The organism is Sulfitobacter sediminilitoris, from assembly GCF_010667575.1.
GTDB classification, from domain to species: domain Bacteria; phylum Pseudomonadota; class Alphaproteobacteria; order Rhodobacterales; family Rhodobacteraceae; genus Sulfitobacter; species Sulfitobacter sediminilitoris.
On the sequence record NZ_JAABNT010000001.1, the window covers coordinates 226,220 to 456,905 of the forward strand.

217 protein-coding genes, 1 tRNA gene, 2 pseudogenes and 1 riboswitch (2 of these 221 cut by a window edge) are annotated in these 230,686 nt (G+C 59.3%); of the genes and pseudogenes, 78 read left to right on the top strand and 142 right to left on the bottom strand.

The genetic code is table 11. The features are described from left to right. A protein-coding gene (locus tag GV827_RS01140; RefSeq protein WP_164351852.1) for a DEAD/DEAH box helicase crosses the window boundary here: on the top strand, window positions 1-380 show its 3' portion. 1,129 nt of this gene lie to the left of the window's left edge; 380 of the gene's 1,509 nt are visible here — the last part of the coding sequence; its start codon lies off the left edge, out of view; the stop codon is at window positions 378-380. Between the two features lie 74 nt (window positions 381-454). Here GV827_RS01140 and GV827_RS01145 read toward each other — a convergent pair whose 3' ends face one another. The 28 genes from GV827_RS01145 to GV827_RS01275 all read right to left on the bottom strand — a co-directional run bounded on the left by GV827_RS01145 (window position 455) and on the right by GV827_RS01275 (window position 23,993). Beyond that, complete coding sequence (locus tag GV827_RS01145; RefSeq protein WP_164351853.1) at window positions 455-2,122, bottom strand: ribonuclease J; 1,668 nt, start codon at window positions 2,120-2,122, stop codon at window positions 455-457. Between the two features lies 1 nt (window position 2,123). Continuing rightward, window positions 2,124-2,900: a type III pantothenate kinase gene (locus GV827_RS01150; RefSeq protein WP_164351854.1), complete on the bottom strand. Its 777-nt coding sequence runs from the start codon at window positions 2,898-2,900 to the stop codon at window positions 2,124-2,126. Window positions 2,901-2,914: 14 nt separating this feature from the next. Continuing rightward, on the bottom strand, window positions 2,915-3,649 hold the full coding sequence (locus GV827_RS01155; protein ID WP_164351855.1) for a biotin--[acetyl-CoA-carboxylase] ligase: 735 nt from the start codon (window positions 3,647-3,649) through the stop codon (window positions 2,915-2,917). Between the two features lie 53 nt (window positions 3,650-3,702). Beyond that, complete coding sequence (gene nuoN / locus GV827_RS01160; protein WP_164351856.1) at window positions 3,703-5,145, bottom strand: NADH-quinone oxidoreductase subunit NuoN; 1,443 nt, start codon at window positions 5,143-5,145, stop codon at window positions 3,703-3,705. An 11-nt stretch (window positions 5,146-5,156) separates the two neighbouring features. Further along, window positions 5,157-6,719, bottom strand: a complete 1,563-nt coding sequence (locus GV827_RS01165; protein WP_164351857.1) for an NADH-quinone oxidoreductase subunit M — start codon at window positions 6,717-6,719, stop codon at window positions 5,157-5,159. Beyond that, window positions 6,719-8,830: an NADH-quinone oxidoreductase subunit L gene (gene nuoL, locus GV827_RS01170; RefSeq protein WP_164351858.1), complete on the bottom strand. Its 2,112-nt coding sequence runs from the start codon at window positions 8,828-8,830 to the stop codon at window positions 6,719-6,721. Before nuoL ends, GV827_RS01165 begins: the two co-directional genes overlap by 1 nt. A 4-nt stretch (window positions 8,831-8,834) precedes the next feature. After that, window positions 8,835-9,140 carry an NADH-quinone oxidoreductase subunit NuoK gene (gene nuoK, locus GV827_RS01175; RefSeq protein WP_025048953.1) on the bottom strand — a complete coding sequence of 102 codons (306 nt, stop codon included), beginning with the start codon at window positions 9,138-9,140 and terminating at the stop codon, window positions 8,835-8,837. 91 nt (window positions 9,141-9,231) lie between these two features. Next, entirely contained in the window at window positions 9,232-9,834 is a 603-nt protein-coding gene (locus tag GV827_RS01180; RefSeq protein ID WP_164351859.1) for an NADH-quinone oxidoreductase subunit J, read from the bottom strand. Further along, window positions 9,831-10,232 (bottom strand): carboxymuconolactone decarboxylase family protein, encoded by a 402-nt coding sequence (locus tag GV827_RS01185; RefSeq protein WP_164351860.1) that lies wholly within the window; start codon window positions 10,230-10,232, stop codon window positions 9,831-9,833. The genes GV827_RS01180 and GV827_RS01185 overlap by 4 nt, the downstream gene beginning before the upstream one ends. Continuing rightward, complete coding sequence (gene nuoI, locus GV827_RS01190; protein WP_164351861.1) at window positions 10,229-10,723, bottom strand: NADH-quinone oxidoreductase subunit NuoI; 495 nt, start codon at window positions 10,721-10,723, stop codon at window positions 10,229-10,231. Before nuoI ends, GV827_RS01185 begins: the two co-directional genes overlap by 4 nt. A gap of 7 nt (window positions 10,724-10,730) precedes the next feature. Further along, window positions 10,731-11,765: an NADH-quinone oxidoreductase subunit NuoH gene (gene nuoH / locus GV827_RS01195; RefSeq protein ID WP_164351862.1), complete on the bottom strand. Its 1,035-nt coding sequence runs from the start codon at window positions 11,763-11,765 to the stop codon at window positions 10,731-10,733. A 6-nt stretch (window positions 11,766-11,771) separates the two neighbouring features. Then, window positions 11,772-12,095 carry a hypothetical protein gene (locus GV827_RS01200; RefSeq protein WP_164352181.1) on the bottom strand — a complete coding sequence of 108 codons (324 nt, stop codon included), beginning with the start codon at window positions 12,093-12,095 and terminating at the stop codon, window positions 11,772-11,774. A 56-nt stretch (window positions 12,096-12,151) separates the two neighbouring features. Further along, window positions 12,152-14,167, bottom strand: a complete 2,016-nt coding sequence (gene nuoG, locus GV827_RS01205) for an NADH-quinone oxidoreductase subunit NuoG (protein ID WP_164351863.1) — start codon at window positions 14,165-14,167, stop codon at window positions 12,152-12,154. Window positions 14,168-14,171: 4 nt separating this feature from the next. Next, complete coding sequence (locus GV827_RS01210) at window positions 14,172-14,573, bottom strand: DUF5333 domain-containing protein (RefSeq protein WP_164351864.1); 402 nt, start codon at window positions 14,571-14,573, stop codon at window positions 14,172-14,174. Window positions 14,574-14,690: 117 nt separating this feature from the next. Beyond that, window positions 14,691-15,020: a hypothetical protein gene (locus GV827_RS01215; RefSeq protein ID WP_164351865.1), complete on the bottom strand. Its 330-nt coding sequence runs from the start codon at window positions 15,018-15,020 to the stop codon at window positions 14,691-14,693. After that, on the bottom strand, window positions 15,020-15,733 hold the full coding sequence (locus GV827_RS01220) for a class I SAM-dependent methyltransferase (RefSeq protein WP_164351866.1): 714 nt from the start codon (window positions 15,731-15,733) through the stop codon (window positions 15,020-15,022). Before GV827_RS01220 ends, GV827_RS01215 begins: the two co-directional genes overlap by 1 nt. Before the next feature lie 65 nt (window positions 15,734-15,798). Then, on the bottom strand, window positions 15,799-16,287 hold the full coding sequence (locus tag GV827_RS01225; protein ID WP_164351867.1) for a DUF3291 domain-containing protein: 489 nt from the start codon (window positions 16,285-16,287) through the stop codon (window positions 15,799-15,801). A 19-nt stretch (window positions 16,288-16,306) separates the two neighbouring features. After that, a complete protein-coding gene (locus tag GV827_RS01230; protein WP_164351868.1) occupies window positions 16,307-16,597 on the bottom strand; it encodes a hypothetical protein in 291 nt (96 codons plus the stop codon). A gap of 86 nt (window positions 16,598-16,683) precedes the next feature. Beyond that, entirely contained in the window at window positions 16,684-17,100 is a 417-nt protein-coding gene (locus GV827_RS01235; protein WP_164351869.1) for an MAPEG family protein, read from the bottom strand. Beyond that, entirely contained in the window at window positions 17,100-18,395 is a 1,296-nt protein-coding gene (gene nuoF, locus GV827_RS01240; protein ID WP_164351870.1) for an NADH-quinone oxidoreductase subunit NuoF, read from the bottom strand. The genes GV827_RS01235 and nuoF overlap by 1 nt, the downstream gene beginning before the upstream one ends. A 66-nt stretch (window positions 18,396-18,461) precedes the next feature. Further along, window positions 18,462-18,689, bottom strand: coding sequence for a DUF5337 domain-containing protein (locus GV827_RS01245; RefSeq protein ID WP_164351871.1), 228 nt, complete (start codon window positions 18,687-18,689; stop codon window positions 18,462-18,464). 18 nt (window positions 18,690-18,707) lie between these two features. Continuing rightward, a complete protein-coding gene (locus GV827_RS01250) occupies window positions 18,708-19,577 on the bottom strand; it encodes a hypothetical protein (protein WP_164351872.1) in 870 nt (289 codons plus the stop codon). A 33-nt stretch (window positions 19,578-19,610) separates the two neighbouring features. Further along, window positions 19,611-20,891: an NADH-quinone oxidoreductase subunit E gene (locus GV827_RS01255; protein ID WP_164351873.1), complete on the bottom strand. Its 1,281-nt coding sequence runs from the start codon at window positions 20,889-20,891 to the stop codon at window positions 19,611-19,613. 74 nt (window positions 20,892-20,965) lie between these two features. After that, on the bottom strand, window positions 20,966-22,210 hold the full coding sequence (locus GV827_RS01260) for an NADH-quinone oxidoreductase subunit D (RefSeq protein ID WP_164351874.1): 1,245 nt from the start codon (window positions 22,208-22,210) through the stop codon (window positions 20,966-20,968). A 112-nt stretch (window positions 22,211-22,322) separates the two neighbouring features. Beyond that, the gene (locus tag GV827_RS23305; RefSeq protein ID WP_204325660.1) at window positions 22,323-22,496 is read right to left on the bottom strand and encodes a hypothetical protein; all 174 of its coding nucleotides are present in this window, start codon (window positions 22,494-22,496) and stop codon (window positions 22,323-22,325) included. Next, window positions 22,496-23,104, bottom strand: a complete 609-nt coding sequence (locus GV827_RS01265) for an NADH-quinone oxidoreductase subunit C (RefSeq protein WP_164351875.1) — start codon at window positions 23,102-23,104, stop codon at window positions 22,496-22,498. Before GV827_RS01265 ends, GV827_RS23305 begins: the two co-directional genes overlap by 1 nt. Continuing rightward, the gene (locus GV827_RS01270) at window positions 23,101-23,637 is read right to left on the bottom strand and encodes a NuoB/complex I 20 kDa subunit family protein (protein ID WP_164351876.1); all 537 of its coding nucleotides are present in this window, start codon (window positions 23,635-23,637) and stop codon (window positions 23,101-23,103) included. Before GV827_RS01270 ends, GV827_RS01265 begins: the two co-directional genes overlap by 4 nt. Beyond that, window positions 23,628-23,993 (bottom strand): NADH-quinone oxidoreductase subunit A, encoded by a 366-nt coding sequence (locus GV827_RS01275; protein ID WP_164351877.1) that lies wholly within the window; start codon window positions 23,991-23,993, stop codon window positions 23,628-23,630. Before GV827_RS01275 ends, GV827_RS01270 begins: the two co-directional genes overlap by 10 nt. A gap of 303 nt (window positions 23,994-24,296) precedes the next feature. Between GV827_RS01275 and GV827_RS01280 the strand changes: the two genes are divergently transcribed. Then, window positions 24,297-25,316, top strand: a complete 1,020-nt coding sequence (locus GV827_RS01280) for an HWE histidine kinase domain-containing protein (protein ID WP_164351878.1) — start codon at window positions 24,297-24,299, stop codon at window positions 25,314-25,316. A 67-nt stretch (window positions 25,317-25,383) separates the two neighbouring features. Here the strand turns inward: GV827_RS01280 and GV827_RS01285 are convergent, their stop codons facing one another. After that, a complete protein-coding gene (locus GV827_RS01285; protein WP_328823092.1) occupies window positions 25,384-26,355 on the bottom strand; it encodes an ABC transporter ATP-binding protein in 972 nt (323 codons plus the stop codon). A 364-nt stretch (window positions 26,356-26,719) separates the two neighbouring features. Here GV827_RS01285 and GV827_RS01290 point away from each other — a divergent pair, with 364 nt between their 5' ends. Next, window positions 26,720-27,211: a hypothetical protein gene (locus tag GV827_RS01290; RefSeq protein ID WP_164351879.1), complete on the top strand. Its 492-nt coding sequence runs from the start codon at window positions 26,720-26,722 to the stop codon at window positions 27,209-27,211. Window positions 27,212-27,265: 54 nt separating this feature from the next. Here GV827_RS01290 and GV827_RS01295 read toward each other — a convergent pair whose 3' ends face one another. Genes GV827_RS01295 through GV827_RS01320 form a run of 6 tightly spaced genes read right to left on the bottom strand, consistent with a single transcriptional unit; the run spans window position 27,266 to window position 33,695 of the window. Next, window positions 27,266-28,048, bottom strand: coding sequence for a crotonase/enoyl-CoA hydratase family protein (locus GV827_RS01295; RefSeq protein ID WP_164351880.1), 783 nt, complete (start codon window positions 28,046-28,048; stop codon window positions 27,266-27,268). 4 nt (window positions 28,049-28,052) lie between these two features. Next, a complete protein-coding gene (locus tag GV827_RS01300; protein ID WP_164351881.1) occupies window positions 28,053-28,907 on the bottom strand; it encodes a hydroxymethylglutaryl-CoA lyase in 855 nt (284 codons plus the stop codon). A 44-nt stretch (window positions 28,908-28,951) separates the two neighbouring features. Further along, the gene (locus GV827_RS01305) at window positions 28,952-29,617 is read right to left on the bottom strand and encodes a glutathione S-transferase family protein (RefSeq protein ID WP_164351882.1); all 666 of its coding nucleotides are present in this window, start codon (window positions 29,615-29,617) and stop codon (window positions 28,952-28,954) included. Further along, window positions 29,614-31,563, bottom strand: coding sequence for an acetyl/propionyl/methylcrotonyl-CoA carboxylase subunit alpha (locus tag GV827_RS01310; protein WP_164351883.1), 1,950 nt, complete (start codon window positions 31,561-31,563; stop codon window positions 29,614-29,616). Before GV827_RS01310 ends, GV827_RS01305 begins: the two co-directional genes overlap by 4 nt. 53 nt (window positions 31,564-31,616) lie before the next feature. Beyond that, the gene (locus GV827_RS01315) at window positions 31,617-32,030 is read right to left on the bottom strand and encodes an ASCH domain-containing protein (RefSeq protein WP_164351884.1); all 414 of its coding nucleotides are present in this window, start codon (window positions 32,028-32,030) and stop codon (window positions 31,617-31,619) included. Window positions 32,031-32,090: 60 nt separating this feature from the next. Next, window positions 32,091-33,695, bottom strand: coding sequence for a carboxyl transferase domain-containing protein (locus GV827_RS01320; protein ID WP_164351885.1), 1,605 nt, complete (start codon window positions 33,693-33,695; stop codon window positions 32,091-32,093). A gap of 145 nt (window positions 33,696-33,840) precedes the next feature. Here GV827_RS01320 and GV827_RS01325 point away from each other — a divergent pair, with 145 nt between their 5' ends. Continuing rightward, window positions 33,841-34,437 carry an OmpW/AlkL family protein gene (locus tag GV827_RS01325; protein WP_164351886.1) on the top strand — a complete coding sequence of 199 codons (597 nt, stop codon included), beginning with the start codon at window positions 33,841-33,843 and terminating at the stop codon, window positions 34,435-34,437. A 29-nt stretch (window positions 34,438-34,466) separates the two neighbouring features. Here GV827_RS01325 and GV827_RS01330 read toward each other — a convergent pair whose 3' ends face one another. From GV827_RS01330 to GV827_RS01345, 4 genes are all read right to left on the bottom strand, one after another. Next, window positions 34,467-35,984: an AMP-binding protein gene (locus GV827_RS01330; protein ID WP_164351887.1), complete on the bottom strand. Its 1,518-nt coding sequence runs from the start codon at window positions 35,982-35,984 to the stop codon at window positions 34,467-34,469. 337 nt (window positions 35,985-36,321) lie between these two features. Beyond that, entirely contained in the window at window positions 36,322-37,485 is a 1,164-nt protein-coding gene (locus tag GV827_RS01335) for an isovaleryl-CoA dehydrogenase (protein ID WP_164351888.1), read from the bottom strand. Between the two features lie 308 nt (window positions 37,486-37,793). Beyond that, on the bottom strand, window positions 37,794-38,996 hold the full coding sequence (locus GV827_RS01340) for a DegT/DnrJ/EryC1/StrS family aminotransferase (RefSeq protein ID WP_164351889.1): 1,203 nt from the start codon (window positions 38,994-38,996) through the stop codon (window positions 37,794-37,796). After that, a complete protein-coding gene (locus GV827_RS01345; protein ID WP_164351890.1) occupies window positions 38,993-39,670 on the bottom strand; it encodes an HAD-IA family hydrolase in 678 nt (225 codons plus the stop codon). The genes GV827_RS01340 and GV827_RS01345 overlap by 4 nt, the downstream gene beginning before the upstream one ends. A gap of 129 nt (window positions 39,671-39,799) precedes the next feature. On the opposite strand from GV827_RS01345, the gene glmU reads away from it, so the two are divergent. Genes glmU through GV827_RS01365 form a run of 4 tightly spaced genes read left to right on the top strand, consistent with a single transcriptional unit; the run spans window position 39,800 to window position 44,242 of the window. Next, window positions 39,800-41,152 carry a bifunctional UDP-N-acetylglucosamine diphosphorylase/glucosamine-1-phosphate N-acetyltransferase GlmU gene (glmU, locus tag GV827_RS01350; protein WP_164351891.1) on the top strand — a complete coding sequence of 451 codons (1,353 nt, stop codon included), beginning with the start codon at window positions 39,800-39,802 and terminating at the stop codon, window positions 41,150-41,152. A 2-nt stretch (window positions 41,153-41,154) separates the two neighbouring features. Then, window positions 41,155-42,975, top strand: coding sequence for a glutamine--fructose-6-phosphate transaminase (isomerizing) (gene glmS / locus GV827_RS01355; RefSeq protein ID WP_164351892.1), 1,821 nt, complete (start codon window positions 41,155-41,157; stop codon window positions 42,973-42,975). Window positions 42,976-42,999: 24 nt separating this feature from the next. Continuing rightward, complete coding sequence (locus GV827_RS01360) at window positions 43,000-43,554, top strand: pyridoxamine 5'-phosphate oxidase family protein (RefSeq protein WP_164351893.1); 555 nt, start codon at window positions 43,000-43,002, stop codon at window positions 43,552-43,554. Then, window positions 43,547-44,242 carry a DNA alkylation repair protein gene (locus GV827_RS01365; protein WP_164351894.1) on the top strand — a complete coding sequence of 232 codons (696 nt, stop codon included), beginning with the start codon at window positions 43,547-43,549 and terminating at the stop codon, window positions 44,240-44,242. The genes GV827_RS01360 and GV827_RS01365 overlap by 8 nt, the downstream gene beginning before the upstream one ends. 67 nt (window positions 44,243-44,309) lie before the next feature. Here the strand turns inward: GV827_RS01365 and GV827_RS01370 are convergent, their stop codons facing one another. After that, window positions 44,310-44,840 (bottom strand): hypothetical protein, encoded by a 531-nt coding sequence (locus tag GV827_RS01370; RefSeq protein ID WP_204325662.1) that lies wholly within the window; start codon window positions 44,838-44,840, stop codon window positions 44,310-44,312. An 85-nt stretch (window positions 44,841-44,925) separates the two neighbouring features. On the opposite strand from GV827_RS01370, the gene moaA reads away from it, so the two are divergent. From moaA to GV827_RS01385, 3 genes are read left to right on the top strand one after another with little or no spacing between them, the layout of a single operon-like run. Then, complete coding sequence (gene moaA, locus GV827_RS01375) at window positions 44,926-45,933, top strand: GTP 3',8-cyclase MoaA (RefSeq protein ID WP_164351895.1); 1,008 nt, start codon at window positions 44,926-44,928, stop codon at window positions 45,931-45,933. 8 nt (window positions 45,934-45,941) lie between these two features. Further along, window positions 45,942-47,225, top strand: coding sequence for a 3-deoxy-D-manno-octulosonic acid transferase (locus tag GV827_RS01380; RefSeq protein ID WP_164351896.1), 1,284 nt, complete (start codon window positions 45,942-45,944; stop codon window positions 47,223-47,225). Further along, window positions 47,222-48,277 carry a glycosyltransferase family 4 protein gene (locus tag GV827_RS01385; protein WP_164351897.1) on the top strand — a complete coding sequence of 352 codons (1,056 nt, stop codon included), beginning with the start codon at window positions 47,222-47,224 and terminating at the stop codon, window positions 48,275-48,277. Before GV827_RS01380 ends, GV827_RS01385 begins: the two co-directional genes overlap by 4 nt. An 85-nt stretch (window positions 48,278-48,362) precedes the next feature. Here the strand turns inward: GV827_RS01385 and GV827_RS01390 are convergent, their stop codons facing one another. The 5 genes from GV827_RS01390 to GV827_RS01410 form a co-directional block, all read right to left on the bottom strand. Continuing rightward, window positions 48,363-49,529 carry a M20 aminoacylase family protein gene (locus GV827_RS01390; protein WP_164351898.1) on the bottom strand — a complete coding sequence of 389 codons (1,167 nt, stop codon included), beginning with the start codon at window positions 49,527-49,529 and terminating at the stop codon, window positions 48,363-48,365. 139 nt (window positions 49,530-49,668) lie between these two features. Further along, window positions 49,669-50,835 (bottom strand): M20 aminoacylase family protein, encoded by a 1,167-nt coding sequence (locus GV827_RS01395; RefSeq protein ID WP_164351899.1) that lies wholly within the window; start codon window positions 50,833-50,835, stop codon window positions 49,669-49,671. Window positions 50,836-50,862: 27 nt separating this feature from the next. After that, the gene (locus tag GV827_RS01400; RefSeq protein WP_164351900.1) at window positions 50,863-52,209 is read right to left on the bottom strand and encodes an NAD(P)/FAD-dependent oxidoreductase; all 1,347 of its coding nucleotides are present in this window, start codon (window positions 52,207-52,209) and stop codon (window positions 50,863-50,865) included. Between the two features lie 76 nt (window positions 52,210-52,285). Beyond that, window positions 52,286-53,449 carry an acetylornithine deacetylase gene (gene argE / locus GV827_RS01405; RefSeq protein ID WP_164351901.1) on the bottom strand — a complete coding sequence of 388 codons (1,164 nt, stop codon included), beginning with the start codon at window positions 53,447-53,449 and terminating at the stop codon, window positions 52,286-52,288. A 2-nt stretch (window positions 53,450-53,451) separates the two neighbouring features. Further along, entirely contained in the window at window positions 53,452-55,284 is a 1,833-nt protein-coding gene (locus GV827_RS01410) for an ABC transporter ATP-binding protein (protein WP_164351902.1), read from the bottom strand. 308 nt (window positions 55,285-55,592) lie between these two features. Here GV827_RS01410 and GV827_RS01415 point away from each other — a divergent pair, with 308 nt between their 5' ends. The 4 genes from GV827_RS01415 (at window position 55,593) to GV827_RS01430 (ending at window position 60,775) form a co-directional block, all read left to right on the top strand. Beyond that, window positions 55,593-57,311, top strand: a complete 1,719-nt coding sequence (locus GV827_RS01415) for a peptide ABC transporter substrate-binding protein (protein WP_164351903.1) — start codon at window positions 55,593-55,595, stop codon at window positions 57,309-57,311. Window positions 57,312-57,417: 106 nt separating this feature from the next. After that, on the top strand, window positions 57,418-58,455 hold the full coding sequence (locus GV827_RS01420) for an ABC transporter permease (protein ID WP_164351904.1): 1,038 nt from the start codon (window positions 57,418-57,420) through the stop codon (window positions 58,453-58,455). Further along, a complete protein-coding gene (locus GV827_RS01425; protein WP_164351905.1) occupies window positions 58,448-59,446 on the top strand; it encodes an ABC transporter permease in 999 nt (332 codons plus the stop codon). Before GV827_RS01420 ends, GV827_RS01425 begins: the two co-directional genes overlap by 8 nt. Before the next feature lie 255 nt (window positions 59,447-59,701). Continuing rightward, entirely contained in the window at window positions 59,702-60,775 is a 1,074-nt protein-coding gene (locus GV827_RS01430) for a YeeE/YedE family protein (RefSeq protein ID WP_164351906.1), read from the top strand. On the opposite strand, the gene GV827_RS01435 is transcribed toward GV827_RS01430, so the two are convergent. Beyond that, complete coding sequence (locus tag GV827_RS01435) at window positions 60,711-61,994, bottom strand: DUF3422 family protein (protein WP_164351907.1); 1,284 nt, start codon at window positions 61,992-61,994, stop codon at window positions 60,711-60,713. The genes GV827_RS01430 and GV827_RS01435 overlap by 65 nt on opposite strands. 200 nt (window positions 61,995-62,194) lie before the next feature. Between GV827_RS01435 and GV827_RS01440 the strand changes: the two genes are divergently transcribed. After that, window positions 62,195-63,613 (top strand): MATE family efflux transporter, encoded by a 1,419-nt coding sequence (locus tag GV827_RS01440; protein WP_328823094.1) that lies wholly within the window; start codon window positions 62,195-62,197, stop codon window positions 63,611-63,613. Between the two features lie 212 nt (window positions 63,614-63,825). Here the strand turns inward: GV827_RS01440 and GV827_RS23825 are convergent, their stop codons facing one another. The 4 genes from GV827_RS23825 to GV827_RS01460 all read right to left on the bottom strand — a co-directional run bounded on the left by GV827_RS23825 (window position 63,826) and on the right by GV827_RS01460 (window position 67,896). Then, the gene (locus tag GV827_RS23825) at window positions 63,826-63,957 is read right to left on the bottom strand and encodes a hypothetical protein (RefSeq protein WP_268895689.1); all 132 of its coding nucleotides are present in this window, start codon (window positions 63,955-63,957) and stop codon (window positions 63,826-63,828) included. A gap of 290 nt (window positions 63,958-64,247) precedes the next feature. Continuing rightward, window positions 64,248-65,690, bottom strand: a complete 1,443-nt coding sequence (locus tag GV827_RS01450) for an NAD(P)(+) transhydrogenase (Re/Si-specific) subunit beta (RefSeq protein WP_164351909.1) — start codon at window positions 65,688-65,690, stop codon at window positions 64,248-64,250. A 13-nt stretch (window positions 65,691-65,703) separates the two neighbouring features. Further along, on the bottom strand, window positions 65,704-67,278 hold the full coding sequence (locus GV827_RS01455; protein ID WP_164351910.1) for a Re/Si-specific NAD(P)(+) transhydrogenase subunit alpha: 1,575 nt from the start codon (window positions 67,276-67,278) through the stop codon (window positions 65,704-65,706). Between the two features lie 135 nt (window positions 67,279-67,413). Continuing rightward, a complete protein-coding gene (locus tag GV827_RS01460) occupies window positions 67,414-67,896 on the bottom strand; it encodes a methyltransferase family protein (RefSeq protein ID WP_164351911.1) in 483 nt (160 codons plus the stop codon). 158 nt (window positions 67,897-68,054) lie between these two features. On the opposite strand from GV827_RS01460, the gene GV827_RS01465 reads away from it, so the two are divergent. Continuing rightward, window positions 68,055-68,627, top strand: coding sequence for an REP-associated tyrosine transposase (locus GV827_RS01465; RefSeq protein WP_164351912.1), 573 nt, complete (start codon window positions 68,055-68,057; stop codon window positions 68,625-68,627). Window positions 68,628-68,648: 21 nt separating this feature from the next. Here GV827_RS01465 and GV827_RS01470 read toward each other — a convergent pair whose 3' ends face one another. The 5 genes from GV827_RS01470 to GV827_RS01490 all read right to left on the bottom strand — a co-directional run bounded on the left by GV827_RS01470 (window position 68,649) and on the right by GV827_RS01490 (window position 72,767). Beyond that, entirely contained in the window at window positions 68,649-69,425 is a 777-nt protein-coding gene (locus GV827_RS01470; RefSeq protein WP_164351913.1) for a gamma-glutamyl-gamma-aminobutyrate hydrolase family protein, read from the bottom strand. Window positions 69,426-69,556: 131 nt separating this feature from the next. Next, window positions 69,557-69,982, bottom strand: coding sequence for a GlcG/HbpS family heme-binding protein (locus GV827_RS01475; protein ID WP_164351914.1), 426 nt, complete (start codon window positions 69,980-69,982; stop codon window positions 69,557-69,559). Between the two features lie 69 nt (window positions 69,983-70,051). Further along, window positions 70,052-72,196: a malate synthase G gene (locus tag GV827_RS01480; protein ID WP_164351915.1), complete on the bottom strand. Its 2,145-nt coding sequence runs from the start codon at window positions 72,194-72,196 to the stop codon at window positions 70,052-70,054. Window positions 72,197-72,290: 94 nt separating this feature from the next. Further along, a complete protein-coding gene (locus GV827_RS01485; RefSeq protein WP_164351916.1) occupies window positions 72,291-72,443 on the bottom strand; it encodes a DUF2256 domain-containing protein in 153 nt (50 codons plus the stop codon). A gap of 75 nt (window positions 72,444-72,518) precedes the next feature. Continuing rightward, the gene (locus GV827_RS01490; RefSeq protein WP_164351917.1) at window positions 72,519-72,767 is read right to left on the bottom strand and encodes a hypothetical protein; all 249 of its coding nucleotides are present in this window, start codon (window positions 72,765-72,767) and stop codon (window positions 72,519-72,521) included. A gap of 112 nt (window positions 72,768-72,879) precedes the next feature. On the opposite strand from GV827_RS01490, the gene pepN reads away from it, so the two are divergent. From pepN to GV827_RS01505, 3 genes are read left to right on the top strand one after another with little or no spacing between them, the layout of a single operon-like run. Next, complete coding sequence (gene pepN, locus GV827_RS01495) at window positions 72,880-75,432, top strand: aminopeptidase N (protein ID WP_164351918.1); 2,553 nt, start codon at window positions 72,880-72,882, stop codon at window positions 75,430-75,432. Window positions 75,433-75,435: 3 nt separating this feature from the next. Then, on the top strand, window positions 75,436-76,179 hold the full coding sequence (locus tag GV827_RS01500) for an SDR family oxidoreductase (protein WP_164351919.1): 744 nt from the start codon (window positions 75,436-75,438) through the stop codon (window positions 76,177-76,179). After that, complete coding sequence (locus GV827_RS01505; RefSeq protein ID WP_164351920.1) at window positions 76,176-76,610, top strand: hypothetical protein; 435 nt, start codon at window positions 76,176-76,178, stop codon at window positions 76,608-76,610. The genes GV827_RS01500 and GV827_RS01505 overlap by 4 nt, the downstream gene beginning before the upstream one ends. Here the strand turns inward: GV827_RS01505 and GV827_RS01510 are convergent, their stop codons facing one another. Next, complete coding sequence (locus GV827_RS01510) at window positions 76,611-77,384, bottom strand: transglycosylase SLT domain-containing protein (RefSeq protein WP_164351921.1); 774 nt, start codon at window positions 77,382-77,384, stop codon at window positions 76,611-76,613. A 259-nt stretch (window positions 77,385-77,643) separates the two neighbouring features. Between GV827_RS01510 and GV827_RS01515 the strand changes: the two genes are divergently transcribed. Continuing rightward, window positions 77,644-78,942 (top strand): hypothetical protein, encoded by a 1,299-nt coding sequence (locus GV827_RS01515; RefSeq protein WP_386332919.1) that lies wholly within the window; start codon window positions 77,644-77,646, stop codon window positions 78,940-78,942. Between the two features lie 149 nt (window positions 78,943-79,091). Beyond that, the gene (locus GV827_RS01520; RefSeq protein ID WP_164351922.1) at window positions 79,092-79,967 is read left to right on the top strand and encodes an adenylate/guanylate cyclase domain-containing protein; all 876 of its coding nucleotides are present in this window, start codon (window positions 79,092-79,094) and stop codon (window positions 79,965-79,967) included. A 74-nt stretch (window positions 79,968-80,041) separates the two neighbouring features. Here GV827_RS01520 and GV827_RS01525 read toward each other — a convergent pair whose 3' ends face one another. Beyond that, entirely contained in the window at window positions 80,042-80,458 is a 417-nt protein-coding gene (locus GV827_RS01525) for a universal stress protein (RefSeq protein WP_164351923.1), read from the bottom strand. 282 nt (window positions 80,459-80,740) lie between these two features. Between GV827_RS01525 and GV827_RS01530 the strand changes: the two genes are divergently transcribed. From GV827_RS01530 to GV827_RS01545, 4 genes are all read left to right on the top strand, one after another. Beyond that, entirely contained in the window at window positions 80,741-81,148 is a 408-nt protein-coding gene (locus GV827_RS01530) for a universal stress protein (RefSeq protein ID WP_164351924.1), read from the top strand. A 120-nt stretch (window positions 81,149-81,268) separates the two neighbouring features. After that, window positions 81,269-82,780: an Asp-tRNA(Asn)/Glu-tRNA(Gln) amidotransferase subunit GatB gene (gene gatB, locus GV827_RS01535; RefSeq protein WP_164351925.1), complete on the top strand. Its 1,512-nt coding sequence runs from the start codon at window positions 81,269-81,271 to the stop codon at window positions 82,778-82,780. Between the two features lie 26 nt (window positions 82,781-82,806). Beyond that, on the top strand, window positions 82,807-83,280 hold the full coding sequence (locus GV827_RS01540) for a thioesterase family protein (protein ID WP_164351926.1): 474 nt from the start codon (window positions 82,807-82,809) through the stop codon (window positions 83,278-83,280). Between the two features lie 83 nt (window positions 83,281-83,363). Continuing rightward, window positions 83,364-83,897, top strand: a complete 534-nt coding sequence (locus tag GV827_RS01545; RefSeq protein ID WP_164351927.1) for a DUF4177 domain-containing protein — start codon at window positions 83,364-83,366, stop codon at window positions 83,895-83,897. 9 nt (window positions 83,898-83,906) lie between these two features. Here GV827_RS01545 and GV827_RS01550 read toward each other — a convergent pair whose 3' ends face one another. Continuing rightward, the gene (locus GV827_RS01550) at window positions 83,907-84,164 is read right to left on the bottom strand and encodes a BolA family protein (RefSeq protein ID WP_164351928.1); all 258 of its coding nucleotides are present in this window, start codon (window positions 84,162-84,164) and stop codon (window positions 83,907-83,909) included. 78 nt (window positions 84,165-84,242) lie between these two features. Between GV827_RS01550 and GV827_RS01555 the strand changes: the two genes are divergently transcribed. The 7 genes from GV827_RS01555 to GV827_RS01585 all read left to right on the top strand — a co-directional run bounded on the left by GV827_RS01555 (window position 84,243) and on the right by GV827_RS01585 (window position 92,467). Beyond that, window positions 84,243-84,869 (top strand): J domain-containing protein, encoded by a 627-nt coding sequence (locus tag GV827_RS01555; protein ID WP_164351929.1) that lies wholly within the window; start codon window positions 84,243-84,245, stop codon window positions 84,867-84,869. Between the two features lie 36 nt (window positions 84,870-84,905). After that, window positions 84,906-86,564, top strand: coding sequence for a tetratricopeptide repeat protein (locus GV827_RS01560; RefSeq protein ID WP_164351930.1), 1,659 nt, complete (start codon window positions 84,906-84,908; stop codon window positions 86,562-86,564). A 122-nt stretch (window positions 86,565-86,686) separates the two neighbouring features. Further along, window positions 86,687-87,673: a cobaltochelatase subunit CobS gene (cobS, locus tag GV827_RS01565; RefSeq protein WP_164351931.1), complete on the top strand. Its 987-nt coding sequence runs from the start codon at window positions 86,687-86,689 to the stop codon at window positions 87,671-87,673. Window positions 87,674-87,683: 10 nt separating this feature from the next. Further along, on the top strand, window positions 87,684-88,391 hold the full coding sequence (locus GV827_RS01570) for an aspartate/glutamate racemase family protein (RefSeq protein ID WP_164351932.1): 708 nt from the start codon (window positions 87,684-87,686) through the stop codon (window positions 88,389-88,391). Continuing rightward, window positions 88,384-90,261, top strand: coding sequence for a cobaltochelatase subunit CobT (gene cobT / locus GV827_RS01575; RefSeq protein ID WP_164351933.1), 1,878 nt, complete (start codon window positions 88,384-88,386; stop codon window positions 90,259-90,261). Before GV827_RS01570 ends, cobT begins: the two co-directional genes overlap by 8 nt. Before the next feature lie 39 nt (window positions 90,262-90,300). Then, window positions 90,301-92,091, top strand: coding sequence for an aminopeptidase P family protein (locus GV827_RS01580; RefSeq protein WP_164351934.1), 1,791 nt, complete (start codon window positions 90,301-90,303; stop codon window positions 92,089-92,091). A gap of 31 nt (window positions 92,092-92,122) precedes the next feature. Continuing rightward, window positions 92,123-92,467 (top strand): DUF427 domain-containing protein, encoded by a 345-nt coding sequence (locus GV827_RS01585; protein ID WP_164351935.1) that lies wholly within the window; start codon window positions 92,123-92,125, stop codon window positions 92,465-92,467. Window positions 92,468-92,517: 50 nt separating this feature from the next. Here the strand turns inward: GV827_RS01585 and GV827_RS01590 are convergent, their stop codons facing one another. The 17 genes from GV827_RS01590 to GV827_RS01670 form a co-directional block, all read right to left on the bottom strand. After that, window positions 92,518-94,350 carry a calcium-binding protein gene (locus GV827_RS01590; protein WP_164351936.1) on the bottom strand — a complete coding sequence of 611 codons (1,833 nt, stop codon included), beginning with the start codon at window positions 94,348-94,350 and terminating at the stop codon, window positions 92,518-92,520. 153 nt (window positions 94,351-94,503) lie between these two features. Then, window positions 94,504-96,147 (bottom strand): chloride channel protein, encoded by a 1,644-nt coding sequence (locus GV827_RS01595; protein ID WP_408056262.1) that lies wholly within the window; start codon window positions 96,145-96,147, stop codon window positions 94,504-94,506. A 63-nt stretch (window positions 96,148-96,210) separates the two neighbouring features. Continuing rightward, complete coding sequence (gene recN / locus GV827_RS01600) at window positions 96,211-97,860, bottom strand: DNA repair protein RecN (protein ID WP_164351938.1); 1,650 nt, start codon at window positions 97,858-97,860, stop codon at window positions 96,211-96,213. A 36-nt stretch (window positions 97,861-97,896) separates the two neighbouring features. Further along, on the bottom strand, window positions 97,897-98,769 hold the full coding sequence (locus GV827_RS01605; protein ID WP_164351939.1) for an outer membrane protein assembly factor BamD: 873 nt from the start codon (window positions 98,767-98,769) through the stop codon (window positions 97,897-97,899). Between the two features lie 228 nt (window positions 98,770-98,997). Next, on the bottom strand, window positions 98,998-99,921 hold the full coding sequence (gene lpxC, locus GV827_RS01610; RefSeq protein ID WP_164351940.1) for a UDP-3-O-acyl-N-acetylglucosamine deacetylase: 924 nt from the start codon (window positions 99,919-99,921) through the stop codon (window positions 98,998-99,000). A 206-nt stretch (window positions 99,922-100,127) separates the two neighbouring features. Next, window positions 100,128-101,780, bottom strand: coding sequence for a cell division protein FtsZ (gene ftsZ, locus GV827_RS01615; RefSeq protein WP_164351941.1), 1,653 nt, complete (start codon window positions 101,778-101,780; stop codon window positions 100,128-100,130). A 177-nt stretch (window positions 101,781-101,957) separates the two neighbouring features. After that, complete coding sequence (gene ftsA, locus GV827_RS01620) at window positions 101,958-103,292, bottom strand: cell division protein FtsA (RefSeq protein ID WP_164351942.1); 1,335 nt, start codon at window positions 103,290-103,292, stop codon at window positions 101,958-101,960. A 28-nt stretch (window positions 103,293-103,320) separates the two neighbouring features. After that, window positions 103,321-104,196 carry a cell division protein FtsQ/DivIB gene (locus tag GV827_RS01625; RefSeq protein WP_164351943.1) on the bottom strand — a complete coding sequence of 292 codons (876 nt, stop codon included), beginning with the start codon at window positions 104,194-104,196 and terminating at the stop codon, window positions 103,321-103,323. Continuing rightward, on the bottom strand, window positions 104,184-105,062 hold the full coding sequence (locus GV827_RS01630) for a D-alanine--D-alanine ligase (protein ID WP_204325685.1): 879 nt from the start codon (window positions 105,060-105,062) through the stop codon (window positions 104,184-104,186). Before GV827_RS01630 ends, GV827_RS01625 begins: the two co-directional genes overlap by 13 nt. A gap of 109 nt (window positions 105,063-105,171) precedes the next feature. Next, on the bottom strand, window positions 105,172-106,119 hold the full coding sequence (murB, locus tag GV827_RS01635; RefSeq protein ID WP_164351945.1) for a UDP-N-acetylmuramate dehydrogenase: 948 nt from the start codon (window positions 106,117-106,119) through the stop codon (window positions 105,172-105,174). 43 nt (window positions 106,120-106,162) lie between these two features. Continuing rightward, a complete protein-coding gene (locus tag GV827_RS01640; protein ID WP_164351946.1) occupies window positions 106,163-106,444 on the bottom strand; it encodes a hypothetical protein in 282 nt (93 codons plus the stop codon). Then, window positions 106,441-106,707, bottom strand: coding sequence for a DUF2484 family protein (locus tag GV827_RS01645; protein WP_164351947.1), 267 nt, complete (start codon window positions 106,705-106,707; stop codon window positions 106,441-106,443). The genes GV827_RS01640 and GV827_RS01645 overlap by 4 nt, the downstream gene beginning before the upstream one ends. Next, window positions 106,704-106,955, bottom strand: coding sequence for a DUF2484 family protein (locus tag GV827_RS01650; protein WP_164351948.1), 252 nt, complete (start codon window positions 106,953-106,955; stop codon window positions 106,704-106,706). Before GV827_RS01650 ends, GV827_RS01645 begins: the two co-directional genes overlap by 4 nt. A gap of 67 nt (window positions 106,956-107,022) precedes the next feature. Further along, window positions 107,023-108,441, bottom strand: coding sequence for a UDP-N-acetylmuramate--L-alanine ligase (gene murC, locus GV827_RS01655; protein ID WP_164351949.1), 1,419 nt, complete (start codon window positions 108,439-108,441; stop codon window positions 107,023-107,025). Beyond that, window positions 108,438-109,538, bottom strand: a complete 1,101-nt coding sequence (locus tag GV827_RS01660; RefSeq protein ID WP_164351950.1) for a UDP-N-acetylglucosamine--N-acetylmuramyl-(pentapeptide) pyrophosphoryl-undecaprenol N-acetylglucosamine transferase — start codon at window positions 109,536-109,538, stop codon at window positions 108,438-108,440. Before GV827_RS01660 ends, murC begins: the two co-directional genes overlap by 4 nt. Beyond that, window positions 109,535-110,704, bottom strand: coding sequence for a putative lipid II flippase FtsW (gene ftsW, locus GV827_RS01665; RefSeq protein WP_164351951.1), 1,170 nt, complete (start codon window positions 110,702-110,704; stop codon window positions 109,535-109,537). The genes GV827_RS01660 and ftsW overlap by 4 nt, the downstream gene beginning before the upstream one ends. A gap of 144 nt (window positions 110,705-110,848) precedes the next feature. Continuing rightward, window positions 110,849-111,376, bottom strand: coding sequence for a redoxin domain-containing protein (locus GV827_RS01670; protein ID WP_164351952.1), 528 nt, complete (start codon window positions 111,374-111,376; stop codon window positions 110,849-110,851). 115 nt (window positions 111,377-111,491) lie between these two features. On the opposite strand from GV827_RS01670, the gene GV827_RS01675 reads away from it, so the two are divergent. Next, entirely contained in the window at window positions 111,492-112,682 is a 1,191-nt protein-coding gene (locus GV827_RS01675) for a BaiN/RdsA family NAD(P)/FAD-dependent oxidoreductase (RefSeq protein ID WP_164351953.1), read from the top strand. Between the two features lie 26 nt (window positions 112,683-112,708). Here the strand turns inward: GV827_RS01675 and murD are convergent, their stop codons facing one another. Then, window positions 112,709-114,109: a UDP-N-acetylmuramoyl-L-alanine--D-glutamate ligase gene (gene murD / locus GV827_RS01680; RefSeq protein ID WP_164352186.1), complete on the bottom strand. Its 1,401-nt coding sequence runs from the start codon at window positions 114,107-114,109 to the stop codon at window positions 112,709-112,711. Window positions 114,110-114,181: 72 nt separating this feature from the next. Here murD and GV827_RS01685 point away from each other — a divergent pair, with 72 nt between their 5' ends. Next, window positions 114,182-115,093: a glutaminase gene (locus tag GV827_RS01685; protein ID WP_386334148.1), complete on the top strand. Its 912-nt coding sequence runs from the start codon at window positions 114,182-114,184 to the stop codon at window positions 115,091-115,093. A 28-nt stretch (window positions 115,094-115,121) separates the two neighbouring features. On the opposite strand, the gene mraY is transcribed toward GV827_RS01685, so the two are convergent. From mraY to mraZ, 7 genes are read right to left on the bottom strand one after another with little or no spacing between them, the layout of a single operon-like run. After that, window positions 115,122-116,204 (bottom strand): phospho-N-acetylmuramoyl-pentapeptide-transferase, encoded by a 1,083-nt coding sequence (gene mraY / locus GV827_RS01690; RefSeq protein ID WP_164351954.1) that lies wholly within the window; start codon window positions 116,202-116,204, stop codon window positions 115,122-115,124. A gap of 42 nt (window positions 116,205-116,246) precedes the next feature. Next, window positions 116,247-117,674: a UDP-N-acetylmuramoyl-tripeptide--D-alanyl-D-alanine ligase gene (locus GV827_RS01695; RefSeq protein WP_164351955.1), complete on the bottom strand. Its 1,428-nt coding sequence runs from the start codon at window positions 117,672-117,674 to the stop codon at window positions 116,247-116,249. Next, entirely contained in the window at window positions 117,671-119,152 is a 1,482-nt protein-coding gene (locus tag GV827_RS01700) for a UDP-N-acetylmuramoyl-L-alanyl-D-glutamate--2,6-diaminopimelate ligase (protein ID WP_164351956.1), read from the bottom strand. The genes GV827_RS01695 and GV827_RS01700 overlap by 4 nt, the downstream gene beginning before the upstream one ends. Window positions 119,153-119,169: 17 nt before the next feature. Continuing rightward, window positions 119,170-120,957, bottom strand: coding sequence for a peptidoglycan D,D-transpeptidase FtsI family protein (locus tag GV827_RS01705; protein ID WP_164351957.1), 1,788 nt, complete (start codon window positions 120,955-120,957; stop codon window positions 119,170-119,172). Beyond that, a complete protein-coding gene (gene ftsL, locus GV827_RS01710; RefSeq protein ID WP_164351958.1) occupies window positions 120,954-121,307 on the bottom strand; it encodes a cell division protein FtsL in 354 nt (117 codons plus the stop codon). Before ftsL ends, GV827_RS01705 begins: the two co-directional genes overlap by 4 nt. Before the next feature lie 4 nt (window positions 121,308-121,311). Next, on the bottom strand, window positions 121,312-122,304 hold the full coding sequence (gene rsmH / locus GV827_RS01715; protein ID WP_164351959.1) for a 16S rRNA (cytosine(1402)-N(4))-methyltransferase RsmH: 993 nt from the start codon (window positions 122,302-122,304) through the stop codon (window positions 121,312-121,314). Between the two features lie 5 nt (window positions 122,305-122,309). Continuing rightward, window positions 122,310-122,813, bottom strand: coding sequence for a division/cell wall cluster transcriptional repressor MraZ (gene mraZ / locus GV827_RS01720; protein WP_164351960.1), 504 nt, complete (start codon window positions 122,811-122,813; stop codon window positions 122,310-122,312). Between the two features lie 773 nt (window positions 122,814-123,586). Between mraZ and GV827_RS01725 the strand changes: the two genes are divergently transcribed. After that, window positions 123,587-124,372, top strand: a complete 786-nt coding sequence (locus GV827_RS01725; protein ID WP_164351961.1) for a hypothetical protein — start codon at window positions 123,587-123,589, stop codon at window positions 124,370-124,372. 2 nt (window positions 124,373-124,374) lie between these two features. Here GV827_RS01725 and GV827_RS01730 read toward each other — a convergent pair whose 3' ends face one another. Together GV827_RS01730 and GV827_RS01735 are read right to left on the bottom strand one after the other, a co-directional pair. Then, window positions 124,375-125,448: an Mrp/NBP35 family ATP-binding protein gene (locus tag GV827_RS01730; RefSeq protein WP_164351962.1), complete on the bottom strand. Its 1,074-nt coding sequence runs from the start codon at window positions 125,446-125,448 to the stop codon at window positions 124,375-124,377. A gap of 210 nt (window positions 125,449-125,658) precedes the next feature. Then, window positions 125,659-125,832 carry a hypothetical protein gene (locus GV827_RS01735; RefSeq protein ID WP_164351963.1) on the bottom strand — a complete coding sequence of 58 codons (174 nt, stop codon included), beginning with the start codon at window positions 125,830-125,832 and terminating at the stop codon, window positions 125,659-125,661. A gap of 107 nt (window positions 125,833-125,939) precedes the next feature. Between GV827_RS01735 and GV827_RS01740 the strand changes: the two genes are divergently transcribed. After that, window positions 125,940-126,161 carry a DUF1127 domain-containing protein gene (locus GV827_RS01740; RefSeq protein WP_164351964.1) on the top strand — a complete coding sequence of 74 codons (222 nt, stop codon included), beginning with the start codon at window positions 125,940-125,942 and terminating at the stop codon, window positions 126,159-126,161. A 315-nt stretch (window positions 126,162-126,476) separates the two neighbouring features. Here the strand turns inward: GV827_RS01740 and GV827_RS01745 are convergent, their stop codons facing one another. After that, window positions 126,477-128,930: an ATP-dependent helicase gene (locus GV827_RS01745; RefSeq protein WP_164351965.1), complete on the bottom strand. Its 2,454-nt coding sequence runs from the start codon at window positions 128,928-128,930 to the stop codon at window positions 126,477-126,479. A 610-nt stretch (window positions 128,931-129,540) separates the two neighbouring features. On the opposite strand from GV827_RS01745, the gene GV827_RS01750 reads away from it, so the two are divergent. The 4 genes and pseudogenes from GV827_RS01750 (at window position 129,541) to GV827_RS01765 (ending at window position 135,480) form a co-directional block, all read left to right on the top strand. Continuing rightward, window positions 129,541-130,680, top strand: coding sequence for an alpha-hydroxy acid oxidase (locus GV827_RS01750; RefSeq protein WP_164351966.1), 1,140 nt, complete (start codon window positions 129,541-129,543; stop codon window positions 130,678-130,680). 149 nt (window positions 130,681-130,829) lie between these two features. Then, window positions 130,830-134,270, top strand: coding sequence for a pyruvate carboxylase (locus tag GV827_RS01755; RefSeq protein WP_164351967.1), 3,441 nt, complete (start codon window positions 130,830-130,832; stop codon window positions 134,268-134,270). After that, window positions 134,271-134,647: pseudogene (locus GV827_RS01760) on the top strand (VOC family protein). 350 nt (window positions 134,648-134,997) lie between these two features. Continuing rightward, window positions 134,998-135,480 carry a DUF2244 domain-containing protein gene (locus GV827_RS01765; RefSeq protein WP_164351968.1) on the top strand — a complete coding sequence of 161 codons (483 nt, stop codon included), beginning with the start codon at window positions 134,998-135,000 and terminating at the stop codon, window positions 135,478-135,480. Here GV827_RS01765 and GV827_RS01770 read toward each other — a convergent pair. Then, window positions 135,477-136,361, bottom strand: coding sequence for a LysR family transcriptional regulator (locus GV827_RS01770; protein ID WP_204325665.1), 885 nt, complete (start codon window positions 136,359-136,361; stop codon window positions 135,477-135,479). The two genes, GV827_RS01765 and GV827_RS01770, sit on opposite strands and share 4 nt — an antisense overlap. 99 nt (window positions 136,362-136,460) lie before the next feature. Between GV827_RS01770 and GV827_RS01775 the strand changes: the two genes are divergently transcribed. After that, window positions 136,461-137,102, top strand: coding sequence for a class I SAM-dependent methyltransferase (locus GV827_RS01775; RefSeq protein WP_164351970.1), 642 nt, complete (start codon window positions 136,461-136,463; stop codon window positions 137,100-137,102). 91 nt (window positions 137,103-137,193) lie between these two features. Here the strand turns inward: GV827_RS01775 and GV827_RS01780 are convergent, their stop codons facing one another. Further along, window positions 137,194-137,652: a GatB/YqeY domain-containing protein gene (locus GV827_RS01780; RefSeq protein ID WP_164351971.1), complete on the bottom strand. Its 459-nt coding sequence runs from the start codon at window positions 137,650-137,652 to the stop codon at window positions 137,194-137,196. 197 nt (window positions 137,653-137,849) lie between these two features. Here GV827_RS01780 and carA point away from each other — a divergent pair, with 197 nt between their 5' ends. Both carA and GV827_RS01790 read left to right on the top strand, forming a co-directional pair. Further along, window positions 137,850-139,025, top strand: coding sequence for a glutamine-hydrolyzing carbamoyl-phosphate synthase small subunit (gene carA / locus GV827_RS01785; protein ID WP_164351972.1), 1,176 nt, complete (start codon window positions 137,850-137,852; stop codon window positions 139,023-139,025). Between the two features lie 86 nt (window positions 139,026-139,111). Continuing rightward, the gene (locus GV827_RS01790) at window positions 139,112-141,028 is read left to right on the top strand and encodes a glycosyltransferase family 2 protein (protein ID WP_164351973.1); all 1,917 of its coding nucleotides are present in this window, start codon (window positions 139,112-139,114) and stop codon (window positions 141,026-141,028) included. Here GV827_RS01790 and GV827_RS01795 read toward each other — a convergent pair. Beyond that, window positions 140,991-141,644, bottom strand: a complete 654-nt coding sequence (locus GV827_RS01795) for a GntR family transcriptional regulator (RefSeq protein ID WP_164351974.1) — start codon at window positions 141,642-141,644, stop codon at window positions 140,991-140,993. The genes GV827_RS01790 and GV827_RS01795 overlap by 38 nt on opposite strands. Window positions 141,645-141,751: 107 nt before the next feature. On the opposite strand from GV827_RS01795, the gene GV827_RS01800 reads away from it, so the two are divergent. Then, window positions 141,752-142,399 carry a pyrimidine 5'-nucleotidase gene (locus GV827_RS01800; RefSeq protein WP_164351975.1) on the top strand — a complete coding sequence of 216 codons (648 nt, stop codon included), beginning with the start codon at window positions 141,752-141,754 and terminating at the stop codon, window positions 142,397-142,399. Window positions 142,400-142,409: 10 nt separating this feature from the next. After that, entirely contained in the window at window positions 142,410-143,606 is a 1,197-nt protein-coding gene (locus GV827_RS01805) for a UbiH/UbiF family hydroxylase (RefSeq protein WP_164351976.1), read from the top strand. Between the two features lie 96 nt (window positions 143,607-143,702). Here the strand turns inward: GV827_RS01805 and GV827_RS01810 are convergent, their stop codons facing one another. After that, complete coding sequence (locus GV827_RS01810) at window positions 143,703-144,827, bottom strand: aminotransferase class V-fold PLP-dependent enzyme (protein ID WP_164351977.1); 1,125 nt, start codon at window positions 144,825-144,827, stop codon at window positions 143,703-143,705. Between the two features lie 201 nt (window positions 144,828-145,028). Then, the gene (locus tag GV827_RS01815) at window positions 145,029-145,178 is read right to left on the bottom strand and encodes a hypothetical protein (RefSeq protein WP_164351978.1); all 150 of its coding nucleotides are present in this window, start codon (window positions 145,176-145,178) and stop codon (window positions 145,029-145,031) included. 311 nt (window positions 145,179-145,489) lie between these two features. On the opposite strand from GV827_RS01815, the gene GV827_RS01820 reads away from it, so the two are divergent. Further along, on the top strand, window positions 145,490-146,581 hold the full coding sequence (locus GV827_RS01820) for a Hint domain-containing protein (RefSeq protein ID WP_164351979.1): 1,092 nt from the start codon (window positions 145,490-145,492) through the stop codon (window positions 146,579-146,581). Between the two features lie 5 nt (window positions 146,582-146,586). Here GV827_RS01820 and GV827_RS01825 read toward each other — a convergent pair whose 3' ends face one another. Both GV827_RS01825 and GV827_RS01830 read right to left on the bottom strand, forming a co-directional pair. Further along, on the bottom strand, window positions 146,587-147,042 hold the full coding sequence (locus tag GV827_RS01825) for an Lrp/AsnC family transcriptional regulator (protein WP_164351980.1): 456 nt from the start codon (window positions 147,040-147,042) through the stop codon (window positions 146,587-146,589). Next, the gene (locus GV827_RS01830) at window positions 147,039-147,494 is read right to left on the bottom strand and encodes an Lrp/AsnC family transcriptional regulator (protein WP_164351981.1); all 456 of its coding nucleotides are present in this window, start codon (window positions 147,492-147,494) and stop codon (window positions 147,039-147,041) included. Before GV827_RS01830 ends, GV827_RS01825 begins: the two co-directional genes overlap by 4 nt. A 136-nt stretch (window positions 147,495-147,630) precedes the next feature. Here GV827_RS01830 and ilvC point away from each other — a divergent pair, with 136 nt between their 5' ends. Then, window positions 147,631-148,653: a ketol-acid reductoisomerase gene (ilvC, locus tag GV827_RS01835; protein ID WP_164351982.1), complete on the top strand. Its 1,023-nt coding sequence runs from the start codon at window positions 147,631-147,633 to the stop codon at window positions 148,651-148,653. 40 nt (window positions 148,654-148,693) lie between these two features. Here ilvC and GV827_RS01840 read toward each other — a convergent pair whose 3' ends face one another. Continuing rightward, the gene (locus tag GV827_RS01840) at window positions 148,694-149,005 is read right to left on the bottom strand and encodes a hypothetical protein (RefSeq protein ID WP_164351652.1); all 312 of its coding nucleotides are present in this window, start codon (window positions 149,003-149,005) and stop codon (window positions 148,694-148,696) included. Between the two features lie 30 nt (window positions 149,006-149,035). Here GV827_RS01840 and GV827_RS01845 point away from each other — a divergent pair. After that, window positions 149,036-149,956 (top strand): annotated as a pseudogene (locus tag GV827_RS01845) (DMT family transporter). A 33-nt stretch (window positions 149,957-149,989) separates the two neighbouring features. On the opposite strand, the gene glmM reads toward GV827_RS01845, so the two are convergent. From glmM to GV827_RS01885, 8 genes are all read right to left on the bottom strand, one after another. Next, window positions 149,990-151,336 carry a phosphoglucosamine mutase gene (gene glmM / locus GV827_RS01850; protein ID WP_164351983.1) on the bottom strand — a complete coding sequence of 449 codons (1,347 nt, stop codon included), beginning with the start codon at window positions 151,334-151,336 and terminating at the stop codon, window positions 149,990-149,992. Beyond that, window positions 151,333-152,292: a dihydropteroate synthase gene (gene folP, locus GV827_RS01855; protein WP_164352188.1), complete on the bottom strand. Its 960-nt coding sequence runs from the start codon at window positions 152,290-152,292 to the stop codon at window positions 151,333-151,335. Before folP ends, glmM begins: the two co-directional genes overlap by 4 nt. Before the next feature lie 62 nt (window positions 152,293-152,354). After that, window positions 152,355-153,278, bottom strand: a complete 924-nt coding sequence (locus GV827_RS01860) for a dihydroneopterin aldolase (protein ID WP_164351984.1) — start codon at window positions 153,276-153,278, stop codon at window positions 152,355-152,357. A 103-nt stretch (window positions 153,279-153,381) separates the two neighbouring features. After that, window positions 153,382-154,023 carry a cell wall hydrolase gene (locus GV827_RS01865; protein ID WP_235930003.1) on the bottom strand — a complete coding sequence of 214 codons (642 nt, stop codon included), beginning with the start codon at window positions 154,021-154,023 and terminating at the stop codon, window positions 153,382-153,384. Window positions 154,024-154,137: 114 nt separating this feature from the next. Further along, window positions 154,138-156,720, bottom strand: coding sequence for a putative PEP-binding protein (locus GV827_RS01870; RefSeq protein ID WP_164351985.1), 2,583 nt, complete (start codon window positions 156,718-156,720; stop codon window positions 154,138-154,140). 74 nt (window positions 156,721-156,794) lie between these two features. Then, a complete protein-coding gene (gene glyS / locus GV827_RS01875; protein WP_164351986.1) occupies window positions 156,795-159,023 on the bottom strand; it encodes a glycine--tRNA ligase subunit beta in 2,229 nt (742 codons plus the stop codon). 64 nt (window positions 159,024-159,087) lie between these two features. After that, entirely contained in the window at window positions 159,088-159,603 is a 516-nt protein-coding gene (locus GV827_RS01880) for a DUF6446 family protein (RefSeq protein ID WP_164351987.1), read from the bottom strand. 94 nt (window positions 159,604-159,697) lie between these two features. After that, window positions 159,698-160,636 (bottom strand): glycine--tRNA ligase subunit alpha, encoded by a 939-nt coding sequence (locus GV827_RS01885; protein WP_164351988.1) that lies wholly within the window; start codon window positions 160,634-160,636, stop codon window positions 159,698-159,700. Window positions 160,637-160,791: 155 nt separating this feature from the next. Between GV827_RS01885 and GV827_RS01890 the strand changes: the two genes are divergently transcribed. After that, a complete protein-coding gene (locus GV827_RS01890; protein WP_164351989.1) occupies window positions 160,792-162,564 on the top strand; it encodes a serine protease in 1,773 nt (590 codons plus the stop codon). A 101-nt stretch (window positions 162,565-162,665) separates the two neighbouring features. Here GV827_RS01890 and GV827_RS01895 read toward each other — a convergent pair whose 3' ends face one another. The 5 genes from GV827_RS01895 to metZ form a co-directional block, all read right to left on the bottom strand. Beyond that, window positions 162,666-164,231 (bottom strand): thiamine pyrophosphate-binding protein, encoded by a 1,566-nt coding sequence (locus GV827_RS01895; RefSeq protein WP_386334152.1) that lies wholly within the window; start codon window positions 164,229-164,231, stop codon window positions 162,666-162,668. A 41-nt stretch (window positions 164,232-164,272) separates the two neighbouring features. After that, window positions 164,273-165,721 (bottom strand): TrkH family potassium uptake protein, encoded by a 1,449-nt coding sequence (locus tag GV827_RS01900; RefSeq protein ID WP_164351991.1) that lies wholly within the window; start codon window positions 165,719-165,721, stop codon window positions 164,273-164,275. A 143-nt stretch (window positions 165,722-165,864) separates the two neighbouring features. Next, window positions 165,865-166,116, bottom strand: coding sequence for a hypothetical protein (locus tag GV827_RS01905; protein ID WP_164351992.1), 252 nt, complete (start codon window positions 166,114-166,116; stop codon window positions 165,865-165,867). A gap of 178 nt (window positions 166,117-166,294) precedes the next feature. Beyond that, a complete protein-coding gene (gene folE2, locus GV827_RS01910; RefSeq protein WP_164351993.1) occupies window positions 166,295-167,389 on the bottom strand; it encodes a GTP cyclohydrolase FolE2 in 1,095 nt (364 codons plus the stop codon). A 117-nt stretch (window positions 167,390-167,506) separates the two neighbouring features. Continuing rightward, window positions 167,507-168,685, bottom strand: a complete 1,179-nt coding sequence (gene metZ / locus GV827_RS01915; protein WP_164351994.1) for an O-succinylhomoserine sulfhydrylase — start codon at window positions 168,683-168,685, stop codon at window positions 167,507-167,509. Between the two features lie 65 nt (window positions 168,686-168,750). Continuing rightward, window positions 168,751-168,827, bottom strand: a riboswitch (SAM riboswitch). 88 nt (window positions 168,828-168,915) lie between these two features. Here metZ and GV827_RS01920 point away from each other — a divergent pair. Then, window positions 168,916-169,605 carry a glutathione S-transferase N-terminal domain-containing protein gene (locus GV827_RS01920; RefSeq protein WP_164351995.1) on the top strand — a complete coding sequence of 230 codons (690 nt, stop codon included), beginning with the start codon at window positions 168,916-168,918 and terminating at the stop codon, window positions 169,603-169,605. A gap of 114 nt (window positions 169,606-169,719) precedes the next feature. On the opposite strand, the gene GV827_RS01925 is transcribed toward GV827_RS01920, so the two are convergent. From GV827_RS01925 to GV827_RS01950, 5 genes are all read right to left on the bottom strand, one after another. After that, entirely contained in the window at window positions 169,720-170,343 is a 624-nt protein-coding gene (locus GV827_RS01925; RefSeq protein WP_164351996.1) for an inner membrane-spanning protein YciB, read from the bottom strand. A gap of 11 nt (window positions 170,344-170,354) precedes the next feature. After that, window positions 170,355-171,257: a DMT family transporter gene (locus GV827_RS01930; RefSeq protein WP_164351997.1), complete on the bottom strand. Its 903-nt coding sequence runs from the start codon at window positions 171,255-171,257 to the stop codon at window positions 170,355-170,357. Window positions 171,258-171,293: 36 nt separating this feature from the next. After that, on the bottom strand, window positions 171,294-172,472 hold the full coding sequence (gene ftsY / locus GV827_RS01935; RefSeq protein ID WP_235930168.1) for a signal recognition particle-docking protein FtsY: 1,179 nt from the start codon (window positions 172,470-172,472) through the stop codon (window positions 171,294-171,296). Between the two features lie 590 nt (window positions 172,473-173,062). After that, window positions 173,063-173,692: a lysoplasmalogenase family protein gene (locus GV827_RS01945; protein WP_164351998.1), complete on the bottom strand. Its 630-nt coding sequence runs from the start codon at window positions 173,690-173,692 to the stop codon at window positions 173,063-173,065. Between the two features lie 3 nt (window positions 173,693-173,695). Next, window positions 173,696-175,408 (bottom strand): NAD(P)H-dependent oxidoreductase subunit E, encoded by a 1,713-nt coding sequence (locus GV827_RS01950; protein ID WP_164351999.1) that lies wholly within the window; start codon window positions 175,406-175,408, stop codon window positions 173,696-173,698. 183 nt (window positions 175,409-175,591) lie between these two features. Between GV827_RS01950 and GV827_RS01955 the strand changes: the two genes are divergently transcribed. Both GV827_RS01955 and GV827_RS01960 read left to right on the top strand, forming a co-directional pair. Then, window positions 175,592-176,605, top strand: a complete 1,014-nt coding sequence (locus tag GV827_RS01955; RefSeq protein ID WP_164352191.1) for an alkane 1-monooxygenase — start codon at window positions 175,592-175,594, stop codon at window positions 176,603-176,605. A 40-nt stretch (window positions 176,606-176,645) separates the two neighbouring features. Further along, window positions 176,646-177,038 (top strand): hypothetical protein, encoded by a 393-nt coding sequence (locus tag GV827_RS01960; RefSeq protein WP_164352000.1) that lies wholly within the window; start codon window positions 176,646-176,648, stop codon window positions 177,036-177,038. A 98-nt stretch (window positions 177,039-177,136) separates the two neighbouring features. Here the strand turns inward: GV827_RS01960 and xseA are convergent, their stop codons facing one another. Continuing rightward, window positions 177,137-178,684, bottom strand: coding sequence for an exodeoxyribonuclease VII large subunit (gene xseA, locus GV827_RS01965; protein WP_164352001.1), 1,548 nt, complete (start codon window positions 178,682-178,684; stop codon window positions 177,137-177,139). 70 nt (window positions 178,685-178,754) lie between these two features. Between xseA and purD the strand changes: the two genes are divergently transcribed. Then, window positions 178,755-180,020, top strand: a complete 1,266-nt coding sequence (purD, locus tag GV827_RS01970; RefSeq protein ID WP_164352002.1) for a phosphoribosylamine--glycine ligase — start codon at window positions 178,755-178,757, stop codon at window positions 180,018-180,020. A 3-nt stretch (window positions 180,021-180,023) separates the two neighbouring features. Here the strand turns inward: purD and GV827_RS01975 are convergent, their stop codons facing one another. After that, the gene (locus tag GV827_RS01975) at window positions 180,024-180,719 is read right to left on the bottom strand and encodes an FG-GAP repeat domain-containing protein (RefSeq protein ID WP_164352003.1); all 696 of its coding nucleotides are present in this window, start codon (window positions 180,717-180,719) and stop codon (window positions 180,024-180,026) included. Then, window positions 180,719-181,042 (bottom strand): 2Fe-2S iron-sulfur cluster-binding protein, encoded by a 324-nt coding sequence (locus GV827_RS01980; protein WP_164352004.1) that lies wholly within the window; start codon window positions 181,040-181,042, stop codon window positions 180,719-180,721. Before GV827_RS01980 ends, GV827_RS01975 begins: the two co-directional genes overlap by 1 nt. A 184-nt stretch (window positions 181,043-181,226) precedes the next feature. Between GV827_RS01980 and GV827_RS01985 the strand changes: the two genes are divergently transcribed. Continuing rightward, on the top strand, window positions 181,227-181,784 hold the full coding sequence (locus GV827_RS01985; RefSeq protein WP_164352005.1) for a peptidoglycan-binding domain-containing protein: 558 nt from the start codon (window positions 181,227-181,229) through the stop codon (window positions 181,782-181,784). Between the two features lie 116 nt (window positions 181,785-181,900). On the opposite strand, the gene GV827_RS01990 is transcribed toward GV827_RS01985, so the two are convergent. From GV827_RS01990 to rpiA, 6 genes are all read right to left on the bottom strand, one after another. Continuing rightward, window positions 181,901-183,409: a DegQ family serine endoprotease gene (locus GV827_RS01990; protein WP_164352006.1), complete on the bottom strand. Its 1,509-nt coding sequence runs from the start codon at window positions 183,407-183,409 to the stop codon at window positions 181,901-181,903. Window positions 183,410-183,669: 260 nt separating this feature from the next. Further along, on the bottom strand, window positions 183,670-183,864 hold the full coding sequence (locus tag GV827_RS01995) for a DUF2065 domain-containing protein (protein WP_164352007.1): 195 nt from the start codon (window positions 183,862-183,864) through the stop codon (window positions 183,670-183,672). Then, complete coding sequence (gene hflC / locus GV827_RS02000; protein ID WP_164352008.1) at window positions 183,861-184,760, bottom strand: protease modulator HflC; 900 nt, start codon at window positions 184,758-184,760, stop codon at window positions 183,861-183,863. Before hflC ends, GV827_RS01995 begins: the two co-directional genes overlap by 4 nt. Continuing rightward, entirely contained in the window at window positions 184,760-185,971 is a 1,212-nt protein-coding gene (hflK, locus tag GV827_RS02005) for an FtsH protease activity modulator HflK (protein WP_204325667.1), read from the bottom strand. The genes hflC and hflK overlap by 1 nt, the downstream gene beginning before the upstream one ends. Before the next feature lie 95 nt (window positions 185,972-186,066). Further along, on the bottom strand, window positions 186,067-187,542 hold the full coding sequence (locus GV827_RS02010; RefSeq protein WP_164352009.1) for an FAD-dependent oxidoreductase: 1,476 nt from the start codon (window positions 187,540-187,542) through the stop codon (window positions 186,067-186,069). Window positions 187,543-187,553: 11 nt separating this feature from the next. After that, window positions 187,554-188,342, bottom strand: a complete 789-nt coding sequence (gene rpiA / locus GV827_RS02015) for a ribose-5-phosphate isomerase RpiA (protein WP_164352010.1) — start codon at window positions 188,340-188,342, stop codon at window positions 187,554-187,556. 430 nt (window positions 188,343-188,772) lie between these two features. Between rpiA and GV827_RS02020 the strand changes: the two genes are divergently transcribed. Genes GV827_RS02020 through GV827_RS02030 form a run of 3 tightly spaced genes read left to right on the top strand, consistent with a single transcriptional unit; the run spans window position 188,773 to window position 191,361 of the window. Continuing rightward, window positions 188,773-189,468 (top strand): glutathione S-transferase family protein, encoded by a 696-nt coding sequence (locus GV827_RS02020; protein WP_164352011.1) that lies wholly within the window; start codon window positions 188,773-188,775, stop codon window positions 189,466-189,468. Next, complete coding sequence (locus tag GV827_RS02025) at window positions 189,468-190,841, top strand: L-serine ammonia-lyase (protein WP_164352012.1); 1,374 nt, start codon at window positions 189,468-189,470, stop codon at window positions 190,839-190,841. The genes GV827_RS02020 and GV827_RS02025 overlap by 1 nt, the downstream gene beginning before the upstream one ends. Before the next feature lie 10 nt (window positions 190,842-190,851). Further along, window positions 190,852-191,361, top strand: coding sequence for a hypothetical protein (locus GV827_RS02030; RefSeq protein WP_164352013.1), 510 nt, complete (start codon window positions 190,852-190,854; stop codon window positions 191,359-191,361). A 199-nt stretch (window positions 191,362-191,560) separates the two neighbouring features. On the opposite strand, the gene GV827_RS02035 is transcribed toward GV827_RS02030, so the two are convergent. From GV827_RS02035 to GV827_RS02045, 3 genes are all read right to left on the bottom strand, one after another. After that, the gene (locus GV827_RS02035) at window positions 191,561-193,393 is read right to left on the bottom strand and encodes a methyl-accepting chemotaxis protein (protein ID WP_164352014.1); all 1,833 of its coding nucleotides are present in this window, start codon (window positions 193,391-193,393) and stop codon (window positions 191,561-191,563) included. Continuing rightward, window positions 193,390-193,689: a hypothetical protein gene (locus tag GV827_RS02040; protein ID WP_164352015.1), complete on the bottom strand. Its 300-nt coding sequence runs from the start codon at window positions 193,687-193,689 to the stop codon at window positions 193,390-193,392. Before GV827_RS02040 ends, GV827_RS02035 begins: the two co-directional genes overlap by 4 nt. A 70-nt stretch (window positions 193,690-193,759) precedes the next feature. Next, complete coding sequence (locus tag GV827_RS02045; protein WP_164352016.1) at window positions 193,760-194,704, bottom strand: NAD(P)-dependent oxidoreductase; 945 nt, start codon at window positions 194,702-194,704, stop codon at window positions 193,760-193,762. 182 nt (window positions 194,705-194,886) lie between these two features. Between GV827_RS02045 and GV827_RS02050 the strand changes: the two genes are divergently transcribed. The 4 genes from GV827_RS02050 to GV827_RS02065 all read left to right on the top strand — a co-directional run bounded on the left by GV827_RS02050 (window position 194,887) and on the right by GV827_RS02065 (window position 198,405). Next, window positions 194,887-196,062, top strand: coding sequence for a reductive dehalogenase (locus GV827_RS02050; RefSeq protein WP_164352017.1), 1,176 nt, complete (start codon window positions 194,887-194,889; stop codon window positions 196,060-196,062). Continuing rightward, window positions 196,059-196,466 carry a FosX/FosE/FosI family fosfomycin resistance hydrolase gene (gene fosX / locus GV827_RS02055; protein ID WP_164352018.1) on the top strand — a complete coding sequence of 136 codons (408 nt, stop codon included), beginning with the start codon at window positions 196,059-196,061 and terminating at the stop codon, window positions 196,464-196,466. Before GV827_RS02050 ends, fosX begins: the two co-directional genes overlap by 4 nt. A gap of 104 nt (window positions 196,467-196,570) precedes the next feature. Beyond that, entirely contained in the window at window positions 196,571-197,482 is a 912-nt protein-coding gene (locus GV827_RS02060; protein ID WP_164352019.1) for a pirin family protein, read from the top strand. Between the two features lie 179 nt (window positions 197,483-197,661). Beyond that, window positions 197,662-198,405: a hypothetical protein gene (locus tag GV827_RS02065; RefSeq protein ID WP_164352020.1), complete on the top strand. Its 744-nt coding sequence runs from the start codon at window positions 197,662-197,664 to the stop codon at window positions 198,403-198,405. Between the two features lie 288 nt (window positions 198,406-198,693). On the opposite strand, the gene GV827_RS02070 is transcribed toward GV827_RS02065, so the two are convergent. Then, the gene (locus GV827_RS02070; protein WP_164352021.1) at window positions 198,694-199,281 is read right to left on the bottom strand and encodes a TetR/AcrR family transcriptional regulator; all 588 of its coding nucleotides are present in this window, start codon (window positions 199,279-199,281) and stop codon (window positions 198,694-198,696) included. Window positions 199,282-199,359: 78 nt separating this feature from the next. Here GV827_RS02070 and GV827_RS02075 point away from each other — a divergent pair, with 78 nt between their 5' ends. The 9 genes from GV827_RS02075 (at window position 199,360) to GV827_RS02115 (ending at window position 207,867) form a co-directional block, all read left to right on the top strand. Further along, window positions 199,360-199,647, top strand: coding sequence for a hypothetical protein (locus GV827_RS02075; RefSeq protein ID WP_164352022.1), 288 nt, complete (start codon window positions 199,360-199,362; stop codon window positions 199,645-199,647). Between the two features lie 73 nt (window positions 199,648-199,720). Next, window positions 199,721-201,007 (top strand): homoserine dehydrogenase, encoded by a 1,287-nt coding sequence (locus tag GV827_RS02080; protein ID WP_164352023.1) that lies wholly within the window; start codon window positions 199,721-199,723, stop codon window positions 201,005-201,007. Then, complete coding sequence (locus GV827_RS02085; protein WP_164352024.1) at window positions 201,008-201,700, top strand: ceramidase domain-containing protein; 693 nt, start codon at window positions 201,008-201,010, stop codon at window positions 201,698-201,700. It abuts the gene before it with no gap. Further along, complete coding sequence (gene glpX / locus GV827_RS02090; protein WP_164352025.1) at window positions 201,697-202,659, top strand: class II fructose-bisphosphatase; 963 nt, start codon at window positions 201,697-201,699, stop codon at window positions 202,657-202,659. The genes GV827_RS02085 and glpX overlap by 4 nt, the downstream gene beginning before the upstream one ends. Before the next feature lie 38 nt (window positions 202,660-202,697). Beyond that, window positions 202,698-204,437 carry a single-stranded-DNA-specific exonuclease RecJ gene (recJ, locus tag GV827_RS02095; RefSeq protein ID WP_164352026.1) on the top strand — a complete coding sequence of 580 codons (1,740 nt, stop codon included), beginning with the start codon at window positions 202,698-202,700 and terminating at the stop codon, window positions 204,435-204,437. Between the two features lie 76 nt (window positions 204,438-204,513). Further along, window positions 204,514-204,588, top strand: a tRNA-Glu gene (locus GV827_RS02100). A gap of 269 nt (window positions 204,589-204,857) precedes the next feature. Continuing rightward, window positions 204,858-205,772, top strand: coding sequence for an MBL fold metallo-hydrolase (locus GV827_RS02105; RefSeq protein ID WP_164352027.1), 915 nt, complete (start codon window positions 204,858-204,860; stop codon window positions 205,770-205,772). Further along, complete coding sequence (locus tag GV827_RS02110) at window positions 205,772-206,719, top strand: MBL fold metallo-hydrolase (RefSeq protein WP_164352028.1); 948 nt, start codon at window positions 205,772-205,774, stop codon at window positions 206,717-206,719. The genes GV827_RS02105 and GV827_RS02110 overlap by 1 nt, the downstream gene beginning before the upstream one ends. Window positions 206,720-206,802: 83 nt before the next feature. Further along, the gene (locus GV827_RS02115) at window positions 206,803-207,867 is read left to right on the top strand and encodes a YeeE/YedE family protein (RefSeq protein WP_164352029.1); all 1,065 of its coding nucleotides are present in this window, start codon (window positions 206,803-206,805) and stop codon (window positions 207,865-207,867) included. Window positions 207,868-207,874: 7 nt separating this feature from the next. On the opposite strand, the gene hemA is transcribed toward GV827_RS02115, so the two are convergent. From hemA to GV827_RS02185, 14 genes are all read right to left on the bottom strand, one after another. Then, window positions 207,875-209,092, bottom strand: coding sequence for a 5-aminolevulinate synthase (hemA, locus tag GV827_RS02120; RefSeq protein WP_164352030.1), 1,218 nt, complete (start codon window positions 209,090-209,092; stop codon window positions 207,875-207,877). Continuing rightward, complete coding sequence (locus tag GV827_RS02125; protein ID WP_164352031.1) at window positions 209,092-209,520, bottom strand: DUF302 domain-containing protein; 429 nt, start codon at window positions 209,518-209,520, stop codon at window positions 209,092-209,094. The genes hemA and GV827_RS02125 overlap by 1 nt, the downstream gene beginning before the upstream one ends. An 86-nt stretch (window positions 209,521-209,606) precedes the next feature. Then, the gene (locus GV827_RS02130) at window positions 209,607-210,875 is read right to left on the bottom strand and encodes an NAD(P)/FAD-dependent oxidoreductase (RefSeq protein WP_164352032.1); all 1,269 of its coding nucleotides are present in this window, start codon (window positions 210,873-210,875) and stop codon (window positions 209,607-209,609) included. A gap of 23 nt (window positions 210,876-210,898) precedes the next feature. Further along, entirely contained in the window at window positions 210,899-211,606 is a 708-nt protein-coding gene (locus GV827_RS02135) for a c-type cytochrome (RefSeq protein ID WP_164352033.1), read from the bottom strand. 3 nt (window positions 211,607-211,609) lie between these two features. Next, window positions 211,610-212,677: a c-type cytochrome gene (locus GV827_RS02140; RefSeq protein ID WP_164352034.1), complete on the bottom strand. Its 1,068-nt coding sequence runs from the start codon at window positions 212,675-212,677 to the stop codon at window positions 211,610-211,612. Next, window positions 212,661-213,938, bottom strand: coding sequence for a sulfite dehydrogenase (gene soxC / locus GV827_RS02145; RefSeq protein ID WP_164352035.1), 1,278 nt, complete (start codon window positions 213,936-213,938; stop codon window positions 212,661-212,663). The genes GV827_RS02140 and soxC overlap by 17 nt, the downstream gene beginning before the upstream one ends. 39 nt (window positions 213,939-213,977) lie before the next feature. After that, complete coding sequence (locus tag GV827_RS02150) at window positions 213,978-214,415, bottom strand: DsrE family protein (RefSeq protein ID WP_164352036.1); 438 nt, start codon at window positions 214,413-214,415, stop codon at window positions 213,978-213,980. Between the two features lie 12 nt (window positions 214,416-214,427). Beyond that, on the bottom strand, window positions 214,428-216,125 hold the full coding sequence (gene soxB, locus GV827_RS02155) for a thiosulfohydrolase SoxB (protein ID WP_164352037.1): 1,698 nt from the start codon (window positions 216,123-216,125) through the stop codon (window positions 214,428-214,430). A 94-nt stretch (window positions 216,126-216,219) separates the two neighbouring features. After that, window positions 216,220-217,077, bottom strand: coding sequence for a sulfur oxidation c-type cytochrome SoxA (gene soxA / locus GV827_RS02160; protein WP_164352038.1), 858 nt, complete (start codon window positions 217,075-217,077; stop codon window positions 216,220-216,222). Between the two features lie 23 nt (window positions 217,078-217,100). Next, complete coding sequence (soxZ, locus tag GV827_RS02165; protein WP_164352039.1) at window positions 217,101-217,430, bottom strand: thiosulfate oxidation carrier complex protein SoxZ; 330 nt, start codon at window positions 217,428-217,430, stop codon at window positions 217,101-217,103. A 21-nt stretch (window positions 217,431-217,451) separates the two neighbouring features. Further along, window positions 217,452-217,874, bottom strand: coding sequence for a thiosulfate oxidation carrier protein SoxY (gene soxY, locus GV827_RS02170; protein ID WP_164352040.1), 423 nt, complete (start codon window positions 217,872-217,874; stop codon window positions 217,452-217,454). A 22-nt stretch (window positions 217,875-217,896) separates the two neighbouring features. Then, a complete protein-coding gene (gene soxX / locus GV827_RS02175) occupies window positions 217,897-218,370 on the bottom strand; it encodes a sulfur oxidation c-type cytochrome SoxX (RefSeq protein ID WP_164352041.1) in 474 nt (157 codons plus the stop codon). 108 nt (window positions 218,371-218,478) lie between these two features. Beyond that, a complete protein-coding gene (locus tag GV827_RS02180; RefSeq protein ID WP_164352042.1) occupies window positions 218,479-219,039 on the bottom strand; it encodes a thioredoxin family protein in 561 nt (186 codons plus the stop codon). A gap of 19 nt (window positions 219,040-219,058) precedes the next feature. Next, window positions 219,059-219,799 carry a cytochrome c biogenesis CcdA family protein gene (locus GV827_RS02185; protein ID WP_164352043.1) on the bottom strand — a complete coding sequence of 247 codons (741 nt, stop codon included), beginning with the start codon at window positions 219,797-219,799 and terminating at the stop codon, window positions 219,059-219,061. A gap of 78 nt (window positions 219,800-219,877) precedes the next feature. On the opposite strand from GV827_RS02185, the gene GV827_RS02190 reads away from it, so the two are divergent. From GV827_RS02190 to GV827_RS02215, 6 genes are all read left to right on the top strand, one after another. Next, window positions 219,878-220,246: a thioredoxin domain-containing protein gene (locus GV827_RS02190; protein WP_204325669.1), complete on the top strand. Its 369-nt coding sequence runs from the start codon at window positions 219,878-219,880 to the stop codon at window positions 220,244-220,246. Between the two features lie 6 nt (window positions 220,247-220,252). Continuing rightward, complete coding sequence (locus GV827_RS02195; RefSeq protein ID WP_164352044.1) at window positions 220,253-220,636, top strand: ArsR/SmtB family transcription factor; 384 nt, start codon at window positions 220,253-220,255, stop codon at window positions 220,634-220,636. 42 nt (window positions 220,637-220,678) lie between these two features. Then, the gene (locus GV827_RS02200; protein WP_164352045.1) at window positions 220,679-221,734 is read left to right on the top strand and encodes a YeeE/YedE family protein; all 1,056 of its coding nucleotides are present in this window, start codon (window positions 220,679-220,681) and stop codon (window positions 221,732-221,734) included. Window positions 221,735-222,212: 478 nt separating this feature from the next. Beyond that, entirely contained in the window at window positions 222,213-222,965 is a 753-nt protein-coding gene (locus tag GV827_RS02205; protein ID WP_235930005.1) for a sugar transferase, read from the top strand. A 75-nt stretch (window positions 222,966-223,040) separates the two neighbouring features. Next, window positions 223,041-223,958 carry a CpsD/CapB family tyrosine-protein kinase gene (locus tag GV827_RS02210; protein WP_164352046.1) on the top strand — a complete coding sequence of 306 codons (918 nt, stop codon included), beginning with the start codon at window positions 223,041-223,043 and terminating at the stop codon, window positions 223,956-223,958. A 151-nt stretch (window positions 223,959-224,109) separates the two neighbouring features. Then, window positions 224,110-225,420 carry a GumC domain-containing protein gene (locus GV827_RS02215; protein WP_164352047.1) on the top strand — a complete coding sequence of 437 codons (1,311 nt, stop codon included), beginning with the start codon at window positions 224,110-224,112 and terminating at the stop codon, window positions 225,418-225,420. A gap of 2 nt (window positions 225,421-225,422) precedes the next feature. On the opposite strand, the gene GV827_RS02220 is transcribed toward GV827_RS02215, so the two are convergent. Continuing rightward, the gene (locus GV827_RS02220; protein WP_408056261.1) at window positions 225,423-226,769 is read right to left on the bottom strand and encodes an oligosaccharide flippase family protein; all 1,347 of its coding nucleotides are present in this window, start codon (window positions 226,767-226,769) and stop codon (window positions 225,423-225,425) included. Between the two features lie 107 nt (window positions 226,770-226,876). On the opposite strand from GV827_RS02220, the gene GV827_RS02225 reads away from it, so the two are divergent. Then, window positions 226,877-228,061: a glycosyltransferase gene (locus GV827_RS02225; RefSeq protein ID WP_164352048.1), complete on the top strand. Its 1,185-nt coding sequence runs from the start codon at window positions 226,877-226,879 to the stop codon at window positions 228,059-228,061. A 48-nt stretch (window positions 228,062-228,109) separates the two neighbouring features. Here GV827_RS02225 and GV827_RS02230 read toward each other — a convergent pair whose 3' ends face one another. Both GV827_RS02230 and GV827_RS02235 read right to left on the bottom strand, forming a co-directional pair. Continuing rightward, the gene (locus tag GV827_RS02230; protein ID WP_328823097.1) at window positions 228,110-228,943 is read right to left on the bottom strand and encodes a glycosyltransferase family 2 protein; all 834 of its coding nucleotides are present in this window, start codon (window positions 228,941-228,943) and stop codon (window positions 228,110-228,112) included. Beyond that, window positions 228,940-230,686, bottom strand: the 3' portion of a protein-coding gene (locus tag GV827_RS02235; protein WP_164352049.1) for a hypothetical protein. It continues 779 nt past the right edge of the window; only the last 1,747 of its 2,526 coding nucleotides appear in the window; the start codon falls outside the window, past its right edge; it ends in the stop codon at window positions 228,940-228,942. Before GV827_RS02235 ends, GV827_RS02230 begins: the two co-directional genes overlap by 4 nt.

The following is a 230,686-nucleotide window of genomic DNA, read 5'->3' on the forward strand; positions in this document are numbered from 1 at the left end:
GATTAGACAATCCGCTCAGCTCTGGTAAATCGGACGAAACCAGCACATCGTCGGAAGAGGACAAGCCGAAAAAGACAACAAGGTCGCGCAGCCGCTCTCGGAAAGAAGATAAGGCACCAACAGAAGACAATGCACCGACCGAGGCAAAGTCTGCTGAACCAATCGCCGAGAAGACCGAGAAGCCAAAGGAAGAGAAGTCAGCACAGCCCAAATCCGAAGGGCGCGGAGACGATAACCGCCGAGGCAAAGACAATAACCAGCGCAGCAAGGACAAGCGTGGCGGTCGCAACAACAACGATCGCGGCGGCAACAAGGTTGTCGGACTGGGCGATCACACACCGGATTTCATTGGTCTCAGCTTCGCAGATCGCGAAACCTAAGCCAAAAAGAAACACCCAAAACAAAAGGCCCCGCATTTGCGGGGCCTTTTTCGTTCTAAAGGATGACGAGTTCCTTAGCTCAAGCGGCTGACCACCACCGTCACTTCAGGCTTCTTGCCAATCTCGTTCTGTGCGGATTGCCGCGTCAGACGGCGCAACTCGTCGTTCAGCTTTGAATCGTCACGCAGCGTTGCGGCCTTGGCGCGGCCAAGAAACTGGCTCAGGTCCTGTTCCAGCACGTCAACCAGCGGCGCATTGTTACGGCCGGTTTCCGGCAGCCCCATACAATCAACCCATGGATCACCCAACGGCTCATCTTCCTCATCCAGGATCACCGTCACGGTCACATGACCGTTCAGCGCCATGCGGATGCGGTCACGCACCACACCGTCGAGCGCGCCCACCTGAACGGATCCATCCAGATAGGTCCGACCGGTTTCAACATATTCCGTGACCTTGGGCTTGTTGCCAGACAGGTCGATCATCATGCCGTTGACGGCCAGAACACCCTGCATCCCGCGCGTCTCAGCCAGTTTTACATGCTCGCGCAGATGGCGGTGCTCGCCGTGCATCGGGATCACCACCTGTGGTTTGACCACATCATGCAGTGTTTCCAGATCGGGCCGGTTGGCGTGGCCGGAAACATGGTACTTGCCGTTGCTGTCGTCGACCACGTCGACACCCATCTCGGAGAATTGGTTGATGATGCGGATCACACCCTTTTCGTTGCCGGGGATCGTCTTGGAAGAGAACAGGAACAGATCCCCCTCTTTCAGCTCCATCCCTTGATACTTGCCCCGTGCCAACTGTGCAGAGGCAGCACGCCGCTCACCTTGGGATCCGGTGACCAGCAACATCAGGTTCTCACGCGGGATCGCGCGGGCGTCCTCGGGGCTGACCACCTTGGGAAAGTCTTTCATCACACCCGTTTCAAGCGCGGCCTCGACCATGCGGCGCATGGCGCGCCCCAACAGCACAACGGACCGGCCGGACTTCTGCGCCGCCATCGCGAGCGTTTGGACGCGGGCCACGTTGGAGGCGAAGGTCGTTGCCACGACCATGCCAGCGGCGTTGCTGACCAGTTCCTCGATTGCCGGACCAAGCGTCGCCTCGGACCGTCCCGGTTCTGGTGAAAAGACATTGGTGCTGTCGCAAATCAGGGCTTTGACACCATCCTTGCAGACCTCTGACCAAAGCGCCGGATCAAAGGGTTCGCCCACACCCGGCGTCAGGTCGATCTTGAAATCGCCTGAGTGGATCACACGGCCATCAGGCGTATCAATCACCAAGGCCGAGCTTTCGGGGATGGAATGCGAGATCGGCAGGAACCCAACCATGAACGGCCCTGCCCCCTGCTGGTGTGGCCAAGGGCCAACGGTTTTCACGGCGTCCTCGGGGTGGCCATACTCCTCCATCTTGCGCCGCGCGATGTTGGCGGTAAAGTTCCGCGCATAGATCGGCACTTTGAGGTCTTCGTAGGTATGGGCCACCGCGCCTACGTGGTCTTCGTGCGCGTGGGTGACAAAGACTGCCTCGATCTGGTCGCGGCGTTCCTTCAGCCACGCGATATCGGGCAGGATCAGGTCCACACCGGGGCTGGTGTCCATATCCGGAAAGGCCACGCCCAGATCGACGACGATCAGCCGCTCCTTGCCGGGTTTGCCGTAGCCATAGACATAGGCATTCATGCCAATTTCACCCGCCCCGCCGAGGGGAAGGTAGATCAAACGTTCGCTGCTCATATTATTCAGCTAATTCCTTGTTATACTTATAAATCACGGTCAGGCCGTGCATCGTGAGGTCATCTTCGATGACGTCGAATAGGTCTTCGGTTTGCGCGAACAACGGGGCCAGCCCGCCGGTCGCGATGATTTTCATTGTCTGGTCGCGTTCGGCCTTGATCCGGGCGCAGATCTCTTTGACCAGCCCGATATAGCCCCAGAAGATGCCCGATTGAATACAGGCAACGGTGTTGGTGCCTACTACACGCTGCGGTTTGGTAATGTCCACATGCGGTAGGGCCGCTGCTGCCATATGTAGTGCTTCGAGTGACAGATTAACACCCGGCGCGATTACACCGCCGACATAAGCCCCGTCACGGCCCGCAACGTCGAAGGTGGTTGCGGTGCCGAAATCCACCACGATCAGGTTGCCGCCATGCCGGTCAAAGGCGCCCGCCGTGTTGACCAGACGGTCTGGCCCGACGCTGGTGCCCTGATCAACCCGTGGGTTGGCAGGCAACAGACAATCTGGCTTGCCCACCACCAGCGGTCGGCAGCCGAAATACTGATCCGAGAACACACGCAGGTTGAACACAACGCGCGGCACCGTGGACGAGATGATCACATCCGTGATTTCAGGCTTGATCCCATGATGGTTCAGAAGCGTGGAGAACCACGTAAAATACGCATCCGCCGTCCGCGCATGATGGGTCGAGGTGCGGAAGGTACAAAGAAACTTCTCGCCATCCCAGATGGAAAACACGGTGTTGGTATTGCCGCAATCGATGGCCAATAGCATCCTGCAGGCCTCCTTTAGAAAAAAACTTCAGCAGCAGTGATGGCCTGAGCGCCCTTTGCTGTCCGTAGGATCAGGTTACCCGCTTCATCCACATCCTCAAAGGTGCCGGTAAAGCTCTCTTTCATGGTCCGGGCTGTGATCACCTCGCCCAGTCTGGCCGCCTGAGCCAGCCATGCCCGACGGATCGGGGCAAAACCATGTGTGACGAATTGGTCTTCCAGACGGGCGTATTCCGAGGCGAGTACATTCAGGAACACCTCTGGATCAACATCAACGTCAAGATCGCGTGACAGGCTCATCGGTCGCAAGGCACCCGGCTCCACTTGGTCCGGATCTGGGGCATGAAGCAGGTTGACGCCAATCCCGATGATCAGATGGTCCCCGGTGCTTTCCAGCAAAATGCCCGCGACCTTGCCACCGTGTAAAAGCACGTCGTTGGGCCATTTCAGCGCAAAGGCGGAAGCCTGACCGGTCGTGGCGGCAAAAGTGTGGTAAAGCGCAAGTGAGGCCACAAAGCTGCGTAGTGCCGCCACACCGGGATCCTCCATCCGACGCAGGATCAGCGTTCCGGCAAAGTTGCCGCGCGGCGTGGCCCAAGCCCGCCCGCGCCTGCCGCGTGCTGCAGTCTGCTCCAACGCCAAGAGCCACGTCGGCCCGACGACGGTTGGCAATCTCCGCGATGCCTCGGACAAGGTCGAATCGACCGTGTCCAGCACAACCCGCGCGTACCCGTCAGGCCACGCGCTCATCTCTTTGCTCTTGTCAGAATACTGTCCCGCCGGTGCTGCATGCGCCAGCAGGATCAGTTCACCAGCGCGCCGGCAGCGGCCTGCGCGGCTGCTTCAACGCCAAACATGTTGATAATCCCCAGCACCATGATCAGCGCGGAGGCCGTCAGGAAGATCGGCAGAACGCCGCCACCCGACCGGTCAAGCTGTTCAGATTGTTCTTCTCCGAAGTACATGTAGAACACGATGCGCAGGTAGTAATAGGCACCGATCACACTTGCGATCACGCCGGCAATTGCCAGCCACGCCAGACCCGCCTCATAGGCCGCGCGAAGCACGTAGAACTTGCCAAAGAAGCCCAGCATCGGCGGCACACCCGCAAGGCTGAACAGCAGGACAAGCATCGCCAGCGCCCGGCCCGGGTTCTGCTTGGCATACATGTTGAGCGACCCGATATCTGCAACAGGTGCGCCGTCTTTCTGCATCAACAGGATGAAGGCGAACGTACCGACATTCATCGTCACATAGATCGCCATGTAGACCAGCATCGCCTGCACGCCAAAAGCAGTACCTGCGGCAAGGCCCATAAGCGCGTAGCCCATGTGCGCGATCGAAGAGAACGCCATCAGACGCTTGATGTTGGTCTGACCAATCGCGGCGATTGCGCCAAGGAACATCGACAGCACCGACAAGAGCGCCACGATCTGCTGCCAATCGCCGACAGCATTGCCGAAGGCGTCATGCAGCACGCGCGCAAACAGCGCCATCGCCGCAACCTTGGGCGCTGTGGCAAAGAAGGCGGTGACGGGTGTTGGCGAACCCTCATAGACGTCCGGTGTCCACATATGAAACGGCACGGCAGATACCTTGAAAGCCAGACCCGCGATCAGGAACACAATGCCAAAGAGCAATCCGATAGATGTCTCTCCGGTCTGAGCGGTCGTGATGATTCCAGAGAACAGCGTCGTGCCCGCATAGCCATAGACCAGCGACGCACCATAAAGCAGCAGACCGGAGGACAAGGCACCAAGAACGAAGTACTTCAAGCCAGCCTCGGTCGATTTCACGCTGTCCCGGCGGAGCGAGGCTACAACATAAAGAGCAAGCGATTGCAGTTCGAGGCCCATATAAAGCGCCATCAGGTCGCCCGCGCTGACCATCATCATCATGCCCACTGCCGCCAAAGCTATCAGCATTGGATATTCGAACCGGAGCAGCCCGCGCGTTTTCATGTAGTTTTCGGACATGATCAGCACCGCCGCTGCCGACAGCAGGATCGTCACCTTGGCAAACCGGGCAAAACTGTCCTCGATAAACATCCCGTTGAACGCCACGCGCGTACCCTCGCCCGTGGTGCCGATCCATGCGGCCAACAGAACAAAAATTGCGCCGGTAGCCCAGACCAGCAAACCGCCGATCTTGTCCTTGGTGGTGTAGACCGCAACCAGCAGCCCGGCCAAGGCAAAGGCCGAGAGCAGGATTTCGGGCAGAATGACGTTCAGATCAGCGGAAATCATCGCATGTATCCTTAATTCGCAGCTTCTGCGGTCTGGATGGCAGCATCTGCCGCCTCCACCGCGCTTGCATAATTCTCAACCAGTGCCGCCACGGACGGGCCAATGATATCCAGCACCAATGCCGGATAGACCCCCAGCAGCAGCGTCATCACAACCAGCGGCGCAAAGATCCAACGCTCGCGCGGGGACATATCCGTGATCGCCTTGAGGCTTTCCTTGATCAACTCGCCCATCACGACCCGGCGGTAAAGCCAGAGCGCGTAGGCCGCAGAAAAGATCACGCCTGTCGTTGCAACAGCAGCGACCCAGGTGTTCACCTGGAATGTCGCCATCAAGGTCAGGAATTCACCAACGAAGCCCGAGGTGCCCGGCAGGCCGACGTTGGCCATCGTAAACAGCATGAAGATCAGCGCATAGACCGGCATCCGGTTCACCAGACCGCCGTAAGCGTCAATCTCGCGGGTGTGCATCCGGTCATAGATCACACCGACACACAGAAAGAGCGCGCCGGAAATAAAGCCGTGGCTGATCATCTGGAAGATCGCGCCGTCGATGCCCTGCTGGTTTGCGGCAAAGATACCCATCGTCACGAAACCCATGTGCGCGACCGACGAATAGGCAATCAGCTTTTTCATATCTTCCTGCACCAGCGCCACAAGCGAGGTGTAGACAATCGCGATGGCGGACATCCACAGCACCAGCGGCCCCATCACGTCCGACCCGACCGGGAACATCGGCAAAGAGAACCGAAGGAAGCCGTAGCCCCCCATCTTCAAGAGGATTGCCGCCAGCACGACCGAACCCGCTGTGGGGGCCTGAACGTGCGCATCGGGCAGCCACGTATGCACCGGCCACATCGGCATCTTCACTGCAAAACTTGCGAAGAAGGCAAGGAACATCAGCGTTTGCAAGCCACCGACGATCTGGACACCCAACAAGCTGAAGCTCTCAGAACCAAAAGTGTGGTTCAGCAGGCTGATGTCACAGGCCCCGATACAGGTCGTACCCGCATCCGCATACATCGCGACCATCGCCACCAGCATCAGAACGGAACCAAGGAAGGTGTAGAGGAAGAACTTGAAACTGGCGTAGATGCGGTTCGCCCCGCCCCAGATGCCGATGATCAGGAACATCGGGATCAGACCCGCTTCGAAGAAGACGTAGAACAGCACGAGATCCAGCGCCATGAACACGCCCAGCATGAGCGTTTCCAGCACGAGGAAGGCAATCATGTATTCCTTGACCCGCGTTGTGACGCCCCAGCTTGCCGCGATCACCAGCGGCATCATGAAGGTGGTCAGCATCACGAAGAGGATCGAAATACCGTCAACACCCATGCGGTAGCTGAGGCCAAGCACCCATTCGCTTTCGGTTACGAACTGGAAACCAGTATCGTTGGGATCAAACTCGAACAGCACGAAAAGCGAAATCAGGAAAGTCGCTGTCGTTGTGATCATCGCCAGCCATTTGGCGTTGCGTTGTGCCGCCTCATCATCGCCACGCAGAAAGACGACCAGAATAGCCGCTGCAAATGCAGGCAGGAACGTGATGATGGAAAGAAGATGCGTGTCCATCAGTTCGACCCTCCGGTCAGCGTCATCCAGGTGATCAAAACCGCAAGGCCGATCACCATGGCAAAGGCGTAGGTGAAGATGTAGCCAGACTGCGCCTTACCGGCGAGCCGTGTGAAGAAGGGGATGATCCCCATTGCAACGCCATTGAGCGTCCCGTCGATCACGTTGCCGTCCCCGCGCTTCCAGAAGAAGCGGCCAATGGCCTTGGCGGGCTGAACGAAGATCACGTTGTATATCTCGTCGAAGTACCACTTATTCAGCAGGAACTGATATAGCGGTTGCTGGTTCGCGGCCAGACGGCCCGGCAGACTTGGGTTCCAGATGTAGAACCACATCGCCATCACAAAACCGATCAGCATCGCGATGAAGGGTGAAACCTTGACCCACTTGGGCGCAGAATGGGCATCTTCTAGAACAGTATTCTCTGCACCGAAATAAAGCGCCCCTTCCCCCGGAGCGCCACCAAACGCCGCATGATGTTCGCCGCCGTGACCCTCATCCGCGCCATGCGCGTCATCGGCTTTGCCTTCGCTATCCTCCGCTCCGTCCGTATGGGCGTCACCCGCCGCGGCTTCCTCGGCCAGAGGGATATCATAGAAGGCCGCAACGTACTTGTGGTCACCAAAGAAAGGTTTGAACCAGATCATCCCGGCAAATACGGCCCCCACAGCCAACACGCCAAGCGGCACGAGCATTGTCATCGGGCTTTCGTGGGCATGCTCATGGGTATGTTTATTGCCGCGCGGCTCGCCGTAGAAGGTCAGGAACATCAGCCGCCAGCTGTAGAAAGACGTAAAGCACGCCGCGACAACCAGCAGCCAGAAGCCGTACATGGAACCGCCAGCCCAGGCGGATTCAATAATGGCATCCTTGGACAGGAAGCCCGCGAAACCATAATGCGTCAGCGGAATACCCACCCCGGTGATTGCCAGCGTGCCGATCATCATCGCGGCAAAGGTATAGGGGATCTTTTTCCGCAGGCCGCCGTAGTTGCGCATGTCCTGCTCGTGGTGCATCGCATGGATGACAGAACCCGCCCCGAGGAAAAGCATCGCCTTGAAGAACGCGTGCGTGAAAAGGTGGAACATGGCCGCCGAATACATGCCCACACCAGCCGCCACGAACATGTAGCCAAGCTGTGAACAGGTCGAATAGGCGATCACGCGCTTGATGTCGTTCTGCACCAGACCCACGGTCGCGGCAAAGAACGCTGTTGTCGCGCCCAGCACGGTGACGAACATCATCGCCTCTGGTGCAAATTCCATCAGCGGTGACACGCGGCAGACAAGGAAGACACCCGCCGTTACCATGGTCGCCGCGTGGATCAGCGCTGACACCGGTGTCGGACCTTCCATCGCATCGGGCAACCACGTGTGCAGGAATAGCTGTGCCGATTTACCCATCGCACCGACGAACAACAGGAAGGCGATAAGGTTCGCCGCATTCCAGTCTGTCCAAAGGAAGCTGATCGTCTGCTCAGCCAAGTCAGGGGCTGCGGCAAAGATATCGTCAAAACGGATGCTGTCTGTCATCAGGAACAGCGCAAAGATGCCCAAGGCAAACCCGAAGTCACCCACCCTGTTGACCACGAAAGCCTTGATCGCCGCTGCGTTGGCCGATGGTTTTTTGTAATAAAACCCGATGAGCAGGTACGAGGCCACGCCCACGCCCTCCCAGCCAAAGAACATCTGCACAAGGTTGTCGGAAGTCACCAGCATCAGCATCGCGAAGGTGAAAAACGACAGATACGCAAAAAAGCGCGCACGGTAATTCTCGTTCTCACCGGCAAAATTGTCGTCGTGCGCCATGTAGCCAAAGGAATAGAGATGGACGAGGCTTGAGACCGACGTCACCACGATTAGCATGATCGCTGTCAGCCGGTCCAGCCGGATCGACCAGTCCGTGCTGAGTGTGCCGCTCTCAATGAACCTAAGGATCTGGATCTGCTCGGTCGGGCCTTCGAATGTCAGAAACACGACCCAGCTAAGTGCCGCAGCAAGAAACAACAGCCCTGTTGAAATCCACTGTGCGGCAACCTCGCCAATGATTTTCCAGCCGAAGCCCGCGATGATCGCGCCCACGAGCGGGGCAAAAAGGATGGTGGTTTCCATTTCCTTATCCCTTCATCACGTTGACGTCTTCCACCGCGATCGTGCCACGGTTGCGGAAGAAGCAGACAAGGATTGCAAGGCCAATCGCGGCCTCTGCAGCGGCAACGGTCAGAACAAAGAGCGTGTAGACCTGCCCGACCAGATCGCCCAGGAAACTGGAGAAGGCGACGAAATTGATGTTCACCGCCAGCAGCATCAGTTCGATGCTCATCAGCAGGATGATCACGTTCTTGCGGTTCAGGAATAGCCCGAAGATGCCGATGACGAAGAGCGTCGCCGCCACCGTCAGGTAATGTTCAAGTCCGATCATGTCGTCCCTCAGTCCTTCAATTGAGCGGGGTTGGCTCCCCACCCTGTGCAGCAGCTCTCGCTACTGCGGATATTTCGTCCCGGTCAGGCGCCTAAAGCCCCTGCCCCGGTTTCACGTCCTTCAGTTCCATAGCCTTCGCCGGGTCACGCATCATTTGCGCGACCACATCCTGCCGCTTGACGTCCACACGGTGGCGCAGGGTCAGCACGATGGCACCGATCATTGCCACCAGCAGGATCAATCCGGCAAGCTGGAACAGAAGAAAATAATCGTCATACAAGATCAGCCCGAGCGCTGCCGTATTCTGCACGCCTGCGTCGGTTACCTGCGTACGCAAGCCTTCGGCGCTTGCGTTGCTTTCCCACGCGCCAAAGGCCATGACGAATTGCATCAGGATGATCAGTCCGATCAACAGGGCAAGCGGCATGTATTTCGCCATTTCCGCCTTCAATTCGGCGAAATCCACGTCCAGCATCATCACCACGAACAGGAACAGCACTGCAACTGCGCCCACATAGACGATGATCAAAAGCATTGCGACGAATTCGGCGCCCAGCATGACGAACAGCCCGGCCGATGACAGGAACGCAAGGATCAACCAGAGCACGGAATGCACCGGATTGCGGCTGACCACCGTGAACAGGCCGCCCGCGATTACGCTGATCGCGAAAAGGTAGAAAGCAAAGACACTCATGCGTCACCCTTATTTTCATCGAAAACCTGCCCGGCGAATTCAAGCGCCCGCGTCATGGACGGCAGCCCCGCAAAAACAGAGGTCTGCGCAATGGTTTCCTTGATATGCTGCTCTGTGGCCCCAGCTTCGAGCGCGTGCCGCACCGTCTGGCGGAAAACCACATCGCTTTGCGCACCCTGCGTGGTCAGCCCCGCGATGGTCAGCAACAAGCGCGTGCGCGCGTCCAGACCGTCCTTGTTGACGGTGTTGCCGAACATCATTTCCATCATGTCCTTTGGCATCGTCCCCATCATCGCCTCAAATACCTTGGGCGAGAAGGCGTCGATGGTCGGGAACGCCTTGGTCATTTCCTGCGCCTGCTTGAACAGCGCCTCAAAGGGATTGGGTGCATCACTCATCTGTAGGGCGCATCCATTTCGAGGTTCCGCGCTATCTCTGCTTCCCAGCGGTCGCCGTTCTCCAGAAGTTTCGCCTTGTCGTAGTACAGCTCTTCGCGCGTTTCGGTTGAAAACTCGAAATTCGGACCTTCGACAATGGCATCCACCGGGCAGGCTTCCTGACAGAAGCCGCAGTAAATGCATTTGGTCATGTCGATGTCATAGCGCGTGGTGCGGCGCGAACCGTCTTCACGCGGCTCCGCGTCAATCGTAATCGCCTGCGCCGGGCAAACCGCTTCACACAGCTTGCAGGCGATGCAGCGTTCCTCGCCGTTCGGATAGCGGCGCAACGCGTGTTCGCCGCGGAAACGCGGGGACAAAGGTCCCTTTTCATGCGGGTAGTTCACGGTCACCTTGGGCCGGAACATATACTTCAGACCAAGGGCAAACCCTTTTACAAAGTCCTGCAAAAGGAAGTACTTGGCGGCGCGGGAATAATCGATCTGCGTCATATCAACCTCACATCGGCCAGCGGGCATAGATGCCCCAGAACCATTCGAATTTTGCCGCAAAGGCCACGAACACCACCCAGAAGAGCGAGAACGGCAGGAAGACCTTCCATCCAAGACGCATCAACTGGTCATAGCGGTAACGTGGGGTGATCGCCTTCACCATGGAGAAGCAGAAGAAGACGAACAGCATCTTCAGGAACATCCACAGGAAACCATCGGGCAGGAAGGGCAGCGGTGACAGCCAACCACCGAGGAACAGCAGCGACACCAGTGCGCACATCAGCACCACCGCAACCAGTTCACCGATCATGAAGAGGAGGAATGGCGTGGAGGAATATTCAACCTGATATCCCGCAACCAGCTCTGATTCCGCTTCCGGCAGGTCGAAGGGGGGACGGTTTGTTTCAGCCAAGGCGCTGATAAAGAACAGGATAAGCATCGGGAAATGCGGCAGGAAGTACCAGTTCAGGATGCCACCTGCGCCCTCTTGGGCCGCAACGATCGAGGAAAAGTTCATCGATCCTGTCGAGATGATCACGCCAATGATGATCAGACCGATGGATACCTCATACGAAATCATCTGTGCAGCAGACCGGAGCGAGCCAAGGAAGGGATATTTCGAGTTTGACGCCCAGCCGCCCATGATCACGCCGTAAACCTCCAGAGAGGAGATTGCGAAAACATAGAGGATCGCGACGTTGATATCCGCCAATACCCAGCCTTCGTTGAATGGGATCACCGCCCAGGCGATCAACGCCATGACAAGGCTGACCATCGGCGCAAGCAAGAAGACTGCGCGGTCGGCACCCGCAGGTATCACCACCTCTTTCACAACGTATTTCAAAAGGTCCGCGAAGGACTGCATCAGCCCCCATACACCAACAACGTTGGGGCCCCGGCGCATCTGAACCGCAGCCCAGATCTTGCGATCCGCATACATAAGGAAGGCGAGGCACAGCAGCAGCGGCAGCATGATCAACAAGACCTGCCCCACCATCAGCAGCCCCATGCCGAGGCCGGTTTGCGTAAAGAAGTCAGCCATTGTCCCTCATACCGTCGGTATGCCGCGTTCGGCGCAGTTTGCTGCGACGACTTCGGCGTCGATTGTCTTTATGCCTCGTGGCAAGCTTGGCGAGATCGTGTAAACAGCATCGCCGCGCCAAATGCCACCCTGTTGCGCCACATTTGTGCGCACATGTCTTGCGAATCCGTATCCCCGGATGAGCGTATATTGCGCAGCTGCACATTCAGCATAGTCTTCGACATCCTGCGTGCTGAGCGCATTGGTCATCGCCACGTTGAATTGCACCAGATCACCTTCAAGCAAAGATGTGTTTACCCCTTTGTATTCAGGGATAAAATCCGATGCCATGGGCACAGCGGGTTCACATGCCGCAAGCGCCAGTGTGGCAAGGGCGGTCACCGCTCTCACTCCGCCGCCATGGGTTTGGCGGCACGGGCGGCCGCGCCCGCCGAAAGTTCCGCCATCAACTGGCTGGCACGCGCGATGGGATTCGACAGGTAGAAATCCGTGATTGCATGTCCGAAAGCGGCCTTTCCGACTTTGCCGCGCTTCAGAGGTTGCCATTCATTGTCGGCCACCTGATCCACATTGCCCAGATGAGGCACAGCCTTGACCAGTTGCTGACGCAGTGCCGCGATTGAATCGAAAGGCAAGGTCGCATCAAGTTCGGCTGAAAGTGCCCGCAGGATCGCCCAGTTTTCTTTGGCCTGACCGGGTGCAAAGCTGGCGCGTTGTGCCACTTGCGGCCGCCCTTCGGTGTTGACGAACAGTCCGGGCTCTTCTGTGTAGGCTGCCGCCGGAAGGATGATATCCGCCCGATGCGCGCCCCGGTCGCCGTGGCTGCCCTGGTAGATCACGAAGGGCCCCGCCGGAATGTCGCCCTCGTCCGCACCAAGGTTGTAGATCACGTCGCAGCCAAGCACGTCTTTGACGCCGCCATCAGCTGTTGCGCCAATGTCCATGGCCCCGACGCGGCCCGCAGCGGTGTGCAGAACCATGAATTTCGATTGCGTGCTTTCCGCCAGCGCCATTGCTTCGGCCAGCACCGCCTCGCCGTCCTCACGGGCCAGCGCGGCCTGTCCGACGATGATAACAGAGGGCTTCTCACCCAATTCAGCATGATCCCGTTTCACCAATTCCGTCAGAACGGAGGGGTCTTCGCCAATGTGGTCATAGGTATAGGTCAGATCGACCGCCTCACCGATGACACCCACGTTCGCGCCGCGCGTCCACGCCTTGCGGATGCGTGCGTTCAGAACCGGTGCTTCGATAGCCGGGTTTGTCCCGATCAGCATGATCGCTTGAGCGGTATCAAGATCCTCGACACGGGCGGTGCCGACGTAAGCAGAACGGTTGCCCGCAGGAAGCTTTGCCCCATCGGTCCGGCATTCAACAACGCCGCCCTGTCCCTCAATCAGCTGTTTCAACGCATAGACAGCCTCGACCGGGGCCAAATCGCCAGCGAGACCACCAACCTCCTTGCCCTTCATCGCCGCCGCTGCCGCAGCCAGCGCCTCGGGCCAGTCCGCTTTGCGCAGTTTGCCGTTCTCACGGATGTAAGGCGTGTCCAGACGCTGTCGGCGCAGACCGTCCCAGACGAAACGCGTCTTGTCGGAAATCCATTCCTCGTTCACGCCGTCATGGTTGCGCGGCAGGAAACGCATCACTTCGCGCCCCTTGGTATCAACACGAATGTTCGAACCGAGCGCGTCCATCACGTCGATGGATTCGGTCTTTGTCAGCTCCCATGGGCGTGCAGTAAAGGCGTAGGGCTTGGAGACCAGCGCACCCACCGGGCAAAGGTCAATGATGTTGCCTTGCAGGTTCGAATCCAGCGTCTCGCCCAAATAGGACGTGATTTCGGCATCCTCGCCACGGCCTGTCTGTCCCATTTTGGTGATGCCCGCGACCTCGGTCGTGAAGCGCACGCAGCGCGTGCAGGAAATGCAGCGCGTCATATGCGTTTCAACCAGTGGCCCCAGATCAAGATCCTCGGTCGCACGCTTGGGTTCGCGATAGCGAGAGAAATCAACACCGTAGGCCATCGCCTGATCCTGCAAATCACATTCACCACCCTGATCGCAGATCGGGCAGTCCAGCGGGTGGTTGATCAGCAGGAATTCCATCACGCCTTCACGGGCCTTCTTGACCATGGGCGAGTTCGTCTTGACCACCGGCGGCTGGCCTTCAGGACCGGGACGCAGATCGCGCACCTGCATCGCGCAGCTTGCCGCAGGCTTGGGCGGGCCGCCAACGACCTCGACCAGACACATCCGGCAGTTGCCGGCAATCGACAGACGTTCATGGTAGCAAAAACGCGGAATTTCGATGCCTGCCTGCTCGCAAGCCTGAATGAGGGTCATCGCCCCATCCGTCTCAATTTCCTTACCGTCGATAACGATCTTGCGGAGGTCGCTCATATGCTCACTTTGCTCTCAGTAAAGAGCCGATCCGGCTCGATTTTTGAATCTCTTCCAGTCCAAGCGCACAATAGCTTTGTGGGTCCGAAGTATCGACCCCTCTTTGTGCGAAAAATACCTTTGCTTTGGCCTTGAGTCGGTCCTTTTCTGCGTCGCTGTCGGTATAGGCCTCGATCTCTTGCGAGGTATAGCCCAAAGCCTGCGCTTTTTGCTCAAGATCGCGGACATATTTCACGGCGCGGAACATGCGGGCACCGATGCTGGGGCAGTTTTTGCGAATGCGGTCCGCGATACCAAGGTCAAACAGGGCATCATCAATCGCGGAGACCTCCCGCAACGGGGGTTTGGCGTCAGCAGCGCTTGCCAGGAGAAATGCGCCCAATAGGGCTGCACATAAGTATCTCATTGTTGCTCATCCTCATGTGGTGCGGGCGGATTTGCCCGCCTACCACATGGGTTTTCGTCCCTATGATATGCAATAACAGACGGCCCGCCTGCCTTTGCGCGCCCCTTATCGCGTATTTCAAAGCTGAGGGCAAACCCCTTGGAACACCAAGGTATTATCGACGATCTGAAGCTCTTCGGGGGGCGTATCCGGGCCAACAGCCCAAGTGATTTTCGAACTTCCGTAGTTCTCAACGCAGTAAGAAACGCCCGCATGACGCCCCGCCTCGCGCGCACCGTCGAGCGAGCGTGCCACATCGCGGATACGCACCGTAAACACGTGACGCTGCTTGTCGACTTTCGAGACCTTCGTGCGGAAATACTGCCCGTCAAACGCAATCCGGTTTTGGCTGTCGGTACATCCCGCCAGCACACCCAAGGCAACCACGCCTGCTACTGCCAATTTCATCATCGTTGAACCCTCGAATGTGTAGGCCGTTGCGCGGCCGCTTTGTCGATCACCACGATGGAATCGTGAATGTGCAGCCCGTTGAATTCCTGAGCCTGCTCCGGGATGCTGAGCTCTTTCTTCCCGTGATACCAGCTGTGCATGTCGTCAATCATGTGCCGCACCGTATTAAAGAAATTCGTCGGTGCGCGAAAGCCTCCGCCAAAGCGTGGATAATAGGACGTGTGCAGATCCTCGATCATATAGGTGCCGCCCTCGGTCAGCATCGGGAACAGCACGCGCAGGGGTTTTTCGATGTGTGGCATCCTGTGGCTGCCATCATCCAGCACCACGTCCACGCCGCCCATCTCCTTGACCACTTCGGCCAGGAAGTCAGGATCGTCCTGTGATCCGATCCGCACCATCCCCGACTGGCCGTCATACTGCGCACAGTCCGGATTGATGTCGATCCCGCACAGCACGGCGTCCTTGCCCAGATAGCGGCGCCACATCTGGAGTGAGCCACCGTTGTTCACACCAATCTCAAGGAATTTGACCGCTGTGTCGCGGTAACGGCCAAAGTACCGGTCATAGAGCGGGAGGTAGTGGTGCCACTTGTGCACCTTCACCCCTTCATTCCCAGCGTAGATGTCGAGCAAATCGCCATCAAAGCCATAACGTTCCCGGATATCCGCCGCGACGTCACCGTCTTCCGGGAATCTGAACTTTTTCATTGGCTGCTCCTGCTCTGACGTGGGGTTTTTCCCCTTATGGCGTCCATATTTGCGAAAAAGCCGTTTCAGGCAACCTTTGTATCCCGACACCCATGTGTCTGGTGCATCTTGGCCTCAGCCAAATGGGCCCAGCCAAAGGCATGATCGCTGTCGCCATGGGCGCGCAGGTGCTCCAGTCGAGCGAGCGCTTCGTCCAAAGTCGGCTGATGCCCCACAGGCACCCACCACATGACGAAATGCAAATCACTCAAGACCTCAAACCATTCTTGTCTGCGCTGATAGAACTGTTTGTGAATGGTTCCCCAGACGAAGGTTTCCAGCGTTTCGATGCTCTCCCAGACACTCAGGTTCGGAATGAACTGCGGATCGCCGTCAATCGCGCTGTCCGTGTTTCCGGTGCCAGCGGCCCCCTCCATCATCCAGACAAAGCCGGGCATCCGTTTCGCCAGCCCATTGATTTTGTCGAGGTTGGCCATGAATTCACCCACTCGAAGATCGTCAACAGGGGCGATAAGGCGCCCGACGTTCAATTCGGCAAGATGCATGTTTGTCATGTGAGGTTTACCTTTCCGATCAGAAAGCTTCGGTCTTCGCGGCGGCGCAAAGTGCTTGGCTTTCAGGGGAAACACTGAAGCCGTACTTCGATGCGAAATCCTCGATGTGTTTGTCAAAGCTTAGGGGATGTGTTGGCGCGTAGCGACCCGCCAGCGTGCGCGCGTGGATACCCCGGTCGCCGAACTGGGCAATCAATGCGTGCAGATGCCAATTGCCTCCCGCGGTATCGAAGGCCACGGTTTCACAAGTATCGGAAAACCGCCGCGCCATGATCTGTTCGAACTGGCTGCGGACAGTGAATTCGGGCATTTGCGTTTTTGCCGCACCGGCACCGACCCAACAAGCCAAACTAGAGGAAAAGACGCAGATCGCGCGGCACTGAAGGCCGCGCCGCTTCATGCTACGATGAATATTGTCCAAAGCGACAAGAGCGCCATGAGGATGATCACCAGCCAGCCGATCCCGAACATGGCCGAGCGCATGGGCTGGTTTTCGGTCCGGATATGGACGACAGCCATCGCAATTCGCGAGAGGAGGAAAATGGATGCCAAGGCATTGACCGAAACGGGCGATGCCCCGGACAGCATGGCTGCCACCGTGGTGGCCATGAATGCCGGTGATGTTTCGACAGCGTTCATGAACGCACGTTCGCGGCGATAAGCCGGATCAGCATAGTTACGCTTGGGCTTGCCGCAATCGCAGCGGTTCTCGGGCTTCCGGCCACGGGTCGAGATCATGGACAAGGCCACCATCATCAATCCCCAAAGGGCAAGTGACGCCAGCGCGTGCCCATATTCCTCGAAACCGGCCATTACTCTGCCGCCACTGCGCTGACGCGGCCGGTGCGCTTGTGCTTGATCCGGTCCTCGATTTCATCCCGGAAATGCCGGATCAGACCCTGAATGGGCCATGCAGCAGCATCACCCAGCGCACAGATGGTGTGGCCCTCGACCTGCTTGGTCACGTCCAGCAGCATGTCGATCTCTTCGGGCTCCGCATCCCCCGTCACCAGACGGTCCATCACGCGCATCATCCAGCCGGTGCCCTCGCGGCAGGGCGTGCACTGACCACAGGACTCATGCTTGTAGAACTTTGACAGACGCCAGATCGCCTTGATCACATCTGTCGAGTTGTCCATCACGATCACCGCCGCGGTGCCAAGGCCTGACCGCTGTTCGCGCAGATAATCGAAGTCCATGATCGCATCGCGCATGTCCTTGCCGGGGATCATCGGCACCGAAGATCCGCCGGGGATCACAGCCTTGAGGTTACCCCAGCCGCCCCGGATGCCGCCGCAATGGGTCTCGATCAGCTCTTCGAAGGTGATCGACATGGCTTCTTCCACGACGCATGGGTTGTTCACGTGGCCGGAAACGGCGAACAGCTTTGTCCCGGCGTTGTTGGCACGGCCGAAACCTGCGAACCATTCTGGCCCGCGCCGCAGGATCGTGGGCACAACGGCAATGGATTCAACATTGTTCACTGTGGTCGGGCAGCCATAAAGGCCCGCGCCCGCCGGGAACGGTGGCTTCATGCGGGGCATACCCTTCTTGCCTTCAAGGCTTTCCAGCAGCGCCGTTTCCTCACCGCAGATATAGGCACCGGCACCATGGTGCAGATACAGATCGAAATCCCAGCCCGACTTGGCAGCATTCTTGCCCAGCAGACCAGCCTCGTAAGCCTCATCAATCGCGTTCTGGAGCGCTTCTTTCTCGCGGATATACTCGCCCCGAATGTAGATATAGCAGGCATGCGCGTTCATCGCGAAAGACGCGATCAGGCACCCTTCGATCAGCGTGTGCGGATCATGGCGCATGATCTCGCGGTCCTTGCAGGTGCCGGGTTCGGATTCGTCCGCGTTGATCACCAGATAGGCAGGCCGCCCGTCGCTTTCCTTCGGCATGAAGGACCACTTCAGACCAGTTGGAAAACCCGCGCCACCCCGGCCCCGCAACCCGGACGCCTTCATCTGGTCGATGATCCAGTCGCGCCCCTTCTTTAGGATACCCGCCGTACCATCCCAATGGCCGCGTGCCTGCGCGCCTTTTAGCGTGCGGTCATGCATACCGTAGATATTGGTGAAAATGCGGTCCTGATCTGCAAGCATGTGCTCTCTACTCTTCTCTGTGCTCCTGACCGGAGCCTAATCGCGTTCTTCAGCCCAAGGGACTGATCAGTCTTTTTTATCGGCCTGCCGTGCCTGCCACATCTGAAAGATCACCACCATGGCCCAAAACAGCGCAGCAAGTGCTGCGAAATCGAACAACAGCGCATAGCGCCCCGGCAAGCCAAGCTGCGGCCCCGCAAGATTGGCGATCAACCACAAAACCATGGTCAAAGCGATGACCAGACCAACAGTCTGGCCTTTCTTCGCCAATGCCTTGTCGCGTTGCTCACTCATCCGCGGAACCGGCCAGCCTTACTTCTTCTTGCGCTTTGAGAACTCTGTCTCGCCGCCCTTGGCCAGGATTTTCGCCTGGCTCATCCAATCGTCACGCTCAATGCGGCCCTTGAACCGCAGTCGGGAATCAACCCACTCGATCTCTTTCTTGCGCCATGCTGCGACCTGTTCAAACCGGTAGACGCCCATCTCATTAAGGGTCTGCTCCAGCTTGGGACCCACGCCACTGATCAGCTTAAGGTCATCGGCACCTTCGGCCGGAGGCCCATCGTAAAGCTCAGGTTTGCCATCGGCCGCAACCGGCGCGCGTTTGCTCTTGGCACCGCTGTCTTTTGGTGCCTTGGCTGCCTGCTGTGCCGCCACGGACGGGGCCACTGCCGGTGCTGCGGTCTCTCCTGCGGGGATTGCCTTGGATTTCTCTACAGTTTTTCCCTTGCCACCTTCGTACTTCCATTCGCCTTTGCGCGATGCAAGTTCGGCCTGCCCCGCAAGCGGTTTGGAAGGCTTGACGCCACCTGACATGACAGGCGCAGCAGTGGCCGAAGCCGAGGTTGATGTCGCTGCGGGTGCAGCAGCGGCAGGTCCGTCTGTCGCGCCGGATGGGGCTGTGCCCCCTTCTCGGCGTGCCTTGTCCTCAGCCGCCTCACGCGCGTATCGCTGTGCGGGTTTTGCATCCGATGCCAGATCAGCCGCAGCCGTCTGACCGCGACACATGAACAGGCTCAACACAACGCCCAGGGCAAACCCTATCACTGCGCCAGTAAAGAACGCCTGAGTGCCGTCAAAACCGGCCAGCATGTAGAGCATGACCATGGAAACGACACCCACCACGGCGGCAACGCCCCAGCAGATAATCGTACATTCAAAGCTGCTTTGCTTCTCTGACATAAATTTCAAATCCCTCTTGGTGCAGGCGACCCGTTAGGAACCGCCATCGTAGCGCCCGTCTGTGCGGGCCTTCGCGGAAAAGGCTGTCTCTTCGCCGACCGCCAGTTTCTTTGCCTGCTCCACCCAATCATCGCGGCTTACACGCCCCTTGAACCCCTGAAGGTTCTGGTCCGCCCAGATAATTTCCTCATCGCCCCATTTGGCGATTTGGTCAAAATGAAACACACCCATGCTGTTTAGCATGTTTTCCAGCTTTGGACCTACACCCTTGATCAACTTGAGATCGTCAGCCCCGGATTTGCGCGGCGCTTTCATCATACGCGGTTTCTTGCCCGCGCTTTCAGTGGCCTTGCCAGACTGCGCCTTGACGCTTTTATCAGCTTTCTCCGGTGCGACAGATCCTGTTTTCGGCTTTGCTTTCGCCATGGCTTTTGGGGCCTCACCCGGCGCCTCGCTACGTCCGTCAGAGCTTGCTCCGACGTTTCGCGGCGCGGCCTTTTCTCCGGCCACGCGTCCGCCCTGTTTGCCGTCTGGGCCCTCAGGCGGCATCAGCGGGTCACGCTTGACAGCCTTGCCCTTTGCGGGAGCGGCATCTGTATTCGCGCCCTTGCCCTGCCATGGTGTCACAAGGGGCACTTCGGTACCGTCGATCCGCTTGACCGTATCACCGATATCAACGGCCAGTTGCGCACTCGCATTGTATTGGGTCTTGCCGCTATCCTGATCCTTAAGGCTGGTAAGACCGCCCAAAGGTTCGGACGCATAACGCCCGTTTTGAGGTCCCGGTACCGGCACTTTGCCCGCCGCCAGATCATCAAGGAGTTGGGTCAGCTTATCGGCGGTCAGATCTTCGTAGTAGTCCTTGCCGATCTGCGCCATTGGCGCATTCGCGCAGGCACCCAGGCATTCGACCTCTTCCCACGAAAACTTGCCGTCAGCGGACAGTTCATGCGGGTTCGCGGCAATCTTTTCCTTGCAAACACTCACCAGATCCTCGGCACCGCAGATCATGCAGGTCGTGGTGCCACAAATCTGGATATGTGCAACGCTACCAACAGGTTGCAACTGGAACATGAAGTAGAACGTTGCCACCTCGAGGCCACGAATATAGGCCAATCCCAACATTTCAGACACATGCTCAATGGCGGGACGGGTCAACCACCCCTCCTGCTCTTGCGCGCGCCACAACAGCGGAATGATCGCGCTGGCCTGACGGCCCTCTGGGTACTTGGTGATCTGCGCTTCGGCCCACTTCTGGTTGTCAGATGTGAAGGCAAAACTATCGGGTTGTTCGTGGTGCAGTCGGCGGAGCATCGTCTCTGGCCTTCGTCTCTAGTTATGGGCACAGCGCCCGGTATTACAATTCAGTTGCCGGAGAGGACCGCCGATCAGCGGTCGATCTCTCCGAACACCACATCCATTGTCCCGATAATCGCAGCAACATCAGCCAGCTGGTGACCTTTGCTGATGTGATCCATCGCTTGCAGGTGCAGGAAGCCCGGCGCGCGCAGCTTGGCGCGGTAAGGCTTGTTCGTGCCATCGGCCACAAGATACACGCCGAACTCGCCCTTTGGTGCTTCAACCGGGCAATAGACTTCACCCGCCGGCACGTGGAACCCTTCGGTATAAAGCTTGAAGTGGTGAATCAGGCTTTCCATGTTCTGCTTCATGTCGGTCCGCGTCGGCGGCGTGATCTTGCCCCGCGCAAGGATATCGCCCTTCCCTTCGGGCGCGCGCAGCTTGGCGATCGCCTGATGGATGATGTGGACGGACTGGCGCATTTCTTCCATGCGGCACAGATAGCGGTCAAAGCAGTCGCCGTTCTTGCCGACGGGCACCTTGAATTCGAACTCGTCATAGCATTCGTAGGGTTGCGCACGGCGCAAATCCCAAGCCATGCCAGAGCCGCGCACCATAACGCCTGAGAAGCCGTAGTTGAGGATGTCTTCTTCGGTCACGACACCGATGTCGACGTTGCGCTGCTTGAAAATCCGATTTTCAGTCAGCAGCCCGTCGATATCGTCCAACAAGGCCGGAAATTCGTTCGCCCAAGTCTCGATGTCGTCGATCAGATCTTCGGGGAGGTCCTGGTGCACACCGCCCGGCCGGAAATAGGCCGCGTGAAGCCGCGCGCCGCAGGCACGCTCGTAAAACACCATCAGTTTCTCGCGCTCTTCAAAGCCCCACAGCGGAGGCGTCAGCGCACCAACGTCCAGCGCCTGCGTGGTCACGTTCAGCAGGTGGTTCAGCACCCGGCCAATCTCGCAATACAGCACGCGGATCAGGGACGCGCGGCGAGGTACTTCGGTCCCGGTCAGCTTTTCAATCGCCAGACACCACGCGTGTTCCTGGTTCATAGGCGCCACGTAGTCCAACCGGTCGAAATACGGCAGGTTTTGCAGGTAAGTGCGGCTTTCCATCAGCTTTTCGGTGCCACGGTGCAGCAAGCCGATGTGCGGATCGCACCGCTCGACAATCTCGCCGTCAAGCTCAAGCACCAAGCGCAAAACACCATGAGCCGCAGGGTGTTGCGGGCCAAAGTTGATGTTGAAATTCCGGATGCGCTGTTCACCCGTCACGGCGTCGGTCGAGCCGTCGTCGTAGGTGTTGACGCGAATATCGCCGTCCATCATTTACGCCCCTTCATCAAGCGGTCGTTGGGCGTGTCTTCATCCGCGCGTACGCGGATCGGCATTTCGTCGCCTGCGCCAAACAGCTTGGCCATCAACTCTTCCAGAAAGGCAATCATAGCTTCTCCAACTCTTGCAGCTTCAGGCCCATCCACCACAGCAAGGCAATAGTGCCAAACGGGACGAGACAGACCGCAGCCCAGTATTTGTTTATGCCGAAGTGCGGCAGCAGCTTGACCATCGGAATGGCCGTCAGGGCCGACAGGATCAACCACCAGATGCCGCCCATTACTTTGCTCCTTCGGCTTTATCGTCTCCCGGGAGGATGTATTCAGCCCCTTCCCAAGGCGACATGAAATCAAACTGCCGGTATTCCTGAACCAGCTTGACCGGCTCATAGACAACGCGCTTTTGCGCCTCGTCATAGCGGACCTCCGTGTAGCCGGTGGTCGGGAAATCCTTGCGCAGCGGATAGCCGCGAAACCCGTAGTCGGTAAGGATCCGGCGAAGGTCCGGGTGACCTGAGAACAGGATACCGAACATGTCAAAAATCTCACGCTCGAACCAATTGGCGCTGGGGTGCACTTCGGTCAGCGATGGCACCATGTCCTTTTCCCGAACCGCAACGCGCAGGCGGATGCGGTGGTTTTGGTACATGCTGAGCAGATGATAGACGACATCGAAGCGCTTTGCCCGGCCAGTATAATCAACCGCCGTGATGTCCACCAATGTCGAGAACCGGCAAGTCGCATCTCCCTTCAGGAAGTCCACCAGCCCGGCAATATTGCCAAGCGTCACATCCATATTCAGCTCACCATGGGTTACATCCCAGGCCAGCACGCAATCGGGCCGCTTGGCCTCGATATAGCTTCCAAGCTCTTGCAGCGCGTCAGTCATCGTACAATCGTCCCTGTCCGGCGCATTTTTTTCTGCAGCTGAAGGATGCCATAAAGCAGCGCCTCCGCTGTTGGTGGGCAGCCCGGCACGTAGATGTCCACGGGTACGATCCGGTCACAGCCGCGCACCACGGAATAGCTGTAGTGGTAATAGCCACCGCCGTTGGCGCAAGAACCCATCGAGATCACATAGCGCGGCTCTGGCATCTGGTCGTAGACCTTGCGCAGCGCCGGGGCCATTTTGTTGGTCAGTGTACCCGCGACAATCATCAGGTCCGACTGGCGCGGGGAGGCACGTGGTGCTGTCCCGAACCGCTCAAGGTCATAACGCGGCATGGAGGTATGCATCATCTCAACCGCGCAGCACGCCAGACCAAAGGTCATCCAGTGCAGCGAGCCGGTGCGCGCCCAGTTGATCACATCCGCCGAGGAGGTGACCAGAAATCCCTTGTCCTGCAAGGCCGCGTTCAGGTCTTGCGTGGCGACCTCCCGGTCGGGTCCGGCCTTGTAGGCGCCTGCGTCGGTTACTGCCATTCCAGCGCCCCTTTCTTCCATTCATAGGCGAAACCAGCGGTCAGCACGCCAAGGAACACCATCATTGACCAGAAACCCACCATTGAGATGTCCTTGAAGGCCACGGCCCAAGGGAACAGGAAGGCGATTTCCAGATCGAAAATGATGAACAGGATAGAAACGAGGTAGAAACGCACATCGAACTTCATCCGGGCGTCGTCAAATGCGTTGAAACCACATTCGTAGGCAGACACCTTTTCGGGGTCCGGATTGCGCACGGCTATGATCACGGCAGCAAGGATCAAGATGATCCCGAAACCGACCGCAACAGCCAGAAAAACAAGGATAGGCAGGTATTCCCGCAGCATGTCGTCCAAGGGAGGCTCCTTTTGGCTTGGCATCCGCATGGCAAGGCGCGGACACCGACATCACGTCGTTGAAGTTGGGTCTAAACTCATGCACGGCAAGGGTCAACGGGATGGGGCGGGTAAAAGGCCGCAGGTGGGCGCCTGTTGCGGTGGAATTGAGCACCTGACTGATCTTGAACACAGCATCACAGGCATTGTCACCCCTGGAACCCGTATTCCCCAGCCCTCAAGCGGCTTGCTACACGTGGGAATTGAATTAAAATGGGGTTAACGCCGTCATTCTTGGCTTCATCAGCAAAGGCCGCTGTTCACATGTTTGAATCCGACGATGCCCCCGAGCGGGACGATTCCCTCGACTATCGTCAACACTTCCAAGAATACCCTGTCCAGCTTCTCATCCTTGACCACGATCTGCGGGCAACTGATGCGAACGAACGGTTCTTCAAAAATACCGGCAGTACCCGGGACCAGATCATGGGTAACAAAATCTTTGACGTCCTGCCTGCGGACCCGCAACACCGCGCCCCGGTAGAGCAGGCACTGCGCGCTGCACTCGATGGCAAGGAAACCTCTGTCGTCGAGTTGTATTACCCGATGCCAGATTCTGACGGGCCACCCGGCGCCCAGCGCGATGTCTGGTGGACCGCGACCCATCGCCCCCTGCGCAACGCCCAAGGTCAGATCACCCATGTCATCCAGGCATCAGAGCCGGTCACCGAGAAAGTCCAGGCGGACCGCATGTCAGCAGCCATTTCGTCAGAGCTGGAGCACCGGATCGGCAATCTGCTAACTTTGGTGCTGACGGTCGCAAAGCGCACTGCCCAGTCAGAAAGCGACCTGAAGGCGTTCATGGCGAATTATGAACGCCGGATCATCGCATTGGCATCCACCAGCAAGTTGCTTACCGGTAAGAACCTACATGGCCTCAACTTGGAGGCTTTGCTGCGTGCGCACCTTGATCCCTATCTTGGCGAAGGGTCCAAGACTGCGATCCGTATTTCCGGACCAGACCTTCACATACATCCAGATCGCGCACAGTCGTTTTCCCTCGCACTCCATGAACTCACGGCTAACGCAGCAAAATACGGTGCGTTCTTCCAGCAATCGGGCGAGCTTTCTGTGACTTGGGGCGGTTCACTGGAGTCTGATTTCTGGTTTTCCTGGGTTGAGACAAACATCTCGATCGACGGTCAGCCTGACAGAAAAGGCTTTGGTACCGAAATCCTGACCCGCATTTTCCCTGCGCAAATTGGCCTTCCGGCCCAGACCCGTTTCGATGCTGATCAGTTTGCGTATCAGGTTGGAACAAATACGTCTCGGGACAACGGCTAGATTCGCACCTGGCAATGGAATGCCTCGAAGACTGCGAGAGCCGTTGCGAACACCCTCTCCGTGGCGGTCAATCAATGACCTTGGACATCCATTTGGCGACCATGTCATGTTGCACGCGGGCCTGCTCTGTCACCCGGTAGAAACCAACCAGTTCGCGCACCGGACCGCTGATGCGCTCAAAGCCTGAAATGAAGGCAACGATGACGCCTACCTGGCTTTCCCCGATCATCACCAGATAACCACCAAACAACAGGACCGACAGCGGTCCCAGCGCATTTGTCAGATTGAGAGCCGCCTTCAACGTGAATTTCAACATATTGAACATGATCCGGTTCTCATAAATCTTGGACAGAATTGCCGGATCATCCTCCGATACCGGGGCCTCCATGTTCGACACACGATCACCAAGGCTACGTACATAGCTGACGCGTTCTTCCACCAATTCATTCAGCTTGCGCTGCATCAGTGGGGTCAACATGATCTGCGGCACCATGAAGGCCAGCGCATAGAGTGCGATCTGTGGCTCCACCACGAACATGTAGACCAGAACACCCAGTAAAAGCGCAATGTTTGCACAGGCTTGCGAGAGTGCCTCACCAACAAATCCGCCAAGCTTTTCAACTTCGGATCCGACAATAGAGACAACCCGCCCTTCAGCGTTTTCATCATCCTCTATCTGCCCACCGTAAAGCCGCAGCAGATGGGCACGCGTGTAGATATTCGTACTTTCGGTCAGCCAGACCTGATACATCCGCAGACCGAATTTTACCGCCTGATGGAGGATGATGATTGCCAGATAAATCAGGCCAAATCGGACGAGCAACGGAATGTCTTGTGTCTCGACCACTTCGTTGACGATCCGGCGCTGCAATTCAATCGGCGCAAGATTGAGGGCCGCAACCATGACCGCAATGGCGCAGGTTGCCACCTGATGCCAGCCCGTCATCCGCCAGACATACGCGCGAATTGAAGATGCCGCGCTGTCATCACCCGTGCGTTTGAGCTCGCGGGGGGTATAGAGCCTTGAAAGTGGTGTCACAGGATGTCGCCGCCGTTGTTTCACTGCTGTCCGACACCTTGTGCCGATAGATGCGGCAGCTGCAAGCCCGCATGATTGCGGCGACACATTACGCATGAGCTGTATACGTGAATGCTGGTCGGGCGGATGATATCAGCCGATTGACGCACCTCAATCACAAAGCAGGGCCTGCAGCTATTGTCTGGCCATGCACCAGATAAACCCTCTGCGGGGTTCAAAATTGGGATACGTGGTCTTCGCCATAGCGGCCACCGCCTGCGCCGCAGTTTTCTCATTGGTATACGGCCAAGGCCCTTTACCCGGCATTGGTCACATGCCGCTGTTGCCTGTGGTTGTCATTGCGGCCGGTGCCCTGCTGCCGCTTTTGAACATCATCGAAACCCGACAATCGAAGAATACAGGCACCATCAGCATGGTAGCTATTTCAGGGTTGTGCGTTCTTGGGTGCGTCCTCACCCTTCCAGCCATTTTGATCGACCTTGCGATACCATTCCCGCAGGACCTGAATGTCCCCTTGCCTGAGGCCTTGTTGTTTTATCCTGCCATCGCCCTTGTGGCCGAGGTTACTTTTCACCTGATACCGCTCGCTGTTTTGTCTGTGATCGCGTCGAGAAGACCAAGCTCACCTCTGGTCTTTCTGCCCGCAATTGCGGCTGAACCGTTGTTTCAGTTCGCTCTTAACTCTGGTGCGACGCTGCAAAGCTGGCTGGTCCTTGGCAACGTCAGCCTGATCAGTACTGTACAGATTTGGCTATTTCTCCGGTTCGGTGCCGGATCAATGATCGCCCTACGTCTGATTTATTACCTCTGCTGGCATGTGCTGTGGGGCCTACAAAGGCAATCGCTCCTATTCTAGCGCCCGCAGCAGTTTACGCAGCCAACAGATTTGGGCGGGGTAACAGCCCCGCTCCTATGGCATCCAGGCGGCCTTGCGCTTGTCAAAAAAGGCCCCGATGCCCTCCGCAGCTTCCTCGGTTTCCCACCGCTCAGCCAGCGCAGCAATGGACATCGCAACCGCCTCTTCTGTTGCGACACCGCCCAGATCAAGCGCAAGGTTTTTGGCAGCAGCGACCGCCCCCGGCGCGCAGCTAAGATAGGGCACCACCTCTGCCTCAATCGCGGCATCCAGTTCTTCCGCTGGCACGTTCTTGGCCAGCAATCCGAGGTCAACTGCCTCGTCAGCCCCGAAAAGCCGGGCGGACATGAACACGCGTCGGGCGCGCCCTTCTCCCATTCGGGCCAGCACATAGGGTCCGATGGTAGCTGGTATGATGCCCAGCCGCGTCTCGGTGAAGCCCATCTTCAATGTATCTACACCGATTGCGACATCACAGACGGATGCCATACCGACCCCACCGCCAAAAGCGTTGCCCTGTACCTTGCCAACCAGAGGCTTGGGCAACCGGTTTAACGCCCCCAGCATACCAGCCAGCTTGGAGGCTTCGGCTGAGCGTGTTTCGGCATCCATGTCGCGCTGCGCACGCATCCAGCCCAGATCGCCGCCTGCGCAGAAAGACTTGCCAGCACCAGTCAACACGACAACCCGCACCGCGTCATCCGCCGCCAGATCGCCCGCAGCCTGTGTCAGATCGGCCAGCATCTGGGCTGACATGGCGTTGTGCTTTTCGGGCAGGTTTAGCGTCAGTGTTGCGACACCCCGTGCGTCGGTGTCGATCGTGATCGTCTCAAACATCGTCTCAGCCCCGCATTGCCTTCGCCATCTCAGCAGCTTCTTCCAGGACTGCCTGATCCAGTCCTGTCTGATAGCCCAGCGCGGTCAGATGTGCGTTGACCGCCTCTGTGGCGACGTTGCCCGCAGCACCCGGCGCATAAGGACATCCACCCAAGCCACCCACGGCAGCATCAAACACCCGCACCCCCATGGAAAGCGAGGCATCAATGTTGTCCATCGCCCGGCCCTTGGTGTCGTGGTAGTGACCGGCAAGTCGCCCGACCGGCACAGCATCTCGCACCGCCAGCAACATGCGGGCGATGCTGTCAGGTGTGCCTGCGCCAATCGTGTCCCCAAGCGAGATTTCATAGCAGCCCATGGCGAAAAGCTTGTCGGCCACCTCTGCCACCGCTGCAGGGGCGACAGGGCCGTCATAGGGGCACTCCACCACGCAAGACACGTATCCCCGCACCGGAATATCCACGTGCCGCGCTTCTTCCAGGATGGGCGCAAAACGTTCGAATGACTCTGCAATACTGGCGTTGATGTTCTTCTGGCTGAACCCTTCGGAGGCCGAGCCAAAGACCGCGATTTCATCCGCCCCCGCCTTCAGCGCGTCCTCGTAACCCCGCATGTTCGGGGTCAGGGCTGCGTACCGGATACCATCGACTCGTTTGATGGCCGCCAGCACCTCACCTGAACCTGCCATTTGCGGCACCCATTTCGGGCTGACGAAACTGGCGCATTCAATCCGCCGGAATCCTGCGGCACTCAGCTTGTCCACCAGCGCGACCTTTTCGGCCACCGGTATCTCGCGCGCCTCGTTTTGCAGCCCGTCCCGGGGCCCTACTTCGAAAATTTCACATGGCCCCAGACTCATGGCGCTCCCCCGTCATTGATTGATGTTCTTTGGTCACCCTAGACCTAATCCACCGGCCACGGTGGATAAAAATCCTGCTGATAGATTCCGTCACCATGAGGCAGCGATTTTTGAAAAGCTTCGCGCTCAGTGATACGCTCGTACCATTCGGCCACCGCCGGATGATCATCCAGCTTGACGAAGAACTTCGACATATAGACGGCCTGCCCCACCGAAATGTCCGCTGCCGAAAATCCTGAGGTCAAAAGGTAATCGCGGTTCTCGACCGGGGTGCTCAACCGCGCCTCGATCGCGTCGAAACATTTGCCGATCCGCGCGGCTTCAAGCTTCATCACGATGGGGCTGCGCATGTGGTCTTCACGCAAGGCTACATGTTGCTGAGTCAATGCGGCCGTGTGCTGACTGATCGTCTCGGCAAAATGGACCCAGACCAGCCATGCCATGCGGTCGGGCGTTCCGGGGCTGCGGCCCAGCCGGTCAGGGCTGAAACGTTCGCACAGATACTGGGTGATCGCGCCGGTCTCGAACATCCGCTCGCCCTCGATCTCAAGCGCGGGCACACGGCCCGCAGGAGACAGGCTGAGGTATTCAGGCGCCCGCAAGGACCGGTCAAAGGCGTGAATATGCACGCGAAAATCCACATCCAGTTCATTCAGCAGCCACAGCGTGCGCATGGATCGGGTCTGCGGGCAATGATGCAGCGTGATCATGCGGCAGCCTCCGTCTCTTCTGCTTCGAGCCGGACCAGCGCCGCCCCTGCCTCGACCTGATCGCCTTCGGCGGCCAGCACCTCGGCCACGGTGCCATCGCGTGCGGCAAGCAAGGAATGTTCCATCTTCATGGCCTCCAACACGGCCAGACGGTCACCTTTCGCAACGACTTGACCGACCTTCGCGTCGACCGCACGGACAAGTCCGGGCATCGGTGCCTCGATCAAGTTGCCGTCTCCCTGCGCCCCCGCCGCGCGATCCAGCAGATCGACCACTTCGAAGGTCAATCCGTACCCCTCGAATACCGTGATCGCGTCTCCCGCCCGCGTCACGTCAGCAGCGATCTGTCCGCCGACGATCCAACGGCCTGCCCGCTGTTCTGCGGTGACGTCGTCATCGCCCACGGACCAGATCTGCTTGTCGGGCGACGACACGCGCACTTTGAGCAAATGTTCCCCGTCGTCCCACCGCAAGAGCACCTGCCGGCGCAAAGGTCGCCAAAGATGAAAGCCGGTTTCGGCAGCGGTCTCCAGCAATCCAAGCGCCGCCATCCCGGCGAGCGCGGCGTGACGCGGTGCGACTTCGGGCGCGACGGTCAGGGCATCAATGTCCCGCGCGATCAACCCGGTATCAACATCGCCTTGTCCAAAGCCGTCATGTCCGGCCAGCGCACCGAGAAACGCAAGGTTGGTCACCGTGCCGCCAACCTGGCAGCCCGCCAGCGCCGCGCGCAGTTTCGCCAAGGCCACGTCCCGCGTCGGGCCATGAACGACCACCTTGGCGATCATCGGGTCGTAAAAGGGTGAGATCGTATCCCCTGCCCGGACACCCGAGTCCGCCCGCGTCTGAGGTGTGAAAGCCAGATGTGTCAGCGTCCCTGTCGCAGGCAGGAAGCCTTTTGGCACATCCTCGGCATAAAGCCGTGCTTCAAAGGCATGGCCATTGATCGACAGATCTTCCTGCGCGGCTGGCAGCGCCTCTCCGGCAGCCACGCGCAGCTGCCATTCCACCAGATCAACACCTGTGATCATCTCTGTCACCGGATGCTCGACCTGAAGGCGCGTGTTCATCTCCATGAAAAAGAACCCGTCCGGAGACAGCCCCTCCGAGCCATCCACAATGAACTCAACGGTTCCCGCCCCCGCATAGCCGATCGCCTCTGCCGCACGGACCGCCGCGGCCCCCATGGCCGTGCGCATCTCCTCGGTCATACCGGGCGCCGGGGCTTCCTCGATCACTTTTTGGTGGCGACGTTGGAGGGAACAATCGCGCTCAAAGAGATGCACCGCAGTCTTGCCATCGCCAAACACCTGAACTTCGATGTGGCGTGGCTTGGAGACGAATTTTTCAACCAGGACATCGGCATTGCCGAAGGCGGTTTTGGCCTCGGAACGTGCGCTTTTCAGCGCCGCAAAGAAGTCATCCGGCTTCTCGACCAGCCGCATGCCCTTGCCGCCACCGCCTGCCACAGCCTTGATCAGCACGGGATACCCTATGGCTTCGGCCTCTTTCGCCAGCAGACCATCGTCCTGATCCGAACCGTGATACCCCGGCACGACCGGCACCCCGGCCTTGACCATCAGCGCCTTGGCCGCGTCCTTGAGGCCCATCGCGCGAATGGCCTTTGCGGAGGGACCGATGAATGTGAGCCCGGCGTTTTCGACTGCCTCAACGAAGTCCGGGTTCTCTGACAAAAAGCCATATCCCGGATGGATCGCCTGCGCGCCCGTGTCCAAAGCGGCTTGGATGAGCACGTCGCCCTTAAGGTAGCTTTGCGCAGGCGCTGAGCCGCCAATGTGCACGGCGACATCGGCCATCTCCACATGCTTGGCCCCCGCGTCTGCATCCGAATAGACGGCGACGCAGCGCACACCCATGGCGCGGGCCGTCTCCATCACGCGGCAGGCGATCTCGCCCCGGTTCGCAATCAGGATCGTATCAAACATGCGCTGTTTCCTTTTTCATTCTTCTGTCTTGGCCTTGTGGCTCTTTATCGCGTTCACATGAACCGGTCCGCTACCTCGAACCGCTCGACAACCATCATTGCATCAGGCGCAAAGACCCCCGCCCGCGTCAGATACGCCTCATACCCCTCGCGCCAGTGCGCCAGATCGCGAAACTCTCCCTGATCGGCGATCAGGTCTTCGGTCATCTCATCAAAGCGCATCAGGTCGACGGCAACGGTACGGATGGCCAGAACCGGCAAGCCATTGTTATGCAGGGCGATATCCACACGCTCCGGCTCCGGCATCCGTTCGCCCCGCTGTTCAAAATTGGCAACGGCGTCGCAGCTGACGGTTTTGAAGCCGTTCGAGACAAGGCGCAGTATCTTGACGTTCAGTTCGTGGCTGTCCCCGAAGGTAAAAGTGCTTGAGCCCGGAAAACGGGCAAGAGCGTCAGGTACGGAAATCATCGCATTCTCCTTGATCAGCAATCCTGCTCACTCAGAGCAGCGTTTCGTGTTGGACCGCGACTACATCCGGAAGACGCCGAATTTCGTCGGCTCTATCGGTGCATTCAAACTGGCCGAGAGACTGAGGAAGAGCACATCCCGGCTTTTGCGCGGATCGATGATGCCATCGTCCCAGAGCCGGGCCGACGCGTAAAGGGGGTGGCTTTGTTCTTCGAACATATCGATGGTCGGTTGCTTGAACGCTGCCTCTTCTTCAGCCGACCATTCCTGCCCCGCGCGCTCCATCGCGTCGCGCTTGACGGTGGCCAGCACGCCAGCCGCCTGCGGCCCGCCCATCACAGAAATCCGGGAATTTGGCCACGTCCACAGGAAACGGGGGCGATAGGCCCGACCCGCCATGCCGTAGTTGCCAGCGCCGAAGGAACCGCCCACCAGCATCGTGATCTTTGGCACATTTGTGGTGGCAACCGCCGTCACCATCTTGGCACCATGACGGGCGATGCCTTCGTTCTCGTATTTCCTGCCCACCATGAAACCGGTGATATTCTGCAGGAAAACCAGTGGGATATTGCGCTGCGAGCATAGCTCAACGAAGTGCGCGCCCTTCTGTGCGGCCTCCGAAAACAAGACGCCGTTGTTGGCGATGACCCCGATGGGGCAGCCCTTGACGTGGGCAAAGCCGCAGACCAGCGTTTCGCCAAAGCGCGATTTGAATTCATCAAACCGCGAGCCGTCGACCAGCCGCGCGATGACTTCTCGAATATCATAAGGCGTGCGCAAGTCCGCTGGCACTGCCCCGAGGATTTCGGAAGGATCATAGGCGGGCTCTTCCGGCGTCTCCCATTGCACGGTCGTGGGCTTGGCCCGGTTCAACTGCCCAACAGCACGGCGTGCCAGGGCAAGCGCATGGGCATCGTCCTCTGCCAGATAGTCAGCGACACCGGACAAACGGGTATGCACATCCCCCCCGCCAAGGTCTTCGGCAGACACAATTTCGCCGGTCGCGGCTTTGACCAGAGGCGGTCCGGCCAGAAAGATCGTTCCCTGTTCCTTCACAATAATCGTCACGTCCGACATCGCAGGCACGTAGGCACCGCCAGCGGTACAGGACCCCATCACAACGGCGATCTGGGGAATGCCTTTGGACGACATACGCGCCTGATTGTAGAAGATCGCGCCAAAGTGGTCCCGGTCTGGGAAGACCTCGTCCTGATTGGGCAGGTTTGCACCGCCGGAGTCGACAAGATACACGCACGGCAGATTGTTGGCTTCCGCGATTTCTTGTGCACGTAGGTGCTTTTTGACCGTCATCGGGTAATAGGTGCCGCCCTTCACCGTTGCATCGTTGCAAACGACCATGACCTCGTGCCCCTGCACCCGGCCGATACCCGCGATCACACCCGCGCAAGGAGCAGCCCCATCGTAAAGCCCATGGGCCGCTGTCGCCCCGATCTCCAAAAAGGGCGACCCCGGATCAAGCAGGTTCGCCACCCGCTCCCGCGGCAGCATCTTGCCCCGGCTCTCGTGGCGCGCGCGCGATTTTTCACCACCGCCCAATGCCGCCGCTTCCGCTGCCGCGCTGACCTGATCCAGCGCTTGCAGATGTGCGGCCTCGTTGGCCTTGAACGTCTCGGAGGACGTGAGAATTTGTGAGCTCAGTTTCATGAAAGTCCTTTCATGCTGCACCAGCGATGAGAGGTGCCTCACCGCCGTTTATTGGTCGATTTCGTCGCGTGAATTGATCCAAATCATTCAGCGATACTGCGATGCGGCGTAAAATGGGATTATTAACATCAGTCGGAGAAAAGTCATGAGACTCAGCCTTGCCGTCATCCTTCTTGCCACTGTCAGCGCGACATCCGTCGCCGCGCAATCTCAAGGCGATTTTACCCTCGGCCTTGGTCTGGGCGGCGTGATCCCGAAATCGGAAAACGGCGTGTTGGCCGGAGGTGCCGCGGAGATCAACAATGATGTCCGTCCGACAATAACACTCGAATACTTCATTCGCGACAATCTGGGCATTGAGCTTCTTGCTGCGACTCCGTTCGAACACGATATCAATATCGCGGGCGTCGGGTTTGCAGGCAGCACCAAGCATCTGCCACCCACCCTGTCGATTAATTATCACTTCCCGACAGCCTCGGCATTCAAGCCCTACATCGGAGCCGGTGTGAACTACACCACGTTCTTCGAAGAGGCGTCGCCCCTTGGCAATCTGGAGTTGGACGACAGCTGGGGCCTCGCGGTTCAGGTCGGCATGGACTACGAGCTGAGCCCAACCGCCGCCTTGCGTGCGAACATCCGCTGGATGGATATCGACGCTGACGTCTCGCTGAATGGTGCAAGCATCGGCACCGCCGAAATCGACCCTTACGTCGTCAACCTCGCCTATGTGATCAAGTTCTAAGCGCTGTGAAATATCTGTAAGAGGCCGCATCATCTTGCGGCCTCCGCTTTCGCGCGTGCCTTCAGATCTTTTCGGATCACCTTGCCGGTCACTGTCATCGGCAGCGCCTCAAGAAATTCGATCTCTCTTGGGTATGAATAGCTTGCAAGCCGTTCCTTCACCCAATTCTGCAAATCCTCTTCTGTCACTTCCGCGCCAGCGCGGCGCACGACATAGGCCTTGACGATCTCTGTGCGCAGCTTGTCAGGCTTGCCTATAACGCCACAAGTCGCCACGTCCGGATGTGTCAGCAAGCAATCTTCGATCTCAGCCGGACCGATACGGTACCCAGCTGATGTGATGACATCATCTTCGCGGCCCACAAATCGCAGATAATCTCCCTCCCAGACGCCACGATCTCCAGTCACCAGCCAGTCGCCCCGGAATTTCTCAGCTGTCGCATCGGGCCGGTTCCAGTAGCGCAGCATCATCGACGCAGAGCCACGGCGCACCGCCACATCACCTTCCTCATCAGTTGGCGCGCCCTGCGCGTCAATCACTGCAACATCATGGCCCGGCACCGCCTTGCCAATACAGCCGGGCCGCGCCGGAAAATCTATACCGCAAGACGAGGCCACCATGTTGCACTCTGTCTGGCCATAGAACTCATTGATATCCAGGCCAAAGGCGCGTCGTCCCCATGCCAGCATCTCTGCCCCGAGCGGTTCTCCTCCGCTGGCAACAGATCGCAAGCCGGGCACTTTGGCCTCTTCGGCTTTCAGCATCCGCAAGGCTGTGGGCGGGAAGAACACGTTGCGCACGCCGCCTTTCGCGATCACTTCGACGCATTCTTCAACTGAGAATTTCGCCATCCTGGCCGCCACCACCGGCACGCCCAGCGCCAGCCCCGGCATCAGGACATCGAAAAGCCCCCCAATCCACGCCCAATCCGCAGGGGTCCACAGGCAATCGCCGGCCTGACCCAGATGATCATGGCTCATCGCGACGCCCGGCAGATGCCCGGTCAGCACGCGGTGCGCATGCAGCGCGCCCTTCGGGCTTCCGGTGGTCCCGGAGGTATAAATCAGAACGGCGGGGTCTTCGGGTCCCGTCTCGGCAAAGGCCACGGCGTCCCCGTCAATACCAACACGGCCTGCAAGCCACGGTTCTGCCAGACCGTCCAGCATATCCGCCCCTTCGCTGTCGGTCAGCACGATGGCACATCCTGCGTCTCCGACCCGTGACACGAGCGCGTCGCGCTTGAAGAGCTTGAACAAAGGCACTGAAATCGCGCCGATTTTCCAGATTGCCAGATGCGCTGCCGCACACCATGGGCTTTGACTCAAGAGCACTCCCACCCGGTCACCCGGCGAAATCCGCGCGCGCAATGCACGCGCCAAACCGTCGGTCATATCGCTCAACTCAGCAAAACTCACATCCCGCCGCGTGGGTCCAGTCAGATCAATGATCGCTGTTTTGCCAGAACTCTGTCCCAGACATTGTGCCGCCATGTTGAGCCGCTCAGGGATGAGCCAGCTTCCGTCCTTGTCCAGCCCCGGCAGGTTCATGTTTTAGGCCCTGTAAGCGAAGGAGAAACTGGCCCATTGCGATATTCCAACCCTCCCAGTCGATTGACAAAGTATTCATATCGCCCTGGCCCCTCAGACCCAGTCGGCGTACAGCTGACCACCATCCATATGCCCGGATAAGCCGTTCCGGGATACGCCACGCAATCGGTCAGCGCGGCGGTCCCGCCGTGCTCCTTGATGTACCGTGTCGCATACCGGTTGATCACATCCGTCTCCGTCGTCGTCGCCGCAATCCAGCCGTACCGTAGCCCAATCAGCGCAAATGCAAGGACGAGCAAACCCAGGGGCGCCCACCAAAGCCAGCGCGGCACAGCGCTTAGCCCATCGCCGTCATCATCTCGCGGCCGACAAGCATCCGCCGGATCTCGGAGGTGCCTGCGCCGATCTCCATCAGCTTGGCATCGCGGAAAATGCGGCCCACCGCATTATCGCTCAGATACCCGGCACCGCCCATGGCTTGTACCGCCTGATGCGCCTGCACCATCGCCTGTTCAGAGGCATAAAGACAGCAGGCCGCGGCGTCCTGGCGCGTGACATCGCCGCGGTCACAGGCCTGCGCCACCGCATAGACATAGGCCCTCGCCGAATTCATCGCGGTGTACATATCGGCCATTTTGCCCTGCATCAGCTGGAAATTCCCGATCGGTTGGCCGAACTGCTTGCGCTCGGCCATATAGGGCATGATCTCATCCAGACAGGCCGCCATGATCCCAAGGCCAATCCCCGCCAGCACCACGCGCTCGTAATCGAGCCCCGACATCAGCACGGCCACGCCGCGCCCTTCCTCGCCCAGCACATTCTCGAAGGGCACTTCCACGTCTTCAAAGATCAGCTCGGCGGTGTTCGAACCGCGCATCCCCAGCTTGTCGAAATGGGGCGAGGTCGAAAATCCCTTCATGTCCTTGTCGATCAGGAAAGCGGTGATCCCCTTGGAGCCTGCATCGGGGTCGGTCTTGGCATAGACCACCAGCGTCTGCGCATCGGGTCCGTTGGTGATCCAGTATTTGTTGCCATTGAGCCGATAGTGATCGTTGCGCTTCTCCGCGCGCAGCTTCATGCTCACCACGTCACTGCCCGCCGACGGCTCTGACATCGCAAGCGCGCCGACATGTTCACCCGAACACAACTTTGGCAAGAACTTCTGACGTTGCTCATCCGTGCCATTCAGCTTGATCTGGTTCACGCAGAGGTTTGAATGTGCCCCGTAAGACAGCGAAACCGACGCTGACGCGCGCGCCACCTCCTCGACGGCAACCGTATGCGCCAGATACGTCATGCCAGAGCCGCCGTATTCCTCGCCCACGGTCATGCCCAGCAGACCAAGCTCGCCCATCTCGGTCCAAAGCTCTGGCGGAAATTCATTGTTACGATCGATATCCGCCGCCATCGGCTTCACGCGTTCCTGTGCCCAGCGGTGCACCATCTCGCGCATTGCTTCAACGTCTTCGCCCAGATCAAATTTCATGCTGGCGGTGAACATGGCCGGTCTCCCCAAACGGATTTAATGAACACTTGTTCATTACCTAGCGCACCGCTTGAGCCCGGTCAACGATTCCCCATCCTCTCTGGTCTGGAGCCGCCCTTGCTTGAGCACAGGTCGGGCGGAGCGATGGCGGCTTGCCAAGAAAAATCGCGGAGGGACCCGCCCCGCGGGATACCGCTATTTTTCTTGGGAAGACGACAGCACTCTGCCAGACAGGAGATCAATCAAGGGCGGCTCCAGACCTCTCTGGGATGGTGAGACCCGCAGCGCTGTTTATTACGCCTATGTGGCAGCGAAGACGCCCGTCAGGGCCGATGAGCAGCCTGATAAACTGCCCCCACTTCGGCCTTGATGATGCGCGCAATCAGGGCGCAATCTTCAAGCGAAAAGGTCAACGGCACCCGAATGTCGATGATCCCCGCCAACACGGCATCGCTCTGCGGCATCCGGGGTGCCTCAACATAGCGCCAACTGTCATAACGGCTGGTAAAGCCCACCGGCTCGGCCCCGCCAAACCATTTCAACTCGACCCCGCGTTTGAGACAGCGCGCCAGCACCTCTTCAACCGCTGCAGCGTCCCAACCCTTCAGCAAGAACTGGATCGACGACCCCACAATCGTCTCTTCCTCAGGCCGTTCGATCACCGTCAGACCGGGCGTGTCGCGCAGTCCCTTCTCAATCTCATAATACCTTTCGTTCCAGCGCTCCCGCTGAATGTCCAACTTGCGCAGTTGAGGCCGCAGGATCGCCGCCCGCAGATTGTCCATCCGGCCCGAGATATTGGGTGTCTCATATCGGATCGTGTCGAACGCTTCCTTGGGCGGTCCGGCCAGATGCCGCTCGTACATCATATATGACCCTGACAGAATCACCGCCCGCGCCGCGACCTCTGCATCATCCGTCACGAACAGCCCGCCCTCACCGGAATTCACGTGCTTGTACGTCTGACAGGAATAACATCCGACCTTGCCTTGCGTCCCCGATGGCACACCTTTCCACGCAGCCCCCATCGTATGGGCGCAATCCTCGATCACTGTGATGTCAGCGGCATCGCAAATTGCCATCAGCGCGTCCATATCGGCCAGATGCCCCCGCATATGGCTCAGTAGCAGCACGTCAGCCTGATCCGCCTTGGCGGCCAGATCATCAAGATCAATCACCAGCTGTTCCGTGACACCCACAAAAACTGGTACCGCTCCCACCGCTGCAATTGCCCCCGGCACTGGCGCCAGCGTGAAGGCGTTGGTCAGCACGCGGTCGCCGGGCTTCACTCCGACGGCCCTGAGGGCCGTCGCCATGGCGTACCCGCCCGAAGCCACCGCAAGGCAGTATTTCGCACCAACCTGCGCGGCAAACTCCTGCTCCAGCAGCACGGTCTCTGCCACCTCACCGGGCGCGGTGTTATAGCGGTGCAGGCGCCCCGAGCGCATCACCGCCACGGCCGCTTCGATCCCCTCCTCAGGGATCGGCTCTTGCTGGGTAAAACTGCCTTTGAATACCTCACTCATCGCACTGGCTCCCCGATCAGGTTGACCACAATACCATGCAAATCCGCGTAGTTTTCTAGCAACGCCTCAGGCTCCAGCGCCGCCATGTCTCCGCCTGCCGGTCCGAAGGTAACAAGTACGCAAGGCACACCTGCCGCCCGCGCCGTCTTGCGGTCTGTGTCACTGTCACCAATCAACAGACACTTCTCAGGGTGTCCACCCGCCCGGCGCGCCGTCTCGAACAGGTGTTCGGGATCCGGTTTTCTGACCGCCAGCGTATCCGCCCCCAACATCGCATCGAAAGCGTCCCGCACCCCCAGCCGTGTCAGCAGGATATCGGCCAACCCTTCGGGTTTGTTTGTGCAGATTGCCACGCCAAATCCAGTGTCTTTCAGACCCGCGACAGCATCCATCGCGCCGGGATACAAAAACGTGTGGCGGTCGATATCCTCGGCGTAGGCCTCAAGCAGTCGCGGGTAATAGGCATCAATTGTCTCTGCGTCTTCACTCCGCCCCAGCCGCTCCATCCCAAGCCGTAACATCGCGCGGCCGCCGCGCAAAGCCGTGCCGGCATCACGCCGGGCATCCAGCACATCACCCGCCCCCATATCCCGAAAACATACGTTCGCAGCGGCGATCAGGTCGCCACTGGTATCGGCCAAAGTGCCATCAAGGTCGAATACAACTGTCTTCACCCGGAACCCTCCATGGGCGGAACCCCGCCCGCTGATGTTGCAACCCGCAACCTTGTTTGATCCCTGCCAGACTTGCGCGTCCGTGCCAAGCGCGTAAAGAGAGGCAAAGAAAAGAAGCACGAGTAGCCCATGAACACTGCCCTGATCATCCTTGCCGCAGGCAAAGGCACGCGGATGAATTCGGACCTGCCAAAAGTCCTGCATCCCATCGCGGGCGAACCTATGTTGCTCCACGCCCTTGCCGCAGGTGAGACGCTGGCGCCGGAGGCGCGTGTGGTCGTGGCAGGTCACGGCGCTGAGCAGGTGCGCAATGCGACGTTTGCCCACGACGCGCAGATCAAGGTGGTTGAACAGACCGAACAGCTTGGGACAGCCCATGCCGTTGCCCAAGCCCGACCCGCACTTTCCGGTTTCGACGGAATGGCGCTGGTGCTTTACGGCGACACGCCCTTTATCCAGGCAGAAACGCTGGAAAAGATGCGCGAGGCGCTGATGCAAAATGACGTGGTCGTTCTGGGTTTTGAGGCCGCGGACCCGGCCCGCTATGGCCGTCTGGTCATGGATGGCCAGCAACTCGACCGGATCGTTGAATACAAAGACGCCTCTGAAAAGGAGCGCATGATCACGCTGTGCAATTCCGGCGTTGTCGCCTGCAAGGCCGATCTGCTTTTCGACCTGATCGATGCCGTAGACAACAACAATGCGTCGGAAGAGTATTATCTGACCGATATCGTCGGCCTTGCCCGCGCACGCGGTCTTTCGGCGACAGCTGTGACTTGCGACGAATGGGAAACCGTCGGTATCAACTCCCGCGCTGAACTTGCACGCGCCGAAGCGGATTTTCAGGAACGTGCACGCGCCGCCCTTCTTGAGGATGGCGTGACACTTAGCGCGCCACAGACTGTTTTCCTTGCCCGCGACACGGTTATCGGCCGTGACAGCCTTGTTGAACCCAATGTTGTCTTTGGCCCCGGTGTAACGGTTGAATCGGGTGCGATCATCCGCGCCTTTTCTCATCTCGAAGGCTGCCATGTCTCTCGTGGGGCCATCATCGGACCTTATGCCCGCCTGCGGCCCGGCGCGGAACTCTCTGAAAACGTGCGCATCGGCAACTTTGTCGAGATCAAGAATGCCCAGATCGCCGAAGGCGCGAAGGTGAACCACCTGAGCTATATCGGTGATGCCACCATAGGTGCGGCTGCAAATATCGGTGCTGGGACTGTGACCTGCAACTATGATGGTGTGATGAAACATCACACGCATGTGGGCGCAGGTGCCTTCATAGGCTCCAGCACCATGCTTGTCGCTCCTGTTTCGATTGGAGATGGGGCGATGACGGGCAGCGGTTCCGTGATCACCTCAGACGTGGAAGCTGACGCTTTGGCGCTGGCCCGCGCGCCGCAGGTAGAAAAACCCGGCATGGCACGCAAATTGTTCGAAATGTTAAAGGCCAAAAAGGCCAAAATGCAGCGAGGCAGCTGAAAATGTGTGGTATTGTCGGTGTATTGGGTGACCATGAGGTTGCGCCAATCTTGGTTGAGGCGCTGAAACGGCTTGAATATCGCGGCTATGACAGCGCGGGTATCGCCACCGTAAATGATGGCAAACTGGCCCGCCGCCGCGCCGTGGGCAAACTGGTGAACCTGTCTGATTTGCTGGTACATGAACCTCTGGCTGGCAAATCGGGAATTGGCCATACCCGCTGGGCCACCCATGGTGCCCCCACCGTCACCAATGCGCATCCGCATCAGGCCGGCAAGGTCGCTGTCGTCCATAATGGCATCATTGAAAACTTCCGCGAATTGCGCGCCGAACTGGCCGATGCCGGGGTAGAGTTTGTCACGGAAACGGACACTGAAACCGTCGCACTGATGACCCATCGCTACATGACCGAAGGGGCCGATCCGGTGGAGGCCGCCAAGAAGACGCTGGCCCGCCTTGAAGGTGCCTTTGCCCTCGCCTTTCTTTTTGACGGATATGAAGACCTGATGATCGCCGCGCGCAAAGGCTCGCCCTTGGCCATCGGCTATGGCACAGGCGAGATGTTCGTGGGCAGCGATGCCATTGCGCTGTCGCCCCTGACAGACCGGATTTCCTATCTCGAAGAGGGCGATATCGCGGTCATCACCCGGACGTCGGTTGAAGTGACGGATGCGAACGGCAACCTTGCAAACCGGGCCATCCGCACCATCCAGATTGATGCGACGCGCATCGACAAGGGTGGGCACAAACACTTCATGGCCAAGGAAATCGCTGAACAGCCGGGCGTGATCGGTCAGGCGATCTCGCATTACCTCAGCGACAGGGGCGAGATTATGCTGCCCGACGGCGGTATTGATTTCACCAAGGTGGATCGCATCACGATGGTGGCCTGCGGCACCGCCTCATACGCCTGTATGACGGCAAAATACTGGTTCGAACAGATCGCCCGCATCCCCGTCGAGGTCGATGTCGCCTCTGAATTCCGCTACCGCGAACCACCGATCCCCGACCGCACGCTTGCTGTCTTCGTAAGCCAGTCGGGCGAAACTGCCGATACACTCGCTGCCCTGCGTTATTGCGATGGCAAGGCACAAAGCATCCTGTCGGTGATCAACGTGCCAGAATCGTCCATCGCGCGCGAAAGCGATCTGGCTTTGCCGATCTACGCGGGTGTCGAGGTTGGCGTAGCCTCGACCAAGGCCTTTACCTGCCAGTTGACCGTCCTTTTGCTGCTGGTTCTGAAGGCCGCAAACGACCGGGGCGTTCTGGACGATGCCGCACTGGCTGATCATATCAGCGCATTACGTGGCCTTCCTTCCGTCATCAACACCGCGCTTGAACAGAACGACATGATGCGAAGCGCGGCCTACAAGCTTTCCTCGGCACGCGACGTGCTTTTCCTTGGGCGTGGCCAGATGTTCCCCTTAGCACTTGAGGGTGCATTAAAATTAAAAGAAATCAGCTATATACACGCCGAAGCTTATGCGTCAGGTGAGCTAAAGCATGGGCCCATCGCACTTGTCGATGAGGAAGTTCCTGTTGTCGTTCTGGCCCCCAAAGACGCACTCTTTGATAAGACCGTCAGCAACATGCAGGAAGTCATGGCGCGCAAGGGCAAGGTAATCCTTGTCTCGGATGCCGACGGTCTGTCAGAGGCCAGCCATGGCGTCTGGGAGAGCATCGAGATGCCGAAGGTCGCTGACATACTGGCGCCGATCCTTTACGCGATCCCGGCCCAGCTCCTTGCCTATCATACGGCAGTGGCCAAGGGTACTGATGTAGATCAGCCAAGAAACCTCGCCAAATCGGTGACTGTGGAATAGCCGAAGCAACCAAAAGGGACGTAGATGGCCAAGCAATTCGACGAGATCAACGACGATCATCGCCAATTCATCGAAGCCCAGCAGATCTTTTTCTGCGGCACCGCAGCAGATGAGGGTCGTGTGAACATCTCTCCCAAGGGGATGGATTCGTTACGCGTTTTGGGGCCGAACCGGATTATCTGGCGCAACTGGACAGGCTCGGGCAACGAAACCGCCGCCCATCTGGCATTGCATAACCGGATGACCCTGATGTGGTGCGGCTTTGAAAAGCGACCGATGATTATGCGCGCCTATGGAACCGCCCGCACTCTGCACCCCCGTGATGCAGATTTCGATGCGCTTAACCTCGATTTTCCGCCCAGCGACGGCGCGCGTCAGATCTACGACATGACGGTCGAGATCTTGCAGACATCCTGCGGGTTTGCAGTGCCATTCTACGATTACAAAGGGCCGCGCGATGTGCTGAAACAGTGGACCGAAGACAAAGGCCCGGACGGCATCGCAACCTACTGGAAAGAGCGCAACCAGCGCACCATCGACGGGCTGGCCACGCACATTCTGGACGATACGGATGCATGAACCCTATCTCGCCCAGCTTCGGGAGCAGGCCGATCCTGCACGCGCGGCAGATATGCAGAAATATCATAAGGTTGAGCGGGAATACCTTGGCCTGTCGAACCCTCAGATCGATGAGCTGACCAAAGCATGGCGCAAGGAGCTGGACACTGACACACGTGTCGCTTTGGCTGATGCGCTATGGCGGACGAACATCTTTGAGGCGCGCCTCGCCGCAGCTAAGTCACTGACGCAGGCGCGCATCCGGCCCGATGACACCGCAGCGTGGAATGTAATTGTTTCGTGGGTGCCTGATTTTGACAGTTGGGCCATCGCCGATCACGCCTGTATGGCAGGGCAAAAGCGACTGGTCGCAGATCCGTCACGGCTGGATGAGGTCGAGACGTGGGTGCGCTCCGATCATTTGTGGACGCGGCGTGCGGCGCTTGTGATCACCCTGCCCTTGACCAAGCAAAACCACCCGAAACCTGCCGAGCTTGAGGCACGCGACCGCATTCTTGGCTGGGCTGCAGAGATGGTGCCGGACCATCGTTGGTTCATTCAGAAAGCCATTGGATGGTGGCTGCGCGACCTGTCAAAGCACGACGAAGCGCGCACGCGGGCGTTCGTGGAAAAGCATGGCGAGAATTTGAAGCCGTTCGCGGTAAAAGAAGCGCTGCGGCATCTGCGAAAGACGCAAAAGCCGGACTGATCAAACGCAACAGCTCCCCGGCCTAAGTGTTTGATCTCAAGTTCCGTTTCCCGGTTGCCCCAGCGCTTTACCCTTCCAGCGCCACTTCGACCTCAGTCAAATCTGTCAAGGACGCTTCAATCAGGCGAAGCGCCGCAAGAGACATGCGGCTGCCCGCCGTTGCCGGGCCATCAAGCGGCAGAAGCGTGACCAAGGATGACTTACCATTCGCCGGATTTGTCACGCGGCCTTGTGCCTCTTCCTTGACCAAGGGTGTTTTCAGCCAAAGTCCGGGTTCGGTTGGACTCCCCAGCGACACGACGGTCGTTCCCAAGGCCCGGGTTGGCTGCGCGGGTGCAGCGGTGGCCGCAGCGCGTTGTTCGGGGGTCGTTGTGTCCAACGCCTCTGCCGTCCGCGCCGCGGGCGGTGGTGGCGGCGCTGCCGTCGCCGGGGCAAGCGCGGTTTCCGTCACTATCGCTTCTGCCGGTACAAAGGGGTCAGCCGGAGCCTCAGACACCTCTGCCCTGCCCCCAAGACCGATCCTGTCCGCCAGTCCGCCCATCTGGGCACAAGCCGTCAACGACAGCGCTGCTGCACCTGATATCAAAAAACGTTTCATATCCCGAACCTATCCCTGCCCGGTCCGCCCATCAATCGCCCAAATGCTGCTTGCCCGCAGATCAGCGGGCGATTACCTATGTGCTATGACAGCTCCTCTTATTGATCCATTCGCACGTGCAATCACCTATCTGCGGGTCTCCGTGACTGACCGCTGTGATTTCCGCTGTGTCTATTGCATGTCTGAAAACATGACCTTCCTGCCCAAGAAGGAACTGCTGACGCTGGAAGAACTGGACCGCATGTGCTCGACTTTCGTGGGTCTGGGTGTGGAGAAGCTACGGATCACCGGCGGCGAACCATTGGTGCGGCGTGACATCATGACCTTCTTCAATGGCATGACCCGTCATTTGGATAGCGGCGCGCTGAAGGAACTGACATTGACGACCAATGGCAGTCAGTTGGAGCGGTTCGCCGACCAGCTTTATGCCGCTGGCGTGCGCCGCGTGAATATCTCGCTCGATACGCTGGATGACCAAAAGTTTGCCGACATCACGCGCTGGGGGCGTCTGCCTCAGGTGCTGCGGGGGGTCGATGCTGCGCAAAAGGCGGGACTGCGGGTCAAGATCAATGCTGTCGCATTGAAGGGATTTAACGAAGACGAATTGCCCACCATCACCGCATGGTGTGCCGAACGCGACATGGACCTGACCTGGATCGAGGTGATGCCGATGGGCGATCTGGGCAACGAAGACCGGTTGGGCCAGTACTGGTCTCTAAAGGACGTACGCGCCCGCTACGCCGAACATTATACCGTCACCGATCTGGCCGAACGCACCGGCGGCCCTGCCCGCTATGTGCGGCTTGAGGAAACCGGCCAGAAGATCGGCTTTATCACGCCGTTGAGCCATAATTTCTGCGAGAGTTGCAACCGGGTACGGCTGACCTGCACAGGTGAGCTCTATATGTGCCTTGGCCAGGAGGATATGGCTGACTTGCGCGCGCCCCTGCGTGCCGCGCCTCAGGATAGCGCGCCCTTGGAAGAGGCTATTCGCGCGGCCATCAATCTCAAACCCAAGGGCCACGACTTTGACTATTCCCGCCAGCGGCTGGACGGCCAGATGCCCCGCCACATGAGCCACACCGGCGGCTGAGCCGATCCATGGCCGCGCCTTTCCTGTATCGTGCATGGGTCGCGGCCTCCATGCTGCTGGTCCCTTTCTTTGCCCGGACTGAAACGCGTAAGCTGCGCCGCGCAGGTGTTTCCGTGTCACGCGCACACGAAAAGCTGGGCCATGCCACGCAGCCACGTCAGCAAAATGGCCCCTTGATCTGGTTTCACGCGGCATCGGTCGGAGAGAGCCTTTCAGTGCTCGCTCTTATTACCCGGATGGGACGTGCCCTGCCTGACGCACAGTTTCTTATCACTTCTGGCACGGCCACATCTGCCAAGCTGGTGCAGGACCGCCTTCCGCCACGTACGGTGCATCAGTTCGCCCCTCTTGACGCGCCCGGCCCCTTGAAACGCTTTCTGAAGCACTGGCGCCCGGATGCGGCGATCTTCGTGGAAAGCGAGCTTTGGCCCCAGATGCTGCGCCGCACCTACGAGAGCGGCGCGAAACTGGCACTGCTCAATGCACGCCTGTCACAAAAGTCCATGGAAAGCTGGCGCAAACGGCCCGCATTCGCCCGCTATGTACTTGAGGTGTTCGAACTGATCCTGACCCAGAATGACAAGATGGCCGAGGCCATGGTCGCAATGCACGCACCGCCCCAACGCGTGGCACGAGGCATCAACCTCAAATCCATGTCGGATCCGCTGCCCGTAGATCAAGACGCTCTCTTCGAAGCCCGCGCCGCCCTTGGCCATCGGCCTGTCTGGGTCGCGTCCTCGACACATCCGGGCGAAGAAGACGTTGTGCTGGAGGCCCACAAGCGCCTTCTGGCCACCCGTCCTGACCTGCACCTGATCCTCGCGCCCCGCCATCCCGAACGCGGACAAGAGGTGATGAACCTCATCTCTGACGCGGGTCTCGGCGTGACCCGTCGCTCTTTGGGGGATGCACCCGGTGACCAAGTCTATCTGGCGGACACGATGGGGGAATTGGGAACCTGGTACGCCTTTACAGATATCGTCTTTCTCGGCGGATCACTCCATCCCATTGGGGGCCATAACTCGTTCGAAGTCGCTCAATCCGGGGCCACGGTCCTGTCTGGCCATCATGTAACGAATTTCGCTGAGACGTTCCAGGAAATGCAAGACCTTGGTGCTGCACAGTTGATATCGGATGCCAGCGATCTGGCCGAGAAAGTCGATGCGCTGCTTTCCGATGACGACGCCCGCAGGCAAGCCTGCGACGCTGCACGCGCCTTTGCCGAAGGTCAGACAGGCCAGTTGGACAGCATCGCAGAGCGGTTGATCAACGTCTTGGAGCTTGCCGGATGAGCCACGTCGATATCCGCAAGGTTCAGGTCATCGCGCCGAACTTCAAGCGCCGCCTGTCGGGTGTCACGGCGACCGTGGTGCGCCTTGTGCCGGTGCAGTCGCGTGACATCGCGATCGCCGCGACAGGCCCCGTGATTCCGGACCATGTCCCGCAAATCCGCCTGTCTCAGCTTGTCACCATGCCCCGTCGTGGCCCTGACGGCCCCCGCGTCTGGCACGCCCGGCGCAATGTAGAGATGATCGGTGGGCTGGCGTTGAAATACCTGCTGGGGAAAAAGCTGAGGCTTGTCTTCACCTCCGCGTCACAACGCAGGCAAACCGGTCTGACACGCTGGCTTATCCGCCGCATGGACGCTGTGGTGGCAACATCGGACCGCACAGCGGAATATCTGGAAAACGATGCGCAAGTCATCATGCATGGCATCGACCTTGAGGGGTTCTCGCCCCCGCAGGACCGCGCGGACCTGCGACAGAAACTCGGACTGCCTGCCGACGGGATTCTGATCGGGTGCTACGGTCGCATCCGATCATCCAAGGGCACCGATGTCTTCGTCACCGCCATGACAGACGCGCTCAAGAACCTGGACGCCCATGCCCTCGTCATGGGCCGTGCCGTTGAAAAAGACCGGGGTTTCCTCAACGACCTCAAGACCACGGTGCAGACGGCAGGTCTCGCAGACCGCATCCACTTCCTACCCGAAGTCCCAGTGGAAGACATGGCCGACTGGTACCGTGTCCTCGACCTCTATGTCGCCCCGCAGCGCTGGGAGGGCTTCGGCCTGACCCCGATCGAGGCCATGGCCTGCGGCGTCCCCGTCATCGCCACCCGCGTCGGCGCCTTCGAGCAAATCGTGACGAAGGATACCGGCGCGCTGGTCGCCCCCGACGACCCAGAAGCCCTCGCGAAAGCTATCGCCCAAGCCTTCGAGCCTCCCCATCGGGTCCGGGAATGGGCCAGAAACGCCCGCCCCCATGTCGCCGAACATTTCGCCATCGAACGCGAGGCGGCAGAGCTGATCGCCCTTTACCGCCGCCTATTGGCCGAAAGGTGATAAGCCGGGAACACCGCCCGGCTTCATCTTTCCAATACAATTCAATGCTGACGCGCGCACCGCGTCTCACGTGAGCAGCAGTGCGCTACCCCGCTGGCATCCGCTCTTCGATGATACCCGCCCACCAGCTACAGCCAGCCGGGATCGCCTCGTCGTTGAAGTTGTAAAGCGGGTGATGCACCATCGCACCCTCTGTCCCGTTGCCGACCAGGATATAGGCACCCGGCCGCTCTTCGAGCATAAAGGCAAAATCCTCACCGCCCATCACCAAGGGCGCCTCATCGCACTGCCCGGAAATCTTGCGCGCCACCTCGGCGGCAAATTCCGTCTGCTCAGGGTGGTTCACCATCACGGGATAATTGCGTTTGTAGTTGACCCGCGCGGTCGCGCCGAATGTCGCGGCGATCCCTTCGCAAATCTCGGTCACGCGCTTTTCGGCCAGATCGCGCAGCTCATTCGACAGGGTCCGCACTGTGCCATACATTTGCACCTTCTGCGGGATCACGTTGAACGCCTTAGATGAGGTTTCGAACGACGTGATCGACACCACGATGTTACCAATCGGGTCCGCGTTGCGGCTCGCAATCGTCTGCAAAGCGGTAATGATATGCGCTGCCACAACAGTCGTGTCGATCGTCTCTTGGGGTTTGGCCGCGTGGCCGCCCAGCCCCTCAACCTCGATGTCCAGCAAGTCAGTTGCGGCAAAAAACGGGCCGGTGCGAATGCCGAAACTGCCCGTGGGCATCCCCGGCCAGTTGTGCATGCCGTAGACTTCCTGAATGCCCCAACGCTCCATCATGCCGTCGTCACACATCTCCTTGCCGCCGCCGCCGCCTTCTTCGGCGGGCTGGAAGATCACCACGCAGGTACCGCCGAAATTGCGGGTCTCGGCCAGGTAACGCGCAGCGCCCAGCAGCATCGCGGTATGCCCATCGTGGCCGCAAGCATGCATCGCACCGGGCGTCTTGGAGGCGTATTCCACGCCAGTCTGCTCGTGAATGGGGAGCGCATCCATGTCCGCCCGCAGGCCGATGACCTTGCCAGAGCTCTGGGTCTTGCCCTTGATCACGCCGACAACCCCGGTCCGCCCGATGCCCTCGACAACCTCGTCGCAGCCAAAGGCGCGCAGTTTCTCGGCCACCGTGGCTGAGGTGCGATGCGTCTCGAACAGAATTTCCGGGTGTTCGTGCAAATCGCGCCGCCAGGCGGTGATATCGTCATGGAGTTCGGCAAAACGGTTCTTGACGGGCATTGGTTAATCCTTTGTGCATAAGCGACTTTACCCACTGTCTATGGTGAGCATTCAAAAGATGAAAGGGGCCGAAGGTTGACGAAACGGTGAAAGACGGAGGCAGGTCAGGTGCCTCAATCCTTATCCACACCGCAGAAAACTACCCCGCCGCCAGCCGTATCTCCACCATCTCGGCAAACCACGAACAGCCCGCCGGGATCGCGTCATCATTAAAGTCGTATTTGGGGTGATGTACCGTCGGTCCTTCGCCATTGCCGATCATGATATAGGCCCCGGGGCGCACGTTCAGCATGTAGGAAAAATCTTCGCCCGCCATGATCGGTGGCGTGTCCCGCCAGACGCCCGGCATTATGTTCTCGGCCACATCTGCGGCATAGTCAGTCTCGGTGTCATGGTTGATGGTCACCGGATAGCCGCGCTCATAGTCGATCTGCGCGGTGCATTGATAGGCGGCGGCCGTATGGGTCGTCACATCCCGCAAACGCTGTTCGGCTAAATCGCGCACGTCTTCGTCCAGTGTTCTCACCGTCCCGATAAGCTTCACAGTCTGCGGCAGGACGTTGTGGCTTTCGGTATCGCTTCTCATGGTGCAGACCGAGACGACCACCTGTTTGACAGGGTCGACATTCCGGCTTGCGATGCTTTGCAGGGCCACCACCACATGCGCCGCCGCCAGATTGGTGTCGATAGCCTCGTGCGGGGCTGCCGCATGACCGCCCTGCCCTTCGATCACGATTTCGAACTGGTCCGCCGCCGCCAGCAAGGCCCCCTTGCGGATCGCAAACTGCCCCACGGGATAGTCCGGCATGTTGTGCATGCCATAGACCTCGTCGATGCCCCAGCGCTCCATCAGCCCGTCCTTGACCATCTCGTTGCCGCCGCCGCCGCCTTCTTCGGCAGGCTGAAAGATCAGCACGCAGCGACCGTCGAAGTTGCGCGTTTCGGCCAGATATTGCGCGGCCCCCAGGAGCATCGCGGTATGCCCGTCATGCCCGCAGGCATGCATTTTGCCGGGTGTCTTGCTGGCATACTCCAGCCCTGTCGCCTCCATGATCGGCAGGGCGTCCATATCCGCGCGCAGACCGATAGCGCGGCCTGACGTGTTGCTCCGCCCTTCGATCACCGCGACAACACCTGTCTGGCCAATGCCAGTGGTGATGTCAGTAATCCCGAAACTGCGCAGTTTCTCTTCCACGAATTTCGCGGTCTCGTGCACGTCGAATTGCAATTCGGGGTGCTGGTGCAGGTGCCGCCGCCAGGCCGCAATTTCGGCATGCGTCTCGGCAAATCGGTTCTTGATTGGCAAAAGTCTTCTCCTGAAAATATCCCGGGCCTAGATCGAGGGTCCCAGCGCAATTGCGCTCCCGTCTCTGAATCGGGTGCTTCTAAATCTGTGCAGATCATGCCCTACGCTATTGCCCGTGACCAGTGCGCCCAAAATGCGCCCCATCGCAGGACCGATGCCAAAGCCGTGCCCGGACATCCCGGTGCCCACAATCAGACCCGGGATTTCTGCGATGTGATCAACGATTGGAACAACATCCGGCATCGTGTCGATCATGCCCGCCCAGACAGCCTTGAGCCTGACTGGCGGCAAGCCCGGATAGAGCGCAGCAAAGCCGCGCTGTAATTTCCGAATATGACGCGGGTTTGGAGCGGGGTTCAAAACCCGCATTTCTTCAAAAGGCGTCCGGTCTTCTGCTGACCATCGCCGCTGCGTTCGCCATGCATCGGGAAATCCACTTGGCGCGGCGGGCCAATAGGCTTGGCCGAAGGGCGTCGCGCTGAGTTGCGGGAGATACTTGGGAAAGGCGCGAAACGCATCTGGTCCGATAAACAATTCTGAAACGCCTGCCGGTGCCAGTGTGTAGCCGCCGTCAGCGCGCCGCCTGAAAGCCACGTCCTTGGCCGCCGCGGCACCGCTGTGAATTTCCGGCAAAGGGGTCGTGGCAGCGACGCTTTCGCGTACGGAAAGCTGCGGGATCGAGACACCGTGGTTGCGCAGGAACAGCGAGGACCACGCGCCGCCCGCCAGCACAACGCTCGATGTCGCGATGCGACCACGCTCGGTCATCACACCGGCCACGCGGCCCGCCTGAATATCAAGGCTCCGCACCGCGCAGCCCTCGATCAGCTGAGCGCCCGCGCGCGTGGCTACCCCAGCCAGCGCCGGGACTGCGGCCCAAGGTTCCGCCCGCATATCAGAGGGGGTGACCAGCGCCCCGGCGGCAGACCACGCCATGCCCGGAAACATCGCCTGTGTTTCTGACGCTGAGAGGAGACGGGTATCGACCCCATTCGCCCGCGCATGTGGCAGCCACGCCTCGTAACGCACCAATTGCTTGGCCGTGCTGGCAAGATACGTGACGCCGCCCTGCCGCAAACCAAAATCGATGTTGGTTTCAGCCGCGAGTTCTTTCCAGCGCGCGATCGCTTCGACCATGATCGGCAGTTCATCAGGATCACGACCCTGCTGCCTGATCCAGCCCCAGTTGCGCGAAGATTGCTCTGCGGCGATGCGTCCTTTTTCCAGCAGAACGACATCCTGCCCGGCGCGCGCAAGGTAGATCGCGGTAGACACACCGATGACACCGCCCCCGATAACGACCACATCCGCGCGGTTCGGCAGCGCGGCACGATAGGTAATCGGCGTGGCCTCGGTAATCGGAAATGGCTGCATTTGTCTTTCGCCCTGCAGGTGCCGCGAAGCCGCACCTTGCATCTGTCACACGTCGGGAAAGATGGACGTCCCTTGATCAGGTCGCCAATCGCTCCAGAAGCTTCTTCATAAAATCATGCCCTGCATTGAATTGGGCAACTTCAATATACTCGTTGGGCTGATGCGCCTGTTCAATACTGCCGGGCCCGCAGATCACTGCGGAATAGCCTGCATCCTGAAACTGGCCAGCCTCCGTGCCATAGCTCACCTTGTGGCTTGCATTATCCCCGGTGATCTGGCGCACCAGCGCTTCGGCCTCGCCTTCGTGTTCAGGCTGCAAGGCCGGTACGTCGAAGCGCGGTGTGATCTCGATTCGGGTTTCCGGGACAACGGCCTGCATCTCGGCCTCGACCGCGCGGACTTTCTTGAGATAATCCATTGCCCACTTGTCTTTATCCTCGCCCGGTACGACGCGGAAATCCATCGCGAACCAGCAATCCTTGGCGGTGATGTTATGGGCGGTGCCGCCTTTGATCATGCCCACATGGAGCGTTGTGAAAGGAGGGTCGAACATCGCAGCCAGATCGGTGGGCTTGTCCTCCATGTTCTCGGTGTTGATCTGGTTCGCCCATTCGATCAGTTTGGCCCCGGCCATGATCGCGTTGACGCCCTTGTGCAGCATCGACGAATGCACCTCGAATCCGATGACATGCGTGTCAAATCCGATGCCGCCCTTGTGGCCGGTGACAGCCTGCATGGTAGACGGCTCTCCGATGATCGCAGCAGATCCCTTGGGCAGCACAGGCTGCATCGCCTCGATCATCGGTGGCGCGCCGGTACAGCCAATCTCTTCATCGAAACTCAGGGCAATCTGCAAGGGCCGTTTGATGTCGGAATACTTACCTTCCACAAGCGCCCAAAGAGCGAGAGCATCGAACCCCTTCATGTCACAGGTGCCGCGTCCGTAGTACTTTCCGTCCTTCTCAACGACGCTGAACGGATCCGTATCCCACGGCTGACCGTCTACAGGGACCACGTCCGTATGGCCCGACAACACCAAAGCGCCCTCTTCCCACGGGCCGACATGGGCAAAGAGCGCGTGTTTGGGCTGTTCTGGATCAATGTAGCGGTGGCTCTCGATCCCGTGACTGTCCAGATAATCAGCCACCCAATCGATCAGAGGGATGTTCGTATCACGCGAGACGGTCGGAAAGCTGATCAGCTTCTCCATAAGTTCGAAAGGGCTGAGACGCTGCGCCATGTTTAATACCCACTGTCCGTAATCAGCAGGTGATGGCCCGGATGCACTTCGACGTATTCCGACGGGGCAGCCTTGTAGCTGGTCGGATGAATGGGCGACGGGATAGGCTTGAAGTTCAGGTCCTTTTCATCCTTGCGCTGGCGCGGATCGGCAATGGGGACCGCTTTCATCAGCGCCTGCGTATAGGCATGCAACGGGTTCTCGAACACGCGGTCCCGCGGCCCCAGTTCCACAATACGCCCCAAATACATAACGCCAACGTAGTGGCTGACCCGTTCAACCACGGCCATGTCGTGGCTGATGAACAGGAAGCTCAGGCTCAGCTCGTCCTGCAGTTCCATCATCAGGTTCAGCACCTGCGCCTGTACTGACACGTCGAGCGCTGAAACAGCCTCGTCCGCGATGATCAGCTTGGGGTTCAGCGCCAGTGCGCGGGCAATCGCGACCCGCTGCCGCTGACCGCCCGACAGCTCGTGCGGGAAGCGACGCATGAAGCTGCGCGGCAATTCCACACGGTCAAACAGCATCTCGACCCGATCAGTGACGTCTTTGCCCTTGAGGGTCTTGAAGTTGTGGATCGGCTCGGCCACCTGATCGGCCAATTGCATCTGTGGGTTTAACGAGGCGAAGGGATCCTGAAAGATCATCTGCATATCAAGCCGCGCGGTGCGCAGATCGCGCTGGCTTAACGCCATGATATCCGTCCCGCCCAGATTGACTTCACCTGTCTGCGGCTCGACCAAACGCAGAATAGAGCGTCCGGCAGTGGATTTACCACAGCCTGATTCCCCAACAAGGCTCAGCGTCTGACCCTTGTTGATCGTGAATGAGAGGTCTTCAACCGCATGGACATTGGCCACGGTGCGGCGGAAAAAACCACCTTTCACAGGGAACCGCGTGGTCAGGTTCTTGACGCTCAGCAGCACCTCCTCGGTGCCCTCAATCGGTTTGATGGCGTTCTTGTCACTGCCCAAAAGCTTCATCGGTTCGGGGTATTTCTTACCCTTCATCTCACCCAGTTTGGGCACCGCCGCCAACAAAGCTTTGGTATAGGCGTGTTTGGGGTTCTCGAAAATCTCCTCGACCGTGCCTTCCTCGACCTTATTGCCTCGGAACATGACGACCACCCGGTCCGCCATCTGCGCCACAACGGCCATGTCGTGGGTGATGAACATCACCGCCGTGCCGGTTTCGCGCTTCAGGCGGTCCATCAGCGCAAGGATTTCGGCCTGAATGGTCACATCCAGCGCCGTTGTCGGCTCATCCGCAATCAGCAGGCGCGGCTCACAGGCCAGCGCCATGGCGATCACCACACGTTGACGCATGCCACCAGACAGCTCGTGCGGGTATTGCTTCAGCCGCCGCTCCGGCTCGGGAATGCGAACCTGCTTGAGCAATTCAAGCGCGCGCGCTTCGGCTTGTCTTTTATTCATTCCCTTATGGATGCGCAGACCTTCGGTCATCTGACGCCCAACAGTGAAAACCGGGTTCAACGCAGTCATCGGCTCTTGAAATATCATTCCGATTTCATTGCCGCGAATGCGCCGCATCTCGGCCTGACCGGCATGGGCAAGATCGATCTGGTCACCTTGTGCACGATCAAAAAGCAGGCGACCGCCTGCAATTTCACCACCGCCGTATTCCACAAGCCGCATCAGCGACAGCGAAGATACCGATTTCCCGGAGCCGGATTCGCCAACAACGCAGACGGTTTCTCCCGGATTGATGTCGAAACTGACATCCTCTACCCCCACCACGGGGCCATCTTTGGTCTGAAATTCAACCCGAAGCCCTTGAATTTGCGCAATAGGTGCCGCGTTGGTTTGGTCGAGCATATTTTCCCCTGTCGCTATTGGCAGCGTTATCGCCCAGACGCTACGGCTTAACCCATCGCAGGTCAAACCGCTCGGGCACTTGGCCCATCAATTTTGTGCTTACCCTTAGACAAGGCTTGCAATTTGATGAAAACCTGTTGTCATACGTGCCATGCGCTTCGGGGGTGCGCGAATTGAAGTCAGCAAATCTTGCATCTTTACGCAGGGTTAGCAGCTCTTCTTAAAGTTTTCCCGAAGCGACGAAGCTGGGTGGGCCTGTCCCACCTCAAAACGCGGCACTCTTAAACGTGTCCAACAAGGAGAGTATTATGAAATTGAAAACCCTACTGATGGGTGCGATCGCGTCTACCGCGCTTGCCCCAATGGTCATGGCAGAGGGTCACGAAGGTGAACGCGGTCGCGACGGAGAAGTGAAGATCATTTATTGGCAAGCGCCATCGATTCTGAACCCCTTCCTGTCCGGCGGCACTAAGGACGTTGAATCAGCCTCTCTCGTACTGGAGCCTCTGGCCCGCTATAACGAGACCGGTGAGATGGTTCCGTTCTTGGCCGAAGAAGTCCCGACAGTTGCCAACGGCGGCGTTTCCGAGGATCTGACCACAATCACATGGAAGATCAAAGAGGGTCTTCAGTGGTCCGACGGCACGCCTGTGACATCTGCAGACGTCAAATTCACTGCGGAATACTGCATGCATCCCGAAGGCGGCTGTGCGCAGGCCGCATTCTTTGACGGTGTTGAAATGGTCGAAGCTGTCGATGATCTGACAGTGAAGGTCACTTTCAACCAGCCCAAGCCGAATCCTTACGGTCCATTCGTCGGTGGCCAATCCCCGATCATTCAGGCTGCACAGTTTGCCGAATGCCTCGGTGCCAAGGCGCCTGAGTGCACCGAAGCCAACTTCAACCCGATTGGTACAGGTCCTTTCGTGGTGACTGACTTCCGTCCCAACGACGTGATCACATTTGCCGCGAACGACAACTACCGTGAAGCAGGCAAGCCTGCATTTGCCTCCGTAACCTTCAAAGGCGGCGGTGACGCGGTTGCAGCGGGTCGTTCTGTTCTGGAAACGGGCGAGTTCGACTATGCCTGGAACCTCCAGCTGGCACCTGACGTGATTGCCAAGATGGAAGAAGGCGGCAAGGGCAAGGCCATCGCAGGCTTTGGTCCACTGGTTGAACGTCTGGAAATGAACCTGACGAACCCCTCACCGGATCTGCCCCCAGAGACACGCGCAACAGTCGCAGAGCCGCACCCGTTCCTGAGCGATCTCGCGGTGCGTACAGCCCTTTCCATGGCCATCGACCGCGCACTGCTGACCGAGGTAGGTTATGGCAAGGCCGGTACGCCAACCTGCAATCTGGTTCCTGCGCCTGCGATCTATGCATCCGATAACACCGGCTGCCTGACACAGGACATCGAAGGTGCCAACGCAATGCTGGAAGAAGCTGGCTGGGTCAAAGGCTCCGACGGCATCCGCGCCAAGGATGGCGTGCGTCTGTCGATCCTGTACCAAACCTCCACGAACGCCGTACGTCAGGACTTCCAGGCCTTGATCAAAGACTGGTGGAGCCAGATCGGTGTCGAAACCGAACTGCGCAACCTTGACGCTTCCGTGTTCTTTGGCGGTGACCCAGGTTCGCCTGACACCTTCCAGAAGTTCTATGCGGACGTGGAAATGTACGCCAACACCTTCAACGGCACTGACCCCCAGCAGTACCTGGCGGCCTACCGTTGCGGCGCCGAGCCTAAGCCTTCCAGCCAGTGGCAGGGTGAGAACATCAACCGCTTCTGCGATCCTGAGTATGACGCGCTGATCGACGAACTGGCACGCACCGGTGACATCGACAAGCGTGGTGAGATCGCGCGCAAGATGAACGACATGCTGACCAAGGACACGATGACAATCGTACCGCTGGTCAACCGTGCCCGTGTATCTGCGCATGCTGACAGCCTTGGTGGTATCGCGCTCAACGTCTGGGACAGCGAGCTGTGGAACATCGCCGATTGGTACCGCATCGGCGACTGATTACGGTTGTGGCGGGGATCACCCCCGCCGCTTCAATTGCGCAGGGCAGGTTCGCCCGCCCTGCGCCCTTCCCTTCCAGACTGATTAACAAAGGCGACGGCCCTTCATGCTGACCTTCACCTTCCGACGATTGATCCTGTCAATCCCGACACTTTTGTTCATCAGCCTCGTGATCTTTGGCCTGCTACAATTGGCACCCGGCGATCCCATGGCGCAGGTGCCTTTAACCGTACCACCAGAAGTAAAACAGAAGATGCGCGAGGCACTTGGCCTTGGCGCGCCGTGGTACGTTCAATACTACAAATGGCTGATCCAGTTCTTCTGGATCGAGCCAAAGATCCTCATCGACTACCTGACCAACTCCAGCCTGCTGCTGGGCTGGTTGCCTGACACCAGCTTTTACAATGGTGAGCTGCGGGTTATCTCATGGCAGACCCGTTCGCCGGTCATGGATATCGTCATCCAGCGGATGCCACAGACCCTCTGGGTTGTTGGGCTCAGCTATATTGTCGGTATCGTCATTGCGATCCCGATCGGCATCTATTCTGCCTACCGCCATTATTCAGTATTCGATCAGGCGGGTACGTTTATCACCATGGTTGGTTTCTCGATCCCGCCTTTCTTTACCGGTCCGCTGCTGATCGTGATCTTCTCTGTGTACCTCGGCTGGCTGCCGTCAATCTATGACACCACCCACGTCGTGACCGATTGGGCCAGCTTCAAGGTTCAGTTCTACCAGATGATCATGCCCGTCATGGTGCTGGCCTTGCAGACTACAGCCCAGATCAGCCGCTACATGCGCGGCGCGATGCTGGATAACCTCAATCAGGACTATGTGCGTACCGCCCGCGCCAAGGGCCTGCGCGAAGGCGTAGTGGTCATGGTCCACGTGCTGCGCAACTCCATGATCCCGGTCGTGACTGTGATCGCGCTTGGCATGCCAGCCATCTTTGGCGGCGCGATCATCACCGAGAACGTCTTTAAGGTGAACGGCATCGGTCAGTTGCTGTTGACCGCCCTTTTTGCAAACGATCTGCCCATGGTGATGACGCTCACGTTTATCTTCGCCATCCTGATCGTCCTGTTTAACCTGATCGCTGATGTCCTCTACGGACTGCTTGACCCGAGGATCCGCTATGACTGAGCAAGCTGTCCCCGCCAGCCCCATCGAGGCCGATATCGAGATCTTTGGCGCACTCACGGACAAAGAGCCGCAAAAGCCGCCGCGCAGCCAGTGGAAAGACGTCTGGGACCAGTTCCGCAAACACAAGGGCGCGGTCTTTGGTGGTGGCTTCCTGATGTTCATCACTCTTGGTGTGATCCTTGGCCCATGGCTATGGGATGCCGACCCCAAGGCGCTGGACATCCGTAACAAGGACTGGCGGCCAGTCTACACTCTCTTGTGGAACGCAGACGCCAAGGCGGGATGGATACATCCCTTCGGCACCGACCAATTGGGCCGCGATATCCTCGCCCAGATGATAGCTGGTGGGCGTGTGTCCATGGCCGTTGGTTGGCTTGCCATGGGTCTTGCGCTGCTGATCGGCACCGCCATCGGTGTGCTGTCTGGCTACTTCAAGCGCCTTGATTTCCTGATGATGCGCTTTACTGATCTGGTCCTGTCCCTGCCCATCCTCCCGCTAACGCTGCTGGCCGTGACCCTGTTCCGCCAGCCCCTGAATTCCCGGTTCGGCCCCGAAGGGGGCATGTTCATTCTGATCGTGGGCATCATTGGCCTGACATCGTGGATGCAAACCGCGCGGATCGTACGCGGCGATATTCTGGCGTTGAAAGAACGTGAGTTCATTCTGGCTGCCCGGTCCATTGGCACGACTTCTGGCAAGATCATCCGCCGTCATCTGTTGCCCAACGTTATCTCGCCCATCATGGTTTCGGCGACGCTGGGCCTTGCCACGGCCATCATCACAGAAAGTGCGCTGAGCTTTCTCGGCGTTGGCTTTCCTTCAGACTTCCCCACTTGGGGCAAACTGTTGGCAGATGCTGTGCAAAGAATGCAGGATTTCCCTGAGCGCGTTCTGCTGCCGGGGATTGCCATCTCACTGACAGTGCTGAGCGTGAATTACCTCGGCGACGGCCTGCGCGATGCGCTTGATCCGCGGATCAGAGGCCGCTGAAGCGCGCGAGTGTCTGCGTGTCCTGTCAGGTAAAGCAGACGCCGCTCTGCATGTGAAATAAGAACAAAAGCCTTAAAGCGGCATCAAAGCGGCACGCGCGGACCTGCGCGCCACGTGCTGACAAACCGTTGTTCTTTGGACGGCTCTGATGTGGAATAATGTCCTCCAAAACCCCCTCTCAGGGCCTTGGGGCTGACTTGATCAACCTCGCCTCCTGCCCCAGATGGAACAGATCTTCTGAATTGGGGAAAAACCATGTTCGAGGCCTTCGCTTTTGAGAATCTGACCGCACCGCAGGCGTCAGTATATTTCGCACTGATCATCGGCGCGCTTTTTGGCGTGCTGGCACAGATCACCAAGTTCTGTTTTCGCCGCGCGATTGTGGGCGAAGACAGCCGTGCTGCTGCCGGTGTCTGGCTGACCGCGCTGGGAGTTGCTGTCATAGGTACGCAAGCCGCAGTTGCTGCCGGATACATCACCTTTGACGACCACCGCTTCATGGTTTCTGACATGCCTGTACTTGCCATCGCGCTGGGTGGCCTCCTCTTTGGGGTTGGCATGGTCCTGACGCGTGGCTGCGTGTCCCGCCTGACAGTGCTAACAGGGTCCGGCAACCTGCGTGCCGCGCTAGTTGTGCTCGTCTTCGCCGTGGTGGCTCATATGACCCTCAAGGGCGTGCTGGCACCGGTGCGGACCGCGCTAGGCTCTGTAACCGTCCCCATGGGGGACACTGTTAGTCTCGCCGCCCTCCCCGGCGGTGCGCCTTTCTGGGCTGGTCTTATTGCGCTTACCGCTCTCTCTTTTGCCCTGCGTTCGGGCAACCGGGTCAGTACCCTGATACTTGCCGCGCTGATCGGTCTTCTGGTCCCTGCGGCGTGGGTCGGTACCGGCTTCATCCTCTATGATGATTTCGATCCCATCGCGCTGGAAAGCCTGTCCTTCACGTCGCCTGCTGCCGACACGCTGTTCTGGAGCATCGCAAGCACCTCTATCGCGCCGGGATTCGGTACCGGCTTGATCGCAGGTGTTCTGGGCGGAGCATTGGTCGCCAGCCTTATCTCTGGCCGCTTTCAATGGCAAAGCTTCGACTCCCCGCGCCAGACCGGTCGCTACATGGCTGGCGCATCTCTCATGGGTGTGGGCGGTGTGCTGGCAGGCGGCTGCACGTTGGGTGCCGGCCTCTCAGGTGTCCCGACACTGTCGCTTGCGGCCATCCTTGCCATTGTAATGATCGCATTGGGGGCCAAGGCGACCCAGGCGTTGCTTAGTCAAGGTGCTTCCGCAAGCGGCGCACCATCAGCCACACGGCAGCTACAACCGGCAGAGTGATCAGCGCAGTGAGCACCCCTTTGCTCGCACCCAAAACCTCGGCGGCGGGGTATAATAGGTATCCCGCCAAAGACACTGCGTAATAGCTGATTGCCACAACCGAAAGCCCCTCGACCGTTCTCTGCAACCGAAGCTGCAAGTCAGCCCGCTTGTCCATGCTGGCAAGGATTTCCTGGTTTTGGGCAGATCGTTCCACATCCACACGTGTCCGCAGAAGTTCCGATGCTCGGATCGCTCTTGCGGACATCGTCTTGAGACGGGTCTCACTGGATTGGACCGTTCGCATCGCGGGCTCGTACCGGCGCATCATGAACTCGGCAATGCTCTGCCTGCTCAAGAAGCGGTTCTCTCGCAATGCCTCGATCCGCTGGCCAACGATAGCCCGATAGGCCCCCGTCGCGCCGAAACGGAACGCCGTCTTGACCGACAGCTCTTCCAGTTCAACCGAAATATCCAAAAGCGCATGCAGCGTGTCTTCGGCCTTGGCCGCCGGGCCTTTCATCTGCGCCATGAGATCCGTCAGCTTGGCGTCCAGATCATTAAGCTGCGGTGCCATCCAGCGGACCATGGAAAAGCCCAGCATGGAGGCTGATTTATACATTTCGATCTCGCACAGCCGCTGCACGATGCGGCCTGTGCGGCGTGTCCCGGTCTTGTCATCCTTGAAAAGTGCGATGCGAAGATGGCCCGCAGAATCGATGCGAAAGTCCGAGGCCACCACCGCCGCCCCCTCCAGCACATCAGCCACCGCAAGGCTTTCTGGCACGAACCAGTCTGACAGCTTTTCGCTGATCTCCTTGTCGGTCGCGGGCTTGGGCATCAGCCGGATCAGCGCTGAGGTGATCCGTCCCCCCGGCGCCTCAGACAACCAATAGTCGGGAAAAACATCGAATTCACCGGGATCGAACGCCCGCTCCCCGGCTTCGTCGCGGAAAACGGTGTAGGTCACCAGCTCTGTGTGCTGCTCCCATTTCAGCCAGTATTTCCCCATCTCGCCATAGTAATGCGTGGCTTGTGGATCAGGCTTGGGTGCACCGTAGTGATCCAGAAGCGCGGTAAGATGTGCCAGATCGGTGCTCTTGTCCCGGTTCGCAGCATCGTCAGGCTGTTTGATCGCCAGAAACACCGCCGTGGAAGGCGCTTTGAGTGACGGAAAAGGGCGCGCGTGAAGCTCCCCGGTCAGGGCGTAGCGTTGTGGATAGTCTTTGATCGGGGCCATGGGCGGGTTTCCAAGGATCGTTGTGTGATCCCATACATAGGCGATTTTTTGGAATTTGACAGAGAAAGTTTATACTTTTCAGGATGTTGGGCGTGTACATTTGCATACCGTAGCGCCACAACCCACGACAATCGCTGAAAGAATTGGAACCAACGGCCCTGCCCCGTCGTTCTGTTCCGAATTGCAGGAGCTTTCAGTCAGTGCCGGATCAAGACCAAAGCGAAATCAAAGCCGACGACAACAAACGTGATCTGACCAAAGGTCCGGTTTGGCGTGCGCTTGCGGGTATGTCAGCGCCGATGAGTTTTGGTATCTTTGCGGTCCTCAGCGTGGGTCTGGCCGATGCCTTTTTCCTGAGCAAACTGGGTGGTGCTGCTCTTGCAGCGGTCGGTTTCATTTACCCGGTCACGACTGCGATCACGTCTTTGTCCATCGGTTTGAGCGCGGGTGCAAATGCGGCGCTTAGTCAGGGTGTGGGGCGCGGCGATGACGCAGAAGCCACGCGGCGACTGGGCTTGCATGCCATTGGTTTGGGTCTAGGACTCTCTATTGCCGTCGCATTGCTTTTCTGGGCCATTTATCCACTGATTTTCGCAGCACTTGGGGCGGGGCAGGAAGTCTCGGGTAACATTTCGGCCTACGTCCCGGTATGGGCACTCAGCTTTCCTTTTCTGGTCGTGATGATGATCACGAATGCGGTGTTCCGCTCGCATGGGGATAGTCTCACGTCCGCATGGATTATGGTGCTTGCCGCCGTGGTGAATGTCGCCCTAAATCCCTTGCTGATCTTTGGGATGTGGGGTCTTCCCGAGCTTGGCATGGCAGGCGCTGCTGTGGCTACACTGGCAGGCCGCATGATAGCCGTCGCGCTGGCGCTTTACATTGCATGGCGGCGCGGTCTGTTAGGGTGGTGCGGCAGCTTGTTCTCCGGCCTATGGCAGTCCGTGCGCAAAATTCTGAATGTCGGCTTGCCAGCCGCCTTTTCCAACGCGATCAACCCTGCTGGCATGGCGCTCGTCACGGCGGCCGTTGCAACAGTGGGTGAAGCGGCCGTAGCGGGGTTTGGTGCCGCAACGCGCATTCAATCCATGGCGCTGGTCCCGTTGCTGGCGCTTTCCTCTGGAATCGGCCCCGTGGTCGGCCAGAATTGGGGTGCGGACAAACACGACCGCGCCCAAGGAGCAACTGCCGCAGCCTTCTGGTTCTGCATGGGCTACGGTGCGCTAGTGGCAACGGTTCTGGCTCTTTTTGCGGAACCACTTGCTGGCATATTTGCTTCTGGTGATGAGGACGCAGGGTACGCTGCAATCTACCTGCGCTTTGTCGGACTGTCTTTATTCGGCTACGGACTGGTCGTGACCGCGAATGCAGCGATGAATGCGAGGGACAAAGCGGTTTGGTCGATGAGCCTGAGCCTCGGCCGTATTTTCGCACTCTACTTACCGTTGGCTTGGGTCGGTGCGCTGAGCATGGGCTATCCCGGCATCATCGCGGCAGCCGTGGTTGCGAATGTAATCGCAGGCTGGGCGGCAGTGATATCAGCCAAGGGCACGGGGTTGCTTGACACGGACAACGGCCTTGTGACGTTTCCATTGAAAGTGTTGCCGCAAAGGGCCTAACCGATCCTGCCAACGCTTAAAGGAAAGCCGCAAGATACCGACATATGCGCGCGTTGGAATTCTGCTTCGCTTGAAAGCATCAGACAGCATCCGCCTGATTAAGGTTTGGTGCACCTTATCGCTACCGTCTGGCTTTGAGATATCATGGTAAGCGGCCCGCTTTGTGGTTGTGCCGAAGGCCACCACGTTCCAGCCGGAACGCGGGTTCCTGTTCAAGTGCCTTCCGATAAAGACGCCTCCAGCCACGTCTGCACATTAACGATCTCAAGCTCAGACAGGACAGCCACGAACAGCAAGACGAACGGTCCAAGGACCGGCACGAAACTTGCGCAAAAATGTGCCATTGCAACCAGAAAGAGGAAGTGACCTCCGATCAGTAGAATGCCGATTGAGACAACCACAATTCCCCTCGCGGAAGTGTTCCCAAAGCCTCGGTTAACGTCGGATTAACGGCAAGGATTGGTTGATATAGGGCGGAGATATGGTTTCGTGACAGAAGACCAGTGACGTCGCTGATGCAACAGTTGCACAGCGCAACGACAAACGCCCCGCCAATTCCGGCGGGGCGTTCATAAGTCATCAAATCAAGCTGGCCCGGAGCCTACCGCTCCTGAACCCTCCTGATGCGAAGCTATCAGTCGATCATCGGCAGCAGCTTGTCGAGCGACGCCTTGGCATCGCCATAGAACATGCGCGTGTTCTCTTTGAAGAACAGCGGATTCTCAATACCGGAATACCCCGTACCCTGCCCCCGCTTGGAGACGAAGACCTGCTTGGCCTTCCAGCACTCAAGAACCGGCATCCCGGCAATCGGGCTGTTTGGATCGTCCTGTGCTGCCGGATTCACGATGTCGTTGGAGCCAATGACGATCGCAACATCCGTGTCCGGGAAATCATCGTTGATCTCATCCATTTCCATAACGATGTCGTAAGGCACCTTTGCTTCGGCCAGCAACACGTTCATGTGGCCCGGCAGACGCCCCGCGACGGGGTGAATGGCGAAGCGCACGTTCTTGCCCTTGGCGCGCAGCTTCTTGACCAGTTCCGACACAGCACCCTGCGCCTGCGCAACGGCCATACCATAGCCGGGGATAATGATGACGCTATCGGCCTCATTCAGCGCCTGTGCGACGCCGTCTGCTTCGATCGCGATCTGCTCACCCTCAACGGCCATCTGCTCGCCCGCCGGACCGCCAAAGCCGCCCAGGATGACCGAGATGAACGACCGGTTCATCGCCTTACACATGATGTAGGACAGGATCGCACCGGACGAACCGACAAGCGCGCCGACCACGATCAACAGGTCGTTTCCAAGGCTGAAACCAATCGCAGCCGCGGCCCAGCCTGAATAGGAGTTCAGCATTGAGACCACGACAGGCATGTCCGCCCCGCCGATCCCCATGATCAGGTGGTAGCCGATGAAAAGCGCGAGCAGCGTCATCAGGAACAGGGGGAAGAAACCACCGGTGTTGAAGTACCAGATCAGGGAGATCACCGAAATGATCGCCGCAGCAGCGTTCAGCATATGACCGCCGGGCAGCTTTTCAGCTGCCGTATTCACACGGCCCGCCAGCTTGCCGTAGGCAATCACGGAGCCGGTGAAGGTAACTGCACCGATGAACACCCCAAGGAATAGCTCGACCCGCAGAATGTTGATCTCAACCGCTGTCTTCTTGGCGATCAGCGCAGCGAAGGTACCGAACTGGGACTTGTCAAAGCTGGGGTCGGCCAAAGCATCCGCCACATACCCCAGTTGGATATGCGCGTTGTAGCCCACGAAAACTGCCGCAAGACCCACAAGGCTGTGCATCGCGGCGACCAGTTCCGGCATCTGGGTCATCTGGACGCGCGTCGCCAGTTGATACCCAATGACACCGCCCGCACCGATCAGGATGATCGACAGGATCCAAAGACCCGCGCCCGGTCCGATGAGCGTTGCAAACACCGCCAGCGCCATGCCGACGATGCCATACCAGACCGCGCGTTTCGCACTTTCCTGCCCGCTCAGACCACCAAGCGCGAGTATGAAGAGAATGGCTGCGACCACGTATGCCGCTGTTGTAAATCCGAATTCCATGATCCTCGCTCCTTTAAGATTTCTGGAACATGGCGAGCATGCGCCGTGTCACGAGGAAGCCGCCAAAGATGTTGATCCCACACATGAAGACCGACAGGGCAGCGAGTATGATAACGAGGAAAGACCCCGATCCGATCTGCATCAGCGCACCCAGGATGATGATTGACGAGATCGCATTCGTAATCGCCATCAGCGGTGTGTGCAGCGAATGCGCGACACCCCAGATCACCTGGAAGCCCACAAAGACCGCCAGTACGAAAACGATGAAGTGCTGCATGAAGCTGGCAGGTGCAACCAGACCAACCGCCAGCAAAAGCGCGCCACCAACAGCAAGCAGCGTGACCTGATTTTTGGTCTGCTGCTTGAACTCGGCGATTTCTTTCGCGGCTTTTTCTTCTGCCGTCAGCTCCTTAGGCGGCTCTTTCTTCTTTTGCGCCGCAATCGCGGCCACCTTCGGAGGTGGCGGCGGGAAGGTCACTTCCTTGCCATGCGCGATTGTTGCACCGCGAATGACGTCATCTTCCATGTTGTGATTGACGACGCCGTCTTTTTCAGGCGTGAGGTCCGTCATCAGGTGACGGATGTTTGTCGCATAGAGGGTCGAAGCTTGCGTCGCCATCCGGCTGGGGAAGTCGGTGTAACCGATGATCGTGACGCCATTGTCAGTAACGATTTTCTCGTCCTTGACGGTCAGCTTACAGTTACCGCCCTTCTCGGCGGCAAGGTCCACGATGACCGATCCGGGCTTCATCGCCTTGACCATGTCCTCGGTCCAAAGCTCAGGCGCCTCACGGTTCGGGATCAACGCTGTGGTGATCACGATGTCCACCTCAGGCGCCAACTCGCGGAACTTCGCCAGTTGCGCTTCGCGGAACTCAGGTGAGGAGACAGAAGCATAACCGCCCGTCGCCGCGCCGTCCTGCTGTTCCTCCTCGAAATCGAGGTAGACGAACTCGGCCCCCATGGATTCAACCTGCTCGGCCACTTCGGGCCGCACGTCGAAGGCATAGGTGATGGCACCCAAAGACGTCGATGTGCCAATAGCGGCAAGACCGGCAACCCCGGCCCCGACGACCAGCACCTTGGCAGGCGGCACCTTGCCGGCAGCAGTGATCTGACCGGTGAAGAAACGGCCAAAGTTGTTGCCCGCCTCGATCACGGCGCGGTAGCCCGCAATGTTCGCCATGGACGACAGCGCGTCCATCTTCTGAGCGCGCGAAATACGTGGGATCATTTCCATCGCGATTACAGTCGCGCCCTTGTCGGCGGCCTGCTTCATCTTGTCCTCATCCGCGACGGGGCTGAAGAAAGAGATTAGTGTCTGTCCTTCGCGCAAGCGCTTCATCTCGGCGGTGTCAGGTACGCGCACCTTGGCAACGGTGTCCGCCGCTTTCCACAGCGCGGCGGCGGTCTTGACCACCTCAACGCCCGCTGCCTTGTAGTCAGCGTCAGCAAACCCCGCCTTGGCACCAGCGCCAGCCTCGATCACGCAGTCATGGCCCAGCTTTTGCAGCATCTGGGCTGACTCCGGCGTCATCGCGACGCGGTTCTCTCCCTCGAAAGTCTCTTTCGGCGTTCCGATCTTCACTCCGTCTTCCCCCATATTTGGTCACCGGATAGACGCGGGAACCCAAGGCCCCGCTTTTGCATCCGCAGCAAGTAGCGCGGACATGGGGTGGCTACAAGCGCAGCAAGGGTCAAAAGTGCCAAGTCGGGGTGTTTTTCATAGCCACCGTGGCGTTTTTTCCGCAAAGGCCTCGAATTCCGTGCCGAAACTTTCTTTCATCCGCGCCTCTTCGGGCGCAATAAAGCGTCGCGTGAGGATCGAGACAAACACGGGAATCAGCAAGAGGGACGGCCAGGCGCCCCACCACAGGATGGCCCCGGTCAGCACCATCACGTCGCCAAGGTAGATCGGGTTCCGGCTGTGCGCGAAGGGGCCGGTCACGATGATGCGGGCCGGCGTCTGGTGCGGCACAACAGTGGTTTCGTGCCTGCGAAATGCCGCAATCGCCCAGATCATCAGGGCGATGCCCAACCCGGCCAGCAAGGCGCCTGCCCAGCGGAAGAAAGCGAATGGATGTGTCAGACCGGGCAACAGGATCACCTGCGCCCAAGCAACAAGCAGTGCCCCCAAAAGCCAAACAGGCGGTAAATCGAGCATCTGAAAGGGTGTCAAATTGCCCGTCTCGCGCCATTTTGCCATGAAATCTCTCCCCGCTGTCATATGAGGCTGCCGCCGTTTTGCAGCAAACGCCATGGCGGCCCGCGCGCTGCGGGCAAATCGATCCGAACTCATCCGGTCCCGCTGCAATGCCGCCAACATTCATCTGCCGTTAACCACGGCGGACTAGCCTTGGAAGCATGTCCAAACACAAGCACAGCGTCGCTCCCGGCACCACGTTCTTCTTTACGATTCGTTTGGCAGATCGTCAAAGTGACCTGCTGGTCCGCCGCATCGACGATCTACGTCGGGCTATGCGGGTCACCCTTCTCCACCGCCCGTTCCAGATCAACGCGATTGCGGTGCTGCCTTCCGTCATTCACACTTTGTGGACGCTGCCCGATGGGGATAAAGACCATGCCAAGCGCGTCGCCATGTTGAAAAACCGCTTTTCCCGCAGGCAAGATATGCCCGCGCACCGGTCACTTACCCAAATAAAGAGGGGCGACAAAGGTATCTGGCAGCGTCACTTTTGGGAACACGAGATTTCAGACGCCGATGACTTTGAACGCCACCGTGACCTGATCTATCTCAGTCCAGTTCACGCAGGTCTCTGTCCGCGTCCACAGGATTGGCCTCATAGCTCGCTCCGACGCGATCAGTTGCGCAGGGTCACACCCCCTGCCTCAGTCGAACAAATCCCGGAACATCAGCGCGCTGCAGGTCTGGCACACATGGCTTCAGATAAAGAACAAGCAGTTATGCCCACGTAGGATGCAGGCGCCCTTTTCGGCTCACACAGCCTTCAAAGCTGGCGCTGTATCCCGTGCCGCCCAGGCGCGCACCGCATCGCCAAAGCTCGCAAACAGCGGGCGCGAGACTTTGTCACCCGCCGCGTTCCACTCAGGGTGCCATTGCACCGCCAGCGTAAACCCGGCCGCACCCTGCACATAGATCGCCTCGGGCGTGCCATCCTCTGCGTGACCGTCAACGACGATCCGTGCCCCTGCATGTTTGATCCCTTGTCCATGCAACGTGTTGGTGCGCACCACTTGTGATCCCATCAACTCGTGAAACACACCGCCCTCGGTAAAGGTGACGTCGTGGCGCAGCTCAAACTTTTCTTCCAGTGTACCATCGGGTGGCATTCGGTGGTTCATGCGCCCCGGCAATTCACGGATCTCCGGGTAAAGCGTCCCCCCCATGGCGACGTTCACTTCCTGAAAGCCCCGGCAAATGCCCAGAAACGGCTGGCCCCGCTCCACGCAGGCCCGCACCAACGGCAATGCAATCGCATCGCGCGCCCGATCAAAGGCACCATGCGCCTCTGTCTCGGCCTCACCGTATTCTTCGGGATGTACGTTGGGTCGACCGCCCGTCAGTAGGAATCCATCGCAGATATCCATCAATTCTGCCACGCTGACATGACGTGGATCGGCAGGAATGATCATCGGCACGCAACCCGAAACCTCGGCAATGGCATCCGAGTTCATCTGCCCTCCGGCATGCACCGGGTATTGTTCATTGAGGAGATACGAGTTGCCAATAATGCCAACGACGGGACGGGACATGGATCACCTGAGACTGCCTGTGTTGCCCCTTATATACGTAACAGGCGGCGAACCCTCAAGGACCGCCGCTGTTGCGCATGCTCAAGTATTGACCGTCTTGAATGCCCCGCCCTGTTTTCAGGCAGACGTGCCTACTGCTCTCCGATCAGGCCTGCCGCCTCGATCCCGGCCATCGCCGCCAGTACGTCATTGTCAGAGGTATCGCCGGTCACACCAACCGCGCCGATCACTGCGCCCTTCTTGTCGCGCAGCAAGACACCGCCAGGCACTGGGATCGTCTGACCGCCATAGACCCCGTTCACCGCCGCCATGAAATAGGCCTGATCTTCGGCCCGCTTCATTTGTGCCGTGCCAGCCATGCCCAGCATGACTGAGCCGTAAGCCTTGCCATGTGCGATGGAAAACCGGCCCGGTGCAGCGCCATCTTCGCGCTCGAATGCCTGAACATGGCCGCCTGCGTCCAGCACGACGACTGAAAGCGGCTTCAGTTCAAGCTCGCGGCCTTTTTCCAGTGATTTCCGAATGATTGTCCGCGCCTTGCGCAATGAAATTGTCATTCCCTGTCCCTTCATCTTTCAACTACAATTCCGGGGAGCGCGAGGGGCTGGCCCCTCGCTCCTGCCCCCTCAGCTCTGCGCCGCCTTCAACTCAAGCCGCCGTGCGTGCAACACCGGCTCCGTATATCCCGAAGGCTGGACACGGCCTTGGAAGACCAGATCACATGCCGCCTTGAACGCGATGCCATCGAACGCAGGCGCCATGGGGCGGTACAGCGGATCGCCGCCATTCTGCCGGTCCACCACCGCAGCCATCTTTTGCATGGCAGTCATCACCTCGTCTTCGCTGACCACATTGTGGTGCAGCCAGTTCGCCACGTGCTGCGCCGAGATGCGGCAGGTTGCACGGTCTTCCATCAGGCCCACATCGTTGATGTCTGGCACCTTGGAACAGCCCACACCCTGATCAATCCAGCGCACGACGTACCCCAGAATACCCTGCACGTTGTTCTCAACCTCGCGCTGGATCTGGCCGGGTGTCCATTTCTGATAGCTTGCCAGCGGGATCTCAAGCAGCGTCTCTTTGTAGGCGCGCCGGCCTACTTTGCGCAGACCTTCCTGAACGGCGAAAACATCGATCTTGTGGTAATGCAGGGCGTGCAGCGTGGCTGCGGTGGGTGATGGGACCCATGCGCAGTTGGCGCCGGACTTTGGATGTTCGATCTTCTGTTCCAGCATTGCCGCCATCTTGTCAGGCATTGCCCACATGCCCTTGCCAATCTGCGCCCGACCCGACAGGCCGCACTCAAGACCGATGTCGACGTTCTGCAGCTCGTAGGCATTGATCCATGGCTTGCGCTTGATGAAATCCTTGCGCGAAAACGGCCCCGCCTCCATTGAGGTGTGGATTTCATCACCGGTCCGGTCAAGGAAACCGGTGTTGATGAAAGCAACGCGGTGTTTCGCGGCGCGGATGCACTCTTTGAGGTTTGCGGATGTCCGGCGCTCCTCATCCATGATGCCCAGTTTCACCGTGTATTGCGGCAGGCCCAGCGCCTCCTCAACCATGGTGAAAATCTCGTCCGTAAACGCAACTTCATCCGGGCCATGCATCTTCGGCTTGACCACATAGACAGATCCTTCGACGGAATTGCCGCCGTCCCTTGCCAGATCGTGCTTGGCGATGAGCGTCGTGATCATCGCGTCCATGAGACCTTCAAAGACCTCGTTGCCGTCACGGTCCAGAATGGCCGGGTTGGTCATCAGGTGCCCGACGTTACGCACCAGCATCAGGGCGCGCCCCTTCACGGTCAGGCTGCCGCCCTCCGGCGTGGTGTACTCGCGGTCATCATTCAGGCTCCGGGTCATCTCTGCCCCGCCCTTCACAAAAGTCTCGCTCAGGTCGCCTTTCATCAGGCCCAGCCAGTTGCCGTAGGCCAGCACCTTGTCCTCTGCATCGACACAAGCGACTGAATCTTCGCAATCCATGATGGCTGATACCGCGCTTTCCAACTGCACGTCGGCCAACCCGGCCTGATCCCGGCTGCCAATCGGATGTGTCCGATCGAACACCAGTTCGACGTGCAGACCGTTATTGCGCAAGAGCACGGCATTGGGGGCTTTCGGGTGACCCCGATACCCAATGAATTTCGCAGGTTGCATCAGCGGCTGGTCATCCACCAGCAGCGTGCCATTGCTGACGTAGTAACGCCGCGCATCCGCGTGACTGACCCCGTCAATCGGAAAAGCCTCATCCAGAAAAACTCGTGCGCGTGCAACGACCCGCGCGCCGTGCCCCTGATTGTAACCGCCCGGAGGGGGCAACGTGCCCATCGCATCGGTTCCGTAGAATGCGTCGTACAGGCTTCCCCAACGGGCGTTCGCCGCATTCAGGGCAAAGCGCGCATTTGTAATTGGAACAACCAACTGAGGCCCAGCCACATGCGCGATTTCGGCGTCAACATTCGCTGTATCGATTTCAAAGTCGCCACCTTCCGGGACCAGATAGCCGATCTCTTCCAGAAAGGCCGTGTAGGCCGCAACGTCATGGGGCTGATTGGATCGACCGCGGTGCCAGGCGTCGATCTGAGCTTGCAGGTCTTCCCGCTTTTCTAGGAACGCGCGGTTCCGTGGTCCCATGTCGTGTAACAGGGTTGAGAATGAAGCCCAGAACTGATCTGTCTCCACCCCTGCACCCGGCAGCGCCTGCTCTTCGATGAAAGCGACCAATTGCGGGTCAACCTGCAACCCATGTTTTTCTGTTCTGCCTGACATGTCGACATTCTCCCCCTGAATTTCCTTTCGGAAACTCTTAGTGTCAAAGGAAAATCGCCACAACCGCCTCCGGTCAGAAAAAATGACCAAAAATCTAATTAGAAGACTGTCGGGCAGCGCGGCATTTATCAGAACAGTATTTCACTTCGTTCCAGACCTTTGCCCACTTGCGCCGCCATACGAAAGGTCGTCCGCAGGTCACACAGGTCTTGCTGGGCAAATCGACCTTTTTGCGCATCTTTGCCATGCTGACATGCCCCAAATACAAAAGGCAGCGAAGGATAATTCCCTGCGCTGCCTTGGATCAAGCTCTGAGAACGGCTCAATTTGTTTCGTTGGTGCCGGGGGCGTAGCTGTCAATTTTGACACCTGCAGCGCCATTGCGTTCGGTAGTCTGGGCCGGTTCGTCCCCAATCAGGGTTTCGGCAGAGGGTGTTTCGCCGCGTGACATGGTGAAGCCAATCATCAAGACGATCATCAACACACCAAAGATCAGCGCACCACGAATGCCCAGCAATGCGGGCTTGTGGTTGGTTTCCTGGCGTTCAATATTTGTGTCGGGGGCAGACATGTCTGTCTCCTTTCATACGATTTCAAAATGACCCGTTGAGGGTCGTTGGTTGCCCGATTAACGTGTGACCAACCACATAGTTCCCAAAAGTTCCCAACAAAAAGGTGACACCATGCGCGATGCCGCTCCGAAAACAGTCTATCTTGCGGAATACACACCTTTCGGCTTCATCGTGGAAGACGTGTCACTGACCTTTGACCTTGATCCGCATAAGACCCGCGTCAAAAGCCGCATCGCGTTTCGGCCAAATCCGGAAGCCACCGACAAAACCTTCTTTCTGCATGGTGAGAACCTTGATCTGATCTCGGCCACCATCGACGGCAAGCCTGTGAATACAGAGCAAACCGATGAAGGCCTGACCTGCCCCGTCCCTGACGCCCCCTTTGTCTGGGAGGCTGAGGTCGAGATTGACCCGGCCAACAACACGGCGCTTGAAGGTCTCTATATGTCGAACGGCATGTACTGCACCCAATGCGAGGCTGAGGGGTTTCGCAAAATAACATACTACCCCGACCGCCCGGACGTGATGGCCACCTTCAACGTCACAGTGAACGGACCGCACCCGGTGCTCTTGTCCAACGGAAACCCGGTCAAAACGTCCCAGCATCACGTCGAATGGCACGATCCATGGCCCAAACCCCCTTATCTTTTTGCCCTGGTCGCCGGTGATCTGGTGGCTCATTCCGACAGCTTCACCACGATGTCGGGCCGCAAGGTCGATCTGAACCTCTACGTCCGCCCCGGCGACGAGGGCAAATGCGCCTTCGGGATGGAGGCGCTGAAGGCCTCGATGAAATGGGACGAAGACGTCTATGGCCGTGAATACGATCTGGACCTTTTCAATATCGTGGCTGTTGACGATTTCAACATGGGCGCGATGGAGAACAAGGGGCTGAACATCTTCAACTCGTCCGCTGTCCTCGCCAGCCCCGAAACTTCAACTGACATGAATTTCGAGCGGATCGAGGCGATCATCGCGCATGAGTATTTCCATAACTGGACCGGCAACCGGATCACTTGCCGCGACTGGTTCCAGCTGTGCCTCAAAGAGGGCCTGACCGTCTTCCGCGACAGCCAGTTCACCTCCGACATGCGCTCCGCCCCCGTCAAGCGCATCTCCGACGTCATTGACCTGCGCGCGCGCCAGTTCCCCGAGGATCAGGGCCCGCTCGCCCACCCCGTGCGCCCCGAAAGCTTTCAGGAGATCAACAACTTCTATACCGCCACCGTCTACGAAAAGGGCGCCGAGGTCATCGGTATGCTCAAGACGCTGGTCGGGGACGAAGGCTATTACAAAGCTCTTGATCTCTACTTCACCCGCCACGACGGGGACGCTGCTACCATCGAAGATTGGCTCAAGGTTTTCGAGGATACCACGGGCCGTGACCTATCCCAATTCAAGCGCTGGTATTCACAGGCCGGCACGCCCCGCGTGAAGGTTGAGGAAAGCTTTGAACTTGATGAACTCACCCTCACCTTCACCCAACATACCCCGCCCTCGACGGCCACACCGGATCCGCAGCCGCAGGTCATCCCTATCGCCCTGGGCCTGATCGGCCCGGACGGCAAGGAAGTCCTCGAAACCCAGACCGTGGAGCTTCATGAGGAAACCCAGATCATCCGCATCACCAGCCTCGAAGGCCGTCCCGTCCCGTCGATCCTGCGCGGCTTTTCCGCTCCGATCGTGCTGGAGCAAGACCTCAGCGACGCTGACCGCGCCCACCTGCTGGCCCATGACACCGACCCCTTTAACCGCTGGGAAGCGGGCCGCACCCTTGCCCGCAAGGCGCTCCTTGGCATTATCGAGAACGGTGCGTCCGTCGACGAAGCCTATCTCGACGGCCTGCGCGCCGTTATCACCGACGACAGCCTCGACCCTGCCTACCGCGCGCTCATGCTAGGCTTGCCCAGCCAGTCCGACCTAGCCAATACTCTATACGAGGCAGGCAAGGCCCCCGACCCCGCCGCGATCTACGACGCCACCGAAACCATGCGCGACGTGCTCGCAAGCCATCTCAAGGACGACCTGCACGCGCTTTACAAAGCCAATCAGGTCAGCGAACCCTACCAGCCGGACGCCGAGCAATCCGGCAAACGGTCGCTCGCCAACGCCATGCTCAGCCTCATCACCCGCGCCGAGGGGGCGGAACTGGCCGCCCAGCAATATGCGGCAGCCGACAACATGACTCAGCAGCTCGCCGCTCTTGCGAACGCCATCCGCGTGGGACAAGGCGCGCAGATGCTCGCCGACTTCGAGGCCCAGTGGAAGGACGACCGCCTTGTCATGGACAAATGGTTCGGCCTGCAGGTGATGGAGGCAAAACCCAAGGACGCCGCCGCGACCGCCGAACGCCTCACGGAACACCCCGATTTCAATCACAAGAACCCCAACCGCTTCCGCGCCGTCTTCGGGGCTTTGGCAATGCACCACGCGGGTTTTCACCACGAAAGCGGCGATGCCTATACGCTGCTGGCAGACTGGCTGATCACCCTCGACCCGATCAACCCGCAGACCACCGCGCGCATGTGCTCTGCTTTCCAGACATGGAAACGCTACGACGCGGACCGTCAAAACAAGATCAAGACGGAAGTTGCCCGTATCCTCGCCACACGTGACCTCAGCCGGGACACCACCGAGATGCTGACCCGTATCCAAGGAGCCTGACCCATGACCGACCGCCCCGTTTGCCTGATCACCGGTGCCTCTGCTGGCATCGGTGCTGCTTGCGCCCGGCTTGCCGCCGCGCAGGGCTATGACCTTGCCCTGACCTATAATTCTGATCCGAAAGGTGCCGAAGCGGTGGCCGCAGCCGCCCAAGAGGCTGGCGCAAAGACCGTCGTCGTACAGGCCGATGTCGCAAATCCTGCCCACATCGACAACATCTTTGCCCAGATCGACGGCAGCTTTGGCCAGCTTGATGCGCTGATCAATAACGCGGGCATCGTCGGCCAGACGGCTCGTGTCACTGACCTGACCCACGACCGTCTGCGCCAGATCTTTGACGTGAATGTCATCGGCGCGATTCTGGTGGCACAGCCTGCCGTCAAGCGCATGGAAGCGCAGGGCCATGGCGTGATTATCAACATCTCTTCTGCTGCAGCGCGCCTTGGTTCAGCCAACCAATACGTTGATTACGCCGCCTCCAAGGCTGCCATCGACACGTTCACCAAAGGACTGTCGGATGAAGTCGCCGCCAAAGGCATCCGCGTCATGGCCGTAGCGCCAGGCCTGATCGAGACCGAATTGCACGGCAAAGGCGGCGACCCTGACCGCGCGGCAAGACTGGGCGGCACCGTTCCCATGGGCCGGGCGGGTTCTGCCGATGAAGTGGCGAACGCCGTTCTGTGGCTCATGTCGGACGAGGCATCTTATGTCACCGGTTCCACCCTGAACGTTACCGGCGGCAGGTGAGCACGGATTTCACGTATCACCGGCAAGGCCGCAGCCTGCGTGCCGGCCTGATTGTTCTGGCGATCTGGCTGGCGCTTGCCGGGGCGTATTTTGTGTTGGACGCAGCCCTGTGGATTGTGGGGTTTCTTGCATTCTTCACCCTGCCCGCCCTTTGGGACCTCTACCGCAATCCGCCCAGCGGCCTGACCCTTACAGACCAGGAAATACGTTGGTTTACCGGAAAACGCACTGCGCAGGTGGCCTTGGAAGAGATCGAGCGCGTCCGCTTGGACACAAGGCTAGATTTCTCTGTACGTGTCACGCTGGTGCTGCAAACCGGTGCAAAAATCCGCCTGCCGTTTGAAGCGACCCCGCCGCATCAGGCTTTGGAAGACGCACTCAATGCCCATGGCCTGACGACGCGCCGTACACATTTCCAGCTGATGCAGTGATCAGGGTCGCGCGCGCGGTCGTGTGGCATTCGTCGGCTTGCAGTAATTCTGCCGCTTCAGCCAACCTGCCATATCCCGTCTCTTCGGGGCGGAATGCATCGGCCCCCAGTCGGCTGTAACGCCCTGCCCCTTGCGGCCCCGGTAGCCATGGATGACCCCGTCCCGCGGCACGGTGCTGGCCATGATGCGCACCGCGCAACTGAGGTTGGCGGCCCCGTTTTTCAGCGCCGCTCCGGTGCCGACGTTGCATTTGTAACCACGCGCCGTTGAAGGCAGGATCTGCAAAAGACCGTACCATTTGCCACCACCGCCTACGGCCCACGGCCGATAGGTGCTCTCGTGCTTTGCAAGCGCGGACATGAAGCCTACCCAGAACGCCCGGCGGTCCGCTTCGCTGGCGGACGGATATTTGGGGCACCAGTTCGCGATGTCACGGGGCACCAGATCGACCAGCGGCCTGCCATGATCCTTGAGTGCCGAGAGTGCTGCACGGGTCCAGAGGGCGTGCCCCGCCATGTGCTGCCATCTGGTGTTTGGGAGTTGCCCTGTACGCACGGGCGGACGGATCGTCGTCTGAAAGCGAGGCGGCGCGAGAGCCGTTACACCCGTTGTCGCGACCGTGTCCGCAAAGGAGCTGGCCGCCGGAGGTGCAGCAAGGGACACAGCAGCCCGACCTTCAGGGCGCAAAAACGACTCGGCCTGCACTGCAACTGCTGCACTGCTCAGTGCCAGCGCGCTGCAGATCCTCAGGAAAGGCAGTGTCACAATTCTCATCCGCGGGATTATGCAGATAATTGGCCATCGGAGGCAACAAACCCGTTCCAGAATAGGAAAAACTGGAAACAAACCGCCACCCATCCCATTGACCGTCGCGCTTTGCGCGACAATCAGCAGAAATGGGCATTTCCTTGCCGCAGCCAAATACCCGCAAAAATGGAACTATCACCGCGATATCTTCGCACGGCTGCCACGCTCTGGCCGCAATGCCCACGCATAAAAGCTGAGAAACGCCTCGTCACTGGACCGGATTGAAATGAAACCATTGAGCACCTTTCTTCAAAAGCACATCGGCCCGCTGGGTTGGCTTCTGAAAGAAGACAAGCCATCTTTTGCGCCGACCGCGCCAGTGCCTGCGCAAATTCGACGCCGCGCTCCGCGCACGATTATGGCTACGCCAACTGACGATGCGCTTCATATTACGTGCCCCGATCCAACAGCAGAAGATGCAATTCGCGACAAACATCTTTCTCGGGCGCAATATCTGGTCCGTCAGGAACGCTGGGACGACCTGATCGCACTCATTCAGACAGCCGATGCCCAGCGCCACATGACGCCCGGGACCATGCCTGTCGCTGACCTTTTGGCCTACGGTGCCCGTGCAGACGTTGTTCATGCCGCAGAACACGCGCTGATGGACGGTCACCCCGCCAAGGGTGCGCCGCTGCTTGCGGGGATCGAAGCCCTTGAGCATGTGCTTGCGGAATACCCAAAATCCTATGTGGTGGCTTGCATCGTAGCGCAGACGCACATGGATATCGGTTGGGCATGGCGCGGCAATTGCTGGGACATTGAAGTACCTGATCGCAATCGCGCAGCCTTTGAGGCCCATTTCGACCGGGCAACAGATATCATGGCCCCATTCTGCCCTCGCAAGTCAGGTTCGCCCCTGTTGGCCGCAACATGCTGCGCCCTGCTTGGTGGCAGCGATACTGGAAAGCGTCACGCGGCAGACCGCTATGAAGTCCTGATCGACATGAACCACGCCAATCCGCGCCCGATGCGTGCCATGGGCAACCATCTTTTGCCCCGTTGGTTTGGGTCCTACGAGGAGCTGGAGCTGGAGGCCCGCCGAACTGCCTCGCGGACAGCAGACACATGGGGAGCAGGCGGTTATACATGGGTGCAGTTCGACGCGATTGGGTATGATGATCAGGCATGCGCGAACCTTGATATCGATTTTTTCGTGGAAGGCCTGAAAGATATTCTTAAGCGCCGCTCAGACCCCTACACCGTGAACCTGCTGGCCGCGTATTGCGCAAATGCAATCGGTCAGGCGTTTTCAGGCAATGACCGCGCCGATCAGGTACGTTCCCTTATCGCCAACAGTGCGCAATGGATCGTCCGCAATCATCTGACGGAACTGCATCCGATGATCTGGGCACACGCGGCGCGCGGGTTTGACAACAATCTGCGGGTGCATTCGCCCACACGTTTTGCCGCCTCAGGCCGTGATGACGCCATGCGCATCATAACGGCTATGTTCAGCAAGGAAATTGCATCGGGCAAACGCATCGTTTTCACAGATACCGGACCCGTTGCACAGGCAAGCTGAACGAAGGATCGGATAGCGGTGACCGGGGGTAGCATCCAAGTGCGGAACCTGCTGTCTAAGTCATTGCTTTGAATCGCTCACAAACCTAATGTTGCTTTGCAGGCGGCCACTTGGGGAGGCCGCTGACCAGCTCCGGAGCTTTCACATCTATGCCGACGGCGCACGTCCTGATTGCTGACATCACGGGCAGTACAAAACTGTACGAGGAATTGCCCGAGCGGGACGCCCTGTCGCAGATCAGCATTGTCCTGGCCCGCATGCGCACCATCATCGACGAATGTGGTGGCGTCTGCATCAATTCCAAAGGCGACGACACACTGAGTGTCTACACTGAGGCAGAACAGGCCTTTGCCGCCGCCCGCGCCATGATCGAGACCGAATGGGCCAATGGCATGGCTGTACACGCAGGCGCGTATTGGGGAGAAGTGCTCAACCACGGCACCGATATTTTTGGTGATGCTGTGAACACCTCAGCGCGGCTGTCTGTATTGGCCAAACCCGGCGAAGTATTGATGGGCGACACCACCTTTGAACAACTGTCCGAACGCAACCGGGCACTTTGTGTCTCCATGGGCGGGCTCAAGCTCAAGGGTAAGGCTGACCCGGTGCGCGTGCACTCGTTTGCGGTTGGCGACATGGACACGCAGACCGTGCTTTTTGGCGCCAAGGACGCCGATGATGGCCCCCGCACAGAATCTGTCGCACTTCAGGCCGGAGATCGCGAATGGACGCTCACAAATGGTCAAAGCGTCATGGTCGGCCGTTCCGCTGACTGCGAGGCCGTGTTGGAACATCCCTGGGTATCCCGCAAACACGGCAGTTTCGAGTTGCGCGCTGCCCAGCTTGAATACACTGATCATAGCTCATCCGGCAGCACCGTGATCACCGCAGACGGACAGGAATTTTCCCTGCAACGCCGCTCTATGCCGCTGAACGGAGAAGGTGTTGTGCTGGTAGGCACGAGGGACCCATCCATCGAAACATCGGTGGTGCGATACGCCACCAATGACCTGATGCAGGATTAAGTCGGGTCCATTTGCTATCTTGCTTGGCAGATCCGGCGTTGTTCAGTGACGCAGATCACCGCTATACGTCCACATCACCGCACGACATAGACAGACATCGGGGCGTGGGACGCAACATAGCCCGCGTTGGACGACAGGATATGGTCCTTGAACCCCGGTACATGGCTTGCCATCACGATAAGATCGCAATCGGCCTCTTTCGCGGCTTTGATGATGTCCGAGCCGACATTTAAATGCAGGTCACTTCGCAATGCCACGTGATCAGAGGTGGGCACGCCATATGCTGCAGACTGGTCCGCAGCGAATTTCCTGAGACGATCTGCCATGCGTTCACCGTCGGTGCGCGCCGACATGGTTGGCACCGCATCGACAACATCAACATAGATAATTTCGGCATCGCTCTCTTTCGCGGTCTTGCCAGCCAGATCAATAGCCTTGGAAAGCTTGTCAACGTTGTCCAGATCAACAGGGACGAGAATTCTTGAATACATTTCGGTTCCTCCTCAACCTTCTGGACAGGCTAACGACCAGGACTGCGGGCGCATTGATCTCTATCAAAGGCAAGAGGAGCGTCTGGAAAACTGGTCAAACAGGCCAGAACAGGTACAAAGTCGGTGCGTTTAGCACTGTTGACTGCCCGCGCAAGAATCATCCGGCGTGGCGTCCGGCCAAAGCATCCTTTCCTCAAAAAATCCCTTGACCTACATCAAAGCCGACAGCGCGACCCTATCCTAAGGTCAATCACTACTGCCGAACAGATTGGAGATTGGGCCATGTACAAGAATATTCTCGTCCCCGTGCTACTCGATAAAGAACACGACACCGCAGCATCTTATGAAGTTGCCCAGGCCATTTCTGAGGATGGCGCAAAATTTCACGTGATCCACGTGATGGAAACCATCCCCAGCTACGCCACCACACAAATTCCGCAGGAAATCCTCGATCACACCCGGCAAGAGGCTGCCGAGGAAATGAACGCGTCCGCCAAGGCGTTGCCAGGTGCTGAGACACACCTCGTCTCCGGCCACGCGGGCAGAGCGATCCTTGATTATGCCGACAAACACGGATGCGACTGTATCGTCCTCGCCTCGCACCGTCCGGGGATGGAGGATTTCTTTCTTGGCTCCACCGCCGCCCGCGTTGTGCGTCACGCGAAATGTTCAGTCCACGTGATCCGTTAAGGAAACGGTGACAAAGCGGGCAAAAGGCCAGTTCCTTTTGCCCATGCGCACCCATGGACTTGCAGCACTCCGCTGCCTGTCCTAAACCCGCCTCAGCACAGCTTTGCCGGAGGCACCCCCATGCTTGACCTGACTTATGACACCCCCAAGCCCAAGCGTATCGCGGGCGCAAAAGACGACTGGGAACTCGTCATCGGGATGGAAGTCCACGCGCAGGTGTCTTCCAATTCCAAGCTTTTCTCTGGCGCATCGACCCAATTCGGGGCGGAACCCAATTCCAACGTCGCTTTCGTGGATGCGGCCATGCCCGGCATGCTGCCCGTGATCAACGAATATTGCGTGGAACAGGCCGTGCGTACCGGGCTGGGACTGAAAGCCGAGATCAATCTGAAATCCGCCTTCGACCGCAAGAACTACTTCTACCCCGACCTGCCGCAGGGCTATCAGATCAGTCAGCTATATGAACCTATCGTGGGCGAAGGCGAAGTGCTGGTGGAAATGGGCGACGGCACGGCGCGTCTTGTCCGCATCGAACGCATCCACATGGAACAGGACGCGGGCAAGTCGATCCACGACATGGACCCCAACATGTCCTTCGTGGACCTCAACCGGACCGGTGTGTGTCTCATGGAGATCGTAAGCCGCCCCGACATCCGCGGCCCAGAGGAGGCTGCCGCGTACCTCGCCAAGCTGCGCCAGATCATGCGTTACCTTGGCACCTGCAACGGCGACATGCAGTCGGGCGCGATGCGCGCCGACGTCAATGTCTCCATCTGCCGTCCTGGCGATTACGAACGCTATCAGGAGACACAGGATTTCTCCCACCTCGGCACGCGCTGCGAGATCAAGAACATGAACTCCATGCGCTTCATACAGCAGGCGATCGAGGTCGAGGCGCGCCGCCAGATTGCTATCGTGGAAGGCGGCGGCGAAGTGGTGCAGGAAACGAGGCTCTTCGACCCCGACAAACAGGAAACCCGCTCCATGCGGTCCAAGGAAGAAGCCCACGACTACCGCTACTTCCCCGATCCCGATCTGCTGCCGCTGGAGATCGAACAGGACTGGGTCGACCACATCCGCGACACGCTGCCGGAACTGCCCGACGCCAAGAAGGCCCGCTTCATCGGCGACTTCGGCCTGTCGGACTATGATGCCTCTGTACTGACGGCCGATCTGGACAGTGCAGGCTACTTTGAAGACGTCGCCAAAGGCCGCGACGGCAAGATGGCTGCCAACTGGGTCATCAACGAACTGTTCGGACGTCTGAAAAAGGACGAAAAAGGCATCACCGAAAGCCCGGTGACACCTGCCCAACTTGGCCAGATCATCGACCTGATCGCCTCTGACGCCATCTCCGGCAAGATCGCCAAGGACGTCTTCGAGATCTGCTACACCACCGGCCGCGAACCGAACGAGATCGTCGAGACCGAAGGCATGAAGCAGGTCACCGACACCGGCGCCATCGAAGCAGCGGTGGACGAGATCATTGCCGCCAACCCCGATCAGGTTGCCAAGGCGCAGGAAAACCCGAAACTTGCAGGCTGGTTCGTGGGTCAGGTGATGAAGGCCACGGGCGGCAAGGCCAATCCGAAGGTGGTGAACCAACTCGTCGCAGCAAAGCTCAAAGGCTAAGGCGGGCACCGCCACTGGAGACCAGCATGCAAGCCCCCTTCCGCTCTTCCCTCCAGACCGTCAAGCCGGAATGGATCGACTACAACGGCCACCTCAACATGGCTTATTACAACGTGCTTTTCGACGAATCCGTCGATCAGCTTTATCCGCTCATCGGCTTTGGCCTCGATTATCTGGAGACCACGGGCTGCACCACCTACGTCGCTGAATTTCACATCTGCTATCTGCGTGAGCTGCACGAGGGTGACGAAGTGACCTGCACCTTTTACCTGATCGAACACGACGAAAAGCGGTTCCACGCCTATCAGGAAATGCACCACAAGGACGGCTGGCTGGCCGCAACCGCCGAAGGTCTGACCCTGCATGTTGATCAGTCCGGCCCCAAGGTCGCGCCGATGCCGCAGTCCATTCAGGACAAGCTTGCCGCCTTCAAGGCCGCACAAACCGAAATGCCCGATCCATCCCGCATCAGCCGCCGCATCGCTCTAAAACGCAAGTGACCCCATAAAGCGGAGTTTCGCGCCCAGTTCCCTTTCCGTTATCCATCCGGTAAAACGACGCGACACAACGCCAGAGACTGCCCATGCCCCGCTACGAATACAAAGTCGTTCCCGCCCCCACCAAGGGCCTCAAGGCCAAGGGGGTCAAAGGGGCCGAGGCGCGGTTCAGTCATGCAATCCAAGAACTGATGAATGGGCTCGCCGGAGATGGTTGGGAATATCAGCGGGCTGAGACATTGCCATCGATCGAACGCGCTGGTCTGACCTCTACCACAACGGAATGGCGCAACCTGCTGGTCTTTCGTAGGCTTCGCGAGAATGATACTGAGGCTTTCGCGCCAGAGTTGCTGCCACCTCCAGAGGTTGTCTCTGTCACAACATCCGAACCGACTGGACAGGCCGAAAAAGTGGGTGATCCAACTGTGAAAGACAGTCCGGAGACCACCAAAGGTGCGTCAACACAGGAAACCCAGGCGCCTGTGTCAGAAGAGAAAACACCTGATCATGAGGATGGGCCCTTGGACAATGGCGTTGAAGACACCAGCGATATCGACGGAGTGAGCACGACACTCGGCAATCTTGCAGCCTCTCGAAAAGACGCAAAAACAGATGCTTAGGACACACTCCTAAACATCTAGATCAAGTGCCAACGCATGAATGCGCGCAATCAGGTCCGGCCCAAGTACCGAATGCACGGCCCTGTGGCGCGCGACCCGACTTAGCCCCTTGAACGCCTCACTACGGATGCGCACATTGTAGTGGCTTTCACCACCCTCCTGATATCCACCGTGCCCACGGTGGCTTTCACTGTCATCCACAACCAGCAATTCGCGTGGCGCAAAGGCCTCACGCAACCGATCTTCAATCTCTTGTGTCTTCGACATATTTTTTTACCCTCGCCCCCTTCAATCTCGCTCCCCAGCGTCTAAACTCATGCGCCTGAGTCGGAAAGGTCTAACCCCATGAGCAAACCTGATCCCTTCGGTTTCGACATGTCTGTGTCGTCCTCGAAAAAGAAGAACCCCCGTGGCCGGAGGGGCATGTCAGGCGCGTCCGAAACCTCGACGCGCGTGTGCGATCATGACGGCTGCGATGAGCCCGGCAAGTTCCGTGCGCCCAAAGCGCCCGATGTGCTGGACGACTACTTCTGGTTTTGCCAGCAGCATGTTCGCGAATATAACCTGAAGTGGAATTTCTTCGACGGCACGACCGAAGCTGAGCTGAACGCGCAGTTGTCCGAGGACAAGGTGTGGGAACGCAAGACCAAACCGCTTGGTGATCCGGAGCAGCGCGCTTGGGCGCGTCTAGGCATTGAGGACCCGCATCAGGTTTTGGGCAAGAACGCGACCCAGAACCCGGGTCGCGGTGCGCAGGCTGGCAGGCGTTTGCCGCCGACCGAGCGCCGCGCTGTCGATATACTTGAGGTCAAGGACAGCATGACCAAGCCCGAAATCCGCAAGGCCTATAAAGCACTGATCAAGGTGCTGCACCCCGACATGAACGGTGGCGACCGGTCGCAGGAAGATCAGCTTCAGCAGGTCATGTGGGCGTGGGACCAATTGAAGGTCAGCCGGAATTTCAAGGATTAAAGGTTGGCCTCTGATGCCAGCGCAAAGGAGGCCAACATGGACTATCCCTATGATTTGGGGCGTTATTCCCGCAAGGTAGCCACGCGGAGCGCGGAAGCGCAGCTATGGTTCGACCGTGGGCTGAACTGGATTTACGGCTTCAATCACAAGGAAGCGATTGCATGCTTTGAAAAAGCCATCGCGGCTGATCCCACTTGCGCCATGGCGCATTGGGGCCATGCCTATGCGGCAGGGCCAAACTACAACATGCCGTGGGTCCTCTACGATTCCAAAGGCCGCGCGGAAGCCTTGGCCGAAGCATACGACGCCGCACAGGCCGCTTTGTCCCTGACCGGCACTGTGTCTCCGGTTGAGGCGGCTCTGATCTCGGCGCTCGAGGCACGCTACCCTCAACGCGAGCCGATTGAGGATATGGCCCCATGGGACCATGCCTTTGCAGATGCCATGCGGGACGTCCATTCAGCCCATCCCGATGATCCGGAGGTGGCCACGACTTTTGTTGACGCCCTGATGAACCTCACCCCTTGGAACATGTGGAACCTGCAAACCGGCGATATCGCCGCAGGTGCCTTTACCCAGGAGGCGCAAAACGTTCTGGAGCGCCAGATGACACTGCCCGGTGGTATGGCGCATCCCGGCATCCTCCACCTTTACGTGCACCTTATGGAAATGTCCTCGCATCCAGAAAGGGCACTTAAGGCAGGCGATGTTCTGCGCACGCTGGTGCCGGACGCAGGCCATCTGGTGCACATGCCAACCCACATCGACGTGCTTTGCGGGCACTATGAAAACGTGGTGCGCTGGAACGAACAGGCGATAGAGGCGGATTTGAAATATTACGAGGCCGAAGGGGCCTTCAACATCTACACCGGCTACCGCCAGCACGATTATCATTTTGTGATCTATGGCGCTCTTTTCCTTGGGCAGTTTGAGCCGGCAATGCGGGCGGTGCGCGGTATCGATGAAACGACGCCAGAGGCACTCTTGCAGATGCAGTCACCCCCCATGGCGGATTTCTTTGAGAGCTATCTCAGCATGGAGCCGCATGTCTTGATCCGGTTCGGCATGTGGGAAGACATTCTGAAGCTGGAACTGCCCGACGACATCGAAACCCGCTGCACGAAAGTTGCGATGATTGAGTATGCCAAGGCGCTGGCGCTGTCCGCCCTCGGACGCGTGCCCGAAGCCGAAGAGCAGCACGCTGTCTTTATGGCGGCCAAGGCCCGCGTCCCGGAAAGCCGCCTGCTGCACAACGTGCGTGTCGTGGACCTGCTTGAGATCGCAACGGCAATGCTGGACGGCGAATTGGCGTATCGCAAGGGCGCGTACGAGACTGCTTTCCAAAGGTTGCGCGATGCTGTCGCTCTTGATGATGCCCTGCCCTATGACGAACCATGGGGGTGGATGCAGCCCACGCGCCACGCATTGGGCGCACTGCTGTTCGAACAGGGTCATTTCGCCGATGCAGAGACCGTCTTTCGCGAAGACCTTGGGCTTGCCCCAGGTCTGCCGCGCGCCTGTCAGCACCCGGACAATGTCTGGGCCCTGCGCGGGCTCTACGATTGCCTGATCGCGCAGGACAAGACCGGCGATGCGGCTCATATCAAGCTGCGTCTTGATCTGGCCGAAGCCCGCGCCGACCGCCCCATCAACGCCGCCTGTGGCTGTGCGCAGGTTGCCATGGCAACCGGCTGATCCATATATCTGGCGGTAAAGAGCGATAAACCGATAGGCCAGCCCTTGCAGGTGCGGCTGATATGTTGCACCACGGGGCGGATTTTAGTCTCCCCCCGGAGCATGGATGAAAGGACGACCCGATGGCCGACGGCGCACTGGATATCAACACCAAACCGACTGAAGAAATCAGCGTGCGTGAGGTGTTTGGCATTGATACGGACATGGTCGTCAAAGGCTTTGCCGAGCGCACGGACCGGGTGCCAGACCTCGACAGTACCTACAAGTTCGATCCCGACACCACGTTGGCGATTCTTGCAGGCTTTAGCCACAACCGCCGGGTGATGATCCAGGGCTATCACGGCACGGGCAAATCGACGCACATCGAACAGGTCGCCAGCTTGCTGAACTGGCCCTGCGTGCGCGTGAACCTCGACAGCCACATCAGCCGGATCGACCTTATCGGTAAGGACGCGATCAAGCTGCGTGATGGCAAGCAGATCACTCAGTTTCAGGAAGGCATCCTGCCTTGGGCGCTGCGCAACCCGACCGCTATCGTGTTTGATGAATACGACGCGGGCCGCGCGGACGTGATGTTCGTGATCCAGCGTGTGCTCGAAGTGGACGGCAAGCTGACGCTGCTGGACCAGAACGAAGTGATCACACCACACCCCTATTTCCGCATCTTCGCGACTGCCAACACCGTCGGTCTGGGTGACACCACCGGCCTTTACCACGGTACCCAGCAGATCAACCAAGGCCAGATGGACCGTTGGTCACTGGTGGCAACGCTGAACTATCTGAGCATCGACGCCGAAACCGCGATCGTTCTGTCCAAGAACCCGCATTACAACACCGAGAAAGGCCGCAAGACGGTCAAACAGATGGTGACCGTGGCGGACCTGACCCGCACAGCCTTTATGAACGGGGAACTTTCCACCGTGATGTCCCCCCGGACTGTCATCGCATGGGCGCAGAACGCCGAGATCTTCCGCAACATCGGCTACGCCTTCCGCCTGAGTTTCCTCAACAAATGCGATGAACTTGAGCGCCAGACCGTGGCTGAGTTCTACCAGCGCCTGTTCGACGAGGAACTTCCTGAAAGTGCCGCAAGCGTCAGCTTGGGGTGAGGCATCTGTCATGCATATCGGCTTGATCGGAGGCATAGGCGTCGCTGCGACCGTCGCGTATTACCAGCGGCTCACCCGGGCAGTCGCCGATTTGGGCAAGCCGCTTGAACTGACGATCTCTCACGGCGACGTGCATACGTTGATCCGCAATAACCTTGCCGACGACCGGCAGGCACAGGCCAATATCTATGCCAAGGCAATTGATCAGCTTGCCGGAGCCGGAGCCGATTGCGTGGCAATCACCTCTTTGGGGGGGCATTTCTGTTTCGAGGAGACCAAGGCAATCTCATCCCTGCCGCTCATTTCTGCAATGACCCCGCTGGACGCCTATTTTCAGGCACAGGGGTTTTCGACAGTAGGACTTCTGGGCACCCGTGTCGTGATGCGCACCGGCCTTTACGGACAGCTCAAACAGACAAAAGCTGTCGCTTTGGAAGATGAAATTGACACTCTGGGCCAGGCCTATCTGGACATGGCGGTTTCAGGTGTCTGCACCGAAGCGCAGCGGGTGATGTTCCCGGACGCGGGCCAACGCCTGATCCGGGACCGAGGTGCCGATGCCGTTGTGCTGGCGGGCACGGACCTGAACCTTGCCTTTGACGGGCAAGACACTGATTATCCGGTAGTGGACGCGCTTGACGTTCATGTGGATGTCCTCGCCCGACTGGCAGCGGGGCAAATTGACCTGAAGACCGCGATGGGGGACACCAATGTCTAAACCTTCCGACAATCCCGCAGACGCCTTCAAGAAAGCGCTGGCAGAAGCCTCCAAGGTCATGGCGAATGACCCGGAGCTGAACGTCACCTATTCCGTCGATCCGTCGGGCCTGTCCGGTGAAACCATGCGCCTGCCGCAGGTCAGCCGCCGCATGACCCGCGAGGAAGTCCTGCTGGCACGCGGCACCGCTGATGCGCTGGCGCTGAACCGCCGCTATCACAATGGCCAGACCCATGCGCGTTATGCCCCGCAGGGCGAAATGGCCCGCGACCTGTATGAGGCGATGGAAACCGCCCGGTGCGAGGCGATGGGCGCGCGCGACATGCCGGGAACTGCGGGCAACATCGACGTCAAGATCAAGCATGAAGCCCTGCGCAAGGGCTACGATCAGGCAAAACAAGCCAGTGACGTGCCCCTCGCCACGGCTGCAGGCTATCTGGTCCGCCACCTCGCCACGGGCCGTGATCTGCCTGCCGGGGCAGAGAACGCCATGGAATTGTGGCGCGGCTTTATCGAAGATCAAGCTGGCGGCACGCTTGAAAACGTTAACGATATTCTCGACGACCAGTCGGCATTCGCCAAATTTGCGCGCCAGATGATCACCGATCTTGGCTATGGCGACCAGCTGGGCGACGACCCTGACGCACTGGACGAAGATCAGGAAGACGAAGCCGAAGAGGGCACTGAAGAAGATCAGGATCCGGACAGCACAGGTCAGGACGATCAGGAAGAGGACGACGCCGAAGGCAGCGCCGAACAGTCACAGGAAGATCAGCAGGACGCCGCCGAGGCCCAGGTCTCCATGGACGATATGGCCGATCAGGAATTGGGTGAAGAGGCCGAGATGCCAGAGGGCGATGCCCCGATGGAGCCGCCTGCCCCGCAGCCGGTTTCAGACGCCGACCCCAATTATCTGGTCTACCTCGACACCCATGACGAGGTGATCGGCGCTGAGGAACTGGCCGAACCAGTCGAATTGGAACGCCTTCGCGCGTACCTTGATCAGCAGCTGGAGCCGTTGAAAGGGGCGGTAAGCCGTCTGGCAAACAAACTACAGCGGCGCTTGCAAGCGCAACAAAACCGGTCTTGGGAGTTCGACCTCGAAGAGGGCATTCTTGACGCTGGTCGCTTGGCACGGGTTGTTGCAAATCCCACGACGCCGCTCAGCTTCAAGGTCGAAAAAGACACGGAATTCCGCGACACCGTTGTCACGCTGCTGCTGGACAATTCCGGCTCCATGCGCGGCCGCCCGATTTCCATTGCGGCGATCTGCGCGGACGTTTTGGCGCGGACCTTGGAACGCTGCAACGTGAAAGTGGAAATCCTTGGGTTCACCACACGCGCCTGGAAGGGGGGCCAAGCCCGCGAGGCATGGCTGAACGAGGGCCGCCCGGTGCAGCCCGGTCGCCTGAACGATTTGCGCCACATCATCTATAAATCCGCCGATGCACCTTGGCGGCGCACACGCGACAACCTCGGCCTGATGATGAAGGAAGGTCTGCTGAAGGAAAACATCGACGGGGAGGCGCTGGAATGGGCGCACCGTCGGATGATGGCACGCCATGAAGCGCGCAAGATCCTGATGGTCATTTCAGATGGCGCGCCGGTGGACGATTCAACCCTGTCCGTGAACCCCGCAAACTATCTGGAAAAGCACCTGCGTGACGTGATCGCCATGGTGGAAAAGCGCCGGGCGGTCGAACTTCTGGCGATTGGTATCGGCCATGATGTGACTCGCTATTATGATCGCGCGGTCACCATCACCGATGTGGATCAACTTGCCGGCGCGATGACCGAACAGCTTGCCGCGCTCTTTGACAGTGACCCACGCGCCCGTGCTCGCGTCATGGGAATCCGCAAGGCCAGCTAAGACCCCTTACCGTCCGCATCAGCCTGCAAGGAGGCGCGCATGTTCCAAAGCTTCGAGGTCACCGCGCGGCCTGAACAAGGGCCACCCCGCCTCGCCGCCCTGCGCAAAGAGCTGACCGCCGAAGAGCTCGATGGCTTTCTGGTGCCACGCGCCGACGCCCATCAGGGCGAATACGTGGCGCCGCATGATGACCGCCTGGCATGGCTGACTGGCTTTACCGGATCCGCTGGCTTCTGCGCCGCTTTGCACAACATCGCGGGCGTGTTTGTCGACGGTCGATACCGCACCCAGGTCAAGGCACAGGTCGCGTCTGTTTTCACACCAGTGCCATGGCCTGAAATGACCCTCGGCGCATGGCTGAAGGACCAGTTGCCAGACGGCGGCACTGTCGGGTTCGATCCATGGCTGCACACGCCAGGCCAGATCAGCCAGGTGGAAGAAGCGCTTTCCGGCAGCAAGATCACGCTCAAGCCCTGTGACAATCTTGTCGACCGGATCTGGACGGATCAACCAGCGCCACCCATGAACCCGGCCAAGATACATCCCATTGAGTTTGCAGGCGAAAGCCATGCCGCGAAACGCGGAAGGCTTGCGCAGGGCCTTACCGACAATGGCCATAAGGCCGCAGCTATCACCCTGCCCGACAGCCACAATTGGCTTTTGAACATCCGAGGCTCCGATATTCCGCGCAACCCGGTCGCACACGGGTTTGCGGTGCTGCATGATACCGGCGCAGTTGACCTTTTCATGGCGCCCTCCAAGCTGACAGGCATGGATGAACACCTGGGCGACGCGGTGACCATCCACACTCCGGAAGGATTTCTCAGCTTTCTTGAAGCCCTGGAAGGGCCTGTCCTGATCGACAAACAATCCGTTCCTGTCATCGTCGCACAATCGCTGGGTGACCGTGCCAAATGGGGCGACGATCCCTGCGCTATACCGAAGGCCTGCAAGAACGAAGCCGAGATCGCAGGTTCCGCGCAGGCGCATTTGCGCGACGGTGCGGCGCTTTGTGAACTCCTGGCCTGGCTTGACGCCCAGGCCCCCGGTACAATCAGCGAGACACAGGTCGTCAGCCAGCTTGAGGCGGCCCGGCGCAAGGACAACGCGCTGCAGGACATCAGTTTTGAAACCATTGCAGGCACCGGTCCAAATGGGGCGATCATGCATTACCGCGTGACCGAGGACACTGACAGCACGCTGAAGGATGGCCATCTTCTGGTCCTTGATTCCGGTGGGCAATACCTTGACGGAACGACAGACATCACCCGAACGGTGGCCATAGGAACCCCACCTGCCGAGGCCCGCGCCGCCTTTACCCGCGTCTTGGCGGGCATGATCGCGATGAGCCGCCTGCGCTGGCCCGAAGGCATCGCTGGCTGCCATATAGAGGCAATCGGACGCATGCCCCTCTGGCTTGCCGGTCAGGACTTTGATCACGGGCTGGGTCACGGCGTGGGGGCCTATCTGAGCGTTCATGAAGGCCCGCAGCGGCTAAGCAGGATCAGCAATGTGGCGTTGAAGCCCGGCATGATCCTTTCAAACGAACCCGGCTACTACCGCGAAGGGGCATTCGGCATCCGCATTGAGAACCTGCTGGTGGTGCGCCCTGCTCCGGCTCTGCCGGGCGGTGACAATCACCGCAAGATGCTGAATTGGGAAACGCTCAGTTTTGCGCCCATCGACAAGCGCCTTATTGATCCCGCGCTGCTGGACCGTGACGCCCTGAACTGGCTCAACGCCTACCACGCTGAGGTTGCGGAAAAGATCGGCCCACGGGTATCGCCTGCCACAAAACTATGGTTGGATGCCGCAACAGCGCCGCTCTAGGCGCTACATAATAAATTGAGGGGGATAACACATGGCCAGTCACATCAAGATTACCAAGGCACCCGGCACCTGGAGCGTGCGCGCAGGCGGCGCTGTCTTGGCAGAAAGCAGCGATGCGCTTGAGCTGAGCGAAGGGGATTATGATCCGGTGATCTACTTCCCGCGCGAAGACATCGCCATGGCCTTTCTGGACAAAACCGACGCGACCAGCCGCTGCCCGCATAAGGGTGACGCCAGTTATTATTCAGTCGTCACAAAAAGCCGCACACTTGAGAATGCCGCATGGTCTTATGAAGATCCGAAGGACGCCGTGGCACAGATTAAGGACCACCTTGCGTTCTATAAGATGGAAGAGATCACCGTAGAACAGATTTAAGCGCCGCAAGGGCGCTCAAACCGCCTTACACGCCGGTCCCCCCGCTGGAACTAGCTTGCGGCTGGCGCAGAGATCGTCGCGAGCTGCACCAGCACCAAAGCATTGGTGTTGGCCAGCCATGCGTTTGCGCCGACAAGCGTGTCGATATCTGTGCCAAGAAGCAGGGCAACGACATTTCCATCATAAATCACTTCGGTGCTGGTTCCGTCCGTGGTCGCGCGGATTTCGACAATTGAATCACCATCGAATTCGCCCCCGCTTGGCGTGCCTTCAGACGGTGCGAAAACAACGTCGTCGCCATTGCGGTCAACCAGAACCAACGTATCCTCATCTGGATCGAAGTCGGTGATGACAACATTGTCTTCCGTAGGCTGATCAAGGCCCAGCACACGGAAGATGTCGTCGCCACTGCCACCGATCATTTCATCGCCATCGTTGGCGGTGATGGTATCATTCCCGTTACCGCCATCCAGCGTGTCAGGCGCACTGTCATTGTCACCCAAAGCAGAGGTCGCAGTGGCCGGATCACCAAAGCCAAAGATCCGGTCGTTGCCATCGTCGCCATTGGCCACATCGGCACCGTCCCCGGTCCGCAACACATCATTGTCGTTACCGCCGTTCAGTGTGTCGTCGCCATCGCCACCCAGAAGCGCATCGATCCCGCGACCGCCTGACAGCACGTCATTGCCGGGATCGCCGCGCATGACGTCATTGCCGTCGTTGCCTTCTAGGGCGTCGTCACCGCTGAGACCCCAAAGGGTGTCATTCCCCGCCTCCCCGTTCAGATCATCGGCGTCGGCACCCCCGATCAGGAAATCATCGCCCGCACCGCCGTTCACCGTATCGTCTGAGCCAAAGCCACGGATTTCATCGTCACCATCCAGGCCTGAAATGCGATCCGCCGCACCAGTGCCTGCAATCGTTTCATCACCTTCGGTGCCGTCCACGGGGCCCGGCAATTCTTCAACCCGGACATTTGCAAGCCAAGAGGTGTCTGCCGCAAGCGCCGCGGCATCAGTGTTTTGGAGCACCGCCAGCAGTTCATCCTCAAAAAAGAGGTTCGTATCCGTACCGTTGCTGGCCTGTGAAATACGATAGCGGTCGTCATCGGCGTCCCAACCGAGGTCTGGGCCGCTGCTGGAGGCCAACAAAAGCCTGTCCTCCGCAGGATCAAAATCCGTAACCGTCACGCCACCACCGCCGGGCTGATCGATACCGATTGACCGGATCAGGTCAGCACCTGCCCCGCCCGTTACCGTGTCACCCAGATTGCCGGTGATCGTGTCATTGCCATCGTCCCCATTCAGCAAGTCACCGGCAAGATCATCCTCGCCCGCTCCAAAACCTTCCGTTACCGGCAGGCGGTAGCCGGTGATCAGATCGTCACCACTGCCTCCAAAAACGGTATCGGCCCCATTGCCTGTCTGGATCAGATCATCGCCCGCGTTGCCGATCAGCGCATCATCACCGGCACCACCCAAAAGTGCATCATCTCCGCCGCCGCCCCGAAGCACATCATCGCCGTTATCGCCGCGCAGCGTATCATCGCTATTGCCACCGTTTATGCGATCATCGCCGTCCCGGCCCCACAGCGTGTCCTCGCCATTGTTGCCCTGCATGGAGTCGTCGCCATTTCCGCCAATCGCAAAATCATCGCCAGCGCCGCCCAAGATAGTGTCTGCTCCACCAAAGCCACGAAGTTCGTCGTCGCCCGCAAACCCGCTGATCAGATCATCGCCACCAGTACCGTTTAACGTGTCCTCGCCGTCCGTGCCGACCTGTTCAGTCGAAGACGGGGACATTGTTTCGTCATCATCGTCGTTGTCAAAAATTCGGACCAATAGACCCATCCCCAGAAGGGGAAAAACAGTAAAGGCGAGCATGGCAGCAAAGCTCCTGAAAAGTTTTTCTCCCTAAAAACAATACGATTTCGATTTTACAATACCATGTCATATATCTGGAAATCTCAGTTGATTGTTGCGCATCCGGAAACATTAATCACGCAATGGTTGCAATTACATGTCCATCTGAAACTCTTAAGAGTGTTCCTCAGCAGCGGTGGCAGCCAACGCACGGTTGTATGCTTTCAGCGCATCGACATGGAAAAGCGCGCCCATCAGCTCTGGCGGGGCATCGGCTGACAGGGTGACCACGGGGATAAATCGTGCGCCTGTGCTGTCAAAAATCGGCATCGCGGCCTCAAGCGTGGCGGTACCGTCGATGTAGGTGCCTTCATTGATCAGATCCCAGCACGCGTCTTCTTCTGCCGCGCGTGGGTCGTCTGGCCGCCGCATGATACGTGCCACCATGAACATAGCCAGCAGATAGGCCTGCGGGCCCGCGGCAAGGTGGATGCCGCGACGCTCCATCTGCGTCAGAAAGAAACTGCGGTCCACGATCCGGCTGGCCAGCGCCGTGGACATGCTGACCGTCACCATGACGGCCAGTCCCGTCTGCCAGTCCCCGGTCAATTCAAAGACAATCAACGTTGTCGAGATTGGCGCGCCCAGCACAGCGGCGGCGACCGCCCCCATCCCTGCCAGCGCATAAAGCGACGAAGACCCCGATACATCCGGGAACACGCCCGTGGCGATCAGGCCAAACCCAAGCCCCGTCAGTGCCCCCAGCATCAGCGAGGGAGAAAACACACCGCCCCCCATCCGCCCACCCAGCGTGATGGCAACCGCCGCGACCTTGAGAATGGCAAACACCACCGCCTCGTGCAGCGCCAGCTCACCGGTCAGCGCCAGCGACATCGTCTCATAGCCGACGCCGATGATATGCGGGAACCAAAGTGCGAGAATGCCCAGTAACGCACCCGCTACAGCGGGACGCAGCCAGCGCGGCCAGCCGGTCTTGGCTTGCAGATAATTTCCGAAATCCTCGGCCCAGAACATGCTCCGCATCAGCGCGACCGACACCAGACCACAGGTCAGCCCCAGCAGCAAAAAGGCAGGAAGCTCCGCATAGAATTGCAGGTCTACATATTCGGCCAGAGTGAACTCGGTGACGCCACCGAACTCAATCCGGTTGATCACCGTTCCGGCAACCGATGCGATGACAATCGGCGCAAAGGCATGCACCGCAAAGTGACGCAGCACGACCTCAAGCGCAAAGAGCGCCCCTGCGATCGGCGCGTTGAAACTGGCCGAGACAGCAGCAGCAACGGCGCAGCCCAAAAGATCACGCCCAGTAATCCCATCCGCATTGATCCGGTTGCTGACCCAGGTAGAGATCACTCCGGCGATATGAACCACCGGCCCTTCGCGGCCTGACGATCCCCCGGTACTAAGTGTGATGAGCGAGGCGAAGGCAGAGGCAATGCCTGCCCTTGTCTCGACCCGACCATCATGCAGCGCAGCGCCCAGGATCACATCCCCCACTGAACGCGCCCGCGCATCATTGGTGAAATGATGCAGGATTAACCCAACGATCAGGCCGCCAACGGTCGGGATCAGCACCACCCAGTACCAATTCAGCCCGCTGATGAAACTATGCAGATACTGGACGTCCTCGGTGCCATAAAACGCCGCCTGTAACCAGTTGATCCCTTTGCGGAACAACAGTGCTGCAAAGCCCGCCGCGATGCCGATCAGCAGAGCGATGAACCAGAAGGTGATCTTGCCCGGACCGCGCGTGCGGATCACCTGCCAGCCCTGCTTGCAAGAGGTCACCGCCATGCTCAGTTGTTGCGAGAGGAAAGAAGGGCTTGGTTCGCTCATGCTATGCGCTGCCCCCTCTCATCAGCCTGCCAGCAACGCTTCGGCCGCCGCGCGCGCCGCATCTGTGACTTGGTCACCCGATAACATCCGCGCGACTTCGTCCACCCTTTCAAGGGGCGACAGCGGCACCACGGTCGAGGTCGTCATGCCTTTCGAGACCGCCTTTTCCACCCGCCAGTGGTGCGCACCAAGGGCGGCCACCTGAGGTGAATGCGTCACAACCAGCACCTGCCCTTCGGCGGCCAGTGCAGACAGCCTGCGTCCGACCGCATCGGCAGTCGCACCACCGACGCCCCGGTCGATTTCGTCAAAGATCAGCGTCAGCCCCGACTGCCCCTGCGTGAGGCACACCTTCAGCGCCAAGAGGAACCGGCTCAGTTCACCACCCGAAGCAATCTTGCCCAAAGGCCCGGCAGGCGCGCCGGGGTTCGTGGCTACGGAAAAACTCACTGCGTCCTGCCCTTCCGGTCCCTGCGTATCTGGCTCAATCTGCGTCTCGAAGACAGCCCGCTCCATCTTGAGCGGGGCAAGTTCCGCTGAAACGGCCTTGTCCAGCTTGCCTGCTGCCTTGCGCCGCGCGGCGCTCAGCGCGTCCGCTGCTGACCGATAGGCTGCCTCAGCATCCTTGACCGCCTTCTCCAAGCCAGCCTGCGCGGCCTCGCCCGCATCCAGCGCATCCAGCTTGGCCCGCAGCGTGTCGGCAAAGCCAGCCAGATCATCGGGGGCGACGTCGTGTTTGCGTGCCAAGGCCCGGATCGCAAAAAGCCGCTCTTCTGTCTCTTCCAGTTCCAGCGGATTAAAGGACATCGCATCGATCGCATTCGCCACGCCCGACATCGCCTCGTCCAGTTCCACCATCGCCCGGTTCAGCGCGGCCATCGGGGCTTCCAATGCCCCCTCGGCCCGCGCCGCCGCGCCATCCAACCAGCGCAGCGCATCGCCCAACTGCCGCTCCGCCCCATTCTGGCCCATGATTTCGTAGGCGTTGACCACATCGGCGCGGATTTTCTCGGCGCCCTGCATCAGCCGCCGCTTGGTATCAAGCGTGGCTTCCTCGCCTTCCTGCGGATCGAGCTTGTCCAGTTCCGCGACAGCGTGGCGCAAAAACTCTTCCTCTGCCTGAATGGCAGCCCGTTCTTCCGCCGCCACAGCAGCCGCCTTGCGCGCCGCGCCCAGATCAGACCACGCCTTGCGCACCTTGGCCAAGGCAGGCCCATTGCCCGCATAATCATCCAGTATCGCCCGATGCCCGCGCGGATTGAGCAGGCCACGGTCATCGTGCTGGCCGTGCAACTCTACCAGTGTCTCAGAAAGCGCGCGCAACGCCTCGCCCGAGCAACGCCTGTCATTGACCCAAGCCGTCTTGCGCCCGTCCGAAGTATTGATACGCCGCAGGATCAATTCATCTCCACCGGGAAGACCTGCTTCTTCGAGCACGGCATGCGCCGGATGCCCTTCGGGCAGATCGAACCAAGCGGTGACTTCGCCCTGTGCCGCCCCCTGACGGACCAGATCGGCGCGCCCGCGCCAGCCCAGTACGAATCCCAGCGAATCCAACAGGATCGACTTGCCTGCCCCGGTCTCTCCGGTCAGCACGTTAAGACCGGGCTGAAAGCCAAGCTCCAGCCGGTCGATGATCAGCATGTCGGAAATGTCTAGCCCGCGCAGCATCAAATCAGCCCGTTTGGAGGGGCGCCGCCCCTCCGTTTACAACCACTCGCCCTTGATCGTCTGGCGGTAAATCGCACCCAGCCAGTTGTCCTTGAAGAACGCAGGCTCCAGCCCCTGCCCGGTAAGCAGCTTGTAGCTGTCCTCGTACCATTCGGTCGACTGGAAGTTATGGCCCAAAATGGCCCCCGCTGTCTGCGCCTCGTGGTTGAGACCGAGGCTCAGGTATGCCTCGACCAGCCGATGCAACGCTTCAGCCGTGTGCGTTGTTGTCTGGAAATCCTCGACCACCACGCGGAAGCGGTTGATGGCGGCGGTGTAGTGATCGCGGCGCAAGTAGTACCGCCCGATCTCCATCTCCTTGCCTGCCAGATGATCAAAGGCGAGATCAAACTTCAAAATCGCGGAATTCGCATATTCGCTGTCAGGATATACTTCGATTACCGTGCGCAGGGATTGCAGCGCCTGAAAGGTCAGGCCCTGATCCCGGCCCACTTCGTCAATCTGGTCGTAATAGCTGAGCGCCAGCAGATACTGTGCATAGGCGGCATCATCGTCATCGGGGTAGAAATCAATGAACCGTTGCGCAGCGGAGCGGGAGTTGGGGTAATCCTTGTCCCGGTGGTAGCTGAACGCCTGCATGATCAACGCACGCCGCGCCCAGTCCGAATAGGGATAAAGCCGCTCAATTTCCGAGAAATAGAACGCAGCCTCGCCGGGTTGGCGGCGGTTCAGTTCATATTCGCCCCGTTCAAAAATCTGTTCGGCAGAGTAGGTCTCAAGCGGGATTTCCTGCGGATTGAAAAAACTGCCACCGACGCGACCTGTATTGCGGTTGCCGCCACAAGCGGCCACGGTCGAGACCAAAAGCACTGCGGCAATGATCCGTGTCACGGTCCCTTTCCTGCTCATGCCTGTACCTTTTGCATCTTCACACCCATGGCCTTTTCGACCCTTCTTGGCAGCCTTGCTAGCACAATAATCTGCAATGCAAAACGCCGATTGCACCGCTTCAAACCCATGCTATCGCAATTGCGATAGAAGTGCCGCCTGCGGTTGGCCCGTTTGCAAGGAATACAATGGTGTGAAATGGTGTTCAATGGCTGGACCGGACTGATTGCGCCGCCCGGCATCGCGGAATTACGCGACCTGAGGGATCTCGTCCCAGACCAGACCGTATCCCGGCAGACGCCGCGCCATGAAAGGGTTGCACTCTACCAAGCGGACAGCACCGGGTGTTGCAAACAGCTTGCGCAGCAATTTGTTTGTCAACGAATGCCCTGCCCGATGTCCGGTGTAATGGCCCAAAAGCGGTGCACCCGCCAATGCCAGATCACCCAGCGCATCCAGCATCTTGTGACGCACAGGCTCATCCGCGTGGCGCAGACCGCCTGGGCTGACCACACGGTCACCATCGAAAACCACCGCGTTCTCGCCCGAATTACCACCCAGCGCCAGACCATTTGCCTGCATCGCGTCCACATCCGCCTGACGGCAGAACGTGCGGCTGTCGCAAAGTTCGCGTGCGAATGACCCGTTGTTCATAACCAGAGATTTCTTCTGGTTACCAATCGCGGCATCGACGAAATCAATCTCGAAATCGATCCGCAGCGTGTCAGAGGGCGACAGCGTTGCGGTTGCATCGCCTTCGGTTACCGTCACTGTCTTGAGCACTTCGAATGCCATAACGGGTTCCGACAATGATCTGATCCCGCGCTGCATGAACCCGCGCACAAATGGCACAGCCGATCCATCAAGGATTGGCACTTCCGGTCCGTCGATCTCGATCAGCGCGTTGTGGATGCCGCAGCCTGCAAGGGCGGCCATCAGATGTTCCACAGTCGAAACAGACAGGCCCGATGCGTTTTCAAGCTTTGTGCAAAGCGGGGAACGGTTAACCGCATCCCAGCGGGCCGGGATCAGATGATCGCCTTCTGTTACGTCTGTCCGGGAAAACCATATTCCATGATGTACACTCGCCGGCCGAATAGTAACCGTCGCAGGTGCGCCGGAATGCAGGCCCTTGCCGCCGAATGAGATCGGGGATTTGATGGTGGTCTGCACGGATTTCGTCCTCAATCTCATAGATCACTGTCTAGGTTAGCATCGAAATAGGTGGCGGGGCCGCAATGCTCAACTCAATCTTTGTAACCGACTGAAACATGTGCGTAACAAATGGGCGCAAAGGCGCTGACAACTGATCAAGCCTATGTTTTCAAATGAAAAAGGGCCGCCCGCAGGCGACCCGTTTTGTCACATAAGTGAGTAGATCAGTTCGCTTGACGGCGCAGGAATGCAGGAATCTCGATGCGCTCCTGATCCGGATCGTGCTCTTGCGCAGGCTGTGGTGCAGCCGCCACGCGGGGCTGTTGCTGCTGTACAGGCGGCTGCTGCCGCGCAGGGCGTTGCTGCGGCTGCGCGTCACTTTCAGCGTGACCAGTCATGCGATTGATCAGCGAATTGATGCCAAAGCGGGGCTTCTCCGCAGCAGTCTGACCGGACGGTGCAGATTGCTGGGTGGGCGCTGCGGCCGGACGCGTCTGAGCGGTCTGCTCCGGAGCGGCCTTCTGCGCTGCCGCGCGGAGGCGGGCCAGCGCTTCTGGCGAAGGTGTGCCCGGCGCGGGGGCACGCGGCGCAACAAATGTCTCTGGCTCTGCTTCGATGTCATCCTCATTGCGCGGCTCAAAAGCGGCAACCTGTGGCTGATATGCGGGCGGTGGCAGATCGTCGGCCTCTGCCGCATCATCGGCGAAAATATCCTCTGCCTGCTCCTGCTCCGCCGCGCGCTGCACATCCAGTTCTTCGAACAATGGTGCTTGCTCTGCGTCAGACGCGCTCTCCGATGCGGCGACGGCGGCTGCCACCGCTGCTTCTTCAGGCTTTTCTTCCGAACCCGTCTGCTGCTTGAGAGGCTGGCTCATGGAACGGCGTGGGACCGGCATTTCGGTGTTCACATCCGTGGCGTCGATACCTGTTGCCACAACGCTGACGCGCATCAATCCGCCCAGACCTTCGTCCAGCGTGGAGCCAACGATGATGTTCGCCTCTGGATCGACTTCCTCGCGAATGCGGTTGGCGGCTTCGTCCAGTTCGAACAAGGTCAGATCGTTGCCACCGGTGATATTGATCAGGACGCCCTTCGCGCCGCGCAGGCTGATTTCGTCCAGCAGCGGGTTTGCAATGGCCTTTTCGGCGGCCTGAATGGCGCGATCTTCTCCGTCCGCTTCGCCTGTGCCCATCATCGCCTTGCCCATCTCGTCCATCACGGCACGGACATCGGCAAAGTCGAGGTTGATCAGGCCTGGACGTACCATCAGGTCGGTCACACCCTTCACACCCTGATAAAGAACATCGTCCGCCATCGAGAAGGCTTCGGTGAAGGTAGTTTTCTCATTCGCCAGACGGAACAGGTTCTGGTTCGGAATGATGATCAGCGTATCGACAACCTTTTGCAGCGCCTCGACGCCGTCTTCGGCCTGACGCATCCGCTTGGCGCCCTCAAACTGGAATGGTTTGGTGACGACGCCCACAGTCAGAACGCCCAGTTCACGGGCGGCCTGCGCGATGATCGGCGCAGCCCCGGTGCCTGTGCCACCGCCCATACCAGCGGTGATAAAGCACATATGCGCGCCCGCCAGATGATCGACGATCTGTTCAATTGATTCTTCAGCGGCGGCGGCCCCAACAGAGGCCCGCGCGCCTGCGCCCAGACCCTCTGTCACCTTGATGCCAAGCTGGACACGGTTCTCAGATTTCGCCTGCTGCAGTGCCTGGGCGTCGGTATTGGCCACGACGAATTCAACGCCATCCAGTTGTTTTTCGATCATATTATTGACCGCGTTACCGCCAGCGCCGCCTACACCGAAAACGGTGATCCGTGGCTTTAGGTCTTCCTGACCGGGCATCGAAAGATTGAGTGTCATGTGCTGTCCGCCTGTTGTTTTAGCCCACGTCCCATGAGCGCTTTGCCGTCACGAGTTTTTGCAACATTAGCGGTCCAAGGCCGCAACGTCACCCTAAAATCAGCAATTAGGCACCAAATATGGGCATATTTTTGCCCAATTCTCGCCCATATTGCCAGAAGCCACTCCATATTGTGCTCACCAGTTATCCCGAAACCATTTCACCGCACGACGGAGTGAACGCGCGGGGTATTTTTCGGCCGGAATTTCAAAGTCCCACCATTCGTCTTGTGGGTGTGCGGCAAATAGCGATAGACCGACTGCGGAGGCAAAGCCTGGCCCCGTCGCTGCCTGTGGCAGCCCATGGACGCGCAAGGGCCGGCCCAGCCGCACCTGTTGCCCCAGTATCTTGCTGGCCAATCCATCCAGTCCCGGTATCTGACTGCCGCCGCCGGTCAGCACGATTTGCTGACTTGGCAGATGGCCAAAGCCCGCTGCTTCCAGCCGCACGCGCACTTCTTCCAGAATTTCCTCAACCCTCGGTCGCATGATCCCGATCAGCTCCGCCCGGCTTGCCGTGCGGCGGTCATGCTCAAAATCACCGGTATCGCCGCCGATCTCGATCATTTCGCGATCATCCATACCGGTGGCATGGACCCCGCCATAAAATGTCTTGATCCGCTCCGCATTCGTCGTGGGCACCTGCAGCCCCATCGAGATATCCTGGGTCACATGATCGCCACCCATGCGCACGGTATCTGCGTAGATCATGTGTTTCTTCATAAAGATCGACACGCCCGTGGCCCCGCCACCCATGTCGATACAGGCCGCGCCCAGTTCCTGCTCATCCTCAACCAGCGACGCGATGCCCGACACATAGGCCGATGACGCAATCCCGGCGAGTTCCAGATCACAGCGTTTGATACAATGCGCCAGATGCTGCACAGCGGCGGCATCCACCGTCAGCATATGCATGTCCACGGCCAGCGACTGTCCGATCTGACCGCGCGGGTCACTGAGACCAGAACGATGATCCAGGGCAAAATTCACCGGCTGGGCGTGCAGTACCTCGCGCCCCTCACCGTATTCGGGCACATCACAGCTGGCCAGAACGCGGGCGACGTCGTCTTCGGTTACGCTCTCGCCGTCCAACTCGATCTGCGCATCCAAGCCATAGCTGCGCGGCTCTGCTCCGGAAAAACAGGCGATCACATGATCGACGCGGATGCCCGCCATCTTCTGTGCGGCTTGCAGGGCTGTTCGGATGGCGCGCTCGGTCTCGCCCATGGCGCAAATCTCGCCGAACTTGACACCGCGGGAACGCGTGGTAGCGGCGCCAATCACTCGGAAGCCAGACTGCCCCGCGAGCGATCCAACAGTGCCGTCATCGTTCAGCTTGTCAGCCCCGTCAAAACGCAAAACAAGACAGGCGATCTTAGAACTGCCCACATCCAGAATCGCCACAACGCCCCGTTGCATCGCGATCTTGCGCATGTTGCGCATGGACCGCTGGCTTTCATAAAGGTCGTTCATCTCTTAGCTGCCTCTTTGTTCCGGTTCTTTACTGACCGGACTCTTTTTTGATTTGCCACCATGCCTGTGTGGCGTCTTGCGTCATTCTGACGGTCGGCCTTTTGCTTAGCCGCATGTCCACCCGTGCGACATCACGGGTCAGTACTTCCTGTGCGCGCTCTAGTGCGATGACGCGCTCTAGCGCTTGAAGCGCACCTTTCTCCGGCAACATGATGCGCTGATCCCGGTCCAGCACCACGTCCCAGCGGCGATTGCCCATGCGTACGACGCCGCGCACGCGGTTGCCCAGTGCCGCAGACGCACGGATGAGCCTCAAGGCTTCGGGCACATGACGTGCCGCGCCTTCGCCGGCAAGAAGCGGCAGTTGCGGATATTCCGCCCGCGCACCCACTGCCGCGACATAGGCACCGCCCTCATCCACCAAGGCCAAACCATCGGCGTTGCGCCAGATTGCAACGGGAATGCGCGGTATGACGTCAACCTGCAAAACACCGCCCGGGCGGATGCGCACGCTGGCCGTCTTCACACCGTTGAGCGCGGTAATCTGACGCCGCAACTCAGGCAAATCCAGATCGAAAGAGCTTTGCGGGAACTCGAATGGCATCACCGCGCGGATATCGGCAGCCAATTGACCGGACGCGCCGTCAACCGCCATCAGCTTGACCATGAATTCAGGACGCTCTTCGATGCTGGCGCGTGCATCGGCAACCGCTTGTGTGATCGCGTTGCGACGTTCCTCGTCCGACAGATAAATCGTCCCGGCCATCAATGTAATGCAGAATGGAACCCCAGCCCGCAACGCCATCCGGAATCCCGGCGTCAGCATCAGTCTTTGCATCCGCCACGCCCAGCGCGACGGCGCCGGATCCACCTTGGATGGCTTGCGGCGGATCAGCGATCGCATGACGCGTCCTCCACCATCCACGCGCAGAAATCAGGGAAGGAAATCCCGCAATAGGCACCCTGCTCAGGCGCCAGAGACGTCGAAGTCATGCCGGGCTGCGTGTTCGTCTCCAAAAGCACGAGGCCCGCTGCGCCCCGCGCCTCATCCCAGCGGAAATCAGTGCGGCTGACACCACGGCAGCCCAAAGCGCGATGTGCTCGCAAAGCGTATTCCATGCACAGATCGAGAATTTCCTGAGGCACTTCAGCGGGCACAACATGCGATGACCCGCCTTCCTTGTACTTCGCGTCGTAATCGTACCAACCGGTCGTAATGATATCCGTTACCGTCAACGCGCGGTCGCCCATGACAGTCGTGGTCAGTTCCCGGCCCGGCGCATAGGCCTCGACCATGACTTCGTCCGGCATGCCCTGATCCAGCTGTGGTGGACCATTATTCTCTTTGCTGACCAGATAAACGCCAACCGAAGAACCTTCGTTGTTGGGCTTCACCACATAGGGTGGCGGCATCACATGCCCTGCCCGCACGTCATCTGCCTTGGCGATGATGCTGTCGACCACGGGCAAACCATGCGCGCGGTAGACATCCTTGGTCCGCTGCTTGTCCATTGCAAGCGCCGAGGCCAGCACGCCCGAGTGCGAATAGGGCAATCCCATCCACTCGAATATGCCCTGCACGCAGCCATCCTCGCCCCAGCGACCGTGCAGGCAGTTCAGAATGGCGTCAGGCTTGAGGTCTGTCAAAACAGCACAAAGGTCGCGGCCGGCATCGACCTCGACCACGTTGTAGTCCTTTTCCCGCAATGCGGCTGCGCATGCGCGCCCTGTATCCAGTGACACCTCGCGCTCAGCCGAGGGGCCACCCATTACTACCGCCACTGTCGGGGTTGTCCTGCTCGACGTACCCACGATTTGTTGCCTTATGTCCCGAGCCTTTTGCGGCTCTTGTTATTTGGTCCGTTGCCGTTTTTCCGGCTTATGCCCCTGCGGTGGGATCGTTTGAATATTCGCCCACCCGCATGATTTCCCACTCTAGAGTAATCCCTTGGGAATCGTAAACCTTTTTTCGCACCTCTTCGCCCAATCCTTCAAGGTCCGCAGCCGTCGCATTGCCCGTGTTGATCAGGAAATTTGAATGCTTGGGCGACATCTGCGCCCCGCCCCGCATGGCCCCGCGCATGCCTGCGTTGTCGATGACCTTCCATGCCTTGAGGTCATGCACATCATCGGCCTGTCCAGTAGATGAAAACCCCGCAGGATTCCGGAAAGTGCTTCCCGCACTTCGATCCTTGGTCGGCTGTGTCTCGTCTCGCTTGGCCAGTTGAGACGCCATCCGGTCATGCAGGTCTTGTGGCTCTGCTCTTGGTGGCGCAAAGGTGGCCGAAATGATGACAGCTTCGTCCGCCAAGTCACTCTGACGATAGCGAAAATTCAAATCCTCCGCAGTCAGTGTAACCAGCGACCCATCGCGCAAGACCGCCTCGGCCGACACGAAATGATCCGCCGTATAGCTGCCATAGCAGCCCGCATTCATCCGCACCGCACCGCCAATACTGCCCGGAATCGTGCGCAAAAAGGTCAGGTCCAGCCCCGCATCCGCAGCCTTGCGCGCCACATGCGCATCCAGCGCTGCTGCCCCGGCGGTCACGCGGTCACCGTCAATCTCAATCCCATTAAAGCCACGCCCCAACCGGATCACCACCGCACGCAAACCGCCATCGCGCACGATCAGGTTGCTGCCGACACCCATGGGAAACACCGCCACTTTTTCCGGCAGATCGCGCAAGAACCCGCGCAGATCGTCAAGATCAGCCGGTTGGAAGAAGACGTCGGCAGGGCCACCGACCCGCAACCACGTCAAATCATTCAAGGCACGCTGCAGTGTCAGCTTGCCGCGTACGTGAGGAAGGGTCAGATCGTTCATGACTGCCGCCTACTATGAGATGGCAAAGCCGTCAAACCCCGCCTTAGAGGATACGGCTGTCCTGCCAGGCGCGGCGGATGCGCGCCGCGAACCAGCCGATGCCGAACGCGCAGACCGCGTAGAGCGACGCCGCCCCCTGCGCGATCAGGGCGTTCATCTCGAACGGATGCGCCTGCAAGCCGTAAACCATCCACGCCATGTTCAGCGTCAACCCGGCCAGCAAGACCCCCAGAAAGCCCACAAAACGTCCGCGATATCCGCAGAGCGTGCATGCTGCCATCCACAAAAGCAGTATCGTGACCAACAGGACCAAGGTCATGTTCATTCAGCCGGGCCTCTGAATTGCCCCGCGCTCTTGCGCAGCCAGCGCCCGAAATAAATCACCGGCCAGCGCAGGATCGAACACCCCGCCGCCAGCACCAGGAGGCCGATCCATGGCCCATGCTGTACCGTGACATACCCAACCAACGGAATGCCGATGCCGATCAGGATATAGGCGTTGCGCCAGTGTTGATCCTTGCTGGGCATCATGGCCAGAACGTTGGCAATGACGGCCCAGAGACAGGCAAGTGTAAGCGACAGGCTCATTCAGGCAACTCCGGGTTCTGTCCGCGCAATTTTGCGAGGATGAAGAGCAAAGGATTGCGGAACATCGACACGAATGCGGCCAGCCCCAAAAGTGCCGCTATCCACCCCACCTGCTGACCGATCATGATAATCAGGACAGGGGCGGCCAAAAGCAGGATCACGCCAGGGATGTACTGATGGCGCATGGGCAGCATGGCGACGGCCACCGAGGCGAAAACCCATATGACACAAAGCCACAAAAGCATCATATCGCCCACTCCTTAACTCGGTCGCATTCTCCAGCATATGCGACCTGATTATGCCGGGCATTTCTTGTCAAGCCGCAGCCCCCTTTAACGCCTGCAGCTTTTCCGGCAGGGCATTTGCCCATGTGCTGATCGTGCCTGCACCCAGACAAACAACCATATCCCCCGGACCCGCCTGTTCCCGCACCAGCCGGGCCAGATCATCCTCAGACGTGACCGCCCGCGCATGTCTGTGGCCGTGTCGGATCAGTCCTGCCACCAGATCGTCGCGTGAGGCGCCGGGAATGGGGTCTTCTCCAGCGGCAAAGACCTCTGCGATTCCGACAACATCCGCATCGTTGAAACAGGCACAGAATTCATCGAAATGATGGCTCAACCGCGTGTAGCGATGCGGCTGGTGCACCGCGATCACACGTCCCTCTGTCGCTTGCCGCGCGGCTTTCAGCACGGCTGCAATCTCCACCGGGTGATGTCCGTAGTCGTCTATGATCGTCACGCCATCAACTTCGCCCACCTTCGTAAAGCGGCGGTTCACCCCGCCAAAGGCTGCAAGTGCCGTGCGGATTTCATCCAGCTTCATGCCCAGATGCCGTGCGACGGCCACGGCGGACAGCGCGTTGGACACGTTGTGATCCCCCGGCATGGGCAAAGCGCAGCCCTCGATCACCTTGCCTTCGGCCTGCAGTTGGATGTCGAAATGCGCGACCCCGTTCTTGTAATGCAGGTTGGTCGCCCGCACGTCCGCCTGCGCGTTGAAACCGTAAGTCACCACGCGCCGGTCCGTGATCTTGCCGACCAGCGCCTGCACCTCAGGATGATCGGTGCAGCACACCGCCAGCCCGTAGAACGGGATGTTGGACACGAAATCGAGGAACCCCTTGCGAAGGGTATCGAAATCGCCCCAGTGCTCCATGTGTTCGGGATCGATGTTGGTCACGATGGCGATGGTCGCGGGCAAACGGTTGAAGGTGCCGTCGCTCTCGTCGGCCTCGACCACCATCCATTCTCCCTGCCCCATCCGCGCGTTGGAGCCGTACGCATGGATGATCCCGCCGTTCACAACCGTAGGGTCGATCCCACCTGCCACCAGCAATTCCGCAACCAGCGTTGTCGTCGTCGTCTTGCCATGCGTACCCGCCACGGCAATGTTGGACTTAAGCCGCATCAGTTCCGCCAGCATCTCGGCCCGCCGCACGATGGGCAGGCCCGCAACACGCGCGGCATCCAGTTCCGGGTTACCGGGTTTGATCGCCGATGAAATGACCACGACCTCGGCGTTCTCAATGTTCTCGGGCTTTTGCCCTTCAAAGATCGTCGCCCCAAGGCTGGCCAGCCTATCCGTGATCTTGGATGACTTCAGGTCGGAGCCCTGAACGGTGTAGCCATGGTTCAGCAGCACTTCGGCAATCCCCGACATCCCGATCCCGCCAATCCCGACAAAATGGATCGGACCCACATCCGTGGGCAGTTTTGTGGCCGCTGCGTTCATGACTTCGTTCCTTTGTGTGCCAGATCTTCTACCATGGCGGCCAGGTTTTCGGCAGCCTCGGGTTTGCCCACGGACAGGGCAGCGAGCGCCATCTGCAACGCCCCGGCCGGGTTGTCCAGCACGCTTTTGATCTGTTCGGTCATGCTTTCGGTGCTGGCGGCAGATTCCGGTACCATGATGGCCGCCCCCGCATCAACCAGCCCGCGTGCATTCGCCGTCTGATGATCACCGGTTGCAGCAGCGAAAGGTATCAGGATCGACGGCCGTCCGATGACAGAGATATCTGCCACGCTTGACGCACCCGCCCGGCTGATCACCAGCTGCGCTTCGGACATGCGTCGCGGCACGTCATCAAAGAAGGGCTGCACATCCGCGTCGATGCCTTGCTCTGCATAATACCCCGCGACCCGGTCGTGATCTTCAGCCCGCGCCTGATGGCTGACCCGCACGTTGCGCAGCATCTCCATCGGCAGACCCGCAATGGCGGGCGGTACCACATCGCTCAGAATCCGCGCGCCCTGAGAGCCGCCCATCACCAGCAACTGCATGGGATAGTCTCCCGGCGGGATATATCCAGCGCCTGCGCGTTCCAGAACGGATGCGCGTACCGGATTGCCCGTATGCACGCCCTCAACACCCTCGGGCAGTGTCGTGGGCCAGGTGCCGCAGGCCACCGCATCCACACGTTTTGAAAAAAGCTCGTTCACGCGACCCAGAACACCGTTCTGCTCGTGAATCATGCGTGGCACGCGCAGCAGTGTCGCCGCACCAAGCGCCGGGATCGACGGATACCCGCCAAACCCCACAACAACGCTGGGCTTGTCACGCATCATGCGCCACGTTGCACCCAAAATGCCCGCTCCAATGCGCAAAGGCACCAGCGCCTTGGCAGCCAAACCACCACGCGCGAAGGTGGCAGAGCTGACCTCGACAATCTCAACCTCTTCGGGAAAGCCGCCGGTATAGCGGGCACCGCGCGCATCCGTACTCAGCCGCACCCGCCAGCCTCGTCTCAGCATCACTTCGGCCAGCGCCTGCGCGGGGAACATGTGCCCGCCCGTGCCGCCCGCCGCGATAATCAAAAGAGGCGTGCTCACCGGGTCCGGCCCCTTCCCAGAATATCAGATATCTCACCCTGTGGCCGCGTCCGCGTGAAAGCCAGCAACATGCCAACGGCAATTCCCGATGCAATAACGGAAGACCCTCCATAGCTGACGAAAGGCAATGTCATCCCCTTGGCGGGCAGCAGCCGCACGGCAACGCCCATGTTGATCATTGCCTGTACACCGAACATGCAGGCCAGACCCGTGCCAGCAAGGCGGATAAACGGATCACGCTCGCGCACCAAGCGCAACAGCGACCGCACCACAACCCCGGTATAGAGCGCGATGATACACAGCACGAGGACAAGCCCGTATTCTTCGGCAGCCACCGCAATGATGAAATCCGTATGCGCATCAGGCAGTGACCATTTAACCTCGCCCTCGCCCACGCCTACGCCAAACAATCCACCCTCCCGGATCGCGTTCGTCGCATAGCCAAGCTGTGTCGTCGGATCGACCTCTGGACTGAGAAACCCATCAATCCGACGGGCGAAGTGTTCGGAATTGGAATAGGCCACGGTTCCTGCCATCACGACCAATGCCGCCATGCCCACCAGCAGCACCATCGGTGCACCGGCTACAAAATACATCACGCCCCAACCAAAAAGGACAAGGCAGGCCTGCCCAAAGTCAGGTTGCAACGCCAGCATCAGCACGATGGAAATGCACAGCGCAAAAGACCACGTCTTGCCGGGTGGTCCATTGATTTCCTGGCTGGCCGCCATCATCCACGCTGCGGCGACGACAAAACCGGGCTTGAGAAACTCAGACGGCTGGATGCTGGCAAAGCCCAGCGAATACCATCGCGTCGCCCCTTTGCCGAAATCCGTCCCAAAGAACGGCAGCAAGGCAAGTGCTATGAAAGCCACGATAAATCCCAGCACCGCCAGACGTCGCACCACAACCGGTGACATCATCGACGTCAGAACCATCGCAATGATGGCAAGACCGCCGAAAACAGCCTGACGCTGAACGTAGTGAAAGGGCTCAAACCCGTTGCGTTCGGCCAAAGGAACCGACGCCGCAAACCCCAGCAACAGTCCGATACCAAACAGCATCAGAACGCAGGACATTGCCCAGCGGTCCACCGTTCGCCACCATTTTGGAAGAATGGGTTCACCGTCCTGAATATGAACGGTGCCATGCGCCATCGCCGTCATGACTGTCTGCCTTACACTGCCTGTGATGCCCGTTCGGGCGCCCCATTCTTGGGGTCTATCCGCGCACCTTAACCGGATTCAAAGCAGCAGGCTAGGACTTTTCCACCGCAAGGCTCAACCTGCGGTGGCGTCGTCCGAGGCGTTTCAGGCGGCCCGGTGGGTGCCGCGCACAGGGTAGTCGTTGGCACGTATAAACTTGATGCCATTCGCAAGGCTCTCCAGATCAGGCCGCGCGAAAGGCGCGTTCGAAATGTCGAGGATCTGGATATTCCCCTCTGCGTTGATGACGAACACACCCGGCTCCGGGAACGGACGGTCGGTTTCCTGCGCGCTGCGCGGGTCTGAAATATAGAGACCCAGCGCCCGCATCTGGTCAATGCTCAGGCCAAACGCAACCGTCAGGCCCAGCTCCTTTTCCTCGACCATCGCCTGCGCCTTGGCTTGCGGATCGCCAGAAACCGCCACCACGTCCACGCCAAGCCCGTTGAATGTCTCAACCATTTCATCAAGTTGGGCGAGGTACTTTTTGCACAGCGGACAATGCACACCACGGTAGACCACCACCATCTGCCAGTCGTGCCCGCCCTGTGGAACACCCAGCGTCAACCTGTCACCGCCCAGCACGCCAACATCCTGTTTCGGAAACGTCGATCCCGCCACCAATCCCGCCATACCGTGATCCCCTTGTTCAATAGTGTTGGTGGCACAGGTGCATGCGCATGCCGCACGCCGCAAGTGACCTCACGCCAACTTGACCGCGGGGCGCATTCCGGGCAAGTGCGGCCACATGCAGTTCGACACCGTAATCATTGGCGCAGGCGCCGCCGGCATGATGTGCGCCGCCCATGTGGGCGGCCGCGTCCTGATCGTCGATCACGCCAAGGCACCGGGCGAGAAAATCCGCATCTCGGGCGGGGGACGGTGCAACTTCACCAACATGTATTGTGCGCCCGACAGCTTTCTCAGCCAGAACCCGCATTTTGCGAAATCCGCGCTGGCGCGGTACACGCAGTGGGATTTCATCGAGCTGGTGGATCGTCACGGCATCCCTTGGCACGAGAAAACCCTGGGCCAGCTTTTCTGCGATCATTCGGCGAAAGATATCATCGAGATGCTGCGCGGCCTGATGCAGGCGGCTGGTGTCGAGCTACGCCTGCAAAGCAGCGTCAGTAATATTGAACAGCACGACGATCACTTCAGCCTTACGCTGCAGACGCCTGATAGACAGGCACAAATCAAAGCGCGTCACCTTGTCATCGCGACGGGCGGAAAATCCATCCCCAAGATGGGGGCAACCGGTTTTGCCTACGACATTGCCCGGCAATTTGGCCTGCCCGTGACAGACACGCGGCCCGCGCTGGTGCCCTTCACCTTCGCCGAACGACGCTTTGCCGAAATCTCTGGTGTCTCCACCCCAGCCCGCGTCACCGCAGGCGGCACAAGTTTTGACGAGGCGCTGCTGTTTACTCATCGCGGCCTGTCAGGCCCTGCGGTGTTGCAGGCGTCCTCCTATTGGCGTGAAGGGGACCCGATCACGGTCAATCTGATCCCGGCAAACGACCTCTTTGACAACTTGCGCGCCCAACGACAAATATCGGGCCGCAAGAATCTGACGACCGAACTGGCTCAGCACCTGCCCGCCCGCCTTGTCGATCACCTTAGCACCCAGATGGAGCTGTCCGGCAACCTTGCCGATTGGTCGGATGCCCGGCTGTCGGATCTTGCTCAGGCCCTTGCCGCCTGGGAACTGTCGCCATCAGGCACCGAAGGCTACCGCACGGCCGAAGTTACCTTGGGCGGCATCGACACCGATGCGCTCTCTTCCAGCACGATGATGGCCAAGGATATCCCCAACCTCTTTTTCATCGGTGAAGCGGTGGACGTGACCGGATGGCTTGGCGGCTACAACTTTCAGTGGGCGTGGTCCTCGGCCATGGCCTGCGCACGGTCCATCGCAGATGGCGTCAATAAAAAGTAAATGATTTCAATATCGCAACCCATGGATTACCGACCCAGCACCGCCTCAACCTGCTCGACAAAATCCTCTCCGCGCCGTTCAAAACTGTCGTATTGATCGAAACTGGCCGCTGCAGGGGCAAGCAAGACCACATCGCCCTCCTCGGCCTCTGCCGCCGCTTTGGCCACAGCCACTTCCATGGTGCCGCATACCTCGGCCTGCACGCTGAGCTGCATGGCAAAGGCCGCAGCCTCGCGCCCGATCACATAGGCCTTGCGCACATTGGCACTTGCCTCGGCCAGCCCCGCAAGCCCGCCTTCCTTTTCCAGCCCGCCACAGATCCAGCGAATGTTCTTGAACGCCGCCAGCGCTTTGGCCGCCGAATCCACGTTCGTTGCCTTGCTGTCATTGACGAAACGCACCCCATTCGCCTCGGCGATTGTCTGGCTGCGATGCGGCAAACCGCCAAAGGAATGGAACGCCGCCTCGATCACTTTCGGGGCCAGACCCAAGGTCCGGCACGCCGCATAGGCCGCGCACGCGTTCTGATGGTTATGCGCACCGGGCAAACCCGCGACACTCCTCAGATCAATCGATCCGACCTGCTTGCCCTTGCGGTACTCCGACAAAAACCCTTTGCGCGCAAAGACCTGCCATCCCGGTCCGGTCAGCTTTTGCTCGACGGACACCCGGATGACCCTGTCATCCACCGGCCCCTGAGAAAGCTGCCCGGCAAGGAACAGCCCTTCATCCTCGTCCACCCCAATGACCGCGCGATCCGGCCCACCTTCGGCAAAAAGCCTCCGCTTGGCGGCGAAATACCCGCCCATGCCTGCATGACGGTCCAGATGATCCGGGCTCAGGTTCGTGAAGACGGCGACATCCGGCGTCAAGCTGCGTGCAAGGTCGGTCTGGTAGGAGGACAGCTCAAGCACGACCACCTCGCCATCCACCGCCGGATCCAGGTCCAGCACGCCGCGCCCGATGTTGCCCGCCAACTGGCAAGGTCGGCCCACGTGCTCAAGAATGTGGTAGATCAGCGCCGATGTCGTTGACTTGCCATTCGACCCGGTGACGGCAATCACACGGGGCGCGGTATCGAAACTGTCCCAGTCCCCTGTCGCAAAACTTTGAAAGAACAGACCAATGTCATTATCGACCGGCACGCCTGCCGCCAGTGCAAGGGCCACGACCGGATTGGGCACCGGGTAGAGATGCGGAATGCCCGGGGACACGATCAGCCGGGCAATCCCTTCCATGTGGTCCACGGTCTTGAAAGGCATGCAGACAAACCCTTCGGCCTCTGCCGCTTGCCGCGCTGCGGGATTGTCGTCCCAGCATACCGGTTCCGCCCCGCCCGCCTGCAACGCCCGCGCCGCGCTCAGACCGGACCGCCCCAGCCCCAGCACCGCAACCCGGCTGCCTTCCATCCCCTGCACTGGAATCATCGCCATACCCCTGCTACCTTCTTGCCCGCACCATGATGCGTGATCGCGCCCTTCACAAGACGGAGCCACCCCATCCCTGATCTCGACACCCTCCTGCCGGAGCTTGACGCGGCCATGCGGGCCGACAGCGACTGGGGCGCGCCGGCAAGCTATATCCCGGAGCTCGCCCGCGTTGACCCTGCTCAGTTCGCCATCTCGGTGGTCACAGCCGACGGCAGGCTCCACACGGCGGGCAATGCCGAGACGCGGTTTTCCGTGCAATCGATTACCAAGGTCTTTACCCTTGCCATCGCCCTTGGGCGGTCGGGCGACCAGCTGTGGCAGCGTGTCGGGCGGGAGCCTTCCGGCCTTGCCTTCAACTCGATCATCCAGCTTGAGCAGGAACAGGGCCGCCCCCGCAACCCCTTCATCAACGCAGGTGCCATTGTCACGACGGACGAGGTGCTGTCAGGCCGTGCGCCCCGCGATGCGCTGGCCGAGATCGTGCAATTCATCCGGACGGCGGCGGGATCAGATGACATCCACATCAACGAAGCTGTCGCGGCCTCTGAAACCGCCCACGGCCACCGCAACTTTGCGCTGGCGCATTTTCTTGCGTCCTTTGACAACCTCAAGAACCCGCCCGAGATGACATTGGGGACCTATTTCCACCACTGCGCGCTTGAGATGACGACGACACAGCTTGCCATGGCGGGGCGCTTCCTGATGGGCAGCCCTGCCGGTCCGGGGCTGCTCTCAACCGCGCGGGTACGGCGCTTGAATGCCCTGATGCTGACCTGCGGTCACTACGATGGCTCGGGCGATTTCGCTTACCGTGTCGGTATCCCCGGCAAATCCGGTGTCGGTGGCGGGATCCTGGCAATCGTGCCGGGTCAGGCCTCCATCGCTGTCTGGTCACCGGGGCTGAACCACTATGGCAACAGTCTCAAGGGCACCGAAGCGCTTGCCATGCTCGCAAGCCGGATGAACTGGTCGATCTTCTAGGGACCGATTGCCCCGGACAGCAGCGTCTTCAACGGACCTTGAGCGTTGCCAGACCGATCATGGCAAGGATCAGAGAGATGATCCAGAACCGGATCACGATCTGCGGCTCGGCCCAGCCCTTTTTCTCATAGTGGTGGTGGATCGGTGCCATCAGGAAAACCCGCTTGCCGGTGCGCTTGAAATAGAGCACCTGAATGATCACCGAAAGCGCCTCGACCACGAAAAGACCGCCGACGACCGCCAGCACCAATTCGTGTTTCGTGGCCACCGCAATGGCCCCCAATGCCCCGCCCAGCGCCAAAGAACCGGTGTCACCCATGAAGACGGCGGCGGGCGGTGCGTTGTACCACAGGAACCCAAGCCCCCCTCCGAATAACCCGGCGGTAAAGATCAGAATTTCACCTGTTCCCGGTACGTAATGCACATCCAGATATTCGGTGAAGTCGACCCGGCCAACGGCATAGGCAATCACGCCAAGCGTCCCCGCCGCGATCATCACCGGCATGATGGCCAAGCCATCCAGACCATCGGTCAGGTTCACCGCGTTGGCCGCGCCGACAATGACGATGATCGCGAAAGGAACAAAGAAGTATCCCAAGTTGATCAGCGTATCCTTGAAGACAGGCAGCGCGAGCTGATATTGCAACCCATCGGGATGGTACTGCGCAGCCCAGTAACCGGCGATGCCGGAAATAACAAAACCCAGCAAAAGCCGTATCTTACCGGATACTCCTGATGAGGTCTGTTTGCTGACTTTTGCATAATCGTCCGCGAAACCGATGGCTGCAAAGCTCATCGTTACGAACAACACCAGCCAGACAAACGGGTTGTCCAGCCGCGCCCAGAGCAAGGTCGAGGTCAGCAAGGCACCCACGATCAAAAGCCCCCCCATCGTCGGCGTGCCTGCCTTGACGAAATGTCCTTCGGGGCCGTCATCGCGGATGGGTTGGCCCTTGCCCTGCCTGCGCCGCAGCACAGCGATCAGAGGCTTGCCAAAGAGAAACCCAAAGACCAACGCTGTCAGAAACGCCCCGCCCGCACGAAAGGTGATGTAACGGAAAAGGTTAAAAAAATCGCCGCCATCCGACAGCAGGGTCAACCAATAGAGCATTCAATGCGCACCTTATCATCATCTTGTGGGCCGCACCCCACTCTACATAGTCTCAACCGGATGGCCCATTTTGCGTATCGCGTCAACAATCAGACCCAGTTTCATCGAAAGAGAGCCCTTGGCGAGGACCACATCGCCACTGTCGAGTTTCTGGCGCAGACCGGCAACCATCTCATCCGAGGTTTCGGTCCATGCGCCGCGCTGGTGCTCTGGCAGGGCTTCATAAAGCGCCCGCATCAGAGGGCCCACACAATGTACCATGTCGATGTTTTTCATCGCCTCCAGATGCGCCAACCCTGCATGTAACGCTTCAGCGTCACCTCCCAACTCTTTCATATCACCCAGGAAAGCAATCCTGCGTCCCTTGCTGAGCCGACCAATGTCATTCGTCACCGCTGCAGCGGCCAGCACCTCTAGCGATGCCGCCATCGACGTCGGATTGGCGTTATAGCTGTCGTCGATCAGGTCCAACGCCAAATGTGTTTCCACCGGATCAAGCAGGATGCGTTCCCGCACACCGCGCCCCTTGTAGGGCGACCAGCGGCCCAGGGACTGCGCAGCCAGCGCCAGATCCCCCCCAAGTGCCTGAACGACGGCAAGGGCCCCCAGACCGTTCATCGCAAAATGCCGCCCTGGCGTCGCGATCTTGAACAGGAGCGGCGTTCCATCTGCGTCCGCCTGCACAACGGTCGTGTCATCCTGCACGTTCACATCAAGAAGCTTGAATTGAAACCCGTGCTCTCCGAATTCCAATTCTCTCAAACGCCGGTCCACGGCCTTGGCCATGAGGATCGCTGCATGTTCGATATCCGCATTGATCACCGCGACCCCACCGGGTTTCACCCCTTCAAAGATCGAAGCCTTTTCAACCGCGATACCGGCCACGTTTTCAAAGGCTTCAAGGTGTGCTGCGGCGACCGTGGTCACCATGGCGACATCCGGTTGGGCCGTGCGCGCCAACGGCGCGATTTCACCGGGGTGGTTCATGCCGATCTCGATAATGGCGAATTCGGTGTCTTTCGGCATCCGCGCAAGCGTCAGGGGCACACCCCAGTGATTGTTGTAGCTGGCCACGGACGCATGGGTACGCCCCTGATCCGACAGCATCGCGAGCAGCATTTCCTTGGTCGAGGTCTTGCCCACGCTCCCCGTCACTGCGGCGACCTTGGCCGCTGTGCGCGCCCGTGCGGCACGGCCCAAAGCCTCCAGCCCCGCAAGAACATCATCCACTATCAGCAGTGGCGCGTCTTCGGCCACGCCATCAGGTATGCGGCTGACCAATGCAGCGGCCGCGCCCTTTTCGAGGGCTTGTGCGACGAACTCATGCCCGTCGCGCACGTCTTTCAGCGCCACGAAAAGATCGCCCGGCTCCAGCGTGCGTGTATCAATCGACACGCCATTGCAGGCCCAATCCCCCACAGCCCGTCCACCCGTTGCTGCCGCGGCCTCTGCGCTTGTCCACAAACTCATGCCATTCTCCCGTCCAGAGCAGCCACGGCCACGCTCGCCTGTTCAGCATCGTCGAAAGGCAGGATATCGTCGCCGACAATCTGCCCTGTCTCATGCCCCTTGCCTGCGATCAGCAATGCGTCGCCGGGGCCAAGGGCGTCTACCCCCCGCAGGATCGCTTCGGCCCTGTCGCCCACCTCTGTGGCCTCTGGCGCACCTTCCAAGACAGCCGCCCGGATCACCGCCGGATCTTCGGAGCGGGGGTTGTCATCTGTCACGATCACCAAGTCGGCATTTTCGGACGCCGCCGCCCCCATTAGCGGCCGTTTGATCGGATCGCGGTCCCCGCCCGCGCCGACGATGGCCACCAGACGGCCCATCACATGCGGACGCATCGCCTTGAGCGCGGTTTGAACCGCGTCGGGCGTATGGGCGTAATCGACAAAGACTGCCGCCCCATTGTCACGCGTCGCGGCAAGCTGCATCCGGCCCCGCACCGTGGTCAAATGTGGCAGGGTATCGAACACCTCGGCCGGATCGGCACCGCAGGCGATGACCAGACCAGCGGCCAGCAGCACGTTTTCAGCCTGAAATCCGCCGATCAGCTCAAGCCGCTTCTGATAGGTCTTGCCGCGCCATTCAAAGCGCAGATCCTGCCCTGTCGCATCAAAGCGCTGCCCTGTGAGGTGCAGATCGCCACCATCGCGACTTACGGTGATCACCTCGCAGCCCCGTGCCTTGGCGATGGCGACCATATCAATTCCCTTGGGGTCATCGATATTGATCACGGCGGTCCCATCTTCAGGCAAGACACGGGCGAAAAGCCCTGCCTTGGCGTCGAAATACGCCTCGAAGGAGTCGTGATAATCAAGGTGGTCCTGGGTGAAGTTTGTAAACCCTGCGGCGCGCAACGTCACGCCATCAAGGCGGCGCTGGTCAAGCCCATGAGAAGACGCTTCCATCGCCGCATGGGTGATGCCGTATTCGGCTGCCTCCGCAAGCGCCCGGTGCAGGGTGATAGGTTCTGGCGTGGTATGGGCCAAGGGCGCGGTCCAGGCCCCTTCGACGCCCGTAGTACCAAGATTGACAGCCGGAAGGCCCATCTCGATCCAGATTTGCCGCACAAAGGTGGAAACCGACGTTTTGCCGTTCGTTCCGGTCACGGCGACGATGGTTTCGGGCTGTTTGCCGAACCAGAGCGCCGCGGTCAGCGCCAGCGCCTCGCGCGGGGCGTCCGTGATGACCAGAGCAACGTCAGAAGCCGCGATTTCCTCTGCCGCAATGCGTGCGCCCTCTGCGTCAGTAAGCACCGCAGCAGCGCCCATGCGCAGGGCATATTGAATGAATTCGCCCCCGTGTACCCGTGACCCCGGCATTGCGGCAAAGAGATATCCCTCTTTGACGTCGCGGCTGTCGACGGCCAGCCCGGTGATCTGCGGATTGGCCCCACCCCGTGCTGTCAGGCCAAGCGATGAAAGCGAAACGGTCCTGATGCTCATGGGGCGGTGTTCTTTTGTCAGTTGCTGCTGGTTAGCGTTATCACGGGCTCTTTGACAGGTTCAACAGTTGGTCGCACGCCCAAAAGCGGTGCAATGCGGCGGATCATCTCTGCGGCTACGGGAACGGCAGTCCACCCTGCAGTCCGGCGCGGCTTGTCCCCGGATGTCTCAACCGGTTCATCCAGTGTCACGATCAATACATATTTTGGATCATGCGCCGGGAAGATTGACGCGAAGGTGGCCAGCGTCTTGTCCTTGTAATACCCCCCTCTTGGCTTGGGTTTGTCCGCCGTGCCGGTCTTGCCACCGACATGATACCCGGGCACCTCACCAAAACTCGCGGTTCCTTTGGAAACCACCTTGCGCAGCATCGTGCGGGCGTCGCGCGCAGCGCGTTCGGACATCACGCGGGGGCCAAGTTTCGGACCTTCCTGCTTCAGCAGTGTAGGAGACACCCTGTACCCGCCGTTCGCGATGGCTGCATAGCCCGCAGCAAGGTGCATAGGCGAGGTTGAAAGACCATGCCCGTATGAAATGGTGACCGAGGAAAGATCGGTCCAGCGCTTGGGCAACAAGGGCTTGCCGCCTGCGGCCTCGACGATCTCGAACGGCGTGGCCTCAAAAAAGCCGAGCGATTTCAGAAACTCCTGCTGCCGCTTGATGCCGATCTGCAAAGCCATGCGGCCAGTACCCCGGTTGGAGGACTTCACGATAATATCTGCCACGGACAGCGTGCCGTAGTTCTTGCCCCGGAATTCACCGATCTTGAAACCACCCACTTTCATCGGCCCCTTGGTGTCGATCATCGTATCGGCATTGACCAGACCCAGTTCGATGGCCTGTGCCGCAGCGAAAATCTTGAAGACGGATCCCAACTCGTAAACGCCCTGTACGGAGCGGTTGAAAAGCGGGCTGTCGGAGGCGTCCCCTTCGGTCGCTGGACGTGGACGGTCATTGGGATCAAAGGTCGGCAGGGATACGACACTGACGACCTCGCCTGTCTTTACGTCCATCAGCACGGAAGTAGCGCCCTTGGCGTTCATCAGCTTCATGCCGCCCCAAAGCACGCGCTCTGCCGCGGCCTGAACGGTCAAGTCCAGCGACAGTTGCAGTGGTGTGTTCCCGTTGGCGGGATCACGCAGGTAATCGTCGAAATACTTTTCAACGCCTGCGACGCCAATGACTTCGGCGGCGTGCACCCCTTCCTTGCCGTAGCTTGCGCCGCCCAGAACATGCGCAGCCAGCGAGCCGTTGGGATAAAGGCGCATGTCGCGGGGCGCGAACAGCAAGCCGGGATCGCCGATATCATGGACGGCCTGCTTTTGTTCAGGCGATATTTTCTTTTTGATCCACAGAAACTTGCGCGTGCCGGTGAAATCCTTGATCAGCCTTTCCTCGTCAAGATCAGGAAAAACTTTGACCAGACCTTCGGCAGCGGCCACCGGGTCCACCATGTGTTTGGGTTGGGCGTACAGCGCGTGGGTGTCGAAGTTCGTCGCAAGGATATTGCCGTTACGGTCAACAATATCAGCGCGGCTTGCCGAAATGACTGCGCCTGGTGCATGGGCACGCGGCTCAACCGGTTCAGTGGTGGCCAGCAGCCCCATACGCGCCCCGACAACAGCAAAAGCGCAAAAGAAAAAAGCACCAAGGACAAACAACCGCCCCTCCGCCCTAAGCCGTGCGGAATCGCGCATTTGCTCATGCCGGATACGTTTGTTTTCGCGCTCAATGGCGTCGGGATTCTCGCCTTTTTGGCGGGCCTCAAGAATGCGTGCCAGAGGACGCAGGGGTGTGCGGATCATAGCGGGTCCTCCTTGGCTGCGGCACTTGAGACATCGACCGGGTCCGTAATGGGCAACAGCGGAGCTGGCGGATAAGCGACCTGATCAACCATGCCAAATTGGTCCGGATGCAACGGCAGCAGGCCAAGCCGTTCAAAGTTGATCTCGGCCAGATCGCGCAGACGTTCAGGGCGGTTCTGATAGGCCCATTCCGCTTTGAGCACCGCCAGACGCGAATGCGCGGCGCGGATGTTCTGGTGCAGCTTGTCGGCTTCGCCCAAGGCCTGCTGGGTCGCGTAATTTTCGCGATAGGCCCAAAAGGCCAGTCCAATCACGGCCAGCGAGGTCAGGATATAAAGGATCGCGCGCATCGTACTATCGTCCCTTGACCATCGGCATGCCGATGGATTTTGCGTCTATCTCGCCCGAAGGGGCGTCTGTTCTTATGGCAACGCGCAGCTTGGCTGACCGGCTGCGGGGGTTGTCCGCAAGTTCCTGCGCGTCCGGCCCGATGGCCTTGCGCTTTTCCACTTTGAACTGGGAGGCTTCACGGGTCGTTTCGGGCGCGAACCGATTGGGATTACCGCCACCACCGGACCGGGCCGTCAGGAAACGTTTGACCATGCGGTCCTCGACGGAATGAAAGGTCACTACGGCGAGTTTCCCACCGGGTTTCAGTGCACGCTCAGCAGCCATAAGCCCCTGAAACAACTCGTCATATTCATTATTCACGGCGATGCGCAGCGCCTGAAAGCTGCGGGTGGCAGGATGGCTCTGGCCCGGCTTGGCCCGGGGCAGACAGCCCTCGATGATATGCGCCAGCTGCAACGTGGTCTGAATGGGGGCCTCATCGCGCGCCCTGATGATGGCTTTGGCGATGCGCCGGCTGGCGCGCTCTTCGCCGAACTGGAAAAGGATGTTGGCGATCATCTCTTCCTCGGCCTCGTTCACGATATCCGCCGCTGACGGGCCTTCCTGGCTCATCCGCATATCCAAGGGACCGTCTTTCATGAAGGAAAATCCGCGCTCTGCCAGATCAAGCTGCATGGAGGACACCCCAAGATCGAGCACCACGCCATCGAGGTCCGTCGCGTATTCGTCCATCTTCGAGAACACGCCCTGCTGCATCACGATCCGGTCGCCGTAGGCACCGGCCCACTCTGCCGCCATCTCAAACGCCAGCGGGTCGCGGTCCACCGCGATCACCCGTTCAGCACCTGCATCAAGCAATGCTCGCGTATAGCCACCTGCGCCAAAAGTTCCGTCCAGCCAGATGCCCTCAACGGGGGCAATGGCAGCCAGCAACGGGCGCAGCAAGACAGGGATATGAGGAGCAGCAGAAGGGGATGTCGGGGCCGCAGCAGCCATCGTCTTTATTCCCCCGGAGGTCCGTCTAGGAAGGCCATCGGATCGAAATCCTCCGGTAGCTCATCCAGCCATTCTTCTTCTTTGGCGCGCTCAACCGTGTCGTAGGTCTCGGGCTTCCAGATCTGGAAGGTATCACCGGCGGCAATAAAGAAGGCTTCGTTCTCAAGCTCGATCTTCTGGCGGAGCTTGGCAGGCAGCACAAGGCGTCCGGTTTCATCCACGTTGGTCGGAAAGGACTGACCGTGAAACAGACGCTGGAGCATTTTTCGTTCCATGGAGCCGCGCGGCAGCGCGTCGATCTTGGCATCAACCTCGTCGATGGCTTCCATGGTATAGCATTCGAGGAATTGGCGACGCTTGTCGCCGTATACGATGACAAGTTCGGGGTTTTCGCCGGATTTCCAGTTCGGGTCGCCCGCCTCAAGCACACGCCGAAAAGAGGCCGGGATAGACACCCGCCCCTTTGCATCGACCTTGTGGTGGCTTTCGCCTCTGAACCTGCGGCTCACTGTCCCGTCCTGCCTGCGCCTAATGCGCTGTTATTCTGTCGCGCCCCCGCGAAATCCCCCGGTGAGTGGTAGATACGGAAACGGCGGATTGATCTGCTGCCACTGATCAATCCGCCGCCCTCATCCCGCATCTGCGGGGAAGTCCGACTGCGCGCGCCACCTGGGGGGATGTCTGCTCGCCCGCGCGCCGGATCTCTTGGTCTGATGAAAGCGAGGTGCCTGTATGAAACCTGCTAGGTTTTATTTTTATTTGGGGTCGTTTGGTGCCCCGTGTCCCGTTCTCATCCGATGCACTAGGGATGCCATGGGAAATCATGGGCGTCTACAATTTTTTTCAATTTTATCCCCTATATTTGGTTCTACACAGGGGCAAAAAACAAGATTTGGTATGGGTTACCGTAAGATTAGTAGCACAAATTGATCAATATTCTCAAAAATACACAATATATAGCGCGATCAGCCTTTGCCCCCAATTTTCCCATTAATTCCCAAAAAATTTCGTCCACCAAGTTATCCACACCCGATGTTCTTATCCTGTTCTCAACTTGAATCGGAATTTTACCCAAGATTCAAACAGAAATTGAAAAAAGCGATTCGTTTCTGGCGGATTTCAGCGCAAGCTTTCGGACCTTCCTACAGCTTTTCCCATCAATTCCCGCGCCACGTCCCATGGTTTCCCGCGTTCTGTCTTGATTGAGCGTTCTCAGCGGCAGCACCTTGCGTCTCGTGACCCAAGTTGCCACAACAGCCCTAATAAGACACGGGAGACACAGATGAACACCGCAATGGCAATTTTGGCCCACGCGTTGCGTATGCTGGTCTTTGAGGTTTCAACCACGCTGCGTGTGCTGATGCCCGCGCTGTTACTCGTGCTCGGTGCCAGCCTGGGCATCGCTCTCTTTGCCCCCGACATCATCACAATGCTTGAGGCACCTCCTGAAGTGATGGCCCCGCCCGCCCCTGCCAGCGCGTTGGCATTCGTACTGCTGGCCGCTGTGGCACTGGTCGGTTATGCGCTGATGGCAATTCTTTGGCACCGACATGTGCTGCTGAACGGCGCAGAACGACCCGACGACCTGCGACCCAATGCGTCCATTTTCTTTGGCTACTTGTGGCGGGCCATCGTGGTGGGTTTTGTTCAAATGCTTGCTGCCATTCCCGTCGCCTTGGCGATGGGAGTATTGGGGGCCATACTTGTTCAGGGTAATCCCTCCGGGATTGCGGCCACGCTTATCGGTCTTGCGGGAAGTGTCATCTTTATCTGGATCGCGATGCGCTTCAGCGTCGTACTTCCTGCGGCTGCACTTGGACAAAAAATGCCGGTACGCGACAGCTGGGAGCTGACCAAGCCGATCGGAAACGAGCTTTGGGGGCTGGCCCTGCTGCTGACCGGGTTGAACATGTGTGTTTATCTACTGGGTGAGGTGCTGGTTCCCAATCAGGGGATAATCGCAATTCTGGCGCAGACAGTCATCTTCATCGTGGAAGGCCTGATCTTTATCTCCGTTCTGACAACTCTCTACGGCCATCTGGCCGAAGGGCGGTCACTGGGGCAATAGCATCAGGCCATGCCACCGTCGATCAGACCTTTGGCAATCCTGGCATAAGCCTCGGCCATTTGCCCATCGCCCGCCGCAACTGGTGTGCCACCATCGCCCGCCAGCCGGGTTTCAAGGTCAATCGGCAGCACCCCCAACAGCGGCACGCCCATCTTTTCCGCCTCTGCGGCAACCCCGCCCTGCCCGAATATCTGATGCTCAGAACCGCAGTCAGGACAGACGAACATCGACATATTCTCAATCAGCCCCAGAACCGGGGTTTTCAATGTCTTGAACATGTCCAGCGCCTTGCGCGCATCGATCAGGGCAACGTCCTGCGGCGTGCTCACGACAATAGCACCGGTCAACTCCGACTTGGTACAAAGTGTCAGTTGCACGTCTCCGGTACCCGGCGGCAGGTCAACCAGAAGAACATCCAGTTCGCCCCACTCGACCTGACCCAGCATCTGCTGCAGCGCCCCCATGAGCATTGGCCCACGCCAGACCACCGCCTTGCCCTCTTCCATCATAAAGCCAATGGACATGAGCGTGACGCCATGGGCATGCAGGGGGATGATGGTTTTCCCGTCCGGTGACGCAGGCCGCTTGTTCACCCCCATCATGCGCGGCTGACTGGGACCGTATATATCTGCGTCCAGCAATCCCACCTTGCGGCCCTGCCGCGCAAGCGCCACCGCAAGGTTTGAGCTGACCGTGGATTTGCCCACACCACCCTTGCCGGATCCGATTGCAAGGATGCGCTGGACACCGCTTGGCTTGGTCGGCCCCTCTTGTGGCTTTGGGTGCCCCCCCACCTTCAAACTGGGCGGAGCGGCGGGTTTCGCGGCAGGGCCATGCGCGGTCAACGCGACGGTCGCCTGTGTGACACCCGGCAAGTCTGCCACGACCTTTTCAGCCGCATCGCGCAGCGGTCCCATCTGGCGCGCCACATCTGCATTGGGGGCTTCGATCACGAAGCGCACCACGCCACCCTCAACGGTAAGCGCACGGATCAGATCATGCTCTAGCACGTTGCGTCCGTCGGGCAGGTTGACCCGTGCCAATGCGTTCTCGATCTCTGCTTTGGTGACCGACATGTAATTTCCTCCACTAGCTGTACCCCAAATGACAGGTCCTACCGCCCGTTCAAGGGGGCGCGGCCTTTTGCCCAATTCTTGGGCGGGCTGCACAGGAAAAGACCACACACACCATGTTTTTGCTGCATGGCAGCATTGCAAACAAAACGATTGTGCAGGTGCAGAAAAAGGGCAAATATGAAGACATTGAAAGGACGCGAGTTCTTTCACTTAGAACGACCAGGCCGGTTCATCCTCCTCCCGAAACGGTCTGTTATTGGCGGCGACATCTTCCTCCTCCCTGATGTCGCCGCCCTTTTCTTCTCCAGCCTCCTGAAAATGCTGCCAACCACAGGCGCCAATGTTTCTATTTCTAAAACAATAGGTTGTCGCAGCGTCACGCATGCAGCCACTGCATAACGGCTTTGCCCCCCTGTGCGTTGTAAGCCTGACTTAAAGGCGTAAGTACCACTCGAACGAATTGACGAAGAACAAAGTTGAGAGGCGCCATCATGGCCTATATGAACACAACATCCGCTGCCGGGAACACTTTCACGGCACGCATCGCATCCGCATTCCATACCCTGGCGACACGTATCAAAGAGCGCCGCCTGTACCGTCAGACATTTGAAGGGCTCAACGCGCTGAGCAACCGTGAGCTGGACGATCTCGGCCTGTCACGGTCCGAACTGCGCTACATCGCCAAGGAATCAGCGCACAACGCCGTGCGCTAAACCAGATCGGACGTGTCGCTCCTCCCTGCGAGACGTCTGAGCCATGCAGGCCAAGGCATCTTCCTCCTCCCTGAGGCCGGACGCCTGCGTGAGACTGACCCGAAGCCGATCCTCCCTTGACGCTTCGGGCCGACAAAAGGACAGCCGCACCTTCCTCCCTAGGTGCGGCTGTTTCTTTTTCGCGCGGCCCTATCCAAAGCGATAGATATAGCAGCATCTGAACCTTGGCGAAGAATACGAAATATCAGTTTCGGCAGATAGGAAACGGTCCGGCCCCCCCCCCCGCACGCTCTCCCGCCACAAAACGCGGATGATCTAAAACGGCACGTCGTCGCAGCCGGTCAGGAACCGCGAAACAACCTTCTTGATGCCCGCTTTCTCGAAATCGACCTCAAGCTTGTCGCCCTCGATCCCGATCACCGCCCCATAGCCGAACTTCTGGTGGAACACCCGTTCGCCCATGACAAAGCTGCTGACCGCATTCATATCGATAACGACATTCCGCGCTTCAGAGGGCTGCGATACGCCACGCTGGCCGCTGCGTGCCTGCAAACGTCGCCAGCCCGGTGAATTATAGACATTCGCCTCGGCCGCTTTTTCATGCAGGTCCGACCGCATCATGTCCTGCATCTTGGGCGAGGCCGTTGCGGCCATTCCTGCCGCGCCATAGCCACCGCCATAAAGACCGGGAGGCGTCAACACCTCCACGTGATCTTCTGGCAATTCGTCGATAAAGCGCGACGGCATGGAGCTTTGCCACTGGCCGAATACCCGCCTGTTTGCCGCAAAAGAGATCGTACACAGCTCTTCGGCGCGCGTGATCCCGACGTAAGCCAGTCGCCGCTCTTCTTCCAAGCCCTTGATGCCGCTTTCATCCATGGATCTTTGCGATGGGAAAAGCCCGTCTTCCCACCCCGGCAGGAACACGGCAGGAAATTCAAGCCCCTTGGCCGCGTGCAGGGTCATGATCGACACTTTCGCGCCGCCATCGTCACTTTCATTGTCCATGATCAGGCTCACGTGCTCAAGAAATCCCTGAAGGTTCTCGAACTGCTCAAGCGCCTTCACAAGTTCCTTGAGGTTTTCAAGCCGCCCCGGCGCTTCAGGCGTCTTGTCGTTCTGCCACATGCCGGTATAGCCGCTCTCGTCCAAGATAATTTCGGCCAGTTCCACATGGCTGATCTCGGGCGGACCATATTCGACCCGCGCCGGTCCGCTCTCATCGTCCAACACCTCGCTGTCGGTCTGAACCGGCATCGCAGGGCCGCGCAGCATCTTGTTCCAGCGGTCAATCCCGTCGATGAGACGCCGCAATTGTGCGCCGCCCTTGCCGCCCAATCCGTCATGGGCCAACAGAATACGCGCCCCTTCGACAAGGTTCACGCCGTGCTCGCGGGCGGTCACCTGTATCTTCTGCTGCGCCTTGTCACCCAAACCGCGCTTGGGGGTGTTCACGATCCGCTCAAAGGCAAGATCGTCATCGGGGCTGGTCACAACGCGGAAATAGGCCATCGCGTCGCGGATCTCCATGCGCTCATAGAACCGTGGCCCGCCGATGACACGGTAAGGCAAACCAATGGTCAGGAACCGGTCCTCAAAGGCACGCATCTGGTGGCTCGCACGTACGAGAATCGCCATCCGGTCCAGATCAATCGGATCCATCCCGCGTGTGCCCCGCTGCATCGCCTCGATCTCATCCCCGATCCAGCGCGCCTCTTCCTCGCCGTCCCAATGGCCGATCAGGCGCACCTTCTCGCCCTCTGTTGCCTCGGTCCAAAGCGTCTTGCCCAGTCGTCCTTCGTTGCCTGCAATCACTCCTGACGCTGCGGCGAGGATATGCGGGGTCGAGCGGTAGTTCTGTTCCAGACGCACCACGTGGCTTCCCGGAAAATCCGTCTCGAAACGCAGGATGTTGCCCACTTCGGCCCCGCGCCAACCATAGATCGACTGATCGTCGTCGCCGACGCAGCAGATGTTCTTGTGCCCCTGCGCCAGCAGCCGCAGCCACAGATACTGCGCCACGTTGGTGTCCTGATATTCGTCCACCAGAATGTACTTGAACCAACGCTGATACTGCGCGAGCACGTCCTCATGGGTCTGGAAGATCGTGACCATGTGCAAAAGCAGATCGCCGAAATCGACCGCGTTCAGCTCCTTCAGCCGCGTCTGATACTGCGTATAAAGCGCCACCCCACGATGGTTATAGGCCCCCGCATCCGCAGCCGGCACCTTGTCCGGCGTCAGCGCGCGGTTCTTCCAGCCGTCAATGATCCCAGACAACATCCGCGCAGGCCAGCGTTTGTCGTCGATCCCGTCGGCAGCCACCAACTGCTTCAGCAACCGCAACTGGTCGTCTGTATCCAGTATCGTGAAATTTGACTTGAGCCCCGCCAGCTCCGCGTGCCGCCGCAATAGCTTCACGCAGATCGCATGAAAGGTGCCAAGCCATGGCATTCCTTCGACCTGCTGACCCAGCATCTGTCCGACGCGATTTTTCATCTCGCGCGCAGCCTTGTTGGTAAAGGTCACGGCAAGCACTTCGTTGGGTCGCGCACGCCCAGTCGCCATCAGATGAACGATCCGCGTGGTCAAGGCCTTGGTCTTGCCTGTCCCCGCCCCCGCCAACATCAACACAGGGCCATCCATCTGTTCGACGGCGGCGCGCTGTGCCGGGTTCAGCCCATCAAGATAGGGTGCCGGCCGCGCGGCCATGGCGCGGGCGGACAATGATGCGCTCTCAAAAGCGTCCATTTCATCAAAACTGCTCATAGCAGATAACCTAGCCAGATTCCCCGAAAAGGGAAAGACCATGTTCGCGTGATGTTCCCCCTTTCCACCTCTGCCACTGCCTTTGGTGTTGCCCACGCACCAAACCCGCCCCTGCGCTATCTCTCGCGGTGCCGGTACCTTTGCCGACCCCCGGCACACCTCTGGCGTGCCTCTGGTCTCTCGCGGTGCTGGCACCTCTGGCGTGCCTCTGGTCTCTCGCGGTGCTGGCACCTCTGGCGTGCCTCTGGTCTCTCGCGGTGCTGGCACCTCTGGCGTGCCTCTGGTCCGGAGCCGCCTTCGCTTGAGCACGTCAGGGCGGAGGGACAGCCGTTTGCCAAGAAAAATCGCGGAGGCTCCCGGCTTGCCGGGATACCGCTATTATTCTTGGGAAGCGGATGGCGCTCTGCCATGCACGGGATCAATCGAAGGCGGCTCCGGACCCTCTGGGACGGTGAGCCTGAAGCCCTCCACCCCCGCTGCACTGTGCCGCCACTGACTGCCGACCGCGCCCTCCTTGCCCTTGGAAGGCGAAAAAATATCTTGCGGCGCAGCCGCCTATTCCGATCACGCACTGCTGGACAATGCCCCGCAATTTCGCACAAATGCCCGCATGGACCTGCATACTAAATACCCCGGGCTCGAAGACCTTCGCCATCGTGCAAAACGGCGTATCCCCAAGTTCGTCTGGGAATACCTCGACAGCGGCACTGGTTTCGAAGCCACGAAAGCCCGCAACCGCACGGCCCTTGACCGTATCGGCTTTCCACCCTCTGTCCTGCATGGCGAGATCACACCGGACCTGTCCACGACATTTCTCGGACACGACTTTCCGCTGCCCTTCGGCATCTCCCCCATCGGCATGTCCGGCCTGATCTGGCCCGGGGCCGAGGCGATCCTCGCGCAGGCAGGTGACAAACACGGGCTTCCCTACTGCATTTCCACCGTCGCCACCCAAAGCCCCGAAGACATCGCGCCACACATTGGGGAACACGCGTGGTTCCAACTCTACCCGCCGCGCGACCCCGACATCCGCACCGACATGCTGAACCGCGCCAAAGCAGCCGGTTTCAACGGTCTGATCCTGACTGTTGACGTGCCCGCCTCATCGCGCCGCGAAAGGCAGGTGCGCTCTGGCCTGACCAATCCGCCCACGATCACGCCGCGCATCCTTGCCCAGATCATGACCTGTCCTGCCTGGGCGATGGAGACCGCCAAACGAGGCATGCCGCGTATGCGCGGGATCGACAAATACACCGGTGCCGCCACCAAGGGCATGTCGCCCATCGCCCACATGGGTTACCTGCTGCGCACCGCCCCCGATTGGGACTACGTCAAATGGCTGCGCGACGCATGGGACGGCCCGTTCATCATCAAGGGCGTGATGCGCCCGGAGGATGCCGAAAAGCTGGACAAGATGGGCGCTGATGCCATCTGGGTATCGAACCACGCGGGCCGCCAATTTGACGCGGCCCTCGCATCGATCGAGGTATTGCCCGCCATCCGCGCCGCCACCAAACGCCCCATCATCTTCGACAGCGGGGTCGAGACCGGCCTCGACATTCTGCGCGCCATCGCCCTTGGTGCGGATTTCGTGATGCTGGGGCGCGGCTTTCATTTTGCCCTTGGCGCGCTTGGTGCGAAAGGCGTGGATCATCTCATTGATATCCTTGCCAAAGACCTTAGCGCTAACATGGGTCAACTCGGGGCAGCGGACCTGAAATCCCTCCCCCGTCCGCTCGATCTGCCCTAAAGTCAGGCACCGCAAAAATAATCTGGCTCCTGTACCCCACGGCACACTGAAAAACCTTACAGAAATGTTACAGACTACGTAGTTGCGGGTATTGCGTAGCCCCGCGTGCTGCCTATGGTGCAGCCAAATTCTGCTGTCCGGAGACCCCCATGCCCGATTTCAAGAAGATCCTTGTCGCCAACCGCGGAGAGATCGCCATCCGCATCATGCGCGCCGCCAACGAGATGGGCAAAAAGACGGTCGCTGTCTATGCCGAGGAAGACAAGCTCGGCCTGCACCGGTTCAAGGCGGATGAAGCCTACCGCATTGGCGAGGGGCTAGGCCCTGTTGCTGCGTACCTGTCAATCGACGAAATGATCCGCGTGGCCAAAGCCAGCGGCGCAGACGCAATCCACCCCGGCTACGGCCTTCTGTCCGAGAACCCCGAATTCGTCGACGCCTGCGAGAACAACGGCATCACATTCATCGGCCCCAGGGCCGAGACCATGCGTGCCTTGGGCGACAAGGCATCAGCCCGACGCGTTGCGATGGAAGCCGGCGTTCCAGTTATCCCCGCCTCCGAGGTGCTGGGCGACGACATGGACGCGATTCGCAAGGAAGCCAAGGAAATCGGCTATCCGTTCATGCTCAAAGCCTCTTGGGGTGGCGGCGGTCGCGGGATGCGCCCGATTTACGAAGAATCCGAGCTGGAGGAGAAAATCCTCGAAGGTCGCCGGGAGGCCGAGGCCGCCTTTGGCAATGGAGAAGGCTATCTGGAAAAGATGATCCAGAAGGCGCGTCACGTCGAAGTGCAGATACTTGGCGACAAACATGGTGAGATTTACCACCTTTTTGAGAGGGACTGCTCCGTCCAGCGCCGCAACCAGAAGGTCGTCGAACGCGCCCCTGCGCCCTACCTTACCGAAGACCAACGCGCCGAGATCTGCGAGCTGGGCAAGAAAATCTGCGCCCACGTGAATTACGAATGCGCAGGCACGGTCGAGTTCCTGATGGATATGGCCGACAGCAAGTTCTACTTCATCGAAGTGAACCCCCGGGTGCAGGTCGAACACACGGTGACTGAAGAAGTCACCGGTATCGACATCGTGCAGGCGCAAATCCTGATCGCCGAGGGCAAAACCATTGCTGAGGCGACCGGCAAAGCCACGCAGGCGGACGTGCGCCTCGACGGTCACGCGCTGCAGACCCGGATCACCACAGAGGATCCGCAGAACAATTTCATCCCTGACTATGGCCGGATCACCGCCTTCCGCGAAGCGACAGGCATGGGCATCCGTCTCGACGGCGGCACCGCTTATTCCGGCGGCGTGATCACCCGCTATTACGACTCTCTGCTGGTGAAAGTGACCGCCAAGGCCCAGACCCCCGAAGCTGCCATCGCGCGGATGGACCGCGCCCTGCGGGAATTCCGCATCCGGGGCGTCAGCACCAACATCGCTTTCGTCGAGAACCTGCTCAAGCACCCCACGTTCCTGAACAACGAGTATCACACCAAGTTCATTGACGAGACGCCCGAGCTTTTCCAGTTCTCCAAGCGCAAGGACCGTGGCACCAAGGTGCTCACCTACATCGCGGATATCACCGTGAACGGCCATCCCGAGACCAAGGGCTATCCGCGTCTGTCCCCGACGATCCGCCAACCCAAGCCGCCGGAGAACCGTGCGGAGCCGATGATGGGCACCCGCAACCTGCTGGAACAAAAAGGCCCGCAAGCCGTCGCCGACTGGATGGGCCAGCAGCGCCAGCTTCTGATCACCGACACCACCATGCGCGACGGGCACCAGTCCCTTCTGGCCACCAGGATGCGCTCCCACGATATGATCAAGGTCGCCCCTGCCTATGCGGCAAACCTTCCGACGCTGTTCAGCGTCGAATGCTGGGGCGGCGCGACCTTTGATGTCGCGTACCGCTTCCTGCAGGAATGCCCGTGGCAGCGCCTGCGCGATCTGCGTGAACGCATGCCCAACATCATGACCCAGATGTTGCTACGCGCCTCCAATGGCGTGGGCTACACCAACTTCCCGGACAATGTGGTGCAGTTCTTTGTAAAACAGGCTGCAGAAAGCGGTGTGGATGTCTTCCGCGTTTTCGACAGCCTCAACTGGGTCGAGAACATGCGCGTCGCCATGGACGCGGTGATCGAGGCGAACAAGGTCTGCGAAGGCACGATCTGCTACACTGGCGATATCTTTGACCCCGACCGCGCGAAATACGACCTGAAATACTACGTCCAGATGGGCAAGGATCTGAAAGCCGCAGGGGCGCACATCCTGGGCCTCAAGGACATGGCGGGCCTTTTGAAACCTGCGCAGGCCCGCGTTCTGGTCAAAGCCCTCAAGTCCGAAGTGGGCCTGCCCATCCATTTCCACACCCATGACACCGCCGGCATCGCCTGCGCGACGATCCTTGCGGCCTCGGACGCGGGCGTCGACGCCGTCGATTGCGCCATGGACGCGCTGTCGGGCAACACAAGCCAAGCCACCCTCGGCTCCGTCGTCTCGGCCCTGCAACATACTGATCGCGATACGGGTCTAAGCATGTCCGCCATCCGTGAAATCTCTGACTACTGGGAAGAGGTCCGCCACCAGTATGGCGCCTTCGAGACCGGGATGCAGGCTCCAAGCTCCGAGGTTTACCTTCACGAAATGCCCGGTGGTCAGTTCACCAACCTCAAGGCACAGGCCGCGTCATTGGGTCTTGAGGATCGCTGGCCCGAAGTGGCGCGCACCTACGCGGATGTGAACCAGATGTTCGGCGATATCGTGAAGGTGACGCCATCGTCGAAGGTTGTCGGCGACATGGCCTTGATGATGGTCAGCCAGGGCCTCACCCGGGCGGACGTCGAAGACCCAGACACAGATGTGGCCTTTCCCGATAGCGTCATTGACATGATGCGCGGCAACCTCGGACAGCCCCCCGGCGGCTTTCCTGAGGCAATCATCAAAAAGGCGCTAAAGGACGAAGAGCCGAATACCGAACGCCCGGGAAAACATCTTGAACCTGTTGATCTTGAAGCGACACGCAGCTCCTTGTCTGATGAACTCGACGGCATGGCGATCGACGATGAGGATTTGGCGGGCTACCTGATGTATCCCAAGGTTTTCCTTGATTACATGGGGCGCCACCGCCAGTACGGCCCGGTGCGCAGCCTGCCCACCCAAACCTTCTTCTATGGCATGGAACCGTCTGAGGAGATCAGCGCCGAGATTGACCCCGGCAAGACGCTGGAAATCCGCCTGCAGGCGGTCGGCGAGACCAACGAGGACGGCGAGGTAAAGGTGTTCTTCGAACTCAACGGCCAGCCCCGCGTGATCCGCGTACCAAACCGTCTGGTCAAGGCCACCACCATACAGCGCCCCAAAGCCGAGCCTGGCAACGAGAATCACATCGGCGCGCCGATGCCCGGTGTTGTGGCCTCCGTTGGCGCGGTCGTCGGCCAGCAGGTTCACGCGGGCGACCTGCTGCTGACCATCGAAGCGATGAAGATGGAAACCGGTATCCATGCCGAGCGGGATGCGGTTGTGAAGGCTGTGCACGTGCAGGCCGGGGGCCAGATCGACGCCAAGGACCTGCTGGTGGAACTGGAGTAGATGCGCCTTTCGGCGCTCACTCTGATCGTCCCAAGCTACGATGAAGGCATCGCCTTCTTCTGCGACACCATTGGCTTTGAGCTGACCGAGGATATCGATCAGGGCCACAAGCGTTGGTCCGCGTCACCCCATCAGGCGGCGGCGCGGGTTTCATCCTGGCCGCGCCCGGCAACGCAAAACAACGCGCCACCATCGGTCAGCAAGGCGCGGGACGCGTCTGGCTGTTCCTGGAAACAGACGATTTCGCCACTGCCCACGCCCGCCTCGAAGGCGCCAATGTTCATTTCGAAGAAACCCCGGGAATAGAGCCTTGCGGCACCGTCGCCGTCTTCCGGGACCCCTTCGGCAACCGCTGGGACCTGATCCAGTTCACCTGAGCCCCATCCCTCCGGTCTGGAGCCACCCTTGCTTGAGCACCAGGCGGGCGGAGGGGTGACGGCTTGCCAAGAGAAATCGCGGAGGCTCCCGGCTTGCCGGGATACCGCTATCTTTCTTGGGAAGGCGGCAGCACTCTGCCAGACAGGGGATCAATCAAGGGTGGCTCCAGACCGGAGGGATGGTGAACCCGCAGCCCTCCACTGCCAGACGCACGCGCCCACGGTCGCCGCATCCCTCAAAGCGAAGAAGCGCCAGCCGATGAGCGCGCCGCCGCGCGCAACAGATTGCCACATTGCCGCCCATCAAAGACCCGCTATCTTGGCAGTCAGCAAGCATACGGAACCAGACCATGCCCTACAAATGGACAACAGCCCCCGAAAGTTCGGCGCAGGAAATGCGCCTGTGGCCGCATCAATCACTGCCTGCCAAAGGCTTTGCCGCCTTTATCCTGACGACCTTTACGCTGATCCTGATCCCGACCATGACACTACTGGGGACGATACTGCTGTGGGGCATCCTGCCCTTCGCGATGCTGGCCGTTGCGGGGATGTACTTTGCACTGCAATCCAATCACAAATCCCGCCAGATTGAAGAAGTCCTGACACTTGACAACGATACCGCCCGCCTGATCCACACCACGCCCAAGGGCGAGGTCAAGGAATGGGAATGCAACCGCTACTGGACCACCGTCACCAAATACGAAAAGGACGGCCCGGTGCCACAGTACGTCACCCTGCGCGGTGAGGGCCGCGAGGTCGAGATCGGCGCGTTCTTGAGCGAAGAAGAACGGATTGAGCTTTTCGACGATCTACAGCGCTCGCTAAAGCGCTAACCCATCGCCTCGGCCAAGGCGTCAAAGACAATTCGCAAGCGCCTGCTGGTACTCAACTCACGGTGAGCGACCAGCCAGATCTCGTACTCAAAAGGCTTCATCCATGGTGCCGCTGGCACCAGATTTGGCATCTCGTCCGCCACCCCTTGCGTTATGATCCCGATACCCAGCCCTTGCTGCACCATCTGCCATTGAACAAGGATCGACGCGCTTGTCAGGACAAACTGGTCTGCGCGGACAGGAAGGCCCGCAGCATTCAACCCCTCAACCAACCGTGCGTTTTCAGAAAAGCCAATGAATTCCGCCTCTGCCAGTGTTTCGGGCCCATCAAGCGGTCCGAATTTTCCAAGATAGGCCGGCGTCGCAAAAAGCTGCCCGGTACCCGATTTCAGCTTGCGCGCGATCAGTTCGGGGTCCGTGGGGCGCACATTGCGCAGCGCGATGTCTGCCTCGCGCCTGCGCAGGTCGCGGACATCATTGCTGGCAACAACATCGATATGGATACCCGGATGGTCGCGACGCAGTTGTGCCAGCACGGGTGGCAGATCGTAGGCCGAGATGACTTCACTCGCCGTGATGCTGACCTGCCCTACCACCGATTGGGACTGCCCTGTAGCGACCCGCGACAGCCCGGCTGCCGCCTCTCCCATCGCGCGGGCATGTTCGATCATCTCCAGACCAGACGGCGTCAGCGTCAATCCACCTGCCGCCCGCTCAAAAAGCGCGACGCCCAGCTCATCCTCAAGTCCGGCCACCTGTCGCCCCAGCGTCGGCTGGGTCAGCCCCAAAGCCCGCGCCGCTGCCGACAACGAACCTTCCTCTGCTGTGACTAGAAAAGCCCGCGCGCGATTCCAGTCAAAAGTTACCAAACGCCAATCCATGCAAAAATGCATATCTATTGAACAAAAATTGTCAATTCCAATGCGTTTATTTATGGTCTACCCAGCCGGTAGTTAATGACCGAAGTCGGAGAGCCCGCCATGACTGCCTCACTCCCTACCGCCCGTGACGCCCGTTTTTGGGACCGCATCGCGCCCCGCTATGCCAAAAGCACCATCTCCGATCAGGCCTCTTACGAGTACAAGCTGCGCGAGACCGCAGAACTGATGCACCCGGACATGCAGGTACTTGAGATCGGCTGCGGTACCGGCTCCACCGCCCTTCACCACAGCGCCAAGGTGGCGCACATCCACGCCACCGACCTCGCGGGCGGCATGCTCGACATCGCGCGGACCAAGGCAGCGGCAGCCGGCGTGCGCAACGTGACCTTCACGCAAAGTGCCGCCGAGGATATTCCGCTCGATTGGGGGCAGTTCGATATGATCATGGCCCACAGCATCCTGCATCTGCTGCGCGATCCAGCTCGCGTAATACGACAAATGGCTGCGCGATTGGTTCCGGGCGGATATCTTGTCACCAGTACGGTATGCATGGCCGACGGCCTGTCATTTTTCAAACTGATTTCGGTACCCGGCCGCGCCCTCGGCCTACTGCCGTTGATTACCTACCTGTCGGAGAAAGACTTGCGCGCGGCAATGACCGATGCGGGGCTGGAGATGCACACGCAATGGTGTCCCGGCCCACGAAAAGCTGTCTTTATGATCGCGCAAAAACCAACATGACAAAGCGAAAGGGAGAGAGCACCTCCCCTTTTGTTCAACCATCACTTTAAGTTTACGAGATAAATATCTGATGGAGTGCCGAAAAACTAAATCAGCTTAGGCGATCCTTTACCGCCGGACCGACTGCGCCAAAGTCCATCTGACCGGTATATTTCGATTTCAGGGCGCCAATCACCTTGCCCATGTCACGAATGCTTTCGGCGCCGATATCGGCAATGGCGGCATCAATCGCGGCGTTGGTTTCTTCTTCGCTCAACTGGCGCGGCAGAAATTCTTCGATGATCGCGATTTCCTTGCGTTCCTGCTCGGCCAGGTCAAGCCGCCCGCCTTCTTCATATGCGCGGGCCGACTCCTGGCGTTGTTTGACCATTTTGCCAAGGATCGCGAGGACCTCTGACTGCGGGACCCCATCGTCGTTCCCGTTGGCGCGTGCCGCGATATCCTTGTCCTTGATCGCGGCATTGATCAGCCGAAGCGTGCTCAGCCTGCCCGCGTCCTTGTCTTTCATTGCCTGTTTGAGAGCGTCCGAGATGCGCGTGCGCAGAACCATGACAAGTCTTTCCCTTGCGATTGAATTTTCAAGTTTCGCAACATAGCCAATGCGCGGCAGACAGGCAATGGGGGTATCGTCGCGTTAAGTCCTTGTTTTTATATGAAATCTCATTTCCGCTTCGGCCTTGACCCTGCCAGCCGCGACAAGTAGTTTCCGCATCGTTTACCCTGTCATACCCTGCCGGAGGCTGCCCCATGATCGCGCCCGCAACTGACCGCCCGACCGCCTGCCTTGCTCTTGCGGACGGATCACTCTTCTACGGCATGGGCTTTGGCGCCACGGGCCAGACCGTGGCAGAGTTGTGCTTTAACACTGCCATGACCGGATATCAGGAAATCATGACGGATCCTTCCTATGCCGGGCAGGTCGTGACCTTCACCTTCCCCCATATCGGCAACGTGGGGACAAACCCGCAGGACGATGAGACCGGCGACCCCGTGGCCGAGGGCATGGTGGTTAAATGGATGCCGACGGATCCGTCGAACTGGCGCAATGTGCAGCCGCTGTCTGACTGGCTGGCCTCGCGTGGGCGCATCGCGATCGGCGGCGTCGATACACGCCGCCTGACCCGTGCGATCCGCCATCAGGGCGCACCGCATGTCGCCCTTGCCCATGATCCCGAAGGCAATTTTGACATCGAGGCGCTGATCAAAGCCGCCCGCAGCTTTGCCGGGCTTGAGGGCATGGATCTGGCCAAGGACGTGACCTGCGCACAATCCTACCGCTGGGATGAGATGCGGTGGGCATGGCCGGACGGCTTTCCCAAGCAGACCGACCCCAAACACAAGGTCGTTGCGGTGGATTACGGTGCGAAACGCAACATACTGCGGTGCCTTGCGTCAGCGGGCTGCGAAGTGACGGTGCTGCCCGCCAGTGCAACCTTTCAGGACGTGATGGCGCATAATCCTGACGGTGTGTTCCTGTCAAACGGTCCCGGCGATCCGGCGGCGACCGGCGCATACGCCGTGCCGATGATCCGCGATGTGCTGGACAAGACGGAACTGCCCGTTTTTGGCATCTGCCTTGGTCACCAGATGCTGGCCCTCGCCCTTGGTGCCAAGACCATCAAGATGAGCCACGGTCACCACGGTGCCAACCACCCGGTCAAGGACAACGACACAGGCAAGGTCGAGATCACCTCGATGAACCACGGCTTTGCCGTGGATGCCCAGACCTTGCCTAAGGGTGTCGTGGAGACCCACGTTTCGCTCTTTGATGGCTCGAACTGCGGGATTCGCATGGCTGATCGTCCAGTATGGTCCGTGCAGCACCATCCCGAGGCATCACCCGGTCCGCAGGACAGCTACTATCTGTTCGAACGCTTTGCCGCCGCAATGGCAGATCGTACACAGGCAAAGGAAAAAGCCTGAGCAGCGGGACATGGCCCGACGCCATTAACTGATAGTTAACCATAGACTGTCACGAAGGCCCTACATTACCACTGTAAGGCCCCGTGATGAGTAACCTGCGGCTTCATCTTTCCGAACCGCGTATCGCCCGGCGTGTCAAACCAAAGATGCCCCTTGGGCGCCATCTGGTTGAGGCAGGCGCGATCCAAAGCAACGATCTGGTGCACGCGCTGGACATGCAGCGCCACGTTGATGCGCCTTTGGGCGAAATTCTGATCGCAGAAGGCCTGGCCGGGCGTGAAGACGTCATGATCGCCCTGTCAGAGCAGTATCATGCGCAGCTGGTTGATCTGGAACGCGATCCGCCACAGGATGGTCTGGCAGACCGGTTGCCAGTTTCTTTGTGCCTGCAGTATCGCGCAGTGCCTTGGCTGGACATGGCGGGCACGTTGCTGGTTGCCACAAGCAGACCACATGAATTTGACGCGCTACGAACGGCACTTGGCGCACGGGTGCAGACGATCCTGCCGGTGATCGCCGAAGAGCAACAGATCAAGGACCAGATATCTAACCTGTATGGCGCGGAACTGGCGCACAAGGCAGCTACGCGCGTGCCTGCCGCTGTGAGTTGCCGCACCTGGGACATCAGCAGCACGGTGCGGGGGCTTTGGGCGCTGGCGTTTATCACACCTGTGCTGATCGCGACAGTAATTGCACCGCTGTGGACCCTAACCATCGCAATGCTCTGGGCGGTCATGACGCTGGTCGCGACAACCACACTAAAGGCAGCAGCCCTGTGGGTGCAGATCGTACACAAGGCACCGGAAGCCCCGGTACCGTTCGTCCCGCGACGCGACCTGCCCTACCGCCTGCCGATGGTATCCGTTCTTGTGCCGCTGCTTGAGGAGAAAGAGATTACCGGCGCACTGATTTCGCGGCTCAGCAAACTGACATATCCCAAGTCGCAACTGGAGGTCGTGCTGGTGCTTGAAGCAGGCGACCGGGTGACCAGAGAAACCCTTTCTCATACTGAGCTGCCGCCCTGGATCAGCGTGATCGAAGTCCCAGAGGCCAATCAGCTGACCACCAAGCCGCGCGCGCTGAACTATGCATTGGATTTCTGTCAGGGCAGCATCATCGGCGTCTGGGATGCCGAAGATGCGCCGGAGCCCGATCAAATCGAACGGGTGGTGAGCCGGTTTCAAAAAGCACCTGCCAACGTGGCCTGTCTGCAAGGGATCTTGGATTACTACAACTCTGACGCAAATTGGCTATCGCGTTGTTTCACAATTGAATATGCATCTTGGTGGCGGGTCTTGTTGCCCGGTGTCGCGCGCCTGGGGCTGGTCATCCCATTGGGCGGCACGACCCTGTTTTTCCGCCGGAACATTCTTGAAAGACTGTGCGGGTGGGACGCGCATAATGTGACGGAAGATGCCGATTTGGGCGTCAGGCTGGCGCGGCAAGGCTACGTGACCGAGCTTTTGCCAACGGTCACCTACGAAGAGGCGAATTGCCGTCTTTGGCCCTGGGTGCGTCAACGTTCGCGATGGCTCAAGGGCTTTCTCATCACATGGTGTGTGCATATGCGCCATCCGGGTCAGTTGAAGGCGGACCTGGGTTGGGTGCGTTTCATAGGCGTGCAGACCATGTTGCTGGCCACGTTCAGCCAATTCGCCTGCGCACCGCTGCTGTGGTCGTTCTGGCTGGCATTGGCCGGTGTGGCGCATCCCGTTGAACTGACACTGGGTACGCCGGTGATGTGGGCAATGATCATCACGTTCATTCTGGCCGAAACGCTGAACCTTGGGCTGTCGATGGTTGCCGTTTCGGGAAAGGCACACAGGCACCTGATGTGGTGGGTGTTCACCACGCCCTTCTATTTTCCGCTGGGTGCTTTGGCCGCGTTCAAGGGATTGTATGAATTCGTTGTCAGCCCCTTCTTCTGGGACAAGACAGAACATGGCGTGACCCCTCAGACAGACGCTATCCCTCTGCCTCCAGCCGCGCCGCCTCTTGCTTGAGACGGGTCACGAAAGCAACCGAGATATGCGCACGCAGCGCCGCATCGGCACCTTCCTCGTCGCGCGCTTCGATCATCGAGACAATCTTGTCATGTTCGGCCTGCGCAATCTCACCCCGCCCTTCAACGGCAAGTGACGTCGTCGCCATCAGCGCCATGGAGCGGTAAACAAGGTCAAGCTGCTGCACCAGATACCGATTGTGCGAGGCAAGGTGGATTTGCTTGTGAAAACGCCGGTTACTGCGCGACAGGGCTGTCGGATCGCCAATCAGCGCATTATCCGCCTCGACCATCTCGCGCAACACGCGTACCTCTTCTTCGGTCGCGTGACGTGCGGCAAGCCGGGCGGCCAGCCCTTCCAACTCTCCGCGGACGACATAAAGCTCGGCAGTCTGGTTGTGATCCAGTGAAGCGACGATCAGGCTGCGCCCCTCTCGCGCCAAAAGAGACTGCGTTTCAAGGCGTTGCAGGGCCTCTCTGATCGGTGTGCGCGACACGTTGAACCGGTCTGCCAATTCGCTTTCCACCAGCCGGTCGCCCGGGCGATAGACGCCAGTATCGATTGCATCAAGGATCAATGAATAGGCGTCAGTAGAGCCGGGTTTGGGTGCGGTCATGAAGAATTCCTTTACGTCCCGCCACTTTACTGCCCGCGTCCATTTGCGCAAGCGCGGCCTCGCGTCGCGCCCTTGCGGGTCAGCACCCAAGGCTCTAACTGGGGCATATGCCACGCGATGCTTTCTCACATGTTGATACCTGGGTCTTCGACCTCGACAACACGCTTTACCCGCCCTCCGCGCGGCTTTTCGATCTGATCGAAGTGCGCATGACCACCTGGGTCATGGACGCGCTCGGGGTGGACCGCAAGACGGCTGACCACTTGCGCCTGCATTACTGGCGGACGCACGGCACCACGCTGGCGGGATTGATGCGCGAACACGACGTCGATCCGCTGCCCTATCTTGAAGAAGTGCACGACATCCCGATGGACCGGCTGGAGCCTGATCCACATCTGGCGGAACGCATTCGCGCACTGCCGGGGCGGCGGATCGTCTATACCAATGGCTGCGCACCCTATGCCGAACGGGTGCTGTCAGCGCGCGGGTTGTCCGGGCTATTCGATGCGGTTTACGGGGTCGAGCATGCGAGCTTTCATCCAAAACCGGATCATGCCGCCTTTGCGCAAGTCTTCAGCACCGATGGCGTGATCCCCGCCAAGGCCGCCATGTTCGAGGATGATCCGCGCAATCTGGCTGTGCCTCATGCCATGGGAATGCGCACTGTCCATGTCGCCCCCGACCCTGAGCACGCGGATCACATCGAATACCACACGGACGATTTGTCCCGTTTCCTTGGACAGTTAAGGGACTAGGTTTTACGCCATGACATATGATTGCGACATGCTCATTTCAGGTGGCGGCATCGCCGGGCTGACAGCCGCAGCCGCCTTCGGCACTGCGGGCTTTGACGTCATTTGCGTGGACCCTGCCCCCCCAATCACCGACCGCGACGCGGAAGGGGCCGATATGCGGTCAACCGCGATGCTGCAACCGGCCCGCGAGGTGCTGGAGGGCGCAGGCGTCTGGGATGCGCTCGCGCCTCATGCGGCAAGCCTGCAAATCATGCGCGTGGTCGATGCCGGGGGTGAAGTGGCAGAGCCCCGCGTTACGCGGGAATTCAACGCGGCAGAAATCTCCGACATGCCCTTTGGCTGGAATTTCCCCAACTGGTTGCTGCGCCGCGAACTGGTGGGGCGACTGAAAGCCTTGCCGAACGTGGATTTCCGCCCCGGCACTGGCACCACGTCGTTGTTTACCCGCACCGCCAGCGCCAAGGTCGGCCTGACGGACGGTACCAAGATCATGACACGCCTCGTGGTCGCGGCGGACGGGCGTGAGAGCCCCATGCGGCATGCGGCGGGGATTGACGTCCATACCCGCCGGTACGGGCAAAAGGCGCTGGCCTTTGCCGTGACGCATCCGATCCCCCATGACAATGTCTCCACCGAAATCCACCGCACCGGTGGGCCTTTCACATTGGTTCCGCTGCCCGATCGCGATGGCATGCCAAGTTCTGCGATCGTGTGGATGGATGACGGGCCAGAGACACAAAGACGTGCCGAGATGGACGTGGCCGCATTCGAGGAAGAGATGTCCGAGCGCTCTTGTCACCTCTTTGGCCCTCTGACGCTGGTCAGCCCCCGCAACATCTGGCCCATCATCAGCCAGCACGCTGAACGTCTTTCAGGCGAACGCATAGCACTGATCGCAGAGGCGGCGCATGTACTGCCCCCCATTGGCGCGCAGGGACTGAACATGTCCCTGAAAGACCTCTCAACTCTTCTGGAATTGGCACAGGCAAACCGGGACAGTTTTGGCGATGCCAAGATGCTGGAGGCCTATCACAAGGCGCGCTACAGCGATGTGCAGTTGCGCATCAACGGGATTGATCTGCTGAACCGCGTAAGTCAGGCGCATCATCCGCTGGCACGCGATGCGCGGGCGGCCGGGCTGGATGCGCTCTATGCCATGGCACCGGTGCGCAAGATGCTGATGCAAATGGGATTGGGTGTGCGGTAAAACCGAGCCTGCCCCCCAGACGCGCGGCGTACGAAGCAGGGACAGGCGGCATTTCAGACGAGGATGTAAGGTGCAGGTTACCTTGCACCAAACGCGTCAGATAACGTCTTCGACAACCGGGGCCAGCCGCCCAAGTGTACCTTCAACGTCATAAAGCTTGTCCAGTCCGAACAATCCCAGGCGGAATGTGCTAAAGCCCTCAGGCTCGCCCACTTGCAGCGGCACACCGGCCGCAATCTGCATGCCCTTGGCCGCAAATTTCTTGCCGTTCTGCACTTCGGGATCACTGGTGTAACTGACCACTACGCCGGGTGCGCCATAGCCTTCAGCGGCAACAGACTGCACACCTTTGTCAGCCAGCATCTTGCGCACGCCCTCGCCCAGCTTCCACTGCGCCTCTTTCAGGCGTTCAAAGCCGAACTCTTTGGTCTCAAGCATGGTGTCGCGGAAGGTGCGCAACGCATCCGTCGGCATGGTTGCGTGATAGGCATGGCCGCCGTCCTCATAGGCCTTCATGATGGCGCGCCATTTGCCCAGATCGATGGAAAAACTGTCCGACGTCGTCTCGGCCAGACGCGCTTCGGCGCGCTTGGACATCATCACAAGACCTGCAGCAGGTGAGGCCGACCAGCCCTTTTGCGGGGCCGAGATGACCACATCGACACCCAGCGCGCGCATATCGACCCAAGCGCAGCCCGATGCGATACAGTCCAGTACCATCAGCGCATCAACCTCATGCGCCGCCGCGGCCATCTCCTTGATGTAGTCATCAGGCAGGATCACGCCTGCACTAGTCTCAACATGCGGGGCAAAGACCACTTTCGGCTTTTCTTCGTGGATCGCGGCGACAACATCTTCGATGGCCGCTGGCGCAAAGGGCGACGTGGGCGAATTGCCCTGCTGACGGGCCTTAAGCACGGTTGTCTTCGCCGTCAGACCGCCTGTTTCGATGATCTGCGACCAGCGGTAGGAGAACCAACCGTTGCGAACCACCAGCGCATCCACACCGCGTGCAAACTGGCGCGCCACGGCCTCCATCGCGAAGGTGCCGCCACCGGGGATGACGGCCACCGCGTCGGCCTTGTACACATCCATCAGCATGTCAGAGATGTCGCGCATCACCTGCTGGAACGTAGCGCTCATGTGGTTCAGGGAACGGTCCGTGAAAACCACAGAAAATTCTTCAAGCCCTTGTGGGTCTACCGTATCAAGCAATGCCATTCGTGATCTCCTCAGTCTCTTTGCGCCATGCATAAGAGTGTGCCGGAAGATGTGCAAAGCCTATCTTGGTATACATTGAGCGAGCTTGAACTGGTATGATCCGTGCGCAATCAGCATTCGCCAATGGCATTCTGGGCCGCGCGGGCAATCAGACTTGATCACAGGCCGCCAAGGCAAGCGGTGCAAACAAAGCCTCTTGGTTCAAATTGAGAGGTACAAGATTCCTGACGCAAACAGCACGGTTGCCGAGATCACCAGTTTCCAGCGGCTTTCCTTGCGATCAGATGCTGACGGGATCGTCATATATTCTGCTCCCGTCCACAGGGCGTCCTGAAATGTGATCGGTTGCATCAAAAGGTTTTCCGTATTCGTTCGCTGTTTCGGCCCTTGTTATCCACACTCTATCCGAGAACATTAAGACCCGAATGAGGCATCTTGCAGACCCTTTCCTGCAAGTTTGACAGTCTCGCGATGGGTAAGCGCTGATCCGCCGCAGCGCGAACAGGCGATGAAGTGCAGATCCGCTGTTGCCGAAAGGACTCCCCTGAAACTGAATCATTAACGCCCGGTTAACAATATTCCACACCCAGCACAGTTTGCCGTAATCTTGTCTCAAACACGGGGCGCAGACCCCGAAAAAAAGCAGAGCAAAAAGCAGGCGGATGGCAGAAACAACGCTTTTGCTGAATGGTTTCAGCATCATAGGCGACCCTCAAACCACGAACACGAACGCCAGCAATGGCGGCAATCTCATGATCCACGATGGCAACGCCGTGTTTGAGGGGGACGATATCATTGTGTTCACGGTGACAAATGTCACCGTCGATGGCGTGTTGACGGGCGATTCAGTCATCACAGGCGTGACCGTCTATGACAACGCCACGGACTACTATTACGAGACAGCACTCTATACCTACACTGGCACAGCCGACATCGACGATGGCCGTAACAACATGGGCGATCGCTATCTGCAGTTTGACGGCAGCGGCCTGACCTCAGCTGATGCTGGCGCACCTGTGTTGGGTGAATTGGCCGTTGTCGCCGGGGTCGACATTCTGGCCACCATCGCGGCAAACAACGGCCCCTATGTCGTCCCCACGAACGAAGACATTGATACCGACGGCGACGGAATCATCTCTCCGGACGAGGAAGCGGATGCAGCTTTCGCTGACGACCTCAATGAATTGCTGTACGTCTGTTTTGCCAAGGGAACACTGATCGAGACCCCCTCAGGCCCTTGTTTCATTGAGACATTGACCGAAGGGGACATGGTCAACACACTGGATCACGGACCACAGGAAATCCGCTGGATCGGGAACCAAAGGGTCCCGGGAACCGGGCCGAATGCACCCGTCCACATCGCTGCCGGGGCGCTTGGGAATATCCGCCCCCTGATCGTTTCGCAAAATCACCGGATGCTGATCACCGGCCCCATGGCAGAATTGATGTTTGGTGAGGCAGAGGTATTGGTGGCGGCCAAGCATCTGGTCAATGACGGCTCCATACGGATCGTGCCTTGCAGGGAGGTCCGCTATTACCATTTTCTGTGTGACCAACATCAAATCGTCTTTGCCGAAGGCTGCCCGGCGGAATCGCTTTTTCCCGGTGCTCAAACACTCAAAAGCGTCGATGTCGAAGCGCGGGACGAGATCATTCGCATTTTTCCACAGCTGGCGCTGAATGACAGCGACAGTACGCTGTCGCGCTACACACTTTCAGGGCGAGAGGCCGCAGCGCTGCACGACGTGGCATAAGTGTGCTAGAGCGGCCCCGGCATCCGCTCTTCGCTCAGCAGCACATTCGCCTCAACCTCTCCCGCGCCGGGCAGCGTCATGATCCGACGACGCAACACGCGCTCAAAGTCCGGTAGATCCCGCGCCACCACCCGCAGGCGGTAATCATAAAGCCCCAACACGTGCTCAACCGTCTGCACCTCCGGGATTGCCGATACTGCCCGCTCGAAATCTTCCAGTGATACGCGGCCCTTGGTGGCGAGTTTGATGCCCAGAAAGACCGTGACGCCAAAACCCAGTTTTTCTGCCGATAGCCGCAAACGTTTACCAGCGATCACACCTGCCTCTTCCAGCCGCTTGATCCGCCGCCACGTCGCCGGTTGCGACAGGCCAAAGCGTTTTCCCAGCGCACTGGCCGACTGCCGCGCATCGCGGCCCAACGCGTGGATGAGCTTGCGGTCAATCTCGTCCAATTCGGTCATAGCGGCAGGGTTTCCTCGGACTTGATCCGCGCGACGTGCATCAGCGCCTCAATATCTGCGATGTGCGGAAGGGTCAGGATACGTGCGCGGTAGATTTCCTGATAATGCGCCATGTCGCGGGCGATAATGGACAGGCGCGCGTCAACCCGGCCCAGAAAGGTCTGAACCTCGATCACTTCGGGCACTTTGCGCGCCTCTGCCAGAAAACTGTCAAAGGCATTGCCTTGGGTCTTGTCCAGCGTCACACGCAGCGACACCTCGACAGAATAGCCAAGCGCGGACCAGTTGATGACTGCACCCAGACCTTCCACCACCCCCGCCTCTTCCATTCGCGCGATGCGCCGTGCTGCCCTGCCCGGCGTCATGCCGCAACGCTCGGCCAGCTCACCGGGGCTAAGGCTGGGGTCGGCCTGCCAGTAGCGCAGCAACCGTCGATCCTGATCATCAAGCATGAATTTTCCGGAATAATGATTTTCAGCGAATGATTATCTTCACTATGCGCCAAATACTACCGAAATCTCCATAGCACCTCAGTCAGACTTCCCTATGTTGCCCGACAGAGAGACACCCAATCAAAGGACAAACCAAATGCGCGTTTATTACGACCGTGACTGCGACGTGAACCTGATCAAGGACAAGAAGGTCGCCATCCTCGGCTACGGCTCCCAGGGCCACGCCCACGCCCTCAACCTGCGCGATTCAGGTGCCAAGAACCTCGTCGTCGCTCTGCGCGAAGGCTCCGCCTCTGCCGCTAAAGCCGAAGGCGAAGGTCTCAAGGTCATGGGCATCGCCGAAGCCGCTGCATGGGCCGACGTGATCATGTTCACCATGCCCGATGAACTTCAGGCAGAGACGTACAAGAAGTACGTGCACGACAACATCCGCGAAGGTGCTGCCATCGCATTCGCCCACGGCCTGAACGTGCATTTCGGCCTGATCGAGCCCAAGGAAGGCATCGACGTCATCATGATGGCGCCAAAGGGTCCCGGCCACACGGTACGCGGCGAATACACCAAGGGCGGCGGCGTGCCTTGCCTTGTGGCTGTTGACCGCGACGCATCCGGTAAGGCGCTGGAAATCGGCTTGTCTTACTGTTCCGCTATCGGCGGTGGTCGCTCCGGCATCATCGAAACCAACTTCCGTGAAGAGTGTGAAACCGACCTCTTCGGCGAACAGGCGGTTCTCTGCGGTGGCCTGGTCGAGCTGATCCGCATGGGTTTTGAGACACTGGTCGAGGCAGGCTATGCGCCTGAGATGGCCTACTTCGAATGTCTGCACGAAGTGAAGCTGATCGTGGACCTAATCTATGAAGGCGGCATCGCCAACATGAACTACTCGATCTCCAACACCGCCGAATATGGCGAATATGTCTCGGGCCCGCGCGTTCTGCCTTACGATGAAACAAAGGCGAAGATGAAAGGTATCCTGACCGACATCCAGACCGGCAAGTTCGTCCGTGACTTCATGCAGGAAAACGCTGTGGGTCAACCATTCTTCAAAGGCACCCGCCGCATGAACGACGAACACCAGATCGAACAGGTCGGTGCAAAGCTGCGTGAGATGATGCCATGGATCTCTGCCGGCAAGATGGTCGACAAGGCAAAGAACTAAAAAACCAAGGCCCGGGAGCAGATCCCGGGCCTTTTTCGATTTATACGTCGGCGGGTTTGCCGTGCGATGATTTGTCCTTGGCGAGCGTTGATTTTTCCGCTGTTGGGTCTTTCATACGCTTTTCTGTCTTCTGCTTGCTGACAAAGGCGAATGTCGCCACGAGCAGCAGGGTGAAGAAAAACATTGCGCCGACAAGTGATGTCCAGTCCATGAGAGTAGTCTCCTGTTTTGCTTCTTGCGTTGACGGACAAACGCCGCCACCTACCTGACGTTCCCAACCAAATTGTCGCAGCACCCACGTCGAGGACATCAGGATGCCGAGAACTGTTCGGTATTGCCCGGCCCGCCCCACCGCGCCTCATTGATGCAAAAAGTGAAAAAGATGCCCCAAGCCCCTCAGATCACATACAAAAGCTGGCTGATGATTGCCGTGCTTGCCTTTGTCTGGGGTGGCACCTTCTTGGTGACCGAAGTGGCGCTGACCGGCATCACCCCATTCTGACTTGCTGCAGCACGGGTCGGTTTTGCCGCAGCTGTCATGCTGTTCATCTGGGCCATTCGTGGCTTTGCGCTGTTTGCCGAACCGCCTGATCGGGAGATAATCTTCACACTCATCGCCGTTGGCGGACTTAGCGGGGCGATCCCCTTTACCCTTCTGGCCTGGGGGCAGCAGTATGTGACATCGGGCTTTGCCGGGGTGTCCATGGCCTCGACCGCGCTGATCGTGCTGCCGTTGGCACATTTCTTCGTGCCGGGAGAGCGGCTGACCCCGCGACGGGTGTTTGGCTTTGTTGTGGGCTTCGTCGGCGTGGTCATCCTGATTGGGGGACAGGCGTTTGAAACCTCCGGTCAATCGCTTGAGACCGCAGGACGGCTTGCCTGCATCGGCGGCGCCAGTTGCTATGCCACGAGTTCGACCCTGATGCGCCGACTGCCGGCCATTGATCCGATTGGACTGGCTTCGATCCTGTTGATCATTGGTTCTTGCCTGATCATCCCTACCGCCTTCATCGTTGAAGGTCCGCCCCCGCTTCCTGCCCCGAATATCCTGCTGGTTCTCGCATTTCTGGGCCTTGTCCCCACTGCAATGGCGAATTTCATGCGCGTGCTGGTGGTGCGCAGCGCGGGACCGGTGTTCATGTCACTGGTGAATTATCAGGTTCCGGTATGGTCCGTGGTTCTGGGTGCACTGATCCTGAGCGAACCGCTTCCGGCCGCGCTGCTTTACGCGATGGTGCTGATCCTTGCCGGGCTGGGGATCAGCCAATACGGCGCGCTACGGCGGATGTTTGGCGGCCCGTGAAGCGAGCGTATCGCCTCCGCCTGACGACTAAACTTAGGTACTCACAGCACCTTCCACCGCGGCCACGACCGTATTGACGGCCTGTTCCATCAGCGTCGCATCCTCGTGTTCGGCCATAACCCGTACCAGCGGTTCTGTACCTGACTTTCGGATCAACAATCGGCCCCCACCCGACAAATCTGCCTCGGCCTGAGCAATTGCCCCTTTGACGAGGTCAGCCTCAAGAGGTGTCTGACCCACCTGAAATCGCACGTTCTTGAGCAATTGCGGAACTGGCTCAAACTGGTGGAGCAGTTCCGACGCCGTTTTTTCAGAGCGCACCATCTCGGCCAGAAATTGCAGACCTGCCATAAGGCCATCGCCCGTGGTGGCGTGATCTGTCATGACGATGTGGCCTGATTGTTCGCCGCCCAGGTTGAAGCCACCCTCGCGCATCCGCTCCACAACATATCGGTCACCGACGCTGGTGCGTTCCAGCCGCAGACCACGTGCCTCAAGGAAATGCTCAAGGCCAAGGTTGCTCATCACCGTGGCAACCAGTGCGCCACCTTTGAGTTTTTCCTCTTCCGCCCAGCTTGCGGCCATCAACGCCATGAATTGGTCACCGTCGCCAATCTTGCCTTTTTCGTCGATCAGGATCACCCGGTCCGCATCCCCATCCAGACACAGACCCAGATGCGCGCCATGCGCGACGACCAGTTCGGCTGCCGCCTGCGGCTGGGTTGATCCGCACCCTTCGTTGATATTGTGCCCATTCGGAGAAACACCCATGGGGATGACTGTCGCGCCCAGTTCCCAAAGGCATTCAGGAGCAACACGATGTGCCGCACCATTGGCGCAGTCCACGACGACCTTCAGGCCGTCAAGCCGCATCTGACGCGGGAACGAAGACTTCACCCGTTCGATATAGCGGTAGCGGCCATCGTCAATGCGTTTCGCGCGACCGATTTCGCCGGCGTCTGCAGGCTCCACCCCGCTTTCAACCAGCGCCTCAATCTCAGCCTCGACCGTATCGGACAATTTGAACCCATCTGGCCCAAAAAACTTGATACCGTTGTCATGCGCAGGGTTATGGCTGGCGGAAATCATCACCCCCAGATCAGCCCGCATCGACCGGGTCAGCAGACCCACCGCAGGGGTCGGCACAGGCCCCAGCAAAAGCACGTTCATGCCTGTGCTGGTTAGGCCCGCCGTCAGCGCGTTCTCGAACATATAGCCTGACAGACGCGTGTCCTTGCCGATCACCACCCGGTGCACGGCGCTGTGATCACGGCGAAACTGTCGCCCCACCGCCGCGCCAATCCGCAGCGCCATTTCCGGCGTCATCGGGTGAACATTGGCCGTGCCGCGCACGCCATCCGTACCAAAAAGCTTTTTCATAGATGTCTTCCTGACATGGCCGCCCGCCAAAGCGCAATGGCCTGAATTGTTTCAGGGACATCATGCACTCGCACAAGTTGGATACCATGGGAAAGAGCGGCCAATGCGACCCCTAGACTTCCCGGTGCGCGGGAATCTGACTGCGGTGCGGCGCCAATCGTTCCGATAAAGCGTTTGCGCGACGCACCAAGCAGGATCGGCGTGCCAAGACTGTGAAAAAGGCCCAATCGCGCCAGCAGGGTCAGGTTATGCTCAAGCGTCTTGCCAAATCCGATACCGGGGTCCGCGATGATGCGGGTTCGCGAGATGCCGATCTGTTCCAGTTTTGCGATCTGGCCTTCAAGAAAATCAAAGACGTCCAGAAGCACATCATCATATTGCGGATCGTTCTGCATGGTTGCCGGATCACCAAGCGCATGCATCACGCAAACCGGCAGGTCATGGCGCGCCGCCAAAGGGGCCAGATCCGCGTCATAGGTAAAGCCGGAGACATCGTTGATCAGGCCCGCACCGGCTGCAACGGCGGCTTCGGCAACCTTGGCTTTGCGGGTGTCGATTGAAATCAACGTATTCACGGCGGCATCGCGCAGCCCCTTGATCACAGGTACGGTACGCTGGATTTCCTCGTCCGGATCGACCGTAGCGGCGCCGGGTCGTGTAGATTCGCCCCCGATATCAATGATATCGACACCCAGCTTCTGCATCTCCTGTCCTGCGCGCACTGCATCCTTCGCCGCCGCGTGCAGCCCGCCATCGGAAAAGCTGTCCGGGGTGGTATTTAGAATGCCCATCACACGAGGCTGTGCGAGGTCATTATTACCGACATCGGACCGTGGCGCGGAAAGCCGGTCGATGACCTCCCCCGGTGCTTCAGAGACAGGGATCACTTGCGGCAGGCGTCCCCGTGCCAGGACTTCCAGATGAGTGAACCACCCCCAGCCACCAGCAAGCCGCATCGCCCCCGTGGGACGTCCCGGGCCCACCTGCACCAATGGGCGAAAATAGTCGCGCGTGCCAGTCACAGGTGCATCTGATCCACGGGCATTGCGCGCAAGGGGACATTGGTGCCCGTCGGCAAGTCAGCACCGATCACAAGCATCTCCTGCGCATCAAAGGTCGCTGCAAACCACGCGGCAAGAGCGACGGCATCACGCGGCTGCGCTGAAGGGGTATCCACGGAATCGAGCACAATCTTGGAGGGGGCCCAAACGCAAGTCTGGCCGTTCTTCATCGCCCAGTCGAGTTCCGTGCGTGTCTCCACGACAACGCAGCGGTCATCGCGTGCGGCAAGCACCCAAGCGTTCTGTTCGATGGCCAGCAGGTCAATCCGCCGCTGCGCCATCTTGTGTGGCACTTGGGGGGCGGGCACGTCGTCCGCCCCGACACAGATAATCAATGGACTGCCCAACGCCTCCAACTGGTCCAGCCAGCCTTTCAGGTGCGGAGAGGCAATGGCAGCATTGCTCAGAAACACCATTTCAGGATGCGGCGCATCGTCCTGTTCCAACACCGGTGTCGGCTCACCTTCGCGGGCGCGCACAATTTCGACACCCAGTGCCCCCGGCCCCCGGTCCAGTTTCTCAATGCGCACGAAGGCACGTACCGCCTGCGGCTCAAGCAGAATGCGTTCTGCCACACGCTCGGCCAATGTCTCAAGCAGCGCCAGCCGCTCCACCGCCAACTCAGCGGCGATGGCTTCGGTGACCCGGTCATAGCTGAGAATGCGGTCCACATCATCGTCGATAGGACCACTCAGCGGCTGCACCTCGACGACGACATTGAAACAAATGCGCTGGGTAACCCCGCGCTCAGCCTGAAAAGCACCGATTTCAACCTCGACGATGTGGTCTCGCAGGGAAATTCGGTCAAGCGGGTCGGCCCCGGCCATCGCCTCGGCCCGTTCAGAGGGGTGGGCAAAAGCAAGTCGGACTTCGTTTGACATGGACTGGCCCTCAACTGATCTGATCAAGGCGGTTTAGCCCGCCTTCCGCACATCTATCAGCCCGGTTTCCGGCAGGCCAGCGTTCGAAACCGTCAGAACCGGATCAGTTGGACGCGGTACGCCATGTATGACGGTAGAAAAGATGCACGCCGATCTTTGCCGTACGGGTATAGACCTTGGACCAGCGCGGACGCACAGCGGTCGTGTGGTAATGCGTGGCACCATCGGTCAAGCTGGGGACTTCTCCGTCCATCATATACCGCGCGACCTTGCCTACGCGGGCAAACGCACGCGGTTCGGCGATAACTTCGGCGTAACCATCACAAGTATATGTGAACTGGCACTGGTATTTCTTGCCGGTGCCCTGATTGATTACGGCGCACAACGATCCGGGAAAGCGTGCGCTTTTCACGCGGTTCATGATCACCTCAGCCACGGCAAACTGGCCCTTTACGGTCTCTCCACGCGCTTCGAAATAAAGTGCCTCGGCCAGACACCGCCATTGTTCAGACCCACTGGCCTTAGGCTGTGCATCAATCCATTTGCGCGAAAACTGAACGCTGCCCTTTGGTGCGGCGGGTTGTGCGACAAACTCCTGAAGCCGCTTGGTGCCAGCTGACTTCAGCCCCTGTGCTTCAATCCGTGCAAGGTCCTCTGCTTTTTCCGACGACGCGGAAACGGTCAGCGGCACAACACTTAACGCGCCCAGCATAAGGGCAAAGAGCGAACGACGAAGGGCAGACATTGGCAGACTCAACGGTAATTACGGATGGCCAGCGCCTAAACAAATTTATCCACAGGGACAACCCAAGGACAAAGCGTTACGCTGAATCCCGCCCATAGCTACATTTTGTAGCACTTATCCCGCATCTGGGTACCCAATCTTGTGGCTGATCGCCAACTGGGCCGCTGCCAACCTTGCTACCGGAACGCGAAACGGAGAGCAAGAAACATAATCAAATCCCGCATCACGGCAAAATGCAATTGATTCGGGGTTACCGCCATGCTCGCCACAAATGGATAGGGTGATGCCCGGTTGCGCCTGTCTGCCGCGTGCCGCACCCAGCTGCAAAAGCTCTCCTACACCATCAGTATCAAGCACATGAAACGGATCTTCGGCAAAAACACCCTGCTGGACGTAGTCCGACATGAAACGCCCTGCGTCGTCACGGGACAGGCCGTAGGTCATCTGTGTCAGGTCATTGGTACCAAAACTGAGAAACGCACAGTTTGGGGCAATTTCCGCAGCCCGTAACGCCGCGCGCGGCGTCTCGACCATCACACCCAGCCGATAGGTGAAGATCGCGTCCTGTTCGTTACGCACCGCAGCGGCCACAGCATCGATTGATGTCTTTACAAGCTCGACCTCACGCTTGGCTGACACCAGTGGGATCATGATTTCCGGCACCACCGGCTCCCCGTCGCGGCTGGCCTCAATCGTCGCTTCGAATATCGCGCGGGCCTGCATCTCGTAAATCTCGGGTACCGTCACGCCAAGCCGTACGCCACGCAAACCCAGCATGGGGTTGTATTCTGACATCGCCTCGATCCGGCGCGTCACGTTCGATAGCGGCAGATCAAGCGCATCAGCCAGCTCGCGCTGACCGGCCTTATCCATCGGGAGGAACTCATGCAGGGGCGGATCAAAAAGCCGGATGCAGACGGGCTGTCCCTGCATGATGCGGAACAGCTGGGTAAAGTCATCTCGCTGCATCGGCAGCAGGCGTTCCAGCACAGCACGGCGGTCTTCCCCGGTTTCGGCAAAGATCATCTCGCGCATCACGGTCAATCGACCGGGATCGAAAAACATATGTTCCGTCCGGCAAAGACCGATGCCGTGAGCATCGAAGTTGCGCGCGGTCTGCGCGTCGGCGGGTGTGTCGGCATTGGCTCGAATGCCAATATCTGCAGCATCCTCGGCCCAAGCCATCAATCGCGTGAAATTGTCGTCCAATGCGGCTTCCCTCATCTCGACCGCGCCGGCGATGATCTCCCCGCTGGACCCGTCGACCGTAATCTCGTCACCTTCATTGAACACACGGCCATCGCTGGTGATCAGTTGTTTGCGGCGTGCGTTGAATTTCAGGTTTGATGCCCCCACCACGCACGGAAGGCCCATGCCACGCCCGATCACAGCCGCATGGCTGGTGATTCCACCGCGTTCGGTCAGAACGGCGACTGCAGCATGCATGCCGCGGATGTCTTCGGGGCTGGTCTCGCGCCGGATCAGAATACAGTTTTCCCCGCGCGAGGCACTTGCCTGCGCATCTGTTGCGGAAAACACCATCTTGCCGGTCGCCGCCCCGGGACTGGCGGCGATACCACGCCCGATCACATCGCGCTTGGCACCCGGTTCTACCTGTCGGTGCAAAAGTTCTGTTAGGGTTCGTGGCTGCACACGCATCAGCGCTTCCTCGCGCGGAATGATGCCCTCGTCGGCAAGGGCCACCGCAATTCGGACCGCCGCCCGAGACGACCGGGCCACACGCACACCGTCAAGAATATGCAGTTTGCCGTCTTCGATCACGAATTCCACCTGCATTTCCGCGCGCAGTTTCCTGCGCATCAAAGCCGCGTGTTCAACCAGTTCCTTGAAGGCCTCCGGCGCCAGCTCTTCCAGCGACGGCCCCCGCGGATCCTTGGTCAGATACATCGTCGCCGCATCCCCTTGCAGCGCATCACGCCCCTGCGACTGGCTCAGGTAACGCCCCGTGATCTGCGGCAGGCCGGTTTCGCTGTCGACAAGTTGCAGCACGCCCGAGCCGCACTGCCCCTGCCCCACGCCAAAGGCCATTTCCTGCACCACAAGTCCGAGGCCAGCATCACCAGGGGCACCCTTGGCCTGTCTCAGCAAGCGAGCCGAGGTGCCGTCCCATGCCCGCGCCATGGAGCGCAGCACGGCAGTTAATTGAACGGTGGGGTCCTGAGGGAATTCCTCTTCGGTTTCGACCTCGTAGGCATGAAGCGACTGCGCCAGAGCAGAACGGCCATCGCCTGTCACATCGTCAAACATATCCGGGTCAAGGCGCGCGACATTCACCGCATAGGATTGCACGAAACGGGTATAAATGGCGGCGGCCGCTTCCTCACCAATACTTTCGCACAACTCTTGGAAACGCTGGTTGTTGATGCCGATGTTCAGAACCGCCCCCGGCCCACCCCAATCGGGATCCTGGCTCGAGGGACGCACACACATCAGCGCACCTTCTGGCATCTCGGCCACGACAGCAGCGACATCCGGCATATCGCCCGTGGCAATGCGCTGCACCGCTTGAAACGAAATCGCCACCGTGGGCGGCACCGGCAGATCAAGCCGGACAAGCCGCTGCAGGCACTTGGCCCGACCCCCGTGGGTTTCATTCTTGATCGGCGCGGTGGGTGTCACCAGCGTCGTGTTGGGATTATTCTGCACCGCAGCACCTCTTGATTTCAGGTGCAGCATAGGCGCTTCGCGCCGTCTGGCAAGAGCGTGTTGTCAACCGGGCTAGACAGCCTTGCCCGCGGACCGTCAGACAGTCAGCCGTCCACGCGCGCGAGATCCGCGACCGAGGTACAGATCGTCCTGATGCGGCTCAGCAGGTTCAGCCTGTTGCGGCGCACCGTCGCGTTATCGCTGTTGACCTGAACGGCATCGAAAAACGCATCAATCGGGCCACGCAGTTCAGCCATCGCCGACATGGCGGTGGTAAAGTCCTGCTTTTCCATCGCCGGCGCGATCACCGCCTCTGCTGCATCCAAAGCTTTGAAAAGCGCCTTCTCCTCGTCTGTCTCGGCAAACTTGATGTCGGCGCCATACGAATATTCCACGCCATCGGCCTCCTCGGCCTGGCTAAGAATATTGTTCGCACGCTTAAAGCCCTGAATCAGGTTTTCGCCGTCGTCGGTTTTGAGCGTCTCGGACAGCGCCCGGGCGCGTTTGACCAAAAGCGTCAGATCGTCATTACCAGGCATTGCAATACACGCGTCGATCACATCATGGCGCACGCCCTGATCGCGCAGGTAAACCTTGAGACGGTCGTGCAGGAAGGACAGAAGATCGCCGGATTTATGCGGCACCTGAACCTCAAGCTTTTCGACAGTCTCGGGGTGCAAGATGTGATCCGCTTTTTCCATGATTGTTCTGAAAGCAGCACCGAAAACACCGTGGTGCGCGATTTCAGCCACGAGATCGGCAATCAATCCGTCGTGGATGTCATCATGCGCCTGGCCCTTGTTTCGCACCAGTTGCGCACCGATGAACCGGTCAAGCGGCACGCTTAGATCGTTCTCGACCAAAATTCGGATCACACCCAAAGCCGCCCTCCGCAGCGCAAAGGGGTCCTTGCTGCCTGTCGGCTTCTCATCGATCGCCCAGAAACCGGTCAGCTTGTCGATCTTCTCGGCCAGTGCCACGGCCATCGACACGGGTGCTGTCGGCACATCGTCAGATGGCCCCAGAGGCGCGTAATGTTCCTCTGCCGCAGCGGCGACCGCGTCGGGATACCCTGCCGCCTGCGCATAGTAGCGCCCCATCAGTCCCTGCAACTCGGGGAATTCATAGACCATCTCGGACGACAGATCGGCCTTGGCCACCCGCGCCGCCCGCTCTGCCTGAACAGGGTCCGCGCCCACCATCGGGGCCAGCTCGCGCGACAGCACTGCCATGCGCTCAATCAGCTCGGCCTGCGTGCCCAGCTTGTTGTGGAAAGTCACGTTCTCTAGCGCTTTGACCCACGTTGCCATGCCGGCATCGGACTTGGCCACGCGCAAATCGTTTTCCCAGAAAAACTTGGCATCTGCCAGCCGCGCCGAAAGCACCTTTTCGTTGCCAGCAAGAATGGTCGCGCCTTCATCCGCTGTCGTGCGGTTGGCGACGGTGACAAACCGCTCGATCCGGCCTGTCTTGGGGTTCCTGACCGAAAAGAACTTCTGGTGCTCTTTCATCGAGGTTTGCAGCACTTCTGGCGGCAGACCCAGAAAATCATCCGCGATCCGCCCCATCAGCACCACGGGCCATTCGACAAGGCCCGAGACTTCAGCCAGAAGGCCCGCGTCATCGACCACCTCAAGCCCGCTTGCAAAGGCCATGTTCGTGGCGTCATGCCAAATGGTTTCGGCCCGCTCGTCAGCGCGCAGAACGACTTTCGCGCGCTTCAGCTTGGCTTCGTAATCGTCAAAGCTTGCGATCGTGATCTCATCGGGGGCCAGAAAACGATGTCCACTGGTGGTGTTGCCGGACTCGATCCCATCGACCTGCATAGGGACGACCTCGGCCCCGTCCTCTGACACGATGATGCAAAGGATCGAATGCAAAGGACGCACCCACTTCAGGCTGCCATTGCCCCAGCGCATCGACTTGGGCCACGGGAAATGGCGAATGGTATGCTCCAACACCTCTGCGACGATCTCGGTTGCCGGACGGCCCGGCTTGTTGATCTTTGCAAAGAGAATCTTGCCCTTAGGCGTCTCGCGTTCTTCCAGATCATCGCGGCTGACCCCTGCCCCACGCAGGAAGCCTTCAATCGCCTTTTCGGGCGCGTCCGCCTTGGGGCCTTTGCGCTCTTCCACGACAGAGGGGCTTTCGGCCAGCATCCCTTCCACCGTCAGCGCCAGACGCCGAGGGGTCGAGAATGCTGCCGCCGAGGCATAGGTCAGCCCCGCCTCGACCAGACCATTCGTGATCATCTTTTGCAGATCTTCCGCGGCGCGGGTTTGCATCCGCGCGGGAATTTCCTCGGAGAAAAGCTCAATCAGCAGGTCAGGCACGGAATTTCCTCAGATAGAACGGGGTTTGAAGGGGGGATAACGGCAAGGGGTTGGGCGGTCCAGATCAATCCGTTGGGAGAGGCGGACATTCCTCACCGACAACAGTACCGTCATAGGCTTTGTCGCCGCAGTCGTTCAGTTCGTGCCAGACATAGCCGCGCCCGTCCTGCGTGATGGCCACCACACGGTCGACCCCGTAGGCGACGTTCTTGCCACTCAGAAATGTAAGCGCCGTACCCGCCTCAAGCTCCGCGCCGATGGCGGCGGCGTCAAAACAGTCAAACCAGCCCGGCGCGTTGCGCGGGGTGATGTCAGGCGCCAGCACGTAGGTCTCCGTAAAGAACGCCAGGCTCTGCGGCGTGGTGAAACAGGCGCGGTAGCGAATGGGCGAGCTTTCCGCGTCGATGGCCTCGAAGTTGTCAAAGACGATGGTCTCCGGCGCGTCCGTGGCCAGTGCTACAAGCTGCACGTCCTCGTCGTAAACGGCCTCGTAAAAACCGTAGATTTGCAGGTAGTACAGCGCCCCGCCCGCCAGTGCCGCTGACAACAAGATCACGATCCCCATGATTTTACCGCTCATGATGCTGCGTGCTCCGTGCTGCGGCTGGTGGTGCCTTGTGCATCAAAATGGAACTCGCGTCGTTCCGATAACTGCTGGCGATCAGCACACGGTCTCATGCCGCGTCCTCGGTCCAGCCACCTGCACGGGTTTGCACAAATGCATCGGCGCACATCTTGGCCAGGGTCCGTACCCGTCCGATATAGGCCTGACGTTCGGTGACTGAAATCACGCCGCGCGCGTCAAGCAGGTTGAACATGTGACTGGCCTTAATGCACTGGTCATAGGCCGGATGCGCCATAATGATCCGCTTGCCGGTTTTTGGGTCCACAGCAGGCTGATCAAGGATCGCCTTGCAATGGGCTTCGGCCTCTTCGAACTGGCGCAGCAGGACTTCGGTGTTTGCAGTGTCGAAGTTCCAGCGCGCGTATTCCTCCTCGGTCTGCTTAAAGACGTCCGCGTAAGTCAGCTCAATCGGGCTGCCCGGATCATTGAACGGCATATCCATCACGTGATCGACGCCAAGGACATACATCGCCAGCCGTTCCAGACCGTAGGTCAGCTCGCCCGAGACCGGATGGCAATCATGCCCGCCAACCTGCTGGAAATATGTGAACTGGCTGACTTCCATACCATCGCACCAGACTTCCCAGCCCAACCCCCATGCGCCAAGGGTCGGGCTTTCCCAGTCATCCTCGACAAAACGGATATCATGCATCTCCATATCGATGCCGATGGCTTCGAGAGAGCCGAGGTAAAGTTCCTGAAGGTTCGGCGGGCTGGGCTTGATCAGCACTTGGTATTGGTAATAGTGCTGCAAGCGGTTGGGGTTCTCACCATAGCGCCCGTCGGTTGGACGGCGCGACGGCTGCACATAGGCCGCAGCCCAGGGTTGCGTGCCAAGCGACCGCAGGGTCGTGGCCGGATGAAACGTCCCCGCGCCCACTTCCATGTCATAGGGCTGCAACACCGCGCAGCCCTGTGCCGCCCAATAGTTCTGCAAAGCCAGAATGATAGACTGAAAAGACCGGGGTTTTTCGGGGGTCTTGGACATGTGCCACGCCTCTTTGTGATGCGGCCTCTACCTACGGGTCACACCACAGGGCGTCAATTGCGACACAGCGACAAATTCGATCCGGCGACCATGGTATTGCGGGTGATTTCCTGCTTATCTGCGGCCAGCATTGAATCATTTGAGAAACTTCCACCATGACGCGAATCTTGCAGGTTTTTCTGGTCGTTATTCTGGCGCTTTCCCAAATCGCAGGGACAGCACAGGCACAATCGGCCGATGACGTGGTCTGGGTCCAGATCGAGGCGCAGCCAAGTCTGGCCGAAGCGACCGCGCGGGCGCGGGTTTATGCCGGCCAGCTTGAAGATGTGAATGGCTTTTCCCTTGGTGGGGGGTGGTATGGTATCGCGGTTGGTCCATACCGGAGGGCCGATGCAGAGCAGGTACTGCGATCCTACGTGCGCGACCGGATCGTGCCGCGCGACAGCTTTATTCAGCTGTCCGAGGCCTTTCGCCAGCAATTCTGGCCCGTAGGCGCGAACGTCCTGAACCGCGGCGTGCTTGAGGCACCCGCGTCGGTCGAGACTGCAACGGCACCAAGCGCGCCTGAACCTGAAACCGTGGCAGATGAGCCAACCCTGAAACCCACCGACGAAACCCTTGCCGAGGCCCGGCGCAGTGAACGCATTCTGACCGCACAAGAGCGTAAGGATCTGCAGATCGCCTTGCAATGGGCGGGGTATTATGACGCCGCGATTGACGGCTCTTATGGACGTGGAACGCGCAACTCAATGGCAGCATGGCAGGAGGCCAATAACTTTGAGACCACAGGTGTGCTGACCACCTTGCAGCGCGCTGCCTTGCTCAAACAGTACAACGCTGTGCTGGACGGTTTGGGGCTGCAGGTTGTCCGCGATGCGCAGGCCGGGATCGAAATGATCATGCCCACCGCCGAGGTCGGATTCTCCCGTTACGAGGCGCCCTTCGCACATTACGACAGCACCGGCGACATTGGCGCACGGGTGATCCTGATCTCTCAGCAGGGAGATCAGAACACACTTTTTGGCCTCTACGAGATCATGCAAACGCTTGAAATCGTGCCGGTTGATGGTCCGCGCCAGCGCAATAACACGTCTTTTGAACTGGTTGGCGAAAACGCGCGGATCGTGAGCCAGACGCAAGTATCTCTGCAGGATGGCCAGGTCAAAGGTTTCACACTTATCTGGCCTGCAGGTGACGAAGACCGCCGCCGCCGTGTCGTGGCCGAGATGGCCAAGAGCTTTACCCGCCTGCCCGGCGCTCTGGACCCATCGGCAGGCAGCGATGCGGAACAGGCAATTGACCTGATCTCGGGACTTCAGATACGCCAGCCCAAACTGTCGCGATCAGGCTTTTTCATTGACGGCAGCGGTGCGGTGCTGACCACATCCGAAGCCGTGGAGACCTGCGGACGCCTCACGCTTGATGGCGACACAGAGGCAGATGTTCTGGCACAAGACAAGAACAACGGCGTGGCGATCCTGAAACCACGCGTGTCGCTGGCCCCGCTCGCCGTGGCCTCTTTCAGCATTGGCACTCCGCGCCTGCAATCGGAAGTGTCCGTTGCCGGTTATTCCTACGAAGGCGTGCTGAGCGCGGCGACGCTGACCTATGGCAAGCTGGCGGATGTGCGCGGCCTGCGCGGCGAAGAGAACGTCAACCGGCTTGACCTCAAGGCCCAGCCAGGAGACGCGGGTGGTCCGGTGTTTGACGCCAGCGGCAACGTGGTGGGAATGCTTTTGCCCAAGCCGCAAGGCGGACAGGAGTTGCCACAGAACGTCAGCTTTGCGTTGGCGGGAACCTCCATTGCTGACGTCGCCAACCAGGCGGGCGTGCAATTGACAGCCGCCGACCGCACCGGCACGGCAGCCCCTCGCGATCTGCGGATTGCGGCACAGGGCATGACAGTTCTGGTCAGCTGCTGGGAATGAGCCCAGCGCCAGAAGCTGTGAAAGGTTCCGACGTTAATTGAGGGTAGAGGCGCCAGCGGCACCTCTGCTCATTTGTAGAACCCATCGAAAGAAAAAGATTTCTAGGCAATATCCGGTGTCACGTGAATGAGCGTTGGCCCGGCGGCTGAAAACGCCTGCCGCACCGCTGCCTGCATTTCGTCCAAGGACCCCGGCTTGACCGCTGCCGCACCAAAAGCCTCGGCCAGCTTCACAAAATCCGGGTTCCGCGCGATGACCGCATTGGGCGCGATCTGCGCGCCCACCATGCTGGCCTCAATCGCGCCCAGCTTGCCATTGTCCCACAGGATGATCGGGATCGGCAGGCCCAGTTCCACCGCCACGCCAAGCTCTGCCATGGTGTAGTGAAAACCGTAGTCTCCCATGATCGCGATGGTGGGCTGCCCGTCGCGCCCCACCGCCCCGCCGATAGCGGCTGGCAGCGCATAGCCCAGCGTGCCAAAGCCGTAGGGGTGGTGCCAGTGGCCGGGTTCATCCATATCCCAGACCTCTTTCGAGGCATAGGCGAACTGGGTCATGTCGGAGTAGATCATGGTGCCGTCGGGCAGGCAGGCCTTAAGCGCATCTGCAACGGGCAGCACGCCGGGATACTCCGCATCCACCTCGGCGCGCCAGCGTTGCCGCAACCTGATCACCTCTTCGTCTGACCAATCGGTATTGATCTCGGCGTCCTTGATCAACTCCCAAGTGGCTTCCATCATCGGGTAGCTTGAAACACAGAAAGCCTCGACTTCCTCCTGTGGAAGGCCCGCTAAATTTTCGGGGTCTTCATCTATTCGAATTGTCTTGCAAGAATGGCCCAGCTCTTTTCGCCAAAGATCGACCTCTGCAAGTTCCGACCCGATCACTACAACTAGATCAGCAGTCGCTAAAACAGATGCCGAATCTGGTCGTGCGAGCATTGAACCAAGATGGAGTGAATGGTCAGGGCCAATCAAACCGCGCCCGGCATAGGTCTCAAAAGTCGCTGCCTTCGAAGCCATGGCCAACTTGGTGCATAGAGTCCGCCCCATCAAAGTTGCGCCCCCACCGAAGACAATAATTGGCCGCCGCGCCTCTTTCAGAGCTTTCGCAACCTGTGTTGACGCATATTCATCGCGTTGAGGTCGCTGCGGCCCCCAGCGTTCGAACCGGCTTGCGTAGGGTGAGATGGCGGCCATCCCTTCCAAAACCCCAATCGGCACCTGCACATGCTTGGGACGCATCCGCTCCGTCTCGAACTCCACCAGCGCCCGGTCAATGAGCGCATAGGCCGCCTCTGCCGAGCGCGCCTCATGGGACCAGTCGCAGACCGTCTCAGCCGCCGCGCGCTGGTCCTTCATCTGGTGCAACTGCCCGCGCCGGGCCGCCGTCTCATCCAGACAGGACGAAATCACCAGCATCGGCACGCTATCCGAATAGGCCTGCCCCATCGGCGTCATGATGTTGCAGAGCCCCGGCCCGGTGATCACATAGGCCACGCCGGGCCGCCCCGTCGCGCGGGCATAGCCATCGGCCATGAAGCCTGCGCCCTGTTCGTGACGCGCCAAAACGTGCGTGATCCCCGCCTCCTCGATCCCGCGGTACATCTCCTGATTATGCACGCCGGGAATGCCAAAGATCACATCCACCCCGCGATCCTTGAGCATATGAGAGATTTGAGCGCCCAGCGGGCGGGTCTGATCAGCCATCAGGCCCTCCAGAATTTAACGGTAAGAATGACATAGACAGCCAGCAGTTCCAGGCGCCCTAGCAGCATCGCAATGCTCAGGATCCATTTTGCGGTATCGTTGAGGCTGCTGAAGTTGCCTGCAGGTCCAATAATCTCGCCCAGACCGGGCCCGATGTTGGCAAGCGCTGCTGCCGCGCCAGAAACCGACGTGATGAAATCAAGCCCTGTCAGGCTTAGCGCCACAGCCACAAGGCCTAGTGTCACCACGAAAAACATGAAAAAGGACATCACCGATCCCAGAACATCCGGTCCGACCGGTCGCCCGTCATAGCGCGGGGTAAAGATACCGTGGGGTGACCGGATCAGCTGAAGCTGCGAACGGATCGAGGCGAAAAGGAGCTGATAGCGGAAGATCTTGATCGAACAGGCGGTAGAGCCCGCACAGCCACCGATCAGTCCGATAAAGAAGAAGAGGGCAACGGCAAAAGACCCCCACTGCATGTAATCGACAGAAGCGTAACCCGTGCCTGTGACGATCGACACGATGTTGAAAAGCGCCTCACGAAAACTTTGCTCCCACGATTGGGACAGGACCTGTGACAACAGAAAAAAGGCAACGGCCACCAGCACTAAGACCGTAATCAGAAACCCCCTGACCTGAGGGTCACGGTGCAGCGCCATGGCGTTTCCGTTCAGCAATTGCACGTACCGCACAAATGGCAGAGCGGCAAAGATCATGAATACCGACGCAACGTATTCAGCAGGCCCTGCAAAGGCACCGAACGAGGCGTCGTAGTTGGCAAAACCACCTGTCGCGATCGTCGTGAAAGCATGCACGGTCGCATCGAAAACGTCCATGCCCACCGCCAGATAGCTGAGTGCGCAAGCAACGGTGAGCCACAGGTAAATAACCGAAATCTGGGTCGCGATCTGACCGGCACGTGGCAGAATTTTCCCAAAAGTATCAAAGCCTTCAGACTTAAAGATCTGCATGCCGCCAACCTTGAGTTCGGGAAGAAACACCATGGCCACGACGATGATACCAACGCCGCCCAGCCATTGCAGGATGCCACGCCAGAGAAGCAATCCCTTGGGCATCGTATCAAGCCCCGACAGCACGGTTGATCCGGTGGTGGTCAGACCTGACATTGCCTCAAAGAACGCATCGGTGAAATCCGCCCCCGTCTCTCCCAGCATAAACGGGATGGCGCCGAACACGGGCAGCATCAGCCAGACACCTGAGGTCAACAAAAAGGTTTGCTGGATCGTCAGCCCCTCGCGTGGGCCGTTCGCACAGGCCAGCGCGATCATTCCGCCTGCAAGCGTGGTGACCAGACAGCTTTCCGCGAAAACCATCCAATGGCCCCTGCCCTCGGCGATATCGACAAGCATGGGCAGGATCATCGCGACCCCAAGCACCGCCACCAGCAGGCCAACCACATATCCGACAGGGCGCAGATCCAACATGCCAGCAGCGTTGGCTCGCCCCTCGCGCGGTGTCAAGCGATCACGCATCAGTGGAAAGGTCATTTGACATAAAAACGGCCCGGCCCAGACGCATTTTGCGCCATCGGGCTGTCGGGCCGCTTGTCAGTAAGTTGAGTCTAGGCTCAGAGGTAGTAGAGGTCCGCAAACACTGTGTGCACGATGTCTTCGCGCTTGATCTTCAGTGATGCAAGTTCCGCGTCTGTTTTGCTTTCCAGATAGCGAACTTTCTTGACCCGCGCGTTCATGCTTGAGTTCTCGACCATAGCATACATCAAACGGGAGAAACCGTTGCCAATTGCGGCAAGTGCGTTGCGGGTCAGAGTGATTTCACGGCTCAGCACCTGTGCTGGGCTGGATAAGTCGGAATAGGCCATTAGAGGCTCCTTAGAATGTCTTCGTTCGCCTCCCTACCGCATGAAGTAGGTCGCCCAACCCCCAAGGAGAACAGACAAGATTGCATAGCCGCTGTACCCAAGACGCATGCCAATGAGCCGGTCACAAAAAAACGCGCCTCCGTGGGCGCGCTTTTTGTTCTACAGGTTTTGTTCTTGATCAGCCCACGTGAAAAAGCGTGTTGAACAGCTTTGGATCGATGCTGTTCATCTCGAACGTCGGACCATCGGTCAGGATCGAGATCGCATCATGGCTATGCAGGCTTTCCTGATGGCTCGCGATCACGCGGAAATCCCCAACGCGTGGCTCTTGCTGCAACTGCTCACAGAACAGACGTGCGGCATCTTCTACAAAGATCGGGTTGGCGGCGTTCAGCTCAGCAAAGGCCTGCTCGTCCTCACGCTTGACCATCACCTGCGTTTCGGTCGGAACCGCGCGGCGGCAGGCGTCGATCAGATCTTCGAACCACAGGCATGTGTTGTCGGCATCAATAACGGCGGAAATCCGTGCAACGGAGCGCTGGGAATGCGGTGTCGCCAACTGGCCGCGCGTGGCGCGCGCGTGTTCGCTCAGTTCCAGTGAGCAGGGGCAGGTACTGGAATAGACATAATCAAGATGGATGATCTTCTGGCGGACGCCATCCTTTTCGATCAGCTCCAACGCCACGTCGTAATACTGGTAGCCCGACAGACCCGAACGCAGCGATTCAATCTTCATCGGAAAGCTGAAGCGCATCTGGATACGGGCATCCATGCTATCAAGGTCGGACTTGTAGTCGTCCAGTGCCGCCTCGATCACCTCGAAACTGAAGGTCCGCTCTGCGTGCTTGTAGAAGCTGCGCATGATGCGGGACATGTTGATGCCCTTCTTGTCTGCTTCAAGGCTGACAGAGCCTGTAATCGACGTCTCAAGGCTGAGATCGCCGTTATCGCGGGTGTGAAACCGGATCGGCAGGCGGAAATTTGAAATACCGACGTGCTGGATCTGCTGTTTGGCACCACGGATCAGGCTTGAGGGGCCGTTTTGAAGGTCGGGTAACGTCTTCTTGTAACCATCACCTACCGCGAAATCGTGAGGATAGGTCCGGTTGAATTCAGGATACGTCGGCTCAGAGGACAGCAGTCGCACAACCGCGGGATCAAGCTGTTCAATCTCGCTTGGCGTGGCGCCCGCAGCCCATGCCTTGAGCGTTGCAAGTGCTTCTTGGGCCTCGGAACGCTCCGGCGCCTTCTCGACTGAAGTGATTGCATTCATGGACTTAGCTCCCCCTATCGGTGTGCAGAACATACTTAGGGTGCTGTTCCGAGATTACCAATTAAGATATGACATAGCACCGAAATGCTATGCTAAGCCCCTGCGAAACCGACATTTTCAGTGCGAAAGCGCCTGCATGAAATCGCCCAAAAGGTCATCGGCATCCTCAAGCCCCACCGAAATTCGCACCAATCCGGGCGTGATGCCCAACGCGTCCTTCTGATCCTGCGGCAAGCGTTGGTGGGTGGTGAAGGCAGGTGGCGTCAGGATGGTTTTCGCATCTCCAAGATTGTTCGAGATGATCCCCACCTCACAGGCGTTCAGGAATTTATAGGCAGCTTCTTTGCCGCCCTTCACCTCGATCGCCAGCATTGTGCCCCCCGCACCCATCTGGCGGCTTGCCAAATCGTGCTGGGGATGGCTGGGCAATCCCGGATAGATCACCCGGCTAAGGCATTCATGGCCTTCCAGCGCCGCGGCCAGCTTCAACGCCGTTTCGGCCTGTTCGCGCACCCGAAGGCGCATGGTTTCAAGACCTTTCAGCATGATCCAAGCGTTAAATGGGCTCATCGAACCGCCGGTATGCTTCATGTAGGGTTCAACCGTTTTGCGGATGATCTCGCGGGTGCCCATGATCACACCGCCCAGCGCCCGGCCCTGCCCGTCGATGTGCTTGGTGGTGGAATAGATCACGATATCAACGCCCTGCGCCACAGCATTGGAATAGACCGGGGTGGCGAATACATTGTCGCAGATGACCAAGGCACCTTGAGCATGGGCCAGCTTGGCCACCCCTTCGATATCCACCAGCTCCAACGTGGGGTTCGACAACGATTCAAAGAACACTGCACGCGTGTCGGGCCGGATCGCAGCCTCCCACTGGCTGAGGTCGCTGCCATCGACGAAAGTGACCTCAACCCCGAAGCGCGGCAGGATTTCCTCGGCGATATACAGGCACGATCCGAACAGCGCGCGGGCCGAAACCACGTGATCACCTGCCTTCAGCACGGACATCAACGCCCCGTTGACCGCCGCCATACCCGAGGCCGTGGCAAAGGCGTCCTCTGTTCCCTCAAGGGCCGCAATCCGATCTTCGAACATCGCGACTGTCGGATTGCCGTAACGGGCATAAATGAACTCATCCGGCCCAGCGCTTTCAAAGCGGGCCTCAGCCTGCTCTGCCGTGTCGTAGACAAAGCCCTGCGTCATGAAGATCGCCTCGGAGACCTCGCCGTACTGGCTGCGTCGGGTGCCAGCGTGCACGGCTTTCGTGGCTTTGCTCCAGTCTTTGCTCATCTTGTTATCCTTCTCTCCCGGCGACAGCCGGGCAATAAAAAACCCCAGACGCGGTCAAGCGAAAGGGGGCTTTCATCCTGACCTTTTAGCAGATTGTTTAACGTGGCCCGCAATCCGGTAACAAATCACCACGTCGTTTGGATTACGCCTGTCGCGGCCCCTCGTCAATCCAGCACCTTGGCTTTGCTGTGTTTTGCGTCAACATAGGTACAGCTGAAAAGGAAATCGCGATGACGGCTCCCATAGATCTGTATTACTGGCCCACGCCGAATGGCTGGAAAATCTCTATTGCCTTGGAAGAGATGGGGCTGCCCTATGACACCCATCTGATCAACATCGGTGCGGGTGACCAGTTTCACCCTGAGTTTCTGAAGATCGCGCCAAATAATCGAATGCCCGCCATCGTGGATCCTGACGGCCCCGATGGCGCGCCGATCTCGATCTTTGAAAGCGGTGCGATCCTGCAATATCTCGCCCGCAAGACCGGTCAGTTCGGGGGCCGAACGGAGCGAGAGCGCATTGCCGTCGATCAATGGCTGATGTGGCAGATGGGGGGCCTTGGACCCATGGCCGGACAGGCGCATCATTTCCTTAAGTTCGCGAAAGAGGACATTCCCTACGCCAAGGACCGCTACCGGGACGAGACCGCACGGCTTTACGGTGTGCTTGACCGCCAATTGGCGCAGAACGAATTCGTCGCGGGCGAATTCATTTCAATCGCTGATTTCTCGATCTGGGGATGGGCTTCGCTGTGGGAGGGACAACAGCAGACGTTGGAGGACAAGCCGCATATGGCGCGCTGGCTCGAGACGATGTGGGCGCGCGAGGGGGTTCTGCGCGGTCGCGCCCTGATGGCAGAAAGACGTCCGGGCTATGCGGAGGACAAGGATTTGCAGCGGCGCTTGGCTGCGCTCGGCTAGACGCTGGGCGGTCCCTCGCAGCCCATGCCGCAGGTTGAAACGCTCAACCGAAACCTCTTGGCAGGGTGCCGATGTCTTGGAAGAGATCGAACCGGACTTTTCGAAAGTGTATGGCTAGTCGTCCGCGCCATCAGGCTCCGTGTATTTTTCAAGCGCCACGATCTGGCTCCAGAGGAACAGGAACATCAGGATCGGAAACCCGAAGGTCTCGATCTTGACCCAGGCGTCGGTGGACATGGTGCGCCAGACCACCTCGTTCGCCACCGCCAGCGCGATGAAGAACATGGTCAGCCGCCGCGTCAACAGCATCCAGCCTTCGTGCTTCATCGGGATCATCTCGGACATGACATAGGCAAGGTAGCTGCGCCCGCGGATCAGACCAATCGACAGGATCGCTGCAAAGAAGGCGTAGACGATGGTTGTCTTCATCTTGAAGAACTTTTCATCGTTGAACCACGCGGTCAGCCCGCCAAAAAAGATCACCATGAAAGCGGTGAAAATCTGCATCCGGCTGAGCTTGCCCGTGAGCCACCATAAAACCCCCATGGCGACCAGCAGGATCGGGACAAAGATCAGTGTCGCAACGATAAACCCGGTGTATTCCGTACCACCGAAGACGAAGACATCATCGCGGATACGCAAATAGATCAGGAAAAACAGCAAGGGTGGCCCCAGCTCAAGCACCTGCTTGAGGATCGGGTTGATCGTCTTTGGCCTGTCCGTTTCGGGATCATCCATGGCGCGCTCCTTCATCCACCCACCTCAACTACCACAGCGCCCGCTGCAATCAATGCCATCAGCGCAACCCGGCGTGGACCCACCGTTTCCTTGAGGAACACCCAGCCGATGACAGCGGCAAAAACGGTCGAGGTTTCGCGCAGCACCGCCGCCTCGCCCACCTTGTCAAGCCGTGTCGCCATCATGATGGCGCCAAAGCTCATGAATGCCACAAGCCCGCCGATGACACCGCGCGTCATCAGGGGGCCGAGGTCCGGCGGATCAATCATCTTTCGCCAACGCGACACCGCCACCAAAGGCATGACGATCCCGTCAATCATGAAGAACCACGCCAGGAAAGTGAACGGATTGGCCGTCGCCCGGATGCCGTAGGCGTCATAGGTTGTATAGAGCGCGACAAACAGACCCGTCATTACCGCAATGGCAAGTGCTGCGTTCAACGTGTCCCGCTCTTTGACCAAAAAGACCATGTTATAGACCGCAAGCCCGAAAATTCCCGACAGCAACACGGCAACACCCAGCCACTGAATGCCAGTAAAGGTCTCGTTGAAGATCAGGTAGGCACCAATCACCGTAAACAGCGGCCCGGTGCCGCGCACCACAGGGTAGACGACCGTATAGGCGCCCTTGGAATAAGCCCAGGCCTGCAGGAATTTGTAGACCGTGTGGATCACAAATGCGCCGGCGAAGATCAGCCACAGATGCGGCTCTGGCCATGGCACCACGAACAGCGCAAAGGGCGCCGCCATCACGCCATAGGATACGTCAATTGCGCCGCGCGTCAGCCATGGATCGTGCCGCCCCTTTTGCAGTGCGCCAAAGACCGCGTGCAGAAAGGCCGCCATCAGCGCTAGGATCAGCGCCGCGCGGTGTCCTGCGTCAGTACCTTCAATCGAAAGCAGCCAATCGGTCATCAAAGAGCACCACGCAAGGTGCAGGCATCGTGCACCTCAGCGCTCGTATCCGACCAATGCATCGGCAAATTCCTGCGGATCGAAGGGGGACAGATCATCAATCTGCTCGCCCACGCCGATGGCATGAATGGGCAGACCGAACTTGTCCGCCAAGGCCACCAGCACACCGCCCTTTGCCGTACCATCGAGCTTGGTCATCACCAACCCTGACACATCCGAGATTTCCTGAAACACCTTGACCTGATTGATGGCGTTCTGCCCCGTGGTCGCGTCCAGCACCAACAGCGTGTTGTGCGGTGCTGTCTCGTCCTTCTTGCGGATAACCCGGACGATCTTCGCCAATTCCTCCATCAGGTCACCCCGGTTCTGCAAGCGGCCCGCCGTGTCGATCAGCAACAAATCAGCCCCGTCCGCCTGCGCCTGCCCCATCGCGTCGAACACAAGGCTTGCCGGGTCCGAACCCTGCGCGGCTGTCAATACCGGCACGCCCGCACGTTCGCCCCAGACCTGCAATTGCTCAACGGCGGCAGCGCGGAACGTGTCCCCGGCAGCAATCACAACCTTTTTGCCTGCCGCACGGAACTGGCTGGCCAGCTTGCCGATGGTCGTGGTCTTGCCGGACCCATTCACGCCGACAACCAGCACCACCTGAGGCGTCTTGGGATAGAGCGGCAAGGGACGCGCCACCGGCTCCATGATCCGGGCGATCTCATCGGCCATAAGCTGCTTGATCTCGGCAACTGACAGCTTCTTGCCAAAGCGCCCCTCAGCCATGTTCGCCGTGACGCGCAGCGCGGTGTCGACACCCATGTCGGCGGTGATCAGCAATTCCTCAAGCTGCTCAAGCATATCATCGTCAAGCACGCGGCGGACGACAGTCTTGGGGGCAGCGCGGCCCATGAGGCGGCCCAGCAGGCCTGGTTTGGCAGCAGGTTCACCAGCGTCTTCTTCGACCAGATCGGGCGCCACCGGGGTCATGGTGGTGCGCAGCGGTTCAGGTGCAGATGGCTCAGGGGCCTCATCTTGAGCGGCCTCGCGTGCGGCGCGCGCTTCGGCATCCCTTGCTGCTTTCGCGGCGGCATCCTTGCGCGCCTGCTCTTCTGCGTCGCGTTCCTCTGCGGCCTGACGCTCGGCGGCAGCACGCGCAGCGGCCTCAGCCTCCTCGCGTTCTTCGGCGCGGCGTGCCTCGTCGACAGCGCGCGCCTCTTCGGCCAGACGACGCTCTTCGGCCTGCCGCTCTTCCTCTGCCGCACGGGCGGCTTCGGCTTCGCGCGCTGCGGCCTCTGCCGCTTTGCGCGCTTCCTCATCCGCCGCTTTCTGAATAGCGCGCTGTTCTGCCGCCCGCGCAGCTTCAGCTTCTTTCTGGCGTGCGGCCTCGGACGCGGCCCGCTCGCGGGCTTCACGCTCCGCCGCTTCGCGTGCGGCGCGTTCTTCTGCCGCAGCCCGTTCTGCAGCCTCTCGCGCAGCCGCCTCAGCGGCTTCCCGTTCCGCAGCTTCTCTTGCTGCACGCTCTGCAGCTTCGGCAGCTTCCCGCTCTTGCCGCTCGGCCTCGGCGCGGACCTCGTCGTCTGACGGCCGGTCCAGCGTCTCAACCGCCTCGGCTGGTGCTTCTTGCATCACCTCGTCAACGGCAGGGACGTCTTCCTCTCCACCTTCACTGACAATCGCTTCCAGCCCCTCGTCGATTTTGGACGAGGATTTGAACAACCGTTCTTTGAGCTTCTTGAAAAACGCCAAAAGGGAGCCTCCGCAGCAATTTCCCTTGATCTAGCCTCTTGACCCGGCAGAGGAAAGGGCCAGCGCGATCACGCGGCCAAGGCGCCCAGCGTCAGCAACGCGATAGCGGACCAATAGAGCGGCCAGATCAGTGCGTTGGCCAGCCGTTCGAGGCGCGTCCCGGTGGTCAGAAAGAAGGTTTGCAAGCCCAGAATCGCGTCCGACAGGGCAAAGAGCACGGCCCCCGCCGTGATGAGGCCCGCGCCTGTGGCGAAGGCAGTCGCGGACATGGCTGCGATCACGCCGATGTATAGGGCAACGGGCAGGCGCAACGCCCCCGCGCGCGGTAGGATCATTCGGGCCACGCCAACGATCAGAACCGCCAACCCGGCCAGCAGAACAATCGACAGCGGCTCTGTAAGATAGCGCGCATCAAGCCCAGGGCGCAGCGCAAAGACCATGATCCAGCCAAGGTGTCCCAAGGCAAAGGCAACGAGCCCGCCAAGAAACGCACTTTCCCCCGGCCGCGACAGGACCACGTCTCCCAGTGAGCAAAGTGCAAGGGCCAGCGCCACCAGCGGCGCATCCTGCCAGAGGGCCAAAGCCACCAGCGGCACCAGCGCCAGCCCTTTGACCGCGCTGCGGCCCCAGGAATGGCCATCGCGCAGTGACAGCCCCCAGTAGATCAGCGCGGACAGACCACTTGTGGCCCAGAGCATGGCTCAGATTTCTTCCGGGAAGTGCTTCATCACCAGCCGGATCGGGTTTGGCGCGGCTTGCCCCAGCCCGCAGATTGAGGCATCGACCATTGCAGAGGACAACTCCTCCAGCAGCCCGGTATCCCAGCGATCCGCCTGCATCAGTTTCACGGCCTTCTCACAGCCGACGCGGCATGGCGTACACTGCCCGCAGCTTTCGTCCTCAAAGAACCGCAGCATGTTCAGCGCCGCTGCACGCGCCGAATCCTGATCCGACAGGACGACAACCGCCGCCGATCCGATGAACGACCCATGCGGCTGCAACGTGTCGAAATCGAGCGGGATATCATCCATGGACGCGGGCAAGAGCCCGGATGACGGGCCACCGGGCTGATACGCTTTAAAAGAATGCCCCTCGACCATGCCGCCCGCTGCCTCAATTATATCAATGATGGTCGATCCCGCTGGCAATAGATGTACGCCAGGCTGGGCCACACGGCCCGAAACCGAATAGGATCGCAGACCCTTGCGCCCGTTCTTTTCCGTCCCGGACAACACCTCTGGCCCTTCGCGGCATACGCGCGCGACCCAATGGAGCGTCTCAATGTTATGCACCAGCGTCGGCTGCCCAAAGACACCGACCTGCGCCACGAAAGGCGGCCGGTGACGCGGCATCCCGCGCTTGCCCTCGATGCTCTCGATCATCGCGCTCTCTTCACCGCAGATATAGGCTCCGGCCCCGCGCCGCAGGTCGACATAGCCAGGCTCGATAACCCCGGCTTCTTCCAAAGCTCTGATCTCACGTGCCAAAATCTCAAGCACCGCCGGATATTCATCCCGCATGTAGAGGAACACCTTTTCCGCCTCGACCGCCCATGCCGCGATCAACATGCCCTCAAGGAAAAGATGCGGCACCCGCTCAAGATAATAGCGGTCTTTGAACGTCCCCGGCTCGCCCTCATCGCCATTCACGGCCATGTAACGCGGACCTGCGTTCGCCCGCACGAACCCCCACTTCTTGCCCGACGGGAACCCGGCGCCTCCCAGACCACGCAGACCCGATGCCAGCACCTTTTCCTGCACTTCTTCCCAGTCGCCGTTCGCGCGCAACTCTTTCAGCGTGGCATAACCGCCCTCAGCTGCATAATCAGCAAAGGTTTCGTAATCCGGCACATGCACATGGGTGTCGTCCGCAGCAATCGCCGCCTGCACCTTTTCCGGTGTGGCGTGATCAATGTGGTTGTGGCCCAGTTCCAGCACCGGCGCCGTATCGCAGCGCCCCATGCAGGGCGCGCGCAGCACGCGTACCTTCGCCGGATCAAGCCCATCCTCCAAGGCCGCCTTCAACGCCTGCGCCCCTGCCAGCTCGCACGACAGCGAATCGCACACCCGAATGGTCAGCGCAGGCGGCGGTGTCTCCCCTTCCTTGACCACGTCGAAATGCGCGTAGAATGTTGCGACCTCATAGACCTCGGCCATCGACAGCCGCATCTCTTCGGCCAATGCGCGCAGATGCGCGGCAGACAGATGTCCGTATTCATCCTGTATCAGATGCAAATGCTCGATCAGCAGATCACGCGACCGCGACCGATCCCCCAGCAGGGCACGCACCTCGTCCCACGGCGCGTCCTGCAACTGGCGGCCCTTGGTATGCCGACGCCCCTTGCCCTTGCCGGATTTCCAGACGCCTTTTTCCGGGCCTTTGCCCGCAGCCTTGCCGTGATCATCCAGCGCCATGTCGTATCCTCCAAGCCGGTCTCGCGGCCCTTCTATCAAGAACCCCTGCGGGCCCACGATCAAAAAGCGACAATTCCGCCCCCCTTTGCGCGGCTGCCCCCCTCCACGCGTCACGATGCGTTCTTGGTCGCGCCATATTTCGCCTATAAGAAACATGCTGGACCCAAAGCCGCGAGTATTCCGATGATCTGGTACGCTATCGCCAGCCTGACACCAGCCGTGCTTCTTGCACTGGCCTGCCTGAATGGTGGGGTTTTTCCGCTGCTTGCAGTGCTGTCGATCACAGTCTTCGTGTTCTCTCTCGACAAGCTGTCGCGTCACCTCCCTGAAAGCGCAGCGTCCGGCCGCGCACTGACCTTGATACTGGCCCTTGTCCATTTCCTGCTGCTGGCCCTTGGTGTCTGGGCGCTCGGAGCTGGTGCGCACCTCGGCCTGATTGATAAGCTGCTGATCTTCACCGGCCTTGGCCTTTATTTCGGGCAGGTCTCCAATTCCAATGCGCATGAGCTTATCCACGCCAGCGCACGCCTGCCCCGCCGCATCGGCGCTGCGATCTACATATCACTGTTGCATGGTCATCACGTCTCGGCCCATCTGCATGTCCACCATGTGCATGTCGCGACAGACGCGGACCCCAATTCAGCGCGAAAGGGCGAAGGGTTCTGGCGCTATGCCCTGCGGGTCATCAAGGGGGAGTTCACAGCCGGACTTCATGCAGAAGCGGCACGCCGTGCCCGCGCATCCCGCCCCCGTTCCTCGTGGCAGAACCCTTACGTCGCTTATGTGCTGGGCGGCATGATCGCCCTTGTGGTCTCATTTCTCATTGCCGGTCCAAAAGGTCTTTTGATCTACATCGCCATCGCACTTTATGCGCAGCTGCAACTTTTGCTGTCCGACTACGTCCAGCACTATGGCCTGCGCCGCCGGATCGGTGAGAGCGGCAAACCCGAACCCATCGGCGCCCAGCACAGCTGGAACGCGCCGAAATGGTATTCCAACGCCATGATGCTTAACGCGCCCAAGCACTCTGACCACCACATGCGACCGACACGCGCATTTCCGGCCCTTGAGAACAGGCCGCACGCCATGCCGCAGCTGCCGCACTCCCTGCCGGTCATGGCGGTTATCGCCCTTGTCCCCCCGCTCTGGCGGCGGGTGATGGATCATCGGGTTTCGCGTTGGCAAAAAATGGCCTGACCCACTGGTCCCGATCTCTGGTTTCTGCAAAATTGGGGATATGAAACGCCTCGTTCTCCTCTTGGCCCTGATCGCTGCGCCGCTTGCAGCGCAGGATCTGATGACTGCAGAAGAATTCGACGCCTATACGCGCGGGAAAACCCTGTTCTACGGCCAGAACGGACAGGCCTACGGCGCTGAAATCTATCACAAAAACCGCCGTGTCGAATGGTCCTTTCTGGATGGAGAATGCAAGGAAGGCCTTTGGTACGAAGAGAACGGGCTGATTTGTTTTGTCTATGAAAACAACACAGTTCCGCAATGCTGGAGCTTTGTGCAATCCCCACGTGGTCTTATCGCCCGGTTTGAAAACAATCCCGGAACGACCGAACTGTACGAGGCCGAGGACATCGGCGAGGAAATGCTGTGCCTTGGCCCAAAGGTCGGAGCCTGAGCGCCAAGAGCGCGGATTGCCCCTGACCTGTCTCAGGTTTGGCCAAAAGGCCTCTTCTCTTCATTGTGACCTAGGCGCTCAGTCGTGCTGAAAACACGCTACAAAAGGCTGCCCTGCTCCGGCGGCACCTCCGGCGTTTTCTTGCGGACGGCGGCTGGCTTGCCGCCCACCGTCAACCGACCATCAGCAAATTCAATCTCAAGAACGGCGGCTTTCTTGGCCGCCCTGGTATCCGTGACCACCGCACCGTCACCGCGCACAACGGCATAACCGCGCGCCAGCGTGGACTTGTAGCTGAGGGTTTCGCGCAACCGCTCCAAACCCTCAAGACGATCCCGCCAGCCGCGTGTCTGCCGCTGTCCCGCTTCAGACAACCGTGCCACCAGCTTTTCGAACGCCTGCGCTTTCGCCAGCCTGTCCCGCTCAAGTGCTGCGGGCCGAAAGGCCTTGGCCCGGCTGTCATATCTGTCGCGTTTCGCAGCAACGCCCCGCCCCAGCGCAGGCGCGAGCCGCAAGGCGATGCTCTCAAGCCGCCGCCTGTCATTTGCCAGCCGCTGACGCAGCGTGGCGGGCCTGAGCGATCCAGACACATCCGCCAGCCGCACCCGGCGCCGCTGTACGCCCGCAATCAGCGCTGGCTCCAGCTTCTCCGCCGCACGGTCCAGCCGTTGCCGCGGACCATCCAACAAAGTTTCAGCCCGTGGCAGCGCGCGGCCCATGTCCCGCAGCCTCTGCCCACGCATGCTGAGCCCTTGACTGACCAACTGCGCCATACGCGCTTCCTGCCCGTCCAGCCATGCGGCCAGCTCGTGGCGAACCGGGACCGCCAGCTCTGCCGCCGCCGTTGGCGTCGGTGCGCGTTTGTCCGAAACGAAGTCGATCAAAGTGGTATCTGTCTCATGGCCAACAGCAGAGATCAGCGGAATCTCGGAAGCGGCAGCCGCACGGGCGACAATTTCTTCATTGAAGCCCCACAGATCTTCGACCGATCCCCCGCCTCGTGCCACGATCAGCAGGTCGGGTCGGGGCACGGCACCCCCCGGTGTCAACGCGTTGAACCCGGCAATGGCCCGTGCCACCTCTGGCGCGCATTTGGCTCCCTGGACGGCAACCGGCCAGATCAACACCTTGCGCGGAAAGCGGTCGCGCAGACGGTGCAGAATATCGCGGATGACCGCCCCCGATGGTGACGTCACTACGCCGATGACCTCCGGCAGGTAGGGAAGAGGCCGCTTGCGCGCGGGGTCGAACAACCCCTCTTCCGCCAGCATCTTCTTGCGCTTTTCCAACAGCGCCATCAACGCGCCCATGCCCGCCGGTTTGATGTCTTCGATGACGATCTGGTATTTCGATTGCCCGCCGAAGGTGGTCACACGACCGGTGGCGACAACTTCCATCCCCTCTTCGGGCTGGGTCTCCAGCCGCGCCGACACGCCTTTCCAGATCACACCTGAAATGACCGATTTGTCGTCCTTGAGATCGAGGTAGATATGCCCCGACCGGGGACGGCTCACCCGCCCGACCTCCCCCCGGATGCGCACGTGACCGAATTCTCCTTCGATCACGCGTTTGATCGCTCCGGATATTTCGGTAACGGTGAATTCAGGGCTGTTCAGCCCTTCTGCCGGATCGTCAATCAGGTCCATATCGCGTCCTTGCCCCTCGTTGCCACACAGCTTAGAACGCCCCCCAACAAAGGCCAAGGGAGCGTAGCCAATGAACATCCTGATTTTGGGCAGCGGCGGACGCGAACATGCCCTTGCCTGGGCCACGCTGCAGAACCCCAAGTGTGACAAGCTGATCGTGGCGCCGGGCAACGCAGGCATCGCCCAGATTGCCGATTGCGCGTCCCTCGACATCATGGACGGCGGCACGGTCGTGACCTTCTGCGAGGAAAATAGCATCGACTTCGTGATCGTCGGTCCCGAAGCCCCCCTCGCCGCTGGGGTCGCCGACGACCTCAGAGGTGCCGGATTTCTTGTCTTTGGTCCCTCCGCCGCCGCCGCCCAACTGGAAGCGTCCAAGGCGTTCACCAAGGAAATCTGCGACGCCGCCAACGCCCCCACCGCAGCCTACGCGCATTGCACCAACCACGCCGACGCGCGCGCCTACGTAGAAAAACAGGGCGCACCTATCGTGATCAAGGCAGACGGTCTAGCAGCCGGCAAGGGCGTGATCATCGCAATGACAGATGCAGAGGCCGTCGCGGCCGTTGACGAGATGTTCGAGGGCGCTTTCGGCGATGCAGGTGCCGAAGTGGTGATCGAAGAGTTCATGGAAGGCGAAGAGGCGTCCTTTTTCGTCCTCTGCGACGGAGAGAACGTGCTACCCATCGGCACTGCCCAGGACCACAAGCGCGTGGGCGATGGCGATACCGGCCCAAATACCGGCGGCATGGGTGCCTATTCGCCCGCCCCCGTCCTGACCGATTCAATCGCCGAAAAGGCACTGAATGAAATCATCAGCCCGACCATGGCAGAGATGGCCAGGCGCGGCACGCCGTATCAGGGCGTGCTCTACGCTGGTTTGATGATCAAGGACGGGCAACCACGTCTGGTGGAATACAACGTCCGTTTTGGCGACCCCGAATGCCAGGTCCTGATGATGCGCCTTGGCGCACAAGCCTTTGACCTGATGCACGCCGCTGCTGATGGCCGTCTGGCCGACACGCAGGTGAATTGGGGTGACGACCACGCGCTGACGGTCGTGATGGCCGCAAAAGGCTATCCGGGCTCTTACGAAAAGGGCACCGTGATCAAAGGGCTCGACGCCTTGCCCGAAGACAGCAAGAACATGGTTTTCCACGCGGGCACAACGCTCAGCGATGGCGCAATGACGGCGACCGGTGGCCGTGTTTTGAATGTCACCGCGCGGGGCGACAGCCTTGCCGAGGCACAAAAGCGCGCCTATGCCATGGTGGATCAGATCGATTGGCCCGAAGGCTTCTGTCGCCGGGACATCGGCTGGCGCGCACTGGATTAGGACCTATTGACAGCCAAGTGCTTTGGCAAAGCTGTCGCGCCCTTGATGCGGCCCGATATCCCGCACCTCAAATCCATTTGAGCCAAAGCGGACCGCGGAGACGCGGGCCCAATCCGCTGCAGCAACCACCATTTCCGGCAGCCCTGCACAGTCGCGTATCCCCCCAGCAATATCGCGTTCTCCAATGCGGTGATTGGTAAACCCCGACACATCGGCCACAGGTTTCAGTGCGCCATCCTTGAAGCGCCAGACCCGCAGCACTTTGGCCAGATGCGGACGGTCGATATAGGCAATTTCAATCGCGCCGTCGCCATCCAGATCGGCTGCGCCGATGGGGGCTAACCAGCGATTCGTTCGCCCGATATGAGGTGTTTCAGCAATCTTGCCAGATGGCCCATAGACGGCCAGCGACCCGCCCAGGGCGACGTCCGTCTCGATGACGACCACCTCCGGCAAACCATCCCCGGTCACATCCCACAGACGCGGGGCAACATCTTCAAAGACATGATCTCGGGGCAACGTGACTGTCACTGTGCCCCGGCCAGCCACGTCGATTTGCAGTGCACCAAATTCAATGGCGTCACCTAGAATTCCGTGGGTGTATCTCTCTGTAGGTTCAGCGAACCGCGCCGCTGTGATCTCTTGGGCCGCAGCGGAGCTGGTCAGCGCCAACACCATCAAGGCGGCCCGCAGGATCATCAGATCTGCTTTTCGGGCATCTGTACGCGCAGACCGTCCAACGCATCTGTCACCTTGATCTGGCAAGTCAGACGCGACCGCTCGGGATCGGGCTCATACGCGAAATCAAGCATGTCTTCTTCCATATCGTCCTTGGCCGGAAGCTTCTCGACCCAGGCCGGATCGACGTAGACATGACAGGTCGAACAGGCACAGGCCCCGCCGCAATCCGCTTCGATCCCCGGGATGTTGTTGTCGCGCGCGCCTTCCATAACCGTCAGGCCGTTGGCCACCTCGACGACATGTTCCTTGCCGCCATGCTCGACATACGTGATTTTCGCCATTTCAGCGCCCCTTCATCAAAAACGTTTCACGTTATCTAGCGGCGCAGGCGTGGCTCTGCCAGTCCCTTTCGGCCAAGAAGGACACCCGAAGCCGCAATTGGCCGCGACGTTTGTGCAGCCTGCTAGGCAGCGGGCCGCAAAACAGCTAAAGTACAGGACAAATCAGACCCAGAGGCACCGGGCAATGAAACAGGCAGTCACCACCCTTTTGCGGCGCGCAGCACCTGCGCTTGTCGTGCTGAGCATGCTTGCAGCCTGCGAAACCACCCCCGAAGGCAGCGCCAGCTCATCCCCGGAACCCGGCGTGTTCACACCCACCCGAAATGGCCCCGAAGGCGCGCCGCCTGGTTCCTGTTGGGGCAGAACCGTCAGTCCCGCCGTGGTGGAACGCGTCAGCCAGCGCGTGCAGATCAAGCCGGCAAAAGTGAACCCCGATGGTACCGTGGCGGAACTGCCGGTCTACCGCACCGAGGACCGGCAAGTCATCGTCACCCCGCGCAAGGACAACTGGTTCGAGACACCCTGCCCTGATGTGCTGACGCCAGATTTCATCTCGTCGTTGCAGAGGGCGCTTCAGGCGCGCGGTGCCTACGGCGGGATCATCACCGGTGTGATAGACGCGCCAACCCGTGCCGCGGTGAAACGGTACCAAGCCCCAACCGGTCCCGACAGTGCAGTGTTGTCGCTTGAAAGCGCCCGCACTCTGGGTCTTGTTGCCGTTCCGCGTAGAGCAAGCGAATAGAGCACTTCACAGGGCGCATGTTCAAGTTCGCCTGTTTGCAAAGGCACGGAGTTTGAGCGTACGAAAAAGGGCGCCCGATTTGGGCGCCCTCGAACAAGTCAGTGACTGTGGTCAGGTCAGTCGCCCAGCGACAGTGCCACGAAACGCGGATCACCAGCGCGCCGCACCAGCAACAAAAGCGACTTGCGGCCCGCATCCTTGGCGGCCTGAACCCGTGCTTCAAGATCGGCAATGGTGGCGACCTTCTGCTGCCCCGCCTCGGTGATGATATCACCGGTTCGCAGACCTTTCTCAAAAGCTTCGGACGCTTCGTCCACGGCCGTCACAGCAAGACCGACCGTGTCGGTCTCAACACCCAGCTCTTCGCGAATTGTGCCTGTCAGCGGGGCCAGTGTGAGGCCCAAAAAGTCCTTGGTCTCCGGCTCTTTGTCCTGCTCAGGCGCCTCGCCACCGGTGTCAGCCGCGCCATCGGCGTCCTCACGTCGGCCCAGCACCACCTTGATGGTCTGGCTCTTGCCTTCTCGCATTACGGTGACACGAACGGTCGCTCCCACGGGGCTATTGCCCACCTGACGGACCAGCCCGCGCGTATCTTCGACCTCGACCCCGTCAAAGGACATAATCACATCGCCGGTCAGCAAACCTGCCTCCTTTGCAGGACCATCCGGCACATCCGTAATCAGCGCACCTGCGGCCTTTTCAAGCCCCATGGCATCGGCCACGTCTTGTGTGACATCCTGAATGCGCACGCCCAGCCAGCCGCGTCGCGTCTCGCCATATTCTTTCAGCTGATCAACCACTCGCGTCACAACGTTGGACGCCATGGAAAAACCAATGCCGATGGACCCACCGTTTGGCGAAAGGATCGCAGTATTCACGCCAATCACATCCCCGTCCATGTTGAACAAAGGCCCGCCGGAGTTCCCCCGGTTGATCGCCGCATCCGTCTGAATGTAGTCGTCATAGGTGCCGGACAACGCACGGTTACGGGCTGACACGATCCCGGCAGAGACCGAGAAGCCCTGACCCAGCGGGTTGCCCATGGCAATTACCCAGTCGCCGACGCGCGCCAGATTACTGTCACCGAATTTGACAAATGGCAGGGGTGTTTCAGCCTCGACCTTGAGCAGGGCGATGTCGGTGTTGGGGTCGGTGCCGATCACCGTCGCTTTCAACTCTTCGCCAGAAAAGAACTCGATCGTGATCTCATCGGCTCCATCAATAACGTGGTTATTCGTGACAACGAAACCATCTTCCGAGATGACAAAGCCGGATCCCAGCGCCGAAGACCGGCGCGGCCGCGGTCCTTCTCCATCCCGGTTGCGATCCTGAAATTCGCGAAAGAAATCCTCGAAAGGCGAGCCTTCGGGCACAATACCGCGCGGGCCTGTGCGTCCCTCCACAACCGTTGATGTCGTGATGTTGACCACTGACGGGCTTATCTTCTCTGCCAGCGGTGCAAGGCTCTCTGGCTTTGCAAAGGCTGCCACAGCCTGAGCAAGTACAAGTGCAAAGACCAATACAGTCAGCGCAATAGCGCGGATGTGCCAACCTGCGCTTGCCGGTTTGGTGATAACTCTGGCCTCAGCGGATCGCCGGATGTGCGGCATGCCCCGTGGTTGCATGGGTTTTCTCCTGCTTTCATCTCTTGGGACCGACCGGTCCAATAATAATAAAGGACAGAGTGCATCGCGGATGCCCCTGCCGCAATATGAAAGATGTGTGCGATCACGCCCATTTCAACATCGGACTTGGGTCAAATCCGACAACGAATGCGCGCAAGGCCCTTCTTTCTGATCGTAAATCCCGCAAGTGCCGGGGCTGGTTGCCAAGCAAATCAGCATGTTCGGCGTCGCTCAAGCTGTTGGATCAGAAGCCGTCGGGATCAAACGCCGATCTGGAAGGCCACCCAGACCAACACCAGCCCTGCAACGATCACCAACGCGCCGATCTGACGCACTGCACTTTCTGGCATCGACCGCAGCACTTCCAACATGCGTTCCAAAAGCGAAGGGGCCAGTGCGTACACCAGCCCCTCGAAAATCATCACCAACCCAAGGGCCAGCAGCAGGAGGCTCAATTCCGCTCTCCCTCGACGGACCGGCTGCCCTGATCAGAACGCAGGTAGTTGAAGAACTCACTGTCAGGCGACAGAACCATTGTCGAATTCTCACCCTTCAAAGCCTCTTCATATGCCGTCAGCGAACGATAGAATTCAAAGAATTCCTGATCCTTGCCGTAAGCCTGGGCAAAGATCTTGTTCCGCTCGGCATCCGCCTCACCTTCGATGATCCGTGCATCCCGACGGGCCTCGGACAGGATTTCTTCGTAAGTACGGTCCGCCAAAGCGATCACTCGCTGCGCAGCTTCCTGACCACGTGCACGTTCGTCCGTCGCCTCACGGTCCCGCTCGGCGATCATGCGTTGCAGCGTGGCGTCAAAGTTCTGCTCGGGCAGGTTCGTCTGGCGCAACCGCACGTCCACGACCTTCAAACCCAGCGCCTGCGCGCGGGCATCGGCCTTTTCGCGGATCTGATCCATCAGGCGTGCCCGGTCCGGCGACAGGATGGTGTTCGATGTCACACCCTGCGAACCCAATACGGCACGGATTTGCGATTCCATGATACCGCTCAGGTCATTGATCGCCTGACGTTCTCCTCCGGCACCGATCGCCTGCCGGTACTGAACGATGTCGGCAATGCGGAACAGCACAAACGCGTCAATCTCAAGACGGCGGTCATCGGCGGGCGTCACCTCGATCACCTCTGTCTCAAGGCTCAGAATACGGTCCTCGAAACGCACAACTTCGTCCAGCAAAGGCACCTTGAAGCCGATACCCGGCTCTATCACGACCTGTTTGATCTGGCCAAACCGCAGCACCAGTACTTTCTCACGCTCGTCCACAACAAAGATTGCGGAAAGCATCCCAACCACTGCAACCACCACTACCGGCAGCAAAAAACCCATCTTACGCATCAGTTACTCCCTCCGGAACGGCGCAGCTCATTGAGCGGCAGATAGGGCACGACACCCTGCCCGCCGGTGCCTCCAATGCCACCTTCCAAAATAATCTTGTCCACATCGCCCAGCACCTTCTGCATCGTCTCAAGATAAAGACGCTTTCGGGTGACTTCAGGCGCTTGCTGATATTCCGCAAGAACAGCTTCAAAACGGCTTGCTTCACCGACGGCGTCGTTCACGACGCGCGCACGGTACCCTTCCGCCGCTTCCAGCAACTGCGCGGACTCACCACGCGCTTCCGCTGTCCGCCGGTTGGCATAGGCATCCGCCTGACGTTCTACCCGGTCACGTTCCTGTTCAGCGGCCTGCACGTCACGAAAGGCATCTACAACCGAGGCTTGCTCGGTCGAGCCATCGGCCTTGGTGACGAGCACCGTCTGGCTGGGTGGGTCGACCTTGTTGAGGTTGACACGCAGCACGTTGATACCTGTCTGGCGATTATCCAGCGTTGTCTGGATCAATTCCTTGACCCGGTCCGCAACGGTCCCACGGTCCCGGCTCAGGATCGGCGCCAGTTCGGATTGCGCGATCACTTCGCGCATCGCGGATTCTGAAATCGCCCGAACGCTTGCATCCGGATCCCGCAGCGAGAATTTGAAATCCTTGGCATTCTTGATGTTCCAGACGACTTGGAAATCAATGTCCACGATATTCTCGTCCGTTGTCAGCATCAGACCGTCGTTGTCGCTGTTGCCCCGGCCCACACCGATCTCTTCGGTGCGGTTTGTCGTCACGTCGAATACTTCTGCGGTCACGACAGGCCACGGCGCAAAGTTCAGACCCTCTGTACCGATCCCGGAAAACTCTCCAAGAAACAGTTCAATCGACTGCTGTTCAGGACGCACGGTGTAGAAACTTGCAAAGGCCCAGGCGGCAATGGCCACCACAAGTCCCAGCCCGACTGTGCCACGGGTGATCACCGGACCGCCACTGCCAGATCCACCGGATCCAGTGCCACGGTCGCGGCCACCTCCGCCTCCCATCAGCACGCGCAGCTGTTCCTGGCCCTTTTTGACCAGTTCATCAATTTCAGGGATCTGCGGCTTGTCACCGCCCGGTCCGCGTCCACCGCCGCCCGTGCCACGATTGCCGGGGCCTTCGTCCCGACCCCCGTCATCACCAGAGTTTCCACCGCTGCCCCAAGGGCCGCCATTGTTACCAGCCATGTAGTCCTATTCCCTTCTTGCGCCGCTATATTGCGGCCAACGTTTTTTCCGTCATCGTTGTTGATGCTTGTGATGTGTGTGCAAAACCACCAAATTCAAGCAGTACGCATCGGATTGCGCATGGTCACCAACTCTTCCGACATGGTTGGGTGCACCGCGCATGTCGCATCGAATTGTTCCTTAGTCAGTTTGTTCTTCACCGCAATCCCTGCCATCTGGATCAACTCACCCGCGTGCGGTGCGACGATATGACAACCCAGCACCACGCGTGTCTCCTTGGATACCACGAGCTTCATCAACACGCGGTTGGACTTGCCGGCAAAGGCCGTCTGCATCGGTTTGAAGGAAGTGCAGTAAATCTCGACCTCTTCCTGATCCCGCGCATCTTCCTCGCTCATCCCCACGGTGCCCATCTCAGGCTGGGTGAAAATCGCGCTTGGGATCAGCTCGTGATCGACAGGTGTCGGATTGCCCCCGAAAACAGTCTCGACAAAAGCCATGCCCTCTCGGATCGCCACTGGCGTGAGGTTCACCCGGTCCGTCACATCGCCAATGGCATAGACAGACGGCACGTCTGTCTGGCTGTAGTCATTCACCTTGATTTCACCACGGCGGCCCAGCTGCACCCCGATATCTTCCAGCCCCATGTCCTTGGTGGATGGATCGCGCCCCGTGGCGAACAATACCATGTCAAAGACCTTTTCGCCGCCATTGGTGGATTTCACCCAGATCGGCCCCGACTGGCCGGCAGAAGCCCCCTTGCCTTGCTCACGCAACACTTCGGCCTGTTGCACCGAAGCACCCATCGCCGCATCCGACGCGGTGGGCTGCGGCCCGTCCTCGCGCTCCGAAGCCAGCGTCATCTCAACAATATTGCTGCCCACGTGCAGATCGATGCCGTTGTCGCGCATGCTTTCCGCCACCAGTCCGCGCGCTTCTTCATCAAAGCCCCGCAGGATCTGCGCACCGCGGTAGTACTGCGTCACCTCGACACCCAGCCCGTTGAAGATACAGGCGAACTCGCAGGCGATATAGCCGCCGCCGATGATCAGGATAGACTTGGGCAGCTGCGCGAGATGAAAGATATCGTCCGATACGATCCCCAGATCGGCATTGGGCAAGTCAGGCCGCACCGGACGCCCGCCCGTGGCCACAAGGATATGCTTGGCCGTCTTTGTCGTGCCATCGGCCAATTCGACCGTATGCGCGTCCTTCAAAACAGCACGCTGATCGAACCGGTCCACACCCGACCCATCCAGTAGCTTCTTGTAGACCCCCTCAAGCCGGTCCAACTCATCGTTGAGCCGCGAACGGAACCTGTGCCAGTCAAACGGCCCCGCCTTCAGATCCCAGCCGTAGGCCGCGGCCTCTTCCGGTACGCTGGAATACTCCGAGGCGAACACCATCAGCTTTTTCGGCACACAGCCCCGGATCACGCATGTCCCGCCATAGCGGTCATCCTCGGCCAGCGCCACCTTGGCCCCATGCTCTCCTGCTGCCACGCGGGCCGCACGAACCCCGCCGGAACCCCCTCCGATCACAAAGAGGTCGTAGTCAAATTCATCCGCCATGCTGATATTCCTTAGTCGCTGAGGTCGGAAAACAGGTTGTCTGTCTCCACGAAATCCAGCCGCTCTGTGGCGACCGTGCCCTCATTTATGTCCCGCACCTCGACGCGGCCATCCCCATAGCCGATCACAACTGCGTCACAGATATCGATGAACAGCCCGTTTTCCACCACGCCTGGCATCTGATTGATGACCAACGCCAGCTGGCGTGCATTGCCGATCCGATTGAGGTGCAGATCCAGAATATGGTTCCCTTCGTCGGTGACAAAGGGCACCTCCCCGTTCATCCGCAACGTGGAGGTTCGGCCCAGCACATCCATGCTGATCAAGGTTTCCTCAACCAGCGCCTGCGTGGTTTGCCACCCAAACGGGATCACCTCAATCGGCAAGGGGAACGCGCCCAGCGTCTCCACCTCCTTGCCCACATCCGCAATCACCACCATCTGGTCCGACGCCGTGGCCACGATCTTTTCCTGCAACAATGCGCCGCCGCCACCCTTGATCAGATTAAGATCGCCATCAAACTCATCCGCCCCGTCAATGGTCAGGTCCAGCCACTTGGCCTCATCCAGCGAAATCACTTCGATCCCGACCTCACGCGCCAGTGCCGCCGTCCGACTTGAGGTCGGCACCCCCTTGATGCGCAAGCCGTCATCGCGCACCATCTCGCCCAGACACCGCACCAGCCAGGCTGCGGTCGACCCGGTGCCAAGCCCCACGCGCATCCCGTCTTCCACGTATTGCGCCGCGCGCTTGGCGGCGACGAATTTTGCCTTGTCGATGGGGGACAGCTCTCCAGCCATGTGGCAACTCCGATGCAGATGGTTTTCAGGCGTTATAGGGAGATTCCCCATTAGGTGCGAGGGTGCCACGTGTCTTTTTTCGCGCACCCCCGACCTCTCTGGGATGGAGCCGCCCTTGCCTGAGCACAGACGGCCTTGCTGGCACGGCGGCATCCAGAGAAATCGCCGAGGGACCCGCCCTTGCGGGAGACGGCTATTTCTCTTGAGGGCGACGGGGCGGTAAGGCAGGCAGGGATCAGGCAAGGGCGGCTCCATCCTCTCTGGGAGGGTGAGACCCGCAGCCCGGAAACGATGGCCCCGAGGCGTCCGGCCTGCCTGTCCTTGCAATCAAGGGCGAAGAGGCGTCGGCCGATGAGCCACGCCCGAAAACACCCCAAACAGGTCGTTTTCACGCGTCCGCGAGACAGACACAGGAACTATCACCACATTCATGACCTATGTGTTGCACTATGCGCCTGACAACGCCTCCCTGATCATCCGCCTCGCGCTTGAGCACCGCGGTCTGCCCTACCGTACCCAACTGGTAGACCGCGCCGCCCGCGCGCAGGAAAGCGCGGCCTATCTTACCCTCAATCCGAATGGCCTGATCCCGGTGCTGGAAACCCCGCAAGGCCCGCTGTTCGAGACCGGCGCAATTCTGCTCTGGCTGGCCGATACCCATGGAAACCTTGGCCCCGGGCCTGATGACACCGACCGGGGCGATTTCCTCAAGTGGCTTTTTTATCTGTCAAACACGCCCCACGCCATGCTGCGGCTGCTGTTCTACCCCCAGAAATACACGACACCAGACCATGCGGATGCCCTGCGCGACGGCCTGACCGGCCAGATTGCCCGCAGCTTTGCGATCCTCGACAGCATCGCCGCAAATAACCCCAAATGGCTGGGCGGGACTGAAGCTTCCGTCCTCGACTTCTATCTCTGCGCATTGCTGCGCTGGTGCGCCCTCTACCCTGTTGAGGCCGACCGAAGCTGGTTCACCCTGCGCGCCTACCCCGCGCTTGAGCACATCTGCGCCGATGTTGAGACGCTGCCTTGTACTGCCGCCTTGCAAAGTGCTGAAGGTCTGGGCGATACGCCCTTTACCGCACCACGCTATCCCACCCCGCCAGAAGGCAGTGCCACCTGATGTTTCTTTCCGTCTTCGAAATGTTCAAAGTGGGCATCGGCCCCTCCTCATCGCACACCATGGGTCCGATGGTTGCTGCCGCACGCTTCCTCGATCTCATGCGCGCCTCGCCCTTTCACTTCTCTGGCCTGCGCGCCTCGCTTCATGGTTCGCTTGCCTTCACCGGTGTGGGACATGCCACGGACCGCGCCACGATCCTCGGCCTCGCCGGGCTCACGCCAGAAGACTACGACGCTGACAAAGCAGAGGCGACACTCAACGCGATAAACGAGACGCATCAGATCACAGTAGAGGGGCTTGCGCCGCTCGCCTTCAACCCCAAGACCGACCTGATCTTTGACTATGAACACAAGCTTGAAGGGCACGCCAATGGCATGCAGCTGATGGCCACGGACGCGCAGGGCGACATCACTTTGCGCGAAACCTACTACTCCATCGGCGGCGGTTTCGTGATTACAGAGGCCGAGCTGGCCGCTGGCAAGGACACGGATGAGGGCGCGCCGGTGCCCTTCCCGTTCAAGACCGCTGCCGAGATGCTGCAAATGGCAAATTCCTCTGGCAAGTCTATCGCTGGCATGAAGCGCGCCAATGAGGTGTCGCGCAATGGCGAGATCCGTTTGCGCAACGGCACAAAACGTCTGTGGCAGGTGATGAACGATTGCATCAATCGCGGTCTCGCCGCCGAAGGTGTCCTGCCGGGGGGATTGAACGTCAAACGCCGGGCAAAAGGCATTCACGACGCGCTGCTGGCCGAACGTGGCCTCAACATCTCGGCCCCGCACACGATCAATGACTGGATGAGCGTCTATGCCATGGCCGTGAACGAAGAAAACGCCGCTGGCGGTCAGGTCGTTACCGCCCCGACCAATGGCGCGGCAGGCGTTTTGCCGGCCACCCTGCGCTATTACCTGGATCACGTGCCCGGCGCGTCAGAGACACATATAGAGGATTTCCTGCTGACGGCCGCTGCTATCGGCGGGTTGGTCAAATTCAACGCCTCTATCTCAGGTGCCGAAGCAGGCTGTCAGGCCGAAGTCGGCTCGGCTGCGGCGATGTCGGCTGCGGGTCTTTGCGCGGTGATGGGCGGCACGCCGGAACAGGTTGAAAATGCAGCCGAAATCGCGCTTGAGCATCATCTGGGCATGACCTGCGATCCGGTCAAGGGATTGGTCCAGGTGCCTTGTATCGAACGCAACGGTCTTGGTGCCATCAAGGCCGTGTCAGCGGCCTCGCTCGCCCTGCGCGGCGATGGCACGCACCTTGTTCCGCTTGACGCCTGCATCGAAACCATGCGGCAAACAGGTGAGGACATGTCCGAGAAATACAAGGAAACCTCTCTCGGCGGCCTCGCTGTCAACGTCCCCAATTGTTAAGCGAAGGCTTATGACCAATCCTGCCACCGGCGACGCCCTGCGCTTTCTCGAACTGACACTGAACGAAGCGCAGGCAACCGTGCGCGGCTATGATACCAAAGCGCAGATCGTCGGGATCGGATACACCTTCGCGCTCAATATCGTGGCAAATGTCAGCCAAGGCTTTCCCCGTTCGGCTGACGGCTCGCTTGTCGCGCTTGTGATCTTCTGGGGCATCGTCATGGCCCCGCTTTTTCTGTTCGGTGCCGTCCTTTATCCATCGCGCAAACTCGCGCCAAAAATCCACGCGGGCGATGCTGAACCACGGCGTTTGATGTATGTTGAAACTCCGCGCTTCGAAGATGTCAGCGCCCTGCGCGCCGCCACTCTGGATACCGATTGGCACAACGAGATGTGCTATGAAGTTCTCAAGGTCTCCCGCCTGCGCGAAAAAAAGCGCGGTCGTTTTATCCGGGCATTGGCCGCCACCGCAGTCTCCTTTGCAGTGCTGTGCACACTTGAGGCCATCCGCCTTCTTTGACGACAAAGCAAACGCGGCTCTCTTGCACAGCAGTTGAGTTCACCGTTGGTTGGGTGATCTCAGGCGATCCTCACCGCCTTATGATCAGAAGCCCAGTCCAAGATCAAACGGCGTGCAAAGCTTTCAGAACCCACGCGCGCGCCGTTGAACGGTTTGAGGTCGAGACGCCATGCTGCAACCAATCCTCCGAATTCGAGATCTAGAAATTCTCCCAATCTGAGATCGCCGGGTCAGCCTGAGGGGCCTCAAGCGCCAGCGCCGTATTACCGACGACAGGCATTGCCACTTCTGCCTTGGTGGCCTTTGATCCGGATGCAGGAGGCGTGCGCCGATGTACCGGTGTATCGTCACCACTTCCAATCTCAAAACTGCCAATGGCCGTGGCAAGATGCTGGGCCTGCTGCGCCAGAGATTGGGTAACGGAATTTGTTTCCTCAAACATGGCGGCGTTTTGCTGGGTGACCCCTTCAAGATGCTTCATCGCCTCGCTCGATTCGGCGATTCCAAGGGACTGTTCCTTGGATGAGCTGTCGATCACGGTCACATGGCCCGAAATTTCCTCAACCGCTGCAACGATTCCGTCAAGCGCCGCACCGGTCTCGCGGACCAATCGAACGCCATCTGTCACCTGGTCCCTGCTGGTAGCGATCAGATCGGCAATCTCCTTGGCCGCCTCTGAGGATCGCAAGGCAAGCGCGCGCACCTCAGAGGCCACAACAGAAAAGCCGCGCCCCGCTTCTCCTGCCCTGGCTGCTTCAACGCCTGCGTTCAGCGCCAACAGATTGGTCTGGAACGCGATATCCTCGATCAGCCGCACGATCTTGCTGATCTCACCTGATGATTCTTCGATCTTGTGCATCTTGCCGATGGCGTTTTGTACCACGCGCTCGGATACGGCCGCTTTTTCCTTGGCATCGCCGACCGAGCGGCTGGCTTCCTGCGCGTTTACCGACGTGGTGCGGGAATGCTCCGATATCTGCGAGATTGCTGCAGTCGTTTCCTCCAGTGTCGCGGCCTGCGCTTCGGTGCGGCGCGCCAGATTGTCCGCAGCCTGTTCAATCGCGAACACGTCACTGATGATGGTCCCGGCGCGATCCTTGACCAGGATCATGGCCGCCTGAAGCGCCTCGCTAGCCAAATTGAAGTCTCGACGCAGATCCTCATATTTTGTGGGGAAGGCGTCATCGATCTTGCTTGTCAGCCGCCCTTGGGACAGATGGTGAAGTGCGGCACCCAAGGCCGACACGACCATCGTGATCTCGGCTTCGTCCTTTGCTTTGCGGTCCCGTTCGACCTGCTCAAGCTCGCGGGCATGGCGGTCGGCGGCACGCGCTTTCTCTGTCTCGGACTCCGCCTCCTTGCGCGCGGCTTCGGCAGTTGTTTTCGCATCCTCCGCTTCACGCAGGGCTGATTTCACGCGGGCCTGGGCTGTTTCCGTATTCGCAAGGGCTGTCCGTGCCTCATCTGCCGAGGCAAGCGCCTGGGCTCCGATCTTGGCAACATCTTCTTCCGCTGCAATCTGTCTGCGCAAAGCAGACCAGAGCACCGCAGCCTCAATAACCACAATGACGCCATGCAGCGCCGTGCGCTCAAGATTGGCCAAAGTGTCCGACGACGGATAAGCAAGCTGGGGCATCAGCACCGACAGACCAAGGTGATGCACAGCAATCATCCCCGCCATGGCAAGAATTACGATCGGCTCAGACAAATAGATACAAACCGCCAGAAGCGCGAAAAAAAGCATGTGGCTGTCAATTTGCCAAGCATGATCGGACAAGGCCGCGGTGATACAGATCGCCTGACCGATAAGGCCCATGCCAACATAGATGCGGCCCGCAACCGCCCGCAGTCTTGCCCCCCAAAAGCCAACGGCGGCAAAAAGCACCGCAGCACCACCCATAATAAGCACGCTGTTGTCTGCGATCCATGCTGCCAACAGCGTGAAAGGGATCAGGGCAACACTTCCGTAAACCAGTTGATGCGCTGCCTGTACCTGTTGCGTGGCCCGCGTATCTGTCAATTGATCGGTCATGTTGACACCCCGCACAACAGCGCCACCGGACGCCCATCAGCGACAAACCAGGCACCTGCGCTGCGCAGGTTATCGGCAAAGTCCGGACTGTCGGATTGTGCGAGCAGCCCCAATGGCATGGACGACGGACCAACAGGGTGGCCTCCTGCCGCTGCAACTATCGCTTCTCTGGCGATCCAGGGCGGCGCAATGACAAGGGCAACATCGCCCGGAACCGGCCTGCTGCTGGCCAGACTGAGAATTGGGGCCGAAAGGCCGACGGCGGCACATGCGGCCAAATGAATTGTGATGGTCATTACAAAACTCCGTTTGCAGAGTGCTGCTTAACGGACCAATCCCTAACATTCGTCTAACGTGTTGCCACCGTCAGCGGCGCACCTCCACTTCGTATCCGCGCTCTTCTGGCTCATCATCCACAAGTTCTGTCGGAAATCCCGGTGCCGTGATGCTCAGACCTGTTGCCTGTTCCAGCCGTTCGATCATTCGGTCCGACTGGGCCCGTTCACCAAAGCGACGCTGACCATCCGTCAGCATGTCGATCATAAGCGGCGACAGCTCAAGCGGAACACCGTTATCATCAGCCAGTTTCTGAAACAGACCAACGTCCTTTTGGACCAGATCAAGCGTGAAGTTCACATCCCGCGATCCCGACAGGATCAGCTGGCTCTCTGTCTCGTGAACGAACGAATTGCCCGAAGACGCCGCGATTGCCTCATAGGTCACGCCAAGGTCCATTCCCGCCGCCTTCATGACGGTAAGTGCTTCACACAGAGACAAAAGGTTGATGGTTGCCAGATAGTTGGTCATGACTTTCAAGGTGCTCGACGTGCCCACATCACCCACGTGAAGAATGCGCCGCCCCATGTGGGTCAGGATTGGCAGCACCTTGTCGAAGGTGTCCCGCGTGCAACCTGCGTAGATCGAGATGTTGCCCGTATCCGCCCGGTGACACCCGCCTGAAACAGGACAATCCACCGCCTCTCCACCCTGTGCAATGACCGCTTCGGCATGGTCTTTGATCTGCCCGGCATCCGTGGTGGACATCTCCATCCAGATCTTCCCCGGTCCCACATGGGGCAGCATTTCGGCCACCACGGCCGCGCAGGCGGCGGGGCTGGGCAGGCAGGTGATTACAGCATCGCAGGTCTGCATCAGATCAGCCGCTGACACCCCTGCACGCGCCCCGCGCGATGCAAAATCGGCAACAAAATCAGCGTTCAGATCAAAGACCGCCAAATCCGTGCCATTCCGCAACAGCGACCCCGCCAGCTTGCCGCCGACATTGCCCAGACCGATAAACCCAACTTTCATTCTGCTCTCCCTCGCGTCTTTGTGCCATCAGCAAGGTCCACCAACGACCTGTCGCGCCCAAACACGACCTCGGCTTTTGCCCAGACAAATTTCTTGCAGGATCCTACCCTTTTTTTTCAAAATTCTGGAACCACGCGCATATCCTTTGACAAAACGCGGGACCGGCGATCAACATTCAATAAATGACTTATCCTTCCAATCGCCCGCCCGATCGCCCAACCGACGCCGCCGCAGGCATCGAAGTCACATCTGATTTCGAACGCTTTGCCCAGCGCAATGACATCTTCACCCGCGCTTTCTGGGACGATCGCATCCGGTCGCGCAAAACCGACGCTTTCTTTGCTTCCTACCGAATGGAAGCCACTCCACGTCGGGGCGACGGCTTTACCCAACGCGACTTTGCGCTTCGGAATGCGAGCTGGTTGATTTCCGACCTGATTTCGGACCGAGGCAGCGAGAGCGGAGAGCGCGAGGGCTTTCAAGCTGCGATCCGGAACGACACGCCGGTCGCGCCGATGCAGCAGGCCGTAGAAGACCCTACGCGCATGGCGGAAGAGATCAAACGCATCGCGAATTTCTTCGGTGCGGACCTTTGCGGCATCACAGAGATGGACGACCGCTGGCTCTATGCCAGTCGTGTCGATACGCGCGATTTTTCCGAAACGCCCAATGATCTGCCAGAGGGGATGACGTCGGTCATTGTCATGGGCCACCAGATGGAAGAAGACCTTGTTGCCACCTACCCTTCGGCACTGGCCGGGGCGGCGACGGGGCGCGAATACAGCCACGAAGCGGCCATCGTCATGCAAATGGCGGCGTATATCCGGAATCTGGGCTATGAAGCGACAGCCAGTATGAATGACACAGGCCTTGTGATCCCCTATGCCGTCAAGGCCGGGCTGGGCGAATACGCCCGCAACCAAATGGTGATCACGCCCGAATTCGGGCCGCGCCTGCGATTTTCAAAGATCTTTACCAACCTGCCATTGACCCATGACCTACCACAGCAGATGGGCGTCCGCGCCTTTTGCGACATCTGCACCAAGTGCGCGGACGCCTGCCCCGTCAAAGCGCTGCCCTATGGCCCCCCAGAGGTTGGCGGCGCGAATGTCTCAGCCATCAAGGGCGTACGAAAATGGACATCCGACGCGGAGAAATGCTTTAGCTTCTGGGTCAAGCTGTCGTCGGACTGCGCCATCTGCATGCGGGTCTGCCCCTTCAACCGGGACTTCGCAAAATGGCATCACCGGCTCTGGCTCAGGCTCGCCCTGTCCCCGTGGCGCAAGCTGGCGCTTTGGCTTGACCGCAAGCGCGGCGGGCGCAAAAAGCCAGCCGATTGGTGGAAGGCCTCCACGTGACACAGGGCCTCAGTCACATGACTTTCATCATGCGGCACCTTGATAAGATGGAAGAAATTCTCACCTCCGTTCTGGACGCCCGCAAAATCTACGACAGTGGCGATGACACGTTCTCGCTCTCCAAAGAGCGGTTTTTTGATATCGGCGGGGTCTGGGTCGCCACCATGCAGGGCGATCCCCTGCCCACACGGACATACAATCATGTTGCTTTCAAGATGGGCCCAGACGAGTATGACGACCGACTGGCGCGCATCAAGGCGCTGGGACTGGAAATTCGCGAAGGGCGATCGCGCGTCGCTGGGGAAGGCCATTCGATCTACTTCTATGACTATGACAACCATATGTTTGAACTGCACAGCGGTACCTTGGCGGAACGCCTTGAGCGCTATGCAAAACCACGTTGAATGCGCATTGTGCACAGATGCACAGAGCCCCTGAGGCCGCGCCGGATTGGTCATTCCCTCACGACCTCCTATTTAAGCTGTAACGCAACGCAAGGAGACGTGTCATGTCCCTCAGACCCACTTTGGAAACCCGCCGCGCCATCCCGACGCTTGAAGGTGCGGGCGTAAAACTTCACCGCGCCTTTGGTTTTCAGGACCCCAGCGAATTGGATCCTTTCCTGCTGTTCGATGATTTTCGCAACGAGCGGCCACAGGATTTTGAGAAAGGCTTTCCCTGGCATCCACATCGGGGGATTGAGACGATCACGTATGTGCTGGAAGGCACTGTCGAGCATGCGGATTCGCTGGGCAACACCGGCACACTAGGCGCAGGCGATGTGCAATGGATGACCGCAGGGCGCGGCATCCTGCATCAGGAGATGCCGCAGGGCAACGCGCGCGGCCAGATGCACGGCTTCCAGCTTTGGGGCAACCTGCCGTCGGATCAGAAAATGACGGCACCGCGCTATCAGGACGTTACCGCCAAGGACATTCCCGAAGTCATTGACGATGACGGCACCAAGGTGCGCGTGATCACCGGTGAGTTCTGGGGGAAAACCGGCCCGGTGGATGGCATCGCGGCGGACCCGCAATACCTTGATATCTCGATCCCTGCAGGGGTGAAAAAGACCTTTCGGATCGACACCTATCGGCGCGCCTTTGCGTATGTTTTCCAGGGCGCCGGTGCCTTCGCCGATGCCTCTGCCCCCACGGGGGTGCTGCTGGAAAAAGAAGTGGCGGGCGAAGAGGTCAATATCCGCGACCTTTCAGGTGATCGCACGCTGATCCGCTTTGGCACCGGCGATGAAGTCACCGTTCAGGCAGGACCCGAAGGCATCCGCTTTTTGCTGATCTCCGGTGCGCCCATAGAAGAGCCTGTGGCATGGCACGGCCCCATCGTGATGAACACCCGCGCCGAGTTGGAGCAGGCCTTTGCGGAGCTGCGAAACGGTACGTTCATCAAGCCTGCGCATTAAGTCCGGTGGCGTGGGAGGGATTTTTTCCCACGCCATATTCTTCAGCCTCATCGTTAACCAATTCACCACTTAACCATCTGTTAAGTTGAAACTTTCCTAAAAAGCAGCGATCCGTCATCCTCTGTCCCAACAACCGTCGGGGGCCGGTTTGATGACGACACTGCAAAGGAAAGTCTACCATGTACAAAATGCCCCTTCAGGCCGCCGCCCTCATGTTTATGGGCGCATTACCCGCGATTGCTGACACAGATCTCGGCATTATCGGCGCAGATTTGCGTCTGGGCTATTCGAACCAGATGATCGAGGGGGGCTTCGTTTCCGGCACCGTCGATGTGGCGATCACCGATCACCACGGTGCACAGTTCGATCTGCAATACGAAGAGCGCAGCAATGGCGGCATCGGACGCCTTGGGACAGTGATCTACATGACCCCGCGAGAAGGGCAGAAGTACGGCCTTTCGCTGATGCTTGCGGACAAGAACGATGCCTCCTCCACCTACGGTCAAATAGGGGCAGCAGGGATGTTCGAAATTGCACCCGACTGGAACGTCGAGATGCGGGCAGGCATCGGATTGTCTGCGGACAATGATCTCGATTGGATCAGTGCTGGCGGCGGGTTGCACTGGCAGGCCACCAAACAAACCCAATTCTATGGCCATTACGATATCGCGAGTTTTGATGAACAGACCTTCAACGCAACCGCGCATGAGGTGACGTTCGGCGTGCAGACCCGGCTTGGCGACAGCCCTGCGGCGCTTTTCGCCAAAGCCTCGCGAGACTGGATGAACGGACGCAACGGGGCTGATGCGGACACCACGATCCGGGTGGGCGTATCGGTTTCACTGGGCCGGACCGGGAACAATCAGCCATCGTTCCGGGTGTCCGATCCGATGCGTCAGATCCTGCGGCGCGGGCTGTACTAGGATCACATCCGTTGCGAAGTTCCCGGTTGCCAGAACGGCACCCTTACCAAACCTCAACCGGCATTTCATAAAACCCGGATCGTCGCGACACCGCCGGGGCATGACAACGCCACCGGCACCTATCGGAAAGTGAGGCCCCGCAAGGGGCCATAGCTGAACCGTTCAGACGTGCAGGGAAACCTGTCTCTTATCTCCGAGCCTTGGCGGCGCCGCCCTTTTTTAAACGGCCACCCTAACAGACATGACAGGGACACACCGCCGCGCGCCCCTCGCGCGCGGGTGCTGGCGCTATTCGGCCCCCACGGCGCGGCGCACCATGTCCCAATATTGCGCGACCACCTGATCCAAGGATAGCCGCCCGCCTGACCGGAACCAGGTATTCACGCCTGTCAGCATCGCGATAATCGCAAGCGTCATGATCTTGGTGTCCTCAATGGCAAAGACGCCTTGCTTGGCGCCATCCCGCAAGATCGTCTCAAGCCTGTCTTCGTAGCGCCGTCGCAGCGCTTCGATCTGTGCGAAATTTTCAGGGCTGAGGTTCCGCAACTCCATATAGGCGATGAAAACCTCGTCAGGCCGATCGGCGTGAAAGCGAATGTGAAACTCAACGAATTGCCGCAACCGCGTCAGGGGGTCCGCTTCCGCACCGAAATCTGCCTGCGCCAGCAGTTCTTCCAGATGAACGCGCATCAGATCGAACAGCAGCGACTCCTTGTCCGGTGTGTAGTTGTACAGCGCGCCCGCCTGCACACCGACCTCGGCTGCAATCGCACGCATCGACACCGCCGCATAGCCTTTTTGCGCAAACAGGCGCAGCGCCGCCTGCCGCACCCGTGGGCCGGTGATCCCGGCGTGTGAACCCGTCGTCCGTGCCATGAAAAGCATGATTAATGAACACCCGTTCAAAAGCAATGCCCGCTTGCGCGATGCCCTGTGCTGGTGCAGGAATGTCCCATGAAACGCACGTTGGCCACTCTCTGTCTTACTGCCCTTTGCGCAGGCTGCACGCAGTTTCCGGAGTTGGATTTCACCCAGACAGCAGCGCTTGAGGCAGCTGAATACCCAGGGCTTGTGCCCATTGAACCGATCATTGCCGGGGTCGATCAATCCGGCCCCGACCCCATCGCTGAACAGACCAATATGGATGCACGCCTTGCGGGTTTGCGCGCGCGCGCCGACCGGCTGCGGGGCGGCGTACTGAGTGCGGCGGAAAAGAAGCGTCTTGAAGAAGGGCTGAGATAGCCAAAGCCGCGTTGCATGGGGGCGCGGAACCCGCTACATCGCGGCTCAAACGCGTGACGCAAAGGAGCCTCCCATGTCTGATCCCCTTCGCCTTGGTATCGCTGGCTTGGGCACAGTGGGTGTCGGTGTCGTCCGCATCATCCGCCAACAGGCCGCGCTCTTGGAAGCCCGGACAGGGCGCAAGATCATCATTTCTGCCGTCTCGGCTCGCTCGAAAGGGCGCGACCGCGGCGTATCCCTGTCAGACTATGGCTGGGAGGACGATCCGATTGCGCTGGCCACGCGCGACGATGTGGATGTTTTTGTCGAGTTGATGGGCGGCGAAGACGGCCCCGCAAAGGCGGCGACCGAAGCCGCCCTGAAAGCGGGCAAGGATGTCGTAACGGCCAACAAGGCGATGCTGGCGATAAACGGTCAGGCGCTGGCGGAACTGGCCGAGGCAGAAGGCCGCGTCATCCGCTACGAGGCCGCGGTCGCCGGGGGCATCCCGGTAATCAAGGCATTGATGGAAGGGCTGGCGGGGAACGAGATCACCCGCGTGATGGGCGTCATGAACGGCTCGTGCAACTATATCCTGACGCGCATGGAGAACTCCGGCAAAACCTATCAGGAAATCTTCGCCGAAGCTGACGGCCTGGGCTATCTGGAGGCGGATCCACAGCTTGACGTGGGCGGCATTGATGCGGCGCACAAGTTGGCGATCCTCAGCGCCATCGCCTTTGGATCGAAGGTTGATTTCGATGGGATCCAGCTTGAGGGGATCGAACGGGTCAGCATTGAAGACATCCGCGCCGCCGCCGACATGGGCTACAAGATCAAACTGCTTGGTGTTGCGCAGAAAACCGGTCGTGGGCTGGAACAGCGGATGCAGCCCTGCCTTGTGCCTGATACGTCGCCGCTGGGTCAGTTGGACGGCGGCACCAATATGGTTGTCCTCGAAGGCGATGCGGTGGGCCAGATCGTGCTGCGCGGTGCCGGAGCAGGCGAAGGCCCGACGGCTTCTGCGGTGATGGCCGACATTTGCGATATCGCACGTGGCGTGCGCGGCCCGGTCTTTGGCCAGCCCGCAACCAGCCTTGCCACGTCGAAAGCGGCACAATCCCAATTGCCGGCCCCCTATTATCTGCGCATGGCTCTGGTCGACAAGCCCGGTGCCCTGGCCAAGATCGCCACCGTTCTGGGTGAAGCCGGGGTCAGCATCTACCGCATGCGCCAGTACGAACACGAGGACAGCTCGGCCCCTGTCCTGATCGTTACCCACAAGACGACCCATGCCGCCCTGCAGGACGCCCTGTCAAACATGGACAGCACTTGCGTCATGGCGGGCGCACCCGTGGCACTGCGGATCGAAGAGGGCTGAATGGACTGGTTCGCGCCGGTCGACATCTACTGCGAACGCACGGACAGCCGGTTGTGGTCCGAGCCGCTGAACGCAGTGTCCAATCTTGCTTTCATCCTGGCCGCGCTTTGGGGCGCATTCGAGGCGCGAAAACGCGGAATAACGCGCTTTTCAGTGTGGCTGTTGATCGGGCTCGCCTTCTGCATTGGGGTCGGGTCATTCCTGTTTCACACCTTTGCGACCGTATGGGCAAGCTTTGCGGACACCGTTCCGATCTGGACCTTTGTGGCAGCTTATGCCCTGATTTCCATGGCCCTCATCGGGGGCGCACCTCCCCGGCGCATTGCCGTCATCGTAATTGTTGCCGTTGCTCTTGTGACCGTGCTGTGGCTTGCCAACGATAGCCCGGACACCTCAGCGCCCGCCGCACCGGAACCAAGCCGGTTCAACGGATCGGAGCAATACCTGCCTGCGGTCATCGCCATGCTGATTTTCACGGCCGTCACCCACCTGCGCGCCCATCCGATCCGCTGGTGGTTCACCGCCGCAACTGTGACCTTTTTCATCTCCCTCACCCTGCGGACCTTTGACATGGCCCTTTGCGATGTCTGGCCCTATGGTACTCACGTCTTTTGGCATCTGCTGAACGGCTCCATGATCGCCCTGTTGCTGCAGGCGCTCATCCGACAAATAACAAGGACGACTGCCCCATGACCGCTTCCGCCGATTTCCAAGACCGCATGCTTTCGCTGGGCCTCGCCCGCGTGTCAGAGGCTGCGGCCCTCGCTTCTGCCAAACTCGTCGGCAAGGGCGATGAGAAAGCCGCCGATCAGGCTGCCGTGAACGCAATGCGCGAGCAGCTTAACATGCTGGATATCGCCGGTGTCGTGGTGATCGGCGAAGGCGAGCGGGATGAGGCACCGATGCTCTTTATTGGCGAAGAAGTGGGCACCGGCAATGGCCCCGGAGTGGACATCGCGCTTGATCCGCTGGAAGGGACGACGCTGACCGCCAAGGACATGCCGAACGCCCTGACCGTCATTGCAATGGGCCCGCGCGGATCAATGCTGCATGCGCCCGACACGTATATGGACAAGCTGGCCATCGGGCCAGGATATGAAGCCGATGTCGTGACGCTGGACATGACCCCCGGCGAACGTGTTGACGCGCTGGCTAAGGCGAAGGGTTGTGCGCCTGCTGACATCACCGTCTGTATTCTCGAACGCCCCCGCCACGAAGCCATGATCGCCGAGGTGCGCGCCAAGGGCGCAGCGATCCGCCTGATCACGGATGGTGACGTGGCTGGCGTCATGCATTGCGCGGACCCGGATACCGGCATCGACATGTACATGGGTGCGGGTGGTGCGCCCGAGGGCGTGTTGGCAGCCGCAGCTCTGAAATGCATGGGCGGGCAGATGTACGGGCGTCTTCTGTTCCGCAACGACGACGAACGCGGTCGCGCCAGCAAGGCGGGCATCACCGATTTCGACCGCATCTACACCCGCGACGAGATGGTGACCGAAGACGTCATATTTGCCGCCACCGGCGTGACCAGCGGCAACATCCTGCCCGGCGTTCGCCGCGAACCCGGCTGGATGACCACCGAAACCCTGATCATGCGCTCCAAGACCGGCTCCGTACGGCGGATCAACTACCGCACACCGGTGGAGTGATCGACGCAAAAGCCACAACGGAACAAAGGGACAGGGCTGTGTCTTTCCTCGGCGTTGAAACATCGCTGACCGGTCGGCGCTGGGTCGGCCCCGGCGTTGAGGTTGAACGCGCGGCGGAATTGCTGGTGCAACGGACCTCCCTGCCCTCTGCGGTTTGTCAGGTGCTGGCCCGGCGCAACGTGGCACCGGAAGACGCCGAAAGTTTCCTTGCGCCAGCGTTGCGCGATCTGCTGCCTGATCCAAGATCCCTGAAGGACATGGAGAAAGCGGCGGCGCGTTTTCTGACCGCCGTGGAACAACGCCAGCGCATTGCCGTCTTTGCTGACTATGACGTCGATGGCGGCAGCTCAGCCGCACTCTTGTTGATCTGGCTGCGCGACATGGGGTGCAAGGCGACCCTCTATGTCCCTGATCGCATCGACGAAGGATACGGACCCAACGATGAGGCGATGGCGGCCCTCGCAGCCCAGCACGACCTTATCATCTGTGTCGATTGCGGCACCCTCTCGCATGGCCCCATAGCGGCGGCCAAGGGTGCAGATGTGATCGTGCTTGACCACCACCTTGGGGGCGAGACCCTGCCCGACGCATTGGCTATCGTGAACCCGAACCGGCAGGACGAGGACGGGGCCTGCGCCCATCTTTGCGCCGCTGCCGTCGTGTTCCTGATGTTGGTCGAAGCAGGCCGACAACTGCGCGACGCGGCGCGCAAGGGACCCGACCTGATGGCAATGCTTGATCTGGTCGCCCTCGCCACCGTGGCCGATGTGGCCCCTCTGATCGGCGTGAACCGCGCCTTTGTCCGGCAGGGTCTGCGCGTCATGGCCCGGCGCGAACGCCCCGGTCTGACCGCCCTTGCTGACGTCGCGCGGATGGAGACGGCGCCCACCGCCTATCACCTTGGCTACCTCTTGGGGCCGCGCATCAATGCGGGCGGACGGATCGGACAGGCGGACCTTGGTGCGCGATTGCTGGCCTCGAACGATCCGCATGAAACGGCGGCGCTGGCCGAACGGCTTGATAAGCTGAACACCGAACGCCGCGAGGTTGAAGCCGCCGTGCGCGCAGCAGCACTGGATCAGGCTGAGGAGCGCGGCTTTGATGCACCGCTGGTCTGGGCCGTCGGTCCCGGCTGGCACCCCGGCGTCGTGGGCATTGTCGCCTCTCGCCTGAAAGAGGCCTCGAACCGCCCATCGATCGTCATCGGGGTCGAAGATGGCATCGGCAAAGGCTCTGGCCGGTCCGTCAGTGGCATCGACCTGGGTGCGCCGATCCAGCGGCTGGCAGCCGAAGGCCTGCTGATCAAGGGGGGCGGTCACAAGATGGCGGCGGGCCTGACCGTGGCCGAGCACAAGATCGAACCGGCGATGGCGCGTCTTGGCGAATTGCTCGCCAAGCAGGGCGCCCATCTGGGCGGGCCAGCCGACCTTAATGTCACCGGCCTGCTGATGCCCGGTGCGGCGACGGTTGAGCTCGCGGAGATGGTTGAGCAAGCAGGCCCCTTTGGTGCCTCGGCCCCTGCCCCACGCTATGTCTTTGCTGACATGCAGATCCTCTTTGCCAAGCGTGTCGGACAAAGCCACCTCAAGATCAGCTTTGGCGACGGTCTGGGCGGCAAAATGGATGCCATCGCGTTTGGTGCTTTTGACGGTCCGATGGGCCCCGCATTGGAGGCACACGGCGGCGCACGCTTTCATTTGGCAGGAAAGCTGGACATCAACACGTGGCGCGGACGGCAATCGGTCCAGCTGCGCCTTGAGGATGCCGCACCCGCCTGAGCTTTTTTGTGAGATAGGCGTGAAATTTCCCTTGCACGCGCTGCGGGGTTTCCGTAATGAACCGCTCACGACCAGTGGCCCGTTCGTCTATCGGTTAGGACGCCAGGTTTTCAACCTGGAAAGAGGGGTTCGATTCCCCTACGGGCTGCCACTTCCCCTTCTCCGAAAAGAATGTAAGACACCCTAGAACGGATGGGTATCTGGTTGGGCCGGGATCAGCGAATGCGTTGAACGCATCGCAAAAAATCCAGAGTTCTTGCATTGCAGCCACCTCACGCAGGATCAATGGCGCGGCCCGCACGTGGCCGTCACGAATCCATCAAACAGTGGCCTAATCCTTCTCGTCTGCGGCGCCATAAAATCTTGCGGTTTGCACATTCTTCATTCATATTCAAATTTAAGAATTTATAGGAGAACACCATGCCCTTCACGCGACGCCGTTTCCTCGCTGGCTCTGCCGCTTTGCCCTTTGTCGGCGCGCTTCCCCGCTTCGCTGTCGCCGAGATGTCCATCGGCTCCACGACGCTGACGACAGTCAGCGATGGCAACCTCGTCCTGCCCGGCAGCTTCATCTTTGAACCGATGCCCAAGGACGAACTTGCGCCGATCCTGACGGAGTTTGATCTGTCAAATGAACGCCTGACGCCTGAGTGCAACCTGACGCTTTATCGCGACGGCACCAACACGGTGCTCTTTGATGCAGGCTCCGGCCCCGATTTCATGCCAACGGCGGGTGTGCTGCTGGACAGTCTGGACGCACTTGATCTGACACCCGAGGACATCACGCATGTTGTCTTTACCCATGCGCACCCTGATCACATCTGGGGGCTGCTGGATGACTTCGACGACCCGCTTTTTACCGAAGCCACGCACATGATGGGCCGGGCCGAGTGGGATTATTGGTGGAACCCTGAAACGGTCAACACCATCGGAGACGCGCGCGCGGCTTTCGCGGTCGGGGCCAAGCGCCGGATGGAGGCGATCAAGGACCAGGTAGTGTTCTTCGATGCCGGGCAAGAGGTTCTGCCGGGCGTGGCCGCCGTGGCAAGTTACGGACACACGCCAGGACACATGAGCTTTGAGGTGCGCAGCGGGTCTGACGCGGCGTTGGTCATCGGGGATGCCATCGGCAACCACCATGTCGCTTTCCGCAAGCCCGCGTGGCACAGCGGATCGGATCAGGATCTTGATATGGCCGCGGCGACGCGCAAGGTCTTGTTCGACCGGATCATGGCGGATCAGCTTCAAATCATCGGCTTCCACCTTCCCAACGGCGGCATTGGCCGGGTCGAGGCGGCAGACGAAGGCTACCGCTTTGTTCAGGAGGACATGTGATGCGTCTTACCCTGATTGGTCTCATCGCCGGACTGGCCCTTCCCGCCCTCGCCAGTGAAGATATTCCGGATCAATACCCCGGCTCAGCGCTTTATTCAAAACCGGTTGAGGTCATTCCCAACGTCTGGTCGGCCATCGGGGCGACGGCACCACCAACCTACGAAAATACGGGACATAACAACAATCTCAGCTTTATCGTCACCGGTGACGGCGTAATCGTCGTCAACGGCAGCGCGGCCTATGTTCTGGCCAAGGCGCTGCATGATGAGATCAAGGCGATTACCGATCAGCCAGTGAAACTGGTGATCAATGAGAACGGCCAGGGGCACGCGATGCTGGGCAATTCCTATTGGTCCGAGCTTGGCGTTCCGATCCTTGCCCATGTGGATGCCGCCCACGAGATTGAAGAGAACGGTCATCGCATCCTTGAAGGCATGCTGCGCTACAATCGGGACAAGGCCGAGGGAACTTTCATCGTGCCACCGACGGAAACGTTTGAGGACAAGCGCGTCATAGAGATGGGGGACATGCGCATTGAGGTCCTGCACCTTGGCCCCGCCCATAGCCCCGGTGATATTCAGGTCTGGCTGCCGGAACAAAGCCTGGTCATCGCCGGAGACATGGCATTTCACGAACGTATGCTGCCGATCTTCGAAGATACCATGACCGCTGAGTGGGTAGAGACATGGGAAAACGAATTCGAAGCGCTTGAAGCGACCTATGTCATTCCCGGTCACGGACATCCAACGAACATGGATCAGGTCCGTCGGTATACCCATGATTACCTTGTCTACCTGCGCGAGAAGATCGGTGCGCATCTGGATGAAGGCGGCGATCTGGCGGAAGCATACTATGTGGACCAGTCCCCCTATGCCAACCTTGATACCTTCGAGGAACTGGCGACAAAGAATGCAGGCCGCGTCTATGAGCAGATGGAATTCGAATAACCCACCCTCGATTTGAGCCAAGTCAAAGAAATTGCTGCGCCTCGGCGTCATTCAGGATCAACAGAACTTGAAAGGCGGATTCGATGGAAAGCCTGATTGACAGATTTGGTGAACCAGCATTGCTGGTCACGGCAGGGGCAATCGTGGGGCTGATGTTTGGCATCGCCGCCTATCATTCGCGGTTCTGCCTGCGTGCAGCCACGGCCGAAGTGGCGGGCGGCGTGATCGGGCCAAGGCTCTCTATATGGCTGGTGGCGTTCCTGACGGCGCTGACCTCGGTACAGATTTTCATTCTATTCGGCATTCTGGATGTGTCCTCGGCCCGGCAACTGGCCACGACTGGCAGCATGTCAGGCGCCATCATCGGCGGGTTGCTGTTTGGCTGCGGCATGATCCTGGCACGGGGCTGCGTCAGCCGACTGCTGGTGCTTTCCGCCTCCGGCAACCTGCGCGCCATTATCACTGGGCTGGTTGTTACACTGACCGCGCAAGCGGCGCTGAGTGGGGTGCTGGCCCCGGCACGAGAAAAAATTGCGTCGCTCTGGACCGTGGCAGGCGGGGCCGGTCGGTATCTTGTGCAATTCTCCGATGCCACCTTGCCTGTGGCTGCGGCCTTCTGTCTGAGTGGCCTTATGCTGGCATTCGTTTTCGGGATAAAGAAAAATGTGCCCGCTTCAGAGCTTGCAGCGGCAGCAGGCGTGGGGCTTGCCGTGGCGATCGGGTGGCTGATGACCTATGTCATCGCCTCCGCGTCGTTCGAGGTGGTCGCGGTACAGTCCGTCACTTTCACCGGGCCCTCAACAGACACCCTGATGGCACTTGTCAACGAACGTGACGTGCCGCTCAGCTTTGGCCTTGGGCTGGTTCCCGGTGTTTTCGTAGGGGCACTGCTGACCGCGCTGGCCAAGGGAGAAGCAAAGATCCAGCGCTTCGGTCCCGATGTGCCGATGGAGCGTTATCTGATTGGCGGCATGCTGATGGGTTTCGGTTCCATGCTGGCCGGAGGCTGCGCCGTGGGTGCGGGGGTGTCAGGCGGCGCAATCCTTGCGCTGACTGCATGGGTTGCCGTCTTCTGCATGTGGGTGGGGGCCGTTGCGACCCAGCTGGTGCTGACGTCGCGGCCATCGGGTCAGACCGCCGCGACCTAAGCCCGCCTTACTGCGCGGCCATTGGCATCCTTGCCAGTTCGCATTGCGTCCAAAGACTTTCCAACGCCGATACCAGACGGTCAATATCTTCAGCCGAATGAACAGGCGACGGTGTAATGCGCAACCGTTCCGTCCCCTTGGGCACGGTAGGATAATTGATCGGCTGGATGTAGATCCCGTGCTCTTTCAGCAGCACGTCCGAGATGAACTTGCACTTCATCGGATCGCCGACCATCACCGGAATGATGTGGCTGGGGTTTTCAATATGCGGCAGACCCATCGCATCCAGACGCGCGCGCACCTCGGCGACATTTGCCTGCTGGCTTTCACGTTCAACGTTGCTTTGCTTGAGGTGGCGGATCGACGCCGCCGCCCCGGCCGCGACGGCAGGGGGCAAAGCGGTGGTGAAGATAAAGCCGCTCGCGAAGGAGCGGACGAAATCGCACAGCTCCGCTGAGGCAGCGATATAGCCACCGACCACACCGAATGCCTTGCCCAGCGTGCCTTCGATCACTGTCAGGCGATCCATCAGACCTTCCCGCTCAGCGATGCCACCGCCACGCGGGCCGTAAAGGCCAACCGCGTGAACTTCGTCGAGATATGTCATCGCGCCGTACTTGTCGGCAAGATCACAGATTTCCTTGATCGGCGAGATATCTCCGTCCATGGAATAGACGCTCTCAAAGGCGATCAGCTTGGGCTGCTCAAGCGGCAGTGAGGCCAGTTTCGCTTCCAGATCTTCCAGATCATTATGTTTCCAAAGCATTTTCTGCGCGCGTGAATGGCGGATGCCTTCGATCATCGACGCATGATTCAGCGCGTCTGACAGGACCACGCAATTTGGAATGCGGGACGCCAGCGTCCCAAGCGCGGCCCAGTTCGACACATATCCGCTGGTGAACAGCAATGCGTCTTCCTTGCCATGCAGATCGGCCAGCTCAGCCTCAAGCAGGACGTGGTCATGGGTCGTGCCAGAGATATTGCGTGTGCCCCCGGCCCCTGCCCCGGTGCGGTCCAACGCCTCGTGCATCGCCTCCAGCACCTTTGGGTGTTGGCCCATCCCGAGGTAATCGTTTGAGCACCAGATGGTGACCTCCCCCGGTCCATTGTGGCAGGTGGCGGATGGAAACGCGCCGCGATGACGCTCAAGTTCCGCAAAGTCGCGGTAGTTTCCATCGGCACGCAAAGCGTCCAGTTCGGATCGGAAGAAGTCTTGGTAGTTCATCAGTTCGCTGTAGCCTCAGATACAATTTCGGATAACAGGTCTTCGACCTTTTGCATGGCGCCTTCGGGATAGTCCCGATAGCCGATGATGACCCCATCCTCGCCTTCGGCAACGAAGATGCCATAAGGGCAATGGGCGATGTTCATTGGGTCCGCTTCCATCACTTCACGCGACAAAACGGCAGAGCAGAACAGGAACACATCGGCAGATTTGAAGATCATCGCATCGCTGCCGACGTCGGCACCGGTGCGGTTTAGCATTTGACCCACGTGGCTGACGTAGTCGATGACCAGCCCCTTATCGACGATGGCGCTTTCGATCGCGAAAGTCGCATCTTCGAAAGATCCATCGTAAGTCGTGGTGATCGGTGCCTCGGCAGCGGCAGCCGTGGCAAGTCCGAATGTGGCGGCAAGTATGACGTTTTTCATGATCGACCTCCTATGTCTGCGCAGCAGTCTGGCAGGCAGAAGCGCCCCGGTCTTTGAGCAAGATCAAGAACCGGGGCGATTGGTTCCTAGCCAAACATGTCCGACACGATACCAGAGTACCAGCCTTCGGATTCTTCATAGGTGGCCTTGCGCGTCGCGCTGTCCTCACCTGTCTGGCTGATAAAGCCATCGACCTTGGCGATTTTCTCGGGTGTTGCCTCGTAGGTGGCTCCCACCTTTACACCGTCATTCGCGCTGATCAGAGACCAGCAGGTGTTGGAGAACTTCGCAGGGAAGACCTTGGAGCCGGTCAGCGCACCGCGCACCGCGTTGGCGCAGACCTTGGCCTGCGAATTGGCCGAGAAGCCGGATTTCGGCATGTCGCCCTGGCTTGAGGAATCGCCTAGCACGTGAACATCCGCATCGGCCTTGGAGGACATGTCCGCCGCATTCACCGGGGCCCAGTTGCCATCTGTGACGCCCGCCATATCCGCGATCTTGCCCGCCTTCATCGCGGGGATCACGTTGCAGGCATCGACCGAAGTTTCTTCACCGTCGATGGTGACGGTCATATTGGCCGGATCGACAGACACGTTGCCACCACCAAAATCTGCACCGATCCAGTCGACCATACCTTCGTAATGGTTCGCCCAGCCCTCTTGGAAGAGCCCCATCTTGGAGAATTTCGGTTTGGGGTCCGCAACGATGATCTTGGCCGTCGGATTATTCTGCTTGAGCTGGTAGGCGATCATCGAGATCCGCTCGTAGGGTCCGGGCGGGCAGCGGTACGGGTTCGGGGGCGCGACCATCGCGAAAACGCCACCTTCGGGCAGGTTCATGATCTGGCTTTTCAGCAGTTCCGTCTGCGATCCCGCCTTGTAAGCATGAGGCATCGCGTTCTGATACGCGAGGGACCAGCCTTTGACAGCGCCGTCAACAAAGTCGATACCGGGGCTGAGGATCAGCTTGTCATAAGGCAGCGTGGCACCACCGGCGAGGCTGACGGTCTTGCTGTCACGGTCCACATCAACGGCCCAGTCGTGCACCACGTTGATGCCGTAGGCGGCAGCGAGGTTGCCATAGGTATGGCCCAGATCGTCCATCTCCTTGAACCCACCAAGGTACAGGTTCGAGAAATAGCAGGTGAAGTAGGTGCGCGACGGTTCAACCAGCGTGACGTCGATGGCCCCCTTGCTGTCCTTTGCGATATAACGCGCGGCAGTCGCACCGCCCGATCCGCCCCCAATCACGACAACGCGGGGTTTGCCGTGCCCGTCGGCCAGCAGTGCTGGCGCGCTTATACTGGCCGCAGCGGCGGCAGAGGTGCCTAGAAATGTTCGTCTGTTCAATGTCATTTTCTCTCTCTCCCTGTCAAAAATCAGTCTTCAAGTCGGGCGAAATACGCCGCGAGGGCCGCGATCTCTTCATCGCCCAGCCGACCAGCCATCATTTGCATGACCGGATGGTTGCGTTGCTTGTTCTTGTAGGCGTGCATTGCCAGAACGAAATCTTCTTCGGGCCAAAGTGTAATCGACGGAATACCGTCATCACTACCCGATGACTGATGGCACGTGGTGCATTCACCGCTAAGGTATTCGCCATATTCAGGATCACCGACCAGCGCGAGGATTGTCGGATCAAGGTCGTGGCTGAGGCTGGTCGCTGTAGGGTCCGCCTCGGGGATATCAGCCGGGTTGTCTGAGAATGTACGCAGATAGGCGATCAGGTTGGCGCGGTCGTCGGCGTCCTTGATCCCCCGGAAACTCATCCTTGTGGCAGAAGCCATTGAGCGTGGATTTTCAAGAAACACATCCAGTGTGTCAGCATGCCATTCCAGCCCGCCTGCCCCGGCCCGCTGGAAGCTCTTGGAATAGCGGAAATCATCGTAGCTTGCGGCGGGACGTCCAAAGAGCCCGTTCAAATGCGGGCCGATGCGGTGTTCCGCACCCTTGCCGATCTGGTGGCAACCGCTGCATTTCTGAAAGACTTTTTCGCCCGCCTGCACGTCTCCTGTATCGGCAGCAGCCACCCCCGCCAGAAAGGCGGAGGCAGCAACCGACAGGGAGAACAGCGCCGCCCGGATCATCGCTTACTCGCTCGCGGAGCGCAGATAGGCGATGACAGCGGCAATATCATCTTCTTTCTTCAGGCCACCGAAACCCATCTTGGTTCCTTTCAGGTAGCCTTTGGGCTTGGCAAGGAAGGCGCTCATGGATTCATCGTCCCAGACGCGGCCTTCTTCTGCAGCGGCATTGAAGACCAAGGAATACTTGAAGTCTTCCACGGCACCAAAGGTACGTCCCATGACGCCATTGAGCTGCGGACCGGAGCGGTTCTTGGCGCCCTCACCGATCTGGTGACAGGACTTGCACTTGCGGAACACCTTCTCGCCCGCAGCGGCAAGCTCGGGATCAACGGCAACGGCTGCGGTTTCAACGACTTCGGCTTCCGGCTCGGCTGCCTGCTCAGTCGCGGCAACCTCAACAGTCCCTTCAGAGTGGCCCTGCATCGCGCCATCGGCACCTTCGTCCGCTTCCTCGGGTGTCACGTCAACAACAGAGGCGCGCATGGTGATCTTCACCTCGTCCTTGCAGTTTTCCATGCAAGGCTCACCGGACCAGATCGTATATTCGGTCTCGGCCCGGTCATCGATGATGAAGCCGTCCTTGTTGTACATCTCAAAGTCCGCGAAATTCTCGTGGCTGAGTTCAAAATCATCATCCACCAGATCGTTGGAATAAAGGATGTAGGCGGTGATCGCGTAGACATCATCGGGGCTGAGCGTCTGTGCCGCGCCAAAGGGCATAGAGCGGTTTACATAGTCCCAGACGGTCGACAGATGCGGCCAGTAGGAACCAACTGTTTTTACAGGGTCCTTGTCGCCCAGCGTGTCAAAACCACCTGCCAGAACCGGCCAGTTGTCGACGCCTTCGGCAAAATCACCGTGACACACAGCGCATTGCTCGGCGAAGACTTCCTCGCCCGTGAATACGTCGCCCCGTCCTTCGGGAATGCCACGACCATCCGGCAACACGTCCTTGTTCCAGGCCGCGACCTCTTCGGGCAGGGCCGGACGGCCCAGGCCAAATTTCTCTTCGGCCAATGCGGGGCTCCCCAGCACCAGCGCTGCTGCGGTAACCTTAAGAAACTTCGACATTTTCCGCCTCACCGTTTGTTTTGACATGCCATGTCTGGATGCAATTGTTGTGATAGATCGAGTTCTCGCCGCGCACTTCGCGCAGTTGCGCCTTGGTCGGCTGAACGTATCCTGTTTCGTCCATGGCGCGGGCTTGCAAGAGCATCTCTTCGCCGTCCCACTCCGTATCGAGATAGAAGCGCGTCAGCGCCTTGGTGTCGCCCTGACGGCCCAATCGGGCGGTTTCCCACGTCATGCCGCCGTCCTTTGAGACGTCAACACGGGTGATCTGGCCGTGGCCTGACCACGCAAGACCAGAGATCACCATCGGGCCGGGGCCGTGGGTGATTGGCGATTGCGGGCTGGGCGACGTGATGACGGACTTTGCGTCCATCACCCAGGTCCACTTGCGTGCTATGCCGTCTGCCAGAACGTCCGTATACTTGGACGTCTCTTCGCGGCTCTCAACAGCCATATCGGTCACTTCGATGCGGCGCAGCCACTTGACCCACATGTTGCCTTCCCAACCCGGAACGACGAGGCGTACTGGATACCCGTGCTCTTTACGCAAAGCCTCGCCGTTGGCCTTGAATGCAACGAGCACATCATCCAACGCCTTTTCCATCGGGATGGACCGACCGTTGGAGGACGCATCCGCGCCCTCAACGTAGACCCATTTGTCTTTCAGATCGCCAGCAGCGCCCAGTCCCGCCTCGTTCAGCAGAGTGCGCAGGGACACGCCAGTGTATTCCATGTTGTGGATCATGCCATGGGTGAACTGCACGCCGTTCAGCTGCGCGCCCGCCCATTCCATGCCGGTATTGGCCGCGCATTCGCAGAAATAGACGTGGTTTTCGCGAGGAAAACGCTCCAGATCAGCGTAGGTAAATACCAATTCCTGATCCACCAGACCATTGATCATCAGACGATAGTCAGGCTTCGACAGCTCGATGGCGCCGGAGTGATGGCGTTCGAACGCGCAGCCCTGCGGGGTGATGGTCCCGTCCAGCGCGTGGATCGGCGTGAAGTTAATAGACGAGATCGGGTCCGCCGTCAGCCACGGCACGTTGCGGCGCACCACATCGTCTTCGTATTTGATCGGCAAGCCGTAAGGCGTTTCATCCACGCCCTCACCCAGCGACGACGCCCAGTCCTGCAATTCTGTAATCAGCGGGTCGGGTTCCGCAGCAACAGCCGCGCCTGCGGCGACCGAACCGGCCACGGCGGCAGCGCTGCCTTTCAGGAACGCCCGCCGCGACGGTGCTTTGAGTGCATCATCCATAAACTTCATCTCCGTTTCTTGCTGCCTCAGGCCCGCTGCTCAGGGGCGGATGTAGGCAAATCCGTTTTCTTGCAATTCGATCAGGCGCACGACGCCAGAGGGTACGACGCCAGCCTCTTCCAAAAGTACGATGTCCTTACCGGCCTTTTCGCTCATCTTCTTGAGGGTGTTCCCACAAGCCGCGAATGACAGGTTCTCCATTTCCAGCGACATCGCTGAAATCCGGTCCTCGACCGGGCTTTTCCCAGCGACGAACATATTCAGCCCCGGTCCGTAGGCCACGAGTTCAACCGTGACCTCGTCGCCCTTGCTTTCATAGTACTTCGTGACATTGGTGACGTTGTTAAGCGCCATGTTCATCACCTTGGGATCGTTTTCATCCACGTGGATGGCCACGTGATGCATTTTACCTTCCGCGAAGGCGGCAGACGCCGCAAAGATAGCTGCTGCAGTGGCAATGCCCTTGATGTATGTCATGGCGTTTTCTCCTCAGGTTCCGGTGACTTTGACGCTGTTGTTCTCTCCGACCGAGACGGTGCCCATCTTGGCAATGTGGCTTTCCACCACATCCCAGATCTGGGGGCCTTCGGTGTCTTCGTTCACGCTGGCCCAGCCTGCGATCATGTAGGCGCGTGCGGGGTCAATCGGTTCACCCGTTTTGAGCAAGGTCATGTCGCTGATGCGGCTGCCCTGAGGTTTGCTCACGTCGATGGTGTAGCCAAGTCCGCCCGTGCGAACCATGTCGCCGCCCTGCTGGTAATAGGGGTCGGGGTTAAAGATGTTATCGGCCACGTCTTCGAGTACGACCTTCAGGAATTCGCCTGTCATTTCAGTCCGGTACGCCTTACCGTAAGTCATGGACGTCACGTTCCAGATGTCCTCGCGGGTAATGTCCTGACCAGGGATCAGGGACGGGCCCCAACGCACACCGGGGCTCAGCGCGATCTCCGCGTCACGCTCAGACAGAAGCGCATCACAGATCAGGTCGTCCCAGGTGCCGTTTAAGTTGCCACGGCGGTACAGCAGGCTGTCGGTCCGGCCGATGACTTCGCTCATTTCCGCCTCATAGGGCGCGCGCTGTTCATCGATCAGGCCCGCTACTTCAGGGTCGGGCGTGATCACATCCGAGAAGATCGGGATCAGCTTGTGACGGTAGCCCATCATGCGGCCATCGCGGATATCAAGATCGACACGGCTGACGAATTTTCCGTTGGAGCCGGACGGCACGATGATCGTCTCGCCAGACAGGGCCGGCTCTGGCAGCGCATCATGGGTGTGGCCCGACAGGATCACGTCGATACCCGACACAACGGTCGCCATCTTCTTGTCCACGTCAAAGCCATTGTGGCTCAGCACAACGACGCATTCCGCGCCCGCTGCACGGACCTCATCGACCATGGCCTGCATGTTCTCATCCCGGATGCCAAAGGCATATTCGGGGAACATCCAGCCGGGGTTGGCGATCGGCATGTAGGGGAACGCCTGACCGATCACGGCGATCTTGGTGCCGCCACGTTCAAACATCTTGTAGGGTGGGAACAGCTCTGTTGGTTCGTCCCATTCGGCGTCAAAGATGTTCTGGCCAAGGGCTGCGAAGGGCAGGCTTTCAACCAACTCCGCCACGCGGTCAGAGCCCAGCGTGAATTCCCAATGGAACGTCATCGCATCAGGGTTCAGCGCGTTCATCACGTTGACCATGTCCTGACCCTGCGTCTGGTAACAGGTGTAAGAGCCGTGCCATGTGTCGCCACCATCGAGCAGAATGGCGTCGGGACGGTCCGCGCGGATGGAATTGATGACAGTCGCCACACGGTCCAGTCCGCCAACACGGCCATATTCCTGCGCAAGTGCGGAGAAATCGCCGGAGCTGAGTGCGTAGTGGCTGGGGCTGCCATCGTCGATGCCATAGAGCTTGCGGAAATCGGCACCCGTAACATGAGGTACCTTGCCCTTGTTGCCGCCTACCCCAAGGTTCACCGAAGGCTCCCGGAAGTAGATCGGCTTGAGCTGAGCATGGATGTCCGTGATATGGATCAGGGAGACATTGCCAAAGGTCTCAAACTGCAAGAGCTGGTCCTGCGTCAGTTTCTGCTGAGCTGCAAGTCGCGCCCACTGGCCAAACCCGGACGTCCCGTAAAGGGCGGATGCCGCCATACCGACCTGAAGAAAATCGCGCCGCGAAATCATAAGTGCTCCTGCTTCTCAAGACATATGCGCATATTTGAATTTAATGCGCCAAAAAAAGCCCCACCCGATAAACGGACGGGGCTTTCGTTCTGATTTAGTTACGGACAGATGGTCCTTCGACGCTCAGGCCGTTGCCGCGCGAAGCGACATAGAGCTCAAGAGCAACGAACTCAGGCGAACCGGGCTTGAAGGTCTCGGCACGTGTGTCACGTACACAACCTTTGAAACGGGCATGCACCGTGTTCAGCTTGGTGTTCTTCAAGCGATACGTTGGGAAGCCGTTGATCTGACCTTGGGAAAGATGGTCCGCACGGATCATCATGCCATAGCTGTCCTCGTGGCAGTTGGCACAGGACAGTTCCAGCTGGCCAAAACGGGTGTAGTAAATCTCTTTACCCTTTTCCCATGTGGACTGAGCAGGACCGTCGATAGCCACGTTCACAGGCATGCCGCGTGACACAGAAGAGATCAGACCCACCATGGCCGCCATGCTGCCACCGGTGTACTTCCACTTCTCCGCACCCATGCGGGTTTCCCGGCAATCGTTGATCTGCGCTTCAAGCGTACGAACTTCGCCTGCGGCTTCGTTCCACTTCGGATACACCGCGCGGACGCCCTTCAGCGATTCCACATCGTTGTGGCAGGACGAACAGGACTTGCCCTCGGAACCATCTGCGGCGTTCCATGCTTCGGCTGCTGCCTCAACAAAGATCATCGCGGGGTTGTCGAAGTCGTCCATCTGGACAGCCTGAGTTTCATCCGACCGGAAGCGCCAACCCGAATAGATCGTATCGACGTTTTCCATGTGCGCGGGCGCAGCAGTTTCCGTGACGATTTCGATCTCTTCGTTGATGACCAGATTGTCGTCGTCCGGATCAGCCCATGCCGCTGTCGTCAGCCCTGCGGCTGCGACGATCGCCAGTGCGCTTGTAAGTTTTTTAGTTGTATTCATTGTACCTCCCTGACGCGCACGTCTTATCCGACAGTAATTGACTTGGACTCTTCATAGACAGAGCCATCGTCATCGTACCACTTGAACGTGAACTCGCCCGCTTCCGGAACGAGCGAGTCGAACTGGAAGTAAGGGTTGGTCGAGATCGCGGGCTCAAGCGTGATGTCGATGATGTTCTGACCATTAAAGTCTGCCGTGAAACGGTTAATGATCGAGCGCGGGATGATGCTGCCATCATCGTTTTTGCGCTGACCACTTTCCATCTTGTGGCTGATCAGGGTCTTGATCGTGATTGTTTCGCCAGCAGCCGCTTTCTTTGGGACTTTGACGCGGGGTTTTACACCAGATGCCATGTTTTCTCTCCTCGTCTCAGATTAGCCGCCGCAGCCGCCGATGGTGACTTTTACGTTCGCAGATGCCTTCTGGAAGGTACCGTCTTCCATCTGGGCAATCGCGACCACGTTCTGCGTTCCGGCAAGGCGGATACGCGTGGAAGCGGCATTGGTTGGGTTCAGCGGACCAAACTTGATAGTCGCTACTTTCGGGGTCGGGTTTCCGTCCGCAAAGAGCGCAACCATGGTCGCACCGGGTGCGGCCACTTCGATTGGCACAGTGTTACCGTTTTCGGCAATCTCGGGCGCGGTCAGCGTGATCGCACCTTCTGCCGTGTCGGCACCGCCAGTGATTTTCGCAATTTCGTCGTCCGTCATCGAGGCAAAGGCCGGCAGCGCGCCAAGTGCGGCGGTCAGTGCAGTGCCTGAGCTGATAACGAGCATATTACGCCGTGTCAGTTCCATCATAATCTCCTATTGCTCAACGCTATTCGTCTTTGAGCGTCATCAGATACGCCACGACATCTTCGACCTGTTGGGCCGTCAGCAGTGGCTCGACCTCCCCCTCATGGGCCTTGCCTGTGTAGGCGTTGCCAAGGCGGATAAAGCCTTCGGTCTTGTAGAACGAGGGCATCATTGTACCTTCGAACATCAGCTTGGCGTTGGCCACGATCCCGCGCAGCTCAGCCTCGGACCAGCGGTCAGCCGCGCCATCAAGCGCCGGACCGATCTCGCCCTGAAAGGCAAGGTACTCTAGCGAGGAGATCTGGTGACAAGCGATGCAGTTGCCTGCGCCCTTGTTCATTATCTCTTCGCCCGCCTTCGGATCGCCAGGCGCTCCGGTCAGCGAAGCGGATACCGCACCGTCTTCGTATTTCACTTGTGTCGGAGCGATTGTCTCCGCCGCAACTGCTGTCGCCAGCAACGCGGCGACTGCCGCCCCTGTAACCAGGTTTTTCATGAGGCCTCCCTTAGGTTTTTTAGTACACTACTGCACACAATCCGATTCACGCAATAACAAATTCAAGTAAGTGAATTTTTAGATTTGTTTGCAGGTGCAGCAAAAAGGTCAACCTTTCTGCTCTTCGAACTTCCTTGCGTGATATTTTTGAAAAGGCTCATCGCCTTCATAGCCCTTTTCTATCACCCAATTCAGCATGTTGAAGGTCGTGTGGCGGCCAAAGGCCCCCGGCATGTTGACCACCGCCGCCTGCGTTGCCGTCACCTCGTCTCCCACTTCCTCGGGGAAAAAATAAATGTTCGGCGTGAACAGGGCACCCCATCTTTTGACCATATCTTTCTCTGGCAGAGCGGTCCCGTCAAAGTCCGTGACCTCGACATCGCCGAACATGTTGATCTGCACGACAAAGAAATTGTCCTCGATGAATTGCGCTATCTCGGGAACAACAAAAACCTCTTCGTGCATCTTCTTGCAATAGATGCAGCCACGCTGCTCAACGATGATCATCAGGCGTTTGCCTTCAGCATTCGCCTCGGCCAGATCCTCACCAAGGTCTTTGAAGGTGTCGCGCATCCAGGGTGCTTTGTGCAGCCCGTCGTCGCCCAATTCAGCCGCCTGAAGCTGAAAGGCAAATAGAAAAGCAGTCAGAATGGTCAGTAACCGTCTCATGATCCGTTCCTCCGAAGCGTTAGCCAATGCTGCTGAACCACGGAATGTGCTCCAGCATCCACTGAGCGATATAATTGATCGAATTGGTGGCGATAAGCACGCCAAAAAGAATAAGCAGCAGACCCATCAGTTTTTCAATCAGCGGCAGGTGTCTGCGGAACCGCTGCATGAAACGCATGAACGGACCAATGAATAGGGCGGCGATCACAAAAGGCAGCGTCATACCCATACCGTAGACAAACAACAGCCACGCGCCCTGCCCTGCTGTCTCTTGCCCGGCCGCGGTAAACAGAATCGCAGCCAGCACCGGCCCGACACAGGGTGTCCACCCGAAGGCAAAGGCAAGCCCGATCACGAAAGCGCCAATATAGGTCACATTCGATGTGGCCCCCGCGTCAGTGCGGAACTGGCGATACAGGATGCCGATGCGGATCACCCCCAGAAAATGCAGCCCCATGGCAATAATGATCGCCGCCGCGACCCAGCGCAGGATATCGAAATACTCGCGCACCATCTGGCCAAAGATGCTGGCCGTGGCCCCCAAGCCCATGAATACGGTGATCACACCAAGAGCAAAACAAATGGACGAAATCACGGCGCGACGGCGCACGGCACCGGTAACCTCGGCCTCTGCCGTGATCTGGTTCATGCCGACGCCCGCAAGATAACTGAGGTAGAACGGTACAATCGGCAGGATACAGGGAGACAGAAAGGACAAAAGGCCCGCGATCAACGCACCTGCGAAACTCACGTCAAACATCAGCGAAGACCCTCTTGCCTTGATAAATTCAAATATTATGATATGTTGCCAGCGTATACCCGTCAATCGGAGCCTGTCATGGCGCGCATCATGGCCCTAGTTCTGGCAATAGTTTCAGTATTGCCACTCAGTGCATCGGCAGAGACTTATCTGCTGATGGCCGAAGAGACCGGTTGCATTTGGTGCGAACGCTGGAACAAGGAAATCTCGCACATCTATCCGAAAACTTCGGAAGGTGCAGCAGCGCCCCTGAGCCGTTATGACCTGCATAGCGACAAACCAGATGTGGAGTTTGCACGCCGCGTTCACTTTACACCGACATTCATTCTGGTGCGGGATGGAAAAGAAGTGGGCCGTATCGAAGGTTATCCCGGCGAGGATTTTTTCTGGGGGCTGCTGGGAATGATGATGGAACGCGCGAAAATTCCTTTGGAGGAAACGGGGTAAGACGTTATGACACTTGATGTGACAAGTGAACCTGACAACTATCAGCAGACTTCATCGCGTCTGCCTGTATTCGACGTGAATATGTGCGCCGATGACATGCAAAAAATGATGGAAAATGCGCAGGCCGCCTCGAATTTCCTCAAGGCTATCAGCCACGAAGGTCGGTTGATGATCCTGTGCCATCTGGCATCGGGCGAAAAGTCAGTGACAGAGCTGGAAGACCTGCTTTCGGCACGACAAGCCGCCGTATCCCAACAGCTAACCCGCTTGCGCCTTGAAGGGCTGGTGAAACCTCGCCGAGATGGCAAAGCAATCTACTACAGCTTGACAGATGATCGCCCACGGCAAATCATGGAAGTGGTCTACGACCTGTTCTGCAGGGAAGACTGACCGGATTCCTCGCCAGTTTCCGGTGCGAGGGAGGGTACCTGAATGTTTGACTTGCTTGGAGAAGCAAACGCTGCCGCACTGGTCGGATTGATCGGCGGTCTGGCCCTTGGTCTTGCAGCGCGGATCGGTCGATTTTGCACATTGGGTGCCATCGAAGACCTGCTCTATTCCTCAGATGACCGGCGTATGCGGATGTGGGGTCTGGCAATCGGGACCGCAATAATCGGCACCCACATCGCCATGGACTTCGGTCTGCTCCATGCCGCGGACACCGCCTATTTGGACCGGGTGTGGAACCCTCTGGGGTCTATTGTGGGTGGCTTGCTGTTTGGCTATGGCATGGCGCTGAGCGGCAATTGCGGCTATGGCGCGCTTGCACGGCTGGGCGGTGGCGATCTTAGGTCGCTCATGATCGTGATCGTGATGGGGCTGTCCGCCTATTTCGTCATGTCCGGACCGTTGGCCTATGCTCGTGTCTGGCTTTTCCCTGTTGAAGAATCCGCAAGCACCCCGCAGGGCTTCAGCCAATATGCCGAAGCGGCCTTTGGCGTTGGTCCGATCGTCACCGGGATCGTGGTCGGCAGTTTGATCCTGCTTTTGTCAGCAGCAAACAGGTCAATGCTACGCTCTCCTGCGCATCTGTTCTGGGGTGTGGTGGTAGGACTGGCCGTGGTTTCTGGATGGGTCGGCACCGCATGGATCGCGGCCACCGGGTTCGAAGCAGAACCGATCCAGACACATACCTTTGCGGCCCCGATTGGTGATACAATCTTTTATTCCATGACCGCGTCGGGCAACGCGCTGTCCTTCAGCGTAGGCTCGGTTGTTGGCGTCTTGTTGGGCGCTTGTCTTGGATCCTACTCAAAGGGGCACTTCCGTTGGGAAGCCTGCGACGATCCCCGTGAATTGCGCCGCCAGATCCTTGGGGCCGCTATCATGGGTCCCGGTGCCATCCTAGCGGTGGGGTGCAGCGTCGGCCAGGGCATCTCGGCATTTTCGGTTCTGGCGTTCAGCGCGCCGGTCACCTTCATCGCGATATTTGCCGGGGCCGCCTTTGGGTTGCGCCAGTTGATCACGGGATTTGTCCCGGCAGAATAGGCCAGCGAGGGCACCCTGCCCCATTTGAGACATCGTGGCAATCTGTTGCCATATTTGCCGATACGAAGTGATTCTTAACAGCCGATTCACCACGAGTCGGCGTGCCTCAGACGGGTCAGACGCCTGTTTCTGCCGGAAATTTTCCCAATATGCGCAACAATGATGCCTCTAGGCTCATACTGTTATCAGAAAGGGGCTGAAACAGATTGTTTCTGCAAACTTACACCAAATATGGCAAAAAAATGGTACACCTGCGTCAAGAAAACTGCGACAGCGCCAGATGCGCCTCATTCCTTTCGCAATTGCGTCCAGAAAATGACGCAGCGTTCCTTGTGAGGTAGATCAAAAGTCCTGTAGTGGAAGAGCGTTAGTATTGCTGCCGACGCTTCCTCCTCCAAGACACGGCACAGGAACGGTTACCGCCAAGGCGACAGTCAAAAGCGGATTGTATGAGTTTACTTGACCCTGGGGGGTTATGATGAAGGACAATGCAACGGATACCGCCGATTTCGGTGTATTCCCATTTGGCCAGAGTACGGCATATGCCGATACATCGGCATCAGGGATGGCGGGCCTAAGCCAAGTCTGGGACGCTGCATTGGCGCGCAAAAATGGGCCAGTGTACCTGTACCGGCATCTGGGCAAGCGGCTGATCGACATCGCTTTTGTCCTGCTGACACTGCCTTTTTCCCTGACGATCATCGCAATCTGCGCGCTGGCACTGTGGATCGAAGGCGGCAACCCCTTCTACACGCAGCCGCGTCTGGGCAAACGGGGCAAGCAGTTCTCTATCTTGAAATTGCGCACAATGGTGCGCGACGCGGATGAAGTGCTGGAAACCTATTTGGTAAGCGATCCTGAAATGCGCCGCGAATGGGACGAGATGCAGAAGCTGCGCAACGATCCCCGCATCACCCGCGTTGGTCATTTTCTGCGGATGACATCGATGGACGAGTTGCCCCAGCTTTTCAATGTGCTCAAGGGCGATATGAGCCTTGTGGGCCCTCGCCCCATGATGCCAGATCAACTGAGCATGTACGGCGATGCAACCGCCTATGAGGCACTCAAGCCTGGCATCACCGGACTTTGGCAGGTCTCGGCACGGAACAATGCGCGCTTTACCTATCGCCGCGAAGTGGACGCTGCCTATGAGCGGTCCCTGAGGTTGGGCATGGATGTGACAATTCTTTTCAAGACAATCGGCGTGGTTCTGCGCCCGACCGGGCACTGATCATGGCCCAGGTTTTCAGGTTCACCCCAAGAGGTGTAAATATGAGTTATGGCCAAAAATGGATCGGAGGAAACGATGCGTGACACTTATTTCGCCGACGACCTCCAGACAGACCTGAATGAAGGCAGCCTGCGCGCGTCAAACGCTGGAATGCGTCACAGTATTCGTCCACGCCGCGCCGTAGCTGTGCGTCCGGATCAGGCAGCGCCCAAACCTGTGGTCGAGGCCGAAGCGCAGGATAGCCAGCTCACTCCATACGAGAGCCGCTATCAGCCGCAGCCCGACATGCCCCGTTGGCATGAGCTGGCCATGGTTGAGGCTGGTACCCGCCGCAGCGCGCCCACCGCACTGCCGGTCGTCGATGCAGAGCGCGACAGCACCTCTGTCCGCGCCTTTGATCTGCTGCGCACCCGTTTGCGCCAGACAACGCAGGAACACGGCTGGACCAATATTGCAATCACCGCGCCCACATCGAGCTGTGGCAACACCTTCACGGCCGTTAATCTTGCGCTCAGCCTGTCGCGGATTTCCGGATCGCGCACGGCTTTGATGGACTTTAATTTGCGCAACCCAGGCATTGCACAGGCATTTGAAATGCCCCCCCGCGGTTCCATGCAGGATTTCCTTGCAGGTCACGCCGCCATCGGCGATCACATGGTCAAGATCAGCGATACGCTCGCTTTGGGTCTGAATAATGCTGCTGACCACAACTCCGCCGAAACGTTGCAGGCCGCCGAGACAGCTCATACGCTGGAACGCATGCGTGCGGCGCTCCAGCCCGAGCTGGTGATCTACGACATGCCCCCGATGCTGGCATATGACGATGTATCTGCATTCCTGCCACAACTGGATGGCGTTCTGCTGGTATCGGACGGAACACAGACCATGGCGCGTGAATTGATGGAGTGTGAGCGGATCCTTGAAGGTCAGGTGCCGCTTCTGGGCGTCGTCTTGAACCGTGCGCGGGCCAATTCGATTTCCCGATATGCCTGATCACGGCGCTGAGGCTGCGTTGCGACAGCCCGTCCTCTCCGCTTTCTCGGGCGTTTGCCCTATAATAGTCCTATTGTTCTGATTGAACGGTGTTAACCTTGGGCGGCTTAGCGCTGATCCGGGACAATTTGAGTTGAGATGGGCAGGACATATGGGTCCGATCTATTCACTGGCTGACTTTCTGGACATGCTTCGCCGCCGGGTGGGGCTGATCTCGACTGTCGTGATCGCAGGCTGTTTTGTGTCGGTTTTCTGGGCTCTTTCAGTGCCGCATCTCTATCGATCCTCCGAAGTTATCCAGATCGAGCAACCCAAGATCTCGGACGATCTGGCCCGGTCCACTGTCGAAGGCTCTGCGGCGCGGCGGTTGCAGCTGATCGAACAGCAACTGATGGCACGCGGGAACCTGGTTGATCTGATTAACGAATTTGGCCTTTACGATAATCTGCCTGCACTGCTTCTGTCTGAAAAGGTCGACCTCCTGCGCGAGTCGGTCTCCATCACCGGCGTTGCGGCGGTCCGCGAAGGCTTTGCAGATGATGGTGCGATCGCTGTGTTGACGATCAGTGCCGAAATGGACAGCCCCGAAAAGGCCCGCGATGTCGCCCACGCTCTTGCCGATGCCACCCGTGCGCTGGCGGCCTCGCAACGCCAGGAACAGACTCGCGGAACGCTTGAGTTCTTCCAAAATCAAGAAGCAGCGCTGACGGCCGAAGTAGCCAAACTTGAGGCAGACTTTGCCGCTTTCCGATCCGAGAATGATATTTCCATTGAAGGCAGCCTCGAATTCCGGCGTTCTGAACTGGGCAGCCTGAATGACGCATTGCTGGAGCTGGACCGCGAAATCATCTCGGCGGAACTTGGCCTTGAGAACCTTGACCGCAGCGGCAGCATCCGTGCAGCCACGATTGAACGCCAAGAAGAAGAACTGACCCGGTTGCTTGATAGCCTCAAGACCCAGCGTCAGCTTTTGCAGGACCGCCGCGCCGCGCTCAGCGCCAGCATCGAAACCACGCCAGAGGTCCAGCGCACGCTGGCCGACTTCGAACGTCGCCGCAGCCAATTGCGTGATCAATTGGACGTCATTTCAGCCCGGCGCAGCGAGGCTGAAGTCGGCTTTACGATGGAACGCGCCGCCCGTGGCGAGCGTTTCATCACGCTTGAAGAGGCCCAGCTGGCCGATTATCCGGTCAGCATGAGCCGCAAGAGCAGGGTCATCATGGGTGCTGTGGCCTTCGGCGTCATCGCATTAGCGTTGGCTTTTTTGCTGGAACTCCGGCGCCCCGTTCTTCGGACAGCGCGTCAGATGCAGCGCGAAACAGGCTTGCTGCCTGTTGTTTCGATACCAGAAACCTCACCGGCGAAAGAACGCAAAGGGCTGGCACGGCTTTGGCAGGACCGTCGCGAAGCAGGCCGGCAGGGTCGTTCTGCCCGGCTGGCGCGCAATCCTGACGCGCGATAAGATCAGCCGGTCGCCAGGATCATCGCCTGGATACCATCGCGGTGCAGCCACACCGCAGCGCCTCCGGCCACAACGGCCAGCAAGGCGAACAGCATATCATGCCGCGCGTCCCACACGTGATGTGCACGCGCCAGCCAGATCAGCACAAAATGCGCAAGCACCATAGACAGGCTCATCCCCACAACGGCCCCGATCAGCCCGGCATAAAACGCCCCGACAAGCAGCAGACCTACCTGAAGGCTTGAGCGGATTGCGTTGTAGACAAAAAAGCGCCGTGAATCTCCGGCAGCGAGCGCGGCCTGATCATAGGTCATGCCGATCACCTGAGGGATCAGCCCGACAGACAGCACCACCACGATTGCGCCGGAACTGAGGTAGCGGGCATCATAGAGCACCTCAACCAGCCAAGGCCCGGCAAAAGCCATCAAGATCAGCAAGCCCGTCAAACCGCTGCTTAATCCGTATCGCAAACGCTGGACGCGTGCAGGTGCCGCCCCTTCACGGTAGACCGGGATCATCACACGGCTGGTGACGTTTTGGCCCAGCAGCAAGGGAAAACTCGCCAGAAAAAAGCCGATGTTGTAGATGCCAAGGTTTTCGAGCGTCAGGAACTTGCCCAGAATTGCCTTGTCGCCCTGACTGGCAAAGAACCAGAACACGGTGGACAGGAATATCCATTTCCCGAAGGTGATCAATTCATTGAACGCAGGCCGTTCCAGACGGAACCGGTTGCGCTCTCCGGGCAGGAAGAAATGAGTCAGCATCAACTTGGCCGCTACCCCGGCAACGCCGCCGATCGCCAAGGCCGCCACGGATTTCAACGCGATGGCAAGCAGGATCATGATCACGATACCGATCACCTGGCTGAGCAAATCCAGGGCAGTCAGCCGCCCCATCAGCAAATGCCGATGCGCGGTTTCGATGCGCGTCGGATTGAAGCCCGCAATCAGCAGGGAAAGCGCCGCGATGGGCAGGTATTGCGCAAGCTCCGGCTGGTCATAGAACGCAGCGATGGGATAGGCCAGCAGGCAGGCGACGATCCAAAGCAGCGCGCCACGGATCACCTGAATGGTCCAGGCGGTGTTCAGGAAATCGGGGTCATCCCCCCGCTTGGATTGGGCGATAGACGGGGCAATTCCCACGTCGGAGAAAAGCGTCAGCCCCACGGTCACAACGCCGACCAAAGCCATCAGGCCAAAGGCTTCGGGGAACAGCAGCCGGGTCAGGATCAGGTTCGATGCCAGACGGATCGCCTGGCTTGCGCCGTATCCCAGCACGATCCACGAGGCGGACCGCGCGACCCGCGCCATCAGGCGATTGCCACCCAGGAATTGGGAGATGCGTGTCACCACGTCGATTTCGCCTCACTTCTGCCGCGTAGTCCTGATAGAACACAGATGCTTACGCGTCCATGGGTGGTCTTGTGGACGCATCTTTCTGTTTCGGGAAACACGCCTTGAAGATTGCCTATATCCTCAACACCTATCCCCAACCCTCCCAAAGCTTCATCCGCCGCGAGATCCGCGCGCTGGAAGCGCAGGGTCATGAGGTATTGCGCTTTGCCATGCGCCGCGCCGAGGTGCCTTTGGTAGATGCGCAGGATCGCGCGGAGGAAGAAAAGACGGAATACGTGCTGGCCGAAGGCAAGGCGGCCTTGGCCGCAGCCCTGGGACGGGCGGTGCGCCGCGACATGACCGAGGTGCGCGAGGCGCTGAAAGAAGCAATGGCGATGGGAGCAGTGTCGGAAACAGGCCGCTTGCGGCATCTGATCTATCTGGCCGAGGCCGCCTATGTAGCAGAGCGTTGCAGAGCAGAGAGCGTCAGCCATGCGCATGCGCATTTCGGGACAAATGCCGCCACCGTGGCGATGCTGTCACATTTATTAGGCGGGCCGAAATTCTCCTTCACGGTTCATGGCCCTGAAGAATTCGACGCGCCCCGCGCGCTGGCCTTGGGCCGCAAGATTCACCATTCGGATTTCACCGTCGCCATCAGCCAGTTCGGCCGCTCACAATTGTGCCGATGGGCCGACCCGGCGGATTGGGAGCGGATCAAGGTCGTCCATTGCGGCATTGAGCCGGAAAAATTCATCGATCCCGCACCGCTGCCAAAAGGTCCACGCCGCGTGGTGGCGATTGGACGGTTGGTGGAGCAAAAGGGTCAGCTTGCCTTGATCCGCGCCATGGCCGAAACCACTGAGCCTGTGCATCTGACGTTGATCGGCGATGGCGAGATGCGCGGAGATATTGAACGGCTGATCGCTGAGCTTGGGCTTGCAAAGCGCGTGACACTGACCGGTTGGGTCGATGAGGCGCGCATCAGGGCTGAACTGGAAGCGGCGCATGCTTTGGTGATGCCAAGTTTCGCCGAAGGTCTGCCGATGGTGGTCATGGAAGCCATGGCCGCAGCGCGCCCTGTCATTGCGACCTATATCGCCGGAACGCCGGAATTGGTGCAGAACGGGCAGACCGGTTGGATGGTTTCCGCAGGCGACGTGGCGGCTTTGGCCGCAGCGATGGACAGTGTCGCGCAAACCCCGTTGACGAAGTTGTCCAAGATGGGAATGGCCGCGCGCGCGCGCGTGCTGGCGCGCCATGATGTAGAGGTTGAAGCCGAAAAGCTGGCCAGTTGGATGCGCTAATGGCGGCGCCTACGGTTCGGCACCATTTTCGATGAAGAGTTCTAGCCTCTAGCGGCCCCGGACCCAGCGGTTATCGCTGCGCAGCACCGGCAGACGGATTGTCAGGCGTACCAATGCAAAAGCGACAAAGGCGACCGGATCGCGCAAGGCGCGGCGCCAGACGGGTTCGGTCCTGTCGTGGTTATCATCGTTCGCCATCAACGCGGGATAGCGCGTTTCGATCTCTGCCACGCCAATATCCTGCCGTCTGCGCACCTGCACCAGCCGCCTGAACCCCTCGATCATCGGCCAGTCGTATGTCGCAGGCACCGACAGCCGTTCTTCGGGAGAAAAGTTCAGTCGCGCGAATGTGTCGTCCGAGATGATGTCGGGCCAGTTGCCCCAACGCGCGCGCCCTGCCCGGTTCATCGCAAAAACGCCGAAACCGGGCACACCATGAACCATGAAAGGCGTGGTCAGCCAAAAACGCGTGTAATGACGGGTCAATGCGTCGTCGTTGCTGACGGTGACATTCGGCCGTCCACTGGCATAGCGCGGTGCGTCGACAGAAAGGACAGCAGCAATCTCGGCAACCAAGGGTGGTGACACCAGCACATCGGCATCCAGATAGATCAGAACCTCGCCCTTCGCAGCCATTTCGCCCGCGTTCCATGCGTTCAGTTTGCCGCCTTCGGCGAGGTCCAGCACCGTCCAGCCCCAACCCTTTGAAAGAGCGTGGGGCCGGTACCCATCGGCAATCTCAATGGTAGTATCCGTGCAGCCATTGGCGATGATCACGACCTCCACCTCCCCCTCTGCCGGATCAGAGGCCAGCAAGGCATCCAGACATACAGGCAGATAATCAGCCTCGTTATGGGCCGGGATCAGGACAGAGGTGATCACTGGAAGGCCACCAGTGCGTCCCAGCGGGGATTATCATCATCCAGATGACGCAATGCCCCCCATGAGCCCCATTTGGTGGGCGCATAAACATCCGAATAGGCATTGAAAAGCTGACCGCTCATGGCCTTCCACCCTTTTAACAACGTCTCATAGAGACTGCCCATTTCAGCAGAATAATTGAAATGATGCATGAACGCGGTGAGTTCCTGATCCTCAACCTGCGAGCCAATGCCCACCAGATGCGTGCCGCCTTCGTACATGATCAGGTCAAGCCCGTTCGCCCGTGCGACAGCCGCGTGATAAGGCCAGACCCGTCCCAGCAAATCACTGAGCGTATCCGCCGGATCGCCACTGACGGCACCATCCATCAATTCCCGCCCCGCCAGTTCTGACGCCAAATCATACCTGTGCGCTGCGATGTATTCAGCCTCGGCCTGCCCGCTCAACCCTTCGGCTTGTGCGGTCGCCTTGGCTTGCGCTTCACTTTCAGTCAGCCATGCCCGGACCATTGGTCCACGTTCCTCTATCCCCAAAATGCCGCCAAAGTAGCCCGTGACCGCATAGGCATCGAAAGCCTTCACCGGGGGAGGCAGCCCTTCCTTTACAGCCAGCGGTGCTGTCAGTGCCTCGATCTCCAGCCCCAGCCAGCCGGTCTGGCTTGAGATCACGTTGACCAGCCGCCCTCCAGGCGCCCCTTCAAAAACCTCTGACCAAATCCGCGCCACTTCCGCCGCACGAAGGCCGTAGAACTGCATCCACTTGTCCTTTTCCCCCCACCGGTCCATCGCTGCCGCATCGGCCCATCGGGCCTGTTCGAATTGCCAGTTCCAGACCTCATTCGAGAATTCGGCATAGACGGTAAGCGTGGGATCAAGTCGATCCCGAACAATTTCTGCAAAGGCGCGGACAAAGGCATCATCGGCCAGATGCGGCACATTGAACCAAACGTCTTTCTCCAGCTCATTTGCCAGATCAATCATCACTTCGATGGGCACGCCAGAAGCATAGGTCACATCGTCCGGCTTTGACCGGTCCACCCATTCGGACAGGTCAGAATTGTTCGTCTCCATCCAGTCCATAAACCGCAGCGCGCGGAATTGACCGATGCGGCCCGTCCATACGGGATTGAACTGCGCCCCACGATCAAAGCGGCCTATGTTGTCCTCCTTGACCACCGTAATGTTTCTTGGTGGATCAGTGGTGTTGATCCGCTGAATGCGCACGTCAACACTGCCCGGACCGGGGGCATAGTCAAACGACACCTCGCCCCGGCCATAGCGCACGTTGTCCGCACGGCCTGACACTTCGATCACACCTTTGCCGTCAAAGCGCAGCTTGTAGCGCCCCTTGAGCGAAACTGCCGCTTCCGGCATGTCCGTCATAATCAGCGTGCCGATGCTGCTGAGTGACCTTGGCATCCGCAGCGGCCAGCCGTCCGCGTCCAGAAAACCACCGGCTTCAAGTTCGTCATATTCCATACCTCCCCATTGACCTGGTTTGTGCCCGATCCAGCGCCGCGCGGTTTTCATCAGATCAAGGAATGGTAGCTGCGGGCTCCAGTCCGTGACGGCAGCCAGACCGATGGCGACAGCATTGCTGCCCGCTACGGCACCGTCTGGCACCTGCACCAGATCGGGAACCGGGCTGGTCGGTGGACCGGTGGGGGCGGCCGGCGCCATGCTGGCGCGCGCTGGCTGCGTTGGGGCAGTTGGTGTGGGGCTGACCCCCTCGTAGGCCTGTACC

Bases quoted from the DNA above. Each gene is read 5' to 3' on its own strand.
- gatB (WP_164351925.1), top strand. From the start codon at position 81,269: ATGCTTGACCTGACTTATGACACCCCCAAGCCCAAGCGTATCGCGGGC.
- hflC (WP_164352008.1), bottom strand. From the start codon at position 184,760: ATGCGTAAGATGGGTTTTTTGCTGCCGGTAGTGGTGGTTGCAGTGGTT.
- carA (WP_164351972.1), top strand. From the start codon at position 137,850: ATGATCGCGCCCGCAACTGACCGCCCGACCGCCTGCCTTGCTCTTGCG.
- GV827_RS01695 (WP_164351955.1), bottom strand. From the start codon at position 117,674: ATGAGTTTGTGGACAAGCGCAGAGGCCGCGGCAGCAACGGGTGGACGG.
- nuoH (WP_164351862.1), bottom strand. From the start codon at position 11,765: ATGGCTGACTTCTTTACGCAAACCGGCCTCGGCATGGGGCTGCTGATG.
- GV827_RS01860 (WP_164351984.1), bottom strand. From the start codon at position 153,278: ATGTCAAACGAAGTCCGACTTGCTTTTGCCCACCCCTCTGAACGGGCC.
- GV827_RS01895 (WP_386334152.1), bottom strand. From the start codon at position 164,231: ATGCTCAAGGATCGCGGGGTGGATGTGATCTTTGGCATTCCCGGCGTG.
- GV827_RS01545 (WP_164351927.1), top strand. From the start codon at position 83,364: ATGCCCCGCTACGAATACAAAGTCGTTCCCGCCCCCACCAAGGGCCTC.
- glmU (WP_164351891.1), top strand. From the start codon at position 39,800: ATGAACACTGCCCTGATCATCCTTGCCGCAGGCAAAGGCACGCGGATG.
- GV827_RS01900 (WP_164351991.1), bottom strand. From the start codon at position 165,721: ATGTTGGATCTGCGCCCTGTCGGATATGTGGTTGGCCTGCTGGTGGCG.
- GV827_RS02110 (WP_164352028.1), top strand. From the start codon at position 205,772: ATGCGTCTTACCCTGATTGGTCTCATCGCCGGACTGGCCCTTCCCGCC.
- GV827_RS01675 (WP_164351953.1), top strand. From the start codon at position 111,492: ATGCAGTTCGACACCGTAATCATTGGCGCAGGCGCCGCCGGCATGATG.
- GV827_RS01480 (WP_164351915.1), bottom strand. From the start codon at position 72,196: ATGTCAGGCAGAACAGAAAAACATGGGTTGCAGGTTGACCCGCAATTG.
- GV827_RS01570 (WP_164351932.1), top strand. From the start codon at position 87,684: ATGCATATCGGCTTGATCGGAGGCATAGGCGTCGCTGCGACCGTCGCG.
- GV827_RS01520 (WP_164351922.1), top strand. From the start codon at position 79,092: ATGCCGACGGCGCACGTCCTGATTGCTGACATCACGGGCAGTACAAAA.
- GV827_RS01990 (WP_164352006.1), bottom strand. From the start codon at position 183,409: ATGCAACCACGGGGCATGCCGCACATCCGGCGATCCGCTGAGGCCAGA.
- GV827_RS01870 (WP_164351985.1), bottom strand. From the start codon at position 156,720: ATGCTGCACCTGAAATCAAGAGGTGCTGCGGTGCAGAATAATCCCAAC.
- ftsZ (WP_164351941.1), bottom strand. From the start codon at position 101,780: ATGACACTCAATCTTTCGATGCCCGGTCAGGAAGACCTAAAGCCACGG.
- GV827_RS02030 (WP_164352013.1), top strand. From the start codon at position 190,852: ATGACCAATCCTGCCACCGGCGACGCCCTGCGCTTTCTCGAACTGACA.
- GV827_RS02115 (WP_164352029.1), top strand. From the start codon at position 206,803: ATGGAAAGCCTGATTGACAGATTTGGTGAACCAGCATTGCTGGTCACG.
- folP (WP_164352188.1), bottom strand. From the start codon at position 152,292: ATGCGGCTTGCTGGTGGCTGGGGGTGGTTCACTCATCTGGAAGTCCTG.
- GV827_RS01370 (WP_204325662.1), bottom strand. From the start codon at position 44,840: ATGAAACGTTTTTTGATATCAGGTGCAGCAGCGCTGTCGTTGACGGCT.
- GV827_RS01485 (WP_164351916.1), bottom strand. From the start codon at position 72,443: ATGGCAAAGATGCGCAAAAAGGTCGATTTGCCCAGCAAGACCTGTGTG.
- GV827_RS01335 (WP_164351888.1), bottom strand. From the start codon at position 37,485: ATGTTCACCGCCAGCATGAAATTTGATCTGGGCGAAGACGTTGAAGCA.
- GV827_RS01435 (WP_164351907.1), bottom strand. From the start codon at position 61,994: ATGGCCCCGATCAAAGACTATCCACAACGCTACGCCCTGACCGGGGAG.
- GV827_RS01250 (WP_164351872.1), bottom strand. From the start codon at position 19,577: ATGTCAGAGAAGCAAAGCAGCTTTGAATGTACGATTATCTGCTGGGGC.
- GV827_RS01315 (WP_164351884.1), bottom strand. From the start codon at position 32,030: ATGATTTCCGTACCTGACGCTCTTGCCCGTTTTCCGGGCTCAAGCACT.
- GV827_RS01740 (WP_164351964.1), top strand. From the start codon at position 125,940: ATGGCCTATATGAACACAACATCCGCTGCCGGGAACACTTTCACGGCA.
- GV827_RS01260 (WP_164351874.1), bottom strand. From the start codon at position 22,210: ATGATGGACGGCGATATTCGCGTCAACACCTACGACGACGGCTCGACC.
- GV827_RS01225 (WP_164351867.1), bottom strand. From the start codon at position 16,287: ATGACAAACATGCATCTTGCCGAATTGAACGTCGGGCGCCTTATCGCC.
- GV827_RS01430 (WP_164351906.1), top strand. From the start codon at position 59,702: ATGTTCGAGGCCTTCGCTTTTGAGAATCTGACCGCACCGCAGGCGTCA.
- GV827_RS01235 (WP_164351869.1), bottom strand. From the start codon at position 17,100: ATGGCCGGTTTCGAGGAATATGGGCACGCGCTGGCGTCACTTGCCCTT.
- xseA (WP_164352001.1), bottom strand. From the start codon at position 178,684: ATGGACCTGATTGACGATCCGGCAGAAGGGCTGAACAGCCCTGAATTC.
- GV827_RS01585 (WP_164351935.1), top strand. From the start codon at position 92,123: ATGGCCAGTCACATCAAGATTACCAAGGCACCCGGCACCTGGAGCGTG.
- murC (WP_164351949.1), bottom strand. From the start codon at position 108,441: ATGAACGCAGCGGCCACAAAACTGCCCACGGATGTGGGTCCGATCCAT.
- GV827_RS01365 (WP_164351894.1), top strand. From the start codon at position 43,547: ATGCATGAACCCTATCTCGCCCAGCTTCGGGAGCAGGCCGATCCTGCA.
- GV827_RS01605 (WP_164351939.1), bottom strand. From the start codon at position 98,769: ATGAGCAGGAAAGGGACCGTGACACGGATCATTGCCGCAGTGCTTTTG.
- GV827_RS23305 (WP_204325660.1), bottom strand. From the start codon at position 22,496: ATGGGCGGCATCTGGTGGTTGATCCTGTCGGCCCTGACGGCCATTCCG.
- GV827_RS01920 (WP_164351995.1), top strand. From the start codon at position 168,916: ATGACGGCTCCCATAGATCTGTATTACTGGCCCACGCCGAATGGCTGG.
- GV827_RS01230 (WP_164351868.1), bottom strand. From the start codon at position 16,597: ATGCCCGAATTCACTGTCCGCAGCCAGTTCGAACAGATCATGGCGCGG.
- GV827_RS01425 (WP_164351905.1), top strand. From the start codon at position 58,448: ATGACTGAGCAAGCTGTCCCCGCCAGCCCCATCGAGGCCGATATCGAG.
- GV827_RS01145 (WP_164351853.1), bottom strand. From the start codon at position 2,122: ATGAGCAGCGAACGTTTGATCTACCTTCCCCTCGGCGGGGCGGGTGAA.
- GV827_RS01295 (WP_164351880.1), bottom strand. From the start codon at position 28,048: ATGTTTGAGACGATCACGATCGACACCGACGCACGGGGTGTCGCAACA.
- GV827_RS02205 (WP_235930005.1), top strand. From the start codon at position 222,213: ATGAAGGACAATGCAACGGATACCGCCGATTTCGGTGTATTCCCATTT.
- GV827_RS01330 (WP_164351887.1), bottom strand. From the start codon at position 35,984: ATGAACCTGCCGGGGCTGGACAAGGACGGAAGCTGGCTCATCCCTGAG.
- GV827_RS01155 (WP_164351855.1), bottom strand. From the start codon at position 3,649: ATGAGCGCGTGGCCTGACGGGTACGCGCGGGTTGTGCTGGACACGGTC.
- nuoN (WP_164351856.1), bottom strand. From the start codon at position 5,145: ATGATTTCCGCTGATCTGAACGTCATTCTGCCCGAAATCCTGCTCTCG.
- GV827_RS01865 (WP_235930003.1), bottom strand. From the start codon at position 154,023: ATGTCTGCCCTTCGTCGTTCGCTCTTTGCCCTTATGCTGGGCGCGTTA.
- GV827_RS02200 (WP_164352045.1), top strand. From the start codon at position 220,679: ATGTTTGACTTGCTTGGAGAAGCAAACGCTGCCGCACTGGTCGGATTG.
- GV827_RS02065 (WP_164352020.1), top strand. From the start codon at position 197,662: ATGTACAAAATGCCCCTTCAGGCCGCCGCCCTCATGTTTATGGGCGCA.
- GV827_RS01220 (WP_164351866.1), bottom strand. From the start codon at position 15,733: ATGAAAAAGTTCAGATTCCCGGAAGACGGTGACGTCGCGGCGGATATC.
- soxA (WP_164352038.1), bottom strand. From the start codon at position 217,077: ATGAATACAACTAAAAAACTTACAAGCGCACTGGCGATCGTCGCAGCC.
- GV827_RS01980 (WP_164352004.1), bottom strand. From the start codon at position 181,042: ATGGCGAAAATCACGTATGTCGAGCATGGCGGCAAGGAACATGTCGTC.
- GV827_RS01215 (WP_164351865.1), bottom strand. From the start codon at position 15,020: ATGAAATTGGCAGTAGCAGGCGTGGTTGCCTTGGGTGTGCTGGCGGGA.
- GV827_RS01340 (WP_164351889.1), bottom strand. From the start codon at position 38,996: ATGAGTGAGGTATTCAAAGGCAGTTTTACCCAGCAAGAGCCGATCCCT.
- metZ (WP_164351994.1), bottom strand. From the start codon at position 168,685: ATGAGCAAAGACTGGAGCAAAGCCACGAAAGCCGTGCACGCTGGCACC.
- GV827_RS01410 (WP_164351902.1), bottom strand. From the start codon at position 55,284: ATGCTCGACCAAACCAACGCGGCACCTATTGCGCAAATTCAAGGGCTT.
- GV827_RS01890 (WP_164351989.1), top strand. From the start codon at position 160,792: ATGACGCGAATCTTGCAGGTTTTTCTGGTCGTTATTCTGGCGCTTTCC.
- folE2 (WP_164351993.1), bottom strand. From the start codon at position 167,389: ATGAATGCAATCACTTCAGTCGAGAAGGCGCCGGAGCGTTCCGAGGCC.
- GV827_RS01325 (WP_164351886.1), top strand. From the start codon at position 33,841: ATGAGACTCAGCCTTGCCGTCATCCTTCTTGCCACTGTCAGCGCGACA.
- GV827_RS02140 (WP_164352034.1), bottom strand. From the start codon at position 212,677: ATGTCGAAGTTTCTTAAGGTTACCGCAGCAGCGCTGGTGCTGGGGAGC.
- nuoI (WP_164351861.1), bottom strand. From the start codon at position 10,723: ATGACGCAGATCGATTATTCCCGCGCCGCCAAGTACTTCCTTTTGCAG.
- GV827_RS01725 (WP_164351961.1), top strand. From the start codon at position 123,587: ATGAACACCGCAATGGCAATTTTGGCCCACGCGTTGCGTATGCTGGTC.
- GV827_RS01975 (WP_164352003.1), bottom strand. From the start codon at position 180,719: ATGATCCTGCGGGCCGCCTTGATGGTGTTGGCGCTGACCAGCTCCGCT.
- argE (WP_164351901.1), bottom strand. From the start codon at position 53,449: ATGGCGCAGCGTCTCAGCCCTTTCGAACTTATGGAGAAGCTGATCAGC.
- GV827_RS01270 (WP_164351876.1), bottom strand. From the start codon at position 23,637: ATGGCAGTAACCGACGCAGGCGCCTACAAGGCCGGACCCGACCGGGAG.
- recN (WP_164351938.1), bottom strand. From the start codon at position 97,860: ATGCTGCGCGGGCTAGACATTTCCGACATGCTGATCATCGACCGGCTG.
- cobS (WP_164351931.1), top strand. From the start codon at position 86,687: ATGGCCGACGGCGCACTGGATATCAACACCAAACCGACTGAAGAAATC.
- soxZ (WP_164352039.1), bottom strand. From the start codon at position 217,430: ATGGCATCTGGTGTAAAACCCCGCGTCAAAGTCCCAAAGAAAGCGGCT.
- purD (WP_164352002.1), top strand. From the start codon at position 178,755: ATGAACATCCTGATTTTGGGCAGCGGCGGACGCGAACATGCCCTTGCC.
- rsmH (WP_164351959.1), bottom strand. From the start codon at position 122,304: ATGGCTGCTGCGGCCCCGACATCCCCTTCTGCTGCTCCTCATATCCCT.
- GV827_RS02195 (WP_164352044.1), top strand. From the start codon at position 220,253: ATGACACTTGATGTGACAAGTGAACCTGACAACTATCAGCAGACTTCA.
- GV827_RS01390 (WP_164351898.1), bottom strand. From the start codon at position 49,529: ATGCCCGTCAAGAACCGTTTTGCCGAACTCCATGACGATATCACCGCC.
- GV827_RS01490 (WP_164351917.1), bottom strand. From the start codon at position 72,767: ATGTCTGCCCCCGACACAAATATTGAACGCCAGGAAACCAACCACAAG.
- GV827_RS01955 (WP_164352191.1), top strand. From the start codon at position 175,592: ATGATCTGGTACGCTATCGCCAGCCTGACACCAGCCGTGCTTCTTGCA.
- GV827_RS01670 (WP_164351952.1), bottom strand. From the start codon at position 111,376: ATGGCGGGATTGGTGGCGGGATCGACGTTTCCGAAACAGGATGTTGGC.
- glpX (WP_164352025.1), top strand. From the start codon at position 201,697: ATGACCGCTTCCGCCGATTTCCAAGACCGCATGCTTTCGCTGGGCCTC.
- GV827_RS02150 (WP_164352036.1), bottom strand. From the start codon at position 214,415: ATGACATACATCAAGGGCATTGCCACTGCAGCAGCTATCTTTGCGGCG.
- mraY (WP_164351954.1), bottom strand. From the start codon at position 116,204: ATGCTCTATTGGTTGACCCTGCTGTCGGATGGCGGCGATTTTTTTAAC.
- GV827_RS01555 (WP_164351929.1), top strand. From the start codon at position 84,243: ATGAGCAAACCTGATCCCTTCGGTTTCGACATGTCTGTGTCGTCCTCG.
- GV827_RS01420 (WP_164351904.1), top strand. From the start codon at position 57,418: ATGCTGACCTTCACCTTCCGACGATTGATCCTGTCAATCCCGACACTT.
- GV827_RS01265 (WP_164351875.1), bottom strand. From the start codon at position 23,104: ATGACTGACGCGCTGCAAGAGCTTGGAAGCTATATCGAGGCCAAGCGG.
- GV827_RS01820 (WP_164351979.1), top strand. From the start codon at position 145,490: ATGGCAGAAACAACGCTTTTGCTGAATGGTTTCAGCATCATAGGCGAC.
- GV827_RS02185 (WP_164352043.1), bottom strand. From the start codon at position 219,799: ATGTTTGACGTGAGTTTCGCAGGTGCGTTGATCGCGGGCCTTTTGTCC.
- soxB (WP_164352037.1), bottom strand. From the start codon at position 216,125: ATGATTTCGCGGCGCGATTTTCTTCAGGTCGGTATGGCGGCATCCGCC.
- GV827_RS02025 (WP_164352012.1), top strand. From the start codon at position 189,468: ATGTTTCTTTCCGTCTTCGAAATGTTCAAAGTGGGCATCGGCCCCTCC.
- nuoF (WP_164351870.1), bottom strand. From the start codon at position 18,395: ATGCTTGCAGATCAGGACCGCATTTTCACCAATATCTACGGTATGCAT.
- GV827_RS01450 (WP_164351909.1), bottom strand. From the start codon at position 65,690: ATGGAATTCGGATTTACAACAGCGGCATACGTGGTCGCAGCCATTCTC.
- GV827_RS02010 (WP_164352009.1), bottom strand. From the start codon at position 187,542: ATGGCGGATGAATTTGACTACGACCTCTTTGTGATCGGAGGGGGTTCC.
- GV827_RS01255 (WP_164351873.1), bottom strand. From the start codon at position 20,891: ATGCTCCGCCGACTGCACCACGAACAACCCGATAGTTTTGCCTTCACA.
- GV827_RS01960 (WP_164352000.1), top strand. From the start codon at position 176,646: ATGAAACGCCTCGTTCTCCTCTTGGCCCTGATCGCTGCGCCGCTTGCA.
- GV827_RS01595 (WP_408056262.1), bottom strand. From the start codon at position 96,147: ATGGCGGTGACCTCTTGCAAGCAGGGCTGGCAGGTGATCCGCACGCGC.
- GV827_RS01360 (WP_164351893.1), top strand. From the start codon at position 43,000: ATGGCCAAGCAATTCGACGAGATCAACGACGATCATCGCCAATTCATC.
- GV827_RS01630 (WP_204325685.1), bottom strand. From the start codon at position 105,062: ATGGGTGGCCCCTCGGCTGAGCGCGAGGTGTCACTGGATACAGGGCGC.
- GV827_RS01510 (WP_164351921.1), bottom strand. From the start codon at position 77,384: ATGAGAATTGTGACACTGCCTTTCCTGAGGATCTGCAGCGCGCTGGCA.
- hflK (WP_204325667.1), bottom strand. From the start codon at position 185,971: ATGGCTGGTAACAATGGCGGCCCTTGGGGCAGCGGTGGAAACTCTGGT.
- GV827_RS01755 (WP_164351967.1), top strand. From the start codon at position 130,830: ATGCCCGATTTCAAGAAGATCCTTGTCGCCAACCGCGGAGAGATCGCC.
- soxC (WP_164352035.1), bottom strand. From the start codon at position 213,938: ATGGATGATGCACTCAAAGCACCGTCGCGGCGGGCGTTCCTGAAAGGC.
- soxX (WP_164352041.1), bottom strand. From the start codon at position 218,370: ATGAAAAACCTGGTTACAGGGGCGGCAGTCGCCGCGTTGCTGGCGACA.
- ftsW (WP_164351951.1), bottom strand. From the start codon at position 110,704: ATGACGGCGATGGCGCATGGCACCGTTCATATTCAGGACGGTGAACCC.
- GV827_RS02125 (WP_164352031.1), bottom strand. From the start codon at position 209,520: ATGAAAAACGTCATACTTGCCGCCACATTCGGACTTGCCACGGCTGCC.
- nuoG (WP_164351863.1), bottom strand. From the start codon at position 14,167: ATGAGCGACCTCCGCAAGATCGTTATCGACGGTAAGGAAATTGAGACG.
- GV827_RS01550 (WP_164351928.1), bottom strand. From the start codon at position 84,164: ATGTCGAAGACACAAGAGATTGAAGATCGGTTGCGTGAGGCCTTTGCG.
- GV827_RS01810 (WP_164351977.1), bottom strand. From the start codon at position 144,827: ATGGCATTGCTTGATACGGTAGACCCACAAGGGCTTGAAGAATTTTCT.
- ftsA (WP_164351942.1), bottom strand. From the start codon at position 103,292: ATGAACGACCTTTATGAAAGCCAGCGGTCCATGCGCAACATGCGCAAG.
- GV827_RS01530 (WP_164351924.1), top strand. From the start codon at position 80,741: ATGTACAAGAATATTCTCGTCCCCGTGCTACTCGATAAAGAACACGAC.
- GV827_RS01950 (WP_164351999.1), bottom strand. From the start codon at position 175,408: ATGGCGCTGGATGATCACGGCAAGGCTGCGGGCAAAGGCCCGGAAAAA.
- GV827_RS01280 (WP_164351878.1), top strand. From the start codon at position 24,297: ATGTTTGAATCCGACGATGCCCCCGAGCGGGACGATTCCCTCGACTAT.
- GV827_RS01750 (WP_164351966.1), top strand. From the start codon at position 129,541: ATGGACCTGCATACTAAATACCCCGGGCTCGAAGACCTTCGCCATCGT.
- GV827_RS01765 (WP_164351968.1), top strand. From the start codon at position 134,998: ATGCCCTACAAATGGACAACAGCCCCCGAAAGTTCGGCGCAGGAAATG.
- cobT (WP_164351933.1), top strand. From the start codon at position 88,384: ATGTCTAAACCTTCCGACAATCCCGCAGACGCCTTCAAGAAAGCGCTG.
- GV827_RS01165 (WP_164351857.1), bottom strand. From the start codon at position 6,719: ATGGACACGCATCTTCTTTCCATCATCACGTTCCTGCCTGCATTTGCA.
- ftsL (WP_164351958.1), bottom strand. From the start codon at position 121,307: ATGCGCGCGATCCTTTATATCCTGACCTCGCTGGCCGTGATTGGACTG.
- GV827_RS01310 (WP_164351883.1), bottom strand. From the start codon at position 31,563: ATGTTTGATACGATCCTGATTGCGAACCGGGGCGAGATCGCCTGCCGC.
- GV827_RS02035 (WP_164352014.1), bottom strand. From the start codon at position 193,393: ATGACCGATCAATTGACAGATACGCGGGCCACGCAACAGGTACAGGCA.
- GV827_RS01210 (WP_164351864.1), bottom strand. From the start codon at position 14,573: ATGAGATACTTATGTGCAGCCCTATTGGGCGCATTTCTCCTGGCAAGC.
- GV827_RS01580 (WP_164351934.1), top strand. From the start codon at position 90,301: ATGTTCCAAAGCTTCGAGGTCACCGCGCGGCCTGAACAAGGGCCACCC.
- GV827_RS01465 (WP_164351912.1), top strand. From the start codon at position 68,055: ATGTCCAAACACAAGCACAGCGTCGCTCCCGGCACCACGTTCTTCTTT.
- GV827_RS01985 (WP_164352005.1), top strand. From the start codon at position 181,227: ATGAAACAGGCAGTCACCACCCTTTTGCGGCGCGCAGCACCTGCGCTT.
- GV827_RS02210 (WP_164352046.1), top strand. From the start codon at position 223,041: ATGCGTGACACTTATTTCGCCGACGACCTCCAGACAGACCTGAATGAA.
- nuoL (WP_164351858.1), bottom strand. From the start codon at position 8,830: ATGGAAACCACCATCCTTTTTGCCCCGCTCGTGGGCGCGATCATCGCG.
- GV827_RS23825 (WP_268895689.1), bottom strand. From the start codon at position 63,957: ATGGCACATTTTTGCGCAAGTTTCGTGCCGGTCCTTGGACCGTTCGTC.
- GV827_RS01780 (WP_164351971.1), bottom strand. From the start codon at position 137,652: ATGGTTCTGCGCACGCGCATCTCGGACGCTCTCAAACAGGCAATGAAA.
- GV827_RS01400 (WP_164351900.1), bottom strand. From the start codon at position 52,209: ATGCAGCCATTTCCGATTACCGAGGCCACGCCGATTACCTATCGTGCC.
- GV827_RS01730 (WP_164351962.1), bottom strand. From the start codon at position 125,448: ATGTCGGTCACCAAAGCAGAGATCGAGAACGCATTGGCACGGGTCAAC.
- GV827_RS02080 (WP_164352023.1), top strand. From the start codon at position 199,721: ATGTCTGATCCCCTTCGCCTTGGTATCGCTGGCTTGGGCACAGTGGGT.
- GV827_RS01525 (WP_164351923.1), bottom strand. From the start codon at position 80,458: ATGTATTCAAGAATTCTCGTCCCTGTTGATCTGGACAACGTTGACAAG.
- GV827_RS01640 (WP_164351946.1), bottom strand. From the start codon at position 106,444: ATGAACATGACCTTGGTCCTGTTGGTCACGATACTGCTTTTGTGGATG.
- GV827_RS01905 (WP_164351992.1), bottom strand. From the start codon at position 166,116: ATGGCCTATTCCGACTTATCCAGCCCAGCACAGGTGCTGAGCCGTGAA.
- GV827_RS01515 (WP_386332919.1), top strand. From the start codon at position 77,644: ATGAAACCATTGAGCACCTTTCTTCAAAAGCACATCGGCCCGCTGGGT.
- GV827_RS01745 (WP_164351965.1), bottom strand. From the start codon at position 128,930: ATGAGCAGTTTTGATGAAATGGACGCTTTTGAGAGCGCATCATTGTCC.
- GV827_RS01795 (WP_164351974.1), bottom strand. From the start codon at position 141,644: ATGACCGCACCCAAACCCGGCTCTACTGACGCCTATTCATTGATCCTT.
- GV827_RS01590 (WP_164351936.1), bottom strand. From the start codon at position 94,350: ATGCTCGCCTTTACTGTTTTTCCCCTTCTGGGGATGGGTCTATTGGTC.
- ilvC (WP_164351982.1), top strand. From the start codon at position 147,631: ATGCGCGTTTATTACGACCGTGACTGCGACGTGAACCTGATCAAGGAC.
- GV827_RS02075 (WP_164352022.1), top strand. From the start codon at position 199,360: ATGAAACGCACGTTGGCCACTCTCTGTCTTACTGCCCTTTGCGCAGGC.
- GV827_RS02215 (WP_164352047.1), top strand. From the start codon at position 224,110: ATGGGTCCGATCTATTCACTGGCTGACTTTCTGGACATGCTTCGCCGC.
- GV827_RS01385 (WP_164351897.1), top strand. From the start codon at position 47,222: ATGAGCCACGTCGATATCCGCAAGGTTCAGGTCATCGCGCCGAACTTC.
- GV827_RS02020 (WP_164352011.1), top strand. From the start codon at position 188,773: ATGACCTATGTGTTGCACTATGCGCCTGACAACGCCTCCCTGATCATC.
- GV827_RS01540 (WP_164351926.1), top strand. From the start codon at position 82,807: ATGCAAGCCCCCTTCCGCTCTTCCCTCCAGACCGTCAAGCCGGAATGG.
- GV827_RS01925 (WP_164351996.1), bottom strand. From the start codon at position 170,343: ATGGATGATCCCGAAACGGACAGGCCAAAGACGATCAACCCGATCCTC.
- glmM (WP_164351983.1), bottom strand. From the start codon at position 151,336: ATGAAAAAGCTTTTTGGTACGGATGGCGTGCGCGGCACGGCCAATGTT.
- GV827_RS02045 (WP_164352016.1), bottom strand. From the start codon at position 194,704: ATGAAAGTTGGGTTTATCGGTCTGGGCAATGTCGGCGGCAAGCTGGCG.
- GV827_RS01885 (WP_164351988.1), bottom strand. From the start codon at position 160,636: ATGTCCAAGACCCCCGAAAAACCCCGGTCTTTTCAGTCTATCATTCTG.
- GV827_RS01180 (WP_164351859.1), bottom strand. From the start codon at position 9,834: ATGAGTGTCTTTGCTTTCTACCTTTTCGCGATCAGCGTAATCGCGGGC.
- GV827_RS01500 (WP_164351919.1), top strand. From the start codon at position 75,436: ATGACCGACCGCCCCGTTTGCCTGATCACCGGTGCCTCTGCTGGCATC.
- GV827_RS01735 (WP_164351963.1), bottom strand. From the start codon at position 125,832: ATGCGTGACGCTGCGACAACCTATTGTTTTAGAAATAGAAACATTGGC.
- pepN (WP_164351918.1), top strand. From the start codon at position 72,880: ATGCGCGATGCCGCTCCGAAAACAGTCTATCTTGCGGAATACACACCT.
- GV827_RS01460 (WP_164351911.1), bottom strand. From the start codon at position 67,896: ATGGCAAAATGGCGCGAGACGGGCAATTTGACACCCTTTCAGATGCTC.
- GV827_RS02190 (WP_204325669.1), top strand. From the start codon at position 219,878: ATGGCGCGCATCATGGCCCTAGTTCTGGCAATAGTTTCAGTATTGCCA.
- GV827_RS01815 (WP_164351978.1), bottom strand. From the start codon at position 145,178: ATGCAACCGATCACATTTCAGGACGCCCTGTGGACGGGAGCAGAATAT.
- GV827_RS01200 (WP_164352181.1), bottom strand. From the start codon at position 12,095: ATGGCATCGGATTTTATCCCTGAATACAAAGGGGTAAACACATCTTTG.
- rpiA (WP_164352010.1), bottom strand. From the start codon at position 188,342: ATGGCTGGAGAGCTGTCCCCCATCGACAAGGCAAAATTCGTCGCCGCC.
- GV827_RS01300 (WP_164351881.1), bottom strand. From the start codon at position 28,907: ATGAGTCTGGGGCCATGTGAAATTTTCGAAGTAGGGCCCCGGGACGGG.
- GV827_RS01805 (WP_164351976.1), top strand. From the start codon at position 142,410: ATGACATATGATTGCGACATGCTCATTTCAGGTGGCGGCATCGCCGGG.
- GV827_RS01415 (WP_164351903.1), top strand. From the start codon at position 55,593: ATGAAATTGAAAACCCTACTGATGGGTGCGATCGCGTCTACCGCGCTT.
- GV827_RS01320 (WP_164351885.1), bottom strand. From the start codon at position 33,695: ATGAAACTGAGCTCACAAATTCTCACGTCCTCCGAGACGTTCAAGGCC.
- GV827_RS01380 (WP_164351896.1), top strand. From the start codon at position 45,942: ATGGCCGCGCCTTTCCTGTATCGTGCATGGGTCGCGGCCTCCATGCTG.
- murD (WP_164352186.1), bottom strand. From the start codon at position 114,109: ATGATTCCAGTGCAGGGGATGGAAGGCAGCCGGGTTGCGGTGCTGGGG.
- nuoK (WP_025048953.1), bottom strand. From the start codon at position 9,140: ATGATCGGACTTGAACATTACCTGACGGTGGCGGCGACGCTCTTCGTC.
- GV827_RS01185 (WP_164351860.1), bottom strand. From the start codon at position 10,232: ATGAGTGATGCACCCAATCCCTTTGAGGCGCTGTTCAAGCAGGCGCAG.
- GV827_RS02085 (WP_164352024.1), top strand. From the start codon at position 201,008: ATGGACTGGTTCGCGCCGGTCGACATCTACTGCGAACGCACGGACAGC.
- GV827_RS02050 (WP_164352017.1), top strand. From the start codon at position 194,887: ATGACTTATCCTTCCAATCGCCCGCCCGATCGCCCAACCGACGCCGCC.
- GV827_RS01560 (WP_164351930.1), top strand. From the start codon at position 84,906: ATGGACTATCCCTATGATTTGGGGCGTTATTCCCGCAAGGTAGCCACG.
- GV827_RS01775 (WP_164351970.1), top strand. From the start codon at position 136,461: ATGACTGCCTCACTCCCTACCGCCCGTGACGCCCGTTTTTGGGACCGC.
- murB (WP_164351945.1), bottom strand. From the start codon at position 106,119: ATGAACGATCTGACCCTTCCTCACGTACGCGGCAAGCTGACACTGCAG.
- moaA (WP_164351895.1), top strand. From the start codon at position 44,926: ATGACAGCTCCTCTTATTGATCCATTCGCACGTGCAATCACCTATCTG.
- GV827_RS01945 (WP_164351998.1), bottom strand. From the start codon at position 173,692: ATGCTCTGGGCCACAAGTGGTCTGTCCGCGCTGATCTACTGGGGGCTG.
- GV827_RS02135 (WP_164352033.1), bottom strand. From the start codon at position 211,606: ATGATCCGGGCGGCGCTGTTCTCCCTGTCGGTTGCTGCCTCCGCCTTT.
- GV827_RS01305 (WP_164351882.1), bottom strand. From the start codon at position 29,617: ATGATCACGCTGCATCATTGCCCGCAGACCCGATCCATGCGCACGCTG.
- GV827_RS01700 (WP_164351956.1), bottom strand. From the start codon at position 119,152: ATGAGCATCAGGACCGTTTCGCTTTCATCGCTTGGCCTGACAGCACGG.
- GV827_RS01625 (WP_164351943.1), bottom strand. From the start codon at position 104,196: ATGCGATCGCTGATCCGCCGCAAGCCATCCAAGGTGGATCCGGCGCCG.
- GV827_RS02070 (WP_164352021.1), bottom strand. From the start codon at position 199,281: ATGGCACGGACGACGGGTTCACACGCCGGGATCACCGGCCCACGGGTG.
- GV827_RS01800 (WP_164351975.1), top strand. From the start codon at position 141,752: ATGCCACGCGATGCTTTCTCACATGTTGATACCTGGGTCTTCGACCTC.
- GV827_RS01470 (WP_164351913.1), bottom strand. From the start codon at position 69,425: ATGTCCCGTCCCGTCGTTGGCATTATTGGCAACTCGTATCTCCTCAAT.
- GV827_RS01930 (WP_164351997.1), bottom strand. From the start codon at position 171,257: ATGACCGATTGGCTGCTTTCGATTGAAGGTACTGACGCAGGACACCGC.
- GV827_RS01880 (WP_164351987.1), bottom strand. From the start codon at position 159,603: ATGAGCGGTAAAATCATGGGGATCGTGATCTTGTTGTCAGCGGCACTG.
- hemA (WP_164352030.1), bottom strand. From the start codon at position 209,092: ATGAACTACCAAGACTTCTTCCGATCCGAACTGGACGCTTTGCGTGCC.
- GV827_RS02060 (WP_164352019.1), top strand. From the start codon at position 196,571: ATGTCCCTCAGACCCACTTTGGAAACCCGCCGCGCCATCCCGACGCTT.
- GV827_RS01245 (WP_164351871.1), bottom strand. From the start codon at position 18,689: ATGAGTGAGCAACGCGACAAGGCATTGGCGAAGAAAGGCCAGACTGTT.
- GV827_RS01705 (WP_164351957.1), bottom strand. From the start codon at position 120,957: ATGATCCGCACACCCCTGCGTCCTCTGGCACGCATTCTTGAGGCCCGC.
- GV827_RS02040 (WP_164352015.1), bottom strand. From the start codon at position 193,689: ATGACCATCACAATTCATTTGGCCGCATGTGCCGCCGTCGGCCTTTCG.
- GV827_RS01790 (WP_164351973.1), top strand. From the start codon at position 139,112: ATGAGTAACCTGCGGCTTCATCTTTCCGAACCGCGTATCGCCCGGCGT.
- GV827_RS02130 (WP_164352032.1), bottom strand. From the start codon at position 210,875: ATGACATTGAACAGACGAACATTTCTAGGCACCTCTGCCGCCGCTGCG.
- GV827_RS02180 (WP_164352042.1), bottom strand. From the start codon at position 219,039: ATGAGACGGTTACTGACCATTCTGACTGCTTTTCTATTTGCCTTTCAG.
- GV827_RS01830 (WP_164351981.1), bottom strand. From the start codon at position 147,494: ATGCTTGATGATCAGGATCGACGGTTGCTGCGCTACTGGCAGGCCGAC.
- soxY (WP_164352040.1), bottom strand. From the start codon at position 217,874: ATGGAACTGACACGGCGTAATATGCTCGTTATCAGCTCAGGCACTGCA.
- GV827_RS01825 (WP_164351980.1), bottom strand. From the start codon at position 147,042: ATGACCGAATTGGACGAGATTGACCGCAAGCTCATCCACGCGTTGGGC.
- glmS (WP_164351892.1), top strand. From the start codon at position 41,155: ATGTGTGGTATTGTCGGTGTATTGGGTGACCATGAGGTTGCGCCAATC.
- GV827_RS01770 (WP_204325665.1), bottom strand. From the start codon at position 136,361: ATGGATTGGCGTTTGGTAACTTTTGACTGGAATCGCGCGCGGGCTTTT.
- GV827_RS01650 (WP_164351948.1), bottom strand. From the start codon at position 106,955: ATGATGCTTTTGTGGCTTTGTGTCATATGGGTTTTCGCCTCGGTGGCC.
- GV827_RS01645 (WP_164351947.1), bottom strand. From the start codon at position 106,707: ATGAGCCTGTCGCTTACACTTGCCTGTCTCTGGGCCGTCATTGCCAAC.
- GV827_RS01150 (WP_164351854.1), bottom strand. From the start codon at position 2,900: ATGCTATTGGCCATCGATTGCGGCAATACCAACACCGTGTTTTCCATC.
- GV827_RS01475 (WP_164351914.1), bottom strand. From the start codon at position 69,982: ATGACAATTTCATTGCGCAAGGCGCGGACAATCATTCGGAAATCACTG.
- GV827_RS02105 (WP_164352027.1), top strand. From the start codon at position 204,858: ATGCCCTTCACGCGACGCCGTTTCCTCGCTGGCTCTGCCGCTTTGCCC.